The 230,686-nt window shown below is 61.2% G+C and carries 175 protein-coding genes, 1 tRNA gene and 1 riboswitch (2 of these 177 running past the window's edge); of the genes, 79 read left to right on the top strand and 97 right to left on the bottom strand.

Annotated elements, in window-relative coordinates; genetic code table 11:
• On the top strand, positions 1–694 hold the 3' portion of the coding sequence (locus FY528_RS00245) for a phosphatase PAP2 family protein (RefSeq protein ID WP_149068984.1). Its footprint begins 140 nt before the window's first position; only the last 694 of its 834 coding nucleotides appear in the window; the start codon falls outside the window, past its left edge; its stop codon occupies positions 692–694.
• Positions 695–788: 94 nt separating this feature from the next.
• Here FY528_RS00245 and FY528_RS00250 read toward each other — a convergent pair whose 3' ends face one another.
• Entirely contained in the window at positions 789–2,360 is a 1,572-nt protein-coding gene (locus tag FY528_RS00250) for a flavin-containing monooxygenase (protein WP_187631927.1), read from the bottom strand.
• A gap of 228 nt (positions 2,361–2,588) precedes the next feature.
• Between FY528_RS00250 and ctlX the strand changes: the two genes are divergently transcribed.
• Complete coding sequence (ctlX, locus tag FY528_RS00255; RefSeq protein ID WP_149068986.1) at positions 2,589–3,509, top strand: citrulline utilization hydrolase CtlX; 921 nt, start codon at positions 2,589–2,591, stop codon at positions 3,507–3,509.
• A 139-nt stretch (positions 3,510–3,648) separates the two neighbouring features.
• On the opposite strand, the gene FY528_RS00260 is transcribed toward ctlX, so the two are convergent.
• Both FY528_RS00260 and FY528_RS00265 read right to left on the bottom strand, forming a co-directional pair.
• Positions 3,649–6,480, bottom strand: a complete 2,832-nt coding sequence (locus tag FY528_RS00260) for a bifunctional transaldolase/phosoglucose isomerase (RefSeq protein WP_149068987.1) — start codon at positions 6,478–6,480, stop codon at positions 3,649–3,651.
• Between the two features lie 213 nt (positions 6,481–6,693).
• Positions 6,694–8,214: a malate:quinone oxidoreductase gene (locus tag FY528_RS00265; RefSeq protein WP_149068988.1), complete on the bottom strand. Its 1,521-nt coding sequence runs from the start codon at positions 8,212–8,214 to the stop codon at positions 6,694–6,696.
• A gap of 454 nt (positions 8,215–8,668) precedes the next feature.
• On the opposite strand from FY528_RS00265, the gene FY528_RS00270 reads away from it, so the two are divergent.
• On the top strand, positions 8,669–8,860 hold the full coding sequence (locus FY528_RS00270; RefSeq protein WP_149068989.1) for a cold-shock protein: 192 nt from the start codon (positions 8,669–8,671) through the stop codon (positions 8,858–8,860).
• 89 nt (positions 8,861–8,949) lie between these two features.
• Here the strand turns inward: FY528_RS00270 and FY528_RS00275 are convergent, their stop codons facing one another.
• Positions 8,950–9,666, bottom strand: a complete 717-nt coding sequence (locus FY528_RS00275) for a TIGR04283 family arsenosugar biosynthesis glycosyltransferase (protein ID WP_149068990.1) — start codon at positions 9,664–9,666, stop codon at positions 8,950–8,952.
• A gap of 47 nt (positions 9,667–9,713) precedes the next feature.
• A complete protein-coding gene (gene pncA, locus FY528_RS00280; protein ID WP_149068991.1) occupies positions 9,714–10,337 on the bottom strand; it encodes a bifunctional nicotinamidase/pyrazinamidase in 624 nt (207 codons plus the stop codon).
• A 172-nt stretch (positions 10,338–10,509) separates the two neighbouring features.
• Between pncA and FY528_RS00285 the strand changes: the two genes are divergently transcribed.
• A complete protein-coding gene (locus FY528_RS00285; protein ID WP_149068992.1) occupies positions 10,510–11,433 on the top strand; it encodes a hypothetical protein in 924 nt (307 codons plus the stop codon).
• Between the two features lie 37 nt (positions 11,434–11,470).
• On the opposite strand, the gene FY528_RS00290 is transcribed toward FY528_RS00285, so the two are convergent.
• The gene (locus FY528_RS00290) at positions 11,471–12,004 is read right to left on the bottom strand and encodes a 2'-5' RNA ligase family protein (RefSeq protein WP_149068993.1); all 534 of its coding nucleotides are present in this window, start codon (positions 12,002–12,004) and stop codon (positions 11,471–11,473) included.
• A 2-nt stretch (positions 12,005–12,006) separates the two neighbouring features.
• A complete protein-coding gene (locus FY528_RS00295) occupies positions 12,007–13,575 on the bottom strand; it encodes a T9SS type A sorting domain-containing protein (RefSeq protein WP_149068994.1) in 1,569 nt (522 codons plus the stop codon).
• 156 nt (positions 13,576–13,731) lie between these two features.
• On the opposite strand from FY528_RS00295, the gene hutI reads away from it, so the two are divergent.
• Positions 13,732–14,985 carry an imidazolonepropionase gene (gene hutI, locus FY528_RS00300; RefSeq protein WP_149068995.1) on the top strand — a complete coding sequence of 418 codons (1,254 nt, stop codon included), beginning with the start codon at positions 13,732–13,734 and terminating at the stop codon, positions 14,983–14,985.
• Between the two features lie 5 nt (positions 14,986–14,990).
• On the opposite strand, the gene FY528_RS00305 is transcribed toward hutI, so the two are convergent.
• From FY528_RS00305 to FY528_RS00325, 5 genes are all read right to left on the bottom strand, one after another.
• Positions 14,991–15,374, bottom strand: coding sequence for a DUF423 domain-containing protein (locus FY528_RS00305; protein WP_149068996.1), 384 nt, complete (start codon positions 15,372–15,374; stop codon positions 14,991–14,993).
• Positions 15,375–15,506: 132 nt separating this feature from the next.
• Positions 15,507–16,175, bottom strand: coding sequence for a YggS family pyridoxal phosphate-dependent enzyme (locus tag FY528_RS00310; protein WP_149068997.1), 669 nt, complete (start codon positions 16,173–16,175; stop codon positions 15,507–15,509).
• 145 nt (positions 16,176–16,320) lie between these two features.
• Positions 16,321–17,346, bottom strand: a complete 1,026-nt coding sequence (locus tag FY528_RS00315; RefSeq protein WP_149068998.1) for a vWA domain-containing protein — start codon at positions 17,344–17,346, stop codon at positions 16,321–16,323.
• Between the two features lie 128 nt (positions 17,347–17,474).
• Positions 17,475–18,359, bottom strand: a complete 885-nt coding sequence (locus tag FY528_RS00320) for a hypothetical protein (RefSeq protein ID WP_187631928.1) — start codon at positions 18,357–18,359, stop codon at positions 17,475–17,477.
• Positions 18,360–18,378: 19 nt separating this feature from the next.
• Positions 18,379–19,278 carry a DUF58 domain-containing protein gene (locus tag FY528_RS00325; RefSeq protein WP_149069000.1) on the bottom strand — a complete coding sequence of 300 codons (900 nt, stop codon included), beginning with the start codon at positions 19,276–19,278 and terminating at the stop codon, positions 18,379–18,381.
• A gap of 36 nt (positions 19,279–19,314) precedes the next feature.
• Here FY528_RS00325 and FY528_RS00330 point away from each other — a divergent pair, with 36 nt between their 5' ends.
• Positions 19,315–19,707 (top strand): DUF4296 domain-containing protein, encoded by a 393-nt coding sequence (locus FY528_RS00330; RefSeq protein ID WP_149069001.1) that lies wholly within the window; start codon positions 19,315–19,317, stop codon positions 19,705–19,707.
• On the opposite strand, the gene FY528_RS00335 is transcribed toward FY528_RS00330, so the two are convergent.
• The 6 genes from FY528_RS00335 to egtB form a co-directional block, all read right to left on the bottom strand.
• Positions 19,704–20,054 carry a tRNA-binding protein gene (locus tag FY528_RS00335; protein ID WP_149069002.1) on the bottom strand — a complete coding sequence of 117 codons (351 nt, stop codon included), beginning with the start codon at positions 20,052–20,054 and terminating at the stop codon, positions 19,704–19,706. The genes FY528_RS00330 and FY528_RS00335 overlap by 4 nt on opposite strands.
• Positions 20,055–20,107: 53 nt before the next feature.
• The gene (locus FY528_RS00340) at positions 20,108–20,602 is read right to left on the bottom strand and encodes a DUF922 domain-containing protein (RefSeq protein WP_187631929.1); all 495 of its coding nucleotides are present in this window, start codon (positions 20,600–20,602) and stop codon (positions 20,108–20,110) included.
• 101 nt (positions 20,603–20,703) lie between these two features.
• On the bottom strand, positions 20,704–22,059 hold the full coding sequence (locus FY528_RS00345) for an MATE family efflux transporter (RefSeq protein WP_149069004.1): 1,356 nt from the start codon (positions 22,057–22,059) through the stop codon (positions 20,704–20,706).
• 51 nt (positions 22,060–22,110) lie between these two features.
• Positions 22,111–23,199: a pyridoxal phosphate-dependent aminotransferase gene (locus FY528_RS00350; RefSeq protein WP_187631930.1), complete on the bottom strand. Its 1,089-nt coding sequence runs from the start codon at positions 23,197–23,199 to the stop codon at positions 22,111–22,113.
• 34 nt (positions 23,200–23,233) lie between these two features.
• A complete protein-coding gene (gene egtD / locus FY528_RS00355) occupies positions 23,234–24,238 on the bottom strand; it encodes an L-histidine N(alpha)-methyltransferase (RefSeq protein ID WP_222931770.1) in 1,005 nt (334 codons plus the stop codon).
• Between the two features lie 46 nt (positions 24,239–24,284).
• Positions 24,285–25,583 (bottom strand): ergothioneine biosynthesis protein EgtB, encoded by a 1,299-nt coding sequence (gene egtB / locus FY528_RS00360; RefSeq protein WP_149069006.1) that lies wholly within the window; start codon positions 25,581–25,583, stop codon positions 24,285–24,287.
• Between the two features lie 121 nt (positions 25,584–25,704).
• Between egtB and FY528_RS00365 the strand changes: the two genes are divergently transcribed.
• The 8 genes from FY528_RS00365 to FY528_RS00400 all read left to right on the top strand — a co-directional run bounded on the left by FY528_RS00365 (position 25,705) and on the right by FY528_RS00400 (position 35,855).
• On the top strand, positions 25,705–26,778 hold the full coding sequence (locus tag FY528_RS00365; protein ID WP_149069007.1) for an o-succinylbenzoate synthase: 1,074 nt from the start codon (positions 25,705–25,707) through the stop codon (positions 26,776–26,778).
• A gap of 70 nt (positions 26,779–26,848) precedes the next feature.
• Positions 26,849–28,132, top strand: coding sequence for an aspartyl protease family protein (locus FY528_RS00370; protein WP_149069008.1), 1,284 nt, complete (start codon positions 26,849–26,851; stop codon positions 28,130–28,132).
• A gap of 68 nt (positions 28,133–28,200) precedes the next feature.
• Positions 28,201–29,391, top strand: coding sequence for a lysophospholipid acyltransferase family protein (locus FY528_RS00375; protein ID WP_149069009.1), 1,191 nt, complete (start codon positions 28,201–28,203; stop codon positions 29,389–29,391).
• A 164-nt stretch (positions 29,392–29,555) separates the two neighbouring features.
• A complete protein-coding gene (locus FY528_RS00380; RefSeq protein ID WP_149069010.1) occupies positions 29,556–30,551 on the top strand; it encodes an alpha/beta hydrolase in 996 nt (331 codons plus the stop codon).
• Between the two features lie 169 nt (positions 30,552–30,720).
• Complete coding sequence (locus tag FY528_RS00385; RefSeq protein ID WP_149069011.1) at positions 30,721–31,206, top strand: phasin family protein; 486 nt, start codon at positions 30,721–30,723, stop codon at positions 31,204–31,206.
• Positions 31,207–31,339: 133 nt separating this feature from the next.
• Positions 31,340–33,025, top strand: coding sequence for an ABC1 kinase family protein (locus tag FY528_RS00390; RefSeq protein ID WP_149069012.1), 1,686 nt, complete (start codon positions 31,340–31,342; stop codon positions 33,023–33,025).
• A gap of 71 nt (positions 33,026–33,096) precedes the next feature.
• Positions 33,097–33,170: riboswitch (Fluoride riboswitch) on the top strand.
• An 87-nt stretch (positions 33,171–33,257) separates the two neighbouring features.
• Positions 33,258–34,511, top strand: coding sequence for a chloride channel protein (locus tag FY528_RS00395; RefSeq protein ID WP_149069356.1), 1,254 nt, complete (start codon positions 33,258–33,260; stop codon positions 34,509–34,511).
• Between the two features lie 285 nt (positions 34,512–34,796).
• Complete coding sequence (locus FY528_RS00400) at positions 34,797–35,855, top strand: hypothetical protein (RefSeq protein WP_149069013.1); 1,059 nt, start codon at positions 34,797–34,799, stop codon at positions 35,853–35,855.
• A 4-nt stretch (positions 35,856–35,859) separates the two neighbouring features.
• Here the strand turns inward: FY528_RS00400 and FY528_RS00405 are convergent, their stop codons facing one another.
• Entirely contained in the window at positions 35,860–36,378 is a 519-nt protein-coding gene (locus FY528_RS00405) for a hypothetical protein (RefSeq protein WP_149069014.1), read from the bottom strand.
• A 109-nt stretch (positions 36,379–36,487) separates the two neighbouring features.
• Positions 36,488–38,224, bottom strand: coding sequence for a phospho-sugar mutase (locus tag FY528_RS00410; protein WP_149069015.1), 1,737 nt, complete (start codon positions 38,222–38,224; stop codon positions 36,488–36,490).
• Between the two features lie 271 nt (positions 38,225–38,495).
• On the opposite strand from FY528_RS00410, the gene FY528_RS00415 reads away from it, so the two are divergent.
• Positions 38,496–40,190: a Hint domain-containing protein gene (locus tag FY528_RS00415; protein WP_149069016.1), complete on the top strand. Its 1,695-nt coding sequence runs from the start codon at positions 38,496–38,498 to the stop codon at positions 40,188–40,190.
• Between the two features lie 89 nt (positions 40,191–40,279).
• Here FY528_RS00415 and hppD read toward each other — a convergent pair whose 3' ends face one another.
• The gene (hppD, locus tag FY528_RS00420; RefSeq protein ID WP_187631931.1) at positions 40,280–41,413 is read right to left on the bottom strand and encodes a 4-hydroxyphenylpyruvate dioxygenase; all 1,134 of its coding nucleotides are present in this window, start codon (positions 41,411–41,413) and stop codon (positions 40,280–40,282) included.
• 175 nt (positions 41,414–41,588) lie between these two features.
• Between hppD and FY528_RS00425 the strand changes: the two genes are divergently transcribed.
• Both FY528_RS00425 and FY528_RS00435 read left to right on the top strand, forming a co-directional pair.
• On the top strand, positions 41,589–41,975 hold the full coding sequence (locus tag FY528_RS00425) for a hypothetical protein (protein ID WP_149069017.1): 387 nt from the start codon (positions 41,589–41,591) through the stop codon (positions 41,973–41,975).
• Between the two features lie 229 nt (positions 41,976–42,204).
• Positions 42,205–42,438, top strand: coding sequence for a DUF952 domain-containing protein (locus tag FY528_RS00435; protein ID WP_149069019.1), 234 nt, complete (start codon positions 42,205–42,207; stop codon positions 42,436–42,438).
• Between the two features lie 77 nt (positions 42,439–42,515).
• On the opposite strand, the gene FY528_RS00440 is transcribed toward FY528_RS00435, so the two are convergent.
• Complete coding sequence (locus FY528_RS00440) at positions 42,516–44,441, bottom strand: ABC-F family ATP-binding cassette domain-containing protein (protein WP_149069020.1); 1,926 nt, start codon at positions 44,439–44,441, stop codon at positions 42,516–42,518.
• A 202-nt stretch (positions 44,442–44,643) separates the two neighbouring features.
• Complete coding sequence (locus tag FY528_RS00445) at positions 44,644–44,877, bottom strand: hypothetical protein (RefSeq protein ID WP_149069021.1); 234 nt, start codon at positions 44,875–44,877, stop codon at positions 44,644–44,646.
• A gap of 144 nt (positions 44,878–45,021) precedes the next feature.
• On the opposite strand from FY528_RS00445, the gene murI reads away from it, so the two are divergent.
• From murI to FY528_RS00460, 3 genes are all read left to right on the top strand, one after another.
• Positions 45,022–45,855 carry a glutamate racemase gene (murI, locus tag FY528_RS00450; RefSeq protein ID WP_149069022.1) on the top strand — a complete coding sequence of 278 codons (834 nt, stop codon included), beginning with the start codon at positions 45,022–45,024 and terminating at the stop codon, positions 45,853–45,855.
• 1,062 nt (positions 45,856–46,917) lie between these two features.
• A complete protein-coding gene (locus tag FY528_RS00455) occupies positions 46,918–49,224 on the top strand; it encodes a T9SS type A sorting domain-containing protein (protein ID WP_187631932.1) in 2,307 nt (768 codons plus the stop codon).
• A 242-nt stretch (positions 49,225–49,466) separates the two neighbouring features.
• Positions 49,467–55,403: a T9SS type A sorting domain-containing protein gene (locus tag FY528_RS00460; protein WP_262383883.1), complete on the top strand. Its 5,937-nt coding sequence runs from the start codon at positions 49,467–49,469 to the stop codon at positions 55,401–55,403.
• A gap of 278 nt (positions 55,404–55,681) precedes the next feature.
• On the opposite strand, the gene FY528_RS00465 is transcribed toward FY528_RS00460, so the two are convergent.
• The 4 genes from FY528_RS00465 to FY528_RS00480 all read right to left on the bottom strand — a co-directional run bounded on the left by FY528_RS00465 (position 55,682) and on the right by FY528_RS00480 (position 58,338).
• Complete coding sequence (locus FY528_RS00465; protein ID WP_149069025.1) at positions 55,682–56,008, bottom strand: HesB/IscA family protein; 327 nt, start codon at positions 56,006–56,008, stop codon at positions 55,682–55,684.
• 103 nt (positions 56,009–56,111) lie between these two features.
• Positions 56,112–56,522: a hypothetical protein gene (locus FY528_RS00470; RefSeq protein ID WP_149069026.1), complete on the bottom strand. Its 411-nt coding sequence runs from the start codon at positions 56,520–56,522 to the stop codon at positions 56,112–56,114.
• 90 nt (positions 56,523–56,612) lie between these two features.
• A complete protein-coding gene (gene iscU, locus FY528_RS00475) occupies positions 56,613–57,029 on the bottom strand; it encodes a Fe-S cluster assembly scaffold IscU (protein WP_149069027.1) in 417 nt (138 codons plus the stop codon).
• A 94-nt stretch (positions 57,030–57,123) separates the two neighbouring features.
• Positions 57,124–58,338: an IscS subfamily cysteine desulfurase gene (locus tag FY528_RS00480; protein WP_308418664.1), complete on the bottom strand. Its 1,215-nt coding sequence runs from the start codon at positions 58,336–58,338 to the stop codon at positions 57,124–57,126.
• A 167-nt stretch (positions 58,339–58,505) separates the two neighbouring features.
• Between FY528_RS00480 and mce the strand changes: the two genes are divergently transcribed.
• The 3 genes from mce (at position 58,506) to FY528_RS00495 (ending at position 61,105) form a co-directional block, all read left to right on the top strand.
• Positions 58,506–58,940: a methylmalonyl-CoA epimerase gene (gene mce / locus FY528_RS00485; RefSeq protein WP_149069028.1), complete on the top strand. Its 435-nt coding sequence runs from the start codon at positions 58,506–58,508 to the stop codon at positions 58,938–58,940.
• Positions 58,941–59,013: 73 nt separating this feature from the next.
• On the top strand, positions 59,014–59,589 hold the full coding sequence (locus tag FY528_RS00490) for an L-threonylcarbamoyladenylate synthase (protein ID WP_149069029.1): 576 nt from the start codon (positions 59,014–59,016) through the stop codon (positions 59,587–59,589).
• An 85-nt stretch (positions 59,590–59,674) separates the two neighbouring features.
• Positions 59,675–61,105 (top strand): CCA tRNA nucleotidyltransferase, encoded by a 1,431-nt coding sequence (locus FY528_RS00495; RefSeq protein WP_149069030.1) that lies wholly within the window; start codon positions 59,675–59,677, stop codon positions 61,103–61,105.
• Between the two features lie 164 nt (positions 61,106–61,269).
• Here FY528_RS00495 and FY528_RS00500 read toward each other — a convergent pair whose 3' ends face one another.
• Both FY528_RS00500 and FY528_RS00505 read right to left on the bottom strand, forming a co-directional pair.
• A complete protein-coding gene (locus FY528_RS00500) occupies positions 61,270–63,864 on the bottom strand; it encodes a GIN domain-containing protein (RefSeq protein WP_149069031.1) in 2,595 nt (864 codons plus the stop codon).
• A gap of 44 nt (positions 63,865–63,908) precedes the next feature.
• The gene (locus tag FY528_RS00505) at positions 63,909–64,262 is read right to left on the bottom strand and encodes a PadR family transcriptional regulator (protein WP_149069032.1); all 354 of its coding nucleotides are present in this window, start codon (positions 64,260–64,262) and stop codon (positions 63,909–63,911) included.
• A gap of 290 nt (positions 64,263–64,552) precedes the next feature.
• On the opposite strand from FY528_RS00505, the gene FY528_RS00510 reads away from it, so the two are divergent.
• Both FY528_RS00510 and porU2 read left to right on the top strand, forming a co-directional pair.
• Complete coding sequence (locus tag FY528_RS00510) at positions 64,553–65,644, top strand: putative type IX sorting system protein PorV2 (protein ID WP_149069033.1); 1,092 nt, start codon at positions 64,553–64,555, stop codon at positions 65,642–65,644.
• A gap of 58 nt (positions 65,645–65,702) precedes the next feature.
• Positions 65,703–70,793, top strand: coding sequence for a putative type IX secretion system sortase PorU2 (porU2, locus tag FY528_RS00515; protein ID WP_149069034.1), 5,091 nt, complete (start codon positions 65,703–65,705; stop codon positions 70,791–70,793).
• A gap of 113 nt (positions 70,794–70,906) precedes the next feature.
• On the opposite strand, the gene FY528_RS00520 is transcribed toward porU2, so the two are convergent.
• The 3 genes from FY528_RS00520 to FY528_RS00530 all read right to left on the bottom strand — a co-directional run bounded on the left by FY528_RS00520 (position 70,907) and on the right by FY528_RS00530 (position 73,746).
• On the bottom strand, positions 70,907–71,392 hold the full coding sequence (locus FY528_RS00520; RefSeq protein WP_149069035.1) for a dihydrofolate reductase: 486 nt from the start codon (positions 71,390–71,392) through the stop codon (positions 70,907–70,909).
• Between the two features lie 60 nt (positions 71,393–71,452).
• A complete protein-coding gene (fmt, locus tag FY528_RS00525) occupies positions 71,453–72,403 on the bottom strand; it encodes a methionyl-tRNA formyltransferase (RefSeq protein ID WP_149069036.1) in 951 nt (316 codons plus the stop codon).
• Between the two features lie 74 nt (positions 72,404–72,477).
• Positions 72,478–73,746: an exo-beta-N-acetylmuramidase NamZ family protein gene (locus tag FY528_RS00530; protein WP_149069037.1), complete on the bottom strand. Its 1,269-nt coding sequence runs from the start codon at positions 73,744–73,746 to the stop codon at positions 72,478–72,480.
• A gap of 113 nt (positions 73,747–73,859) precedes the next feature.
• Here FY528_RS00530 and FY528_RS00535 point away from each other — a divergent pair, with 113 nt between their 5' ends.
• Positions 73,860–75,008 (top strand): ABC transporter permease, encoded by a 1,149-nt coding sequence (locus FY528_RS00535; RefSeq protein ID WP_232066357.1) that lies wholly within the window; start codon positions 73,860–73,862, stop codon positions 75,006–75,008.
• A gap of 169 nt (positions 75,009–75,177) precedes the next feature.
• Here the strand turns inward: FY528_RS00535 and FY528_RS00540 are convergent, their stop codons facing one another.
• Complete coding sequence (locus FY528_RS00540) at positions 75,178–75,870, bottom strand: peptidoglycan DD-metalloendopeptidase family protein (protein ID WP_149069039.1); 693 nt, start codon at positions 75,868–75,870, stop codon at positions 75,178–75,180.
• A gap of 153 nt (positions 75,871–76,023) precedes the next feature.
• Here FY528_RS00540 and FY528_RS00545 point away from each other — a divergent pair, with 153 nt between their 5' ends.
• On the top strand, positions 76,024–77,127 hold the full coding sequence (locus FY528_RS00545) for a ferredoxin--NADP reductase (RefSeq protein WP_149069040.1): 1,104 nt from the start codon (positions 76,024–76,026) through the stop codon (positions 77,125–77,127).
• Between the two features lie 31 nt (positions 77,128–77,158).
• Positions 77,159–78,895: a M3 family oligoendopeptidase gene (locus tag FY528_RS00550; protein WP_149069041.1), complete on the top strand. Its 1,737-nt coding sequence runs from the start codon at positions 77,159–77,161 to the stop codon at positions 78,893–78,895.
• Between the two features lie 84 nt (positions 78,896–78,979).
• On the opposite strand, the gene FY528_RS00555 is transcribed toward FY528_RS00550, so the two are convergent.
• The 7 genes from FY528_RS00555 to FY528_RS00585 form a co-directional block, all read right to left on the bottom strand.
• A complete protein-coding gene (locus FY528_RS00555) occupies positions 78,980–79,318 on the bottom strand; it encodes a hypothetical protein (protein ID WP_149069042.1) in 339 nt (112 codons plus the stop codon).
• 102 nt (positions 79,319–79,420) lie between these two features.
• On the bottom strand, positions 79,421–80,011 hold the full coding sequence (locus tag FY528_RS00560) for a hypothetical protein (protein ID WP_149069043.1): 591 nt from the start codon (positions 80,009–80,011) through the stop codon (positions 79,421–79,423).
• A gap of 72 nt (positions 80,012–80,083) precedes the next feature.
• A complete protein-coding gene (paaD, locus tag FY528_RS00565) occupies positions 80,084–80,563 on the bottom strand; it encodes a 1,2-phenylacetyl-CoA epoxidase subunit PaaD (RefSeq protein ID WP_149069044.1) in 480 nt (159 codons plus the stop codon).
• 60 nt (positions 80,564–80,623) lie between these two features.
• On the bottom strand, positions 80,624–81,376 hold the full coding sequence (paaC, locus tag FY528_RS00570) for a 1,2-phenylacetyl-CoA epoxidase subunit PaaC (protein WP_149069045.1): 753 nt from the start codon (positions 81,374–81,376) through the stop codon (positions 80,624–80,626).
• Between the two features lie 61 nt (positions 81,377–81,437).
• Entirely contained in the window at positions 81,438–82,061 is a 624-nt protein-coding gene (locus FY528_RS00575) for a phenylacetic acid degradation b (protein WP_149069046.1), read from the bottom strand.
• 107 nt (positions 82,062–82,168) lie between these two features.
• Positions 82,169–83,167 (bottom strand): 1,2-phenylacetyl-CoA epoxidase subunit PaaA, encoded by a 999-nt coding sequence (gene paaA, locus FY528_RS00580; protein ID WP_149069047.1) that lies wholly within the window; start codon positions 83,165–83,167, stop codon positions 82,169–82,171.
• Between the two features lie 35 nt (positions 83,168–83,202).
• Complete coding sequence (locus FY528_RS00585) at positions 83,203–83,790, bottom strand: TetR/AcrR family transcriptional regulator (RefSeq protein WP_149069048.1); 588 nt, start codon at positions 83,788–83,790, stop codon at positions 83,203–83,205.
• Between the two features lie 185 nt (positions 83,791–83,975).
• Here FY528_RS00585 and FY528_RS00590 point away from each other — a divergent pair, with 185 nt between their 5' ends.
• Positions 83,976–85,121: a T9SS type A sorting domain-containing protein gene (locus FY528_RS00590; RefSeq protein ID WP_149069049.1), complete on the top strand. Its 1,146-nt coding sequence runs from the start codon at positions 83,976–83,978 to the stop codon at positions 85,119–85,121.
• A gap of 174 nt (positions 85,122–85,295) precedes the next feature.
• Positions 85,296–86,357, top strand: a complete 1,062-nt coding sequence (thiL, locus tag FY528_RS00595) for a thiamine-phosphate kinase (RefSeq protein ID WP_373281597.1) — start codon at positions 85,296–85,298, stop codon at positions 86,355–86,357.
• A gap of 153 nt (positions 86,358–86,510) precedes the next feature.
• Here the strand turns inward: thiL and FY528_RS00600 are convergent, their stop codons facing one another.
• The 3 genes from FY528_RS00600 to rlmD form a co-directional block, all read right to left on the bottom strand.
• Positions 86,511–86,885 (bottom strand): hypothetical protein, encoded by a 375-nt coding sequence (locus FY528_RS00600; RefSeq protein ID WP_044002587.1) that lies wholly within the window; start codon positions 86,883–86,885, stop codon positions 86,511–86,513.
• A gap of 140 nt (positions 86,886–87,025) precedes the next feature.
• Complete coding sequence (locus FY528_RS00605; protein ID WP_308418665.1) at positions 87,026–87,295, bottom strand: GIY-YIG nuclease family protein; 270 nt, start codon at positions 87,293–87,295, stop codon at positions 87,026–87,028.
• Positions 87,296–87,462: 167 nt separating this feature from the next.
• Positions 87,463–88,872 carry a 23S rRNA (uracil(1939)-C(5))-methyltransferase RlmD gene (gene rlmD, locus FY528_RS00610; RefSeq protein ID WP_187631933.1) on the bottom strand — a complete coding sequence of 470 codons (1,410 nt, stop codon included), beginning with the start codon at positions 88,870–88,872 and terminating at the stop codon, positions 87,463–87,465.
• Between the two features lie 198 nt (positions 88,873–89,070).
• Here rlmD and FY528_RS00615 point away from each other — a divergent pair, with 198 nt between their 5' ends.
• Positions 89,071–89,877: an SDR family oxidoreductase gene (locus FY528_RS00615; protein ID WP_149069051.1), complete on the top strand. Its 807-nt coding sequence runs from the start codon at positions 89,071–89,073 to the stop codon at positions 89,875–89,877.
• 26 nt (positions 89,878–89,903) lie between these two features.
• Here the strand turns inward: FY528_RS00615 and FY528_RS00620 are convergent, their stop codons facing one another.
• The gene (locus FY528_RS00620) at positions 89,904–90,587 is read right to left on the bottom strand and encodes an SH3 domain-containing protein (RefSeq protein ID WP_149069052.1); all 684 of its coding nucleotides are present in this window, start codon (positions 90,585–90,587) and stop codon (positions 89,904–89,906) included.
• 120 nt (positions 90,588–90,707) lie between these two features.
• Between FY528_RS00620 and FY528_RS00625 the strand changes: the two genes are divergently transcribed.
• A tRNA-Lys gene (locus FY528_RS00625) sits at positions 90,708–90,780 on the top strand.
• Positions 90,781–91,065: 285 nt separating this feature from the next.
• Here FY528_RS00625 and FY528_RS00630 read toward each other — a convergent pair.
• The 3 genes from FY528_RS00630 to FY528_RS00640 all read right to left on the bottom strand — a co-directional run bounded on the left by FY528_RS00630 (position 91,066) and on the right by FY528_RS00640 (position 94,682).
• On the bottom strand, positions 91,066–91,443 hold the full coding sequence (locus FY528_RS00630) for a cupredoxin domain-containing protein (RefSeq protein ID WP_149069053.1): 378 nt from the start codon (positions 91,441–91,443) through the stop codon (positions 91,066–91,068).
• 6 nt (positions 91,444–91,449) lie between these two features.
• A complete protein-coding gene (locus tag FY528_RS00635; RefSeq protein ID WP_149069054.1) occupies positions 91,450–93,720 on the bottom strand; it encodes a heavy metal translocating P-type ATPase in 2,271 nt (756 codons plus the stop codon).
• 539 nt (positions 93,721–94,259) lie between these two features.
• Complete coding sequence (locus FY528_RS00640) at positions 94,260–94,682, bottom strand: winged helix-turn-helix transcriptional regulator (RefSeq protein ID WP_149069055.1); 423 nt, start codon at positions 94,680–94,682, stop codon at positions 94,260–94,262.
• 81 nt (positions 94,683–94,763) lie between these two features.
• On the opposite strand from FY528_RS00640, the gene FY528_RS00645 reads away from it, so the two are divergent.
• The 8 genes from FY528_RS00645 to FY528_RS00680 all read left to right on the top strand — a co-directional run bounded on the left by FY528_RS00645 (position 94,764) and on the right by FY528_RS00680 (position 105,493).
• Positions 94,764–95,609, top strand: a complete 846-nt coding sequence (locus FY528_RS00645) for an SDR family oxidoreductase (protein WP_149069056.1) — start codon at positions 94,764–94,766, stop codon at positions 95,607–95,609.
• A 246-nt stretch (positions 95,610–95,855) separates the two neighbouring features.
• The gene (locus FY528_RS00650) at positions 95,856–96,299 is read left to right on the top strand and encodes a MarR family winged helix-turn-helix transcriptional regulator (protein WP_149069057.1); all 444 of its coding nucleotides are present in this window, start codon (positions 95,856–95,858) and stop codon (positions 96,297–96,299) included.
• Positions 96,296–97,648 carry a serine hydrolase gene (locus FY528_RS00655; RefSeq protein ID WP_149069058.1) on the top strand — a complete coding sequence of 451 codons (1,353 nt, stop codon included), beginning with the start codon at positions 96,296–96,298 and terminating at the stop codon, positions 97,646–97,648. Before FY528_RS00650 ends, FY528_RS00655 begins: the two co-directional genes overlap by 4 nt.
• 154 nt (positions 97,649–97,802) lie before the next feature.
• A complete protein-coding gene (locus tag FY528_RS00660) occupies positions 97,803–98,648 on the top strand; it encodes an alpha/beta hydrolase (protein WP_149069059.1) in 846 nt (281 codons plus the stop codon).
• Positions 98,649–98,769: 121 nt separating this feature from the next.
• Positions 98,770–99,861: an efflux RND transporter periplasmic adaptor subunit gene (locus FY528_RS00665; protein WP_149069060.1), complete on the top strand. Its 1,092-nt coding sequence runs from the start codon at positions 98,770–98,772 to the stop codon at positions 99,859–99,861.
• Positions 99,862–100,000: 139 nt separating this feature from the next.
• Positions 100,001–103,192: an efflux RND transporter permease subunit gene (locus FY528_RS00670; protein WP_149069061.1), complete on the top strand. Its 3,192-nt coding sequence runs from the start codon at positions 100,001–100,003 to the stop codon at positions 103,190–103,192.
• Positions 103,185–104,621 carry a TolC family protein gene (locus tag FY528_RS00675; protein ID WP_149069062.1) on the top strand — a complete coding sequence of 479 codons (1,437 nt, stop codon included), beginning with the start codon at positions 103,185–103,187 and terminating at the stop codon, positions 104,619–104,621. The genes FY528_RS00670 and FY528_RS00675 overlap by 8 nt, the downstream gene beginning before the upstream one ends.
• 143 nt (positions 104,622–104,764) lie before the next feature.
• On the top strand, positions 104,765–105,493 hold the full coding sequence (locus tag FY528_RS00680) for a DUF92 domain-containing protein (RefSeq protein ID WP_149069063.1): 729 nt from the start codon (positions 104,765–104,767) through the stop codon (positions 105,491–105,493).
• A gap of 60 nt (positions 105,494–105,553) precedes the next feature.
• Here the strand turns inward: FY528_RS00680 and bshB1 are convergent, their stop codons facing one another.
• The 18 genes from bshB1 to FY528_RS00765 form a co-directional block, all read right to left on the bottom strand.
• Positions 105,554–106,288, bottom strand: a complete 735-nt coding sequence (bshB1, locus tag FY528_RS00685) for a bacillithiol biosynthesis deacetylase BshB1 (RefSeq protein ID WP_149069064.1) — start codon at positions 106,286–106,288, stop codon at positions 105,554–105,556.
• A complete protein-coding gene (locus FY528_RS00690) occupies positions 106,288–106,746 on the bottom strand; it encodes a beta-class carbonic anhydrase (RefSeq protein ID WP_149069065.1) in 459 nt (152 codons plus the stop codon). The genes bshB1 and FY528_RS00690 overlap by 1 nt, the downstream gene beginning before the upstream one ends.
• Before the next feature lie 38 nt (positions 106,747–106,784).
• Positions 106,785–108,062, bottom strand: coding sequence for a YeiH family protein (locus FY528_RS00695; protein WP_149069066.1), 1,278 nt, complete (start codon positions 108,060–108,062; stop codon positions 106,785–106,787).
• 32 nt (positions 108,063–108,094) lie between these two features.
• The gene (locus FY528_RS00700; protein WP_149069067.1) at positions 108,095–109,573 is read right to left on the bottom strand and encodes a phytoene desaturase family protein; all 1,479 of its coding nucleotides are present in this window, start codon (positions 109,571–109,573) and stop codon (positions 108,095–108,097) included.
• A gap of 6 nt (positions 109,574–109,579) precedes the next feature.
• On the bottom strand, positions 109,580–111,301 hold the full coding sequence (locus tag FY528_RS00705) for a hypothetical protein (protein WP_187631934.1): 1,722 nt from the start codon (positions 111,299–111,301) through the stop codon (positions 109,580–109,582).
• Between the two features lie 28 nt (positions 111,302–111,329).
• Positions 111,330–112,724, bottom strand: a complete 1,395-nt coding sequence (locus FY528_RS00710) for a DoxX family protein (protein ID WP_262383871.1) — start codon at positions 112,722–112,724, stop codon at positions 111,330–111,332.
• Positions 112,725–112,899: 175 nt separating this feature from the next.
• Positions 112,900–114,300 (bottom strand): RagB/SusD family nutrient uptake outer membrane protein, encoded by a 1,401-nt coding sequence (locus FY528_RS00715; protein ID WP_149069068.1) that lies wholly within the window; start codon positions 114,298–114,300, stop codon positions 112,900–112,902.
• Between the two features lie 76 nt (positions 114,301–114,376).
• On the bottom strand, positions 114,377–117,418 hold the full coding sequence (locus tag FY528_RS00720) for a SusC/RagA family TonB-linked outer membrane protein (protein ID WP_149069069.1): 3,042 nt from the start codon (positions 117,416–117,418) through the stop codon (positions 114,377–114,379).
• Between the two features lie 1,542 nt (positions 117,419–118,960).
• Positions 118,961–119,143: a hypothetical protein gene (locus FY528_RS00725; RefSeq protein WP_149069070.1), complete on the bottom strand. Its 183-nt coding sequence runs from the start codon at positions 119,141–119,143 to the stop codon at positions 118,961–118,963.
• A gap of 124 nt (positions 119,144–119,267) precedes the next feature.
• Positions 119,268–119,924, bottom strand: a complete 657-nt coding sequence (locus FY528_RS00730) for a hypothetical protein (RefSeq protein ID WP_149069071.1) — start codon at positions 119,922–119,924, stop codon at positions 119,268–119,270.
• Between the two features lie 575 nt (positions 119,925–120,499).
• Positions 120,500–121,948 (bottom strand): alpha-amylase family glycosyl hydrolase, encoded by a 1,449-nt coding sequence (locus FY528_RS00735; protein WP_149069072.1) that lies wholly within the window; start codon positions 121,946–121,948, stop codon positions 120,500–120,502.
• Positions 121,949–121,991: 43 nt separating this feature from the next.
• Entirely contained in the window at positions 121,992–122,384 is a 393-nt protein-coding gene (locus FY528_RS00740) for a DUF983 domain-containing protein (RefSeq protein WP_232066354.1), read from the bottom strand.
• Positions 122,385–122,487: 103 nt separating this feature from the next.
• Positions 122,488–123,360, bottom strand: a complete 873-nt coding sequence (locus FY528_RS00745; protein WP_187631935.1) for an AraC family transcriptional regulator — start codon at positions 123,358–123,360, stop codon at positions 122,488–122,490.
• Positions 123,361–123,528: 168 nt separating this feature from the next.
• Positions 123,529–123,693 (bottom strand): PID-CTERM protein-sorting domain-containing protein, encoded by a 165-nt coding sequence (locus FY528_RS21140; RefSeq protein ID WP_168680559.1) that lies wholly within the window; start codon positions 123,691–123,693, stop codon positions 123,529–123,531.
• Positions 123,694–123,839: 146 nt separating this feature from the next.
• On the bottom strand, positions 123,840–127,589 hold the full coding sequence (locus FY528_RS00750) for a DUF8693 domain-containing protein (RefSeq protein ID WP_187631936.1): 3,750 nt from the start codon (positions 127,587–127,589) through the stop codon (positions 123,840–123,842).
• A 197-nt stretch (positions 127,590–127,786) separates the two neighbouring features.
• Positions 127,787–128,521 carry a response regulator transcription factor gene (locus FY528_RS00755; RefSeq protein WP_149069075.1) on the bottom strand — a complete coding sequence of 245 codons (735 nt, stop codon included), beginning with the start codon at positions 128,519–128,521 and terminating at the stop codon, positions 127,787–127,789.
• Positions 128,522–128,653: 132 nt separating this feature from the next.
• Positions 128,654–129,322 carry a response regulator transcription factor gene (locus FY528_RS00760; protein ID WP_149069076.1) on the bottom strand — a complete coding sequence of 223 codons (669 nt, stop codon included), beginning with the start codon at positions 129,320–129,322 and terminating at the stop codon, positions 128,654–128,656.
• A 358-nt stretch (positions 129,323–129,680) separates the two neighbouring features.
• Positions 129,681–130,145 carry a hypothetical protein gene (locus FY528_RS00765; RefSeq protein ID WP_149069077.1) on the bottom strand — a complete coding sequence of 155 codons (465 nt, stop codon included), beginning with the start codon at positions 130,143–130,145 and terminating at the stop codon, positions 129,681–129,683.
• A 136-nt stretch (positions 130,146–130,281) separates the two neighbouring features.
• Between FY528_RS00765 and FY528_RS00770 the strand changes: the two genes are divergently transcribed.
• From FY528_RS00770 to FY528_RS00780, 3 genes are all read left to right on the top strand, one after another.
• Positions 130,282–131,457, top strand: coding sequence for a helix-turn-helix transcriptional regulator (locus tag FY528_RS00770; RefSeq protein WP_149069078.1), 1,176 nt, complete (start codon positions 130,282–130,284; stop codon positions 131,455–131,457).
• A 113-nt stretch (positions 131,458–131,570) separates the two neighbouring features.
• Positions 131,571–132,086, top strand: a complete 516-nt coding sequence (locus FY528_RS00775) for a hypothetical protein (protein ID WP_149069079.1) — start codon at positions 131,571–131,573, stop codon at positions 132,084–132,086.
• 103 nt (positions 132,087–132,189) lie between these two features.
• The gene (locus tag FY528_RS00780; RefSeq protein ID WP_149069080.1) at positions 132,190–132,756 is read left to right on the top strand and encodes a YceI family protein; all 567 of its coding nucleotides are present in this window, start codon (positions 132,190–132,192) and stop codon (positions 132,754–132,756) included.
• Between the two features lie 56 nt (positions 132,757–132,812).
• Here FY528_RS00780 and FY528_RS00785 read toward each other — a convergent pair whose 3' ends face one another.
• On the bottom strand, positions 132,813–135,791 hold the full coding sequence (locus tag FY528_RS00785; protein WP_149069081.1) for a TIM-barrel domain-containing protein: 2,979 nt from the start codon (positions 135,789–135,791) through the stop codon (positions 132,813–132,815).
• A gap of 158 nt (positions 135,792–135,949) precedes the next feature.
• Here FY528_RS00785 and FY528_RS00790 point away from each other — a divergent pair, with 158 nt between their 5' ends.
• Positions 135,950–136,279 carry a hypothetical protein gene (locus FY528_RS00790; RefSeq protein ID WP_149069082.1) on the top strand — a complete coding sequence of 110 codons (330 nt, stop codon included), beginning with the start codon at positions 135,950–135,952 and terminating at the stop codon, positions 136,277–136,279.
• A gap of 77 nt (positions 136,280–136,356) precedes the next feature.
• Here FY528_RS00790 and ggt read toward each other — a convergent pair whose 3' ends face one another.
• Entirely contained in the window at positions 136,357–138,105 is a 1,749-nt protein-coding gene (ggt, locus tag FY528_RS00795) for a gamma-glutamyltransferase (RefSeq protein ID WP_149069083.1), read from the bottom strand.
• A 181-nt stretch (positions 138,106–138,286) separates the two neighbouring features.
• Between ggt and FY528_RS00800 the strand changes: the two genes are divergently transcribed.
• Entirely contained in the window at positions 138,287–140,332 is a 2,046-nt protein-coding gene (locus FY528_RS00800; protein ID WP_149069084.1) for an alpha amylase C-terminal domain-containing protein, read from the top strand.
• Between the two features lie 86 nt (positions 140,333–140,418).
• Here FY528_RS00800 and FY528_RS00805 read toward each other — a convergent pair whose 3' ends face one another.
• Both FY528_RS00805 and FY528_RS00810 read right to left on the bottom strand, forming a co-directional pair.
• The gene (locus tag FY528_RS00805; RefSeq protein WP_149069085.1) at positions 140,419–140,883 is read right to left on the bottom strand and encodes a YdeI/OmpD-associated family protein; all 465 of its coding nucleotides are present in this window, start codon (positions 140,881–140,883) and stop codon (positions 140,419–140,421) included.
• Between the two features lie 10 nt (positions 140,884–140,893).
• Positions 140,894–141,901 (bottom strand): glycosyltransferase family 4 protein, encoded by a 1,008-nt coding sequence (locus FY528_RS00810; RefSeq protein ID WP_222931771.1) that lies wholly within the window; start codon positions 141,899–141,901, stop codon positions 140,894–140,896.
• Positions 141,902–142,092: 191 nt separating this feature from the next.
• Between FY528_RS00810 and FY528_RS00815 the strand changes: the two genes are divergently transcribed.
• Both FY528_RS00815 and FY528_RS00820 read left to right on the top strand, forming a co-directional pair.
• Positions 142,093–144,519: a glycoside hydrolase family 31 protein gene (locus FY528_RS00815; RefSeq protein WP_232066353.1), complete on the top strand. Its 2,427-nt coding sequence runs from the start codon at positions 142,093–142,095 to the stop codon at positions 144,517–144,519.
• 302 nt (positions 144,520–144,821) lie between these two features.
• On the top strand, positions 144,822–146,207 hold the full coding sequence (locus tag FY528_RS00820) for a T9SS type A sorting domain-containing protein (RefSeq protein WP_149069087.1): 1,386 nt from the start codon (positions 144,822–144,824) through the stop codon (positions 146,205–146,207).
• A 113-nt stretch (positions 146,208–146,320) separates the two neighbouring features.
• Here FY528_RS00820 and FY528_RS00825 read toward each other — a convergent pair whose 3' ends face one another.
• From FY528_RS00825 to FY528_RS00835, 3 genes are all read right to left on the bottom strand, one after another.
• Positions 146,321–147,466 carry an esterase/lipase family protein gene (locus tag FY528_RS00825; protein ID WP_149069088.1) on the bottom strand — a complete coding sequence of 382 codons (1,146 nt, stop codon included), beginning with the start codon at positions 147,464–147,466 and terminating at the stop codon, positions 146,321–146,323.
• Positions 147,467–147,551: 85 nt separating this feature from the next.
• Complete coding sequence (locus FY528_RS00830; protein WP_149069089.1) at positions 147,552–148,421, bottom strand: rhomboid family intramembrane serine protease; 870 nt, start codon at positions 148,419–148,421, stop codon at positions 147,552–147,554.
• Between the two features lie 33 nt (positions 148,422–148,454).
• On the bottom strand, positions 148,455–149,285 hold the full coding sequence (locus tag FY528_RS00835) for a hypothetical protein (protein WP_149069090.1): 831 nt from the start codon (positions 149,283–149,285) through the stop codon (positions 148,455–148,457).
• A gap of 129 nt (positions 149,286–149,414) precedes the next feature.
• Between FY528_RS00835 and FY528_RS00840 the strand changes: the two genes are divergently transcribed.
• The 7 genes from FY528_RS00840 to FY528_RS00870 all read left to right on the top strand — a co-directional run bounded on the left by FY528_RS00840 (position 149,415) and on the right by FY528_RS00870 (position 155,723).
• Positions 149,415–149,687, top strand: a complete 273-nt coding sequence (locus FY528_RS00840) for a hypothetical protein (protein ID WP_149069091.1) — start codon at positions 149,415–149,417, stop codon at positions 149,685–149,687.
• A gap of 33 nt (positions 149,688–149,720) precedes the next feature.
• On the top strand, positions 149,721–149,996 hold the full coding sequence (locus tag FY528_RS00845) for a hypothetical protein (protein ID WP_149069092.1): 276 nt from the start codon (positions 149,721–149,723) through the stop codon (positions 149,994–149,996).
• Positions 149,997–150,104: 108 nt separating this feature from the next.
• Positions 150,105–151,379: a serine hydrolase gene (locus FY528_RS00850; protein ID WP_187631937.1), complete on the top strand. Its 1,275-nt coding sequence runs from the start codon at positions 150,105–150,107 to the stop codon at positions 151,377–151,379.
• A complete protein-coding gene (locus FY528_RS00855) occupies positions 151,376–152,017 on the top strand; it encodes a M15 family metallopeptidase (protein WP_149069094.1) in 642 nt (213 codons plus the stop codon). Before FY528_RS00850 ends, FY528_RS00855 begins: the two co-directional genes overlap by 4 nt.
• A 91-nt stretch (positions 152,018–152,108) precedes the next feature.
• Complete coding sequence (locus tag FY528_RS00860) at positions 152,109–153,869, top strand: glycoside hydrolase family 10-like protein (RefSeq protein WP_149069095.1); 1,761 nt, start codon at positions 152,109–152,111, stop codon at positions 153,867–153,869.
• 79 nt (positions 153,870–153,948) lie between these two features.
• Positions 153,949–155,127 carry an acyltransferase family protein gene (locus FY528_RS00865; protein WP_149069096.1) on the top strand — a complete coding sequence of 393 codons (1,179 nt, stop codon included), beginning with the start codon at positions 153,949–153,951 and terminating at the stop codon, positions 155,125–155,127.
• A gap of 71 nt (positions 155,128–155,198) precedes the next feature.
• Positions 155,199–155,723 (top strand): DUF2059 domain-containing protein, encoded by a 525-nt coding sequence (locus tag FY528_RS00870; RefSeq protein ID WP_149069097.1) that lies wholly within the window; start codon positions 155,199–155,201, stop codon positions 155,721–155,723.
• A 144-nt stretch (positions 155,724–155,867) separates the two neighbouring features.
• Here the strand turns inward: FY528_RS00870 and FY528_RS00875 are convergent, their stop codons facing one another.
• From FY528_RS00875 to FY528_RS00895, 5 genes are all read right to left on the bottom strand, one after another.
• Positions 155,868–157,499: a 3-(methylthio)propionyl-CoA ligase gene (locus FY528_RS00875; RefSeq protein ID WP_187631938.1), complete on the bottom strand. Its 1,632-nt coding sequence runs from the start codon at positions 157,497–157,499 to the stop codon at positions 155,868–155,870.
• A gap of 119 nt (positions 157,500–157,618) precedes the next feature.
• On the bottom strand, positions 157,619–158,323 hold the full coding sequence (locus FY528_RS00880; protein ID WP_149069098.1) for a hypothetical protein: 705 nt from the start codon (positions 158,321–158,323) through the stop codon (positions 157,619–157,621).
• A 494-nt stretch (positions 158,324–158,817) separates the two neighbouring features.
• Complete coding sequence (locus FY528_RS00885; RefSeq protein WP_149069099.1) at positions 158,818–159,402, bottom strand: hypothetical protein; 585 nt, start codon at positions 159,400–159,402, stop codon at positions 158,818–158,820.
• A 71-nt stretch (positions 159,403–159,473) separates the two neighbouring features.
• Positions 159,474–162,488: a serine hydrolase domain-containing protein gene (locus FY528_RS00890; protein WP_262383872.1), complete on the bottom strand. Its 3,015-nt coding sequence runs from the start codon at positions 162,486–162,488 to the stop codon at positions 159,474–159,476.
• Between the two features lie 60 nt (positions 162,489–162,548).
• Positions 162,549–163,595, bottom strand: coding sequence for an alkaline phosphatase D family protein (locus tag FY528_RS00895; RefSeq protein WP_187631939.1), 1,047 nt, complete (start codon positions 163,593–163,595; stop codon positions 162,549–162,551).
• Positions 163,596–163,711: 116 nt separating this feature from the next.
• On the opposite strand from FY528_RS00895, the gene FY528_RS00900 reads away from it, so the two are divergent.
• Together FY528_RS00900 and FY528_RS00905 are read left to right on the top strand one after the other, a co-directional pair.
• Positions 163,712–164,875, top strand: coding sequence for a glycosyltransferase family 4 protein (locus FY528_RS00900; protein WP_168680508.1), 1,164 nt, complete (start codon positions 163,712–163,714; stop codon positions 164,873–164,875).
• Positions 164,876–164,892: 17 nt separating this feature from the next.
• Positions 164,893–165,867 (top strand): glycosyltransferase family 2 protein, encoded by a 975-nt coding sequence (locus tag FY528_RS00905; RefSeq protein WP_149069102.1) that lies wholly within the window; start codon positions 164,893–164,895, stop codon positions 165,865–165,867.
• A gap of 14 nt (positions 165,868–165,881) precedes the next feature.
• On the opposite strand, the gene FY528_RS00910 is transcribed toward FY528_RS00905, so the two are convergent.
• On the bottom strand, positions 165,882–166,943 hold the full coding sequence (locus FY528_RS00910) for a UbiA family prenyltransferase (protein WP_187631940.1): 1,062 nt from the start codon (positions 166,941–166,943) through the stop codon (positions 165,882–165,884).
• Positions 166,944–167,059: 116 nt separating this feature from the next.
• On the opposite strand from FY528_RS00910, the gene FY528_RS00915 reads away from it, so the two are divergent.
• From FY528_RS00915 to FY528_RS00940, 6 genes are all read left to right on the top strand, one after another.
• Positions 167,060–167,890, top strand: a complete 831-nt coding sequence (locus FY528_RS00915) for an ABC transporter permease (protein ID WP_149069104.1) — start codon at positions 167,060–167,062, stop codon at positions 167,888–167,890.
• A gap of 43 nt (positions 167,891–167,933) precedes the next feature.
• Positions 167,934–170,156: a cytochrome P450 gene (locus FY528_RS00920; RefSeq protein ID WP_149069105.1), complete on the top strand. Its 2,223-nt coding sequence runs from the start codon at positions 167,934–167,936 to the stop codon at positions 170,154–170,156.
• 20 nt (positions 170,157–170,176) lie between these two features.
• Entirely contained in the window at positions 170,177–171,433 is a 1,257-nt protein-coding gene (locus FY528_RS00925; protein WP_149069106.1) for an ABC transporter ATP-binding protein, read from the top strand.
• Positions 171,400–172,473 (top strand): prenyltransferase/squalene oxidase repeat-containing protein, encoded by a 1,074-nt coding sequence (locus FY528_RS00930; RefSeq protein ID WP_149069107.1) that lies wholly within the window; start codon positions 171,400–171,402, stop codon positions 172,471–172,473. Before FY528_RS00925 ends, FY528_RS00930 begins: the two co-directional genes overlap by 34 nt.
• Positions 172,474–172,493: 20 nt before the next feature.
• Positions 172,494–173,606 carry an acyltransferase family protein gene (locus tag FY528_RS00935; RefSeq protein ID WP_149069108.1) on the top strand — a complete coding sequence of 371 codons (1,113 nt, stop codon included), beginning with the start codon at positions 172,494–172,496 and terminating at the stop codon, positions 173,604–173,606.
• A gap of 188 nt (positions 173,607–173,794) precedes the next feature.
• Complete coding sequence (locus FY528_RS00940; protein ID WP_168680494.1) at positions 173,795–175,075, top strand: carboxypeptidase-like regulatory domain-containing protein; 1,281 nt, start codon at positions 173,795–173,797, stop codon at positions 175,073–175,075.
• A gap of 146 nt (positions 175,076–175,221) precedes the next feature.
• Here the strand turns inward: FY528_RS00940 and FY528_RS00945 are convergent, their stop codons facing one another.
• Complete coding sequence (locus FY528_RS00945; protein WP_149069110.1) at positions 175,222–175,938, bottom strand: 3-ketoacyl-ACP reductase; 717 nt, start codon at positions 175,936–175,938, stop codon at positions 175,222–175,224.
• 288 nt (positions 175,939–176,226) lie between these two features.
• On the opposite strand from FY528_RS00945, the gene FY528_RS00950 reads away from it, so the two are divergent.
• Positions 176,227–178,029 (top strand): DUF885 domain-containing protein, encoded by a 1,803-nt coding sequence (locus FY528_RS00950; protein ID WP_149069111.1) that lies wholly within the window; start codon positions 176,227–176,229, stop codon positions 178,027–178,029.
• A gap of 137 nt (positions 178,030–178,166) precedes the next feature.
• Here FY528_RS00950 and FY528_RS00955 read toward each other — a convergent pair whose 3' ends face one another.
• Together FY528_RS00955 and FY528_RS00960 are read right to left on the bottom strand one after the other, a co-directional pair.
• Entirely contained in the window at positions 178,167–181,373 is a 3,207-nt protein-coding gene (locus FY528_RS00955; protein ID WP_149069112.1) for a TonB-dependent receptor, read from the bottom strand.
• Positions 181,374–181,719: 346 nt separating this feature from the next.
• Positions 181,720–182,040, bottom strand: coding sequence for a hypothetical protein (locus FY528_RS00960; RefSeq protein WP_149069113.1), 321 nt, complete (start codon positions 182,038–182,040; stop codon positions 181,720–181,722).
• An 87-nt stretch (positions 182,041–182,127) separates the two neighbouring features.
• On the opposite strand from FY528_RS00960, the gene FY528_RS00965 reads away from it, so the two are divergent.
• A complete protein-coding gene (locus FY528_RS00965; protein ID WP_262383873.1) occupies positions 182,128–182,826 on the top strand; it encodes a Dph6-related ATP pyrophosphatase in 699 nt (232 codons plus the stop codon).
• A 1-nt stretch (position 182,827) separates the two neighbouring features.
• Here the strand turns inward: FY528_RS00965 and FY528_RS00970 are convergent, their stop codons facing one another.
• Positions 182,828–184,336 carry an HTTM domain-containing protein gene (locus FY528_RS00970; protein WP_149069114.1) on the bottom strand — a complete coding sequence of 503 codons (1,509 nt, stop codon included), beginning with the start codon at positions 184,334–184,336 and terminating at the stop codon, positions 182,828–182,830.
• Between the two features lie 126 nt (positions 184,337–184,462).
• Positions 184,463–184,777, bottom strand: a complete 315-nt coding sequence (locus FY528_RS00975) for a hypothetical protein (protein ID WP_149069115.1) — start codon at positions 184,775–184,777, stop codon at positions 184,463–184,465.
• Between the two features lie 298 nt (positions 184,778–185,075).
• Here FY528_RS00975 and FY528_RS00980 point away from each other — a divergent pair, with 298 nt between their 5' ends.
• From FY528_RS00980 to FY528_RS00990, 3 genes are all read left to right on the top strand, one after another.
• Positions 185,076–185,492, top strand: coding sequence for a thiol-disulfide oxidoreductase DCC family protein (locus tag FY528_RS00980; RefSeq protein WP_149069116.1), 417 nt, complete (start codon positions 185,076–185,078; stop codon positions 185,490–185,492).
• 67 nt (positions 185,493–185,559) lie between these two features.
• Positions 185,560–186,564 (top strand): zinc-binding dehydrogenase, encoded by a 1,005-nt coding sequence (locus FY528_RS00985; protein ID WP_149069117.1) that lies wholly within the window; start codon positions 185,560–185,562, stop codon positions 186,562–186,564.
• Between the two features lie 179 nt (positions 186,565–186,743).
• Entirely contained in the window at positions 186,744–187,007 is a 264-nt protein-coding gene (locus FY528_RS00990) for a hypothetical protein (RefSeq protein ID WP_149069118.1), read from the top strand.
• A 57-nt stretch (positions 187,008–187,064) separates the two neighbouring features.
• On the opposite strand, the gene FY528_RS00995 is transcribed toward FY528_RS00990, so the two are convergent.
• Both FY528_RS00995 and rfaD read right to left on the bottom strand, forming a co-directional pair.
• Positions 187,065–188,444: an FAD/NAD(P)-binding protein gene (locus FY528_RS00995; RefSeq protein WP_187631941.1), complete on the bottom strand. Its 1,380-nt coding sequence runs from the start codon at positions 188,442–188,444 to the stop codon at positions 187,065–187,067.
• A 234-nt stretch (positions 188,445–188,678) separates the two neighbouring features.
• Positions 188,679–189,647: an ADP-glyceromanno-heptose 6-epimerase gene (gene rfaD / locus FY528_RS01000; protein ID WP_149069120.1), complete on the bottom strand. Its 969-nt coding sequence runs from the start codon at positions 189,645–189,647 to the stop codon at positions 188,679–188,681.
• 266 nt (positions 189,648–189,913) lie between these two features.
• Here rfaD and FY528_RS01005 point away from each other — a divergent pair, with 266 nt between their 5' ends.
• From FY528_RS01005 to lpxB, 4 genes are all read left to right on the top strand, one after another.
• Positions 189,914–190,849 carry an ABC transporter substrate-binding protein gene (locus FY528_RS01005; RefSeq protein ID WP_262383874.1) on the top strand — a complete coding sequence of 312 codons (936 nt, stop codon included), beginning with the start codon at positions 189,914–189,916 and terminating at the stop codon, positions 190,847–190,849.
• The gene (locus tag FY528_RS01010; RefSeq protein ID WP_149069121.1) at positions 190,846–191,850 is read left to right on the top strand and encodes a FecCD family ABC transporter permease; all 1,005 of its coding nucleotides are present in this window, start codon (positions 190,846–190,848) and stop codon (positions 191,848–191,850) included. The genes FY528_RS01005 and FY528_RS01010 overlap by 4 nt, the downstream gene beginning before the upstream one ends.
• Before the next feature lie 92 nt (positions 191,851–191,942).
• A complete protein-coding gene (locus FY528_RS01015) occupies positions 191,943–192,359 on the top strand; it encodes a 6-pyruvoyl trahydropterin synthase family protein (RefSeq protein ID WP_149069122.1) in 417 nt (138 codons plus the stop codon).
• Positions 192,360–192,469: 110 nt separating this feature from the next.
• Positions 192,470–193,579, top strand: coding sequence for a lipid-A-disaccharide synthase (gene lpxB / locus FY528_RS01020; RefSeq protein ID WP_149069123.1), 1,110 nt, complete (start codon positions 192,470–192,472; stop codon positions 193,577–193,579).
• A 102-nt stretch (positions 193,580–193,681) separates the two neighbouring features.
• Here the strand turns inward: lpxB and FY528_RS01025 are convergent, their stop codons facing one another.
• Complete coding sequence (locus FY528_RS01025; protein ID WP_149069124.1) at positions 193,682–194,884, bottom strand: MFS transporter; 1,203 nt, start codon at positions 194,882–194,884, stop codon at positions 193,682–193,684.
• A gap of 228 nt (positions 194,885–195,112) precedes the next feature.
• Here FY528_RS01025 and FY528_RS01030 point away from each other — a divergent pair, with 228 nt between their 5' ends.
• The 3 genes from FY528_RS01030 to FY528_RS01040 all read left to right on the top strand — a co-directional run bounded on the left by FY528_RS01030 (position 195,113) and on the right by FY528_RS01040 (position 197,260).
• A complete protein-coding gene (locus tag FY528_RS01030) occupies positions 195,113–195,748 on the top strand; it encodes a hypothetical protein (protein ID WP_149069125.1) in 636 nt (211 codons plus the stop codon).
• 8 nt (positions 195,749–195,756) lie between these two features.
• Positions 195,757–196,206 carry a GNAT family N-acetyltransferase gene (locus tag FY528_RS01035; protein ID WP_149069126.1) on the top strand — a complete coding sequence of 150 codons (450 nt, stop codon included), beginning with the start codon at positions 195,757–195,759 and terminating at the stop codon, positions 196,204–196,206.
• A 91-nt stretch (positions 196,207–196,297) separates the two neighbouring features.
• Positions 196,298–197,260: an MBL fold metallo-hydrolase gene (locus tag FY528_RS01040; protein ID WP_149069127.1), complete on the top strand. Its 963-nt coding sequence runs from the start codon at positions 196,298–196,300 to the stop codon at positions 197,258–197,260.
• Positions 197,261–197,312: 52 nt separating this feature from the next.
• Here the strand turns inward: FY528_RS01040 and FY528_RS01045 are convergent, their stop codons facing one another.
• The 3 genes from FY528_RS01045 to FY528_RS01055 all read right to left on the bottom strand — a co-directional run bounded on the left by FY528_RS01045 (position 197,313) and on the right by FY528_RS01055 (position 204,471).
• A complete protein-coding gene (locus tag FY528_RS01045) occupies positions 197,313–201,578 on the bottom strand; it encodes a M4 family metallopeptidase (protein WP_149069128.1) in 4,266 nt (1,421 codons plus the stop codon).
• A 188-nt stretch (positions 201,579–201,766) separates the two neighbouring features.
• Complete coding sequence (locus FY528_RS01050; protein ID WP_149069129.1) at positions 201,767–202,519, bottom strand: LytR/AlgR family response regulator transcription factor; 753 nt, start codon at positions 202,517–202,519, stop codon at positions 201,767–201,769.
• 89 nt (positions 202,520–202,608) lie between these two features.
• Positions 202,609–204,471, bottom strand: a complete 1,863-nt coding sequence (locus FY528_RS01055) for a sensor histidine kinase (protein WP_149069130.1) — start codon at positions 204,469–204,471, stop codon at positions 202,609–202,611.
• 224 nt (positions 204,472–204,695) lie between these two features.
• Here FY528_RS01055 and FY528_RS01060 point away from each other — a divergent pair, with 224 nt between their 5' ends.
• Entirely contained in the window at positions 204,696–207,200 is a 2,505-nt protein-coding gene (locus tag FY528_RS01060) for a tail fiber domain-containing protein (protein WP_149069131.1), read from the top strand.
• 110 nt (positions 207,201–207,310) lie between these two features.
• On the opposite strand, the gene FY528_RS01065 is transcribed toward FY528_RS01060, so the two are convergent.
• From FY528_RS01065 to FY528_RS01075, 3 genes are all read right to left on the bottom strand, one after another.
• Positions 207,311–210,532, bottom strand: coding sequence for an efflux RND transporter permease subunit (locus FY528_RS01065; RefSeq protein WP_149069132.1), 3,222 nt, complete (start codon positions 210,530–210,532; stop codon positions 207,311–207,313).
• Positions 210,533–210,683: 151 nt separating this feature from the next.
• A complete protein-coding gene (locus tag FY528_RS01070) occupies positions 210,684–211,817 on the bottom strand; it encodes an efflux RND transporter periplasmic adaptor subunit (protein WP_149069133.1) in 1,134 nt (377 codons plus the stop codon).
• A 14-nt stretch (positions 211,818–211,831) separates the two neighbouring features.
• The gene (locus tag FY528_RS01075; RefSeq protein ID WP_187631942.1) at positions 211,832–213,199 is read right to left on the bottom strand and encodes a TolC family protein; all 1,368 of its coding nucleotides are present in this window, start codon (positions 213,197–213,199) and stop codon (positions 211,832–211,834) included.
• A gap of 639 nt (positions 213,200–213,838) precedes the next feature.
• Here FY528_RS01075 and FY528_RS01080 point away from each other — a divergent pair.
• From FY528_RS01080 to FY528_RS01090, 3 genes are all read left to right on the top strand, one after another.
• Positions 213,839–216,058 (top strand): beta-1,3-glucanase family protein, encoded by a 2,220-nt coding sequence (locus FY528_RS01080; RefSeq protein ID WP_149069135.1) that lies wholly within the window; start codon positions 213,839–213,841, stop codon positions 216,056–216,058.
• Between the two features lie 188 nt (positions 216,059–216,246).
• A complete protein-coding gene (locus FY528_RS01085; RefSeq protein ID WP_149069136.1) occupies positions 216,247–219,105 on the top strand; it encodes an RICIN domain-containing protein in 2,859 nt (952 codons plus the stop codon).
• A gap of 165 nt (positions 219,106–219,270) precedes the next feature.
• Entirely contained in the window at positions 219,271–221,166 is a 1,896-nt protein-coding gene (locus FY528_RS01090) for a glycosyl hydrolase family 18 protein (protein WP_149069137.1), read from the top strand.
• Positions 221,167–221,242: 76 nt separating this feature from the next.
• Here FY528_RS01090 and FY528_RS01095 read toward each other — a convergent pair whose 3' ends face one another.
• Positions 221,243–221,659, bottom strand: coding sequence for a SpoIIAA family protein (locus tag FY528_RS01095; RefSeq protein WP_149069138.1), 417 nt, complete (start codon positions 221,657–221,659; stop codon positions 221,243–221,245).
• A gap of 238 nt (positions 221,660–221,897) precedes the next feature.
• On the opposite strand from FY528_RS01095, the gene FY528_RS01100 reads away from it, so the two are divergent.
• Complete coding sequence (locus tag FY528_RS01100) at positions 221,898–222,647, top strand: PD-(D/E)XK nuclease-like domain-containing protein (protein WP_149069139.1); 750 nt, start codon at positions 221,898–221,900, stop codon at positions 222,645–222,647.
• 71 nt (positions 222,648–222,718) lie between these two features.
• Here FY528_RS01100 and FY528_RS01105 read toward each other — a convergent pair whose 3' ends face one another.
• The 4 genes from FY528_RS01105 to FY528_RS01120 all read right to left on the bottom strand — a co-directional run.
• On the bottom strand, positions 222,719–223,735 hold the full coding sequence (locus FY528_RS01105; RefSeq protein WP_149069140.1) for a zinc dependent phospholipase C family protein: 1,017 nt from the start codon (positions 223,733–223,735) through the stop codon (positions 222,719–222,721).
• Positions 223,736–223,901: 166 nt separating this feature from the next.
• Positions 223,902–228,137, bottom strand: coding sequence for an Ig-like domain-containing protein (locus FY528_RS01110; protein ID WP_149069141.1), 4,236 nt, complete (start codon positions 228,135–228,137; stop codon positions 223,902–223,904).
• Positions 228,138–228,824: 687 nt separating this feature from the next.
• Positions 228,825–230,117 carry a flavin monoamine oxidase family protein gene (locus FY528_RS01115; protein ID WP_149069142.1) on the bottom strand — a complete coding sequence of 431 codons (1,293 nt, stop codon included), beginning with the start codon at positions 230,115–230,117 and terminating at the stop codon, positions 228,825–228,827.
• 154 nt (positions 230,118–230,271) lie between these two features.
• Positions 230,272–230,686: the 3' portion of a GreA/GreB family elongation factor gene (locus tag FY528_RS01120; RefSeq protein ID WP_149069143.1), read on the bottom strand. 101 nt of this gene lie beyond the right edge of the window; 415 of the gene's 516 nt are visible here — the last part of the coding sequence; its start codon lies off the right edge, out of view — the gene reads right to left on this strand; the stop codon is at positions 230,272–230,274.

A 230,686-nucleotide genomic window follows, 5' to 3' on the forward strand; every position in this document is an offset into this window, starting at 1 on the left:
GAGCGGCCTGGGGCTGTATTTGGTACAGCAGAAAAACGGTCTTTCCCAGCAGCAGCTCGCCGCCCTCAACAAAAACGACGTGCCCAAATTCGACCGGTTTGTGGCTGGTAACTACAGTGACCAGGCGCAGCTGAACAGCGACGTGCTGTGCTACGGCTCCCTGCTGGTGGCGCCGGGGTTGTTGGTGCTGAACGATAACGCCCGCGGCCGCTACGGACAGGTGGCGGCCCTTTACCTGCAAACGATGCTGGCTACCGACGCGGTATTTACCATGTCGGTAGGCACCGTAACGCGCTACCGACCCTTTCTCTACGGCACCGAGGGCCCGGAGAACAAGCGCAGCAGCCGCATTGCCACCAACTCGTTTTTTGCGGGCCATACGGCACACACGGCCACGGCCACTTTCTTTGCGGCCAAGGTTTTCCACGACTTCAACCCCGACTCGCCGGCCGAGCCGTTTGTGTGGGGCGCGGCCGCGCTAGTGCCGGCAGCTGTAGCCTACTACCGCATGGAGGCGGGCAAACACTTTCTTTCCGACAATCTGGTGGGCTATGCCGTGGGTGCTACCATGGGCGTTGTGGTCCCTCAGCTCCATAAAACCACCGGGCGCACGGGCGTTTCGCTGGTGCCGATGCAGGGACTGAATGCCAATGGCTACTCGTATGGCGGTTTGCTGCTGACAAAGCAGCTGTAGCCTGCTGTATCTGCTAAGCAGCCTTTCAGGTTACAGCTGGCAACCGGCTGCCGGTAATCGGGCGGCAGCCGGTTGATCAGGTAAACCTACGTGTTTAAAGTGCTGGTTCAGCTTGTGTTTCCAGCTCTTTGCTCAGCAGGTGGAGGGTAGTTTCCTGGGGCAGAGCCTCCAGGAGTTGTTGTAACTGCTGGTATTGGGGTTCTGCGAGCGGTAGACCGGCGTAGGAGCCAATCTGCTCGAGGCACTGCAGGTAATCGGCTAGGGCGCCGGGCAAAGCCCCGTGGCCTTCCAATCGGAACTGCGCCGGCGTGAGCGGACCAAACAGCAGTTCCCGGGCCAGCTCGGGGTAGCGCTCCAGCGAGGGGGCCACGCCGGCATCGGCGGCTAGCTGCGTGGCCATTTCGTGCAGGGTAGTTTCGTAGCGCCTCTGCTTAAACGAGCGAAACTCCGCTAGACCTGCCTCCATTTGCTCGCGGCCAGGCAGGGGGCGGGCTCCGCTCCAGCAAGCCGTTATCCAACGAGCTTGCAACTCTACCACGGGAAAATAAGGCCCCGTTTGCGGAAACATGCCAATAAAGGCCAGATTGGGCAAACAAGGATGAAACGTGTGGTGGTACAGGTCGATATGGTCGGTGCCGGCCTGCAGGGTGTCCCGGATGTCTTGGCTCAGGAAAGGCAAGTTCACGTCGAAGCCCGTAGCAAGGATAACGGCATCAATTGGTTCGGCCTGGCCATCCTGAAAAACGACGCTGTCGGCGGTGAAGTAGGCCACGCCTCCGCGGGCAGAAATGCGCCCTTGCTTGGCCAGATCCAGGTACTGGTCGTTCATGGAAATGCCCGCTTGTAATAGGCTCTCGTGCGGGCGAGGGGCGCCAAAGTCGGCGGGGTTGCCGCAGGTGCTTAGAATAACCTGCTTAAGATCTTCGGCCACCTGGGCGGGGGCAAGCGCGCGGCTGGTGTACACGGCTGCCCGCGTAAACGCTACGCAGTCGGTAGGTCGGCCGTACAGCTGTTTTCTGAGAATGTAACGCGGCTTGCGGCAGGACGACAGCACCCGCACCGTGGGGTTCTGGCCTAATTCACTGGCAATTTCCAGCCCACTGATGCTGTTGCCTACTACCAAGACCCGCTGGCCCGCAAAGTCGGCGCTGTTGCGGTAGTGAAAGGAGTGAAGCACCCGGCCGCCAAACTCGGCCAGACCGGGCAGGGAAGCGTAGCGCGGCTTATTATAGCGGCCCGACGCCACAATGACGTGCTGAAATAGCTCGGCCCGCTGCTCCTGCCGTTCGTTCACCGACCACACGATGTACTGTCCTTTTGGGCCGCGGGCTACGTTATTGATGCGTGTATGCAGGCGCAAGTAGGGGAGCAGGTTGAAATGATTCGCGTAGCTTTCGAGGTATTGCAGAATTTCCTGGTGATGGGGAAACAGCGAAATCCCGACTTTGTGGGGAAAGTCGGAAAAGCGGGTGTTGATGGCGCTGGTATTCGTGTGCATAGCGGCCCACACGCCACTGTGAGGGGCACCCTGGTTCCACTGTCCGCCCAGGTGGCCGATTTGCTCGAAAAGCACGGGCTCCAAGCCTTCCTCCAAAGCCGATTTGGCAGCGGCCAGCCCCGATGGACCAGCTCCAATGATGGCAACTTTGCCATTTGATAACGTCATTTTCATAGCGCAGAAAGAGTGGATGGGCGGAGGACGGCCCCTCGGGCGTCGGGGTGTTTCTACCGCAGCACAAAGGACGTGAGCCGGCCGTTCGCGTAAATCACATCTTGATGTGAATCAGGTAGCTATACCGCAGCGTAAAGCCTGCAATGTGGGTGATGCCGGCAGCGCGGAATACTTATCCGGCGCGGGTTGTTTCTTTGCGCCGCCACCCTTTATCCCCTTCGTATGCAGTCTGCTCGTGCCGTTTTTCTGGTAAGGCCCACCCGTTTCGCGTTTAATGCCGAAACCGCTTTATCCAATCACTTCCAGCAAACCATTGGCGGCTTGTCGGCGGAGGAAGTGCAGACCAGGGCGTTTGCCGAGTTCGATGCTATGGCGGCGCAGCTGCGTGCCCACGATATGACGGTAGTGGTATTCGACGATACCCCCGAGCCGCACACTCCCGACGCCGTATTTCCCAACAACTGGCTTACGCTGCACCCCGACGGGCGCGTGCTGCTCTACCCCATGTGCGCGCCCAACCGCCGGGCTGAGCGGCGCCCTGATATTCTGGCGGCGCTGGCCCAGCAGTTTCAGATCCGGGAAGTCGTTGATTTGTCGGGGGCAGAGCAGCAGGGGCGTTTTCTGGAAGGTACGGGCAGTATCATTTTCGACCATATACACCGCGTGGCCTACGCCTGCCTCTCGCCCCGCACTGATGCGGCCCTGTTCCGGCAAGTGGCCGACCAGTTGGGCTACCGCGCCGTGGTCTTTCACGCGCAGGATGCTCAGGGCCAGGAAATCTACCATACCAACGTGATGATGGGCCTCGGCGCCCGGTTTGCAGTGGTCTGCCTGGACAGCATCCGGGATGCCACGGAGCGGGCCGACGTGGTCGATTCTCTCACGGCCACCGGGCACCAAATCATTACTATTTCCCTGGAGCAGGTTTCCCGGTTTGCCGGCAACGTGCTTACCCTGCAGCCCACCCGGGGCCGCGAGCTGCTGGCTATGTCGCAAAGTGCTTTTGAGGCATTTACGCCTGCCCAGCGCACTGCGCTGGCGCACTATTGTGAGCTGCTGCCGCTGTCTATTCCGACCATCGAAACCATTGGTGGTGGCAGTGTCCGCTGCATGCTGGCCGAAATATTTCTGCCGACGAAATAAGCGCGCTACTCCAGGCAGCGTACAGACGCTGGTTTAGCTTCTTAGGCTTGTTTCAGCTTTGCATGCTGCTCAGAACGACCAAGGGCTGATCATCATGTGATGATCAGCCCTTGGCTTGCTGATGGCTTTGTCAAACAGACTACTTGGCCAGCACGGTCCGTAGTTGCGAGAGCAGAGCAGCTACGCCCTGGGTGGGGTTGCCGCTGAAATGCACGCGCAGGGTGCGGCGCTTATAATCCTGCAGGGCCTGCAGGTCGCCGGCCGCCTGGGCATTCTGGAAGGTGCCGAAGGTGTAGGGCCGCCCGGGCAGGGGGAGGTCCTGGGCGTGGTCGGTGGTTAGCTGCAGGTAAAGGCCGGTGTCGGGGCCTCCTTTGTGGTATTGGCCGGTAGAGTGCAGAAAGCGCGGGCCGTAGCCCGAAGCCGTGGCAATGTGCAGCTGCTCCTGTACCAGCGCACGCACCTGCTGCAGCTCTTCGTTCAGCGCAGGCGTTTCCATCAGGTAGGCCTGGATGCACAGGAAGTCACCGGCGTTGGCTTGCCCGAAGAAGCTTTTGAGGACTTCCTCGGCGTTGCGGCCCGGCGCGGCGGTGTAGTAGTCCGTGCCGTTTTCCTGCACAATAGGCTGGCTGGTTTGCGGCAGCTGGCCCTGCTCTACTACCACTTTCATCAGTTGGTCGGTGGCGGTTTTGGCGGCCTGCACGTTGGGCTGGTCGAAGGGGTTGATGCGCAGCACGGCGCTGGACACGGCCGTGGCTACTTCCCAGCGGAAGAACTCGGCGCCCAGGTCGCGCGCATCATTCATCAGAATGCGTACGATGGGGTGGCCAGCCGCTTCCAAGGCAGCCAAGTGCTGCTCATTTACGGCGTCGGGCTGACCCTGATAACCCACGTACACAAACACGCGGTCGGTGCCGTAAGAGCTTATGGAGGTCAGCGGCTCGCCAGCCAGGGGTAGTATGCCTTTTCCTTCCTTGCCGGTGCTTTCGGCAATGAGCTGTTCCAGCCACAGGCCCAGGTCGCTGAGTGAGTCGGGTACTACCAGCGTGAGCTTGTCGCGGCCGTGCTGGGCCAGTACGCCCAGGGCCACGCCCAGCTCCAGGCCGGGGTTGTGCGCCACGGGGCCGTAAGCACCGCAGGCACGCATCATGCCAATGGCACCCGCCAGAATCTCGTCGATGGGTAAGCCATACAGGGCCGCAGGCACCAGACCGAAGTAGGACAGGGCTGAGAAGCGGCCACCTACCTCAGGGAAGTTCAGGAAGATGCGGCGGTAGCCTTCGGCCGTGGCCTGGGTCACAAACTTGGAACCCGGGTCGGTAATGGCCACGAAGTTTTCGCCGGCCCGCTCGCCCTTCAGCTCCTTCATACGCGCGTAGAAGTAGTCGCCGAAGGCCAGGGGCTCGGCCGTAGTGCCCGATTTGCTGGCTACGACGAACAGCGTCTCAGCCAGCGGTACGGCTTCTTCAATCTCGCGCACCGAGCCGGGGTTGGTGGTGTCCAGCACCGACATCGGCAGCCCGTTGGCCTGGCTGGCAAACGCCTGCTTGAAGACGATGGGCGTCATGCTACTGCCGCCCATGCCCATCACCACCACGTGCTTGAACCCGGCGGCTTTTACCTCGTGCACAAACTGCTCGATTTCGGGCACGGCCCCCACCATGGTCTCGGCCACGCGCAGCCAGCCCATGAAGGAGCGCACACTCTGCTGGGCCGTGGCGTCTTCCACCCACAAATCGCCTTGCTTGTTCCAGAAGCCAGTGGTGAAGTTTTGGGCGTCGAAAGCGGCTACGCTGGCGTCAACTTCCGCCTGGTATTGGCCCAGGTGCAGTTCGGCCGGCACTACGGCGGCGTCTACCGCCTGCTGACGCTTGGCTTCCAGCACGGCCAGCAGCTTGGCAAACGGCTCCTTGAACTTCTGTCCCCCTTCGTCTTCCAGCTGCTGGGCCACCTGCGTGAGGTCGATGCCCAGGGCCGGCAGGCTGGCCAGCACGGCGGCCGCCTCGGCGGTGCCTTCTTCCAGGCGGCTCTGCGGCTGCCCGCCTGCGCGGTAGAGGTCCAGCGTTTCCACCGGAATGGTGTTCACCGTCTCGGGCCCGATCAGGTGCTCGACGTATTTGAGGTTGTCGTACTTGGGGTTTTTGTTGCCCGTGCTGGCCCACAGCAGGCGCTGCGGCGCGGCACCCTGGGCGCGTAAGGCCTCCCAGCGCGACCCGCTGAAAATGTCTTTATAAAGCTGGTAGGCCTGCTTGGCACTGGCCAGGGCCACCTCGCCCACGGCTGCAGCGGCCGTGGCCCCTTGCTCGCCGCCCTGCTGGGCCAGCTGCTCGAGCTGCGGGTCCAGCAGCACATCGATGCGCGACAAGAAGAAGCTGGCCACCGAGTCGATGCGCGCGAGCGGCAGGCCCGCGGCAGCGCGGTCTTCCAGGCCCAGCAGGTAGGCCTCGGCCACGGCCTGATAGCGCTCCAGGCCGAAGATCAGGGTCACGTTCACGTTCACGCCCTGGGCAATGAGCTGGTGGATGGCCGGCAGGCCTTCGAGCGTAGCGGGGACCTTGATCATCACGTTGGGCCGGGCCACGGCGTGCCAGAAGCGCAGGCCTTCGGCAACCGTGCCCTCTGTGTCGTGGATCAGCGTGGGGGAGACTTCCAGGCTCACGTAGCCGTCACCGCCGCTGTCGGGGGCATCATAGAGCGGGCGCAACAAGTCGCAGGCGTGCTGCACGTCCTGCACGGCGAGTTGTTCATAAATAGCCTCGGCACCGAGCCCCTGCTGGGCCAGGGCCTGAATGGCCGCGTCGTAGTCAGCGCTGCCGCCGATGGCCTTCTCGAAGATGGCCGGGTTGGAAGTGACCCCGCGCAGGCCATCTTCCGTGAGCAGGCGCGCCAGCTCCCCGTTCACTAAAATGTTGCGCCGGATGTAATCCAGCCAAATGCTCTGATTAAACTGACGGACGCTGGCTAATGGGTTCATAGGCAAATGGCTGAGAGGAGCGCCCGAGACGCGCGAAAATGAGTCGAAAGAATCTGCGGGCCGAAACCGAATAGGCCAGCCCGCTGGCGCCGCAAAAGTAGGCAGGCTTTGCAAGGCATCAAACCCAAACGCAAAACAGCTCGGGACAGACAGCAAAAAGCCACGCTCCGGGTGTCGGTAGCGTGGCTTTGCAACAGTGTATTGACGTCGGTATTAGTGCGAGGTTGGGGCGGTTTCTGTGAGACCCAATACCTGGCTGGTGTGGGCGCGCAGCTCGGCCAGCAGTTGAGGCTCCTCGTTCAGGTGGTGGCCGAAGGAGGGAAGCATCTGCCGGAACTTGCCTTGCCATGCCGGCGTGGCCGACTGCGCGGGAAAGCACCGCTGAATAAGATTAATCATGATGCTGACGGCCGTGGAAGCCCCGGGCGAAGCGCCCAGCAGCGCGGCAATGGAGCCGTCCTTGGCGGCTACCACTTCAGTGCCAAACTCCAGGATGCCGCCTTCTTTTTCGTCTTTCTTGATAACCTGCACCCGCTGGCCCGCAATTTCCAGCTGCCAGTCCTGGGCCTTGGCTTCGGGCAGGTACTCGCGCAGGGCCGCCAGCCGGTCTTCCGGCGACTGGGCTACCTGGTTGATGAGGTACTTGGTGAGCGGCAGGTTTTTGAGACCGGCAATAATCATGGGCCGCATGTTGCTCAGCTTCACCGACAGGGGCAGGTCCAAGTAAGAACCTTGCTTGAGGAACTTGGTGCTGAAGCCCGCATACGGGCCAAATAGCAGTTCCTGCTTGCCGTTGATGACGCGGGTATCAAGGTGGGGCACCGACATAGGGGGGGAGCCCACGGCCGCTTTGCCGTACACTTTGGCGTGGTGCTGGGCAATAACAGCGGGATTCACGCACTTCAGCCACTGCCCACTCACGGGGAAGCCACCGAAGCCCGAGCCTTCCGGAATGCCCGATTTGATGAGCAGGGGCAAGGAGCCGCCACCGGCGCCAATAAACACAAACGGCGCCCGGGTTTTTTTGACTTCGCCCGTAGTCAGGTCCTTGGCTTTGATGCGCCACAAACCGTCTTCCTTCTGCTTGAGCTTGTCTACGTCGTGGTGGAAGTTGACCGTGACGCCGGGCTTCTGCTGCAGCAGCGTGAACATGCCCCGGGTAAGGGAGCCAAAGTTCACATCGGTGCCCAGGTCCATGCGGGTGGCGGCCACGGGCTGCTGCGGGTCGCGGCCGTGCATTACCAGCGGCATCCAGCTTTCCAGCATTTCGCGGTCCTGGGTGTACTCCATGCCCTGGAACAGGGGCGACTGGGTGAGGGCGGCGTGGCGCTTGCGCAGGAAATCCACGTTTTTGTCGCCCCACACAAAGCTCAGGTGCGGAATGTGGTTGATGAAGCGCGTCAACTCCTTTACCTGATACGTTTCGGCTAGGTACGACCAGAACTGCTTCGACTCCTCAAACTGCTCGGCAATTTTGATGGCCTTGCTGATGTCGATGCTGCCGTCGGGCTTTTCGGGGGTGTAGTTCAGCTCGCAGAAGGCCGAGTGCCCGGTGCCGGCATTGTTCCAGGCGTCGGAGCTTTCGGCCGCAGCCACATCCAGGCGCTCATAAATAGCAATGGTAAGATCAGGCTGGAGCTCCTTGAGCATCATTCCCAGCGTGGCGCTCATAATGCCAGCGCCAATCAGCACCACATCAGCGGTAGCGGAGTCAGTAGGTTCGGTCGTTGTCATGCAGAATTAAGGAAGAGACTCACGAAATACGGGGGAAAGCGGGAAAAGATGAGGATTGTTTAGCCAAGCTGTACAGTATCTACCGTTGCTCCCTTGGTTGGGGGGCCGGTTTGCCAGCTGTTTTAAGGCCCGTTTTAGCTATTTCCGGAAGCCGGCGTGCGGGCTCCGCCAACCCCGATCTGCTGCGGACTGCGGCCGGGCTGGCACCCGTGGAATTACCGACGTAGTGTTAGCGACGAGCTTGCGCACGGCTCTGCTAGCCTTGTCCCGGGCGGGTGCCGAGAGTAATTTTTCCTCGTTAAGCGCCCAATCGATGCAACCTTAAAAAAAATCTTACCTTTACCACGTTTATGGCAATTTGCTTCGTACCACTACTCCCGATTCGCGTGCTGAATGTTGGTAGGGTTCCGCTGACATTTGCTTAACTGACTACCTTTTTTCACTTCCATTTACCATGCAGACGGGAACTGTAAAATTCTTCAACGAAACCAAAGGCTTCGGTTTCATCAAAAACGACCAAACCGGCGAAGACATCTTCGTGCACGTGACCGGTCTGATCGACGAAATCCGTGACAACGACAAAGTAGAATTTGACGTGCAGGAAGGCCGCAAAGGCTTGAACGCCGTGAAAGTACGTCGCGCTTAGTTCGCGCTAGGCTTCTTCGGAGCCTACAAAAAAAGCAGCTTGCCTTCCAAGGCAGGCTGCTTTTTTTATGGGTTGAGCTTGAGGCCAGCCTATACCTTGCCCTGGCGGATAAGCCTGCGGTAGACGCGCACCAGCCCGGCCTGCGAAACGCCCAGGTGGTAGAGCAGGCAAAGTAGCCCGAAGATGGCCTGCAGCCGGAATATGCCGTTGTCTAGGTACTTGCGGGCCGAGGTGGTGACGGCCGAGGGCAGGAGACAAAACCGGCCGTGCCGCCGCAGTCGCCCAACAATTTCCTGGTCTTCCAGGACCAGCAACTGCTCGTTGAAGCCCCCGGCCCGCCAGAAAACGTCCTGCCGCACAAACAAGCTCTGGTCGCCAAAGCGCAACAGGTCGTTGTCGAAGCGGGTACACCAGGCGCTGAGGCGCAGAAACCAGTGCGGGTGGTTGAAGCGTAGCCGGAAGCAGCCGCTGCCCGCACCGTCTTGCCCGACTGCCTGCCGGAGCCGGGTCAGGAAGTCGGGGGGAGGCAGGGTGTCGGCGTGCAGGAAGTAAAGCACTGCCCCTGTAGCGTGCCGGGCCCCGTGGTTGAGCTGGGCAGCTCGGCCTTTCCGGGGGCAGGGCACCACCCGGGCGCCCGCGGCAGCAGCTACGGGCGCGGTGTCATCGGGGCTGTGCGCGTCGGCTACCAGAATTTCCACCGCGGGAGCAACCGCCCCGGCCGCCCCCAGATACGCCAGCAGCTCCCCAATGTGAGCCGCCTCATTGTAGGTGGGAATGATGATGCTGACAGTGCCGGGAAATACCATAAAAACCAAGGCGCGGCGGAAAAGACCAGAAGGTACCCGGAACTCGGTTAAACGGCCGGGGCGGCCAGCACCTGTGCGGAAGTAATGAGGTGGCCGCCGCGCTGGCGTAGGTCCTCCTTCGCCCGCGCAAAGCCTTCCGGAGAAATGGGCCGGGTAGCATCTTCAATCACGAACGTGTCGAAGCCTTCCTGCAGCGCATCCTTGGCCGTGTAGTACACGCAGTAGTCGGCGGCTAAGCCGGCTACGTACACTTCGCGCACGCCGCGGCCGCGCAAGTAGTCGGCCAGTCCGGTGCTTTTGCGGTGGCCATTGTCGTAGAAGGCGCTGTAGGAGTCGATGGTGACGTCGGTGCCTTTGCGAAAGATAACCTCCACGCGGCTGGAGTCGAGGGCGGGAGCCAGCTCGGCCCCGCTGCTGCCCTGCACGCAGTGGTCGGGCCAGAGCACCTGCTCCAGGCCGTGCAAGTCAATCTGCGCGAAGGGCACCTGCCCCGCGTGCTGACTGGCAAAGCTCTGGTGGGTGGCCGGGTGCCAATCCTGGGTAGCTACTACCAGCGGAAAATAAGGCTGCAGGGCATTGGCCAGCGGAATAATGGCGTCGCCCTCGGGTACGGCCAGCCGGCCGCCGGGCAGAAAATCGGGTTGAATATCAATCAGCAGCAAGGCTTTCATCGGCAAAGCAGGTTAGGGAAGTGGCGGCCCCGAAAAAAGACTTCGGCGGGGCAGTAGCAAAACTACCGAACCCCACCATATTTGCGGGAATACCAGGTTGAGGCGGGATAGACAAAAGCTCAATCCAACGTGGTGAACACAATCGGGTAGACACCCGTGGTAAATACTACGCATGAAAACATTTATTGGAGTAAGCGTAGCGGTTTGGCTGGTAGGCGGTGGGCTAATGCCCGCGCAGGCGCAGCAGGCAGCGGGGGCACAGCCGGTAGCCGGTACGCACGTATGGCTGGTACCCCCCGCAGGCTTTACCCCGGCCCCGGGCCTGACGGGCCTACGCAGTGGGGCGGCGGTGCTGCAGGTGTTCGACGGGCAGGGGGGCAACTACTACCGGCAGGCCGGGAGCTTCACGGCCACCCGGTTTGCGGCCCGGGGTGGACAGGTGCTGGAGCTGCAGGACGTGTCGGCGGGTTCTTACCCGGGCCGGCTGGCGCGGGTGCGGCAGTCGGGCACGCAGGAAACCACGCAGGTTTTGTTTGGCGACTCCACCTTCGCCGTGCTGCTGGAAGCCCGCTACCCGGCTTCCGATACGGCTACCGCCACCGCGCTGCGGCGCAGTATGCTGGGGGCCCGCTACCAGAAAAACGCAGATAGCAACTCCCAATCGGCCACCATCTTCCAGTTCGACGAGGACAAAACCCCTTTCCGGTTTGCCCAAGCGGAGGCCGGCACCCTGTATTACACGCCCAAGGGGCAGCCGCGGGCCGAAAATACGCCCACGGTAGCCGTGCGCCTGGCCGACTATAACCTGGGTATTACCCTCGCCGACATCAGCCAGCAAATGCTGCAGCGCTACCCCGCGCTGCGGGGCTACACCGTGCGGAAGCTGTCATCGGCCAAAGTAAACGACCTTTTAACCTACGAAACGGAAGGCTTTGCCCAGCTCAACGGGCAGCGGGTATTGGTGTACCAGCAGGTGTCGGTTATTGGCAACACGGCCGTGTCGATGGTAGGAATGACGCCAACAGACGTAGAAGCCACGCTAACCCAGTTCAAAGCCCTGACGCACACCATCACCCCCAAGCGGCGCAAGCCCTGATGCAGCGAAGCGCTGACTCTGCTGCTAAGCAACGTGCTTACTGTCTAGCCGCTGGTCCTTCCAACGCAAACTCAGCTAGGCTTTCCCAGGGGCCGCCCCGGTAAGCCCACAGGTGCAGGCCCTGGCCCGTAGCCTGGAAAGCAGTGAAGTCGGCACTGAGCTGCTCAAACAGCGCCCGGGCCCTGGGGGCCGCTACCTTGTTCTGAACCGTCACGTGCGGGCGCAGGGGTTGCCGGTCCTGGGGCGTAAGCGTCGGCCCCCAGCTGCGCTGCAGCCGCCTATGCAGGTCCAGCAGCTGCTCGTTTTCACAGCGGTACGCTACGCCCTGGCCCATAAACAACAGGCTGGCTACGGTGAGGGGCAACGGCGGTGTTTGGTGAGCTTCTTCCCGCAGCTGCTCGAGGAGGTTGGGAAGCTCGGGGCTGGAAAGGTGATGAAAAAGCGTAAGGTGCGCCGCCAGATAATTGCGTTCCGGGGGAAAATGCTGTTGCCGCAGCCGGTCGAAGAATGCCTGGGCGGCGGCATCCAGCGTAAGCGTCAGAATTAGCGGAACGGGGGGCTCAGGCAGCATGCTTACTGAATGAGCACCCGTTGGGTGAGCGGCTGCCCGTCGGTGTGGGTGCGCAGGAAGTACACTCCGGCCGGCAGCCCGGCGGTAGAAAACTCCACGGTGGCTCCCGCGGCGGTCTGCTTACGCACCACCTGGCCCAGCTGGTTGACGAGTTCCAGCGGACTCTGAGGCTGCGTGCCCAGCTCCACGGTAAGGGAGTGGTGGGCTGGCAATGGGTAAGCCCGCATAGAAGCTACCCCGCCCAGGTTGAGCTGACGAATCTCGGAGTAAGTGAGGGTGCCATCGGCGTCGAGGATGGCCAGGCGGTAGTAGGTCTGGCCCGGGGCCGGGGTGCCGTCGGTGAAAGTATACCGATGACCACGGGTGGCGTTGGTAGCCGGCACGCGCCGCAGCGTGGTCCACTGGCGGCCGTCCTGGCTGCGCTCTACCTGAAACAGGGAAACGCCTTCCTCCATTGCCGTCGACCAGTTCAAGACCACACCGGCACTTTGACGCCGGGCCGTGAAGCTGGTGAGCGTGACCGGAAGCGGAATAGCACCAGCAAACGACATGGCATCCCCGCGCGAGCAGCCAAAAGCCGTGCCGAACGTTGAGCCCGTGAAGTTGCCCGTAATGCAGTCGATGCGGTGAATTTCGCCGTTGTCCGCATCCACGGTGTACACCTGGTTGAGTCGGTCGCGGAACATGGCGCCCACGTTCTCGATGGTGGGCACGGGCGTGGCCACGGTAACGGTTGTGGCTACGGGCGCCGTGGCCGGGTTGGCAATAGTCAGAAACTGGTCGTCTTTGCCCAGGTAGCTAACCAGTTTGCCCGTAGATGGGATATACACCCAGTCCTGGATACCCCCTTCGGGGGCCTCACCCGTGGCACCCGCCGCCAGGTAGCTTTCAATCTGGGCTTTGTAAGCGTTTATCACGGCGGTAGTGGCCGGGTCGCTGATGTTTAGCTCGCGCCAGGTAGGGGCCGCATTGAACGGTACCGTGGTTTGGTTGAGCTGGATGGTGCCGACATAGAAGTGAAAATCGTTGATGCGCGAACCCGGCGCCCCCAAAAGGTTCAACCGAAAGCTCACTCCGCCCACGTAGTACAGGGACTGGTTATCCGCATCCTCTTCGCCGTCGCCGATGAAGTTGAGGGTAACGCGGTAAGCGGGATTAAAAATAGAGGTGCCCGTAGGAGGCTGGGGTGGGGACGTCACGCTGCCCAGGGGCGTGGCCGTGCCCGTGGCCAGGGCAATGCGGTAGAGCGAGGGCGGCGTGGCAAAGTTGGCCGCCGTGACTTGCTGGGGCACATCCAGGGCATAGAGTACCGAGGTGTTGTCCTCATCGTAGCCCAGCGCATTCACAATAAGCGGGGTCGTGGTGTTGTCACCATTCACGACCTGTACCGGCCCGATGGTGGAAAGGGAGCCATCCACATTGATGCTTTGCAGCACCGAGCCCGTACCCGAGCCCGCCGTGCAGCTACGGCTCACGGCAAAGCTTTGGGTGGGCAGCTGAGCATGTGCCAGGCCAGCACTTAGCAATGAAAACAGCAGGCCGGAAAAAATGCGTGTAGACGTGTTCATCATGACTATGCAGGCTAAAAACAACAATACCTTTGATCGGCCCCATCGCCTTTTCTTAGCGGTAGTAGGCTATGGGCCACAGCATTCCGCACTCGAAATATCCGTGTATTAGCGGTTGAGTCCAAAAAAGGCCCTGATTTTTTACATAAACTCCGCCGTATGCCCTGTACGCTGCTTATCCAAAACTGTGGTCAATTGCTCACCATGCGCAGCGCCGGCAGTGGTCCGCTCCGGGGCTCGTTTCTCCAGGATTGGGAATTAGTTGGGGATGCGTATCTGGCTTGTACCGACGATAAAATTGAGGCCTACGGCCCCATGTCCAGCCTGTCAGTCAGCCTCATCGGCCCCGAAACGCAGGTGCTGGATGCTGGCGGCGGCGTGGTAATGCCCGGGCTGGTAGAGTGTCATACGCACCTGGTATTCGCCGGCAACCGGGCGCACGAGTTTCAGCGCAAGCTCCGCGGTGAGTCCTACCTTGATATCCTGGCCTCGGGGGGGGGGATTCTGAGTACAGTACGGGCCACGCGGGCCGCTTCGGAAGAGGAACTGCTGGCCGGCGCCCTGCACCAGCTGGAAGGGTTTCGGCGGTATGGCGTTACCACGCTGGAAGCCAAGAGCGGCTACGGCCTCGACCGCGACACGGAGCTGCGCTTGGTCCGAGTAGCCCGGGAAGCGGGCCGGCAGCAGGCCGTGCGGGTGGTGCCTACGTTTTTGGGCGCGCATGTGGTACCACCCGAGTATAAAGGGCGCCCCGCCGATTATCTTGATTTTTTGGTGGATGAGGTGTTGCCGGAACTGCGCGGGGAAGCCGAGTTCGTGGATATTTTCAGCGAGGAAGGCGCTTTCAGCGTAGCTGATTCGCGCCACTACCTGCAGCGAGCTAAAGAGTTAGGGTTTCAGCTGAAAATCCACGCCGAGCAGCTCCACGACCTGGGCGGCAGCGCCATGGCCGCCGAGCTGGGCGCCGTGAGCGTAGACCACTGCGACTACCTATCAGCCGCCGATGCGGCGCGGGTGGCCGCGCAGGCCCGCACGGTAGCCGTGCTGCTGCCCCTGGTGCCCTTGTTTCTGCGGCAGCAGCAATACGCCTCCGGCCGGCAGCTCATTAAGCAGGGCGTACCCGTGGCCCTCAGCACCGATTTCAACCCCGGTTCCTGCCCCAGCAAAAACCTGTGGCTGGCACAGTCGGTGGCGTGCCTGAACATGGGCTTCACTCCGCGCGAGGCGCTGGCCGCTGTGACCATCAACGCCGCCTGGGCCATCAACCGCCAGCACGACTGCGGCTCCCTGGAGCCCGGCAAGCGCGCCGACGTGCTGGTGCTGAACGTGCGCAGCTACGAGGAGCTACCCTACTGGCTAGGCGAAAACCCCGTGCGGCAGGTAATCATCGGCGGACAAGTGCAGCCCGAGTAGGTTGGCTACAGCTGGCGGGCAACCAGTAGCAGACTGATCCAGCCCGCGATGAACAGCAGCCCGCCAATAGGCGTGACGGCCCCCAGCTTAGTATACCCCGTAAAGCACAGCAAATACAACGAGCCGCTAAACAGCACAATGCCGCCCAGCCACAGCCCGGCCGTACGGCCCAGACCCTGCAGCTCGGGTCGGGCCGCCAACAATACGCCCACAGCCACCAAGGCCAGCGTATGGTAGAATTGGTAGCGCACGGCGGTTTCAAACGTGTCGAGGCGGTTGGTGCGCTGGAGCATGTCGTGCAGGCCGTGGGCGGCAAACGCGCCGATGCCTACACTGAGCAAACCCAGCACGGCGGCCAGCTGAAGAATTACGCGGGCAGTTAGTTGCATGGTTAAGTTGTTGAACGATGAAATGGCGAAGTAGCCTGCTGTTCGGGCGGCAGTTCAACTTGGTAGTGCTTTCGGGGATAGTGCATACAGCTGGATATTTGGCCAACAAGCGCAACCACCCATCTAACCCACTTACCCCCGGGCCCCAAAAATAGCGCTGCCAACCCGAATGAAGGTGCTGCCTTCCTGCAAGGCCAGGGCATAGTCGGAGCTCATGCCCATGGAAATTTCCCGGAAGCTGGGCTGCTCGGCAAAGTACCGGGTGCGCAGCTGCCCGAAGTAGCCGCGCAGCGTCTGAAACTCGCGGCGGAGCTGGGCCTCGTCCTGAGTGAACGTAGCCACGCCCATCACGCCGGTGATGCGCACGTGGCGCAGCGCCTGGTAGGTGGCGGAGGTCAGCATTTCCTCCGCTTCCGGCAGGGTAAGGCCGGTTTTAGTGTATTCCTCGGCAATATGAAACTGCAGCAGGGCATCGATAACGCGGTTGTGTTTGGCGGCCTGCTTTTCCAGTTCCTCCAGCAGCTTCAGGCTGTCAAGGCTTTGCACGGTGTGGACGAAGGGCGCAATGTATTTGACCTTGTTGGTTTGCAGGTGCCCGATAAGGTGCCACTCCACGTCGGCGGGCAGCTCGGGTTGCTTGGCGGTCATTTCCTGCACCCGGTTTTCGCCGAAGATGCGGGCTCCGGCCTCGTAGGCTTCCTGCAGGCGCTCTACCGGGTGGGTTTTGGTAACCACTACCAGCCGGGCGCCGGTGCCAGCCAGCTGCTCTTCAAAAAATCGGATGTTCTCAGCTATGGACATATTTTCTTAATGTGCTGCGCTTCGCTAATGTGAGTTGAATGTGCTCCGCTTTGCCAATGTGCTAATGTGAGAAATGTGCTGATTATTAGCCTTTATTAGCACATTTACTACATTTCTCACATCAGCACATTCAACCACATCAACATCAGTCTTCAAGCGAGTTGGTGAGGAAAGTGTTTTTGAGTCCCAGCCACAGCAGCCACAGGCCCAGGCTCCAGGCTAGGTAGTAGCGGTAGTAATCGGTGGTGTTGCGGAAGCGGGTTTGCTTGATTTCGGACTTTTCCAGGCGGTTGATCTGACCGAAAACTTCCCGTAAGGCTTCGTTGTCGGTGGCGCGAAAGAACTGGCCCCCGCCGGCCGCGGCCAGCTGGCGCATGGTGCCCTCGTCGAGGCGGGTTTCTACGTAGCGGGGGCGGCCCAGCTCATCTTTGCCAAAGGGAATGGCGCCGTCCTGCCCAATGCCAATGGTATAGAGCCGCAGCCCGTAGGCATGGGCGAGTTGCGCGGCCAGCAACGGGTCGAGGTTGCCCGCGGTATTTTCCCCGTCGGAAAGCAGAATGCAGACTTTTGTGCGGCTTTTGGATTCGCGCAGGCGGTTGGTAGCCACGCCTAAGGCGGTTCCAATGGCGGTGCCGTCGTTGGCTATCATGCCCAGCCGCAGCTCAGCCAGGTTTTCGAGCAGTAGGTCGTAGTCGGTGGTAAGCGGGGTGAGGGAGTAGGCGTCGCCGGCAAATACAACCACGCCAATCCGGTCCCCGGCGCGGCCGGCCACAAACTCACGGGCCACGCGTTTGGCTGCTTCCAGGCGGTTGGGCCGCAGGTCTTCCAGCTCCATGGAGCCCGATACGTCCAGCACCAGCAGGATGTCAATGCCTTCCCCGGTCTGCACCACTCGCTCGTCGGTGCGCTGGGGGCGGGCCAGGGCCAGCAGGGCAAAGGCCAAGCTGGCCAGCAACACCACATCGGGCAGAAAGCGCAGCACCGCCGACCAGTCGGTGCGCACCTGGCCAGCTACAAACGCCACGCCCAGGCGCTGGCGGCGGCGGTGGGCCAGCAGCCAGCGCAGGGCAAACAGCAGCGGCAGGGCCGGAAGCAGCAGCAGCACGCGCGGCCACTCCCAGGAATACCCGGTAAGTGTGGAATAGCGCAGCCCGTCCAGCAAAGTCAGCATGTGCCCGGTACAGAGTAAGAATGGGAAGGTAGTGTCCGGCAAAGCTACGCGCCCGCGCCGGAATCCCGTAGAGCCGCTCTGAGCGTTGGAGCACACGGTTTGCCGCTGCGGGTAGGCCAGGGTGTTGCTCAGGAGAGTTGTACTCCTGCCGCGGCCCGCTGGTACCGCTCTTCCGCAAAGCCCCGCAGCTGCTCGAAGGCCAAGTCAATTTCCGGCGACTCATCCTCGTCCAGCAGGTTGCCGTAGATGACGCGGTCGGCCACGCGCAGGGCCTGACTCACGGCCGGGTGATGCTGGTAGTGGCTTTCTATTTCGCGGGTAGTAAGGGAGTTGAGGTTGCTGTCCTCGAGGCGGGTGAGGTAGTTTTTCCAGAGTGTAATGGCACGCTCCATATTGGTGATGGAGCGGGACAACGCAAACCGCTCGATGTGCCGGGCGTACTGCGCCAGAAAATACGCGTGGTTTTTCCGCAGCTTGTAGCGCTGATAGCGCAGGCGCAGGCGCCGCCGGAATACCAGCACCAAAGCCCCCGTCAACCCCAGCACCGCCCCAATAGCCGCCAGCCAGTACGGATAGTTAAACCGGGTTTCTACCGGTGCCAGTCCTGTGGTAGCCCGCAGCACGGGAGGCTGATCGGCGTCGACAGTGGGGGCCAGAAACCGTAAACGCACGGCCGCTGGTGCAGTGCGTACTACCAGGGAGTCGCGGCCCCGCAACACCAGCACGGGCAGGCTAAGCTGCTGCTCGGGGGCTAGGTCGAAGGTACGCAGGCGGTATACGGCGCGGTCCAGGCTCTGGCCCTGGCGGGTGCGGGTAGGCGAGTACTGGTGCCCTACGTACTCAAATGGCTTGAAGTCGGCGCTGGAGTCCGGGAAGATAACCTCCAGGGTCGGGGCATGCCGAAACGTCAGCTCGTACTCTACCACTGCGCCTACCTGCGTAGTGGGCTGGCGAAACCGGCCCACGGGTTGCGCGGATTGCCCCAGCGCCGTCTGCGCCAGCATGGTCAGCACACCTAACAGGATATGGCGGCTACCCACGGCTGCGTTGGTTGCGGCGCCGAAACAGGTTTACCAGCTGCGGCACGTAGTCGGCATCGGTGGCAATGGAGACAAACTCCGTGCGGTGGCGGCGGCAGATCTGCCCAATCTGCTCCCGGTTCTGCTCGTAGGTAGCGCGGTAGCGGGCCCGGAAAGCGGCCGAAGAGGTATTTACCCACATTGTGCGGCCAGATTCCTGGTCGAGCAGGGGCACAATGCCCAGGGGCGGAAACTCCCGCTCGCGCTGGTCGAGCAGCTGCACCACAATCAGGTCGTGCTTGCGCGCCAGCATCGTCAGCTCCCGCTCGTAGCCGGTGTCAATAAAATCGGAAAGCAGAATGACGAGGCTGCGGCGCTTTACCAGGGACAGCGCCTGCTTGATGCCCGCCGCCACGGCCGTATGGGGGGAGCGGGGCGTGAGGTCGAACAAGCCCTTGATGAGGGCGTAGGCGTGGCGGATGCCCTTGCCGGGGGGCAGGTACAGCTCTTTCTGGTCGGAAAAAGCCAAGATGCCGAGCTGGGCATCCTGACGGGTGGCCGTGAGGGCCAGCAGCCCGCAGATTTCGCGGCCCACGTCCAGCTTCTGCCGGCCCACCGCGCCCACCCGCTGCGAGGCACTCACGTCCAGGAGCAGCAACACCTGCTGTTCGCGCTCTTCTTTGTAGGTTTTGACGAAGGTGCCGTGGCCTTTGCTCGACACGGCCCAGTCGATGGCGCGCACCTCGTCGCCGTACTGGTAGAGGCGCACGTCGTCGAATTCCAGCCCCGTGCCCTTGAAAACGGAATGGAAGTTGCCCTGCAGCTGCGCGTCCACGGCGTGCCGAATGCGAATCTCGAAGTGACGCAGCTTACGGATGAGCTGCTGCAAGGGAGTGGCTTCTGGGACCTTCATTCCGGCTAAACTAACGCATCTTCCTAACTTTGCCGCGTGAAACTGATTTCCGCTTGTGCTGGCGTGGCCCTCACGCTGCTGGCTGCCTGCCAGCGTCCCGAAGAAATAGCGCCTCCTACGCCGTTGGTGCCCAAACCTGAAATGGCCCACCTGCTGACGGAGATTCACCTGGCAGAGGTGCGGGTAGATGCGTCGCGGCTGACCAGCGACTCGGCGCAGGCGTTGTTTCTGCAGTACAAGGACAGCCTTTTGCGCCGACAGGGGGTGAGCGACTCGGCATTCGCCAAAAGCTACCGCTACTACACCATCCACGACAAGGATCTGGAGGAAGTGTACAAGCTGGTGCTGGATTCGCTGGAGGTCCGCCGCGCCCGCTACGGCCCGCTTAGTGCCCCAAATCAGGCTTCTCCGGCCTACCGCCGGCGCTAGTGCAGGCGCTGCCCGTTGGGCACGGGGGCATCGGGGCTGATGAGCACAATGGCCCCATCAGCAGCAGAGAAGCCCGTTACGAGCACCTCCGACATAAATGGCCCAATCTGCCGGGGTGGAAAGTTCACTACGCACACCACCTGGCGACCCACTAACTCGTGGGGTTGATAACGCAGGGTAATCTGGGCGCTGGAGCGCTTCTGGCCTATTTCGGGTCCTAAGTCTATCAGGAGCTGATACGCGGGCTTGCGGGCCTGCGGAAACTCCCGCGCTTCGAGGATGGTGCCCACACGCAGGTCCACGCGCTCAAACTCAGCCCAACTCAGGGGCGGTGCTGCATCTGCCATATTCCTAACTTTTGACCGCAAGCTACACGCTGGAGCCGGGCCATACCAAGCGCTTATTCCGGCAACGCGTAGGCACTGAGCTTCTCGAGGCGCTGCTGCACGGCAGTTTCCCATTGCTGTTGGCGGGCGGCATTCAGGCCGTGGTTGGTTTCCTGATCGTAGCGGGCCTCTTCGCGCTGCCAGGCCAGGAAAGCCACTTTGGTGTAGCTATTCAGCGCAGGTTGGAGCTTGTCGCAGTCGAATTGCATTAAGGCCAGCTTCTGGCGCATCTGCCGGGCATGTACTTCGGTCAGGTCGAAGTGCACCTGCTCGTGGCGGAGCAGCTGGGCGCTAGCCTTACCCGGCTCGCGCACCCAGGACTCAGTGGGGGTAAACACGGCCTTCACGGCAGCAGAAAACTTGAAATCCGAGCAGCCCACTTTCACGTCGATGTTGGCAGAGGTGAGGGCCGCGAGGGTGACCGGCGCACCAGGCCGGGCTTGGAAGTCGGCCCAGCTCAGCGGCCGGCTCGCCGACCAAGCCAGGACAGGGGCGGGGGGAGAGTGCACGGGTACCGCTGTGGCTGGGCTTGCCCAGCCCAGCCACAGCGGCAGCAAAGAAATCAAGGAAAGCACCATAGCAGGAACAGCGGAATAAGTCTGTTTCCGGGCTAACGCAACACGGGCGCTGGTTCGTTCACTGGTACGGCGCTAAAGCGGTTGAACCGCCACAGCAATACCCCTGCAACCAGGGTGAGGCCTGTGAGTAGTCCCGTCCATACCCCTATTGCGCCTAAATTAAATACAAAACCCAGGACGTAGCCCAGGGGCAGGGCCACTGCCCAGTACGCCAGCAGCGCCACCATCGAAGGCCACTTCACATCTTCCAGCCCCCGCAGCGCCCCCAGCCCCACTACCTGCAGCCCATCCGACACCTGAAACAGGGCCGCAATGAACAGCAGCGTAGCCGCCTGACTTACCACGGCCGGGTTGTGGTTGTAGAGCGTAGGAATAAACGAGCGGCCCAGAATAAGCACCAGCCCCATGCTGCACATAAAGGCAAACGTGAGCAGGTACGCTGTGTACCCGGCCTGCCGGCTGCCCAAGGCCTGGCCCAGTCCCCGCTGCCGCCCTACCCGAATGGTGGCCGCCGCCGCAATGCCGCTGGCCGCCATATACGTGACGGAGGCAACGTTGATGGCAATCTGGTGCGCGGCCAGCGCCGTAGCGCCCAGCCAGCCAATCATAATAGCCGACATGCTAAATGCGCCTACCTCAAACATCATCTGCACGCCGATGGGTGCGCCGAGGTTTGCAAGTTTGCCAAGTACTTCCTGGGAGGCGCGCCAGGCCCCGGTGCGGTATTGCTGCAGCCGGGGAGCCCGCAGCACATATACGCCCATCAGCATAGCCATGAGGATGCGGGCAATCAGCGTAGCCCAGGCCGAGCCGATCATGCCCATTTTGGGGGCGCCCCAGTTCCCGAAAACCAAAGCGTAGCAAAGCAGGGCGTTGAGCACGTTGGCCAGCACGGAGAGGTACATGGCCTGCCGGGTCAGCCCGAGGCCTTCCGCAAACTGCCGGAACCCCTGAAAAATCATGAGCGGCAGGAGCGACAAGAACATGATGCGCACCCAGGGAGCCGCCAGCGCCACCACGGCCGCCGGCTGCTGCAGAAACTGAAGCAGCCAGGGAACTACCAAGCCAAATAGCGCCAGGAGCACGCCCGTGAGAGTACACAGCAGCACACCATTGACCAGCAGTTGACCAATACGAGCCACGTTGCGCTGCCCGTCGGCGGCGGCCACCAGCGGCGTAATGCCCATCGACAAGCCCAGGCCAAACACCAGCACGACAGTGCTGACGCTTACGCCCAGGGATACGGCCGCCAGCGGAATGGTGCCTAGCTGGCCTACCACCACGCTGTCGCACACGTTTACCAATACGTGGCCCAGTTGGCTGATAACCACCGGGTAAGCTAGTAAAAGCGTAGGTTTGAAATGCGGGCGGAGGGAGGCAAAGGACATGGGAAGCGGGAAAAGCAGGGGCAAAGGTACAACCCGCAACTGCCCCGGCCCTCAACTCTGCCGAATCTGCTCAAGTACGGTGCCGATCCTGGCTAAAGCTTCGGTAAGCTCCGCCTCCGAGGCTGCGAAGGACAATCGGGCATAGCCGGGGGCGTGGCAGGTGGCCCCGTCTACTACTTCTACCCCGCCGGCGCGGAGTTGCTCTACCAGCACGCCCGAGGCTTCGGTTAGGGCCAGGCCAGGGCGCAGGTAAGCCCGAAAATCAGCGAATACATAGTACGTGCCCGCCGTGGGCACGTAAGGCAGGCCCAGTCGCGTGAGGCCCTGCTGGAGCTGCTCACGACGCGGGGTTAGCAAGCGGAGCAGCTCTGCCCCGATGGTATCGGCAGCTTGGGTAGCAACTAGGGCCGCCAGTTGGCTGGGCACGGCTGGGGCGGCGGCTGTCTTACCCTGCCACTGCGCGCAGGCCTGGGCAATTGCCAAGGGCGCAACGAGGTAGCCAATGCCCCAGCCCACCAGCGCCAACGACTTCGAAAAGCCATGGATGACGACGTGCCGTTGGGCGGGGTCCGGAAAACCAAGCAGAGAGGGCACCGGCTGCCCAAACGATACCCGCTCGTAGATTTCGTCGCTCACCACCAGCACGTCGGGCCGCGCAGCCAGCACGGCCAGCAGGGTAGCCAACTCAGGAGCGGAGTAGATGCGGCCCGTGGGGTTGTTGGGGTTGGAGAACAGAACAACGCGCGTGCGGGGCGTGAGGGTTGCGGCCAAGGCCGCAGGGTCCAGGGCGTATCCATCCTCGGCCGATAGCGCCAGCGTGCGAAGAGTGCCGCCGGCCAGCCGCACCAGCTCGTCGAAGCCAAACCAGCTGGGCGTGAGCAGTAGCACCTCGTCGCCAGGCTGCAACGTTGTGCAAAAAAGGGAAAACAACGCCGCTTTGGCACCGGGCGTAATGACGACCTGCTCCGGCGAAACCGCAGGAAAGCGCTGAACCAGGGCAGCGCGCAGCTCCGGCAGGCCGGCTACGGGACTGGCATAAGCCCCCGGCTGGGCGAGAAGGCCGGGCAGTTGTTGTGCTACGGTTGCCGGAGCCGGAAAAGGCACGTAGCCCGAGGCAAGGCTGATAAGGGAAGAAGACAAGACGAGCAAGGTTAGCGTTACCGCCGCAAAGTAGCTATTCAGCGGCTGGCGCCAGCACCACATCCGCAAAGTACTGCCGCTCGTCGGTGAAAAAATGCTGCACTCGCAAACCAGCCGCCCGGGCCATTGTCTCAATCTGGGGGCGGGAAAACTTATAGGAATTTTCGGTGTGAATAACCTCCCAGGCTGCGAAACGACAGGCGAAATCTGCTTCCGGAAACTGCACGGTTTGGGCGCGGCGGCTCACCAGGAAGGAGCGCACGGCTCCGCTCAGCGGGTCGTAGTCGGTGTAATGCTCCCAGGCCGTCAGGTCGAAGTCGGCGCCCAGCTCCCGGTTGAAGCGGTGCAGCAGGTTCAGGTTAAACGCCGCCGTCACGCCCTGGCTGTCGTCGTAGGCCGCCCGGATGATGCGCGGGTCCTTCTGCAGGTCAAACCCGATGAGGAGGCGGTCGGCGGGAGTGAGGTGGCTGGCCAGCTGCTGCAGGAATTCCTGGCGGTCGGCAGGCAGGAAGTTGCCAATGTTGGAGCCCAGAAACAGCACTACTTTGGGCTCGTGCGTATGCAGGCCCGCCAGCGCCGAAAAATAGTCGGCCTCAATAGGCTCTACGCGCAGCTGGGGCAGCTCTTGGCTGAGGCTTTGGGCCAGTCCCGCCAGAGCCCCGCCCGAAATATCCACGGGCGCATAGGTGAAGTCGGCGCCCTGGGCCAACAGCTCCTGCAGCAGCACCTTGGTTTTGCTGCCGTCGCCGGCCCCCAGCTCCACCAGCCGAAACGGCTGCCCTGGCTGGGAAGCCAAGGCTTGCCCAATGGCCGCTCCCTGTTCCGTGAAAATGGCCATTTCGGTGCGAGTGGGGTAGTATTCGGGCAGCTGCATAATCTGCTGGAAAAGCCGGCTGCCCTCATCGTCGTAGAAGTACATCGACGACAGCGTTTTGGGCAGGCGGCTCAGCCCTTCCCGCACGTGCGCAGCCATCGTTGCGCCTGCGGCTTGGGTAGATGCGGAGAGAGAAGTAGAAGCAGTGGAAACAGAAGAAGGCATAAGGAAAAGCAGGGGAGAGCCGAAAAGAAGAGACGGAGCCGTGCGGCTAACGGGCCAGACGTAGCCCCGTGAACTGCCAGCGCTTATCGGCGTGAAAGAAATTGCGGTAGCTCAGGCGGATATGGCTGGCCGGGGTGGCACAGGAGCCCCCGCGCAGCACGAGTTGGTTGACCATAAACTTGCCGTTGTACTCGCCCAGGGCCCCGGCGGCCCGCACGTAGCCGGGGTAGGCATGATAGGCCGAATACGTCCATTCCCAGGCGTCGCCCAGCAGCTGGTGGCAACGGGCGGGGTCGGCGGTGGGCGCCAGCGGACGGGTATCATACAGGCCGGATTCCTGGAAGTTGCCCTCGGCTACATCGGGCTGAAAATACCGTGCGGCAGTTTCCCACTCGGCTTCCGTGGGCAGGCGGGCCCCGGCCCACTGGGCGTAGGCATCGGCCTCGTAAAAGCTGAGGTGTGTAACGGGAGCCGCCAGTTCCAAGGGCTGCAGCCCCTGGAGCGTGAAGCGCTGCCAGCCAGCCGGGCCCGACACCCAGTAGAGCGGCGCCTGCCACTGTTCCCGCTGCGCCAGGTCCCAGCCCTCGCCCATCCAGAACCGGAAATCCTGGTAGCCGCCGGCCTCCACAAAGGCCAGGTACTCGGCATTGGTTACGAGTCGATTCTGCAGCTCAAAGTCGGCCACGTACACCGGGTGAGCGGGCAGCTCATTGTCGAAGCTGAAGCCCTCTTCCTGCAGGCCCACGGTATGGACGCCGCCCGGCACGGCCAGCCACGTGACTGGTGGAGCCGAGGAAGCCGCTACGGCCTTGGCCGGCTGGTAGGCTGGCGCCAGCGGACTGGTGCTAAGGATGTATTTAATGTCGGTAAGCAGGAGCTCCTGGTGCTGCTGCTCGTGCTGGAGGCCCAGCTCAAAAAGCTCGTAGAAAGAAGCCGGCAGCGCATTGGCCCGGGCGTCGAGAAGTTGATGCACAGCCGTATCTACGGCGGCGCGGTAGGCATATACCTCGGCCAGCGCAGGGCGGGAGAGGGTACCCCGGTCGGCCCGGTTTACCCGGGACCCCAGAGAGTTATAGTAGGAGTTAAACAGGAAGGCATAATCGGGATGGTGCACCACGTAGCCGGGCTGGTATTGCTGCAGCAGAAACGTTTCGAAAAACCAGGTAGTGTGGGCCAGGTGCCACTTCGGCGGACTCACATCGAGCATGGGCTGTACCACAGTGTCCTCGGGCAAGAGGGGGCGGCAGATGGCCTCGGTTTGCTGCCGCACCTGGGTATAGCGGGTGGCCAGGGCAGCCGACGACAAGGCAGAAGAGAAAGCAAGCTCGGGCATGGCAGCAGGCATGGAAAGGCCGTAAGTACGGTGGTCTAACTCAGAAACGCCAGCCGGGGTTTTACTGCCGCTGCGGCCCAGCTTGGCGGGCTACCTTTGCGCCTCTTGGTTTCCGGTTTTTGTTTTGCTGTTTATGGCTCTGCACCTGCATTACTCCCAGCGCGCCCTGCGCTTCAACTTTCCGGCCCGCACCTCCCGGGGCGCCCTCACCGAGCACCTGGCCTGGTACCTGCACCTCTCCGATGACGCGCAGCCCGGGCGCACGGGGCTGGGAGAGGCTGCTCCGCTGGCCGGCCTGAGCCCCGATTATGGCCCCGGTTTCGAAGCCCGTCTGCAGCAGCTCTGCCAGGAGTTCAACGCGCAGTCCTTTGGAGCCGCGCCGGAAGCGGTGGTAGAAAAGCTGGTGGAGCCCGAATGGGCGGCCCTGCGCTTTGGCCTGGAAACCGCCCTGCTGGACTGGCAGCAGGGTGGGCAGCGCCAGCTGTTCGATACCCCCTTTAGCCGGGGCGAAGCAGGAATTTCCATCAACGGGCTGGTCTGGATGGGGGATGCGGAGTTTATGCGCGCGCAGATCCGGAAGAAACTAACGGAGGGGTACACCTGCCTAAAGCTGAAAATCGGCGGCATCGACTTCGCCACGGAGCTGGAGCTGCTCCGGCTGATTCGGCGGGAGGCCAGCCCCGCAGAGCTTACGCTGCGGGTAGATGCCAACGGCGCGTTCCGCCCGGTAGAGGCCCTGAGCAAGCTGCAGCAGCTGGCCGAATTCTCCCTGCATTCCATTGAGCAGCCCATTCAGCCCGGCCAATGGCCGGCGCTGGCTTCCCTCTGCCGAAGTTCGCCCGTACCCATTGCCCTCGACGAGGAGCTGATCAACCTTACCGACAAAATCCGGCAAACCGAGCTTCTGGAAACGGTGCGCCCTGCCTATCTGGTTCTGAAGCCAACTCTGCTGGGAGGCTTAGCTGCCACTAGTCACTGGATAGCCTTGGCCCGGCAACAGGAGCTGGGCTGGTGGCTTACTTCCGCCCTGGAATCAAACGTGGGCCTAAATGCCATCAGCCAGTACACCGCCCAGCAACCCACGCAGGGTATGCCCCAGGGCCTGGGTACCGGGCAGCTGTATCACAACAACGTGCCGGCTCCCCTGCGCATTGAGGCCGGCCAGCTCTGGTACGATCCAGAGAATCAATGGGTACTGCCCGAATAATTCGAGGGGGAGAGGGCTGCGCGGAACTGCTTTTTTTGCTATATTACCCGACCCGCATGTCCCCTCCGAAATGTTCACCTGTTGGTTGCTCCGCCCACTGTTCTGGCAAGTATGGCTTTCCCGCCTGCTGGCCTGCGTGCTTTTATCCGGGGTTCTGACCGTCCCCGTGGTTGGGCAGCAGGCCAATTTGTTTAAGCTGGTTAATCCCCGGGCCCGCCACGTTATAGTGCCATTTGAGATGCAGCGCAATCTGATGATTGTGAAAGTGCGCTTAAACGGCAAAGGTCCTTTCAACTTTATGCTCGATACCGGGGTGGGCGTGAGTCTGCTTACCGACCCCGGTCTGCAGGCCGAGCTAGGCTTAAAAGTCGGGCAGCGGTTTCGGGTAGTAGGTGTAGGGGAGGAAGCCGCCCTGGAAGCCTATATTTCTAACGATGTGCGGGCGGAACTGGACGGTATTGTAGCGCCGAGCATGTCGCTGATGGTGCTGTCGGATGATGTGCTGGACCTCTCCAGCTACGTAGGCATGCCCATTCACGGTATCTTGGGCTCCGATATCTTTCATAGCCTGATCGTAGAGGTGCGCCCGACGGAGTCGCGGCTGATAGCCTATGAGCCCACGCGCTACCGGGCCCCGCGGAGCCGTCGGTGGGCCATGCTGCCGTTGTCCATGGAAGGCAGCAAATCGTACGTGACAACAGCCGTCACCTTCGCCGATTCCCTGCAGCTGCCCCTGAAGCTGGTGCTCGACACTGGGGCCGGGCACGCCTTGTCCGTGGAAACTGGCTCAGATGCCCGCTTGCAGCTACCCGCGCAACGGCTTCGCTCCCAACTGGGGCGGGGGCTCAGTGGCTTCATCAACGGCTACCTGGGGCGGGTGCAAACCCTGGAACTTGGGCGGTACCGGATTGCCAACATGCTCACGTCATTTCCCGATAACGCCGAGGTGCATCAGCGAACCAATTCCGAACGCAACGGTAACCTGGGGTTTGAACTGCTCAAGCGCTTCACGGTGGTAATCGACTATCCGCACAACCGCTTGCTGCTGAAGCCAAACGAGCTGTTTAAGGACCCGTTTGAGCACGACATGTGCGGCCTGGAGCTGCTGGCCACCGGCGAGGACTACCGCAATTATATTGTGCTGAAAGTGCAACCCAATTCGCCCGCTGCGCAGGCAAAGTTGGTGCCTGGCGACCAGCTTGTGTCCATCAATCTGCTGCCGGCCAGCGTCTTTTCGCTAACTCAGATCAGCCGCATGCTGCATTCTTCGGATGGCCGTCAGCTCCTGCTAGTGGTGCGCCGCCCCGATGGAGAGCTATACACGGCCACTATCCGGCTCAAGCGGCAGATCTAACGGCGCTAGGCCGCTTTCGGCAATTTCGCTACCTTACCTGCCCACCTTCGTCTGCCCCTGACTGCCCGATGCCCACGGCCTCTTCTACTACGCTGCCCCAGCCGCCGCCCGCCATTCAGGCTAATCAGCACATTTACTCCGATTATTTCGACGAGGAGTTTGCCCGTACCCTGGACGAAAACATTCTACAACTGCTCGACCGGGTATGGTTTCGTTCCAAGCTGGTGGGCTTCGAGGATTTTCCGCAGCCTAACAACCCCGAGCGGCCGCTCATCTTTGCCTCCAACCACTCGGGCATGGCCTTTCCCTGGGATGCCATGGTGGCCCTGGCGCACCTGTTGCGCGAGCTGCGCGTGCCCAGCGACCTGCCCCGGCCCCTGTCGGCGCCCTTGCTCTCGCAGTCGGTGCTCATGAACCCCTTCCTGGTAAAGGACTTCTGGAAGAAGTGCGGGTGCGTAGACGCCACCACGCTCAACTTCGAAACCATGATGTACTACCAGGACCACAACCTGATGCTCTACCCCGAAGGGGTGCCCGGCATCGGGAAAGGGTTCAACCGGAAGTACCAGTTGCAGCGCCTGGCTACCAGTATCGTGCGCCTGGGCATCCAGCACCGCACCGATATCGTGCCGTTCTACACCATCAACGGCGAATACCTGAATCCGTACGCCTATAGCTGGGACTGGATCAACAACCTGAGCAAGAAGATTGGTATTCCCTTCCTGCCCCTCGGGCCCATCATCCTACTAGTGCTGCTGCAGCCCTGGTGCTTCTACATGGCGTTTCCGGCCAAGCTCACCTTTGTCCTGGGCCAGCGCATCCGCCCCTACGAGCTTACGGACAAAGCTCCAGAAGACCTTACCCGGGAAGACTACTTGGCTTTGAGCGAGCAAGTGCGCCAACGCATGCAGGTAGAGCTGGATGCCGCCGTACAGGCCCATGGCCAGCAGCCCTACCAGTGGCGGGAGCTGTGGCAGCGTATGAAAGAAAACCGCCGGTACTTTCCGTTTTTCCTGCCCTGGGCCTGGCCGGCGTTGTTTCAGGAGTTTGAGCGGCAGTACGTGCGCCACGGCCGCCGCGACTTCCGCCTGAACCTCAGCGCCCCGGGAGCGTGGTGGCGCATGGTTTGGCGGAATCCATTCACGCTGGCGTTTTTCATTCCTATTCTGGGTTGGATTCCCATTGCCATTCGTGGTTACCGCGGGCATCAGCTCGGAAAAAAAGCCCCCAAAAAAGCACCGCTGGGCACGAAGCCTTAGCCACACCGGCCTTGGTGGCCATACCCAAAAGATCTGATTGCGTATAGCAACCAGAAACTGCCGGTAAATGCGTATTTTTTGACGCAGCCCGCGCTGCTTCCGCCCTTCCTCTGCTTTTCCAGCCTGGCGGCTGCCCGCTTCGCCCGGCAAAATTCCCCGTTTGCATGCCTTCCCCTCAACACTTGCTGCTCAAGCAGCTGCTAGCCGCGGCTACGCCGGCGCTGGCCACTTCACGCCCGCGGCTGGCCAACGTCCGCCTGGCTGCTGAGTTCAGCTCGCTGCTGCAGTTTATGCCCTGGAACGTTTTTCTGGAGGACGTCGACGTGGATGGTATGGCCGCGGAGTGGCTGCGCCCGGCCCAGGCCGATAACAGCCGGGTACTCCTGTACCTGCACGGGGGTGGCTACGTGCTGGGGTCGTTGAACACGCACCGCAGTTTGATTGGAACCCTGGCCCAGCGCTGTGGCCTGCCGGCTTTCACCATTGATTACCGCAAAGCCCCGGAATACCCGTTTCCAGCCGCCCTGGAAGATGCCCTGGTGGCCTACCGTTGGCTGCGCGGCCAAGGATACCCCGCCGAAAACATCATTGTGGCTGGCGACTCCGCCGGGGGCGGGCTGGCCCTGGCCCTGGCATTGAGCTTGCGCGAAGCCGGCGAAGCTCAGCCCGCCGCCATTATTGGCCTTTCGCCCTGGACGGATCTGGTATTGCCGGAGCGGGTCTTGCGCGAGGTGTGCCAGGAAGAAACTCAGCTGCTGGAAGCCCTGCAGATCCGCGACTGGGGCACGCACTACGCCGGCTCTACGCCCCTTACGCACCCCTTGGTTTCGCCAGGCCAGGCCGAGCTGCACGGTTTGCCCCCCTTGCTTATTCAGCTCTCCGATGCCGAAGTGCTCTGCGATGACGGTTTAAGTTTTGTGGAAAAAGCCCGCCGGGCCGGCGTGCCCGTCACGCTACAGGCTTTCCAGGGCTTGGTGCACTGGTGGCATTTGTTCTGGCGCGTGCTGCCCGAGGCGCGCCAGGCTCTCGACGATGCGGCCGGCTTTGTGCGCGGTATCTGGGCGGCGCAGGCGGCGGCGGCTGCTACGCTGCAAGCTGCCCGCCGCACCGCCAGCCGCGGGGGAGCGGCCCAGCCGGGGCGCATGCGGGCCCAATCCTAAGAGAAGGATTGGGGATTTAAGTTGTAGCAGAAAAAATCTTTCTACTCACTTCCAACTATATAGCCTTCTTTTCGTAGGTTTGCAAAGTAGTAGGCTTGCATACTATTTCGAATGTGCCTGGCCGCTGCCGTGGTTGTTCATTTTCCTCTTTCCCTAACCCTTCAGTCCCATGGAAGACCTGTTTAAAAAAGTCATCAACGCTGGCGTTGGCTTTGTTTCGCTCACCACCGACCGGGTGCAGACCACTATCGACAAGCTGGTGCAGGACAGCAAGCTGTCGGAACAGGAAGGCCGCAAAATCATGGACGACCTGAAGAAAAACGCCGATACCAAGCGCAAGGAGTTTGAAAAGCAGATTTCGGGCGTAGCCGCCAAGGTGCTGAAAGGCGTGGGCGTAGCTCCCAACGCTGACCTGGAAGACCTGAAGCGCAGCGTGAAAGGCACCAAGGCTGCTTCTTCGGCTCCGGCGGCTCCGGCCAGTAAGAAAGCAACTCCGGCCAAGCCCGCCGCCAGCAGCGCTACCAGCAAAGCGGCTGGCACGGTGAAAAAAGCCGCCGACAAAACCAGCGCCGCCGCTGGTAAAACGCAGAAATCGGCCGCTGCCAAAGCCGGTGCCGCCAAGAGCGAAGCCGACAGCACGTCGTCGGCCTCGTAGTTTTGAGCCTCCCGCCCGGGGTGGGAGAAACCTAAGCAAAGCCAGCGCCCCTAGTGGTGCTGGCTTTGCTGTTGTGGGGTCGGGCCAACGCCGTACTTTGCAGTTCTGATTCTCTTCTGCCCTTCCTCCTGGCATGTTTAAAAATACGATATCCAATCTGGGCCGCATCCGGCAGGTAGTGGAAGTGCTGGTGCGCTACGGCTTCGAAGACGTAGTAACCAGTACGGCCCTGCGGCGCCTGGTATCCAGCAAGCGTCGCCTGACCTGGCAGCACGCCGAGCGCCCCGTGTTTGAAACCACGCGCTGGGAGCGGATTCGGATGATCATCGAGGAGCTGGGACCCACCTTCATCAAGCTGGCCCAGGCCCTGAGCAACCGCGCCGACCTGTTGCCGCAGCCGCTGATTGACGAGTTTGAAAAGCTGCAAAGCAATGTGCCCCCCTTCCCGGTGGCGCTGGCCCGGCAGATCATTGAGCAGGAGCTGGGGCAGCCCTTGGAAAACCTGTTCAGTGATTTTGAGGAAGTGCCCCTGGGCTCGGCCAGCATTGGGCAGGTGCACAAAGCCAAGCTGCTTACCGGGGAAGAAGTGGTAGTGAAAGTACAGCGCCCCGATGTGCAGGAAAAAGTGTGCACTGACCTTAGCTTGCTGCACGAGCTGGTGCGCCTGACCAGCGGCTTCCTGCGCAAGCAGGGCCTGGCCAACCCCGAAGACATCGTGGATGCTTTTGAGCGGAGCATGACCCGGGAAATGGACTACACCTCCGAGGCCCGCAACTTGGAGCAGTTTCGCAAGCTCTACGAGCAGTACGAAAGCTTCTACATTCCCAAGCCCTTCCGGGAGGTAAGCACCACCAAAGTGCTGGTGATTGAGTTTGTGGCCGGCTGCAAGATTACCGACAAGGCCCAGCTGCTGGCCTGGGACCTGAGCCCCGAGAAAGTGGCCGAAACCGGCATGGATATCTACCTCACCCAGATATTCGAATTCGGCCGCTTTCACGCCGACCCTCACCCCGGCAACGTGCTGGTGCGCCCCGATGGCACCATCGTGCTCATCGACTTTGGCATGGTGGGCAAGCTCACTAAGCAGCAGAAATATGCTTTTGCGGGCGTGTTCATTGGCATGGCCCGGCAAGATGCCCGGGGCATGGCCCTAAGCTTCCGTCGCCTGGCTCTTACCAGCGACATTCCCGACATGCGCGCCTTTGAGTCGGACCTCAGCGACCTGATTGAGGACTTCTCCACGCTCGATGTGCAGGACATGAGCATGAGCGACCTGGCCGATGCCTTGCAAGAAGTCATCTATAAGTACAAGCTGCAGGTGCCCGGCGCGGTGTTCCTGATCCTGCGGGCGCTAGTGATTCTGGAGGGCATTGGCAAAGTGCTGCACCCCCGGTTCAATACCTTTGAGTTTGTGCGGCCCTACGGGGCGCGTATCATTGCCGAGCAGTACTCGCCCGAGAACATCCTGAGCGAAGCCGAGTACACGGGTACCCAGTTGCTGGCCTTGCTCCAGACTTTTCCGGCCGACATCCGCCAGATCATGCGCAAGGTCTCCCGGGGGGATTTGCGCGTGAAGGTGGAGCTGAGCGGCTACCTTTTGCTTTTGCGCAAAGCCGACCAGCTGGTCTCCAGAACGATTATTGCCCTGTTAGCCGTGGCGTTTCTGCTGTTTTCGGGACTAAGCTTGCTGGGGCGCTACCCGACTACCATGCCCTACTACCGCGGCCTGCCCGGCATCACGTGGTGGGGGCTAGGCATCACGGCGTTTCTGCTGCTGGTTCTCCTCATTTTAGGTACCCGGCGGGAGCGAAAAGCCTAGCCAATACCTGCCCCGGACGCTCCGTAAGGCACAAGCCTTGTACAGGAGTTGGGCCGGCTGCGTATCTTCGCCCCGCGTACGGTGATGGATTTCCACCGCGAACCGCCGGGGCCAGTTGCTCTGCGCTGATGATTCCTACGAAACCGGCCAGGCAAACCTGGCCGGAGTGCTTCATCCTATACTGCGCACTATGGCCCGTTTCCCCTTTACTTTTCGCCGACATTTGGCTTCTATGCGCTTGGCTGGCGCCTCAGCGGTGGCTATTCTGTTGCTGCGCTGGGTCCTGATTGGTGGGGTGGTAGGCGTGCTGGCGGGCTCGGCATCGGCGTTCTTCCTGGTGTCGTTGGATTGGGTTACGTACTGGCGGGAAACGCATCCGTGGGTAATCGGGCTGCTACCCGTAGCAGGCTTGGTAATTGGGTTGGCATATCATTACTGGGGAGAAAGGGCCGGGCGCGGCAACAACCTCATCCTCGAAGAAATCCATTCGCCCCGCACTGTCTTGCCCCTGCGCATGGTGCCCCTGGTGCTGGGCAGCACCCTGTTGACGCACCTGGTGGGCGGGTCGGCGGGGCGGGAGGGCACGGCCGTGCAGATGGGTGGGGCCTTGGCCGATCAGCTTACCAACTTACTCCGGCTGCCACCCCCGGAGCGACGCCTGCTGTTGATTGCCGGCATGAGCGCGGGCTTTGCTTCTGTGTTTGGCACACCCCTGGCCGGGGCTGTCTTCGGGCTGGAAGTGTTTCTGCTGGGCTCCATGCGCTACGATGCCGTGCTGCCAGCCTTTCTGGCCGCCGTCAGCGCTGACTTGGTAACCCGCGGCTGGGGCGTGGGGCACACGGCCTATCCGCAGCTGGCTAATCTACCCCTCACGCCGCTGGGCTTCGGTTGCACGCTGCTGGTTGGGGCCCTGTTTGGCCTGACGGCCCGCTCTTTCGCCACATTCACGCATTGGATAAGTCAGCAGTTTGCCCGCCTTCAGTATGCGCCGTTGCGGCCCGTAGTAGGCGGGGGGCTGTTGCTGCTCATCCTCTGGGCCTCGGGCACAACCCGCTACCAGGGGTTAGGTATTCCGGTTATTGTAGAGGCATTCCGTGCGCCCGCTGCCCCCACCGATTTTGCCTGGAAGCTCGCTCTCACGGCCCTCACGCTGGGCAGCGGCTTTAAAGGCGGGGAGGTGACGCCGCTGTTTTTTATCGGGGCTACTCTGGGCAGCGCGTTGGCCCTGGTGCTGCCGCTGCCAGTGGCCCTGCTCACGGCTATGGGCTTCGTAGCCGTTTTCGCGGGCGCGGCCAATACACCGTTGGCTTGCACCCTTATGGGCCTGGAGCTGTTTGGGGCCGGCGCCGCTGCGTACCTGGGGCTGGCCTGCGTGGTAGCCTACCTGTTCTCCGGTCATCGGGGCATTTACTCGGCCCAGATTATTGGGGTGGGGAAGCATCGGCGGATGGCGCGGGAGCAGGATAATCCCCGGACTGATGTATAAACCACCCGGACCGACTGCCCACATCCGGCCGGAATAGCTGTTTGCTGGCTTGAGCCAATAGGCCTAGTGTGCTTTTGCCGTATCATATGGAAGGAAATTAGAAGTCTGATTGAATATTCGGTAATCTGCTTATTTAAAGATAATTGATTGCGGTTGGTAGCGCTAAACATGGGGTTGTAATGTCCTGCGGCAACTAATTCTGGGATGGTTGCTGCCGGCGGCTACTGCCAATTTGCAGGCCAGATGCTGATCATCAGCCTCAGTTGATATCCTTACTGCGCTGCCATGCAAGCAACCACTACTTTCTTCGTTGGCCTGCTTACGCTCCTGCTGGGGCTACTGGCCATGACTCCCTTACGGGCACAGAGCCAGGAAAACGGTTCATATCCGGTTCAAAAACGCCTCACACTGGCTACTACCCGCTTGCCAGAAAGCAAAGCTCAGCTTCGCGACTTCATCCGGCGCCGGGCCCGGCAGGTAATCAAGCAAGAAGAAAGCCCCAGCCAGCTGCAGGCCGAGTTTACTTTGCCCCGCCAGCTGCTCCCTGCCCTGGACTCAGTGGCAGATCGGCTGGGCTACCAGCATGAGAACAACCTGAATGCCCAGGACCTGACGGCGCACCGCCAGCAGCTTGCCGACGAGGTGGCCACTGAGGCTGCGCTCCTGCGCCGGCTGGAAGACCAGCTGGCTGGCACCTTAGCCGCCGCCGACCGCCCGGCCTTACAGCAACAGGCAACGGCCGCCGAAACTCGCCTGCGCACGTTGCGCCGCGAGATAACCAGCTACCAGGCCCACGACTCGCTGGCCTATGTGGTGGTGCGTCTCTATGATGAGGTAAGCTTCCCCAATGGCAACCACAAGATTTCCTTCGTGAACATGCCGGGCGTTGAGTACGGCTACCTGCGCCTCGACAATCCGAAGCCGGGCCTCACCAGCATGGCTTACCGCGGCTACGCCATTAAATACCACTTCACGCGCGGGAAAAGCTACTTCAACCTGGGCGTGTATAAGCCCACTACTTCCAATAAAACCGACTCAGCTTTCGTGAATGAGCTGTTTGTCATCAATTTTGGCCAGGACTTTTATCCCCACAACTTCGGGCGGGGGCGCCGGCGTTACCTCAACCTATACACCAGTTACCAAGTGGGGGGCTTCATTCTCACCCGCAACGACGACCAGCGCAACGAGTTTATTCCGAACCTAAACCTGGGCCTGGGGCTGGAGCTGCTCAAAACGCGCCACGTACTGCTCGATAACAAAGCCAGCTACTTTATTCCGCTCTACAAGCGCAGCCGCGACCTGCGCGGACTGCTTTATCAGGCGTCGTTTAGTTTCGTGTTCTAGATAATTAAGCGTCCTGTGATTCGGCTTCCTGTAGCACCTTCTGCTGTTTGTGCTGGTCGAAGCCGACTACTTCCACGCCCAGCGCCCGGCCCAGAAAGCAGCCGATTCGGACCGCATGGTCGTACTTACGGGTGCTTGTGACAATGGCGGCCTGCTGGCGGCCGGGTACCGATAGAAGAATAGTATATCGGCGGCTTCTCTCGTATTCCAGCCCGCCACCTTTGCCGGAAGAAACAATGAAGTCGGAGAAATACCGCACGACCATGCGTTGCGTGGGCGGCAGTACCTGCCACGCCCCGAAATTGAGGCCGAGCAGCTGGCTCCCCACCCGGTAGTGCCGGTGGTGGCTATCCAAGGTCAGTGTTTTAGCGCTGGTGCCAGCCACTACCGCCAGCAGTACGCTGCCTATTGCCAGGGGCGTCAGTTGGTGATAAAAACAGAAAACCCCCATGCCCAGAAACAGGGCCATGGAAAAGTAGTTGGGCGACGTTAGGGTAAAGGTGGTGGGCTTCTTATGGTTCATCCGCTGATCAAAGAGGCTGGAATAGGGGTAGATATAGCGTTGCCTTACAACGACAAAAGCCGCCGCAACTCGTGCGGCAGCTTTCGTAATACTAAGTAAATCAGCGGAATTACTGCAGCTGCATGTCCGCAATGATGGCTTGAATCTTCTCGTCGGCGCGGCGGTTGGCCAGGTCAAAATCCACCACGGAAGCCAAGGGCTGCTTTACGCTGAAGTAGAACTTGATTTTGGGCTCGGTGCCGGAGGGGCGGGCCGAAATCTTGCTGCCATCTTCGAGGATGAATTGGAGCACGTTGGAGCTTTCCAGGCCAGTAGGCAGCTGCTCGCCGGTGTGCAGGTTGCGAATGATGCCCTGGCCGTAGTCGCGCAGCTCCGTTACGGGCAAGCCGGCAATGGTGCGGGGCGGGTTGGCCCGCAGCTCGCGCATCATTTCCTGGATTTCCTCGGCCCCGCGCTGGCCCTTCTTAGTCAGCGAAATCAGGTGCTCCTTGTACAGGCCGTAGGTGGCGTACATGCGTTGCATTTCCTGGTAGAGCGTGTGGCCCTGGTCTTTGGCTACGGCCGCCATTTCGGCGATGAGGGCGCAGGCCGATATAGCATCCTTGTCGCGCACGAAGTCACCAATCATGTAGCCGTAGCTTTCCTCGCCGCCGCCGATGTAGGTTTGCTGGCCTTCCAGGTCCCGGATGATGCCGGCAATGTACTTGAAGCCCGTCAGCGTCTGGTAGGCCTTCACGCCGTGGCGGCTGGCAATATCACCCAGCACGTCGCTGGTTACGATGGTGTACACGATGAAGTCCTGCTCGGTCATTTTGCCGGCCCGGGCGCGGGCCGAGAGCAGGTAGTGGGTGAGCAGCGCCGCCGTTTGGTTGCCGTTCACCAGCACCCACTCGCCGTGGTTGTCTTTCACGGCCATGCCCACGCGGTCAGAGTCGGGGTCGGTGGCCAGCACCAAGTCGGCATCCAGGGTTTTGGCTTGGTCGAGGGCCAGCTGCATGGCTACTTTTTCCTCGGGGTTGGGCGACAGCACCGTGGGGAAGTTGCCATCGGGCGTGGCCTGCTCCTGCACAATATGCACGTTGGTGAAGCCCAGCTGGGCCAGTGCCTGGGGCACCAAGGTGATGCCCGTGCCGTGCAGGGGCGTGTACACAATCTTCAGGTCGTGCTGGCGCTGAATGGCCTCGGGGTTGATGCTAAGCTCTTTTACCTTGGCCAGGTAGGCGGCATCCAGCTCCGCCCCGATGTGGTGAATACGGGAAGCATCGGCCTGAAAGCGCACGTCGTCGACGCTCTGAATTGCGTTGACTTCGGTAATAATGTTCTTGTCGTGCGGGGCTACTACCTGGGCCCCATCGTTCCAGTACACTTTAAAGCCGTTGTACTCTTTGGGGTTGTGGGAGGCCGTCACCACGCAGCCGCTCTGGCAGCCCAGGTGACGAATGGCAAATGACAGCTCCGGCGTGGGCCGCAACGCCTCAAATAGGTATACGGTGATGCCATTGGCCGAGAAAATATCCGACACGAGTCGGGCAAACTCGGGGCTGTTGTTGCGCGAGTCGTGGGCTACGGCCACCTTGATTTCCTGGCCGGGAAACTGCTGCACGAGGTAGTTGCTGAGGCCCTGCGCCGCCATGCCCAGGGTGTAGCGGTTCATGCGGTTGGAGCCCGCACCCATAATGCCGCGCAGGCCGCCGGTGCCAAACTCCAGATTGCGGTAAAAAGCGTCGCTCAGGGCTTCTTCCTGGTCGGCGTCGAGCAGCTGCTGAATGTTGGCTTTGGTTTCGGCGTCGTAGTTACCGGTCAGCCAGGTGTTGATTTTGTGTTGGAGTTCGGTTGAGAGGGCCATAAACTGGTGGGAGCTTGCAAAAACGCTATTGACGAGCCAAAGGAAAAAGAAGTTGTGCAAAAGCCTGCACGGCCGGTGCCGCCGCTAAGGCCGGCAAAGTGGGAAATAATTAGCAGTGTTGCCCGCTTTCACATCAATATGCGAGGGTTTCTCCTCAATGATGTGATTGACCAGCGGCGGTTTTTTGGCGCACTTGCAGCCGCAAACGCTACTCCCTGCTTCCAGGTGCGGGTGCAGTATTCCCATCACTTCTTTACCAGTTACCGCCACCATGCAGTCTGCCCACCGCGCTATCAATCTTCTGATGTTTCTGGTTTTGCTGTCGGTATTCCTGCTGGCGGCCGGCGTAGCGCTGGCTCAGAAGCCCATCAAGACCGATGTAACCACCTTATTCGATAAAGTGCCGGCCCCGCCGGCGGCCTTCAGCTGCGCACTGAAACGCCCGGCGGAGCTGGCGGCTGTGGAAAAGCAGTTGGGCCAGTTCAACGTCGCCATCACCTCGGCCCGCACCGCCGGCCAGAGCCGCGACGAAGCGGCCATGCAGAACTTCGGGGCCCAGGCAGCTGCCGATGGCATCGAGAAAATGACCGACCAGCAGAAGCTGGCGTACCTGCAGCAGCAGGGTGGGGCCATGCCCGGCCACAATGCCCAGGCTGTGCAGCTAGCCCAGCGCATGCAGGACCCCGCCTTTCAGGCCAAGCTGGCGAGCATGAGTGACGCGGAAAAGGCGCAGTTTCTGCAGCAGCAAATGGCCGCCCCCGGCTCGGCGCAGCAGCGCATGACCGCCGACCCCGGATTTCAGGCAGCCCAGGCCGAGTTCATGCAGCAGATGCGCGACCCCGCTTTTCAGAAAGCCTGGCAGAAAAAGTCGCAAGCCGAGCAAGATGCCTACACGGAGCAGCTCATGCGCAAGCACGGGGTAAACGAAGCCAAAATGAAAACCATTGCCGGCTCTTCGAACACCGCGCCGCCAGCGCCGCTCGTTACGGCGGCGGCTATGGAAGCCTTCAGCGCCATGAATGAAACCTTTGCCACGGGTATGCAGAAGCCGTCTTCCCTGCAGCACCTCAGCACCGCTTTGTATACGGAAATAGAAGTGCTGAAGAATAGCCAGCAGGCCCAGCGGCTGCCAGCGGCCAAAGAAGGGGACTGCAGCGGCCAAAAGCGGGTGTACGAGCAAAACCGTCAGTTTATTCTACGACGTCAGGAGTTGATGCGCAAGTATCTGCCGCAGTTTGCCTCGGCGTGGGCTGCAACGAAAACCCAGCTGAAAGCGCAGGCGGCCCCCTTCCAGAAAGAGCTGGCCGCCATTCACTACACCGATGCTATTAAGCGGGAAGACGAGAAAGTAAACATTGTGCCCCTGGCCGGCGGTCAGCAGCAGATGCTGCTCATGGTACAGAACCTGCTCGAATTCACGAGCTCTGTGTACGACCTGAACCAGGAGTACTGCCAGCTGCAGCAGGCCTACGACAAGCCCTTCCAATGCGAGCTGGCCACCTGTTTTCCGGCTATGGCAGCGGTAACACTGCCCAACGGAAAACAGGCACCCATAGCCTCCATTCGCCCCGGCGACGTGGTGCTGGGCTACGATGCCACAACTGGAAAGGTAGCCCCTACGCGCGTACTACGCCTCGATGAACACACGGAGGCGGCTTATCCCCTGGTCCAGCTCACCATTGGTACTCCGGCTATTTATGCCAGCACGAGTGCCGAGCCGATGCCTGCGCCTGCTTCCGTAGAGCTGGTGCTCACCCCAAACCATCCTCTGGTATTGGCAAATCGGGAAACCCGCCGCGCCGACGCCCTGCAAACCACCGATGAGCTGCTGCAACTGCGGCCGGATGCGCTGGCGGTAACCGCCCTCACCGACCGCCAGCCGGCCGGAACAGCTCCCGCCGTGTATAACCTGCGCACCGAAACCGGCAACTATTTTGTGCAGGGCATTCTGGTTGGTTCTAAGTAAAGCCATGAACACCTAAAACCAGAAAAGCCCCAGCCGTTATGGCTGGGGCTTTTCTGGTTTTAGAAGCAAGCCCACAAAAAGTTGGGTGCTTACAGGTTACCGCGCAGAGCCTGCTCCCGCTCAATGGCTTCGAATAAAGCTTTGAAGTTGCCTTTGCCGAACGACTTGGCGCCTTTGCGCTGGATGATTTCAAAGAACACGGTAGGGCGGTCTTCCACCGGCTTGGTGAAAATCTGCAGGAGGTAGCCTTCTTCGTCGCGGTCCACCAGCAGGTTCAGCTCCTTGATGCTTTCCAGCTCCTCGTCGATGGCGCCCACGCGCTCCAGCAGATCATCGTAGTAGGTGCCGGGCACGGTGAGGAACTCCACGCCGCGACGGCGCAGCTCGGCTACCGTGGTGCGGATGTCGTGGGTGATGATGGCAATGTGCTGCACGCCGGCATCGTGGTAGAAGTCGAGGTACTCTTCAATCTGGCTTTTCTTCTTGCCTTCGGCGGGCTCGTTGATGGGAAACTTCACGTAGCCGTTGCCGTTGCTCACCACCTTGCTCATCAAAGCCGAGTACTCGGTGCTGATGTCGTCGTCGTCGAAGGTGATGAGCAGCTTGAAGCCCATCACGTCCTCGTAGAACTTCACCCACTCGTTCATCTGGCCCCAGCCTACGTTGCCCACGCAGTGGTCCACGTACTGCAACCCCACGGGCGCACCCTGGGGCACATTGCTTGTTTTGGCGACGTAGCCGGGCAGAAAGGGGCCGGTGTAGTTGCTACGCTCCACGAAGGTGTGGATGGTTTCGCCGTAGGTGTAGATGCCGGCCAGGGTCACAGAGCCATGGGCATCTTCAATCGTGTAGGGCTCGAAAGCGGGCCGGGCGCCGCGCTTGGTGGTTTCCTCGAAGGATTTGCGGGCATCGTCCACCCACAGGGCCATTACCTTCACGCCGTCGCCGTGCTTGGCCACGTGGCGGGTAATGTCGGAGTCGGGGAGGAGGGAGGTGGTGAGGACGAGGCGGATTTTGTTTTGCTGCAGTACGTAGGAAGCCCGGTCGCGCACCCCGGTTTCGGGGCCGGCGTAGGCCACCAGCTCAAAGCCAAATGCCGCCTGGTAATAGTAGGCCGACTGCTTGGCGTTGCCCACGTAAAACTCCAGGTGGTCGGTGCCATTCAGGGGCAGAAAGTCGTGGGCGGGGTGAGCCTGCACGGCAGGCGAAGTCATGGTTTCCATCAGGAAGGGTGGGGGTAAGGTCGGGTGGATAATGGAAGGGTAGATTAGGAGTAAAAATACGGGATTCGGTTGAATCGTACCGGGGAGCGGGCTATTTTGCACCTTCCCGGATTCAGAAATTCCTGAATCCTGCGCACCTTTACCCCACTGCATCACCTATTACCCCTGAGGAGATATGAATAAGGAGGACCTCAACCGTGCCTTGGTGGCCCTGATTGAGAAAAAGCAAGAACTGCAAAAGCTCACCTACGACGATGCCCGCTACGACGACGTAGAAGAGGAGCTGCACGACCTGGAAGACGACTTCAACGATGAATACGGGGCCTTCCTGGAAGCGGCCCTGGAAAAAGTACACACCGACCTCGTTTCGGATACGGATGTGCTGCTGCCCACCGCTTACCTGCCCGCCTCTACCAGTGCTACGCCCTCGCCCAAAGAGGGCGTCTGGATTGATTCGGAAAAGTATTCCGGCAAGGAAGCCCGCCTCACGCTCGTGCCCAACCCCACCCGCCTGGTGCTGACGGTGGGCAAAGCCGTGCAGCAGGAAGTGTGGCAGGCTTAGAAAATGGTTGCATGGTTGGCTTGTTGCATGGCTGACTGGTTGTATTAGGGCCAGAAACGACCCGACGGTTCAGCCAGTTAGTCATTCAACGACTAAACCATTTAACAAGTCAACCATGCTCTACCGCATAGCCCAGCCCACCGATTGGGCGGCCGCGCAACGCCCCGGCTTCTTTGCCAGCCCCGACCTAGCGGCGGAGGGCTTCATCCACGCTTCGGAACTAAGCTAGGTGTTGGAAACTGCCCGCCGCCATTACCGGAACAGCCCGGAAGCGGTGCTACTGGAAATAGACGAAGCCGCGCTAACAGTCGCCCAGGTACGGGTAGAGCGTGAGTGGGCAGCGGGCCGACAGGCATACTTTCCGCACATCTTCGCGCCTATTCCGGTAAGCGCCGTGGTCCGCAGCTGGCCTTTCCCGGTAGATGAGCTAGGCCAGGCTACTCTGCCGGCCGCTTTACAATAAGACCAATAACCAACAAAGAAGCCTCCCCTGCGCGCAGAGGAGGCTTCTTTGCTGTATGAGGCGAGGCAGTTCGCGGGCTACACCAGCTCGGCCAGTTCCAGCCAGCGCATGCCCTTGTCGTCGATGGTGGTTTCGGTGCGCTTGAGCTCGGCGGCCCAGTCGGCCAGCTCCTGGTGGGAGCCGGAGCCGGAGTTGAGCTTCTCAATCAGCTCCTGCTTGCGAACTTCCAGTTGCCCGATTTCCTTTTCCAGGGTTTCGTACTCCTTCTTCTCGGCAAACGTGGCCTTGCGCTTGGGCACCTCGGCGGGCTTGGGCGCGGGGGCCGGGGGGGCCGGGGCGGCTACCGCCACCTTGGCCGCAGCCCGGGCTGCTTTGGCTTCCTGCTCGGCCGCTTCCTGGGCGGCCTCCGTTTCCCGCTCGGCCAGGTAGCCGCGGTAGTCGGTGTAGTTGCCAGGAAAGTTGAGCACGGCCCCGCCGGGTTCCAGTACAAACAGGTGCTCGGCCAGCTGGTCCAGGAAGTACCGGTCGTGGCTGACGATGAGCAGGCAGCCGCTGAAGTGCAGCAGGAAGTCTTCCAGAATGTTAAGCGTGCCCAGGTCCAGGTCGTTGGTGGGCTCGTCAAGAATCAGGAAGTTGGGGTTTTTGATGAGCACACGCAGCAACTGCAGGCGGCGTTTTTCGCCCCCACTCAGCTTGCTTACCAGCGTATACTGCTGGGCCGGCGGAAACAGAAACAAGCTCAGAAACTGGCTGGCCGTGAGTACGTCGCCGTTGGCCAGCTCCACCACTTCGGCCACTTCCTTCACAATGTCGATAACGCGCTGCGAAGGGTCGAATTCCAGCTCCGTCTGGGTGTAGTAGCCAAACACGGTGGTCTGGCCCACCTCAATGGTGCCAGAGTCGGGCTGAAGCTTGCCCGTAAGCATGTTCAGCAGGGTAGACTTGCCGGCGCCGTTGGGCCCCACGAGGCCAATCCGGTCCTTTTTCTTGAATACGTAGCTGAAGTCATCCAGCACCACGTTGTCGCCAAACTTCTTGTTGAGGTGACTGGCTTCAATGATTTTACCGCCCTGGCGGGTGGTTTTCACGCTCAGCTCCACCTGCTGCTTGCTCAGGTTGGTGCTGGCCTTTTCCTTGGTCACGTAAAACGCGTCGATACGGGCTTTCTGCTTGGTGCCGCGGGCCTGGGGCATGCGGCGCATCCACTCCAGCTCTTTCTTGAACAGCTGCCGCGCCTTCTCCACTTCCACCGACTCCCGCATCTCGCGGTCGGCCTTTTTCTCCACGAAGTAGGCGTAGTTGCCCTGGTAGCGGTACACCTGGCCCTTGTCCAGCTCCACAATTTCGTTGGCCACGCTGTCGAGGAAATACCGGTCGTGGGTCACCATCAGCAGGGTGAGGCTGGGGGAGGAGAGGCGGTTTTCCAGCCACTCAATGGTCGCCAGGTCCAGGTGGTTGGTAGGCTCGTCGAGCAGCAGCACATCAGGTTCTTCGATGAGCACCCGGGCCAGGGCCACGCGCTTGCGCTGCCCACCCGAGAGCATGCTCACGTTGCGCGTGAGCAGCTCGCCCAGGATGCCCAGGCGGCCCAGAATCTGCTGTACCTGGGCCTCGTAGTCCCAGGCGTTCAGGGAATCCATGCGCTCCAGCACGCGCTGCAGGTCGTCGGCTTTGTGGTCGGGGTCGTTGACGACGTGCTCGTACTCCTGAATGGCGCGCAGCGTGTCGTTCTGGCTAGCGAAGATGGTTTCCTCCACCGTCAGGCTTTCATCGAACACGGGCTGCTGGCCCAGGTACGTCACCCGAATGCCTTTGCGCGTGCTCACCAGGCCGGTATCGGGCTGCTCCAGGCCGGCCAGGATTTTCATGAGCGTGGTTTTGCCGGTGCCGTTGATGCCCACGAAGGCCACGCGCTGGCCTTGCTGCAAACCAAAGTTCAGGTCCCGGAAAAGCCACCGGTCGGCATAATTCTTCGAAAGGTTTTCAGCGGAAAGCAGGTTCATACCGCAAAGGTAGACCACGGATGGGCACGGATTTTAACGGATTCCGCGGATTTTGTAGTTGGCACGGAAGAATAACCAGCTAGCAACCCGAAGAAACGGTCAGAAAAATGGCGCCTCAGAGAAACGTACAGGCTAAGACGCAACTTCCCGCTTTGAGTATGGAGCCAACTGTCTTATTCGAAAAATCGGTGCTATCTGCGGTCTAGATAACCCGCACCCGGTCCACGTTCAGCTCGTCGCGCAGGATTTCGAGGCCCCGGTACGCCAGGGGGCGGCCCGTATTAGTGGTCAGGTCGCCGCCGGCCTGGTGCAGGTGGGCCACGTCGAGAATTAGCTGGGTGTATTTCCGTTCGCCCAGCTCAATGGCTACGGGCCGGCCGCGGGTAGCATCGAAAGAAGCCAGGGCCTGGTCGATTTCATGCAAAACCGTACTCATAGGAATCAGGGGAAAGCGGCAGTTAGAGCCTACTATATAGGAAGAATATTTCTGACCTGCCCACCCGGAGTAGGGAAGGCCCACAGGGGAATACCGCACCACAGCGTCATAACCCAGTAAAAACGATTTACCTTTGCGCTCAATATGGGTACAGCAGCTTCTTCCTCCCTGGCTTCTCGCCCCATTGGGGTTTTCGATAGTGGCATTGGGGGCCTCACCGTGGCCCGGGCCGTCAACAAGCTGCTCCCGCAGGAAAGGCTGGTGTACTTTGGCGACACGGCCCACCTGCCCTATGGTGACAAAAGCACGGCCGCCATTCAGGCCTACTCCGTGAAGATCTGCGACCTGCTGCTTAAGCAACAGTGCAAGGTGATTCTTATTGCCTGCAACTCGGCCTCGGCGGCGGCTTATGAGCTGGTGAAGGAATACGTAGGCTCCAAAGCCCGGGTCCTGAACGTAATTGACCCCATTGTGGCCTACGTGGGAAAGGCGTATGCCGGGCGCACCGTGGGCCTCATTGGCACGAAGCAAACGGTGAACAGCAACGTGTACCGCAAAAAGATAGACGACCTGGACGCGGGCGTAGAGCTGCGCAGCCTGGCTACGCCGCTGCTGGCCCCGATGGTGGAGGAGGGCTTCTTCAACAACTCTATTTCCCGCAACATCATTGAAACCTACCTGTCGAATCCCGTACTCGAGGGCATTGAGGCGTTGGTGCTGGCCTGCACCCACTACCCGTTGATCAAGCAGCAGATTGCGGCCTTTTATCAGGGTAGGGTAGAAGTGTTAGATGCCTCCGACGTAGTAGCCGAGCACGTGCGCCAGTACCTGGATGCGCAGCAGCTGGCGGCCCCAGCCAAAGAAGGCGTCCCGGCCCATCATTTTTATGTGTCCGACTTCACCCGCTCTTTCGAGGAAAGCACCCGTATCTTTTTCGAGCAGGAAGTACAACTGGAGCACTATCCACTGTGGGAATAAGCAGCCTATATTATCTCACCCAGCCACCGGTTTGCAACCTGCAACGACAATTCGGGTTATGGTTGTAAAAAACCAAGAAAACATTCCGCTTTATGGAAAACAAAAACTACCCGGAGTGAGGTACAAAGCACCAGAGTAGCCGTTTTCATTGACGTGGCGCTAACTGAGTAACAAGCATAAGTTCACCAAGGGGCCGCAGAAGCAGGCATCCGGGAGCAAAGCAGCCTGAAATCCGGAAAAGATAACAATTCGTATAGTTGAATGATCCTGGGAATCATTTGGGCACGAAATCTGTAGACCCGGGCAGGACCAAATTATCGGTCCGGCTTTCCCTAAAGAACAGACCTACTAACATAAATCAAATAAATATGCGAACAAATAGATGTATAGAAAAATTATATGCAATGTCAAAAAAATTATTGAACTGACCCTTAGTTACTGCGTACAAGGAGCAGGTTTGATGAACATCAACCTGGCTTGCTAAAACCTGACAATCAATTGGTTGTCTTTCCACCGTAAAACTTTTTACTTACTCATATGAAAAATTCATACACTCGCCCCCAACGCCGCACTGCCTGGTCGGTTATTTGGGTGTTCATGCTGGCGCTGTTCGTTTTGCCTTCCCTGAGCTTTGCCCAGGATCTTGACGATTCTTTCCTCAACTACACCTCATTTGTTGATACGCAAGTTGGCCAGACCACTCAGCGTCCCCCCAATGTTACTAATACCAATACGGTAGTAAGGCTGACCGTAAATGGACAAGACCTGACCAATGATGTACAGGTGACGGTGGCTGGGGCTAACCCAAACGACTTTCGGGTGAGCTTAATCAATGGATCTGGCTTTACAAACACGGTAACTGTTCCAGTAACAGACGCCAACAACGGTAATAACACCAGAGTATATATTCAATTCGCACCGACAGCGGTCGGCAATCGATCGGCTTCTATAGTTCTGACTTCTGGCTCAGTCACCCGCTCCTTTACTGTATCGGGCACTGCAGTTGCCGCTCCCCCCACTCTAACGGCTAACCCCAATTCGCTATCGTTTGCTCCAACTCGCGTGGGCGAAACCTCGGCGGTGCAGTCTTTTGTGGTGACGGGTACTAATCTGACTGGTAGCGTAACGATTGTGCGGCCTATTAACTTCCGCCTTAGCACCAACGGGACTACGTTTACCAATTCCAACATTACGCTCAGTGGTGCTAGTGGCTCAGTTTCCACAACCATTTACGTGCAGTTTGCCCCTACGCAAGCGGTCAACATTTCGGAGAACATTGTAATTTCTACCCCGAATGGTAGCGGCACAGTAACCCAGAACGTGGCTGTGAACGGCAACGGTCAGCAAGCAGTTACCTCTGCAATTACTTATTCGATTAATCCGCTGAACTTCGGCACAGTTTCTACGAACGGTTCTTCCACGCTGACAACGATTGTAACGGCTACGGGCCTGGCACCTAACTCCACGGTGACGCTGACGCCTTCGGCTACGAACATTCGCTTCCGCCTGACGGGCGTAGGCACGTACAACAACACGCCTATCACCCTGACCACGGATGCCAGCGGCAACGTAACCCAGGAAATCCAGGTGCGCCTGGTGGGCACTAACGCTGGTGCCTTCAGCGGGAGCATTGTGGGCTCGGGTGTAAGCGGCACCAATACCACCATTACCGGTACGCTTAACATCACGGCCAATGGCTTGGGTGGCAACTCGGCTATCAACGCTTCGGGCGTACTGAGCTTGTTCTCTACCGTGCCGGGTGTGCCTTCGGCCATTCAGACCTACCAGCTCTCGGGTACTAACCTGCTGGAAGGCGTAACGGTAAATGCTCCGATCTACTTCCAGGTGGCCCTCTCGGCTGCTGGCCTTGATGCCCTGAACGGCGCAACGGGCAACTCGCTGCTGATTCCGCGTAACTCCGGCAACGACCTGACGGTAACGACGGTGTACATCCGCTACCTGCCGCCCTCCGCCCGCGAAGACGCTACGGTGATTACCCACACCAGCGACCCAGCCAACCCTGTGACCTTCCCGGTATCGGGCACCAGCCGTCCGCAGGTGCAGCTGGCCAATGCCTACAATACTTCCGGCATCGTGGTGATTTACGAAAACTCGCCCACGCAGGCACTGAACCTGGTAGCCGACCGGGTGCGTCAGCCCATTACCATCACGATTTCGGCACCTACGCCTTCGCCCCAGAACCCTTCGGCTACGCCTCAGTTCCAGGTATCCACCGACGGCATTAACTTCTCCAGCAGCGTAGTGTTCACGCCTAGCAGCACCACTTACAGTGTAAATGCTACCCTGTATGTGCGCTACTCGCCTACGTACCTGGGCCAGGCTTCCAACACGTTGCGCTACCAGAGCACGGACTTCGAAATTACCACCGCGCAGAACTTCGCCAACAATGGTACGCTGGCGGGCCGCTCCATCGACGAGCAGCCCACGGCCGAGCGCCCCTTCCTGCTGACGCGCAGTGGCCGCAACATCACCATTACCTTCACCGGTAATGTAGCCGGGCAGGGCGAAGGCCACCTGGTGGTTGCCAGCGAAAACCCGCTGTTGCCTGCTAACCGCCAGCCGGTAGATGGTACGTCTTACCAGACCAACAACTCCATTTATGGTACGGGTCCGCAGTTGGCACCGGGTTACTTCTCCGTGTATGCCGGCGCTAACAACTCGGTAACCGTTGAAAACTTTGAGCCCACAAAAGCTTACTACTTCTACGTGTTCGAGTTCAACAACATCGACCCTACCACGGGCTTCATCACGCAGACCTCGGAAAACTACCTGACGCCCACCACGGCGGAAGAAATTGAAGGGGTAGGCATTGATGGCCAGCCGCTGCCTGTGACGCTGACGGCCTTCTCGGCCAAGCTGCAGAACAAGCAGGTGAAACTGACCTGGGTAACGGCTTCGGAGAAAAACAACAAAGGCTTCGAAGTGCAGCGCTCGGCCGACGGGGTGAACTTCCAGACGTTTACGACGGTAGAGGGCAACGGCACCACGTCGAGCCGCCACGAGTACGCGGCTACGGATGCCAATCCGCTGACGGGTACCTCGTACTATCGCCTCAAGCAAGTTGACTTCGATGGCCAAACTGCTTACTCCGACGTGAAATCGGTAGTGAATGGCGGTGGCTCCCTGAGCGTGTATCCCAACCCGGCCCAGAACAACCTAACGGTGAAGCTGCCGGTGCCCATGCAAAACGCCAAAGTGCAGGTACTGGACCTGACCGGCCGCGTGCTGCTGACCCGCACCCTGGGGGTAGATGGCAACCTGGAGTTGAGCAGCCTGCAGCGGGGCACCTACCTGGTGCGCGTAGAGCAAGGCGGCCAGCAGTGGACGCAGAAGGTGGTGAAGCAATAGTCGCCCCGATATTTTTAGTCTGAAAAAAGGCCTCCCGGTATCCGGGAGGCCTTTTTTATTAAATCCGTTTAATCCCGTAATAATTCAGTAAACCTAGCAAAAGTACCAGATGTACCGTGAGACCTGTATATTTGGACTCTCGGATTGTGCACATCTCTTAAACCTCTCATACACACCTCCCCATGACAACACTCTCTACTCCTCCTAGGGTAGCCCCGCCACTCTGTGGCCGGGGCTTCTTTATGGCCCTGGTGCTGCTACTGCTCCCCCTGCTGGGGTGGGCTCAGAGTACTACAGTTGTTATCAGCCAAGTATATGGTGGTGGTGGTGGTACATCTACCTCGCCTTCGCCGTCCTACAAATACGACTTTGTAGAAATATTCAATAAGAGTTCTAGCGAGGTTACACTGGATGGTAAGTCCATCCAGTATGCCCCCGCAACGGGCACAACAGGTAGTTATCAAATTTTCTCTTTCCCAACTGGTGCCAAAATCGGTGCAGGTAAATATTATTTGGTTCGGTTGGCAACAGCAACTGGAGCAACTGGAGCAGATATTACCAACCAGGATGCTTCAGGAGTAATTGCAATGTCTGGAACTGCTGGTAGGGTGGCTTTGGTGGCCAATACTACCGCATTAGCTCAGTCTACTACTATTCCCAATGCATCAGTTATAGACTTTGTTGGATATGGTACTAACGCTATACAGAAAGAAGGCACCTCAACAACAGCAAACTTAAGCACAACTACAGCCGCCATTCGGGGAAATGGAGGGTGTGATGATACTGATCAGAACGGAACTGATTTTACTGTTGCAACTCCTGTAACGCCCCGCAACTCAGGTACGACGGCCAATCCTTGTGGCGGTTCTGATACCACTCCGCCCACTTTCGCCACAGGCTCCCCATCAACGAGTGCTCCTACGGGCACGGGCTTCACGCTCAGCTCAACCATCAACGAAGTAGGCAAGACCTATTACGTGGTGCTGGCCGACGGTGCTACGGCTCCCACGGCGGCCCAGGTAAAAGCGGCCAGTGGTACGCCCCTGGCCAGCGGCAACTTCACCAATCCCACGGCCAACACGGCGGCTACCTCGGTAGTAGGTGGCCTCTCGGCCAGCACGGCTTACGATGTGTACGTGGTAGCCGAAGACAACGTGCCCAACCTGCAGGCTTCGCCCGTGAAGCTGGACGTAACCACTGGCTCGGGGGCTCCGGTTCCCACTATTTCGCCTTCGGGGGCCGCTCTCACGGCTTTTAACACGGTAGCCAGCTCACCTTCGGCTGAGCAGTCGTTCACGGTAAGTGCCACCAACCTCACGGCCAACGTGGTGGTGCAGGCGCCCACGGGCTACGAGGTTTCCCAGTCGAGCGGCTCGGGCTTTGGCACTTCCACGAGCATTGCCTTTGGCAGCGGTACCCTCACCAACGTGCCGGTGTACGTGCGCCTGAGCGGCGCCGGGAGCGGTACCGTAGCCGGCAGCGTTACGCTGAACTCCACGGGCGCTGCGGAGCAAACGAAAGCCGTAACCGGCACCGTAGTAGCTGAGCCTACCACGGCCCCAACCGTAAGCGCCGGCACGCCCACGCAGGTGGCCGTAACCCTGACCGTAGGCAGCGGCAACGGCTCCAAGCGCCTTCTGGTAGTGCGGGCCGCTACGACCACGGCCGTGGCACCCACCGATAAAACCGCTTACACCGCCAACCTGGCCTTCGGGAGCGGTGCTACCACCGGCACCGGTAACTTTGTGGTGCTGAATGGCACCGGTACCAGCGCCGCCGTAACCGGCCTGACGGCTGGTACCAACTACGTAGCCGAGGTGTATGCCTACAACGAAAGCAGCACGGCCGGTTTCGAGAACTACCTACAGACCCCGCTGGGTTCCACCACGTTCACGACGTTGACGGCCCCGCTGCTGGTATATGACTTCACTGCCGGAGCGACGCCGTCTACGCAAAACGCTAACGTAACCGGGTCAGCATTCAGCAGGAAGAATGTAACAAGCTCAACGGCAAGTGGGCGCTATAGTTCGAGTAACTGGTCGACCACCGCAACGATAGACACCAGCAAATACGTGCAATTTGCCTTTAATGCAAACAGCGGGTATATGGCTAGCCTGACGACCCTAACGTTTGTAGACCAGAGTTCTGGCACCGGTCCGAACAAGTATGAAGTTCGTTCAAGCCTAGACAACTTTGCTACCGCATTGAGCAGTGGAAGTACTACTGGTGGCTCCAAATCGGTGACCTTAAGCGGTTTCACCAATTTGATAGCGAAAGTGACGTTTAGATTTTACGCTGCTGGCTCTTCTGCTACTGGAGGCACTTACAGTGTTGATGATGTAAATCTTTATGGAACAGTGGAGGTTTCTACGGTTCCTACCGTGGCTACCGGCACTATTTCGCCTACCTCGTTCTGCGTGGGGCAGGGGGGAGCGGCCGTTTCGGTGCCCTTCACCTCTACCAACACCTTTACCACGGGCAACGTGTACACGGCCTACATCGTGAGTGGGGGCGTAAGCACGGCTATTGGCAGCGTTAGCAGCACGGCCAACAGCGGCACCATTTCGGGTACTATTCCCACCAGCATTGCGACGGGCACCAGCTACCGCATCCGGGTGGATGCCTCGGCCCCCGCCACCACCGGCACCGACAACGGCGCCGACCTGTCGGTCGTGAATTACGCTACCAACGAGGTAATGAACCCGACGGCGGTATCGGGCAACCAGCAAGTAACTCTGAGCTGGACCAACCCCACCAGCTGCTTTTCGCGGGTGGTTATTGTGGCCCGGGCTGGTTCCAGCGTCACGGTGAAGCCTTCGGGCTCTTTCACCGCTAACACCGTATTCGGCAGCGGCACCAACCTGGGTACGGTGGCCAACCCCAACCAGTACGTGGTGTACAGCGGCACGGGCACCAGCGCTACGGTAACCGGCCTAACGAACGGCACGGAATACTTCTTCACCATTTACACGACCAACGAAAGCGGCTACAGCAACGGTTTGGAACGCTCGGCCTCGCCCGCGGCGCCCGTTACCCTGACCGAGGTAGTGTTGCCCCAGTACCTGGTAGCCCGCACGGGCACCTCCGCGCATGATAATCGGGTGCCGTATGCCTACCGTGCTACCCTCAGCGGCCTGATCCCCAACGCTACCTACCGCTACCACAACGGCGCCATTGATCCAGCCGTGGACAACACGTCCGCAACAGGCTCTGGTAACTCCATTTTCGCAACTACGGCGGGTGCCTTTGTTCGTACGGGCTCGAAAGGGTTTACCACCGCCGGTAACTACGGGGAGCTGCAGGCCGATGCCAGCGGTAACTACACCGGCTGGTTTGTGCTGGAGCCTACCTCCAATGCCGTGTTTGAACCCGGCGACGTGGTGCAGATGCGCATTGTGCTCAACAACGGCAATGGCGGTACTACGCCGGTATCCTACCTCACCACCACCAGCACCGTTAGCGTAGTGAGCCTGGGCACCAGCGCCACGGATGCCACTGCAGTATATGGCAACTCGGGCGCTACGGCCAGCAACTTCGTGCTGACTTACGATAACGAAACCGGCAGCGGCCGGCCGCTCTACGCTTCCTTCGTGGAAAGCGACGGCTCGGCCAACACCCTGGTCAATAACTACGCCGCCTTCTATGCCAACAATGTAGAAGGGGTGACCGGAGCCTGGGGCGCCATCACGCCCAACAACAACGCCAATGGCATACGCCGCATCGAGCAGCGCAGCCTGCAAACCGGCGCAGTCGTGGGCTGCATTGCCACCGACGCCGATGGCACCTGGCCCAGCGGCGTGGTAACCGCTTCGCCCGCCGGCGGCACCACGGCCTTGGTTATCACCACCACGGACGCTCCGCTGAGCTGCGAGGCCTACGTGAGCTTTATTCCCAACACACTTTCCGTTACGGAAGGCAACAGCGGCACCTCAACCGTTAGTGTAAACGTGACGGTAGCAAATACTCCAGCCAGCCCTCTGGAAGTAACTGTGAGCAATACGGGTACTGGTACAGCTACCGCCGGCTCCGATTTCACCTTCCTGCCCCAGACGCTTACCTTCAACACTGCCGGGACCCAGACGGTGACCCTAACGATTAAGGGCGATACTGATATAGAGACGAATGAGACTGTGGTACTGGGCTTGGCAGTTACGGCAGGTGGACCAGCCACAGTGGTCAATTCAACGGCTACCGTCACTATTGTAACGGACGACACTCCTTCCTTCGCTAACGTGCTACTGTTGGAGGAAAACTTTGATTATGCAGCTTCCACCACACTCACGACCACTGCTTCTGCCGATGCAGCCACCAAATGGGCAGTACACAGCGGAAGTACCACTAACAGTATTTCCACAGTAGCTGATAACTTGCTCGCAACAGGTTACCCACAAGGAATTGCGGCTGTAGACGCCAACAGTTCTTCTAAAGCTTCGCTGAAAACTAACGGTCAGGACATCAACCGGGCCTTTGCCGTATTGCCATTGCAGGATAAGTTATATGCTTCGGCTTTGGTACAAGTAAGCGCGGCTCAGGCTTCTGGGGACTACTTCCTTCACTTTGCCGAAGCCGATCCTGCAGTAGGGAATCTGTTCCGGGGACGGGTGTTTGCACGCTCTTCCGGTACTGGAATCAACTTTGGCTTAAGCGTGGGAAGCGGCACGGCTTCAGCTACCTACTCCACCACCGTTCATAACTTGGCCACTACTTACTTGGTAGTGTTGAAGTACGAAACAAAAGGCACTGCTGAAACTGCAGAAGACGATGTAGTAAGTCTGTACGTATTTGATGCCGCAGATAATTTCAGCACGGAGCCGACTACTCCGTTTATCGGTCCACTTACCGATGCCAGCCTTACAGCTTTCCTCCCCGCAACCATTGCTTTACGCCAAGGTAGTGCATCTGGTGCTTCCGCTACCCTCACCGTTGACAACCTGCGCGTAGCTACCGGCTGGGGCGCAGCTGTTGGGCAGGTAGAAATTACCAGCCCCAGTTACGTGAATCCCGGTAACTACTACAGCCTTAAGATGAATGGAGGGACTGGGTACACTACTACTACGTTGACGGGCGCCAGCACTACACCAGTGGTAGAGCATGCCCTCACGCTGACCAGTGGCGTACTTAATACCAATGACAACGCGCTGAAGCTGAATAATCTGGTAAACATTTTTGGTGGTAACAGCACCAGCTATATTGAAGGCCCCTTGGCTCGTATGAAAGTAGCTGGGGCCGGTACCCTCATGTTCCCCGTTGGCCAGGCCGCCGAGTACCGCCCGCTCACCTTGAACATTACCACCCAAGCCAATGCCGCTACCTACACGGCTACTCAGCACGAAGGCGCTCCGGCCAACCAGAACTTTGGCAGCAGTGATATCAAGCGCGTCTCCACCGAGCGTTACTACACGGTAGCGCCCGCTACGGAACCTGGCGCCGGTGAGTTTGCCGGCACCATTACGCTGTCGTACGACGCTTACAAAGACGGGGTAAATGCTCCAAACGCGCCTTCGCTCGTTATTGCTAAGTCACATGCAGGCGGGGCTTGGGAAGACATCGGCCAGTCGGCTACTTCTGCTACTACCGTTACCTCGGATCCATTCACGTCCTTCAGCGACTTTGTGCTGGCCAGCACGGATGCATCCATCAACGTCAACCCCCTGCCCGTTCAGCTGACGGCTTTCTCGGCCGCCCGTGAGGGCGCGCAGGTACAGGTGCAGTGGGTTACGGCCTCGGAGCGCAACAGCGCCCGGTTCGAAGTAGAGCGCTCCGCCGATGGGGTGCACTTTACTCAGGTAGGCCGCGTGAACGGTCAGGGTAGCACCACTGCTCGCAGCACCTACCGCTTTGCCGATGCCAAGCCGTTGTCGGGGGTATCGTACTACCGCTTGCGTCAGGTAGACCAGGATGGTACCGCGCACCTTTCCGAAGTACGCACGGTACAGGGCGGTAAGCTATCGGCGGGTATCTATCCCAACCCGGTAGCCAGCACACTCTACCTGCAGCTGCCTGAACACGCTGGCGCAGTACAAGCCATTGTAACGGACCTGGCCGGCCGTGAGGTGTATCGCGCCATGGTACCGGCTTCGCAGCAGTTGGATCTGCGGCAGCTGCCCCAGGGCAGCTACGTGCTGGTGCTTCAGGGCGCTCAGCTTCGCTCCACGCACAAGCTGGTCAAAACCAACTAGCGCTACGTGCCATCAAATAAAAAAGGCCTCCCGGTTTTCGGGAGGCCTTTTTTGTTGGGTGTTGGTTTGAGAAGTGGTCTTCTATGGTGTGGGTACCTAGTGGAGGATAAGTAATTGTATAGTCATCCTTCCACAGGCTCAACATGACGGCGCAATTTCCCAGGCACTACTTATCCAGCTACTCAAGCGTTGAGCAGGGGGAGAGGGTAGTTCGGGGGCAACGAAAAAGCCACCCTTTTGGGGTGGCTTTTTCGTTGCAAACGGGAAACGTCGGCAGTCTAGACCGAGAAACTCTCACCGCAGCCGCAGGTGCGGGAAGCGTTAGGGTTATCAAAGTAGAAGCCCTTGCCGTTGAGGCCATCGGAGAAGTTAAGCTCGGTGCCAGCCAGGTAGAGGAAGCTTTTCATATCCACTACCACGCGTACGCCCTTGTCTTCAAACTCTTGGTCCATGGGCTTCACCTCGTTATCGAAGTCGAGCTTATAGCTCAAGCCCGAGCAGCCGCCCCCGGCCACGGAAGCCCGCAGACGATAGGTGTCGTCGAGCTGGGCATCGGCCATCAGGTGCGCTACTTTTTCTTTGGCTTTATCAGAAACGGTAATCATGGCTTTGGGGGACTTAGGGTCGTGGGGCTTGGGCGCTTGGTGGTCGTTCCGTTTGGCCGGAACAAAAAACCAAGCTTCAAACCCTTAAGACACCAACAGCAAACTAAGATGAAGGATTCAGTACTACGCTGAATACGGTAAGCGTGGTTTGGTCGCGGCCGTAGTACAGCTTGTCCAGCGCTTCGTAGGGGTTGTGGGCGCGGAAGTAAGAGGTGTGCAGTTCCTTGTCGCCGCGGGCCCGCCACTGAATAGTGTAGGAGCTTTCCACGTCGCGGGCACTTTGCACGTAGGCCAGCATTTTGCGCAGGGCATCGAGCCGGTCGTAGCCTACCTCGTAGCGAAACAGGAAGCTCTGGTGGTGGCGCGGATTCACGGTAATCAGATCCAGCCGTACCTGCCCCCGCTCCAGCTGTCGGAATTCAAACAGCAAGCCGCCGGGACCCAAACCCAGATGCTCTTCAATCTGCCGCTGAATGCGCGCACTCTCGACGTGCACGTCCTGGGAAACTTCCATTTATGTAGAAGTGAGAGGTTCGAACTGAGAAGTGAGAAGTCAACCCCGATACATGGAGGCTAACTTCTCACTTCTAGTTTCTCAGTTCTATTAGTGGTGCGACTTGGCTATTTCCAGCTCCGGCAGGCCGTTTTTCACGCGGTAGTCGTTGATGGCCGACTTAATGGCGTCTTCGGCCAGCACCGAGCAGTGGATTTTCACGGGCGGCAGCGCCAGTTCTTCCACAATCTCCATGTTATCGATGGCCAGCGCCTCATCTACCGTTTTGCCTTTCAGCCACTCCGTCGCCAGCGACGACGACGCAATGGCCGAGCCGCAGCCGAAGGTTTTGAATTTGGCGTCGGTGATGGTGTTGGTAGCTTCGTCTACCTCAATCTGCAGGCGCATCACGTCGCCGCACTCAGGGGCGCCTACGAGGCCGGTACCAACGTTCTTCTTGCTTTTGTCCAGCGTGCCCACGTTGCGGGGGTTGCTGTAATGGTCGATTACCTTATCGGAGTAAGCCATGGCTTTATTGAAATTAAAAGTCAGATTTTAGAACTCAGAACCTAGAGCGAAAACCAAGGTAACATTCCTGGTTTTCAATTCTAAGCGCTAAAAATTAATGTTCAGCCCACTCAATAGAGTTGAGGTCGATGCCTTCCTTGAACATTTCCCACAGGGGAGACATTTCACGGAGCTTGGTTACCGCTTCTTTTACGTGGCCGATGGCGTAGTCGATCTGCTCATCGGTGGTAAAGCGGCTCAGGCCGAAGCGTAGGGAAGAGTGCGCCAGGTCGTCGCTCAGGCCCAGGGCCTTGAGTACGTACGAAGGCTCCAGCGAGGCCGAAGTACAGGCCGAGCCCGACGATACCGCCAAGTCCTTCACGCCCATCATCAGGCCTTCGCCTTCCACGTACTTGAAGGAGATGTTGGTGACGTGGGGCAGACGGTGCGTAACCGAGCCGTTCACGTAGCTTTCTTCCAGCGTGAGCAACTCTTTTTCCAGCCGGTCGCGCATGGCGCTGAGACGGGCGGTGTCGGCAGCCATTTCCAGGCGGGCCAGCTCGCAAGCCTTGCCCAGGCCCACAATGCCGGGTACGTTGAGCGTGCCGGAGCGCATGCCCCGCTCGTGGCCGCCACCGTCCATCTGGGCGGTAACTTTCACGCGGGGGTTCTTGCGGCGCACGTACAGGGCGCCAATGCCCTTGGGGCCGTAGAACTTGTGGCCGGTAAAGGCCATCAGGTCGATGCCATCGGCCAGCACGTCTACCGGGATTTTGCCCACGGCTTGGGTGCCATCGGTCATGAACAGGGCGCCGTGCTTGTGGGCAATGGCGGCAATTTCGCGGATGGGCTGAATCGTGCCGGTTTCATTGTTGCCGTACATGATGGCCACCAGAATGGTCTGGGGCGTCATGGCGGCTTCCAGCTCGGCCAAGCTGATGAGGCCTTCCGCGTCCACGGGCAGATAGGTTACGCGGGCACCCTGCTTCTCGAGGTGCTTGCACGTATCCAGCACGGCTTTGTGCTCCGTGGTGGCCGTGATGATGTGGTTGCCTTTCTGGGCATACATCTCATATACGCCCTTAATGGCCAAGTTATCCGACTCCGTAGCGCCCGAAGTGAAGATAATTTCCTTGGGGTCGCAGTTGATGAGGGCGGCAATCTGCTCGCGGGCATAGTCTACGGCTTCCTCCGCCTGCCAGCCAAAGGGGTGGTTGCGGGAGGCCGCGTTGCCGAAATGCTCGGTGAAGTACGGGAGCATGGCTTCCAACACGCGCGGGTCCAGCGGCGTAGTCGCGTTGTTATCAAGGTAAATTGGCAGCTTCAGCATGGTGCTTGGGGCGTCGGATGAAATTCACCGGCAAAGGTAGCCAGTGGAGAATTATTCTCCATTGAAACAGCCAAACCGGGAAGGAGGTTTACTTTTACGCTACAAAAATAGACACAATCCAAACAAGGTTGGCTACCTAGCGCCACCTCATTTTTCGCACCCTGCTTATGCTCACCAATCTGGAACACCTGGGCCTGGCCGTTCACGACCTGGCCGCCGCCACCGAGCTGTACACGCGCCTGCTGGGCGTAGCGCCTTATAAGCAGGAACACGTGGCCAGTGAAGCCGTGGATACGGTGTTTTTCCAGGTGGGCGGCTCCAAGATTGAGCTGCTGGCCGGCACCAGCCCGAGTAGCGCTATTACCCGGTTTCTGGAAAAGAAACCCGAAGGAATTCACCACGTGGCGTTTGAAGTAGACGACATTCGGGCGGAAATGGCGCGGCTCCGGGCTGAGGGCTTTACCCTGCTGAACGAGGAGCCCAAGCGCGGGGCCGACAATAAGCTGGTGTGTTTTGTGCACCCGAAATCGGCCGCGGGCGTACTGGTAGAGCTGTGCCAGAGTATTCCGGAGTCGGCCGCCTGGCAGACACTGCAGCCGTAGCCGGCCAACGCCTGCTACAGCCGCGGTACCGGGGATATTCTGGCCTACCTTTCTTATAAACTAACAGCCCACCATGAGTAATTTTTTTCGCCAGGAAGTAGACGCGGCCGTGGATGCCTTGTTGCTGCAGCAAATCATTCTGTATCCCACCGACACCGTGTGGGGCCTGGGCTGCGACGCCGAGCTCCCGCGGGTGATAGACCGGCTGTATGCGCTGAAAAAACGGCCGCCCGGTAAGCCCTGCCTGATTCTGGTGGCCGACGAGCAGATGTTTGCCCGCTACGCGGCCGTGGTGCCGGCCAACTTGCCGGAGCTGCTGGCCGCCGAAACCCGCCCCACTACCTACGTGGTGCCGGCCAGCTCCCAGGTAGCCCCCAGCCTGCAGGCCCCCGACGGCACCATTGGCCTGCGCATCTCCCAGGACGAGTTTACCCACAAAATTGTGCGGCGCCTGGGCCACGGACTGGTCGCTACTTCGGCCAACTTCAGTGGGGAGCCCGCCGCTGCTATGTATAAGGAGGTGAGCCCGGAGCTGGTGCGGGCCGTGGATTACGTGGCAAACTGGCGGCAGGACGATACGAAGTCGGCTGCGCCTTCGCGCGTGGTGCGGGTAGAAGCCGATGGCACCCTGACGGTGCTGCGCGACTAGGCCGGTAGCCAGAAGGCGTGGCAGAGCAGTGGAAGTACCTGGGCAGCCGTTACCTTTGCAGCTTGTTTGGCTTACGGCACCGCGCATGAAACTTCCCCAGCTTCCCGAGTTACCCTTGTTCCATACCATTGCCGACGCGGCCGGCGAGCTGGGCTACCCCGCCTACGTGATTGGGGGCTTCGTGCGCGACCTGGCCCTGGAGCGCCCCAGCAAAGATGTGGACGTGGTGTGCGTGGGCGACGGTATCCGGCTGGCCCAGGCCGTGGGGCAGCGGCTGCCTTCCCGGCCCCGCGTGACGGTATTCAAGAACTTCGGCACGGCCATGCTCCCCACCCCGGAGGTGGAAATTGAGTTTGTGGGCGCCCGCAAAGAAAGCTACCGGGCCGAGAGCCGCAAGCCTGAGGTGGAAGCCGGCACCCTGGAAGAAGACCTGGCCCGCCGCGACTTTACCATCAACGCCCTGGGCCTGAGCCTCAATCCCGAAGACTTTGGGGCCCTCGTAGACCGCTACGACGGCATAGGCGACCTGCGCCGTAAAATCATCCGCACGCCCCTCGACCCCGACATTACTTTTTCCGACGACCCGCTGCGCATGATGCGGGCTGTGCGCTTTGCCGCCCAGCTCAACTTCGATATCGAGCCCGATACCTTCGATGCCATTGCCCGCAACAAGGAGCGCATCAAGATTGTGTCGCAGGAGCGGATAACCGACGAGCTGAACAAGCTGATTCTGGCTCCCAAGCCTAGCTACGGCTTCAAGCTGCTGTTTAGCTCGGGGCTGCTTCAGCTGATTTTTCCGCGCATGGCCCAGCTGCAGGGCGTGGAAAAGCGCGGGCAGCACGCCCACAAAGACAATTTCTACCACACCCTGCAGGTGCTCGACAACGTGGCCGAAGCCGGCGGCGACCTGTGGCTGCGCTGGGCCGCCATTCTGCACGACATTGCCAAGCCCGCCACCAAGCGCTTCGACCCCCGGGTAGGGTGGACCTTCCACGGCCACGAAGACAAAGGCGCCCGCTGGACGCCAGCCATCTTCACCGATTTGAAATTGCCGCTGGGGGAAGAAATGCGCCAGGTGCAGAAGCTGGTGCGGCTGCACCTGCGCCCCATTGCGCTGGTAAAAGAAACCGTAACGGACTCCGCCGTGCGCCGTCTGCTCTTCGAGGCCGGCGACGAAATAGATCGGCTGATGCTCCTCTGCAAGGCTGATATTACCAGCAAAGACCACCAGCGCGTGGCGCGCTACCTGCGCAACTTCGAGCGGGTGGAGGAAAAGCTGAAGGAGGTAGAGGAGAAAGACCACCTACGCAACTTCAAGCCCGTGATTACCGGGGAAGTGATTATGCAGACGTTTGGGCTGAAGCCTTCCCGGGAAGTGGGCGAGCTGAAGGAAGCCGTGCTGGAAGCCATTCTGGATGGCAAGATTCGAAACGAGTATGAGGAAGCCTTTGCCTTCCTGTTGCAGCAGGGTCAGGCCAAAGGGCTTCCTCAGGGGCATCACTCACTCACCAAATAAACCCCTCTTACCTCATATTCACCGCTTGTATAGAGGCGGGACAGGTACGGTTAGTTGCCTGTCCCGCTTCTTTTTTTTCAAAGCCCCGTCGCAGCTGATTTATACGTGCCCGAAAGAGCGGAACGTCAGCTGCTTATCTGGTAAACCAGTAAGTGTGCTCGATGTTATTCCTCGTCTGAGTCCGATGTTTCCTCGCTGCTGGCGGAGCTGATGGCCCGCACCCGGGAGCCGCCCGACTCGTCTTTCTGCACGCTGGTAGGGTTGCCGGCGTAGTCGACGTGGCTGGAGCCCGTTACCTCGGCGCGGAGTTTCTCGGCTACCCGCACCCGGGCCCGGCTGGCGCCCGATAGGTCGATGGTGGCGCGGTTGGTTTGCAGGCGCAGGGCTTCAATTTTGCACACGCCCGAGCCTTCAACATCCAGCTCCGACGCTTCTCCGCGCACCGCCGTATTGCAGGCCCCGCTCAGATCCAGCTCCAGTCGCGGCACGTTCACATCCAGCTTCACCATGCTGGCCCCGCTCTGCTCTACCTGCAAGGCTTTGCCCTGGAAGCCCGACACATCGGCGCGGCAGGCGCCGCTAAGGTCGAGGTGGACGAGCTCCGGCAGCTGCACCCGCACCAGGATAGGCTCCTTAGTGCCGGAAAATCCGAACAATCCGTCGCGCTCGGACCGGATGCGCAGCCCGTCGCCCACGGTTTCGATGCGCAGCTGGCGCAGGTCGCGCTCCTCCCCGGCGGCTTCAATCTGGTAGCTGTCGCCGCGGCGTACTACAATGCGGTAGGCTCCGCTGGCTTCAATGCTGTTGAAATCATCCACGTTGAAGGTCCGGCGGCCGTCGCCGTAGGCGTCCAGGTCGGTGTCGAAATCGGGGCTGCCCAAGTCGATGTTGATGGCCGAGCCGTCTGAGTCCACATCGATGTCGAAGTCGTCATCGTTGTCATTATCCTCGTCGGTATTGGTGCTGGGCGGGCAGCCAATGCACTCCAGCTTGTTGCCGCGCAGCTGAAAGGTGCGGTTCTCCACATCTTCGGGGATGTCGTCACCCACGAAAAACTCGCTGCCCAGCCAGTGAGCAAAGTCGCGGCTCATGCGGTAGCGCCGGTCGCGGGGCAGGCGCAGGGTCAGCATCAGCTCCTGGTCGCGCAGGGGCGAGCCAGCCGCAATGCGGAAGTGGTTGTCGAATATGAGGGTGGAGTCGTTGAGGCTGCGCATCTGGTACGAGACGCTGGAACCAGCCGTGCGGGCCGCTTCTTCCTCCGTCACGCCCCGGGCGCTGGCCGCACGCAGTACGCTGATTACCTGGCCGCTATCGGCCACTTGCAGCACCGAGCCCGTCCACTTGCCTTCTTCCAGGTCGCGCAGCTCCAGCCGCACCGTGCGGGCATTCAGCTGCGGAAACGATACATCCTGGGTTTGCTCGCCTTCGCGCTGGAAGTTGCGGCTGATGTGCACGCCACCCATTACCGAGCCTACAACGCCTAGCAGCCAGAGACCCAGCAGGGTAAGCGAAGCCGTGCGGCTCAGGATGGAGCGGCGCAGCAGTAGGCCAACGCCCGCCAGCAGCATGGCCAGGGCCGGAATGAAGGCTGAGAGAAAGGCGCTGAGCAGGAACCAGCCGGGCAGGTCGCCCAGGACCGTGGCCGCCGCTACGCCGTCTATTTCAAACTGCTCGGAGGTGAAGATGCCCAGGCCGGCACCCAGCATGATGATGGTGCCGATAAGCAGGGAAAAGCCAATGAGGATCAGGAAGAAAGCAGCGGCAACGCGCAGCAGGGTACCCAGAACGCTGAACAGGGGACGCAGGTTGCGAAAAAACTCTTCCAGGAAGGTGCCTACCGGGCGCCCCGAGCTGCCATCGGCGGCCTGGTTACGCACCGAGGAGTCGATGCCTGAGAGGGTAACGGCGTCGCCCCGCATCCGGAGTCTGTCGGAGGCCGTTTTGGCCTCCGGCAGTAGAATCCAGAGCACGATATAGAGCGGAATGCCGAAGCCGACAAAGATGCCCAGCACGAACAGCAGGCGGAACAGGACCACATCCGTTTTAAAGTAGGCGGCCAGACCGGCGGATACCCCGCCTATTTTGCCCGTATCGGTGTCGCGGTACAGCTTCTTGAAGGTAGGGTCTTCATCAGCCGGCGTGGCATCGTACTTTTTCGGCAGCGCAATCCAAAGGATGATGTAGGTGAGCACCGATAGTCCGCCGAGGTCGAAGCCTTCGAAGCGCACGATGTTGTCGTCGAAATCGATAACACTGCGCACAAGCGGCTTGATGAAGAGCAACGCCAGGAAGCCCAGGCGCACCCAAAGCGGGTTCACGCTGAAGTAGCGGGCAATACCGGCGGCTACCCCAGCAATTTTGCGGTTGGCCATGTCGCGGTAGAGGCGGCGGGGCTCGGCATCAGCGGTGGTGGTACCCGCGCCGGCAGCCGGCGCGGCCTGGGGCATGCGGCCCGTGGCTACGGCCTGCTCCAGCTCGTCCTCGTCCAGCTCATCGGCCGACTGAAACTCGCTGACACGGCCCATCTTGGCGGTCATTTCCTCCACGTCGCTGAGCGTAATGACTTGCTTGGTGGCAGAAAGGCGGGCGGCGAACAGCTCGGCAATGCGGCCCTCAATGTCGGCCACAATTTCCTCGTGGCCGGGGTAGCCGGAGAAGTGCGCCCGTACTTCGGCCAGGTAGCGGCCGAGGACTTCGTAGCCATCTTCTTCAATGTGGAAGATCAGGCCCTGCAGGTTGATACTGATGTTCTTTTTCATCTGGTGCTGCGGTTCAGGAAGTACTGGTCAGAAACTGCCGGCCGTTACTCGGCGGCGGGGGTAGGGGTGGAAGGCTGGGAGCGGATGATCTGGATGGACTCCTCGATTTCCTCCCAGGTGAGGCGCAGCTGGTGCAGGAATTCCTGCCCTACGTCCGTGAGGGTGTAGTACTTGCGGGGCGGGCCGGAAACCGACTCCTTCCAGGTATAATCCAGCAAGCCGGCGTTCTTAAGGCGGGTGAGCAAGGGATAGAGGGTGCCCTCTACCACAATCATACGGGCTGCCGTCAGCTCTTCTAGCATGTCGGAAGCGTAGACCTCGCCCCGGGCAATGATTTCCAGAATGCAAAACTCTAGAATGCCCTTCCGCATCTGCACTTGGGTGTTCTCTACTTTCATAGGAGGGATGCGTGGTAGTGGATGAAGAATGAGACAAAGATATTGAAAGGTACTATGCAACGCAAGGTACTAGGTGAAAATATTTTTATGTTTTTCGGTAGGGGCCTTTTTCTGGCCAGAATTGGCACTTTTTGCGGAGCTTTGAAGTCTGATTGGCAGGGCTGGCGCGTAGGTATTTCCGGCTGGTCGAGCCCGGAGGATACTTGGTCGAAAACCGATATATTCCGTGCACTATTCAGTGGACCTTTGCGTTAGCCAGCCACTCCGTTCCCCGAATTGTTATTCCGCGTATGAAGCACTTCTTCCGTTTTTCCCGCTTGCTGGGAGCCATGGGCCTGGGTTTGGGCCTCACGTCAGCTGCCCTAGCCCAGAGCACCGACAACACGCCCAAATACGCCAATGAGTTTTTGAACATTGGGGTGGGGGGCCGTGCCCTGGGCATGGGCAATACCCAGGTGAGCCTGGCCCAGGATGCCACGGCCGGCTACTGGAACCCGGCGGGCCTCCTGAATCAGAAGGCCAAGTACGATGCCGTGCTCATGCACTCGGAGCTCTTTTCCGGCATCGTCAAAAACGACTACGCGGCCTTTGCCATGCCTCTGGACGAGAAAAGCGCCATCGGGGCCAGCATCATCCGCCTGGGGGTAGACGACATTGCCGACACCCGGGCTTTGGTGAATGAGTACGGGCAAATCGACTACAGCCGCATCAGTTACTTCTCGGTGGCCGACTACGCCTTACTGCTTTCCTACGCCCGCAAGCTGGGTCCTGAAGGCCTTACGCTGGGTGGCAGCGGCAAAATTGTGTACCGCAACGTGGGCAGCTTTGCCACGGCCTGGGGGTTTGGCTTTGATGCCGGGGCCCAGTACCAGCGCGGCAACTGGCGCCTAGGGCTGATGGCCCGCGACATTACCACCACCATCACCGCTTGGTCTATCAACTCCGACAAGTTTCGGGAAAGCACCAACGACACCCTATCGATTCCGAAAAGCAGCTCGGAAATTACCCTGCCCCGTTTTGTGCTGGGGGCCGCCTACAACGTGAAGCTGCCGGGGCAGTTCACGGCCCTGGTGGCCACCGACCTGGAAATGACCACCGACGGGCAGCGCAACACGGCCGTTTCCACCAGCTTTGTGAGCATCGACCCCAAGCTGGGGCTGGAAATCGGCTACAACAACGTGGCGTTTCTCCGGGCCGGGGTCAGCAACTTTCAGAAAATAGAAGGAACCACTTCTACCAAAGAAAGCTGGCGGGCCCAGCCCAGCCTGGGCGTGGGCTTCACGGCCAGCGGCCTGCGCCTGGACGTGGCCTTGTCGCGCCTGGCGGTGGAGCAGGCCAAAACCAACTCCATTATTGTGTCGCTGGGCTACGGGTTTCACTAAGTGCTAAAACCAAGGGCCGCGGCATTTTCTTTTTAAGTAAACGACAACGTTTTATACGATGGATAACTCCTACACAAAAGCCCGGCTAAACTGGGGCTCCTGGCTGCTGCTGCTGTGCCTGCTGCTGCCGGCGGGGCCACTGCTGGCTCAGTCCGGGACCTACGGCAACGAGTGGATTGTCAGTGGGCAGCCTTACTATAAAATCAGGATTGCCCGCGACGGTATCTACCGGCTCGACTACGACTACCTAACCAAGGCGGGCATCTCGGGGGTAAAGCCCGAGGAGTTTCAGCTCTGGCGCCGGGGCAAGGAGGTGCCCATCTACGTAGGTGGTAGCCAGACCACGCTCGATGCTACCACCTTCATCGAGTTCTTCGGCCAGCGCAACGACGGCCAGCTCGACCGGCCCCTGTATAAAAAGAAAGGCGACCAGCCCCACGCTCTCTACAGCATGTTTACGGATACGGCGGCTTACTTCCTGACCTGGAAGGCCGGCACCCTGGGCAAGCGCATGGCCGAGCCCGCCGTGGAGGCAACCGTGGCCGCGCATCCTTACCGCATCCAGACGCGGATGACGATGTACACGCACGATTACCTGGCGGGCGACAACAGCGTCCTGTCCTTCCAGGCCTGGGCCGAAACCGGCGAAGCCTACCTCTCGGGCCAGTTCCACGCGGGCTACCCCAAGGAAACCCAGACCATGGACAGCATCCGGAACTTGGTGCGCACGGGGCCCTTACCGCAGCTGGATATTGTGGTAGTGGGCAGCTCCCGCTACAATCACGTTACCGATTTTACGGTAATTCCGCAGGGCAAGGGCACTACGCCCCGGGCCCTGGGCTCCTTGTCGTACAAGGCCTTTGCTACGGCCGGCACCACCTACGATATCAACCCCAGTGAGATAGGGACCAATGGCAAGCTCGATGTGAACTTTGCCATCCACGATATCGTGGCTGAGCCCAGTGACCGGTTCCGCATTGCTTATTTCCGGTTGCGCTACCCGCAGGTTTCGCGCTGGGGCAAGGCCCGCGCCATTACCTTTCAGAACGACTCCACCCTGGCCGGCCCGGCGTACTACGCCCTGGACTCCATTCCGGCCACAGCCCGGGGCTACGACATCACCGACCCCTACGCCGTGCAGCGCATCACGGGCGTGTCGCTGGGCGAGAACAAGCGTGGGTTCGTATTTCCCTCGGCCGATGGTCAGACGCGCAAGCTCCTGATTGCCGATAGTAACCGCCCCCAGGTTCCGCTGCCGGCCCGCCAGGTTTCCTTCCGGGCCATCGAAGCAGCTAAGGCTGGCTTTATCATCATCAGCCACCCCACGCTAATGAAAGCGGCTACCGACGTAACCAACCCCGTGCGGGCCTACGCTGAGTACCGGGCCTCGGTGGCCGGTGGCAAGCAGGATACGCTGGTGGTCACGGCCCAGCAGCTCTACGACCTGCACCACTATGGTGAAAGCTCGCCGCTGGGTGTTCGGCGTTTTGTGAAGTGGCTGCTGGCCGAAGCTCCCCGCGCCGACCGCAACCTGCTGCTGCTCGGCCGTGGCCTGCAAACCGGGGAGCGGGGCAACGTGCCTAACGGCCCCGGCAACGTGCAGTACCGCCAGTACGAGGCCCGCTTGCCCGAAAAAAACCTGGTGCCAGCTTCTACGCGGGCTGCCTCTGATATCTTCTTTTCTGCTAACTGGGAAACCGGCTCTTACCTGGCTGAAATACCCACGGGCCGCATACCGGCGCGCACGTCCCAGGAAGTGGCCAACTACCTGGCTAAGCTGAAAGAATACGAGCAACTGGGCAATGAGCCCTGGCGCAAGAACATCCTGCACCTCTCCGGGGGCGAGGACGAAGCGCAGTTTCTGCAGTTTCGGGGCTACGTAGACGACTACAAGGCGCTGGCGGAACGTCCCCTGTTCGGGGGGAAAGTGGTGCGCACCATCACTCGCACGACCATTGGCAAAACCCCGGTGAACGTCAACATTGCCGATGAGCTGAATGCTGGCCTCTCGCTGATTACCTACTTTGGCCACGGCTCCCCCACGGAGTACGACCTGAACCTGGGCAACCCCAACGACCCGGTGAATGGCTACAACAACCAGGGCAAGTATCCGGTGTTTCTCATCAATGGGTGCGCCGGGGGCAATTCCTTTATTGCCGGCACTACTTCCGTGGGCGAAAACTGGTTGCTGGCCCCGCAGAAAGGCGCCATCGGCTTCCTGGCTGACTCGGATTTTGGCTACGAAAACCAGCTCGACTACTACTGCAATAACATGTACCGGGCTTTGTTCAACGACCCCAAGTGGTATGGTAAACCCGTACCGGTGGTGTTCCGGGAAGTGGCTGAACGCGTGCTGGCCAAGTTCCCCAACGACCCGCACTCCACGTCCCTGGTGATGAATACCATCTGGCAGGGCGACCCGCTGGTACACCTCTACGCCCCGGAAAAGCCCGATTACTACACCAGTGATACGCAGGTGAAGCTGCTGCCCGGAGCCGGGCAAACCAAGGTAGATGCCAACTCCGCCAGCTTCCGCGTGCAGGTGGGCACGGGTAACCTGGGCAAGTGGACGACCGACCCGGTGACCGTAACCGTAACGCGGGCCTATCCGGCTTCCAGCAGCCGCCCCAACGACGTACTTACTATCACTGCGCCTTCCATCGGCCGGGATACGCTGCTCACGTTCAACTTCGACAATACGGGCAACGTCTTCGGGCAAAACACCTTCACGGTGGCCGTGGATGCCGCCAACCAACTGGCCGAGCTCAACGAGAACAACAACCAGGCTACGCTGACTTACAACTTCCTGCAGGGCGGTATCACGCTGCTTTCGCCGGGCGAGTTTGCCATTGTGTCTTCGCAGAGTGTACACCTGATCGGACAGAACAACAATCCGTTGGCGACCAGCCGCGTCTACGAAATGGAGCTGGACACGGTGCCCACGTTTAACAGCCCGGCCCGCCTGCAGGCGACGGTTACGGCCAGCGTCACGCCCGATTGGCGGCCCACGCTGCCGGCTCCCGCCGCTGGCCAGGACAGCGTGGTGTACTACTGGCGCATGCGCTTCCAGACGCCCGCCGTCGATGAAGAAGGGGGCTGGTCTACCAGCTCGTTCCGGGTGATTCCGGACAGTCCCGGGGGCTGGTCGCAAAGTCACTACGGGCAGTTCGACCGCGACGATATTACTGGCCTGAGTCTTTCGCGCCCCGGCATGGAGTGGAAGTTTGAGAGCAGCCAGCTACCGTTGACGCTGCGCACCGCTGGCGGGGGCACCGGCAACGGCATTACCTACAACGCGGCCTACGGCGCGCAGCTGGGTAACGACCCAGTGTCGAGTGCGGACTGCGGTACCAACCTGCCGAACCTGCTGGTGGTGGTGTATAACCCCCGTACATTGTCCTTCGTGAGCGACCTAGCCGGCGGCCCTTACCAGACGTGCGGGCTGGAGTCGTCGCGCTACTACCATTTCGCGCAGAATGCTTCCATCAACATCAATGCCGCGGCCAAGCAGGCGCAGCTCCTGACGCTGCTCAACAACGTGCCCAAGGGCTACTACGTGGCCGTGGTGTCGCTGAACCGGGTGCGGTTCTCCACCTTTTCGGCTGATCTGAAAGCGGCCTTCAACCGCTTGGGCTCCAAGGTTATCGATGACCTCAAAGATGGGGACCCATTCGTGCTGATTGGGCAGCAGGGCCTGACGGCTGGGCAGGCCCAGGAAGCCGGCCCCGATATAGCCAGCACCACGCCTCGTACCAATCAGGTGCTGGTCATCACCAAAAACCTGCAAACTAACGGCAGCGCCGGGCAGATTACCTCTACCCGCATCGGGCCGGCCAAAACCTGGGGCACGCTCTACTACACGCTCAAGCAAACCGAGACCAGCAGCGCCACCTTCAATGTTATTGGCCTGAAAAAGGACGGCACCACGGAAGTGGTGCGCAGCGGCGTAACAACCAGCGCCACCGACCTGAGCACTATTTCGGCTGAGCAGTACCCCTACCTGCAGCTGCAGATGGAGCTGAAGGATGAGGCCAACCGCCAGGCGCCCCAGCTCAAGCAGTGGCTGCTCACCTACACAGGTATTCCCGAAGGTATTGTGCGCCGGGACCTGGCCGCTGCAGGCAGCTACGACAACCTGGATAAGCAGGCCGAAACCGGCTTGGTGCAGCTACCCGTCGTGTTCCAGAATGCGTCGATGGTGGACTTCGCCGAGAAGGTAAAAGCCGTGGCGACCATCAAGAACGGCAGCGTGGTGCGCACCATGGAGTTGGAGTCGGAAGCGGCGTTGAAGGCCGACGCCACGGTAACCTACCTGTTCAAAGTAGATGTGGCCGACTTTACCGGGGCTACCACGGTGAAGGTGGTGGTAAACCCCCAGTTGCAGCCGGAGCTGTATTACTTCAACAATGAGCTGGAGGTGGCGTTCAACGCCCCCGACAAAAACCTGCCGCCTACGCTTGATGTGGCCTTCGATGGCCAGCACATTCTGAACGGAGACATCGTGTCGCCGACGCCCATCATCACAGCCGTATTGCACGATGATGATACGCGCCGCACCATGCAGGCCAGCAACTTCGAGGTGCTGCTGCTGCGCCCGGGCGGAACCTTTGCCGAGCCAATCGACATGAACAGCCCGGCCATTACGTTCAAGGCCGATGCCGCCAAAGGACAGGCGCAGATTGATTACCGCCCCGAAAAGCTGGATGATGGCATCTACAAGCTGCAGGTGCAGGGCAAGGACGTAACGGGCACCAAGGCCTCCACGGAGCGGTACGAAGTGACGTTTGAGGTAGTAAATGCCTCAACCATCACCAATGTGTACCCCTTCCCGAACCCAGTGACCAGCAAGACGCGCTTCGTGTTCACGATGACGGGCGCCGAAATGCCCCGGGACATGAAAATCCAGATCATGTCCCTGACCGGCAAAGTGGTCCGGGAAATATCTATGGCGGAGCTCGGGCCCTTGCACATCGGCAACAACGTGACCGAGTACGCCTGGGATGGCACCGATGAGTTTGGCGACAAACTGGCCAATGGTACCTACCTCTACCGCGTACTAATGGATAAGACCACTCAGTTTGACCACCGCCGTACCGACGGCGACAAGGCCTTCAAGAAGGACTGGGGTAAGCTGGTGCTGCTGCGCTAGGCAACCACTGAGTCCGGTAGAAACAAACAACGGCCGCTTATTCAGCGGCCGTTGTTTGTTTCTACCGGACTCAGAAAAGGAAAGGTGCAGTGGTAGCCAGCAGCGTAGCTCAGCTAGCGGCGGCGCAGCGTGACGAAGCTGAATGCGTAGGCGTGCTTTTCGTCGGGCTCGTGCCGCTCCCGGTTTTCTTCCCGCCACTCGCCGGGCGTGAGGTCGGGGAAGGTTACGTCGCCTTCTACCTCGTGGTGCACTTCCGTGAGGTAAACCACATCGGCGGCGGGCAGGGCCTGCCGGTATATCTCGCCGCCCCCGATTACAAACACCTCTTCATCGAGCTTCGAGGCCATTTCCAGGGCTTCCAGCACCGAGTTGGCGGTTTCGCAGCCTGCGGCCTGCCAGCCGGCCTGGCGCGTAATAACGATGTTGGTGCGGTTGGGCAAGGGCTTGCCAATGCTTTCAAACGTGCGGCGCCCCATGACCACGGGGTGGCCCTGGGTGAGCTGTTTGAAATGCTTTAAATCCAGGGGCAAATGCCAGAGCAGACGGTTGTCGCCGCCTATCACGCCATTGTCCGCCACGGCTACTACGAGTGCAGTCATCAGGCTAGAAAAGAAAAAATGAGGTGCGCCGGCCGAGCATAAACCAAGACGGCGTAATAGTCATACTCCAAAAACCTGCGAGGTGTTGATACCACGTAGGAAGTCCGGCACCGGCATCCGCTTTTTGCCTTCCAGCTGCACATCCAGCAAGTCGAGCAGGCCATTGGCGGTTTGGAGGCGGAGGTAGGTGCGGCCATCGGTATACCAGCGGCCGGGCTGGCTGGCATCGGGCCCGCTGGCTTCCTCATCGTCGAGGGGTTGGGCCTTGAACACCTTCAGCGTGCGGCCGTCGGGCAGCTGGGTAAAGGCCGTGGGCACCGGGGAAAGTCCCCGTACCAGGTTGGCCAGCGCCGGCGCCGACTGCTGAAAATCCAGCCGACCGGTTTCTTTTTGCAGCTTTGGCGCTGGCCGCAATTCCGCCAGTGCCGGTTGGGGAATGCTGGGCGCCTGGCCTGCTGCTATGGCCTGCACTGAGCGCAGGGCCAGCGCCGCGCCAGCCGCCTTCAGCTTTTCATATAAGGTGCCGAAGTCATCTTCCGCGGCAATGTCCACGGCATCCTGGTAGATGAGGTTGCCGGTATCAATTTCGTGCTGCAGGAAAAAGCTCGTCACGCCCGTCTGCGTATCGCCGTGAATAAGGGCCCAGTTGATAGGAGCCGCGCCGCGGTACTGGGGCAGCAGCGAAGCGTGGATGTTGATGGAGCCCAGGCGCGGCATATTCCAAACCGCTTCGGGCAGCATCCGGAAAGCGACGACTACCTGCAAATCGGCCGCGTAGCTGCGCAGCTCCGCCTGAAACTCCGGGGACTTTAGGTTGGTAGGCTGGAGCACGGGCAGGGCGTGGCGCACCGCCGCCTGCTTCACGGCCGACTCCTGGAGCTGCCGACCCCGGCCCGCTGGCTTATCCGGTGCCGTAATGACGGCCACCACCTGGCAGCCCGGCCACGCGAGCAGAGTTTCGAGCGTGGGCACCGCAAACTCGGGCGTGCCCATAAAAACAATTCGAAGCATAGAGTAGGTCAAAATGGAAGGCGCCTGTAGATGCAACAAGGATAGGGCCGCTGCTGGCTAAAGGCATCCACGGTTCAGTTGAAATCAGGATATAACAGATACTTCTTGCGTAGGGCCTTGTACTGGCCCAGCGCCGGCTCCCAGGAGGCTCGAATTTCCTGCTCCGACTTGCCGGCCATTACCTGCTGACGCAATGCCGAGGTGCCGCTAAGCTGCTCGAAGTATTTGCCGAAAAACTTGTCCTTAGCCATACTCTGGCGGTAGTAGTCCAGCAGGTATTTCAGGGTGAACCCCACGTCGTTGCCGGTCTGGCGCAGGTCTTCGCCGTAGCACAGCTGGCCGTTCTGTGGCGGGGTGGGCGAGCCGGCGTTGGGCCGGGGCGTGAAGCTGAAAGGGCGCGTAGCGGGCTGGGTGGGTGCCCCAATTACTTCAAACGGGGAGTCCGTACCGCGGCCCACGCTCACATCGGTACCCTCGAACAGGCAGATCGTGGGGTACAAGGCCACGGCGTGGGCATTGGGCAGGTTGGGAGAGGGGCGCACTGGCAGCTCGTAGCGCGTGGCGTGGGTGTAGCCCTGCACCGGTACCACCGTGAGGCGGCACTGGCGGCCACCCGCCAACCACTTTTCTCCGTTGATCATCTGGGCTAGCTCACCTACCGTCAGGCCGTGGACGATGGGGATGGGGTGCATGCCCACGAAGGATTTGTGCTGGGGCTCCAGCACCGGCCCGTCCACGTACCAGCCGTTGGGGTTGGGGCGGTCCAGCACCAGCACTTCTTTGTTTTGTTCGGCCGCCGCTTCCATCACATAGTGCATGGTGCTGATAAACGTGTAGAAGCGCGTGCCTACGTCCTGAATATCAAAGACCAGCACGTCTACGTTCTGCAGCATTTCCGCCGTGGGCTTCTTGGTGGCGCCGTAGAGGCTGCGAACCGGCCGGCCGCTGCGGGCGTCCTTGCCGTCTTTGATGGTAGCGCCATCCGCTGCTTCTCCGCGGAACCCATGCTCCGGGGCAAAAATCACGGTTACGTCAACTCCTTTAGTGAGGAGCGTATCAACCAGGTAGGCCCGGCCAACGCGCGCCGTCTGGTTCACAACCAAGCCCACGCGCTTGCCTTTCAGCAAAGGCAGGTACTTGTCGAATTGGCCCGCGCCTACCACCACTGGGGCCTTTACCGGCTCGTCAGTAAGTATTTGTGGGGGCGAAGTACGAACCTGGGGGGCGACAGTAGCGGGGGAGCTAACGGTTGAGGAAGAGGTGCTTGCAGAAGTAGCCGTGCGGCTGCAGTCGGTAAGCAGGAAAGTAAAGCCGAGGAGTCCGGCAAAAAGGGCGAGAGGCATGCACAACGAAGCTAGAAAACTGAACGTAGACGTGTAGCTTTACGCCAGTGAACGTCTCCAGGTATATATCCCACAAAATTGATGGCGCCGACGCGGGGTCTTTTACCTCGACGGTGACAAAAATAGCCATTGTCAGCATAGCGCTGGGGGTTGCCGTCATGATTGTGTCGTTTGCCATCCTGGAAGGCTTCCGCAACGAAATCCAAAGCAAGATCTTTTCGTTCGGGTCGCACCTGACCATCAGCAAGTACGACAACAACAACTCCCTGGAGGTGGAGCCCATCGGCAACGTGCAGCTGCTCAACGACCTGAAGCGGTTTCCGCAGGTACAGTCGACGCAGCCCTTTGCGCGCAAAACGGCCATCATCAAAACCCGCGAAGAAGTGCTGGGTGTGGTGCTGAAAGGCATTGACGAGCGGCAAAGCCCCTCGCTGATGCGCCAGAACCTGGTGGAAGGGAAGTTTATCTCGTTTCCCGATACAGCCGCCTCCGACCAGGTGCTGCTTTCGCGCAAGGTGGCCGACAAGCTGCGCCTGAAAGTGGGCGACGACGCGCTGTTCTACTTTATTCAGAACCCGCCCCGCGTGCGGCGGTTTGTGGTCAGCGGCATCTACCAGACCGGCCTTGACGAATTTGACGAGGTGTACATCATCGGCGACATCCGCCAGATTCGGGAGCTGAATGCCTGGCCCGATACGCTGGTGGGTGGCATGGAAGTAGTACTCAAGGACTTCAAGCAGCTCGACCCCGTAGCCGACGACTTGTACGAAAACCTGCGCTATGACCTCAAGCTTGACAAAATCACGGATGAATACGCCCAGCTGTTCGACTGGCTGCAGCTACTCAACCGCAACGTGGTCATCTTCCTGCTGCTGATTGTATTCGTGGCCACCTTCAACATGGTCGCTACCATCTTCATTATGATTCTGGAGCGCACCAACATGATTGGCGTCCTCAAGGCTATTGGGGCCACCGACAACCAGATTCGGAGCATGTTTTTCTTCCGGGGGCTGAATCTGGCACTCCGCGGCATTTTCTACGGCAACCTGGCCGGGCTAGGCTTCTGTGCCATTCAGTACTTCTTTCACCTTATCCCGCTGGACCCCGAGAATTACTACATGGACCGGGTACCCATCCATTGGGACCCGCTCATCATTGTCCTGCTGAATGTGGCCACCTTCCTGATGTCGTTGCTGGCCGTGCTGCTGCCTACCTACCTCATTTCGCGCATCAAGCCCGTAGTAGCCATCAAGTTCGACTAGATTCGACTAAACCACGGGTTCGGGCGGATTTTTCGGATGACCCGGATTGTGGAGACGATTAAAAAGGGCTTGCCGAAAGGCAAGCCCTTTTATTTTTCAACCCGAGCTTATTCACGCCAATTACAAAATCCGGGTCATCCGAAAAATCCGCCCGAATCCGTGGTTCAGACTACAGGTGGCTACTCTGCAAAATCAGGTTAGGGTCGGGGCAGAGGGCGGCCCACTGCGCTTTCTCTTCCGGTGCGGCCACCCCAGGGAAGTCGCCTACGCGGCCTTGCAGGTCGGCAATAATCTGGAAGTGCAGATGCGGGGGCCAGTCGCCATTTTCGGGGGCTGGGCCTACTTCGGCGAAGGTGCCGCCCTTCTCAATCACCATACCGGGCCGCAGCAGGGCGGTTTCGCGGCGCGTAAGGTGACCATACAGGGTGTAAAAGGTGGTACCGGCCAGCTCATGCTCTAGTATTACGGTGGGGCCATAGTCGCCGAAGCCGGCATTGTCCTGGGCACTATGCACTACGGCTGCCAACGGCGCCATCACGGGCGTGCCGGCCCGTAGCCATACGTCTACGCCCAGGTGCAGGGAACGGGCGGGTTGGGTTGCATCGCCAAACAAACCGGGGCTCCGTCGGTAGATTACCCGGTGCTCCAGGTAACCGCCCACCCCGATAGCGGCCTGCTGCTGTTCCAGAAGCTGTTCTACCAGCGCTTCAAAGGCAGCGGTATCTCCCAAATCGGCCGTTGTAAGCTGGGGGTTAGCAGCCGAAAAATCCAGCCGGGCTACGGTTGGGGCACTTAAATCAACGGGCAGCACGGGGGCAAATTCGGCCTGGTGCTGGCGCAGTACTAAAGCAAGCGAAGTCATGAAAAGCAGTAAACCGGAGGGAGAGGGAAAATCGTATACCCGAAAGGTGTACGCAAGCTAAAACGTACCCGCCGGATTCACGTAATTTGCACCCCGTAATGCTCCCCGGAGCAATCAGCTAAATTTCCATTTACCACCCGTTTACTTGCCTGAATGAGCTCCCCATACCTCACGCTCAACGTCGTTGAAATCACCCAGGAAACCTCCGATGCCGCTACCATTCACTTCGAACGCGCCGACCGGCAGCCGGTAGCCTGTCAGCCCGGTCAGTTTCTGACGCTGATTCTGCCCTGCGGCCCGGGAGGTAAAAAGGAGCGGCGGGCCTATTCGCTCAGCAGCACCCCCGGGGAAGCGCCCCGGCTGGCCGTGACGGTGAAACGGGTTTCGGGTGGGCTGGTGAGCAACTACCTGCTCGACACCGTGCGCGTCGGGCAACAGCTGGAGGTGATGGCGCCCCTCGGCAACTTCACCCTGCAGCCCCAGCCCCAGTTGGCCCGCTCTATTGTCTTGGTGGGGGCCGGCAGCGGCATCACCCCCCTCATGAGCATCCTGAAAGCGGTGCTGCGGGAAGAACCCCAAAGCCAGGTGCTGCTGGTGTACGGTAACCGCAACGAGGCGTCCGTCATTTTTGGCCAGCAGCTGCGCCAGCTGGAGCAGCAGTATGCCGGCCGCCTGCAGGTAGAGCACGTGTACAGCCAACCCACGCAGGGACCGGCCGCCCACCAGCACACCGGCCGCCTCAACCGCACTACTTTGCTGCGCATCCTGGAGCAGCGCCAGATTCCGGCCGCGCAGGCCGAGTATTTCCTCTGCGGGCCCGAGGGTATGATGGCCGAGGCCAAGGCGGCGCTGGAGCTGTTGGGCGTGCCCGCCGAGCGGATTCGCCGGGAAAGCTTCGTGGCCGCGGCCGAAACCATGGAAGCCGCCGCCGCTCAGCCCAATGGCCACGGCGACGTCTCTTCTGACGACGACGGCAAAATTGTCACGCGCAACGTCACCATCAACTACGAGGGCTCGGAATACCAGTTTGAAGTAACCCCGCAGCAAACAATTCTGGAAGCTGCCCTGGACCTCGACATCGATTTGCCGTATAGCTGCCAGGCCGGATTGTGCACCGCCTGCCGCGGCAAATGCCTAAGCGGGAAAGTTCATTTAGATGAGCGGGAAGGGCTGTCCGACGCCGAAATGAAGCAAGGTTATGTCTTGGTATGCGTTGGTCACCCGCTCACCAGCGACGTCGTAATTGAAATCGGCTAGGCCGAGCTTAGCATTTTTAGTACTTTTCTAGATGGATACTTTCGTCGAAACTGCGCTGGCTACCGACACGCAGCGCCCGCCCCGCCATTATTTGCCCGAAGATTTTCAAGTAGGGGACTGGGCAGGGCTGGAAGCTTATTTTATCGAGTTACGTGACCGGCCTATTCATTCCGCCGCTGAGCTGGAACGCTGGCTGCTCGACCGCTCCGAGCTGGAAAGTGTGCTCAGCGAGGATATGGCCTGGCGCTATATCCGCATGACCTGTGATACCCAGGACCAGGAGCGCGCCGAGGCCTTTCAGTTCTTTGTAAGTGAAATTGAGCCCCAGGTAGCGCCCTACGACCACGCCCTCAACGAGAAAATGATGGCGTCGGAGTTTCTGCCCGAACTCGATGCGGCCCGCTACCGGGTATTTGTGCGCTCGGTCCGTCAGGCCCTCGAAATTTACCGGGAGGCTAACATTCCGGTGAAAACCGAAATCAGCACCAAGCAGCAGCAGTACGCCGCCACCGTGGGGGCCATGACGGTAACGCTGCACGGCGAGGAAATGACCTTACCCCGGGCGGCCGACCAGCTGAAAAACCCGAACCGTGCCCTGCGGGAAGAAGCCTACCGCGCTATTCAGGAGCGCCGCCTGCAGGATGCTCAGCCCCTGGACGCACTGTTTACCGAACTCGTGCAGCTGCGTCATCAGATGGCCCGGAATGCCGGCTTCCCCAACTTCCGCGACTACATGTTTGCCGCGTTGGGCCGCTTCGACTACACCCCGCAGGATTGCCGCGACTTTCACCAGGCCATTCGCGAAACGGTAGTGCCGCTCATCGACGACCTCGACCTGGAGCGGCGGCAGGACCTGGCCTTAGCGGAGCTGCGCCCCTGGGATTTGGATGTAGACGTATCGGGCAAGGCGCCGCTGCGGCCTTTTGCAACGGGGGAGGAACTACTGGAAAAAACCGTGACGGTGTTCGAACGCCTCGACCCTTTCCTGGCCGACTGCCTGCGCACCATGCGGCAAATGGGCAACCTGGACCTGGAAAGCCGGAAAGGCAAGGCCCCGGGCGGCTACAACTACCCGTTGGATGAAACCGGGGTGCCGTTCATTTTTATGAATGCCACCAGCTCCCTGCGCGACGTGGTAACCATGCTGCACGAGGGAGGCCACGCCGTACATAGCTTTCTGACCCGCCGCCTGCCGCTTTCCGCCGACAAGCACCCCCCATCCGAGGTAGCCGAGCTGGCCTCGATGAGTATGGAGCTGATGAGCATGGACCACTGGGACGTGTTCTTTCCCGATGCCGAAGAGCTACGCCGGGCCAAAAAGACGCACCTGGAAAGTGTGCTCGAAACATTTCCCTGGGTTGCCACCATTGATAAGTTTCAGCATTGGGTGTACGAAAACCCGCAACACACCGAGGCGGAGCGCCATCAGTGCTGGACTGACATCTTCGATGAGTTCAACCAGCGCACCGTGAGCTGGAAAGGACTGGAGGGGTACAAGCCTTACTTGTGGCAAAAGCAGCTGCACCTCTACGAAGTACCCTTTTACTACATCGAATACGCTATGGCCCAACTGGGTGCTATTGCCGTGTGGCGGAACTTCCGCCAAAACCCGGGGCAAGCACTGGAGGCCTATAAGCGCGCCCTGGCCCTGGGCTACACGGCTCCCATCGGCGAGATTTATGCCGCCGCTGGCATCCGCTTCGACTTTAGCACCGACTACCTGCGCACCCTGGCCGACTTCGTGCGCGACGAAATGGCCAAGCTGTAACGAGGCTGCGGTTAACCAGTAAAAGAAAGCCCCATGCAATGCATGGGGCTTTTTTGGTGAGTGAGTGAGAAAAAGCGCAGGTAATTAATTGGTAGTAGCCGCAGCGGCTCGGATGCAAGTAACCCGGACCGATGGGCCTACCATGCAGATGCTCACGCGGGACTCTGTTTCGTAACTGATGAACACCTGCTCCCCATCTTTCGCGGGGAAGTTCTGCCAGATTTCTCCTGATGGCTCCAGGCGGGAGCCATCGGCCAACTCCAGAACCATTCGGCAGCCATCCAAGCCGGTTAAGTCGCGGGCAGTGGCGAGAGTAGTGCACTCAGGCGACACAGTGTCGTGGGCACAGCCGGGCAAAACCAGCATAGCCCCGGCGGCTACCAGCACGCCCGGCGTAAGGCGAAGGGTATTGAAGAAGCGCATAAGCAGTTAAAATAGATGGGCTCTTGAAATGAAGAGCCGTGCGGGCTGCTTTGCGTTGCATACGCAAAGCAGCTTATCTATTCCGACCGCAGAACAGTTTGCTTACAGTTGAATAGTAAAGAGCGGTAGTGGCTCCAACTTGGCGTATTTGCCACCCAGTTCGGCAAGCTCTGCCCGGTGTAGCTGGAGGTAGTCGTTGAAATGCTTGGCTGCCTGGTCGTAGCGTACACGGTAGCCCAGTACGGCATCGTCGTACTGCTGGATGCCTTCCGTGAGGTTGCGGATGAACTCATCGGGCTGGCCGGCGGCGGGCGAAGCTACGGCATATACGGCCCGGAGAACCGAGTCCTGCGCGGCATCATAGGCGTCGATAAGCGCCGATTCCCGCATGCTCTGCTGGTTGTAGCGCCGCCGAACCAGGCGGTCATTGGCCTGACTAAGCTGTTGTACCTGTGGGCGGTTGGTGCCCGGCTGCTCGGCCAGAGCCCGCAGCACCTGGCGCGTGGCGCTAAGCTTGGCATCGTCACTGGCTATCATTTCGCTCCAGCGGCTGGCTACGGTGTCCTGCAGCACCCCAAGCTGCAGCTTGACAGCTTTGGCAGAAGCCGGATCCAGGGGCTTGGGCGTGCGGTTGCAGGCGGCGGCTACGACTACCAGCAGAAAGGCTAGCCAAAAAGAATATTTAGAGGTCATACGACAAGAAATAGGAGTGCGCTAACTAACAACAATTCCGGCGAAAACAAGCCCCGCTCGCCGGGAGTTGCGCTATACCGGCTTAAATTGCTCGAACCCCTGCCGGCAGTCGAAGCAGTAGTGCAGGGCCCGGCACAACGTAGGGCCAAACGGCGAACGAAGCTCCGTATTGTGCGACCCGCAGTGCGGGCACTCGGCGTACTCCAGGATATCCAGGTCGATGATGCCCTGGTGCGGGGGAGGGGGCGAAAGGCGAAACTCTCGCAGGGCTTGCCGGCCGCGCTCCGTCACGTCGTTGCTGCTCCAAGCTTCCTCCAAGGACATGGAAACGGTGTGGTTTGCCACGCCATGCTCACACAACACGCGTTCCACGTCTCGCCGCATGTAGTCCATCGCCGGGCACCCCGAAAAGGTAGGCGTCATCCAAACCGATACGTGCCCATCCGGTGCAATCTGCACGCGCCGGATTACGCCCAGGTCCACTAGCGAAACCACGGGAATCTCGGGGTCCTTTACCTCATCAAGCCAGGAGAGAATGGTAGCTTCGGTCATGTGGAGCAAAGGCGATTCGGGATGAGTAGGAGAGATGAAAGACGACGCTTGCAAGCCAGCCTACCAGTCGGCGGTGGGGTCGAGCCGGAATACTTCAGCCATTTCATCCAGCAGGGGCTGCAAAAACTCCGTGTGTACTCCGTGGCGGCCGCCTTCTCCGGGGCTGATGGTCGTAACGTCGGGCAACTCCAGAGCCGTCTGGCTGAGCACGCGGCTGATGTTCTCCAGCCATTGCTGCCGCAGCGCATCTTCGCCAATGAAAATGCCTTCGGCAATAATTGCCGGCTCCGCTTCCGTTTTCTCAAACAACGCCAGGGCGTAGGGCAGCGTCAGGTCGAGGGCGGCCTGCAGCTTTTCAATAGCCTCGTCGGTGCTGGTGCCCAGCTGCCGGATCCAGGTATTGGCGTGCAGCACGTGGTATTTCAGCTCGCCTTTCAGCTTGCGCGCCACCTGGGCCAACGGTTCGTAAGAACTAGCCGTGAGGGCTTCGAAGCGTAACAGCTCGGCATGGTCGAAGAGAAAGTGCCGCATCAGCGAAAAGGCGTAATCCCCAATCGGCAGCTCCACCAGCTGGCAGCAGTGAAACTGGCCCGCATTGCGGGTGAAGGCCACCGTGTCGGGCTCGGCTTCGCCCAGCTCGTGGAGCAAGGAATACAGTTGCAGGGCGTGGCCAAGCTTGTCCTGGGCCATGGAAGAAAAGGCAATGTCCTCTTCCAGAATAGGGCCTAAGCCATTCCACTCAGAGTTGCGGTGGCCCAGGATCAGCTGGTCGTCGGCCAGCCGGTAAAGCAGGTCTTTTTTGGGGTCAATCATGGAGGGTAGCAGCGGAGCCTAACTTTTTAAAGGAAGCAGAAGCCGGGAAGAGAATACGAACTCAGGAATGCTCCTGCTTGAACCGGTCAATGCGGTCCTGCACTTTATAAGCAATGGCGTCGCGGTACTTTTTCTCCGGGGTAGTGCTCCAGATGTCGCGGTCTTCCAGCTCCGAGGTGAGCACGTCGGCGCGGCGCATTACCCACACATTCACCACGGGGCGCTGCTCACCGAAAGCCCGTTTCGCCTGCTCCAGGGCGTCAGCTGCCGATGTGGCCTGCACTGCTCCTACGTGCGTGTGCGCTTTTCCGCGTTTCTTAAGGTGAAAGATCAGGTAGTCTTCCGACTCGGCCGGGACACCGGGAGCCTCCGGGGCGGAAGCCGGCACCACGTCGTACACCGATTCCTGGTCGCCCACGTAGCGGGTGAGGCTGATGGCACTGGTGGGCACTACCCACATGCCGGAGCAGGCCGCGCGGCGGCTGTACTGCTCTTTGGCAAAGAGAAAAGCCACGTCGGCGGAAGGGGCGTGCACCGGACCTACGTAGCTGAAGGGGGCTCCGTCCTTCTTCTGGTGAAAGACTTCGTAGGTTTCAAACTGGTCGAAGGCTGCTTTGGGCTGCAGGGCAGCGGGCGCATCGGGGAGGGCCAAGCGGGCAATGCGCGGGTCGAGGGAAGAAAGCATCGGGGAGTAATTAAGAATTAAGAATTAAGAATTGAGAAATTTCGCCCAGCGCTATACGCCGGCCTACCTCCCCATTCCTAATTCTTAATTCTTCATTCTTAATTAAATTAAGCCAGCGGGCGTACAGCCTTGGGTGCCTGGCGCTTGGCTTGCAGGGCCCGGCGCACCCAGGCCCCGTTTTCCTCGGCGGCCCGGCGCACGGCCAGGCGCTCCTGGTTGCAGGGCCCGTCGCCGTTGATGACGCGGCGCAGCTCTTCCCAGTCGGGCTCCGTGTATTCCCACTTTCCGGTTTCTTCGTTTTTGCGCAGGTTGGGGTCCGGAATGGTCAGCCCGATTTCCAGGATCTTGGGCACGTACATGTCCAGGAACTGCTGGCGGCAGTCGTCGTTCGACGCCATTTTCACCTTCCAGCGCATCAAAATCTCGGTGTGCTGGCTGGCTTTGTCGGCGGGGCCAAAAAACGTCATGATCGGGGGCCACCAGCGGTTCAAAGCCTCCTGCATCATGCGGCGCTGAACAGGCGTGCCGGTTGCCATGTGCACTACGGCATCGTGACCATACTTCAGGTGGAAGCTTTCCTCGGCGCAAATCCGCTCCAGGGCCCGGCAATAGGGACCATAAGACCCCCGGGCATTGGCCATTTGGTTGACAATGGCGCCAGCGTCGATCAGCCAGGAAATGACGTTGGAGTCGGCCCAGGTAGGCGTGGGGTAGTTGAAGACGTTGGAGTACTTGCTTTTCCCCGTGATGAGGTCCGTAAGCATTTCCTCCCGCGACTTGCCCAGCGTCTCGGCCGCCGAGTACAGCAGCTGCGCGTGGCCTACTTCGTCCTGCACCTTGGCCATCTGGGCCATTTTGCGGCGGAAGCCCGGCGCCCGGGTAATCCAGGTGCCCTCCGGCAGCGACCCGATGATTTCGGAGTGCGCGTGCTGCTCAATCATGCGAATGAGCTGCTTGCGGTAGAGCGCCGGCATGTAGTCGTCGGGCTCAATCTTCTCGCCCCGGGCTATGCGGGCTTCAAATTCGGCCAGCAGCTGCGGGTCTTCGTTTTCGAGGCCGGTAGATGCCTGGGCGGGAATGTCGTGGGTGCTGACGGAGCCGTACATAACTGGGTGGGGATGGAAGCGTGAGAGAAAGGAAACTAATAAGCTAAACCGTCGAGAAGCTGATCGGTTAAACGCTGAGCAATCTGGTCGGCCGTGAGCGGGCCGTCGGGGCGGTACCACGTCGGCAGCCAATTGAGGCTGGCCAGCAGCGTGAGAGCCGCAAACGCGGGGTCGGGAGTATACAGGTCGCCGGTTTGCACGCCCTGGGCAATCAGCTCCCGAAACTCGGCCTCGTACTGCTGGCGCAGGTGCTGAAATTCCGTGAGGGCCGGCTCGCTAAGGTGGCGCCACTCGTGCAGAAACACGGCCGAAGCCGCCGTGTCCTGAATCAGCACGCGCACGTGGTTCTCGATGGCACGGCGCAGCTGCCCGGCAGGGGTGGCGGGCAGCTCGGTTTGGGCAGCGCGCAAGCCACCCATAAACGACTCGGCCAGCCCAAAGCAGATGCGGTGCAGAATTTCCTCTTTGGAGCGGATATGGGAGTAGATGCTACCGGCCTCAATGCCCAAAGCGGCGGCCAGCTCCCGCATGCTGGTGGCCGCAAAGCCGCGTCGCCGAAACAAGTCGGTGGCGACCTGGTCGATCTGGGCCTTGCGCGAAAGAGGGTTAGTGGCTGTTTCCATGGGACTGCTGAGTAAACAAAGATAAGGTTCCGAACGTTCGTTAGCAAGTGCAACTATCAACGGGACAGTATACTGAAATTCCTCTTAGCGTATAGTTTGGTCTTTGTATTATCCCGATTTCAAACGGGGAGAAACCAGAAACCGGCCGTATCTTTGAGCCGGTTTGTACATTCACCCATTGCTCCATGAAAAAACATTACGCAGTACTTTCAGCCTTCCTGCTGGCGGCTTCCACGTCGTTTGGCCAGGCTAATGAGTTGTTCTTTTCCGAGTACAACGAAGGCGCCCACCGGGAGGGGCTTGCTTTCCCCGAAAATAACCCCATCAAATCGGCCGGTAACGAGCGGGCGGTAGAAATCTTTAACCCTACGAAATCTACCGTCAGTCTGAATGCCTATTCTTTGCGCCGCTACTCCAACGGCTCAACCACGGTGACGGAGGAGGAGCGCCTAAAGCGCAGCACCGGCGACAACGTGCTTCTGCCCGGGGAAGTATTCGTGTACGCCAACCTCACGGCCAGCCTCTCCAGCATTCTCTCCGTAGCCGATCAGCTGAGCGCCCCTTACCAGAAGGAGGGCCCCAACACCATCAAAACCGGCGGGGTGGCTTTCTTCAACGGCAACGACGCCGTTGCGCTGGTGCGCTACCCCAGCGGCACGGCCGGCGTGGGTGCGGGCGTAATTGTTGACCTGATTGGCGTAATCGGGGAAAACCCCCTGAATGCGGCCGGCACGGATGACGGCAACTGGAGAGGCGCCAACAAGGAAGCCGATGGCGTGAAGGAAGACGGGACGCCCAAGGTGTACGTTACCTCGGCCAACCAGTCCATCGTTCGTCGGCCCAACGTATCGGGTGGGGCCTTCACCAACCCCTTGCCCCAAAACGTACCCGGCTCCAACCCGCCCACCCGCAACCCCGGCGGCTACAACATCGCCGATACCTGGATGATGTACTCTACGGCCTTCAACGGTCCGGATGGTTCCAGCAACCCCGGTGGTCAGGACTACTCCCGCCTGGGTTCCCACGAGTACGACTTCGACCTAGGCACGTACAGCACTACGCTGAAAACGCTCGACAAATTCAACACAGGCATCAGCATCTACCCCAACCCTGCTCAGGGTGGCAAGGTGACGGTTTCGCTCCGTAACGTGAAGGTGGGCCGTATTACGGTCCTCAACAACCTAGGCCAGCGCATTTCGGTGCAGCCCCGCAACCAAGCGGATGCTAACCTGACCCTGGACGTATCGAAGCTGAAAGCCGGCCTGTACTTTGTGCAGTGCACCAGCACCGATGGCCAAATCACGGTGTACAAAGAGCTGGTGATTAAATAACCGCCAGTTACTGCAGTTGCCAAAGCCAAGCTTGCTTTACAGCTTGGCTGCTAAACACGGTGCCGTTTCCTGAGTCAGGGAGCGGCACCGTTGTTTTGTGGCAGCACTGCGTGTAGCCCTGATGCCCGCTATCTTTGCCTTGAAACAGCGTTGCGGCATATCAAGCTGCGGCTGATGTTCCTTATCATAATACGCAGTACCATGAGCGACGTGACGCCCTTAGATAAAGTAGGTGAGTTTGGCCTGATTCGACGAATCCAACAAACCGTGCAGCTCCATCAGCCCAGCACCATTCTGGGCATCGGCGACGATGCGGCTATCCTGGCGCCTACGGCCGGGCAGGAGGTAGTCGTCAGCACCGACCTACTGGTGGAAGGGGTGCACTTCGACCTCACCTTCTGTCCTTTAAAGCACTTAGGCTACAAAGCGGTGGCCGTAAACGTGTCGGATGTAGCGGCCATGAACGCCCTGCCTACCCAGATTGTGGTGGCCCTGAGTGTGCCGTCCCGCTTCTCGGTGGAGGCCGTAGAGGAACTCTACGAAGGCATCCGGCTGGCCTGCGAGGCCTACAACGTAGATTTGGTAGGCGGCGACACTACCGGCAGTCGTAGCGGACTGACCATTGGCATCACGGCCCTGGGCACCGCCGAAGCCGGCAAGGCCGTGCGTCGCAGTGGCGCTGGCCCCAATGATTTGCTCTGCGTGACCGGCGACCTTGGCGGAGCCTACCTGGGCCTGCAGGTGCTGGAGCGCGAAAAGCAAGCCTGGCAGGCCGACCCCGAAACGCAGCCGGAGCTCAGCAAATATCCCTACGTGCTGCAGCGGCAGCTGCGCCCCGAGGCCCGCATGGATGTGGTGCACGAGCTGCGCGACTTGGGCGTGGTGCCCACCAGCATGATTGATATTTCCGACGGGCTGGCTTCCGAAGTCCTGCACCTGTGCGCCGCCAGCGGCACCGGGGCCCGCGTGTTCACCGAAAACCTGCCCATTGCCAACCCCACGCTGGAAGTAGCCGAGGAGTTCAACCTCGACCCCATCATGTGCATGCTCAACGGCGGCGAGGACTACGAGCTGCTTTTCACCGTGCCCTTGTCGGCCCACGACAAAATCAAGAACCACCCTGACATCACCATTATCGGCCACATGGTGGAGAAGAGTGAAGGCGCGAACCTCATCACCAAAGCCGGCCAGCCCGTTCCGCTCCGCGCCCAGGGCTTCAATCACTTCGACCACTGATTACACGGATTTTTCGCGGATTTCACGGAATTTGTGGATGGCGCTAACTACCCGGCTTCTACCTCTACAAGGAAAAGGGCTTGCCAGAAGGCAAGCCCTTTTTAATCGGCCACAAAATCCGCGAAATCCGACCAATCCGCCCGAATCCGTGGTTCAGTCTTCCGGGTAGGGGATGTAGACGAAGTTGGTGAATTCCTCGTCAAGCACGAACAGGCAGCAGTACTCGTCGGCGTCGCGGTAGGTGCTTTGGAAGGCTTCGATGCCATCCTGGCCGACGATGCCCTGCTGCACGAACAGCTCCAGGTAGCTGGCAAAGACGTGCCACTCCAGATTTAGCTCGTCGGCGTTGATGAGTAGGCCGCCCAGCGGCACCTCCTGGCGGGCAAACACGAAGATGGGGTACTTGGAAATATCCCGCTTGCGGATCTGCGAGGACGCCTCGCTCAAGGTATCAGAAACGGTAGCAAAGTCCTTGGTGATGGTGCCTAGGTATTTGCCGTTCAGTTCGGGGTCGTTGGTGTAGTCCATGAGTTTTTCTTTGTGTCATCCTGAGCGGAGCGAAGGACCTTATCACGCAAGAACGAGCCGTACGGTAGTACTCCTGACGTGGTAAGGTTCTTCGCTCCGCTCAGGATGACATGTGGCGCACAGAGTGACGGGTGACACGGTTAGGTTTCGAGAAAATCCCACGCCGGGTTGCCAGTTGCAATCAACGCTTCCTTTTTGGCCCGCGTCCAGCCTTTTAACTCCTTCTCGCGCGCAATGGCGACTTTGCTGTCAGTGTATTCTTCGAAGTGAACCAGATTGTAGCAAAAGTAACGCCCCGCAAAAGTCTGATCGGAACCGCGCATGGCGTAATGCTGCGCCATGCGGGAAGCAAGACTGTTCGTAATGCCAATGTATAACACCGTTTTGGCTGGATTGGTGGTGATGTACACATAATACGGCATGACCTCTGGCAGTAGATTCTGAAAAATATGCTGTCATCTTGAGCGGAATCCTGTCATCCTGAGCGGAGCGAAGGACCTTACCACGTCAGGAGTACTACCGTACGGCTCGTTCTTGCGTGATAAGGTCCTTCGCTCCGCTCAGGATGACAGGCGGTCTACCGCAACTCCAGCAGCACCACGTTCTCCACGTGGTGGGTGTGGGGGAACATGTCCACGGGCTGCACTTTTACCACTTTGTAGGCCTCATCCAGCAGCTCCAGGTCGCGGGCTTGGGTGCCGGGGTTGCAGCTGACGTACACGATGCGGGGGGCGCGCATTTCGAGCAGGCGGGCCACTACGTCGGGGTGCATGCCGGCGCGGGGCGGGTCGGTGATGACCACGTCGGGGCGGCCGTGCTTTTGGATGAACTCGGCATTGAGCACGTCCTTCATGTCGCCGGCGTAGAACTCGGTGTTAGTGGTGCCGTTGATTTCGGAGTTGATGTAGGCGTCCTTCACGGCCGATTCCACATACTCCACGCCCACTACGTGCCTGGCCTGCCGGGCCACGAAATTGGCGATGGTGCCGGCCCCGGTGTAGAGGTCATACACCAGCTCCGAGCCGGTGAGCTGGGCGAAGTCGCGGGTGATTTTGTAGAGGTTGAAGGCCCCGTCGGAGTTGGTCTGGTAGAAGGATTTTGGGCCGACGCGGAAGCGCAGGCCTTCCATTTCCTCGTGAATGTGCGGCTCGCCCCGATAGCACACCACCTCCAGGTCGTGGAAGGTTTCGTTGCCCTTGTCGTTGAGCACGTAATTGAGGGAGGTGATTTGCGGGAACCGCTCGTGCAGGAAATCCAGCAGCGGAAACAGCGCGTCGTGGGCGTAGTAGCACTGCAGAATCACCATCAGGTCGCCGGTGTTGGCCGTGCGGGTGATGAGGTTGCGCAGGAAGCCTTCCTGGGTCACGAGGTTATTGAAGGGCAGCTCGTGCTCCAGGGCGTAGTCGCGCACGGCCAGCCGGATCTGGTTGCTGGGGTCGGGCTGCAGCCAGCAGTGGTTGATGTCGAGAATCTTATCGAAGCGGCCGGGGGTGTGGAAGCCCAGCACGCGCCGCTCGTAATTGTGGCCGCTGTTGATCTGCTCGTTGGTGAGCCAGCCGTTGTGGCTGAAGGTGTACTCCAGCTTGTTGCGGTAATACGTCTGGTCGGGCGAAGGCTGAATCGGGAGGATTTCGGGCAGGGCTACTTTGCCGATGCGCTGCAGGGTGTCGGCCACCTGCTGGTGCTTGAACCTGAGCTGGGTATCGTAGCCCAGGTGCTGCCACTTGCAGCCCCCGCAGGTGCCGAAATGCTCGCAGAAGGGCTGCACGCGCAGCTCCGAATACTTGTGGAAGCGCGTGGGCACGGCTTCCAGGAAGTTCTTTTTAGCCTTGGTCACGCGCAAATCCACCACGTCGCCGGGGGCTACTTGCGTGACAAAGATGACCAGGTTTTCGCGGCGCACCAGGCACTTGCCCTCGGCCACCATGTCGGTAATTTCGACTTCGCGGAGCAGCTCCGCGGGAATGTTTTTAACGGATTTCCTCACGGGGACAAAATTAGCGGATAATGCCCGGAGCTGTATAAGATAACCTGGCCGGGCGAGCAGTTTACCGCAAAATCAGCGCCTATCAGGCTGGAGCCTGCGTCGATGAGCCGTGAAGAGAGAGGCAAGCGCCTGTGTAAAGTGTTTTTCCGTTCGCCCACCATATCAGTGCCCTTCGCATCTTCCTATAGCTTTGCGCTCATGAAAGGAAAAGTAGTGCTTATTACCGGCGGTACGTCGGGCATCGGGCGGGCCTGCGCCGTGGTTTTTGGGCAGGCAGGCGCCAAAGTGGTTATCACGGGTCGCAACGAAGCGCGCCTGCGCGAAACGGCCGCTGAGCTGCAAAACTTAGGTATCGAGTACCGCACCGTGCGCGCCGACGTAGGCAGCGAAGCCGATTCGCAGCGGGCCGTTGCGGAAACCGTGGCCTCTTTCGGCCGACTAGATGTGCTGCTGAACAACGCGGGGATTTCCATGCGGGCCCTGTTTCAGGATGCCGACCTGGAGGTTATCCGCCAGCTCATGCAAACTAACTTCTTCGGCACCGTTTACACCACCAAGTTCGCGCTGCCCCATATTCTGGCTACCAAAGGCTCTATCGTGGGGGTGAGCAGCATTGCCGGCTACCGGGGGTTGCCGGGCCGCACGGGCTACTCGGCGTCTAAGTTCGCCATGCAGGGCTTCCTGGAAGCGTTGCGCACGGAGCTGCTGCCGCAGGGCGTGCACGTGCTGGTGGCCTGCCCCGGCTTCACCGCCTCCAACATCCGGAACGTGGCCCTGGCCGCCGACGGCACGCAGCAGGGCGAGTCGCCGCTGGATGAGGGCAACATCATGAGCAGCGAGGAAGTAGCCGGCCATCTGTTGCGCGCCGTGCAGCAGCGTCGTCGCGACTTGGTACTCACCAGTCAGGGCAAGCTTACGGTATGGGTGAACAAGCTGCTGCCGGGCCTGGCCGATAAGCTGGTGTTGAACCACTTCCGCAAAGAGAAAAACTCCCCCTTGAAGTAGCCCGATGCGCAACCTGCTGCCGCTGGCTATTCCACCACCAGCAGGTTGCGCTGCCGGATATACGCCTGGCGCCCCCGCCAGCGTACTTTATACCAGATATCCTGGGTGCCCTCCACCGCCAGCCGGTCGCCGGCAGCGGCTACGGTCAGCCACGTGGCACCCGCTCCCGGCCCACTCATGATGGCGGCCCGGGGCCGGCATACCAGCCCCACCTGCTCCGGCCCCAGTAGGTTGACGATACCCTCCGCCAGCAGCAGAAAGCATCCGAAAGCCACCCACCAGCCCGAAGCCACTGGTCGCCGCTTCAGCAGCCGCCACAGCAGCACGGTGCCAGTAGCTACGGCTACCGTCAGCACGGCCTGCAGTAAGTAGGTGTAGTAGCGCTGCACACTGACCCGGGCCGCCTGCTGCCACGACGCGCTGTAGCCTTCCAAACGATTGGCCTGCGCCAGTTCGGTCATTTTATACCAGGTAGCGGTGCTGGGGCGCCGGTGCTGCAGCACCGATAAGTAGTAAAGCGCCGCCGGATACTGCCCGCGCTGCTCCTGGATGTAGGCCATGCGAAGCAGCTGCCGCGTGCTGGCAAGCTGATTTTGCCGCTGCAGGTTCCGATAATGCGAATACGATTGGACCGGCAAGCCCAACTCAAACAGAGAATCGGCTTTTTGCAGGAGTTGTCTATCTTTTTGGGCCAGAACTGGTTGGCTCAAAAGAAGACAAAAAAGAAAAAAAAAGTACAGTTTTTTGAGCAAAACGTTTGCAGGATACGGCAAGGCCCTCTACTTTTGTGCCACAATCAGCGAATAACCAACGCCGGTTGCAAAGTAAATGATTCTGTAGCTCAGCTGGTAGAGCAATACACTTTTAATGTATGGGTCCTGGGTTCGAATCCCAGCGGAATCACTAAAAACCCTCCTGGCGCGCTGCCAGGAGGGTTTTTCTTTTTTGCAAGGTGTCAAAATAACCATTGTTGCTTATTGCCCCGCCGATGGGCCCAACCCGGGCGGCCGTTGGCGCCAGCTCCAGTGGCAGATCCGACAAACCTCTGATAGGTTATTAGGAAACTTAGGCCAGCCCGGTAAGCAGTAGCGTCTCATAGGAGTGCCGTAATTACCGCAGGGGCTGTTGGCTACTCTTCGCGTGCACGAAGGGCGAAGGCACGACGCACTGGCAGTGCTCGGCCACCGCTCACCTAGCTATCAGCCGGCCCCGGAGCATGCCCATACCGCAGGTAAACTCGTAGCTGCCGGCTTTCTCAGGTCGCAACTCAATCAGCGTGGTCTGGTAAGCCGGCAGCTCACGGCGAAGGTTAAAGTCGGGAAATAACACTTCCTCCGAGCAGCCGTTTTCTTCGGCGCGGTAGAAGCTTAACTGCACGGGTTTGCCGCACTCTACCTCGATTGTCTCGGGAGTATAGCCACCTTTTACCATGATGGTTACTGCCTGCACCCCGCCCGAGGCGGCCTGAGCCCGGGCCTTTGGGCGAGTGGAAAAGAAGAAGTACCAGACCACCAACGCGGCCAGGGTTATTCCGGTCGCGGTGACCAGGATTTCGGGTATATCCATGTGGCGCTAAGAATGAGAGGGAGAAAAAGCACGCAGGCGCAGGGAATTTGTCAGCACCGACACCGAGCTTAGGGCCATGGCGGCAGCTGCCAGCATGGGCGAAAGCAGCAGGCCGAAGAATGGGTAGAGAAGGCCCGCCGCTATGGGAATACCCAGCGCATTGTAGATAAAAGCAAAAAACAGATTCTGCCGGATAACGCGGATGGTTTGCCGGCTGAGCTCAATGGCCGTTACCACCCCCTGCAAATCGGAGCGCATGAGCGTGATGCCTGCGGCTTCCAGCGCCACATCGGTGCCCGTGCCAATGGCCAGCCCGATGTCGGCCTGGGCCAGGGCGGGCGCATCGTTGATGCCGTCACCTACCATGGCCACCACACGCCCTTCCTGCTGCAGTTCCTGCACTTTGCTGGCTTTGTCTCGGGGCAGTACTTCGGCAAAGTACCGCGTGATGCCCACCTGCCGGGCCACCTGGGCGGCCGTGTGTGGGTTGTCCCCGGTCATCATCACTACCTCAATGCCTTGCCGCTGCAGCCGCTGGATGGCAGCGGCCGAAGTTTCGCGCACGGTATCGGCCACCCCGATCAGGGCTACGGCCAAGCCATCTACGGCCACGTAAAGCACCGTTTTCGCTTGCGTTAATAGCTGCTCGGCCTGGGCCGACAGTTCACATGGGAGGGGTATAGCTGCTTCGTGCAACAAGCGTTGGTTGCCGATAAGCACCACCTGGCCGGCGACCGTAGCGCTGGCGCCTTTGCCTTCCAAAGCCTGGAAGCCCGTGGCGGCCAGGAGCACAGCCGAGCCCGCCTGCGCGTGGCGCACCACGGCCGCCGCCAGTGGGTGCTCACTCTGGCGCTCAACCGCCGCTACCAGCTGGAGCAGCCGGCTGGCATCCTGACCGGGGGCCACCACGTCGGTTACGGCCGGCTCACCGCGGGTGATGGTGCCGGTTTTATCGAGCAGCACGGTGTTGACCTGGTAGGCTTTTTCCAGGGCTTCGGCGTTGCGGATGAGCACCCCGTGCTCGGCGCCCTTGCCCGTGCCTACCATGATGGCGGTGGGCGTAGCCAGCCCCAGCGCGCAAGGGCAGGCAATGATGAGCACCGCCACAAAGTTGACCAAAGCCAGCGGCAGGCGCGTAGCCACTGGCGCCAGGTCAAACCAGAGTACAAACGTGAGGAGGGCAATAACGACCACCGTAGGCACAAAAATGGCGCTGACTTTATCGGCCAGTCGCTGAATGGGGGCACGGCTGCCCTGAGCGTCTTCCACCAGTTTTACAATCTGTGCCAGCAGGGTATCGGCGCCTACTTTGGTTACGCGGAATCGGAAGGAGCCGGTTTTGTTGAGCGTAGCACCGAATACGGCGTCACCGGCTTTTTTTTCCACGGGCAGGCTTTCCCCCGTCAGCATCGCCTCGTCCACGGAGGAGCGCCCGTCTTCCACCACGCCATCGGTAGCTACTTTCTCGCCGGGGCGTACCAGGAGAATATCCCCCAGCTGCACTTGCTCCAGTGGAATGTCTACTTCCTCCCCGCCGGGCCGCACGAGGCGGGCAGTTTTGGCCTGCAGGCCCAGCAGGGCTTTCATGACGGCGGAAGTCTGCGTCTTGGCGCGCGTTTCGAGCACCTTGCCCAGCAGAATGAGGGCAATGATGGTGGCCGTGGTGTCGTAGTACACCTCCGGCATGATGCCCTGGCGCATAAACCAGCCCGGTACGACGGTGGCAGCCACACTGTAGAAGAAAGCAGCCCCGGTGCCCACCGCAATAAGCGTATCCATGTTGGCGGCCCGGTGCCGGAAGCCGTTCCAGGCTGAGGAGTAGAACTCACGCCCGCTGTACAGCAGTACCGGCAGCGTGAGGATGAGCAGGCCGTAGTTCAGTGCCTGCATGTTGATGCGGGCCATTATAGCGGGCCAGAGCATAAGCATGCTCAGCGGCATGATGAGGGCGGCCAGCCCCAGCGCCACCCAGAAGCGGCGTTTGAGCTTTTGATAGGCCTGGGCCTTCTGCCGGTCGATTTCCGCCTGGCGGTCGGTGGCACTGGTAGCGGGGGCACGCTCCGTCACGCCGTAGCCGGCACTAATCACGGCTTCCTTCAGGCTGGCGGGGCTGGCTTGCGTGGGCAGGTAATCAATGGTGGCTTTTTCCGTGGCAAAGTTTACCACGGCGCGCTGTACGCCGGGCGTGCGGCTAAGCGACTTTTCCACGAAGGCCGCGCAAGAGGCGCAGGTCATGCCTTCGATATCGAGGGTTTCTGTTTTGGTGGCAGGTTCCATAAGAAAGGTAGCGTGGCCGTAAAGCTGTCTAAACTGCCTAGGCAGCACGTAAGCTCACGCAACAAAGGAACGAACTGATCCGGCCCGGGTTGGTACGGAATCTTCCCATAATCTTGCATAATTCACTCCTGCCCTAAAAGTATCGGCCTTGGGCATAAGCGAGCCTGAGCCGGCTGGTTTCACGGCTTGGGCGCCCCTCAACGCGACGATACACGACTTCCCGTTTTTTTCTCATTGTCCTGTGCTCGGGCTACTTGCGGCTGACCAGCTGCGCCAACAAGCCCGCCGAAACACGCCGCCAGTTCCGCAACTCGGCCCGACCCGGGAGCAGGGCACTCGGCCCACATGGTGGGCTTGGGCCTCAACTCCTGCTAAACGACCAACCGGTGGAAATGCAGGAGTTTAAGGCCAGCGAAAACGGCGCTGGATAGTAGAGCCGCCCGGAGCGTTCATTGCAGGCTATTGACTGCAATGAACGCTCCCTGGTTTTTCGGCGTAGCCGTCACGTGGGAGCGGGCTGCGGTAGGGGATGCGGAAGGCTACTCTTCCGCCTCGGCCAGCATCCCTGCAGGCCAGTGCTGCATCAGGCTGGGTAAGCTGCCTTCAATCCAGTCGGCCAAATCCCGGACTTTGGCGGCTGCTTCCTGACCTAGGGGCGTGAGGCTGTACTCCACGTGCGGGGGCACCACCTCGTACGCTACGCGCTTCACCAGGCCATCGGCTTCCAGCCACTGCAGCGTCTGGGCCAGCATCCGCTCACTAACGCCCCCGATCAGGCGGCGCAGCTCACTGAAGCGACGGGTATTTCCTTCCAGAGAAATCAATACCAACACGCCCCAGCGGCTGGTCATATGCTTCAGAATGATGCGGGAGGGGCAGGCGGCGGAAAGCAAGTCCCCGCGCAGCAGTTTTCCCGATAACCCTTCCTGCCCGGCTCCCGAAACTATTTTCACTTTTTTCATACTAACCTTTCTGTGCGTACTTACTTTTGGTAAGTATAGGAAGTAATTTTGGCTTTTCCATCACTTCTTAGCTACTGTATCATGCTCATTGCCATTACCGCCGCCACCGGCCAGCTCGGCCGCCTCGTTGTTGAACAGCTCAAAAGCCAAGTGCCCACCGACCAGCTAGTAGCCCTGGTGCGCACGCCCGCCAAGGCCACCGACCTGGGTATTCCCGTGCGGGAAGCCGACTACAGCCGGCCCGAAACCCTTGCGGCGGCCCTCGCCGGCGTCGACACTTTGCTGCTGATTTCCTCCAGCGAAATAGGCCAGCGCGCCGCTCAGCACCGCAACGTAATTGAGGCGGCTCGCCAGAATGGGGTAAAACATATTGTGTACACTAGCCTGTTGCACGCCGACGTCTCGGAGTTGAGCTTGGCCGATGAGCACCGGGCTACCGAAGAAATCCTGAAAAGCGCCGGTATTCCCTACACGCTGCTGCGCAACGGCTGGTACACCGAAAACTACACCAACTCCATTGCCGGAGCGCTGGCGGGCGGGGCGTTTGTGGGCAGCGCCCAGGAAGGCCGGATTTCCTCGGCGGCGCGCGCCGATTTCGCCGCGGCGGCAGTAGCGGTGCTGACGAGCCCCGGCCACGAGGGCAAAACCTACGAGCTGGCCGGGGACGACTCCTACACGCTGGCCGAGCTGGCGGCGGAAGTATCCCGTCAGACGGGCCGCGACCTGCCGTACCGCGACCTGCCCCAAGCCGATTATGCGGCTGCCCTGGCTGGATTTGGGCTGCCCGAAGGTCTGGCGCAGGCCATTGCCGGTTGGGATGTGGCCGCCGCTCATGGGGCCCTGTTTGATGAAAGCCGGCAACTCTCGCGGCTGATTGGGCACCCCACCACACCACTGGCTACTACCGTAGCCGCCGCCCTGCGCTAACTTAGTGTTGGCTGAAGCCCAACAAGTTTCAAGAAGGCCCCGCTTATTTGGCGGGGCTTTTTCGTGCATTACAACAGCTACAGCCTTGCCTACAGGAAAGCATAGACTTAAGTGGAGCAACTGAGGGTGGGCTGCTTACTGATAACTTGCTGACGTATAAAGGGAAATGTCTGAAAGAAAAGAAAAGTAATTAGGGAATACTTGCTTTGTTGATATATCAACTATTATTGTATCAAACAAGATGCTATGTTAGTTGATACCCCCACGCAAAGCCTGCTGTATACCCTTGAGCAAGCCATCAAAGCCTACCGCAGGCTTTGCCAACACAACGTTGATGCCGTGATGAGCGACCTGACCGTAGACCAGGCCCTGACGTTGATTGTGCTGGACAAACACCCGGAGCTTAGTCAGCACCAACTGGCGGAGCGGGTATTTAAGGACAAAGCCTCAATTACCCGCATCATTGATCTGCTGATTAAAAAGAACCTGCTCACCCGGCACCTGCACGACACGGACCGCCGCAAGTTCGCCTTGCGAATTACGGTTCAGGGCAGAGATATTCTGGCTCAGCTGAGCGACACCATACAGCTTAACCAGCGCACGGCTCTGGCTGGCCTGACGGAGGCCGAGTTGCAACAGTTCGAGCAGGTGCTGCTTAAAATCATTGGAAATTGCGCGCTACCGAAATGAAGCAGCTCCTCTGGTGCCTGATGCTCGGCTGGTGGCTGGGTCTCAGTAAAGCGTCAGCGCAGCCCACGGTGCAGCCACGGCTAGCTGCCTACATGCAGGCGCAGGCTGCCGTCAACCACTTTGCTGGGGTGGTGCTCATTACCCGCCACGACTCGGTGCTGCTACAGCAGGCATACGGCCTGGCCGATTACGAATGGGCCACGCCAAACACCGTAGATACCAAGTTTGCCCTGGCCTCCATTACCAAAACCTTCACGGCGTTGGCCATTCTGCAGTTGGCGGAGCGGGACCAGTTACAGCTTACCGATAAGCTCAGCAAGTTTTTCCCCGGCTTCCCCAACGGCGGCGCTATTTCCCTGCACCAGCTGCTGACGCATACCGCAGGCCTGGCCCTCGACTTTGAAGCGCAGTACTTGGATTATACGAACGTTTCCCGCGACTCTGCCCTGACCGTAATCCAGCGCCTGCCCGTGCAGTTTGCCCCGGGGGCGCGGGTAGGCTACAGCAATGTGGGGTACTACCTGCTGGGGCAGATTATTGAAAAGGCCTCGGGCCTTCCGTATGGCGAATACCTGCAGCGCCATATCCTGGATGTGGCTGGCATGACCAGTACCGGCCTGAACAGCAATACAGCTCTAGTGCCCCGGCTGGCCCGCCTGTATTACCGGGAAGGGGAGAGCTTCGTCAAGAACCCCTACCTCAACTGGGCCCTGAACGTGGGGCACGACGGGCTGTACTCCACCGTGGGCGACCTGGCCCGGCTGGACCAGGCGCTGCGCGGCACGCAACTGCTCTCGGAAGCCTCCAAGGCCCTCATGGCCACGCCCCACAATCAACGATTTGCGGGCAACGGCTTTCTCGACCGGTATGGCTATGGCTTGTTCGTGAATCCGTACTACAACCACGGCCACGCCCTGCTCACGCACAGCGGGGGCTTCTTTGGGGCCATGACTACCTGGGACCGGTACCCGGAGGATGATATTCTGGTGACGGTGCTGTCTAACAACGAGGCCGAGTCAAACTGGATCAGCTACGGGCTGGCGGGCATCTTATTTGGCAAAGACGTGGAGTTGCCCTACGTCCACCGGGCCATCAGCGTGGCGCCGGAGCAGTTGGCGGCGCTGGCGGGGCAGTATAGCAGCGTAACTATCCGCTACGCCAACGGTCAGCTCTATTTGCAGGACCTGAACACGCCCTTGGTGCCGGAGTCTGAGCGGAAGTTTTTTCGACCGGATAAGCCCGACCGAACCGTGGAGTTTCTGATCAACAAGCGCGGAAAAGTAGATGGCCTAAGGCTAACGAAAGGCGGGGTGAAGGAGCCTGTCCAGAGAAAAAGCCGGACCCGCTAAGCAGTTTTTCCTGTTCCTTTCCATTGAACGGCAGCCACGACAGGTTCGTATTGCCCACTCATGCTGATTATCATCAGCTAACTTGCTGGATAGGTAAGCCGAACCGACGTTCAGCAACCTGTTTCTGATACATTTCCTTTTTAAAGCCTGCCTGATGCACCATCTGCTTTTTCGGTCGCCGCTGATACTGCTCCTGCTGAGTGTAATCGGTAGCCTTGCTGCTTATGCCCAGGCACCCGCCGCGCCCCTGGCTATGGGCCAGACGTTTACACTAGAATCGGCTACGCTGGGAGAAACGCGCCGCATCAACGTGTATTTGCCCGCGGCCTACACCGATTCCGCTACCTCGCGGCTCCCGGTGCTGTACATGCCCGATGGGGGCATGGCCGAGGACTTTCTGCACGTAGCGGGCCTGGTGCAGGTGGGCACTGGTAACGGCACCATGCGGCCATTCATCCTGGTAGGCATTGAGAATACCGCGCGCCGCCGGGACATGACCGGCCCGACAACCAACGCGGAGGACTTGAAAATAGCCCCGCGCGTGGGCGGGTCGGCCGCCTTCCGCAAGTTTATCCGCACCGAGCTGATGCCAGCCATCCGGCAACGTTACCGCACCACCCAGGAAACCGCCATTGTAGGCGAGTCACTGGCGGGCTTGTTTGTGGTGGAAACGTGTCTGCTGGAGCCCGACCTGTTTGACACCTACATTGCCTTCGACCCGAGCGTGTGGTGGAACAACGGCAGCCTGGCCGAGCAAGCCGGTAGCCGACTGAGCAGCTATACGGGGCCAGCCAAGACGCTGTACGTGGCGTTCAGCAAGGATGCCCTGGGCGCACCCACTACGCGCCGGTTTACGGCAGGCCTAAAAAGTGCCCGGCCGGCGCTTACCTGGCACTACAAAGCCATGCCGGAAGAAACCCACGCCACTATTTATCATCCGGCGGCTCTGCAGGCCTTTCGGCTGGTATTCAAGCCCGGCAAGACGGCGGCTGCCAAGTAGGCGCCGCTAGAATTCTTCGTGGTAAACCGACAAATAATAGAAAATAAGAGGCTTCATCCGGTCTTCATGGGTCTGGGGGTTGTTTTGTGCCGTTCACAATGGAAGGCACTTACAGCGCTTTATGAAAAGAAGATTTCTGCTCACGCTCATGAGCGTGGGTATCGTGTACGGCGGCACGAGCTGCTCGGAGAAGCATGAGGCTAAAGAAGAGAAGGTAAAGTATCTGGTAACCAGTCCGCTGCAGCAGGATACGACCATCACCAAGGAGTACGTGGCCCAGATTCACGCCTTCCAGCACATTGAGGTGCGGGCGTTGGAGAAAGGCTACCTCCAGAAGATCTTCGTGGACGAAGGACAGCGCGTGCAGCAGGGGCAGCTCATGTTCCAGATCATGCCGCTGCTCTACCAGGCCGAGCTGAAAAAAGCCGAGGCCGAGGCCAAATACGTGGGCATTGAGTACCAGAACACCAAAAAGCTGGCTAGCGGCAACGTAGTATCCAACAACGAGCTGGCCCTCTCGGAAGCTAAACTAGACAAGGCCCGGGCAGAAGTTGACCTGGCTAAGACCCACCTGGGATTCACCACCATTCGGGCGCCGTTTACCGGCATCATGGACCACTTCCAGGCCCGGCTAGGCTCCCTGGTAGACGAGGGCGACCTGCTCACCACCTTGTCGGATAACAGCAAGATGTGGGTGTACTACAACGTGCCCGAAGCCGAGTACCTGGCCTACCAGGCACACGCCAAATCCAACGACAAAGCCGCGCACGTGCGCCTGCGCATGGCCAACAACGAGGTATTTGACCAGACCGGCGTAGTGCAAACTATCGAGGCCGACTTCAACAACGAAACCGGCAACATTGCCTTCCGGGCCACTTTCCCTAACCCTAAAGGCCTGCTGCGCAACGGCGAAACGGGCTCGGTGTTGATGACGGTGCCCCTGAAAAACGCCCTCATAATCCCGCAGAAAGCCACCTTCGAGGTACTGGAGAAGAAGTACGTGTTTGTGGTGGGTAAAGACAACGTAGTGCACCAGCAGGAAATCGGCATTGCCTCGGAAATGCCCGACCTGTACGTCATCAAATCCGGCATCACGGCCAACGACCGGATTATGCTCGAAGGCCTGCGCAAAGTGAAGGACGGCGACAAAATAGCCTCCACGTTCACCGCCCCGCAGGGCGTCATCTCGCACCTGAAAGTATCTGCGGAGTAGGACACAGCCTGAAATAGCCTTTCGTGCTGCGCAGAGCCAACGCATTTCCCCGCCTTGTTTTCCCAATTGAGGTAGCCTGAGACAGACGTGCTCCGGCTCCGCTCGGCATGACCTTTTCCACGAAAAGAACAGCCATTCTATGTTCAGTAAATTCATTCGACGGCCGGTTTTCGCCATCGTCATTTCGGTGTCCATCCTGCTGATGGGGGCGCTGGCCATCTTTCAGCTGCCCACCTCGCAGTTCCCGGAAATCTCGCCCCCGCTGGTGATGGTGAGTGCCTCGTACCCCGGGGCCAGCGCCAAGGTACTGACCGAGTCGGTGCTGATTCCGCTGGAGCAGGCCGTAAACGGCGTGCCCGGCATGAAGTACATGACCTCCGACGCCGTATCGGCCGGTGAGGCCAACATTCAAATTGTATTTAACCTGGGCACCAACCCCGACCAGGCCGTGGTGAACGTGAATACTCGCATTGCGCAGGTGCTCAACCGCCTGCCGTTGCTGGTGCAGCGCGAGGGCGTGATTGTGAACCGCGTGGTGCCGAACATGCTGATGTACGTGAACTTGTACTCGAAAGACAAGAACACGGACATGAAGTACCTGTTCAACTTTGCCGGGGTGAACATGATTCCCGAGCTGCAGCGCCTCAACGGCATTGGCCGGGCTAGCATCCTGGGCAGCCGGCAGTACGCCATGCGCGTGTGGCTCAAGCCCGACCGGATGCGGGCCTACAATATCTCCGTCGACGACGTGATGAAGGCCCTGGAAGAGCAGAGTGTGATTGGCTCCCCGGGTCGTATCGGCCGGGCCGATGGCAAAAGCGCCCAGTCCCTGGAGTACGTGCTCAGCTACCAGGGCCGCTTCAACGACGTGGAGCAGTATAAAAACGTGATTCTGCGGGCCAATTCCAACGGGGAAAGCCTGCACCTGCGCGACGTGGCCAACGTGGAACTGGGCTCGGAATACTACGACATCTACTCCAACCTGAACCAGTATCCCTCGGCGGCTATTGTGCTCAAGCAAACCTACGGCTCCAACGCCTCGGACGTAATTAAAGAAGTGAAGGCCAAGCTGGAGGAGCTCAAGAAAACGAGCTTCCCGCCCGGCATGGACTACAAAATCACCTACGACGTGTCGAACTTCCTCGACGCCTCGATTGAGAACGTAATCCACACCCTGCGCGACGCCTTCATCCTAGTGGCCCTGGTGGTGTTCCTGTTCCTGGGCGACTGGCGCTCCACGCTGATTCCGGCCCTGGCCGTGCCCGTGTCGTTGGTGGGCTCCTTTATGGCCATGCAGGCTTTCGGGCTCACCATCAATATGATTACGCTGTTCGCTCTGGTGCTTTCGATTGGTATCGTGGTGGACAACGCCATTGTGGTGATTGAGGCCGTGCACGCCAAGATGGAGGAAGACCACCTCTCGCCCTACAACGCGGTGCGCCTGGTGGTGGGCGAAATCAGCGGGGCCATCATCGGCATCACCATCATGATGACGGCGGTGTTTATTCCGGTGTCGTTCATGAGCGGTCCGGTGGGTATTTTCTACCGGCAGTTCTCCATCACCATGGCCACGGCCATCGTTATTTCGGGCTTGGTGGCCCTCACGCTTACGCCGGTGCTCTGCGCCATGATCCTGAAAAACCACCACGGCCAGCCCAAGAAGCAGACGCCCCTGCAGCGTTTCTTCGACTGGTTTAACCGTGGCTTCGAAAAGCTGACCAACGCCTACACCGGCCTGCTGCAGCGCATCGTGGCCAACCGCGTGGTCACCTTCGTGATGCTCATTGCCTTTGGGCTGGGCATCTGGGCCATTGCGGCCAAGCTGCCGGCCGGCTTTATCCCCAGCGAAGACCAGGGCCTGATTTACGCCATTGTGCAGACGCCACCGGGCACCACCCTGGAGCAAACCAACGCCGTGTCGCAGCGCCTCGCGGGGCTGGCCAAGGACATTCCCGGCGTGGCCAACATTTCTTCTCTGGCTGGCTACGAAGTGCTGACGGAAGGCCGCGGCTCCAACGCCGGTACCTTGCTGCTCGACCTGAAGCCGTGGTCGAAACGCAAGGAGTCCATTGCCGAAATCATCGAACACCTAGAGGAAAAGGCCCGCGAAATTCCGGGCGCGACCATCGAGTTCTTCGAGCCACCAGCAGTACCCGGCTACGGCGCGGCGGGCGGCTTCCAGCTGCAGCTGCTCGACAAAACCAACTCCGGCGACTACAAAGCCCTGGAACAGGTAAACAACGAGTTCATTGCCAAGCTCAAAAAGCGCAAGGAGCTGACCGGGGTTTTCACCTTCTTCTCAGCCAACTACCCGCAGTACGAGCTTAAGATTGACAATGACCTGGCCATGCAGAAGGGCGTGAGCATCGGCAACGCCATGAACACGCTGTCGGTGCTGGTGGGCTCTACCTACGAGCTGGGCTTCATCAAGTACCAGCGCTTCTTCAAGGTGTTTGTGCAGGCCTCGCCCGAGTACCGCAAGTTGCCCGAGGACGTGCTGAACATGTGGGCCAAGAACGACAAAGGCGAAATGGTGCCCTTCTCGGCCTTCATGAAGATTGTGAAGACCCAGGGTGCCAACGAAATCAACCGCTACAACATGTACACCACGGCCTCCATCCGCGGCGGCGCGGCCCCCGGCTTCAGCTCGGGCGAGGCCATCAAGGCGGTGCAGGAAGTGGCCCAGGATCTGCCCCACGGCTACGACATCGACTGGGGTGGCTTGTCGAAGGACGAAGTAGGCCGTGGTAACGAGTCGACGATTATTTTCCTGGTCGTGCTGGTATTCGTGTACCTGGTACTGGCCGCGCAGTATGAAAGCTTCCTGCTGCCGCTGGCCGTTATCTTCTCTCTCGTAGCAGGCGTGTTCGGGTCGTTCCTGTTCATCAAGATGTTTGGCTTGGCCAACGACATCTACGCTCAGGTGGGGCTGGTAATGCTCGTCGGGTTGCTGGGGAAAAACGCGGTACTGATTGTGGAATTCGCGGCCCTGAAGCACGAGGAAGGCATGAGCGTCCGCGACGCGGCCATCGAAGGTGCCCGGGTACGTTTCCGCCCCATCCTGATGACGTCCTTCGCCTTTATTGCCGGCCTGATTCCGCTGGTAGTAGCTACGGGTGCCGGCGCTATCGGCAACCGCACCATCGGCTCCTCGGCCCTGGGCGGCATGCTGTTCGGCACTGTGTTCGGGGTAATCATCATCCCCGGCCTGTACTACTTCTTCGGCACGCTGGCCGGCAACAGCAAACTGATTCGGGACGAAAACGAAGCCCCCATCCTCGAAGGCGTAGAGCCCCGCGTGCAACTGGAAGAAATGGAGCCTTATGCTTAAGAAACGCTTGTATAACTACCTGGGCGCAGCAGGCCTGGCCCTCGCGGTAGGAGCCTGCAAAACGCCCCAGCTGGCCGTAAAAAAAGAAAACCGCGCGGTGCCCGTGAGCTTCACGGGCGCCGCCCCGGACTCGGCCAGCAACACCGGCAAGGTGCGGTGGCGGGAGTTCTTCACCGACCCCAACCTCGTTGCTCTTATCGACACGGCCCTGCAGCGCAACCAGGAGCTGAACATCACCCTGCAGGAAATTGACATTGCCCGCCAGGAAGTGCGCGCCCGTAAGGGCGAGTATCTGCCCACGGTAGGTCTGGGCGTGCAAGCCGCCGCCGACCGGGTGGGCCGCTACACCCTGCAGGGTGCCACGGAGGAAAACGTACCCATCCACGAAAAGCCCACCCCCGACCCACTGACGAACTTCCAGGCCGGGGCGTTTGCCTCCTGGGAAGTGGACATCTGGCACAAGCTGCGCACCGCTAAACAGGCGGCTACCAACCGCTACCTGGCGTCGGTAGAAGGTCGGAACTTCACCGTGACCAACCTGGTAGCGGAAATTGCCACCTCGTACTACGAGCTGCTGGCCCTCGACAACCAACTGGCCATTCTGCAGCAGAACATCGGCATTCAGACCAACGCGCTGAAGGCCGTGCGCCTGCAGAAAGACGCAGCCCGGGTGACGGAGCTGGCCGTGCAGCGCTTCGAGGCCCAGGTGCAGAACACCACCAGCCGCCAGTACCTGATTCAGCAGCGCATTACGGAAACGGAAAACCGCATCAACTTCCTGGTGGGGCGCTACCCGCAGCCGGTGGCACGCAACGCGCAGAACTTTACGGACCTGGTGCCCAAGGCCGTGCAAACCGGCGTGCCGGCCCAGTTCCTGCAAAACCGCCCCGACATCCGGCAGGCCGAGCAGAACCTGACGGCCGCCAAGCTCGATGTACAGGTGGCCCGCGCCAACTTCTACCCGCGCCTGAGCATTGATGCGGGGCTTGGGCTGCAGGCCTTGAAGCCCGGGCTGCTGCTGAATGCGCCGGAGTCGATGCTGATCATGCTGGCGGGCAATGTGGCGGCTCCGCTCATCAACAAGAACGGCATCAAAGCCCTGTACTACTCGGCCAACGCGCGGCAAACCCAGGCCGTGTACAACTACGAGCGGACCATCCTGAATGGCTACATCGAAGTTGCCAACCAGCTGGCCAACATCAGCAACCTACAGAACAGCTACGAGGCTAAGGCTCGGGAAGTACAGGCGTTGAACACCTCCATTAATATCTCCAACAGCCTGTTCAATTCGGCCCGCGCCGACTACACCGAAGTGCTCTTCACCCAGCGCGACGCCCTGGAATCAAAGTTTGATTTGATTGAAACCAAGATGCAGCAACTCAACGCCTCGGTGAACGTGTACCGGGCCCTGGGCGGCGGCTGGCAATAAACAGTGAACTGTGCTACCGGCACGGGGTATCGGCTGAGACAACCAGCTGGTACCCCGTGCCGGTTTTGTATGGGTGGCTGCCGAGGTTTTCGGCAGCGCAGCGTTTACCTAGCGTCTTCGCTCGGCCGCCGTATCTTCCGGCCATGACCGTACTTTTTCAGCTGGTTCCGGTGCTTGTGCTGCTGGGCCTGGGCATGGGCTACAGCTACCGGGCCCGCAAGCTCACGGGCGCCGCCGTCTGGACGGGTGGGGCCGTGGGCCTGCTTATTTTTCTGGGTGCCGGCTACCTGGGCCTGGGCTTGCTGGCGCTGTTTTTTGCTCTGGGCACGGCAGCCTCCGCCTGGCGGGTAGCCGATAAACGCCGACTGGGGTTGGCCGAAGAAAACCGCGGCCGGCGCACGGCCGGGCAGGTACTGGCCAACGCCGGCGTGGCCGGGCTGCTGGGGCTCTTGAGCTGGCTGTTTCCGCAGTTTAGCGCCCTGGGCTTACTCATGCTGGCGGGCAGCTTTGCCGCCGCTACGGCCGATACCCTGGCCTCGGAGCTGGGCAACGTGTACGGCACCCGGTACGTGAACATCCTCACTTTCCGGCCCGACACGCGGGGCGAGAATGGGGTGGTGAGCCTGGAAGGCACGGCCCTGGGAGCCGCCGGGAGCGTGGTGCTGGCGGCCATTTACTGCTTAACGGCGGGCTACGGCCCCTGGCTGTGGTGGCTGCCGCTGGCCGGCACGGTAGGCAACCTGACGGATTCGGTGCTGGGTGCCACGCTAGAGCGGCGGGGCATCCTGTCCAACAATGTAGTAAACCTGCTGAATACCCTGGCGGGGGCCGGCACCGTGGCCGCATTATGGTTCGGGCGCGCACTGCTTTAAGGCTGTACCGCTAAGCCGGGTTTCAAACTCCCACTACGGCCTGACCACGTCATTGCGGGCTTAGCGCAGCAAAAACAAGTCATCAAGGCCCAGGGGGCGCCGGCTGGTGTAGCCTTCCGCAAACTGCACCCCAATGTAGCTGCCCAACTCCCGGTTGCGGGCGGCCAGCACGCCCAGAAAGTCGGGGGTGGATATGTAGGTGCTGATTTCCTCCGACTGGTACTCCGGGTGGTAAAACTGGCTGCGGAAGGCGGTGAGGGCCGCCAGCTTCTGCTCCCAGAAGGCGGAAATATCTACCACAATATCCGGCCGGACGTAGCTGTTGTGGATGGCCTGAAGCAGGAGCCGGGGCCGCCAGGGCGCCTGCGGCTCGCCTTCCCATTGGGTCTGGACTTTGGGTAAACCCGCCAGGAAGGCAGCGTCATGCACCAGGTCGGCGGCGCGGCCGTGGTCGGGGTGCCGGTCGATGTTGGGATTGGTAAGAATCAGCTCGGGCCGGAAGCGGCGAATTACCTCAATGATGCGCCGCTGATGCTCTTCATCGTTGCGAAAAAAACCGTCGCGCATGCGCAGGTTCTCGCGCACGTGCAAACCCAGAATGCGGGCAGCTTCGGCGGCTTCCTCGTCGCGCAGCTCAGCCGAGCCGCGGGAACCCAGCTCGCCCCGGGTCAAGTCAACCACGCCTACTTTCCGCCCGGCAGCCGCATAGCGCAGCAGGGTGCCCGCGCAGCCTAGCTCGGCATCATCGGGGTGGGCAGCCAGCATGAGCAGATCAAGCTTCTGGGAGTTAGCCATCAGGAAGCGCTGCTAGGGGAAGCGGACGCCCGGGCAACCCGGATGGGCCGCACTTCCAGGAGCTGGTTGTGGCGCACATCGAAAACGTACCCAAACACCCGCACGCCAACCGGGAGGTGGGGGTGGCGGTGCACCCGCGCCAGGTCCTCGACCACGGCCTGGCGCAGCTCAGGGAAGGATGCGGGTGCCCCCGTAACGATAACCGGGGCCTTGTCGGATAGAGCAGCGGCTAGCATTTCATCCGAGAGGCGCATGCCGCAATCGGTGTGCTGGATGAGAAACCACTCGCGGGTGCCCAGCACCTGATGCGAAAGGAGAAGGGCCTGCAGGGTTTCGTCGGTGACGCGGCCCCCGGCGTTGCGCAGGACGTGGGCACTGCCTTCGGGCACCCCCAGCAGGCGCGTGGGGTCGAGGCGGGCATCCATGCAAGTAAGAATGGCAAAGCGGCGGGTGGACACAGCTGAAGAGTTAGGCTAAGGAAAGAAAGCACCACCTGCTACCGGAATAGAAGGGAAGCAATGAGTAGCGTGATGAAGATATTGAAGGTTTGGGCCAGGAGGAAGGCGTAAAGGGGCTTCTTGTTTTCGTGCTTAAACAAGTCCTTGAAGTTGGTTTCCAGCCCGATGCTGGTGAAGGCCAGGGCAAACCAAAGGCCCTGGGCGCTTTTCAGCCCACCCTTCACGGCCTCAGTGGTTTCGGGCGAAAGCACGAAGGAAAATAGCAGGGAAGCGGCCACAAACCCCAGCACGAACTTGGGGAACCGCTCCCAAATCACGCCCAGCGTTGGTTTGGTATCGGGCTCGGCGGCGTTGGGGTGGCTGGTGTAGGTCCAGTACATGGAAATGGCAAAGGCGGCCGCGCCCAGCAGCACATTCTGCGAAAACTTCACAATGGTGCTGATTTTCAGAGCCTCTTCGCCCACCAGCGTACCAGAGGCCACTACCGCGCCGGTGGTATCGATGCTGCCCCCCAGCCAGGCCCCCGTTACTTCCTGGGAGAGGCCCAGCCAGTGCGCCGCGTAGGGCATGAGGAGCATCATCGGAATGGCGGTGATGAGGACCAGGGAAATGACGTAGGACAGCTTCTTGCCGTCGCCCTTGATGGCGCCCGAGGTAGCAATGGCCGCCGACACCCCGCAGATGGATACGGCACTGGCAATCATCATCGTCAGCTCCTCATCCACCTTCAGCTTGCGGCACAGCCAGAACGCGAAGTACCACACCGACAGCACCACCACCAGGGCCTGCACCAGCCCGAGGGAGCCGGCCTTCAGAATATCGGTGAAGATGACGTTGGTGCCCAGCAGCACCAGCCCGATTTTCACGAACAGCTCCGTCGTGAGCGTGGTCCGCAGCCAGTCGGGCAGGCGGAAGAGGTTGCCGATGAGCAGCCCGGCCAGCAAGCTGAAAATAACGGCCTCTAACCCTAGGTTACGCGCCGTTTTGCTACCCGCCGCTACCAGGGCCACCAGGGTAAGCAAATACACCGTGGGAAATCCAAGCGCGTACTGCTGCAACGGTCGGTTGGTAAGCCAGGCGCCCACGGCCGCTACTGCTGCCAGGTACCCAAACTGGGTTAAAATCAGCAGCAGGTTGGCGGGGCTAAGCACTTTGCCGGTCAGGTCGGCGGCGGTATCCCAGTTGAACACCGGTACGGCAAACGGCAGCCCCGATAAAGAAAGCCCGATTAGCAGGGCGCCGAGCACCACGACCACCCAGTCTTCGTGCAGGGTGAAGGAGGTTTTAACAGGAGCAGTTTTAACGGCAGTTGACATAGAAAAGAAGCGTCGAAGGCAAATGAGAGAGGTTAACGGTGGGGTAGCGCCGGCGCGGCGCTTTCCTGGTAGAGTGGGGGCGGAGCCAGGTGGAAGATGTCCCGCAGGGCGCGACTGGCGGCGTGGTACCCACACATGCCGTGCACGCCCCCGCCGGGTGGGGTAGCCGAGGAGCATAGGTACAGCCCCGCCTGGGACGTGCGGTAGGGCGAGGCCCGCAAGGCTGGCCGGGTAAAGAGCTGGGTGAGGTCGAGCAGACCGCCGTTGATGTCGCCACCCACGTAGTTGGGGTTGTGCGCTTCCATTTGCGCGGTATTGAAGGTGTGGCGGCCGATAATTCGCTCCCGGAACCCCGGGGCAAACCGCTCAATCTGCAACTCAATGGCCGTGGTCATGTCCTGGGTCGAGCCGTTGGGCACGTGGCAGTAGGCCCAGGCCGTGTGCTGGCCGGCCGGGGCGCGGGTAGCATCGAAGAGGCTTTGCTGGGCCAATAGCACGAAGGGCTTCTCGGGGTGTGCGCCGCCGGCAGCCGCCTTTTCACTGGCCGCAATTTCTTCCAGGGTACCGCCCAGGTGCACCGTGCCGGCCTGGCGGCAGCCCTCGGCAGTAAAGGGAATCGGGGCATCCAGTGCCCAGTCTACTTTGAACACGCCCATGCCGTAGCGGTAGCGCCGCAGCTGCCACTGGTAAATGCCCGAGAGCTTGTGCCCGGCCATTTGCAGGAGTTGGGCCGGCGTCACATCCAGCAGCACGGCCTTGGCGGCCGGCAACTGCGCCAACGACCGGACGAAGGTGCCGGTTTCTATCTGCCCACCCAGGGCCCTGAAGTGGGCAGCCAGGGCATTGGCAATAGACTGAGAGCCGCCTTTGGGCAAAGGCCAGCCCTTGCGGTGGGCCGCCGCCAGCAGCACCAGGCCAATGGCGGAGGTCGTCAGATTTTGCAGCGGCTGAATGGCGTGGGCCGCCATACCCGCCAGCAGCCCGCGCGCTTCCCGGGTCTGGAAACGGTTGGCGAGCAGCGTAGCGGGCTGCAGGGCCGAGAAACCAAACCGGGCCAGATCCAGCGGATGCTTCGGAAAGCGCAGCGGGGCCAGCACATCGTTGGCAATGCGAGGCCAGCTGGCTACTACGGGCGCCAACAGCTGCTGGTAGGCCTGCTCATCAACGCCCAGGCTATGGGCCGTGTCGGCCAGGGAGTTGACCACCATGGCAGCCGTACCGTCGTCAAACGGGTGCGCGGCGGCTACCGGCGGGGTGATGTACTCCAGCCCGTATTGAGCCAGGGGCAAGGTCTGGAAATAGGGCGAGGCTGCCGCCAGCGGGTGAATGGCTGAGCAGATGTCGTGGTGGAAGCCGGGCAAAGTCAGCTCGGCCGTGCGTAGGCCGCCGCCCAGCTGGTCCTTGCCTTCAAGCAAGAGCACCGACAAGCCAGCCTGCTGCAGCACAATGGCCGCCGCCAGCCCGTTCGGGCCCGAGCCCACCACTACCGCATCATACTCAGGATTACGCATCAGCTTTTAGTATTGGCCGGCCGACAGCGTCGATTCCGACAAGGTGTATTTTCGATCTACGCGCTCCAGTACGACGTAGAGAGAGTCTTTCCACTCGTTGAGGCCGCGCAGCACCACGTGCCGGCCCCCGTCGGTGGTGCGGTAAGTTAGCGTCATTCGGTCACGCTGCTCGGGTTTCTGCTCGGCTTTGATGCCCCGCTGCCGCCGCGTGCTCAGGGCCCGGGCGTCGATTTTTTGGGTTTCGTCGCCGATGCGGTCCTGGGCCTCCAGGCTGATCCAGCTGGCCAGAGAAGCCTGGTATTGCGCCTGCTGTTGGGCCTCTTTGCCGCCTACGTAGCTGCCCCCATAGTCGCCGCCGTAGCCGTTGCTGTGGCTGGCCGGGATGCTGCTGCCCCGCACCTGGGCCGTTGCTTTTTCCTGCTCACGGCGGCGGCCTCGCTCGTCTTTGCCGGTGCGCACTTTGCTTTGCAGGTAGAGCGTGCGGGTTTGCGGGTCAGCATCATAGTAAAATACGCGCTGCCCGCCCGCCAGACCGGTGGTTTCAAAAGTGCGGTTTATGTCGCGCATGGCCGCGCCGCCGCCGTTGGAGAGGTCGAGCTTGTGCGGCCGGTTTACTTTGTAGGTAAAACTAGTCCACTTCTCGAAGGTGGCCTGCTGCCAGCGCACACTGTCGAGCGGAGAGTAAGGCAGCACCTGCCCGTTGAGGCGAAACTCGGCCACGTTGTAAAGTCCGCGCAGCTCAGCAATGCCCTTTTGGGCCGGCTGCTTGTAGGGGTCGAAGGTGAAGTTGAGGTATTCGAGGTAAGTCAGGTACCCCAAAAAGATGCCGAAAGTAGCCACCTTCAGTCCCAGGCGGGTAAAGCGCAGCCAGTTTTCCCGGAACGTAGGGTAATAGTGCTGGGGTACGGTGTACTGCTCCCGAATGAGGAGGTTGTAGAGGTTGGGAATGTCCTGCACCATCAGAAAGGCCGCCAACAGCACAAAGTAGGAGCTGTACACGTGCACGCCGCCGTCGTAGGCAAAGTTTACGAACACAATGTCGCCTAGGGCGCCTAGCAGCAGGGCCGCTCCCAGGAACGTGGTGCGCCGGAAAAACAGCATGGCCCCGGCCAGCACTTCCACCACGCCCGTAAACACCTGGTACCAGGGCACAATACCGATTTGCAGCCAGAAGATTTTCTGGGCCGTCATGTCGCCAAAGTCACTGTTGAGGAGGCCAAGGGACGGGTAGGGCATCTGGGTGGGAAATACCTTGGTGAAGCCGAACCCGATGATGCCGATGCCGGCCCGGAAGCGTACAATCACGCGCAGCCAGTAATAAAGCACCTCGTATTCTTCCTTTTTGCGGGAAAGCAGCGTCCAGATCAGTCCAATTACCAGCGAAATGCCCAGGGCAATAAACCACTTGTCGTAGCCCAGCAAGGCCGGCGTGCCGTCTTCGGCTCCGCCCCGCAGAAAGAACGTGGGCGAGAACCGGGCAATGTCGTACACGTCGCGGTAATGTCCGTGCAGCCAGTCGATGGTGAATAGGTTCTTGTACCAGCCCAGGTCGCTGGGCAAGGACATGAGCACGAAAAATGGGAAGGCTACTCTGAAAAGTACGCGCTGCCAGGGTTTCCAGGGCTGGCGGTTGGCAGTAGCTTTAGTGGGCGGCGCGTAGCCGGAGCGGGTGGCTGGGGCTATCAGGGTGTCGGGGGCCGGCGCGACGGTGAAAGAAGTAGTAGACATAGCAGTAGTCGTTTCAGGTGAAGAGAACCTAGAGCTTCAGGCCTCCGCGGCGGCCGGTTTTGGTGGCTTCCTCGAGCAGGTATTTCTTGTCGCGCTTTTCCAGCACCACCTGCAGGTCGCGGCCCTGCTCGTCGGTGCCCCTGAGCGTGAGGGTGCGGGCGTCGGGGCGGGTGAGGTGCAGGGTTAGCTTGCCTGGGCCTTCCAGCGGGTTGCGGTTTTGCAAAGTCAGCGTCTGCCCATCGGGGCTGAGCTGGTAGGCGTAGTAGTGGCGGCCGGCCGCCCCGGCATACTCGAAGTTGCGGTCGGCGTCCTGGGCGTGAATGGCTTCGGTGTTGGTGCGGTCCAGTACCACGGGCTGGTTCGAGCGGACGCTAAGCGTGTTCCACTTCTCCAGCACCACATCCTGCCAGCGTTCCGGGTCGGTGGCCGAGTAGGGGCGCACCTGGCCCGCCAGCCGGAACTCACGCACATTGTAGAGGCCCGCGGCATTGGGTAGGCCCGTCGCGGCGGGGTAGTGGTAGGAGCCGCGCTGGTAAGCCGCGTAGGTTTTTGCGCCATACACGGCCACAAACAGCAGCACGAAGCCCCACTTCAGCCCCTGCCGCGTGGTGCGCTTCCAAGCCTCGGGCAGCTGCAGCCGGAAGCGGTTGGGTACGGCCGGGCGCTCCAGCGTGAGCAGGTCGTTCACGCGGCGGGCATCGTACCAAAGCACCAGCAAACCCAGCGCAATCAGGTAGAAGCTGTACACGTACTCGCCGCCCTCATAAGCCAGGTTGGAAAGAAACACGTTGCCCAGAAACGACAAGCTGAGAAACGCCCCGATGCTGGCCGTGCGGCGGTTCAGCAGCAGCAGGGCCGCCGTAATTTCCACCAGCCCCAAAAACGACTGGTAGGAAGGCACAATGCCCAGGCTCAGCGCAAAAATCTTCCAGTTGCTCAGGTCCCCGTAATGCGTGTTCAGGTGGCTGAGCGAAGGCGGCGGGGCTTGCAGCGGAAAGAACTTCAGGAAGCCGTAGGCCAGCAGGGCCGCCGCCAGCCGGTAGCGCACCAGCACGCGCAACCAGTAGTAAAGCGTGTTGTATTCCGTGCGCTGACGGTCGAAAAAGCTCCAGATGATGGCGCCCACCACAGCTACCAGTGCCACCACGGCCCAGTTCACGAAGGAGTCGGGCCCGTTGAAAACGCGGGGGGAGTAATGCGCCAGCCGGAAAATGTCCCCGAACGAAAAGCCGTGCCAGTTGGCGGCTACGTCGCGGTAGTATTTCCAGTCGAGGGGCAGTATCTGTAGGAAAAAGTACAGGAAGGCCAGGCGGAACACCGCTTTTTCGAACTCCGACCACGGCGCCTCGGCGGTTGGAGAGGGCGCTGTTATGGGCAAGCCAGCTACGGAGGCCGGCGCGGCGGGTGAAAGGGTTGTGCTCATGGGAGTAGTGGTGTGAGGTAGCAGAAAATTCAATTCCTGTGTTTGGGAATTGTCATGCTTCATCTGGCGTCCGCGGAGCCGAAGCATCTCTACCGCTTCGTTCAAGCTAAATCGTTCGGTAGAGATGCTTCGACTTCGCTCAGCATGACGTTCTGAATAGAATTCTAATAGCGGCCTAGTAGCCCTCGTTCTGTTTCAGGGCCGCATCTACCTGGAGCTGGCTGATAGGAATAGGCAGCACCAAGCGGAAGCTGGGCAGCGGAGCGTTGACATCCAGCGGGTCTTTGAAAAGCGCCGTGGCGCGGCCCGTGCGAACCAGGTCAAACCAGCGGTGGGGCTCCAGGGCAAACTCCAGTCTCCGCTCTTGCTCAATGGCGAGCAGCACTTCCTCCGGAGTGGCGGCCGGGCTGGCTTCCAGCCCGGCCCGGCCGCGCACCGCGTTCAGGTCGGCCAGAGCCTCGGGGAGCTTGCCTTGCTGGGCCAGGGCTTCCGCCCGAATCAAGTACAGCTCGGCAATGCGGAAAATGTAGCTGGGGTCGGAGCCGGGGCTGCGGTAGTAGAGGTTGCCGTACCAGGTGGTATTGTTCACGGCGGCAATCAGCGCGCTACGTCCATTGGCGGCATTGTTGGGCTCCGTGGTCAGCAACGAAACCAGGGCTTGGTTGGGGGCCCATTGGCGGGTGCCGCCGTTCACGGTGGGCTGCCACTGCCCGCGGTGGCCGTTCACTTCGGTAGTACCGTTGTAGAACAGCTCAAACACCGATTCGCGGGTGCCGCGCACGTTGCCCGTAAACCAGGCGTTGAAGGGCGCTACCAGCTGGTAGTTAGCGTTGTCGCTGATGAGGCGGGTGGCGTATTCCTCGGCCAGGGCCCAGTTCTGCTGGTACAGGTATAGCCGGGCTTTCAGGGCCCACACCGTTTTGCGGGTGGCCCGGTACCGGTCGTTGGTAGCTACGGTGGCCGGGTTGGGCAGCAGCGGCTCGGCGGTTTCCAGGTCGCGGAGCACCTGGGCGTAGGTTTCCGCCTGAGTAGCCCGCGGTATGCCCTGGTTAGCCGTAGCCGATAAGGTAGGCTCCGTGATAATGGGCACCCCGCCGAAGGTGCGGGCTAGGTCGAAATAAGCCAGGGCGCGCAGGAAGTAAGCCTCGCCCACGTACTGATTGCGCAGGGCCTCCGTCAGCAGCGGGTCCGTCACGGCGGGCACTTTGCTGATGACGTGGTTGGCGCGGTTGATGGTCACGTAAATGGCCGACCACACGGTGCTGATAGTCGAGTTATCGGCCCGCACGTTGTGGTTGATGAACTCCTGCACCTGCGACTGGGTGCCCGTCCACTGCACGTTGTCGCCGGTGAGGTAGCCGATGCTCTGGAAGCTGGTGCCGTAGTAGCCGCCGCTGGCCAGGGCGCTGTACACCCCGTTCAGGGCCGTCGCCGCCGACTTCTGGTCGGTCACGGTTAGGTCATCGGCAATGGATTCGCGGGGCTCTACATCCAGAAAGTCCGCGCACGCCGATACGCTGAAGGCTACGGCTATGGAAGCGAAAAAAGCGACGGTTTTTAAGTAGGCGGTAGACATGATGATGCTGGTTTCTGGTTTTTTGGTTCCGGAATGCTGGGCGGTAACTCGCGGCAGAAGCCTTCCGAAGAAAGAGTTAGAAAGTAGCGCTGATGCCTATCTGCAGGCTGCGCGGCTGCGGGGGAGTGCCCAGGTCGATGCCCTGCTGGTTGGCGTCGCTGCTGGCCGCCGACTCGGGGTCGAGGCCGGAGTAGTTGGTGAGCAAGGCCAGGTTGGTGCCCTGGGCGTACACCCGAATGGAGCTGCCGTGCAGGCCCCGGGTAAGGCGCTCGGGCAGGGTGTAGCCCACACTCACGTTGCGCAGCCGAATGAACGAGCCGTCTTCCAGCCAGCGGCTGCCCCCATCGAGGTAGTTGTTCACGTTGATGCCATCGGGGCGGGGCACGTCAGTTTGGTCGCCAGGCCGCTGCCAGCGGTCCAGGTTGCTGGCGAAGATGACGCGGGCTTCGTCGCGGGCCCCGCCGCCTTCCCCAAAGAAGCGGTTGTGGTTGTACACCTTATTGCCGTACTGGAAGGCCACCAGCACACTGGCGTCGAAGCCCCGGTACGTGAAGGTGTTGTTCAGGCCGCCAAAGAACTTGGGCCAGATGCTGCCCACAATTTGCCGGTCGGCGGCCGTAATCTTCCCGTCGCGGTTCACGTCATCGTACACGGCGTTGCCCGTTTCTGGATCTACCTCCAGCTGCTTGTACACCCAGAACGAGTACAGGGGGTGGCCTTCCTGCTGCAGAATCAGGTCGCGGCTGCCGAATTTGGTGGGCGTGGCCAGCTTTTCGATGTTGTTGGCGTTGCTGGCAATGTTGAAGCTGGTATTCCAGCTGAAATCGGCCTGCCGCACGTTCACGGTGTTGAGGGCAAACTCCACCCCCTTGTTGCTCACTTCCACGGCATTAGCCCAGTAGTAGGGGAAACCGGTGGTGGCGGGCTTCGTGAGCTGAATCAGGCCGTTCTTGGTGTACTTGTAGTACGCGTTGAATTCCAGGGCCACGCGTCCGTCCCAGAAAGCTACGTCCACGCCCACGTTGGCCTGGGAGGTTTGCTCCCATTTCAGGTCGGCATTGGCCAGCTGCTGGGGTGCAATGCCGGCCGCGCCCAGGTAGTTGGCCCCACCGTTCCACAGGCCCCGGGCCGCGAAGTTGCCGATGCCGTTCTGGTTGCCCGTCAGCCCATACGAAGCCCGCAGCTTCAGGTCGCTGAGCACGGGCACGTCACGCAGAAAGCTTTCCTGCTTCACGCGCCAGGCGGCGCCCACGCTCGGGAAGTAGCCCCACTGATTTTTCTTGCCGAAGCGGGAGGAGCCATCGGCCCGGAAGCTCACGTTCAGCAGGTACCGGTCGTCGAAGTTGTAGTCTGCCCGGCCGAAAAAGGAGGCCAGCCGGTAGCCCGACCAGTTCCGGGTACTGCTCGTGACGGAGGCGGCCGATATTTCCTTAAAGGCATTGTTGGGGAAGCCCGTGCCTTGGGCAAAGGTGCGGCCGTTTGTGTCGCTCTGCAGGCCCTGGCCCAGGAGCAGCCCCAGGCCGTGCTTGCCAAACTGCTGCCGGTAGTTGAGCGTGTTTTCGTTGAGCAGGGAGGTGTACTGCGTGACACTAGACGTAGCCAGACCGCCTACGCCGGCTCCCGCAATCAGCAGCGTGTTCCAGTACTCTTCCTCGTCGTAGTTGTTGTAGTCCACGCCGAAGCTGGTGCGAAACTTCAGAGTGGGCAGCAGCTGCACGTCGCCGTACAAGTTGCCGATGTAGCGCAGGCTAGTGGAGTTGACGTCGTAGTTGTTGATGAGCAGCTCCACATTATCGAAGCTGGCGCGGCCGACCAGCCGCCCGTTGGCATCGTAGGGCGAAAGCAGGGTGGGCGTGTGCAAGGCGGCCTGCAGCAAGCCGCCCGCGGGGCCGTCCCCGGCGCGCCCTTCGTTGCGGTACGTGCGCGAAAAGGAGTTGCTGACGCCAATCTGCACCCGGTCGGAAATCTGCTGATCAAGGTTCACCTTGAAGCTGGCGCGCTGAAAGTCGATGGGCCGCAGAATAGACTCCTGCTTGGTAAAGCCTCCGCCAATGTAGTAGCGGGTGCTGCTGCTGCCCCCAGTCACGGCTAGGTCGTAGTTCTGCAGACGGGCCGTGCGAAATATCTGCCTCAGCCGGTCGTAGGTAGGCTGCTCTTCCGGTAGCCCGCGGCCACCCTCCGAAACGGGGCGGTAGGGGCGGTTTTCATAGGTGTGCGGGGTAGAGCCGGTGGTATTCAGCCAGTTTTCGTTGACGAGTTGGGCATGTTCCGGCCCGGTAGCCAGGTCCCAGAGCTTGGCCGCCTTGGCCCAGCCCTGCGACACGTTCAAGCTCACCCGCGGCTTTTGGTTGTAGCTGCCGCGCTTGGTGGTGATGAGGATTACCCCGTTGGCACCCCGGGCCCCGTACAGGGCCGTGGCGTCGGCATCCTTGAGCACCTCCACGTTTTCAATGTCGGCCGGATTTAGGTCGGCAATGGGCGACGAGGCCTTCCCCCCGGTGCTGATGGTTTGCAGGCTGTTGTTGTTCATAAACACGCCGTCTACCACGTACAGCGGCGTATTGGAGCCGTTGATGGTGGTGGCCCCGCGCACCCGCACATTCACGGCCCCGCCCGGCACCCCGGAGTTGGAAGAAATCTGCACCCCCGAAACCTTGCCCTGGAGCTGCGCGTCGAAGCTGCCCACAGGTAGCTCTTTGGTATCGGTGGGGTCAACCTTCACGATGGAGCCCGTCAGGTTTTTGCGCTGCTGGGTGCCGTAGCCTACCACTACCACTTCGTTTAGCTGGCCCTGGTCCGGCACCAGGCGCACCGTCAGGCTGCCAGCTTGCCCGGCTTTGACTTCCTGGGACTTATAGCCGATAAAGGAAAAGATAAGCGTGGCGTTTTCTGGGGTTTCACTGAGGCTGAACTCCCCGTTCTCAGCCGTGGTAGTACCCGTAGCAGTGCCTTTTACCCGCACCGTCACACCGGGTAGGGCCTGGCCATTTTCGTCGAGCACCTTTCCGGTTACTGGCGTTACCGCAACCAGGTAGTGACCTAGCCGTGGAGCGCTGCTTGCCGACGGCGCCCCAACGGTACCCAGTGCCAGCACAATAGGAAGTAGAGAGTAGTTCATGAAAAGAAGAGAGGAAGGGTGTGATAGGGTCAGCCGAAGCATGCGCTGCCTGTTGCCATGCGCAGGGCTCCGCGCAAACCCCAACTGAGTTTTCGCGAGTAAGCCTGGTATGCCGGGTTACCGGATACTTTGAATTATCAGGTGTTCGGGAATGAAAGGATTTGGCTTGCGCTGCCGCTGAGCCTACCTACTCCCATATAGCTTTTGACTTGCATAGGGCAAGGGAAAGGCGGTATGAGGGCGTAAAGCGCAAGCAGTCAGCAGGCCGATGCCCGTGGCTGAGAAAATAGAACAATTACCAGGATAAGGGCTTGCTCATCGGTGCGCTCCAGAGGCGCTAAAGGGCCGGTTTTCCGTCTGGTAGGCTGCGGCAAGTACAGGTCGCAGCCGTAAACCCAGAGGAAGGTAGTGGACGGATTTTCCAGTTACAGACCTTAGTAGGAAACAGCGTGTCGGTAATCCGGGCTATAAGTAGCCGCCTGGAAAAAGTGCAATCCAGCTTGGCTTAGGCCACCCTGCAGCCGGACACCCCATGCTTGTCGGGAAGGTGGCTTACCTGGGTCAGGAAGCGGTGTGCCGGTATGCTGGCAGTTATGCGGCTCCCTGGCTGACGAACACAGCAGTTGCGCCGCAACAACACCGCTCTACCAACTCGGGAGTGGCGAAATAAGCAGCAGAAGGGCCAGTAAGGTTCATAGCAACTTGCTTTAATAGGACGAAGCCTTCATCGGTTTTCAGGGTTATCCCAGCGTACCGATGCGTAGCAAAGCCAGGTTCGTTTCTGCTTTGCGTACATCCCATCTTCTCTGTTTTGTAGAAGAGTAGTGCGACAAATGTAGAGGAGGATTCTTTTGAAATACAAGCCGTTTCCGGGCCCAAGACCCTGAGAAATGCCTCTTTAAGCCCTGAAAAGGGTACGTGTCAGACCTATTTTTCATAACTAAACTTTATACCCAAACCTGCCGATTCAGCCGTGTTCGAAGTCAGGCAGTCATTTTCAGAATCATGGCTGCACGACAACAATAATTGACTTCAATAGCCCTTATTCAGGCTTTTTACAGTTCCTCGTCGTGCAGATTCAGTTTTCACGCCACCCTAAACCAGTGAGAGACTATAGCTGGCAAACAGAATTCCTGTAAAATAACCTGTTGTTATTAGTTATAACTTAAAGTTATCAATACGACCTGCTAAAAATTTTTATAAAAAGTGTAAAAAAAGTCGCCAATTGCCTCAGTATGTCTAAGTGCGAGCGGCAGAGTGGCTGTGCTGGCTGAAACGATGGGCATAGAAAAAGCCCCAACCAGGGGTAGGGGCTTTGGATAAAAAAGAAAGTAGAGTGGGACCGGCTAGCGTACAAAGAAGCCTTTGGCTTCCCAAGCTGCCACATTCTGAGTTCGAACGAAACGGGTTTCAATGTGCCCCCAGGCATCCTGTTTGTACATAACAGTTTTGCCTTCCTCCCGCGTGTGGAGCGCCTGTAGTTGATCGGCATGTGAGAGAGCAGGCGCAGTGGTTTCAGCGGCTGCGCGAGGACGGGTACGTTTACTGGAAGTTGCCATAGGTACGCAACGTGGTGCTGCTTAAAAAGGGTTCATCAATAGCGCCGCCCGAAGCAGGTGGCGTGTCGGTTTCAGGGCCAGGCAAAGAACGCCAAATGCCCGCATTGTATTGAGTTAACAACAAAATAAACGGACCCTGAGCGGCGCTCAAGGTTGCAGGTTGCATAGCAAAAACCGCTGGCAACAGCCTGGGACCGGTTGGTCAGGTCCGACTATCAGATGCAAAAATGCCCTGGGAGAGTACCCAGGGCATTTTCATGAGCGGAGCAAGGCGCAGCAGTCCAACCAGCTTAGAAGTTGTAGAGAAGCTCCCGCAGGTTATAATCGGGAATGCCAGGGGTGTAGGGAGGGTAAAACTGGCCGTGGCGAGAGTACAGGCCATAAATAAACGTGCAGGGCTTCGAATAGAACTGCTGGTAGTCGTGCTCCGGCTGCGTAAGCCAGACGCTGGCTTTCCCTTCTCGGAGCTTAGCCTGCAGGTTCTCCATGGAGTAGGGCTGGTTTTGCGCGTCAATGGCTACCCAGCGGTGGTTGGAGTCAACGGCCAGCCAGCCCTTTTTGGTGAGAACTTCCGTAATGGCGTGACTAGGCACACCCGCGGTAGTCAGCTCCTGGAGCTTTGATAAGGCGGGCACATCGGCAAAGAGGGTTACGTGCCGGGTCTGATAACCCAGCTTCATAAATATCTTCTCCAGCACCCGGATGCGGTCGTAGCACAAGCCCAGGTGAGACGTGTACACGTCCTTGGGTTCCCGGGGCTGGCCCAGGGCAATGGCCACCCCCGTGATGGAGTGGGTGAGCACCACGTTTTGTGCCGCCTTAATCAGGGCCAGCTGCTGATCGTATGTTTGCGCCGAGGCCGGGCCCGAGGGAATACCCTGCAGGTAAAGCTGAATATACTGTTTGTCTTCGGCCGTTACGGTCTGGTCGATATCGTAGTAAGCCAATAGTGCTAGTCCGAGGCAAACCAACAGCAGAAACCCAATCAGCCAAGGCCTTCGGCGCTGCCGGGGTAAAAATTCTTTTGTTGATGGCAATAGGGTTGGGTGCTGCGTAAAGTCGGTCGGGATAATCTCCGAAGAGAATGCAAAAGTACGTTTTTAGGATAAGAAAAGCGTTGAGCCCACTTTTTGCCCAGTATACTCCGGCGGTTTACGTAACCGCACAAGCCATGGAAATCAGCTCTCATGCGTACATAAACTATACTATGCTTACTGTTGCCACCGCCATCCTGGAACAGAGCCGCCAGTATCTCTCAGGTGCCTAAAGCAGGATATAGGTAGCTGAATGCAGCCAACCATTGCCAGGCAGGAAGGAGTCTGACGGCTTGCTATTGCTTACAGGAAGGTATGGTAGCAATCGGCTACGTGGGTCTACTAGGTCGTGCGGGGGGAATTCCAGGTTGAACGAAGTAGTAGAGCCCTACACTAGCCAGTGGTCAAGGGGCGCAGTAAGCAAGCAGGACCAAGCGGGTATCTCGCACCCGAGCGTACTTTTACAACCGTGAGCAGCGCAGGTTCCATTACCACAGGCCCTGCCGCGGCGGGTCGGGGAGGCGCTCATACACGCGGTAGCCGTGCGGGGGCACCAGCAGCTTCGAGCCCGCGCCCAGGCGCAACACCTGTCCGCTGAACAGCTCCCGGTACACGCCCGGGGCCACGATGCCCAAGGCCAGCTCGTGGGGTTGGCTGTCGAAGTTTACGGCCGTGAGCACGGCGGCTTTGGCCTTGCGGCGCAGGAAGGCATACACTTTCGGGCTGCCGTCTTCCAGCTTCGCAAACTGGCTGCAGGCGTCGCCATTGCGTAGGGCGGGATGGCGCTTTTTTAGCTGGAGCAGCTTGGTATAGAAGTCCTGCAGCGGATAATCCCGCCACGGAATAGTGTCTTTGTCGAAAAAGCGCAGCCGCTTTTTAAGGGCTGCTTCCTGGCCGCTGTACACCATGGGAATGCCGGGCAAAAGCGCGGTGAGCACGGCCTGGGGCAGGGCATCCTTGCCCAGTCGCTCGTACTCGGTGCCGTCCCAGCTGTTGATGTCGTGGCTGCTGGTGAAATACATCAGGTAGGCGCTGGCCGGGTAGCGGCTCCGCTCCACGGCGCGGTAGGCATCCAGGGCTGCCAGCGGCTGCCGGCCCCGGCTGATGCTGTCGAGCAGGTAACGCATGCGCAGGGCATAGGTGGCGTCGAAGGCCTTTTCCAGCATACCGGTGTTGGGGTCAAACTCGCCTTTTTTGAGGAAGGGCGGGCTGTGCAGCTCGTCCCACTCGGCCAGCATGAACACGGGCTTCCGCTTTTCCAGGAGCTGGCGCGTCTGCACCCAGAAATCCATGGGCACCAGGCCGGCTACGTCGCAGCGGAAGCCGTCGAAGTCGGCCTCTTGCACCCAGTACGCCATGCTTTCCTGCATGTAGCGGCGCAGCTCTGGCTTGGAGTAATCGAGGTCGATGACGTCCTGCCAATCAGCGACGGGTGGCACGAACTGCCCTTGCGGGCCCTTGGTAAACCACTCGGGGTGCTGCCGGGCCAGCTGGCTGTCCCAACTGGTGTGGTTGGCTACCCAGTCGAGAATTACGTGCATGCCGCGCTTATGGGCCTCGCCCACCAGGTGGCGCAGGTCCTCCATCGTCCCAAATTCGGGGTTCACGGCGCGGTAGTCCTGGATGGAGTACTGGCTGCCCAGGGTGCCTTTGCGGTTTAGCTGCCCGATGGGCTGCACCGGCATCAGCCACAGAATGCCCACGCCCATTTGCTGCAGGCGCGGCAGGTGCTGCTCAAACGCCCGAAACGTGCCCTCTGGCGTGTACTGCCGGATATTGACCTCGTAGATGCTGGCCGAATCGGCCCACTGCGGGTGCCGGATGGTGTACTGTGGGGGAGCAGCCGGGGCGCAGTCGGTGATGTTGTCGTAGGCAGATTGGCAGGAGGCCAGCAGGCTGAGTAAGCCGACCAGAGAGAATAGGGCAAAGCGGTACATGGCGAAACATACCGCTTTTTCCGTCAGCTCCGGGCGCCGCCGCTTAGCTTTTGGTGCGGGCCCGCGCGGCATCGTAGCGCACCCCGCCAAACAAGTAAAGCATGAGGGTGCGGGAATAGCGCAGGGAAAATGGCATGAACAGCAACGACGCTACGGCCACGCTCAGGATGTACACCCAGGTGTCGGGGTCGTTCAGCAGAAAGTACACCGCGAAGCCTATCACCAGCATAATGCCCGTCGAAAACACGAAGCTGATGTACATGGCACCCCAGTAAAAGCCGGGCTCAGGCTCGTAGGCCTGTCCGCACACGGGGCAGTGCTCGGGCATTTCAGTGAACTTGGTGCTGATGGCTGAATGCGAGAAAAGTGGCCCTTGGTGGCAGCGCGGGCAGCGTTGCTGCAGAATAGCCAGGACCGTAGAATCAGTAGTTTCCATAAGAAAGCTGCAAGAATAGCAGTAAACAAAATTACTCTACGCAGGTCGGTCAGGTAAGGGCAATTCGCGGGTTTGTCTAGCACAAATCAACGCGGCCGGCACCTCACGGTTGCTGGCGAAATGCCTCTGGGGTCTGACCACTGTGCTTGCGGAAGTAGCGGCTGAAGTAGGAGGCATCCTCAAAGCCCAGGGCGTCGGCCACCTGGGCAATGGTGTCCGGGAAGTGGCGCAGCAGGCGGCGGGCTTCCAGCAGCACGCGCTCCTGCACCAGGGCACTGGCCGTTTTGCCCAGGTGGCGGCGGCACAGCGCATTCAGATGGTTGGGGGAAACGTGCAGCTGGTCGGCGTAATGCTGTACTTCCCGGCTGGTGCGAAAGTGCTGGTTGATAAGACTCCCGAAAGCCCGCAGCAGGGTTTGCGCGTGCAAGGGTTCTTCGGGCGAGAAGGTGGCTGGCGCGGCTGGGTATTGCCGAGCGGCCAGCTCCAGGCAAATGTGCAGGTAAGAGCGAAAAACGTCATCCTGGGCCGGGGCGGGCTGGGTGTTTTCCTGCCACATGCGCTCCATCAGCCAGGGAATGTGGGTTTCAGTCTCGGGCAGATACAGCACCGGGGGCTGGCGGTGGTCGAAAAAAGGGTACTCAAACAGCCGGCCCCCCGGGTAGCGGTATAGATAGAAGTCGGCCTCAAACAGCACCACGTAGCCCTGGGCATCGTGGGGCAGCTGCCAGTGGTGCACCTGCCCCGGCGTCATGAAAAACAGCGCCCCGGGCTGCAGGTCGTAGGTGACCAGGTCGATGGTGTGGGTGCCATGGCCGCGGGTGAAGTAGAGCAGCAGGTAAAAGTCGTGGGCGTGGGGCTGGCTGACGCCGGGGAAGTTGGCCACGTGCTGGGCCAGCCGCTCCAGGTACCAGGGCCGCCGCGCCCGCCCCTGCGGAAACGACTCCAGCGTAAGTACAGGCAAGGCTGGTGACTTCATGCGGAGAAGATAAGGCGCTGCCCCAATAGCAGGGGCTTGTAACCATGAATTTGCTTGCTGCAAAGAAAAGCCCCGCATGCCTGGCATGCGGGGCTTTTTCAGGAATTGTTTTTTAGGGTGGCTGCAAACCCGGCAGTGCGGGGCCGCCGCAGGGCACTTGAGGGATGGTTACTGGGCTTTGCCACGGCGCAAATGCCGTAAGCCCATACCCACCCCAGCGGCCAGCAGCAAAGAGGCGCCCCCATCAATGGGTACATCGGTGGGGCTATCGGGCTCCGGACCTCCTTCCGGCGGCTCACCCTGGGCCCAGGCTGTTTGAACGGATAAGAGCAAAGCGGCAACGAATAGGCCGCGAAGTAAGTGACGTAGCATGCGCAAAATGAAGAGTTACTAGGGAAGAAAACAAGGCAGCCCGGTCGGCCACTGAACGGGGCTACCGACGTGAATAGCACGGCAGCAGCCCCGTAGGTAGGGCCGGGTTACTCCACCACCAGGCGACGCGTGGCCTGTTCGGCACCCGCCTGTACCTGAAGCAGGTAAACGCCGGCGGGCAGACCCGTGAGACTTACCGGAGCCGCGCCACCACCCGCGGGCAGCTTGGCGGAGCGCACTGCCCGGCCGAGGGCATCGTGCAGGGTGAGCGTGGCAGCCTTGCTGCCCGCGGGCAGCAGCACCGTAGCCTGCCCGTGTGCGGGGTTAGGGTATACGGCCAGGGTAGCGGCCAAAGCCCCACCACGGGTAGCCAGCGGGGTGGCAGCGCCTACGTTCAGCCAGAAGCGGCCAGTGAAGGTTTGCGCTTTATCGGCCTGGAAGCTATAGGCGGCATTGGTGGCCTGCAGGTCCGTGCGCTGGCCGGTGGTGGCATCCTCCAGATACACTTTGGTACCGGCCGCTAGGTTGGCCAACTGTGGAGCCCGTACCGAGTAGGTACCCGAGGCAGGCACCTGTACCAGCAGCGGAATGCGTGCTTCGCCGGCCAGAGTAGGCAGGCCCTGAATGGCTAGCTCTTCTCCTGCAGTGGTCAGCGCCGCCAGGTTCAGGCCCGAGGTGTTGCGCAGCTTGGCTGCGTCGAAGCTGGCATCCAGACCCGTGGTAGCTCCTTCTTCGGCATAGAGGTAGAGGGCATCCTGGCTGGCACCCTGGGCCGTGCCCAGCGTCAGCTTCACCAGGGGGCGTAGGTCGTCGGAGCCGCGGCGCACGGGCGCCTGGGTGGCGTAGCTGGTTACGCGCTGGGTGTTGCGGAAGGTGAGCGAGCCGCTGGTCTGGCCCTTGCTCACGCGCACGAAGAAGCCCTGGCCCAGGCCAATCAGCGGGTTGTCGCCCACGCCGTTGGCGTAGGTGCGGTACTCGCCGCCGTAGCGGCTGGTGCTTTCAAACACGTACATGGCGGCGTCCAGGTTGGGGCGGTCGGCGGCGGCTACCTTGCTCCAGTCGAGTGGAGAAGGGTAGAGGTTGCCCACCAGGTGCCAGCCGGCGTCATCGGCGGTAGCGCCGGCGTTGCGGGCCAGCGTCAGCGTTTTGGTGCCATCGTTGGGCTTGCCCTCAAATTTCAGGGTCTGGCCAGCCGGGGTATTTACGGAGTAGCCCCGGCCCACGGGCAGCGCTTCTGCCAAAGACTCTGGCGAAACCCAGCCCTTGCTGAACGCCGACAAATCATTGGTGGCTGAAGCCAGCCGCGACTGGTCGTAGCCGAAGACGGTGGGGAAGGGGTTGGCTTTGCCGGGGGTAGGGGAGGTGTTGTATTCTGCATTCACCTTAGGCGTGGTGCCGCCGCTGCCAAAGTCGGCCACGGTAGCGGCGCTGACGGGCGCGCTCAGGTGGCGGTAGCCCAGGCCGGCGTTCTGGCTGGGGTCAATGTAGCGCTGAACAGTAGCCGGAATTTCAAGCGTTACGCCATTATTTTCCAGAGTCCCCCCGTTACTCACAATCAGGGCGGTACCCGTCGCGTCGCTGAGCAATGTCAGGCGGTTGTCGCGCAGATCCAGGGTGCCGGAGTTCAGGCGCAGCTCCCGACGAATAGATACCGGCTGGCTAAGAATAACTGATTCTCCGGAGCTGATGCTGAGGGTGCGGACAGTAGAAGGCAGGCCGGTGCCGGTGAAGGTGCTTTGGTCACCGATGCTCTCAAACTCGTAAATGGCATCCGTGGAGAAGATACGGTTAGCCGTCTGGATGACGCCTTTCGCGCCGGTCTTATAGATACCATCATAATAGATTTCCAGAATGCCACCAGCCTGCACTTCAAAGGTGCCAGGGCCGCTGATGGGCGTGTTCTCACCCGTCATCAGTTCTACGCGCCCACCGTTTTCAACCGTGAATGATTGTTCGATAGTGGTGCCATTCAGCGTCATACCCGTACCGCCATTCCGGATAGTTACCGTGCGGTAAGTCCCCTGGTCTATACCGTACGTACCAGGGCCGCTGATAACCAGGTCCCGAATAACTGTGTAGGTCTGGCTGTTGCTGGTGCCGCCGGCCGTGGTGATGGTAACGGGGCCTGTTACAGCGCCCAGCGGTACCTGCACGTTGCTGAGGGTAGTGCCGTCGGGGGATGTAGTAAAGGGACCAGCTACGGTGTTGTTGCTGGTGCCACTGAAGGTAATCAAGGTTGCGCCCTTGAGGTTGGTGCCCGTTAGGCTGATGCGGCCCAGTAATGGTCCGGAACTGCCCGAGCTGAAAAAGGTGAACGTAGGCGCAGGAGTGGGGGTGACGGTGAATACCCCGGGGCTAAAGCCCGTCGTACCGCCGGTGTTTACGCCCACGGGCCCGGTGGTAGCGCCGGCCGGCACCGTTGCCGTAATCTTGGTGGAGGAATTAACCACGCGGGAGGCCAACACGGCATTACCAAAAGTCACGAACGAACCCGTCGTGAAGTTTTCGCCCGTGATGACAACCGTCTCGCCAACGGGTCCTTCCTCGGGCGAAAGGGAATAGACCACCGGGTCGCCTACTACCGTGAAGTTAATGCTGCTGGTGGCCGTGCCGTTGGGGGTCGTTACCGTAATCGGGCCGCTGGAAGTACCGGTAGGTACAGTAGCGGAAATCTGTCCGTCATTCACCACGTTGAAGAAAAGCGCATCTACGCCGTTGAACTTTACGGCCGTAGCCCCCGTGAACCCTGAGCCGGACAAAGTCACGTTACTCTGAGCCGGACCACTTTGCGGGGAGAAGTTGCTGATAGCCGGCGTACTGGCCGCCGTAACAGTGAAACCACCCGAAGCTTGGGCAAAACCCTGCGAACCATTCAGAATAAGGGTTTTATTTCCTGGCGTAAGTGAGGCAGGTACAGTGGCCGTAATCTGGGTAGCAGAATTGATAGTGAAGCTAGCCGTTGTGCCAGGAATGAAAAGCACCTGCTGGATAGTGTTCAGGTTGGTGCCGGTGATAATGATTTGTGTACCTACGGGCCCACTGGCTGGCGTCACGTTGCTGATCGTGGGAGTGGCCCGCACCGTTACCGTGAAGTTGCTGGGGCTGGTAGCGGTGCCGCTGGGAGTAGCTATAGTGATAGGGCCAGTGGTGGCACCAGTGGGCACCTGCGCCGTAATTCCTTCGTCGCTTTCTACGCTGAAGTTCGCCGATATGCCATTAAAGTACACGGCCGTAGACCCCACGAAGCCCGTTCCAAAAATGCTGATGTTGGTGCCCACGGATCCGCTGGTGGGATTTACGGAAGTTATGGAGTGGCTGGCATTGGTCACCGTGAAACCGCTAAAAGCCGTTTCAGAGCCATTAGGGCCGCTAATGGTGACATCGTAGGTGCCGGGAACAAGGCTGGCTGGTACCGTAACAGTAAGTTGGGTGGGCGAATCGTGGGTAAACGTAGCAGCCAGCTCCCCACCGAACAGCACTTGGTCAACACTGGCCAAGTTGGTGCCCGTGATGATAAATTGGGTGCCTACGGAGCCGCTGGTCGGTGATAAATCGGCAATAGCCGGCGCGCCGGAAGCCTCTACCACAAAATCAGTGGCGGACGTAGCCGTACCCCCCGAGGTGGTTATGGTAATACGGCCCGTGGTAGCGCCGTTCGGCACGCTAAATGAAACGTAGTTGCCGGTGCCATCCGTGATGAAAGGACCCGTGTAAGCAACGCCGTTGATGGCAATACCGGAAATATTATTCAGGTTAGTCCCGGTTACTTCCACAGTGGTCTGAGCGGCGCCACTGCTGGGCGTAAACGAGGAAATAGTTGGGGCCGCAACCCGGTGCACCCCCGGTGTCTTTGGCACCTCGGCATGTGCTACCAACAGGCTGGGCAGTAGTAAAAATGACAGTAGCCCAACCCAACTGTATGAGCGTATTCGGGTAATAATTTGCATAGGTTAGAAGAAAGAGGTGAAACAAAGCCTCGAAGGTCCGCCTCTTCCCTGCCAGGGACAATACCCGGAAGTAGGTAATTTTGCCTAGTCCACTACCCCAGAATGCTCTAGATCAGGTCGAAGGCCCGGGCGTACTGGCTTAGCTCGAAGGCCGTGGTGGCTTCCAGCTTTTGGCGCACGTTGCGGCGGTGGGTGGCGGCCGTTTGCTCCGAAATGTTCAGCTCGTCGGCTATTTCCGGGGCGCTGTGGCCCAGGGCTACCAGGCGCAGCACGTCACGCTCGCGCCTGGAGAGGGTCGCGAAGCGGCGCCCGTTCAGGCGCAGGAAGTTATTTTCCTCCAGCAGCCGGCTCACCTTGTGCGTGACGTGGTGCAGCGGGTCGATGGGCACGGAGGAAGTTACCAGCAGCAGCGGCTGCCCGGTACTCTCGTCGCGCAGCAGCACCCGCGTGGCGCTCAGGTGCCACACGTAGCTGCCGTCCGGGGCGCTGCGCACCTGCTGAAAGATACTCACGGAGGCCCAGGGGTCCGGGTTCTGAATCATGGCATACACCTTGGGCAGGAGGTCCGCGGCATCGGCGGGATTAAAATACTTTTCCCAGTAGCCCGGGCCCAGGGCCCGAAGTTCGTCCGGGGTGGTGCGCAGTTCATGCAGCCCCCGTTTCGACATGTACTCTACCCGGTCGATGAGCAGGTTGGCCACGATGATAACACCCGGATGCAGGTCGGCCGTTTGGGCTATTTCGGCCACCGCCTCGTCGATGCGCCGCTGCTGCAGGTGGGAAATAGGCTGCTGGCTGGGGGCCGGCACCAGCAAAGGAGGGGAAGTAACGGAATCGGACATAAAGCGCCGGAATGGCGGGAATGAGATAAGAAATGGGAACAAGGCGAGGCTACGGGAACTTCACGGACATGCAGTGCGCCAGGCACACCGTCCCCGGCCCAACGGTAGTCGGGCAAAGCAGCCGTTGAGCCGTTAAATCAGGTCGAAAGCCCGGGCGTACTGGCTCAGCTTAAAGACCGTGTTGGCCCCCAGCTTTTGGCGCACATTGCGGCGGTGAGTAGCGGCCGTTTGCTCCGAAATGTTCAGCTCGTCGGCTATTTCCGGGGCGCTGTGGCCCAGGGCCAGCAGGCGCAGCACGTCACGCTCGCGCCTGGAGAGGGTAGCATATATGGCGTTGTGCTGGCGTAGAAACTGGTTTTCCTCAATCAGGCGCTGCACTTTGGTGGAAAAGTGGTTTTCGGGGTGCAGCGGAATAGCCAGCCCCATCACCAGCAGCGGATTACCCCCGTCGTCTGCCAGCAGGCGGCGTATGGAGGTAAGGTAATAGCTCCAGCCTGCCCGCTCGGTGGTGCGCACTTCCTGGTAGAAGGTATGCACCGCGGGGGCTTCGTGCTGGTACATGAGCTGAAAAACCCGCGCCATGTACTCATCTGACTCCACCGCGTTGAAATACGTGGGTGAGAAAGCCGGGCCCAGAGCCGTTAGCTCCTCCAGGGTAGCGCCCAGCAGCTCCAACCCCCACTCTGAGAGGTAGCGCACGGTTTGCGTGGGTACATGATGAATGATAACTACGGCGGGATATTGGTCGGCGGTGGCGGCTATTTCGGCTATTTTTCTGGTAATCCTTTCTTCATCGGTCATAATAAAACTAAAACAAGAGCGCGGAAAGCTGAACGGTGTGGTAAGGAAAGCAGTAAAGTAGAAACTTAAATCGAATCGATGAAATAAAACCGGTAGAATTCTGCCCTTTTGTCAATATATAAGGCTTTATTATACGAATAATGCTGATTTATATAAGATTAAATTAATATTCGTCTTTTGTTGGGCTGGATGATTTGCAAAAGATACTTATTAAATTTTTCTAATAATAGCCTTGGCTTAACACGGTAAGCTCAACCATAACAAGCTCGGCATTAAACCGCCGGCACATAAGTGAGTTTCGGAAGTAGAATGCAGGTAGCCAGGCAGATAGACGAGGTGCGGTGGGCTGCAGCAGCAACTACTCGTCGTCGAACCGGCGCAGGCGCTTCTTGCTGAGCTCGTAGCTGATAATGGCGGGTAAGTAAAACGTGACGTCGGCCAGAAACTTGGCCAGCAGAATGCCCCCGGCGCGGTGGCCTAGCCAGCGGGGCAGCCACACCATCAGCGCGGGCCGGATGAGCAGCGAATCCAGCAGTTCCGCCAGCCCAAACTCCACGACCAGGGCCCGCACGTTGCGGCCGAAGCTGCGCAGGGTGTAGCCCCGCCCCCGGGCCTGCAGCTGCCGACGGGCCAGGCGCATATCCTGGCCCAGCAGCCAGCCGAAATAGGCCACGTTGCCCGCCCAGGTAGCGGCCAGCGCCGCCCACCACTCTTGCCCGGGGGCCAGACGCCAGGCCAAGCCTGCCCCCACCAGCGTGGCAACCACCGACAGAACCTCGGCGGGCAGGTAGCGGCGAAGCCATTCACGGAGTTTGGCAGTCATGGTGGGGGCAGATGGGGGTAGCAAAGATACCAGCCCTGGCCGCCCCGTGCGGGTAGAAGGAGCCCCATCGGAGAACCGGCTGGCCAACAGAAAACAGTATTTTGGGGCACGAACCCGTTGAGCTTCCTCTCCGCCCATGCAGATACCTTTTACGCCCCTTGTGCTCGGGTTGCTGGCCGTGGTAGCTCAGGCGCTGCTGGCGGCGGGGCTGCTGGCGGCGGCTCCCACCAACCGCGCGTCCAACCGCTTTCTGGCTTTGCTGATGCTTAGCATTGCGCTTTGGCTGCTGGATGGCTTTTTCCGCGTGGGCACTATCTACAGCCAGAATCCCGACTGGTATTTCGCGCCCATCTACTACTCCTTCGCCTTCGGGCCGCTGCTGTACTTCTACGTGCGCAGTCTCGTCAACCACGACTTCCGGTTCCAGTCCCGCCACCTGTGGCACTTTGGGCCGGTGCTGGCGCAGGCCGCTCTCTACTGGTGGCTGCGTGGGCAGGACTACGAGTACCGAAACTGGTTCTGGCAGCACGTGCACCGGCCCTATACCTACCGCCTGGAGTTTATAGGAACCTGGATTTCGCTGCTGCTTTATCTGGGTTTGTGCTTGCGGCGGCTGCGGGCCTACCGGCGGTGGCTGGCCGATAACTTCTCCGAAACCTCCCGGCTGCGGCTGCAGTGGCTGCGTGTGCTGCTGGTGCTGGTGGGCGTGGTAGGCCTGCAGTGGCTGGGGGAGCTGGTGATGCGGGAGTTTCTGGGGCTGTACTACCAATACGACTACTCCACGGAGCTGCTGGGAGTGGTGCTGTTTCTGGTGGGCGTGGTGGGGCTGCGGCAGGCCGACATGCAGGCGGTGTCGTTTGAGCCCGAGCCGGAAACTGAACAACCCACGCTCACGGCCGGGCCGCGCATGGTACCAAGTGTTTCCAACCCGGATACTCCCCTCACCACGGTTGATGCGGCGGCGCTGGCCAGCATCCGGCAAGCTCTGGAGCAGGAGCGCCTTTACCTGAATCCGACGCTGACCCTGACCGAGCTGGCCCAGCACACCGGACTGACACCCCGACTAGTTTCTTCCACCATTCGGCAGGGACTGGGCCAGTCGTTTAATGAGGTAGTAAACCAGTACCGGGTGGAGGAAGTAAAGCGCCGCCTGGCCGGGCCCGATGTGCACCGCCTGACGCTTCTGGGCATTGCCTTCGAAAGCGGGTTCAACTCCAAAACCACCTTCAACCGAATTTTCAAGCTATATACCGGCGTGGCCCCGCGTGACTTTCCGGCCCAACCCGGCGCGGTTGCTAACCAAGGCGAATAAAGCCAAAAAGGCGTCCCATTGCATAATGTGGGACGCCCCAGGGACAAAAATGGGGCGTTTGCGGAGGAGGAGCCCGTCACCTTTGGGTCGTTCATTCTACCCCCGATTGGCCCATGAAAACCTTCCTTCTGCTGGCAGCCCTGGCCGCTGCACCTATCACGTTTCTGCAAGCCCAGACGCCCAGTGCCTGGACCGACCACCGCCGCGCCTTGCCCGACAAGCTACGGCAGGTGCCGGTAGGCCTCACGCTCTGGCACACGCCCAATCCCAACTACCCCGAGCCCAACCCCGACAAGCCCGGGGCCTACGTGTGGAAGCACAGCACCTTCGTGCGCTCGGAGGTGGGCGAGTTGGAAATAGTAGAGTGTGGCAGCTTTATCTGGTACAGCGAGGCGGGCTGGCAGGCCAACATGCGCGAAACGCCCGCCGAGTTTGCGGAGCTGTTCAGCTGCCCGGATGGCCGTCTGCTGCCCGGCCGCACCTACACCTTCGCCAAAAACTACCGCTACGCCGACAGCGCCCAGCGCCTCTACGGCGGCGACGCCCTCTGGTACATTCTGGCCAAAGACAAAGCGGGCAAGCTCTACAAGGGCATGGGCCTGATTGAAACCGAAGCAACCGTGCGCTAAGGCCCTACCCGGTCCTGGTTTTCTCCTTGCTTTCTCTGAATCATCCACCGCATCGGCCATGGAAGCCTGTGTCTTCCACCTTACCTTTTCTACTGAGCCCTAGATGAAAACGCTCCTAGTCTTCCTGCTTACCCTCACGCTGGCGGCGGCCCGGCCCGCCGCTTCCACTTACCAAGTCAATTCCGCCGCGAGCCGCATCACCTGGACGGGCTACGCCGAGGTAGGTACCTATGCACCCACTGGCACCGTGCTGTTGCGGCGGGGTACCTTTGAATACGACGGCCGCACCCCGCGCAACGGCCGCTTCGAGTTTGACATGCGCACCCTGGCGCAGGAGCAAGAACAGCTGGCCGAGCACCTGCGCGGTGCCGATTTCTTTGATGTAGAAAAATATCCAACGGCGGTTTTCGTGCTGAAAGACGTGCAGCAGGGCACCGCCCGTGGCCAGCTCACTTTGCACGGCATCACCCGGGCCGTGCAGTTCCCACTGCTGGTAGAGCGCCTGCCCGCTGGCCGCCTGCGCATCACCGGCACTGCCCGCCTCGACCGCACCCTGTTTGGCGTCAACCACAATTCCAGCAGCTTTTTCCAGAATCTCGGCTCCTACGCCATCCGCAACGACTTCCAGCTGGCATTTGACGTAGTGGCCGCCAAAAGCATAGCCGAATAAGCCTGGAAGGCGGTTTCGCAGGCCCGAAAGCACACCGAGCAGTCTGTCCTAGCGCCTCAACGCACCAGCACGAGGCGTTGGTGCTGGCCCAATAGCTCGGCCCAGTACACCCCGCCGGGCACCGGGCGGCCCTGCACATCGTCGCCGTTCCAAGGCACTTGGTGGGCGCCAGCTTCGGCTGCCAGCGGCAGCGTTTTCACCAGCTCGCCCTGGCTGTTGCGAATCATCAACGCATAGTGACCGGGCTGATATAGCGCATAGTTGAGCTGAGTGCTGCCCCCAAAGGTGCGGTTGGAGGGTGTCTGCAGTTCTACTACTTCGGGGGTAAGGTCGGCGGCGGGCGTGGTGTCGAGCTGCAGCCCGGGCACCGTTAGCTGCACCGGCTGGGCGCCGAGCGGGAAACGTACCCGCAGCGTGTGCTTGGCTTCTGCATACTGCCAGTCGGTAGCGGGTAAAGTGGCTTGATTCAGCTGGATAGCAGCAGGGGTAGCGGCTACGCGCGGGATGAGCAGCTCCACGGTACGAGTGGTAGGGGCACCGGGGTAGGTGCCGCGCACGGCCACGCGCAGGCTCGTGCCCGTGGTGCTGGTGCTGCCTTCGAAAGCCAGCAGCTGAAACTGCTCCGCTACCTCCCTGGACTTCCCGTCGTCTTCATACATCGTGAAGCTGGATTCCCGCACGCTGGGGTCGGCGTAGTAGCGCACCCGCAGGGTATCGGTGCGGTAGCGGGCGGTGGTGGGCACGTAGGGTGCCAGGGGCAGAATGGCCCCGGCCCGCACCAGCAGCGGAATGCGCGCCAGCGGGGCGTTGCGGCCCACCGTCTGGTTGCCGGGCAGGGTCTGGTGGGTGTCGAAATCCACCCAGGTGCCGGCCGGCAGCAGCACGTTGCGGCGGCGCTGCCCGGGCTGCAACACGGGAGCTACCAGCAGGTTGGAGCCCAGCAGAAACTGGTCATTGACGTTGGTGAACTGAGGCTGGTTGCTGCGCGCAAAGGCCTGCCGCTGCCGAACCAGGCGCCGTTCCCGGCCCCAGGCCGAGGAGGCATCTGTCTGCCAGCTCCAATCCAGCGGGGGAGTGGTTGTGTCGTCGGGCTCCAGCAGGCCCGAGGCTACCAGCTGCGTCTCCCCGAAATTCATTGGCCGGGTAAGCGGAGCCCCGGTCTGGCTGTTTTCCCAGGCCAGGGTGTAGAGGTAGGGCAGCAGCTCGTAGCGCAGGTGCGTGAAGCGGCGCACGGCACTCCGGTAAGGCTCGGGGTACCAATACGGCTCGGGTGGCACCCCGGAGCCGTGGGGGCGCAGCACGGGGCCGAGGCTGGCCAGCTGCAGCCAGCGGGTATACAGCTCGGGGTCGGGGGTGCTGCCGGCAAAGCCGCCCGCGTCGGAGTGCATGTAGCCCACCCCGCCCAGGCCCATGCTCAGCATGATGGGGACCTGCGCCTGCAGCCCGCCCCAGGACCGGCTCACATCCCCCGACCACGGAAACAGGGAGTGGCGCTGCATACCCGCCCAGCCCGAGCGGCCCAGGTTAAACAACCGCTCCTGTGGGTATTGCCGGGCGTAGCCTTCACTCAGGATACCCGCCCAGGCCTGCCCGTAGGCGTTGTGAATCTGACGCGTAGTGCCAGCGTCATACTGCATATCGGTGGGTTGGTTTTCCGGTTCGCCTAGGTCGCTCCACCAGCCGCCCACGCCGTCCTGCTTTAGCCGGTCGTAGTGCTGCCAGAGCCATTGCCGGGCCGCGGGCCGGAACATATCCACCAGCGTAGCCGGCCCCGCCCAAAACGACTCCACCGTGTAGGGCTGCCCATTTTGGTCTCGACCCACTAGCCCCTGGCTGCGCACCAGCTGGTCGTGGCGGGAGGTGCGCATGATGTAGGGCTCGGTGATAAGCACGGTTTTCACCCCGGTCGAATCGAGGCGGTGTAGCAGGCGGCGCGGGTTGGGGAAGTTGGGCTTCACCCACTGGAAGTCGCCCTGTTGGGTGGTGCCCCCAAACCAGTAAAGGTCCAGCACCAGGGCATCCAGTGGAAAATCAGCCTGGCGCATCCGGCGGGCCACCTGGTACATTTCCGGCTCCGACTTATACCCGAAGCGGCTTTGTACCAAACCCAGGGCCCAGCGGGGGGGCAGGGGCTGCCGGCCCGTGAGGGCGGTGTAGCGGCTGAGAATTTCGGCGTAGGAGTCGCCGGTAATGATGTAGTAGGCCAGATTTCGGAGCCCTTCGGCCCGGTATTCCAGGGTGTTCTTTTCCGTGGCGCCCAGGTCCAGGGTGCCGGGGGCGTGGTTGTCGAAAAACAGCATGTAGCCCCGGCTGCTGACAACGGTGGGCAAGCTCACGTTCAGGGTTGGCTCGCCATTCTGGTAGCCGTAGTGGGCCTCGTTGTAAAGGGTGAGTTTGCGCCCGCGCCGGTCCAGGGGCAGGGCGCGGGAGCCGGTGCCATAGAGGTGCTCATCGGGGGAAAGGCGGAAGGAAACCCCCGTGCCACCGGTGGGCGTGAGCTGCTCAAACGCGCCGCCCGCCTCGGCTATCAGGGTTTCTGAGCCACGCTGGTAGCTGACGCGAAGCGGGTTTTTCTGAATGGTGACGGTAGCGTAAGAGGTGCCAAAGCTTTCAGGCAGCGCCCATACTAATGCATTGGCTTCATTGCGCAACGCGCCGCTGTTGGACGAGCCGGTTAGGCGCTGAACGGCCCGTGCCGCCTCGGGGGCAGGTGGCACCGGTGACTGCACTACGCTCACCGACGGAATTTCCTGCACGGGCTGACTCGGCGGAAAATACTCTACCCGCACCACGCCCGTGCGCCAAGGCCGCACGCGCAGCGTAGCGCCATCGGTACTGCGGATGGTGAGAATGTTGTCGAACACCGAGTGGCTTTGGTAGTTGCCCAGGCTGCGTACCGCCACCGCGGCTTCCTTTTGCCCGAACGGGTCCTGGGTGGGTGGGCCGCTGCCTGCCCGCTGGGCCAGGGCCCCCGGCAGTAGCGGGAGCAGCAGAAACGGCAACAACGGCAGGGCACGACGGATACAGGAAAGCATGGGTTGGGGAGCTCGGGTGAAAGGGCAAGATAAGGCTCCGAACTGCCGCTGCCCTAGGGTCAGCCAGAAAAGCTGAGCTCTGGGGCAACAGCCCGCGCCGCGCCGGCGTAAAGCACAGGAAACCTATTCCTCGTACGCTTTCTGCATTTTCCCGCCATATGGACCACGCCCCCAACCACGCCGGCCGCCTCGAAGCCGCCAACAATGCCTTCGGCAATAGCATCAACCACGGCCACCTGAACGGCTCCGAAATCATGGAAGCCCTGGATGCCTGGCAGCATACCAGCTCTGGTGGCCTCAATACCAACGTAGAAGCCCTGCGTAGCCAGCTGCAAAACGGCGACAAGCTGGCCGCCGCGCATACCCTGCAGCTCCTAGGCGAAGAAGCTTCCCGCTCCGCCGCCAACCTGCACGACGGCTTCGGCGACCAGCTCCGCCACCTCGGCCAGCTGCTGGTCACGGCCGCCGGCAACATGAAAATGTCGTAGCCAAACAGCTAACAAACGAAAAGCCGCTCTAGATAAGGGCGGCTTTTCGTTTGTCAGTAGGCCAATGTGGCTCTAAATCAATACCCCTGGGCTGAGTCGTCGCCGCGCGGGTCGGCGCCGCCTTCGAGCTGGCCGTTGGGCAGTACCCGGATGATATCTACCCGGCCCCAGCCCCCGCGCGGGTTCAGCACGTAGCCGCGGGCCCGGAGCGAATCCTGAACGGTGGGTGATAGGGCCCCTTCTTCTACTTCAATCTGGTCGGGGAGCCACTGGTGGTGCAGGCGTGGGGCCGCCACGGCCTGCTGGGCGTTCATCCCATAGTCGAGCACGTGCAGGATGCTTTGCAGTACCGAGGTGATGATGGTGCTGCCGCCCGGCGTGCCCGTCACTAGCACAAGCTTGCCGCTTTTGGTGAGGATGGTCGGCGTCATGGAGGAAAGCATGCGCTTGCCGGGCTGAATGGCGTTGGCCGTGCCGCCCACCAGCCCGTAGGCGTTGGGCGTGCCGGGCTTGCTGCTGAAGTCGTCCATTTCGTTGTTGAGCAGGAAGCCGCTGCCGGCCACTACTACCTTGCTGCCGTAGGCCCCGTTCAGGGTGGTGGTGCAGCTCACGGCATTGCCCTGGGCATCCACAATGCTATAGTGCGTGGTTTGGTCCGACTCATAGCCCGGCAAGCCCGCGCCGGCCGTTACGGCCGTGCTGGGCGTGGCGCGGTAGGACAGGGTAGAAGCCATCCGCTGGCGGTTGTAGCCGGCCTCCAGTAGCTGGGCTACCGGCACGTGGCCAAAGTCGGGGTCGCCAAGGTAGGTAGCGCGGTCGGCGTACACCCGGCGCTGGGCTTCCGTAATCCAATGCGTAGCCTGCAGGGAGTGCCAGCCCGCAGCTTGCAGGTTGTAGGGCTCCAGCATCTGCAGCATCTGCAACAGGGCCACGCCGCCGGAGCTGGGTGGCGGAAACGTGAGCACCTCGTGGCCCCGGTAACGGCCGTGCAGGGGCGTGCGCCACTTGGCGCGGTAGCTAACCAAGTCCTGCCGGGTGATGAGGCCTTTGCCCCGCTGCATTTCGGCCACGATGTGGCTGGCCGTTTCGCCCTCGTAAAACCCGGCCCGGCCCCGGTCACGGATACGGGTGAGGGCCGCCGCCAACTCGGGGTAGTAGATAACTTCTCCGGCCTGCCACTCGCCCTGGGGCTTTACGTAGGCCGGCAAATGGCCGGCGTTGAGTTCCCGGAATGCGGCCTGGTTGCCATTGAGGGCAGCGGCTTCTTTCGGCGTCAGCTTCACGCCCAGCGTGGCCAGGTTGATGGCAGGCTGCACCACGTCCTGCCAGGGGAGGCGGCCCAGCTTCTTGTGCAATTCCACCATGCCGGCTACGGTGCCAGGCACGCCTACGGCCAGGTGGCCGAGCGTGCTGCGGCCCGGTACCACGTTGCCCTGCGCATCAAGGTACATGTCGCGGGAAGCCGCCACGGGGGCCGTTTCGCGAAAGTCCAGCGCGCCTTCCTGCCCATCGGCGGCGCGGTAGAGGAGGAAGCCACCCCCGCCAATGTTGCCGGCCACCGGCAAGGCCACCGCCAGCGCAAACTGTACTGCCACGGCCGCATCGTAGGCATTGCCGCCCTTTCGCAGAATTTCTACGCCGATGCGGGAAGCCTCGGGGTGGGCCGAAACCACCATGGCCTTACCGGTAACTACAGGCGCCGCAGCCGCCACGGGTACAGCTGGCGGTGGGGTGGGAGCAGAGGTGGGAGCAGAGGTGGTAGCGGGGGGCGCGGTAGTGCAGGCCAGCAAGGAAGCCAGCAGCAGGGGCAGGGCGTGTCGTTTCATGGTAAGCGAAGATACAGGCCCGGCTGCGAACCAGTATCAACGTCACAGACGCCAGATGCCTTGGGTAGCGGCCTGCCTTGGGTCGGTCGGTGAAGGTCGGCAGTAGCCTTTGGAGATATAAAGCGCAGAAACTCCTCATAATTCGCCGGGCCTCGTAGCTTTGGGCCAAACCCTTACTGCTATGTCGCTCAATTCAACCACCGCCGCTTCCGAAACGCCGCACCTGACGCTCGTCGAAAACGACCCCTGGCTGGCCCCCTATGAACCGGTGCTGCTGGCGCGACAGGAACGCCTGCAGGCCCGCCTGGCCGAAATCAAGCAGCAGTACGGCTCCCTTAGCAAGTTCGCATCGGCCCACCAGCAGCTCGGCCTCAACTACGATGCGCGGCGCCGGGGCCACTGGTACCGCGAGTGGGCTCCGGCCGCCGAGGCCCTGTCTTTGGTAGGCGACTTTAACCAGTGGGACCGGAGCGCCACGCCTCTGCAGCGGCGCGCCGATGGAGTGTGGGAAACCTTCCTGGCCGATAAAGACTACGCGGGCCGCCTCACCCACGGCAGCCGCTACAAAGTACACGTGCGCACCAGCCAGAGCGGCAAAGACCGCCTGCCGGCCACCCTGCGCCGGGCCGTGCAGGACGAGGAAACCAAGGACTTTGCCGCCCAGGTGTGGCGGGCCGAGCCCTTCGCCTGGACCGACCAGAAGTTTCGCATTCCCAATGTGGTGCGGGAGCCGTTCATTTATGAGTGCCACGTGGGCATGGCCACGGAGGAAGGTCGCCTGGGCTCGTACCGCGAGTTTGCCGAAACCATCTTGCCGCGCGTGCAGGCCCTGGGCTACAACTGCGTGCAGCTGATGGCCGTAATGGAGCACCCTTACTACGGCTCTTTCGGCTACCACGTAGCCAACTTCTTTGCGGCTTCTTCCCGTTTCGGCACGCCCGAGGACCTGAAATTCCTCATTAACGAAGCCCACAACCGGGGCTTGGCCGTGCTGCTGGACGTGGTGCACTCCCACGCAGTGAAAAACGAAGCCGAAGGTCTGGCGGACTTTGACGGCTCGGGCGGGCAGTATTTCCACGAAGGCAGCCGCGGCAATCATCCTGGCTGGGACTCTAAGCTGTTCAACTACGGCCGGCCCGAGGTGCAGCAGTTCCTGCTCAGCAACCTGCGCTACTGGCTGGAGGAGTTTCACTTCGACGGCTTCCGCTTCGATGGCGTGACCAGCATGCTCTACCAGCACCACGGCGAGGGCGTAGCCTTTGGGCACTACGACCAGTACTTCGGCCCCGATGCCGACGAGGACGCTATTCTCTATCTGCAGTTGGCCGCCACGCTGGTGCGCGAGCTAAAGCGCAGCGCCCTGCTCATTGCTGAGGATATGAGCGGCCTGCCCGGCCTGTGCCGCCCGGTAGCCGAAGGTGGCGTGGGCTTCGACTACCGCCTGGGCATGGGCATCCCCGATTACTGGATCAAGCTGCTCAAACACACCCGCGACGAGGACTGGAACCTGCGCGACCTGTGGTGGACCCTCACCAACCGCCGCGCCGGCGAGAAAACCGTGGCCTACGCCGAAAGCCACGACCAGGCCCTGGTAGGCGACAAAACCCTGGCCCACTGGCTGATGGATGCGTCCATCTACACCCACATGCACAAAGATGACCCCGACCCCGTTGTGGCCCGGGGCATGGCCCTGCACAAGCTGATCCGGCTCAGCACCCTGGCGTTGGGAGGAGAGGCCTACCTCAACTTCATCGGCAACGAGTTTGGCCACCCCGAGTGGGTGGATTTCCCGCGGGCCGGCAACAACTGGAGCCACCACTACGCCCGCCGCCAGTGGAGCCTGGCCGACAACCCCGACCTGAAGTACCAGTACCTGCAGGCCTTCGACAAGGCTATGGTCACCACGGCCCGCACCCAGCGCCTGCTGGCTGCCGCTCCGGCCCAGGAGCTGAACATCGATGCCACCAATCAAGTCATGATTTTTGAGCGGGGTGGGCTGGTATTCGTCTTCAGCTTCCACGTAGACCGCAGCGTGCCCGACTACCGCTTCTTTGTGCCCACCGCTGGCCGTTACCGCATCATCCTCAACTCCGACGATGCGGCGTTTGGCGGCTTCCAGCGCGTAGACAATAGCTACGTGTACGAGACCTTCCAGGAAGACGGCGTAAACAAGCTGAGCTTGTATGTGACCAACCGCACGGTGCTGGTACTCCAGCGACTACCCTAGGCGCTTTTTCAAAATCAAGGCGCGGGCACTGTGGCACATCAAGGATGTGCCACAGTGCCCGCGCCTTGATTTTGAAAAAGCGTTGCTTACGGCTTGCGGCCCGCGGCTATGCGCTCCACGGCATCGGATATGCGGCGCAGGCGGGTTTCGTACTTTTTGGAGCGCTCAATACCCTGCACAAACTCTTTCCGGTGGGTAAAGGAAAGCTCGTCGAAGCGCTGGCGCAGGCCGGCACGGGAGAGGGCTGCGGCCAGGTCATCGGGCACTTCCACGCTCCGCTCCTCGGTGTCGCGGGAAAGGGTTACGTGCACCGACTGCGTCCAGGTTTTGCCGATGGCGTTGCGGATCTGCTTTTGTACGAGCAGCGCGTGCGCGCCGTCGCCGAGGGGAGTGAGGCTGCCCCGGTAGGGAAACCCATCGATGGTGGCATTTACCGGGAGCGGGCCGCGTACCCCGTACGTATCGGGCACGCTGAATGGGATGAGAACGTAGACGCCGCCGCTTTCACCATCCAGTTCCAGCTCAGCATCAAAAGTGTGTTCGGGGGTCATAAGCAAAAAATCAGGTCGCGGAACCAGCCAGCTCAGTCAGGGCCGCCTGCACAATCCGGGCTACTTCGGTAGCGTCGGCCGGGTCTGGCTGCACGCGCATACGGCGCAAAGGTAGTTTATAGATGGCCCGCACGCGGTGGCAGAGTTCTTCGGAATTCACCAGCACAACATCGGCGCGGCGCAGGGCCAGGCGCTCCAGGGCCTGGATCCAGCCCCAGTCGTCGGCCGAAGCGCGGTCCTGAGCCAGGGAGTGCAATTGTAACACCAGGGGGCGGCCCGTACGCTGCCGGATTTCCAGCGCCGCCAGCCAGGTAGGCCAGTCGGTAGCGTAGATAATCTCAAACTGCTTGCCGGCCGCCAGCGGGGTAGCAAACCGCGCGTACTGAATCACCCGGAAGTTCAGGTCGCCGGGGGCGCCGGCCTCGTTGCGCAGAATAGCCAGGGCGTCGTCGGTGGAGGCACGCTCGGCCGCAGCGGCCAGCTTGGGCCCCAGGCTGATTTCCTCGGTTGTTTCCGGAATGTTTTCCGGGGTGGCTTCTGGGGCTTGGTCCAATGTTAAATTATCCTCGGCCTGGCTGAGCGCCGCGGCTTCGGCCGCGCTGGGCTCCGCCCCCTCAATTTCGAAGGCATCGGGCAGCAGCAACGCAGGAACCGTTACGTCCGTCGCCGTTTCTGCCTCCGCTGGCTGAACTGGGGCCGGCAGCGGGGCCGCCTGCTCATCCAGCCCGGGGCCGGCGTCCTGGCTGGAGCCGGTGTAGGGTGCAGCGGGGGCATTCCAGGCCGTGCGGCCGGGGGTGGCCTGGCGCATGGCCGCCACTGCGGCCTGTACTTCGGCGGCCGTCAGGTTGCCCAGGCTGGTTACGTTGGCCGAAGCCGGGAAGGGGGCCGCCTCGGCCGACAGGTGGGGCATGAGTACGGTAACGTCGGTCTGGGGGACCAAGGCCTGGGCAAGCGCCTGGGGAGTGGGAGCCTCCGCATCCGGAAGCGGCTCATCCCAGCCCAACAGTAAGACTTTCAAATTCGGGGTTCCCATGGCTGGAACGGTGAAAATAGACGAAAGAAAAACCCCAACGGAGGAGCTTGTCGCGTGCTTTACGCAAGCTACGGCGAATGTTAGCGAAAAATCCTCTTAATCGTTTTTACCTTGCACGATAAAGTTGGCCGCTCTAGGCCCGCTCCGACCTTTTTTCTGTTTCGCACCTTTCCGCAATGGCTGATAATATCCAGGATAACAACTACATGATCAACGACCTGGCGGCGCGGAAGCAGGAGCACTTCCCCGGCCGGGTTATTTCTTGCCAAAGCACCGATTCAGGCTTCCTGTTCCGCTGCGACAATGGCGTGCAGCTCGCTCTGTATGTAGTTACCGACAAAATTCTGCGCTTCCGCTACGCCGCCGATGGGGGCTTTGCCCCCGACTTCAGCTACGCCATTCCGGCCGAGCAGGCCCGCCGGGAGCTGGAGTTCCTGGAATTCAAGGAAAAGCCCGACCATTTCCGCATCACCACCGAGCGGCTGATCTGCACCATCAGCAAGGAAAACGCCGGGGTGCGCATCCTGGACCGCTCGGGTACGCTGCTTTCCGCCGACGAAAAGGGCTTCCACTGGGAGTACGAGTACGAAACCGGCAACGACATCGTGAAGATGAGCAAGCAGGTGCAAAGCGGCGTGCACTACTACGGTCTCGGTGACAAGCCCGACAACATGAACCTGCGCGGCAAGCGCTACAGCAACTGGGGCACCGACACGTACGGCTACGTGAAGGGCTCCGACCCGCTCTACAAGAACATTCCGTTTTACCTGGAACTGCACCAGAAGATTGCCCACGGCATCTTCTTCGACAACACCTTTAAGTCGTACTTCGACTTTGCCGCCGAGCGCGCCGACGTGACCAGCTTCTGGGCCATGGGCGGGGAAATGAACTACTACTTCATCTACGGCCCCACGCTGCTCGAAGTCACCCAGGAGTACACCCGCCTCACGGGCACGCCCGAGCTGCCCCCGCTCTGGGCCCTGGGCTACCACCAGTGCAAGTGGAGCTACTTCCCCGAGAGCAACGTAAAGCAGATAACCCAGGGCTTCCGCGACCGGCAAATTCCCTGCGACGCCATCTACCTCGACATCGACTACATGGACGGCTTCCGGTGCTTTACCTGGAGCCCCCAGCACTTTCCTGAGCCCCAGCGCATGGTGCGGGAGCTGGCCGAGGACGGCTTCAAGACCATTGTTATCATCGACCCCGGCATCAAGATTGACCCTGACTACTCGGTGTACACCGAGGCGCTGGAAAAGGACTACTTCTGCCGCCGCGGCGACGGGCCCCTGATGAAAGGCTCCGTGTGGCCCGGTCTCTGCAACTTCCCCGACTTCACCCGCCCCGACGTGCGTGAGTGGTGGGCCGGCCTGTTTAAGGGCCTCATCCAGGAAACCGGCGTGAAGGGCGTGTGGAACGACATGAACGAGCCCGCCGTGTTCGAGAAAGGCACCTTCCCCGACGACGTGCGCTTCGACTACGACGGGCAGCCCGCTACCCACAAAAAGGCCCACAACATCTATGGGATGCAGATGGCCCGCGCCACCAACGACGGCGTGAAGCGCTTTGCCTATCCCAACCGGCCTTTCACCATCACGCGCAGCACCTACAGCGGCGGGCAGCGCTACTCCTCCGGCTGGACCGGCGACAACATTGCCTCCTGGGAGCACCTTTGGCTGGCCAACATCCAGTGCCAGCGCCTGAGCATCTCGGGCTTCAGCTTTATCGGCTCCGACATTGGCGGCTTTATCGATACGCCCGACGGGGAGCTGTACGTGCGCTGGGTAGCGCTGGGCGCCTTTCACCCGTTCTTCCGCACCCACAGCTCCGGCGACCACGGCGACCAGGAGCCCTGGTCGTTCGGGGAGCAGTACATGGAGCTGGCTAAGTCCTTTATTGAGCTGCGCTACCGCCTGCTGCCCTACATGTACACCACTTTTTGGCAGTACGTCACGGAAGGCACGCCCATGTTGCGCCCCCTGGCTTTCCTCGACCAGACCGACACCGATACCTACCTGCGCATGGCCGAGTTCAGCCTCGGCGACCATCTGCTGGTGTGCCCCATCACTCAGGCCGGGGCCGATGGCCGCTGGATGTACCTGCCGCGCGGGGAGTGGTTCTACTACTGGACCGACGAGCCCAAGACCGGGGGCGCCGAAGTGTGGGCCAGCGCCGGCCTCGACCGGATTCCGCTGTTTGTGCGCGCCGGGGCCGTGGTACCCATGTACCCCGTGATGCAGTATGTGGGCGAGCAAGTAGTGGAGCAGCTCACCCTGCACGTGTACTACACAGAAGGCGAAGAGCAGAGCGTACTCTACGACGACGGGGGCGAAGGCTACGGCTACGAGCAGGGCCAGCGCACCACCCGCCGCTTCCGCGTCGTCGGCTCCGCCCAGGGGCTAACGGTACAGCAGGAAATCGAAGGCGACTACCAGCCTACGTACACCACCTACCGCGTGGTGCTGCACGGCCTGCCCTCCGCCGTCGATACGCTTGTGGTAGATGGGCAGACTGCCGAAGCTACTCCCGCCACCCTCGAAACCGGCCTGACGCTGCCGCAGGTGGTGATACCGGCTGGGTTTGGGGAGCTGAAGGTAGGCTAGCGGTACGTGCGGCAGGCCGGGGCAAGCCAAACCTACCGGTAGGCCCACAACCTTTCGCCACAACATGCAAAGAAAAGGCCCACAACACTCCGTTGTGGGCCTTTTCTTTGATTGCCTGAACAGCGCTTCTGCCGGGTGCGTGTCTGCAAGGGGAAGAAGCTGTAGGCTGATGTTGGGCGTGGAGCTAACGTTTATGTCTTCATTAACAGGATTTTGGATGAATAATGGAGGATGCAATGGCTAGTGTGCGGGCTGTGTTATACATTACAGGATCGGATCCTTTTACCAATTTTTAGTCACTTATGAAGCACCTATTACTCTTTTCCTGTCTGATTGCCGCACTAGCGGCCGCCAGCCCCAGCCACGCACAGCAACTGTCGCGGAATGAATTGGTCAACAAGCTTTTTCGCCGGGAGGCACGGCATCCTGACCGCCAAGCCAGCCAGCGGGGCACGCAGAAAGCCACCCGCCACCAGCGAACGGCATCAGTAAGCCTGCCGGGGCGGGCTATTCGTCACTATTGGGACGAAGAGGACCGTGCCTGGGTATCCGGACAAATCACCAGCTATACCTACAACGCCCAGGGCCTAGTGACGCAGGAAGTTTACACCGATTCGGCCACCAACGCCATTAACGGACGCTACCAGGTCACTTACAACTCCCGGGGCGACGAGACAGAAAGCAGCTACCAGGGTTGGGATGGTACGGCCTACATCAATAGCTCCCGCTCGCAGACAACATACGACGCCCAGGGAAACGAAACGCTCTACACGTACCAGCAGTGGGTAGATGGCGCCTGGGAAACTAACGGCAGCTACCGAACTACCAACACGTACAACCCCGCTGGCCTGCTCACCAGCCAGGTGTTCGAAGACTTCGACCTGGAAACCAACGCCTGGCTGCCCGATAGCCGACAGACCTACTCGTTCAGCGCCGCCAACCAGTGGACGGACCTGCTTTTTGAGGACTGGGACGATGAGTTGAAGAAATACGTGAACGACGAGCGGATCCGCAACATTGCCTGGCATAACTGGGAGGATCTTAGCCCTTCTTACTACGAACAGCAGACCTGGGATGCCATGTCTGGGACCTGGCAAGGCGACGAGCGTTACACGCTCACGTATGAGCCCAACGGCAGCACAACGGTGGTGCACCAGGTGATGACGGCCCCCAACGTATGGGTGAATGAGGGCCGCTACATCAACACCAACGATGATTACGGAAACCCCACGCTGGAACAGGAAGATGAGTGGATAGACAACAGCTGGCAAATTGTAGACTCCTACCGCTACCTGCTCGCTTACACAGCCACCAACCAGCTGCGCCGCAAGCTAACCCAGGAGTATAACCCCGAGCAAGAGCGCTACGAGAACTACTCCGTGGAAACCTATGCCAATTTCGTTGCGCTGGCCGCCCGCCGCGCTACGGGCCTGGAAGCAGCTACCTCTTTGTATCCCAACCCTACCAGCGGCTACATGACCGTTGCAGTGGCCGGGCTGCGGGAGCAGGCAAGCGTAGCAGTCACCATCACCAACGCCCTGGGCCAGGTGCTGCGCACCATTGTACTGCCTGTGCAGCAGGGCCGCATCAGCCAGCAAATAAGCCTCGCGGACCTGCCTGCTGGCCTGTACCTGCTACAGTTGCACACCCGCGAGGGCCTGGTAGTCAAGCGTGTAGTAAAGCACTAGCGCAACACGGATACTGGTGCCTATCTGCCCGCCTGCCCGGCCCGGGCTATCAGAAGATGTTTGAGCAACGCCCCGCCAGCCTGCGCTGGTGGGGCGTTGTTTTTACAATGGTCTTATACCTGCGCCCGCAGGTACTGATATACCTCCTCGTTGGCCAGCAAGGTGCCGTGGTGCTGCTGGGCGAAGGTTCGGGTGCTCACGTAGATGTCCAGGGGTAGGGCGGGGTCGCCGAAGACGGTGCCGCGGGCACTACCGGTGCCCACCAATCCGTCGCCGAAGTAGTCGGCCAGGGCCGAGCCCACGGATTTCAGCACGGAGGCCACCAGCACGTGGTAGTGTACGCCGGGCAGGGGCGGCACTACCGTGCGCGGGGGCAGCAGGTCGTCGGCGTGCGGGCTGAGCCAGTCCTCGTCGACCAGCCGGGCGTGGCGCAGGTCCTTGATGCCGTTGCTGCGCCTATCGAGCAGGCCACTGATAAAGCGCGTGGGCCGCAGGTTGATTTTGCGCAGGATGGTGGACGTGAGGTGGCTGTTCTGCTCCAGAAACGACCCGTCGTTGGGCACGCCCAGCAGAAAAACCGACTTCAGCCGCTGGGACCAATTTTCAGTTTCGGGTTTTGGGTTTCGGGTTTCGGGTTGGGGAAGCGCGCTGGCTGCATTCCTCATTCCTGACTCCTCATTCTTCATTGCAGCGAAGTAACCGGCCGAGCGGACAACCAGCCCGCCCATGCTGTGGCCCACCAGCACCAGCTCCCGGGTAGCCTCGGGGTAGGTGGCCACCAGCTCCGCAAGCAAGTGGTGCAGAGCGCGGCCGTTTTCGGAAATGTGCAGACCGGTGTTGTAGCGCACGTAGAGGCAGTGTACCGGCTGCTCCTGCTGCAGGCGCGGGCCGTAGCGCACGGCTGGCTCGGGCCCGGTTTGCCAGATGTACTCGTCGCCCATCAGGCCGTGCAGGAACACCACCGTTTTATGGCGCTCCGCGGAAAGGCGCAAGTCAGCCACGGCTACGTCAGCATCGTGGCGGCGGAAGCTCAGGCGGATGGCGCGCGGGTCGTGGCGGGCGGCCAGCTGGTCGCCAAAGGCACCGTTGAGCACCGGCAGGGTGAAGTGCTTATTTTCCTGGCCCGTGCGGTACAGGTAGCCCAGCCCATCGAAGGGCAGGCGGGCGGCCCGGCTGACGGCCTGCGCCGCGCGTCGCAGGCGCGAGGGACGTTTATCAGGCTGCGGAGCATCGTCGTTGGTGGGCGAAGTAGTGGTCATGGAAATGGGACGGAAAATGAACCAGCAGCATTCAGCCCGCTGAGGGGTAGTAGTTTACGGAAAGCAAAGCGCCTAACCTAGAGCCTTAGTTCGAAGGCGAATGAGACGAAGGCTTCGACCGGCTGAAGCTAAGCACCAAGCCCACGAAAATCCCCGTCAACATACCGCCGATGTGGGCGGCGTTGTCGGTGTTGGCGCCTTCGAGGCCCCCCACCAGGCTGCCCAGGGCAAAATACAGCAGGAGCCCAATAATGCCGCCCCGGTCTTCGCGGGTGACGGGCAGGGCGCGGGTCAGGAGCAACGCCAGCAGCAGGCCATACAACCCAAAAATAGCCCCCGAAGCTCCCACTGAGTTAATGCCTCGGGTGTGCCACCACAAACTAGTCAGGCTGCCACCCAGGCCACTCACCAGGTACGCCAGCCCCCAGCGCCCCGAGCCCACTTTGCCTTCGGCCAGCAAACCCAGTAGCAGGAGGGCACCCAGGTTCAGCAGCAGATGCGCCGGGCCGGCGTGCACAAACAGGCAGGAAAGCAGGCGCCAGGGCTGGGTGGGCACCAGGGGCGAAAAGTTCGACCCCCAGGCGGCCAGCTCGGCGCCCCGAGGCTCCCAAACGTTTACGCCGCTGGCGGCCATCAGCAGAAACACCGCCAGGTTGGCCACTAGCAGAATGGGCGTGACGAAATAGCCCGGGCGCGGCCGTAATACGCCCGCCGCCACCTGGCCCAGCAGATGCGCCCAGGATTCCGTCGGCTCGTCGGCCGCTGGTTGCGGGGCGCGGCGGGGGGAGGGCAGCTCGTCGGGAATCAGCTCCCGGCGCTGCAGCTCGCGCACGGCGCCTTGGCCTAGCTCCGGGGGGTAGCGGTGCGCGTGCTGGGCCAGGTACAGCAGTTCGGCGTCGGTTTTCTGCGCCAGCACCTCGGCCAGGGAAGGCGGGTCGGGAGGGAGGTCAGCCATGGCCTGATAACCTGCGCGTGCGCCAGATGTTGGCTACCCGCCCAACTGGCCGCCTTCGATAGTGGCCTCCTGGCCCTGCAGCTCGGCCAGCAGGTTGGGCACTGGTTGCAGGGTGGCCTGTAGCTCCTTGCCGCCCAGGGGCAGGCCCTGGCTGTAGCGGCCCTTCAGCAGAATAAGGGCCTCCATGCGGCGGTGGGCAATATCGCGCATCAGCGCCAGCCGCTCCGTCATCACGGGGCGCAGCTTGTGGTTGTACACCAGCACGCTGGTGAGGCGGTGCCACTCCTGGTCGATAAGCTCGGCCTGCCCGGTCAGGGTGGAGTCGGCCGCTACCTGGGGCAGGTGCTCGAGGAAGTACGCAGTCTGATGCTCGGCGGTCCAGAAGCGGCGGGCCAGCAGCAAGTATTTGCGGGTGGCGGTGGTGTCGCGCCGCTCCTGGTTGGGCAGCTGCCGTTTCAGCGTTTTCAGGTCAGACTCTACTTCCGCCGTAAAAGCCGGTATCTGATGGGTTTCCACCGATACCAGCACCGGCGGTCCGGATGACTCGGCCGCGGGGGTGGGGGCAGGTGCGTTGCCGCGGGCCGCCCACCACAAGCCGCCGGCTACGGCCAGGGTGGCCACACCGCCCAGCACTAGGCGGGGCCAGCTGTACACTGCGTCGGGCTCATCCTCCCAGCCATCGAGGGGCAGCATTGGTTCGGCGGGGCCTTCGGGGGCGGGCAGCTGTCCGCGCCGCTGCAGCTCGCGGCGGGCCGAGTCGACCAGGCTCTGGTGGTACAGGGAAGGGTTGCGGGCCAGGAACAAAAGCTCCTCCGTGGTTTTTTGGGCAGTGAAATCGGCTCCCGGATTGGTAGGCGCTGACATGATACGAGCAGGCGTGAATAGGCGGAAAGAATAGCTGAGCAAGATACGCAAAAGCCTGAGCCGGCCAACCGTCGGCCGGGCCGGCCGTATAGCTGTTAAGGTTCTGTTTCACTACTGACTTTTCCTGTTATGGCCGATTCGCAACACCCCACCGGTCCCCTCGACTCGGAAACCGAGAACGAAGAGCGGGCCCGCAACTTTCAGCCCGAAGGCCGCCAGGCTGCCGGCAGCCACGACACTGGCCTCAACGCCGATGACAACTCCGGCAGCGGCGGCACCGAGGGCGGCAAGCCCATCCAGGGCAAAAACGTCAGCCCCGAGGCCGAAGGCCCCATCGGGGGAGGGACGGCCAGCAGCGGCACCGGCGTATCGGGTGGCGCAACCGGCCAGGTAACCCTCTAACCTTTCTTTCCACTTTCCCTAACGATTCCCACCATGAGCCAACAACAGCAGCCCTCCGACCACGACAAGCACCAGAGCCCCGAGGCCGCGCAGAACCCGCAAGCCAGCACCGGCGGCGTAATTCCCGGCCCCGATCAGGACCAGAACGCCGCCGGCAACCCCGAAGCTACCACCAGCACCCAGGAAAACATGGGCGACGGAGACGGCATCCGCGGCGGCTACGGCAACGCCGAGCAAACCAACGGCATGGAAGGGGGCGAGGAGCCCAAACCCCACAACGACCTCACCCGTGGCGGCGTAGGCGACTAAGGTCCCATCTCTCCGAGCAACGTCCGCATAGCAATCCGAAGCCAGTATCTTCGGGTCGCTATGCGGACGTTTTTTCTTTACAGGAGGTTGGTAATCTTGCTTTGGGGCATGATGTGTTCGGCTGCAGCGGCCCGGGCCCAGCCTGGTAACCCCCTGCGCCGCCTGCTGCGGCAGGATACGGCCGCGGCCGTGCGCACCGTGCTCCAGGCCCCGGCCCAGCATCGGGTGCAGGTGTACTACACCCGAGTACGCCGCGACCGGCGCGGCAGGCCTCATTTCCGCACTTTCACCTTCCGGGGGCGCCCCGGGGAATACATCTACCCGGCCAGCACGGTGAAGCTGGCCGCCGCCGCCCTCACGCTGGAAGCCCTACGCCTGGGCCAGCGGCCCCTGGGAGGCATGAAGCGGGTGCCCTTAGGGGGGCCGGGCCGCGAAACCCCACTGCAGATTGACTCGGCCTTTGCCGGTCAAACGCGAGTGGTGGCCGATAGTACTGCGCCGGGCGGGCGGCCTACGCTCGGGCACTACATCCGGAAAGTGCTGCTGGTGAGTGACAATGACGCCTACAACCGCCTCTATGAGTTTTTGGGGCAGCAGTACCTGAACGCGGCACTGCAGCCCCGCACATCCCGCCGGACGCGCCTGGTTCACCGGCTTTCCGTGGGCGACCAGGAGCCGGGCTCCCGCCACGCCAACCCCTTCACGTTTTTTGTGGACAGCGCCGGCACCGAGGTAAGCCAGCGGCGCCCGGCCCTGGTAAACAAGGACCCGCTGCCCCCGCTGCGGGCGCGCCACCAGCAGGTGGGCACGGGATATTACCAGGGCGACACGCTGGTGCGCCGGCCCTTTGATTTTGGCGCTAAAAATGCCTTCCCGGTCCGTGACCAGCAGCATCTGCTCAAGAGCCTGCTGTATCCGGCCGCTGTGCCGCCCGCCCGCCGCTTTGGCCTGATGCCCGACGACTACGCCTTCCTGCGCAAGTACCTGCACCTGCTGCCCCGCCAAAGTCAGTGGCCCCGCTACGACTCGGCCGCGTACCCGGATAACTACGCCAAGTTTTTGCTGGTGGGCGGGCCCCCGGCTGCCTTGCCCCCCGGCGTGCGCATCTACAACAAAATCGGGCAGGCCTACGGGTTTCTGCTCGATAATGCCTGCATCGTCGATACGATAAGCGGCGTAGAGTTTCTGCTGGCCGCCGTGGTGTACGTCAACCACGACGAAGTGCTCAACGATGACCACTACGACTATGATACCCTGGGTTTTCCCTTTTTGCGCCGGTTGGGTCAGTTGGTGTATGCCCATGAGCTTACCCGCACCTCCCCGCGCCGTCGCCGCCACGTCAGCGCGTACTGGCATCCCCGCTACGAACAGGCCCGACCATGAGTATTCCCCGCGAAGCGCCTGCCGATGATTACGGCCTAGTAGTGCTGCGCAGCCCCGCCCGCTACCGCGAGCTGGTGCGCGCCCACCCCGAGCAAGCTTTGCTCAGCCTGCCCGCCGTGGTGCCCGGTCTGCGCCTGGACATCCGGTATGCTACCCCGCACAATCTGCTGGGGCGCCCGCTCTACCCACAACCGGCCGCCTACCTGCGCCAGCCGGCCGCCGAAGCCCTGGGCCAGGTGCAGCAGGCCCTGCGCCGGCAGGACGTAGGCCTGGTAGTCTATGATGCTTACCGGCCTTATTCGGCCACGGTGGCTCTTTACCAAGCGGTGCAGGATGAGCACTACGCGGCCCCGCCCTGGCGCGGTTCCCGCCACAACCGGGGCTGCGCCGTGGATGTCGGGCTGGTGAAGCTGAGCACCGGCCAGCCTCTGCCCATGCCCACCGATTTCGACGCGCTGAGCCCGGCCGCGCATACCAGCTTCGAGCCCGTGTCTTCCTTGGTACGCCGGCACCGGACCCTGCTGCTGACTACCATGCAGGCCCACGGCTTTCAGAACTACCCCGGCGAGTGGTGGCACTACGACTACGCCCGCTGGGGCGAGTTTGGACTGCTGGACTTGCCCTTCTCGGCGTTATAACCAGGCTGCCGCGGCCTTACCCCGAAAGAAACCCCGGTGCTTCTGGCCTGGGCTGCGTAATTTCGGGGCTGATTTCTCGTTTCTGGTGCTGATGTTTCGATTTTTTGCTGCGGGTAGGGCTGTTGTTGGGGGTTTGGTTATCATGCTGCTGTCGGCCTGCGGGGCCCCGGCCGTAGCCCAGGACGCCGTGCCGCCCAAGCGCGAGCTGCGCGGCATCTGGATAGCCACCGTAGAGAACATCGACTGGCCCAGCTCCCGCACCCTCACGCCCGAACAGCAGCGCCGCGAGTACCGCCGCATGCTGGATAAAGGCCAGCAGGCCGGCATCAACGCCGTGTTTGTGCAGGTGCGCCCCGCCTCCGACGCCTTTTACCAGAGCGAGCTGGAACCCTGGAGCAAGTGGCTGACGGGCCAGCAAGGCCGGGCGCCTTCACCCGCCTACGACCCGCTGCCCTTTCTCATCGAAGAAGCCCACGAGCGGGGCATGGAGTTTCACGCCTGGTTTAACCCCTACCGGGCCTCCCTCGACTCGGTGACGCGGCGGCTGGCTCCCAACCACCAGTTTAAGCAGCACCCCGAATGGTTTATTCGCTACGCCGGCAAGCTCCTTTACAACCCCGGCCTGCCTGAAGTGCGCGCCTACATCACCCAGGTGATTCTGGACGTGGTGCGCCGCTACGACGTGGACGGTATTCACTTCGACGACTACTTCTACCCGTACCCCGAGCCGGGCCAGAAAATCCACGACGAGGATGCCTACGCCCGCTACAACCCCCAAAACCTGGCGTTGGCCGACTGGCGGCGCCAGAACGTCAACCTGCTGATTGAGAGCCTGCACGACTCTATCCGGCACACCAAGCGCTGGGTGAAGTTTGGTATCTCCCCATTTGGGGTCTGGATGAACAAGTCGGCCCACCCGGAGGGCTCCGACACCCGCGCCGGCCAGCCCAGCTACGCCAATCTTTATGCCGATACCCGTCTTTGGCTGCAGCAGGGCTGGATTGACTACGTAGTGCCCCAATTGTACTGGAGCTCCAACTTCAAGCTGGTGCCCTACGCCACTATCCTTGACTGGTGGGCCCGCAACCACTTCGACCGCCACCTCTACATTGGGCACGGCATGTACCGCATGCTGGAAAATACCCGCGGCGACACCACCTGGCGCAACCCCCGCGAGCTGCCCCGGCAGATCCGGATGAACCGTGCGTACCCCACCGACGTGAGTGGCAGCTTGTTTTTCTCGGCCCGCTCGCTCATGGCTAACCCCCTGCACACCACCGATTCCCTGCGCCTGAACCTGTTCCGCTACCCGGCCCTGGTGCCGGCCATGCCCTGGATGGATGCCGTGCCGCCCCGGTCCGCGCAGAACGTGCTTATCACCCGCGCCGGTGGCCCCGTGAGGCTGAGCTGGCAGGCTGGCCCGCCCGCCGCCGACGGGGACGAGGCCCGCTACTTTGTGGTGTACCGCTTTGCCGAAGGCGAAACGCCCGGCCCCGACGACCCGCGCCACATTGTAGCCCTGGTGCGCCACCGCGCCGGGCAAGTGCAGCAGCTGCAGGATACGGCCGCCCGCGCCGGGCAGGAGTATGCCTACTACATCACGGCTGTAGACCGGCTGCACAACGAAAGCCGCCCAGCCCGCGTGACCACCCTGAGTCCGCAGCCCGAGGCTATAACGCAGGAGCCGCCTACGGCCACGCCGCCCCTGCCCGAGACGCTGCCGGAGAAGCCCATAGCCACTGCCGCCCGCCCGGCCCGCCCGCTGCCCGGCAATCAGGCTGGCCCTACCAAAGTCAAGGTGAAGGAAAAGCCGAAAAAGCGGGGCTTCTTCGGGCGGCTGTTTGGGAAATAAGCGGGCTAAAAGCTATAAATACCACCGTTTAGCTAGCTTAGTGCGGTCTGGGTAGCAAGTGCTGCCCGCCCGCTTCGCTATGAACGGTACTACCCAAGCTGCCTTCCAGACTACCGGTACCGAGCCGCTGGTAGAGGCTTCCTCCGCCCGCTTGCTTTCCCTGGACGTGTTCCGGGGCCTGACGGTGCTGACGATGCTGCTCGTAAACCACCCCGGCGACTGGGGCCACATCTACGAGCCGCTGGAGCATGCCAAGTGGAACGGCTGCACGGTGGCCGACCTGGTGTTTCCGTTTTTCCTGTTCATTGTGGGCGTGTCGGCGGTTTATGCTCTGGACCGCAGCCGGCAGGAGCCGGAGCGGCGCCGGGCGGCAGTGGTTGGGGTATGGCGCCGGGCTGGCCTGCTGATTGCGGTGGGCATTCTGGTGACGCTGCTGCCTTATTTCGAGTTCAGCACCGTACGGCTGCCGGGCGTGCTGCAGCGCATTGGGCTGGTGTTTGGAATATGCGGCACCCTGTTCCTGTATACTTCGCGCCGGCAGCAGCTCTGGCTAGTGGCCGCGCTGCTGATTGGCTATAACGTGCTGATGCAGCTGGTGCCCGTGCCCGGCCACGGCCCGGCCAACCTGGAGCCCGAAACCAACCTCGGCGCCTGGCTCGACCGGCTCGTCTTCACCGAAAACCACCTCTGGCAGTACAGCCGCACCTGGGACCCCGAAGGCCTGCTGGGCACCCTGCCCGCTGTGGGCACTGGGCTGCTGGGCGTGCTGGCCGGGCAGTGGCTGCGCCGCAAGGATGTGGAGCCGGCCGCCAAGGTAGCCTGGTTGTTTGTGGATGCGGTGCTGCTCACGGCCCTGGGCCTGCTCTGGAACCTGTGGTTTCCCATCAACAAGGCGCTGTGGACCAGCTCCTTCGTGCTGTTTGTGGGCGGGCTGGCGCTGGCCCTGCTGGCCACGCTCTACTGGCTCTGCGACGTGCAGGGCTGGCGGCGTGGGCTGGCGTGGGCGCAAGTAGCGGGCGTAAATGCCTTGCTCGTGTTTGTGGGCTCCACGCTGGTAGCGCGTACTTTCAATATTTGGACGGTAGCTGGGCCCGGTGGTAGCCCGGTATCTATGAAGGACTGGCTGTATGGGCAGTTTTTCGTGCCATACTTCAGTTCACCCTACGTGGCCTCGCTGGCCGGTGCGGTGGTGTGCGCGCTTATCTGGTACGGGGTGCTCTGGCTCTTATACCAGCGGCGCATTGTAGTGAAGCTGTAGCCGACGGACGCATCCGGGTTATTTTTCGGACCTTCGAGGCTGATACCTTCGTTCACGCCCATCGTTGTTTTATGGCTTCGTTTGATTTTTCGGCTGCTCTTCGGGGCGGCGTATTGGTAGTTGCTACGCTGTTGCTCACGGCCCCGGCCATACAGGCCCAGAATACTACCGCGGCCCCGGCTGCGCCCGCAACGGCGGCCCCCGTATCGGCGAGCCAGCGCAAGGCGGCCGAAAGCCTGCTGGAAGTGATGCAGTCCGAGAAAACCACCAATCAGGCCATCGACCAGATGCTGACCCTGCAGGTGGAGCAAAACCCCAACCTTAAGAAAGTAGAGCCCGAGATGCGCGCCTTCATGGCCAAGTACATGAGCTGGGCCTCACTCAAGGATGAGATGGTGCAGCTCTACGCCCGCGAGTTCACGGAGAAAGAGCTCAAGGAACTTACCAAGTTCTACCAGTCGAGTACCGGGCAGAAGTATGTGAGCAAGCAGAATTTGCTGCTCCAGGCGGGCATGCAGCTGGGCCAGCGCCGGGTGCAGGAAAACCTGCCGGAGCTCCAGCGCATGATCGAGGAGAAGATGAAAGCGCAGGAGTAACAGCACAGCTGCATAAGGCCGTCAGGCCTAGCAAAAACCGAATGTCATGCTGAGCCTGTGGAAGCATCTCTACTGAACTATTTCGTGCGAACGAAGCGGTAGAGATGCTTCGACAAGCTCAGCATGACGCGTTCTTAAAAAAAACTATTCGCCCAGCGTGTAGTCCGCAAAATCCTGGCGGAGCTGGGTCTTGAGGAGCTTACCGGTGGCGGTGTGCGGCAGCTGATCCACAAATTCCACCGCATCGGGCGTCCACCAGCTGGCCACTTTGCCTTCGTAGAACGCCAGCAGCTCCTCGGCCGATACTTCCTGGCCGGACCGGCGCACCACCACCAGCAGGGGCCGCTCGCTCCATTTACTGTGGGGCACCCCAATCACGGCGGCTTCGGCCACGGCCGGGTGAGCCACGGCCAGGTTTTCCAGCTCGATGCTCGAAATCCACTCCCCACCCGACTTAATAACGTCCTTCGAGCGGTCCGTAATCTGCATGAACCCCGCCGGGTCGATGGTGGCCACGTCGCCGGTGCGAAACCAGCCCTGGGGCGTCAGCTCACCCAGCTTCCCGCTCCGGAAGTAGTCGGCCACGATGAAGGGGCCCCGCACGAGCAGGTCGCCGAAGGCCACGCCGTCGTGGGGCAGGTCCTGGCCTTCGTCGTCTACAATCTTCATGTCCACCCCGAAGATGACGCGGCCTTGCTTGGTTTGAATGGCAAACTGCTCGTCGGGGCTCAGGCTCAGCTGCTGGGGCTTGAGGGTGCACACGGTACCCAGGGGGGAGGTTTCCGTCATGCCCCAGGCATGGCGAATGGTTACGCCCAGCTCCTCGTCAAAGGCCTTGAGCAAAGCCGGCGGACAGGAAGCGCCGCCCACAATCATCTGGCGCAGGGAGCTGAACCGGGCTTTCTTCTCGCGCATAAACGTGAGCAGCCCAAACCAGATGGTGGGCACGCCCGCCGAGAACGTGACGCCCTCGTTTTCAAATAGCTCGAACAAGCTGGCCGCATCCAGCCCGGGGCCTGGCAGCACCAGCTTGGCCCCAATCATGGGCGCCAGGTACGGTATGCCCCAGGCATTGACGTGGAACATGGGCACCACGGGCAAAATCACGTCCCGTGCCGAACAGTTAAAGCAGTCGGGCAACGCGGCGGCGTAGGAGTGCAGCAGGGTAGAGCGGTGGGAGTAAAGCACGCCCTTGGGCTGGTCGGTGGTGCCGGAGGTATAGCACAGCGAAGAGGCCATATGCTCGTCGAATACCGGCCAAGCAAACTCTGCTTTTTGAGCCGCCAGCAAATCTTCGTAGCAGCGCACCCCGCCGGGCAGGGTGGTGGCCTCGGGCATGTGGGCGCGGTCCGTCAGCAAAATCCAGCCTTCCACCAGCGGGCAGTGCGGGGCCAGCTTTTCCACCAGGGGCAGAAAGGTAAGGTCGAAGAAGATGAGCCGGTCCTCGGCGTGGTTGATGATGTATACCAGCTGCTCCGGGAACAGGCGCGGGTTGATGGTGTGGCACACCGCCCCCATGCCCGACACGCCGTAGTACAGCTCGAAGTGGCGGTGGGTGTTCCAGGCCAGGGTGCCCACCCGGTCGCCCCACTGCACGCCCAGCGCCTTAAGGGCGTTGGCCAGCTGCTGGCTGCGCAGGTGAGCAGCGGCGTAGGTGTAGCGGTGGATGCCGCCCTCTACCAGGCGCGTCACAATTTCGGTGTCGGCGTGCCATTTGGCGGCGTGTTCGATGAGCCCGGCTATGCGCAAGGGCTCCTGCATCATCATTCCTAGCATCGGGTAGGGCAGGTAAGGTGGGAGGAGTGCCTCAAGCTAAGCAGAAAATGGCTAGTTTGTGCCGGTGCCGTAGTACTACCCCGAGCTGGTCTTTTCGTACCAGTACCGGGCACGCCGGGTTATTCGCGCACCCACACCTGGCCCAACTCTTCAAACTGCAAAACGCCCTCGGCTTGGGTATAGAGTACTTGACGGCCGGCGTCGGGCATTGGCGTAGTGGGTATGCGGGAAATAACCCGCTGGTAGGTGCGCCCATTCAGGGTGAGTTGGGGCAGCAGCGAGTAGGGCGGCGAGAGTGCCAGCTGGCCCGTTTCCAGCTCCCGCAGCGGCAAGGACATGCTTACCCCAAAGCCTTGCACTTTACACTGGCCGATATTGGAGTAACCGGCGCTGTGCGAGTAGCCGGAGTATCCTTCGTCTACCTGGGCAGTCAGCGCAAACGTGTACAGAAACGCCCCGGGAAGCACAAAAGTCGAGTCCTTGCGCACCAGCAGGGCATCAATTTCCTCCCGATAATGGGTTTTTTCCAGCGTCCAGCCCCCGGGGCCCATTTTATGCTCCTGGTGTTTGTACTGTTCTACCACGTACGTGCGCACATATCCCGTTTGCTGGCTGCGGAACTTCCACTCGGCCCCCTTTTGGTACGGGGCAGCCCACTGCTTCTGGAATTCGGTGAGCTTGAAATGCGGTAGGTTTTCTTCGCTTTCCCCAAACCAGCCGCAGCCGCTGAGGGCCAAAGCAACTGCTACTGACAGCGCCGCCGCCGATTTTTGAAACTTAAACGAACGGGGCCAGGCAAAAAGAGGAGTGCAAGGTAAAGACATACAGCAGCAGACAGGATACAGCGGCAAACTTACCCGGTCACCGGCCGGCTATCAATAGCATGAGTATGTGATATGGTACTTTCCCGATAGGCGGCTTTCGGCCTGTGTTCGGGATGCCTTCGCTGTGCCTTCGGTGAAAGGGTGGGTTGAAGGGCTGTTGGGATGGGGCTGATAATTGTAGAAAAGCAAGAAACCTGCTTGCGTTTATGCGTAGTGGTTCGCAGCGTCGGGGGCGTCGTACCTATAGCAGGCGGTACCACAGGGTGCTGCCCTCCACAAACCCTCTGTAGCCCTCGGAATAATAGATAAGCTAGGCTGGCCATAAAGCCCCACTTATTAAATAAGTATGCTCGTGGATTATAAGGTTTAAAACTGGTTCTGTGCAGATGATAATTAACGTAATGATTTAATTATTTCTTTGTCCTGTGGCTTGTTATATCGTTCTAGCATATCTACTGCTGACCAAATTCTGCGCTGGATGGCTAATCTTCTAATCAAAGGGTAATTTTTTTATTCATCTCTAATCTTTTAATAGAAAATACTACTGAAGATAAATTATTGTTTGGGTCGTGTAGCAAAATGCTGTCCACGTATTCCACCTGTTTCGCCGATATTTTGCGCGGCATTCTCTCATATATGGGGATTACCTGTTCTATCATAACGTCTCCAGTGAATTCATTATTTATAAAACATCCACTGCTTGCTTCCAGGCGGGTAGTGTCGTCCAAATGATGAGTTAGTATAGAGAACACACTATCTGATTTTATTCCTACTAAAGCTTTAAATGCATAGCAGCGTATAACAGGTGACGCATGATTTGTTAAGGTGATAAATTGGCTAGGAGTAGCTCTTTTTGAAAGCCTCTCAAAAAGAGCCCACTGAGGGGAGGGTTGATTGCCTTCCCCTATGAAAGGACCATCATAAACGCCATAATTAATCATTGAATTTATTATGGGCGATAATTCTGAATCTTCATTGATTTCTTCTAAAGCGCTTTGTGCGCGACTCGTTCTATTACTGCAAGATGATGCTAATAATGAATGGACAAACGCAATTGATAAAACAAAACGTGAAAGCATAGTATTTAATCCTTATTAAGTGTTGAGGATAAAGAAATTACTCCTTTTCGATAGGTTGGTTGGATCTAAATTTACTGTTTTTTTCGAACCGCCTCAATAGCCAGCTGCAGAATTTGCGTGCGCACGTTCAGATCGGAGAGCTTGTTGTTGCGGCGGCTGGGGTTTACGCGGTTGGAAAGGAAGATGTACACCAATTCCCGCTCGGGGTCCACCCAGAAATAGGTGCCCGTGAAGCCGGAGTGGCCGAAGGAGCTGGCGCTGGCATCGTGGGCGGTGTTGCCGGCGGGCGGTGAGGCGGGCCTATCGAAGCCCAGGGCGCGGCGGTTCTGGGGGCAGAACTGGCAGCGCGTGTACTCGGCCAGGGTTGCCTGCTTGATAAGCTGCTGGCCCCCAAACTGCCCGCCGTTGGCGTAAAGCTGGACCAGCTTGGCCAGATCCGTCGCCGAGCCAAACAAGCCCGCGTGGCCCGAGAGGCCACCCAGTAAAGCCGCGCCCTCGTCGTCCACGGTGCCGTGCAGCAGCTGGCGCCGGAACAGGGAGTCGTACTCCGTGGGCACGAGGCGGCTGAGCGGGAAGCGGTTGGTGGGGTTGAAGCCCAGGGTGGTAGCGCCCAGGGGCTGGTAGATTTCCTCCCGCAGGTACTGGTCGAAGGGCTTACCGGTAAGGCGCTGCACCAGCAGGGGGTAGAGGTAAAACGACAAGTCGGAGTACACGTAGCCCGGCTTGGCGTTCAGCTCCGACTCGCCAATGGCCTTTACCAGCCGGGCGGGCAGGGTGCGTCGGGCCCACACGCCGGTAGCCACCTCCAAGGGGAAGCGCCGCGACGAATCCTGCCGGAAAAACCGGTGCCGGAGCTGGCCCTGCTTGTTCACGTAGTCTTTCCAGAAAGGAATCCAGGCTTTCAGGCCAGCTTGGTGGGTGAGCACGTCGCGCAGCTTCAAATTAGCCTTGTTGGTTTTCTGAAGCTCGGGGAAATACTCGCCTAGGGTTTTGTCGGGGGAGAACTTGCCTTCGTCCTGCAGCTTCATCAGAGCCGGCAGAGCGGCCGCTACTTTCGTTAAAGAAGCCAGGTCGTAGAGGTCGGTGTTGCGCACCGGGCGGGCGGCTTTGCCAGGCTCCGCGAAGGTGTGGGTGCCGTAGCTTTTGCGCAGCACCACCGTGCCGCGCCGGGCAATAAGCACCTGCGCCCCCGGCGTAGCGCGGGCAGCCAGGGCCTGGGCCATCACCGAGTCCACGCGGGCTTCCAGGCGGGCATCCATCTGCACGTCTTCGGGCGCTCCGAAGCGCAGCCGCTGCCCGGGCTGGGTGCGCAGGCCTTTGCCGTAGCTGTACCGGTCGGAGACTGTAACCGGGAGCTTGCCCTGGGCGCCGAAGGAGCCGAAGATCAGCTCGGCAGCCTTTTCCTGGGCGTTGCGGCTTTCCTGGTAGGCTACCAGCACGGCATCGGCGCGGTCCAGGTCGCGCACCTTGGTCACGGCGTAGGCCGAGCCAAACACGCACACCACCATCCGCTGTCGGGCCGCGCCCAGCTCCCGCAGCAGCACGTTGGTTTCCGCCGTCACCCCGAAGTTGGTGGCCGGCAGGCGGCCCAGGTTGTTCAGGCCCACCAGAATGGTGTTGTAGGGCCGCAGGGCTGCGCGCATCTGCGTCAGCTCATCCAGGGTAGGCGTGGCCGGAAGCCAGAAGTGCCGCACCGGGGCGTAGTCGGCCACCATGCGCTGGAAGTCGGTGGTGTCCTTGGTACCAATGGCAAGCGTAGCCAGCCGCAGCGTATCGAGGCGGGGGAGGGGCAGCAGGTTTTTCTGGTTGCGCAGCAAGGTCACGCTCAGCTCCGAAAGGTGGCGGCTGAGAAACTGGGCGTGGGCCGGGTTCAGGTCCTGGGTAAGGTTACGCAGCTCAATGGGGCGGTACTTGTCCAGGCCGGCCCACTGTTTCAGGGCCAATACCTTGCGGCAGCGTTGGTCGATGTCGGCCTGGGTTAGCTCGCCCCGGGTAATAGCGGCCCGCACCATCTGAATAGCCAGCGGAATGTTCTTGCTGAACTCCAGCACGTCGTTGCCGGCCAGCAGGGCACGCACGTCGGCCTCGCCGGGCGGGTACTTGCTGATGACACCCTTCATGTTCATGGCATCGGTGAAGATGACGCCCTCGAAGCCCATCTTGCGCTGCACCAAATCCGTGACGATGGGGCGCGAGAGGGTGGAGGGTGTGCCGGTACTGTCGAGGGCCGGGATGTTGAGGTGTGCAATCATCAGCCCACCCAAGCCGCGCCGCATCAAACTCCGGAAGGGGTACATTTCCAGGGTATCGAGGCGGCGCTCATCTACGCGCACCAAGGGCAAAGCCAGGTGGGAGTCGGTGTCGGTGTCGCCGTGGCCGGGGAAGTGCTTGGCCACCGCCAGTACGCCCGCGTCCTGCATGCCTTTCATGTACTGAAAGCTTTTCTCGGTCACGTTCGCGCGGTCCTCGCCCCAGCTGCGGAAGCCGATAACGGGGTTGGCGGCGTTGTTGTTGATGTCGACCACCGGGGCGAAGTTCACGTGCATACCTAGGCGGCGGAACTGCCGCGCCACCTCCGTGCCCATGTCGTAGAGCAGCTGGTTTTCCTCGATGCCGCCCATACTCATCTGAAATGGGAAGCGCACCACGCTGTCCAGGCGCATGCCCACGCCCCACTCGGCATCCATGGCCACCAGCAGCGGCACTTTAGATTGGCTCTGGTAGCGGTTGAGCAGACGGCTCTGGCGCACGGGCCCGCCCTGGAAGAAAATAAGCCCCCCAATGCCGTACTGCTGAATCAGGGCCGACACCGAGTCCTCATCGATGCGCTGGCGGTTGGAGTAGGCGGCCACCATAAACAGCTGGGCTACGCGCTGGTCGGGCGTGAGCGTCAGCATCACTGAGTCAACCCAGCGGGACTGGCTTAGCTGGGCGGCGAAGGGCAACGGCAACTTAGCGGGCTGGGCGGTAGCAGCGGCAGGTTTCGGCTTGGTGGGGGCGACTTTCCGGCGCTGGGCCAGGGAATCGGTGGGGCGCAGCAGCGCAAAAGCCAGGAGTAGGAGCGAGAGGAAGCGGAGCAGCGGCACGCGAAAAGCAGGAAAATCGATGAAGCTGCGAAGTTAGCGGAATACCGCCGGTGGCGCAGCTCAGCGCTTTATCGTCAGGTTCTCAGAGTAGAATACCCGGGCTGAGTCCCCGCGCAGGCTGGCTTCGGCCTGCAGGCCCGCACCCTGGGCTGTAAAGCGCAGCAGCGCATAGTGCTTCTGGTTGATAAGCGGCCCCACGCGCAGGTCGTTTGGCTCGCCATGGTTTTGGGTGGCGGGGTGGGTGAGGCCGCTGGACGTAATTTCCAGCATAGGCTGCGGCAACCCCGGTAGCGTCAGCCGCGAAATTTCCCCGATGTGCCGGTCACCGCTGATGAGCAGCACGCCGCTAGGCTTGGTGGCCGCAAGCAAATCCAGCAGGCGCTGGCGGGCCCTCGGGAAGTTGCTCCACTTCTCGTAGCGGTGCTGGGTGGGCAAAAACTGGATGCCTGAAGCAATGATGTGGGCATCGGCCGTGGAGCCGCGTAGCTGCTGTTCCAGCCACTGCCACTGGGCTTCCCCCAGAATGTCGCCGGTGAGGTTGGGGTGGTACACCAGGGCTTTATCGCGGTAGAGCGTGTCCTGAAAATACCGGTCGTCGAGCAGGATGACTTTCACTTTCCGGCGGCCCACCGGGTATTCGTAGGCGGCATAAATACCTTCTTGCCGGCGGCGCGGGCTGCTGGCGGGTTCTTCAAAAAAGTCCAGGGCTAGCTGCTGGTTCTGGGCCTTGAAGGGGTAATGCTTGTTCCCGTCGTTGCGGCCATAGTCGTGGTCGTCCCAGGTGCCAATGACGTGGGTGCCCTGCTCGCGCAGGTGGCGGTAGCCAGGCTGGGTGAACTGGGTTTCGTACTTCTGGCGCAGCACCTTGGGGTCGTCGGAGTCCCCGTAAATGTTGTCGCCCAGCCAGATCCATACCTGAGGCTTGTCGGCCGCAATATCGTCCCAGAGCGGCTGGGGCAGGTCCTGGCGGTTGCAGGAGCCGAAGGCCAGGCGCAGCTCGGCGGTGGCTGGCGGTTGGGTAGTTGTAGTACAGCTTGCCAGCAGCAGGAGCAGCCAAAGCGCCCGGCGCCCATACCCTCCGTTTCTTGTTACTCTCCCGGTCTGCATGGTTGCTTTCGTAGTTTGGCGTAAAGGTGAGCACATAATTCTTTATTTTTGGTCGGCCAGGACCGCGCAAGCTCAGCAGCTGTCTGCCTGGGACCTATAGTTTTTCCCTCTGCCTTGTGAAAGAAAAAGAAGTACTGCGCCTGCTGGTCATCAGCTCCTGCTCCGATGCCTGGGGCGGCAGCGAAGAGCTCTGGTCGGGGGCCGCGCTGGAGCTGCTGGGGCAGGGACACCAGGTACGGGTACTCAAAACCACCGTCGACAACCAGCACGGCACCGTAAAGCGCCTGCAGGCTGCGGGGTGCCCCGTTATCGATCTGGAAGCTACGCCTTCCTGGGGCACGCGCCTCACCAACCGCTTGCTGCCCACGTCGCGCCAGACTACCCTACGCGCTTACGGCTGCCAGGTGATACGCCAAGCCCTCACCCGGTTTCAGCCAAGCCTGGTGGTGGTGTCGCAGGGCTGCAACTTCGACGGGGTGGAGTTTGCCGCGGAGTGCCTGGCTCAGAACGTGCCCTACGTGTTGGTGTGTCAGAAAGCCATTGACTTCTTTTTTCCGCCTGCGCACCAGCGGCACCAAGCTCAGGAGGTGTACCGCGGGGCTCTGCGCTGCTACTTCGTTTCGGAGCACAACCGCCAGCTCACGCAGTGGCAGCTGGGCTTTGAGCTGCCCCAGGCCCAGGTTATCCGCAACCCGTTTCAGGTGCCCTTTCAGGGCGAGTTGCCCTTTCCCGGGGGCGAGGTACTGCGCCTGGCCTGCGTGGCCCGCCTCAACCTGCTCGACAAAGGCCAGGACATTCTGCTGCGCGTGCTGGCCCAGCCGCACTGGCAGGAGCGGCCCGTGCACGTCACGCTCTTTGGGAGTGGCCCCGACCGGCTGGCCATAGAGGAAATGGCCGCCATGCTGGGGGTACGCAACCTCACGCTGGGCGGGCAGGTGGCCGACATTTCGCAGGTGTGGGCCACGCACCACGCCCTGGTGCTGCCTTCGCGCAGCGAGGGACTGCCCCTGGCCCTGGTAGAAGCCATGCTTTGTGGCCGGCCCGCCATCATTACGGCCGCCGGGGGGAATGCCGAGCTGGTGCTGGATAACGAAACCGGATTTCTGGCGGCGGCGGCTACCCCCGAGGCATTGGATGAAGCCCTGGAACGCGCCTGGGACCACCGGGAGCACTGGGGCGCCATGGGCCAGCGGGCGGCCGCATACGCCCGGCAGCAGACGGTGCCGCATCCGGCCCGGTATTTTGCTGATTGCCTGTTGCGCGAGCGGGTGTTGGTATAGCTATCTTTAGTGCTGATATGCATCACCCCCTGGTTTCCGTTATTATTCCTACCTATAATCGGTCGGCCTTACTAGTAAAAGCCTTGGCCAGCGTGCGGGCGCAAACGTACCCGGCTATACAGCTAATTGTGGTAGATGATGGCTCGACGGACAATACCCGGGAACTATTAGCCGGCTACCCGGAAGTGGAGTACTACTACCAAGCCAACCAGCGGCAGGCAGCGGCCCGTAACAAAGGGCTGCAGTATGCCCGGGGGGAGTTTATTGCTTCCCTGGACTCCGATGATACCTGGGAGCCCGACTTTCTGGCTAAGAGCATCAACTGCCTGGTGCAGCACCAGCTCGACTTTGTATTTCTGAATCATCACCGTAACTCTCATCACCCCAGTCATCTTAGCCAGCTGGCCACGCAAGGCTGGTGGCGCCGGTACCTGCGCCAGCCGGCCGGAGAGTGGTGGCTGCTGAGCCCGACGCTGGTACGCCGCCTGTTCCTGGAAACGTGCCCGGCGCCGTCTTCGGCCCTGGTTATTCGGCGTAGCTCCATGGTGAGCAACTGGAATGAGCGCATGCTGATTGCCGACGACTGGTGCCTGATACTGGATATGGTGATGCACCGGCCTTGTAAGGCGGCTTTCACGCTGCAGCCCTCGTGGGTGAAGTGTATGCAGCGCGACAACGTGTACGATGGCCGGGAAAACCTGGAAGTCATAGAGCGCCTGGGCCTGCACGACGGGATGCTGCTGGCCGAGCGGTTTGCCGGACAAGTAACGCTGGCCGAGCGGCGGCTACTGCAGCGCCAGTTAGCTACGCATCATCTCAATTTTGCCCACTTGCTGTGGAAGCGTGGCGGGCACTCCGGGCAGGTGCGCCTCTCCATACAAAAGGCCTTTGCCCTGGCTCCGCTGCAAAGCAGCTACCACGGAGCCACCATGCTCTGGCTGTTTCTGCGCAACCGCTTCCGGCCCGACGAGCTGGCTTCAGAAAGCGTGTAGCTGATGCCGGCCGGCTAGCGCAGCCGCCAAACCCGCCGCAGCCGGGCACCCAATGTGAGGGCCCCTGCCCAGAGCGTTAGTGCCGTTTGCCGGAGGCGCTGGGAAAACAGCAACCCATGCACGATTAGGAGGCCCGCGTCGACCGCACGCAGCGGCCAGGCTGCGGTGAGCAGCATGGCCAGCGGATATAGCCCTTCGTAATACTCATTAAGCCACAGCTGGTACTTGGCGCGGGGGGCCGCCACCACGGGTACAATGCCCCACTGGCGCAACCGGAACCACACCAGCCCGCCATATACCAGCAGCGCCAGCCAGGCCAACGGAGCCTGCCCTAGCCACAGTAAACCACCAAAGGCAGCTACCTCCACCGGAAACAAGATTCTTTCGGCCAGGTGGCGGGCCCGCAGGGCACCCCAGCGAACGACAAACGTGGGTGTTTGCGTCCGGACATCATTTTCCTCATCATGGAGTTGATGCCAGATGATGTTACGCCCGCCACAGGCCAGAGACCAGACGCCCACCAGCAGCAGCCAAGGCAGCGGTACCGGCCTTCCTAGCCAGGCACTTATCAGCGTCACCGTGAAGAGCTGCGGAAACAGGTGCGCCCCGGCGGCATCGGCCAGCAGGCCCAGGGCGCCCCGGGTTTTCCACCGAAAAGGGGGAAGGGAGTAGAGCGTATAGGCCACCCAGGCGCCTAAATACAGCAGAGCCGCCAGCAGGCTTAAACGCCTAGCATACCAACCGAAAAGAAGGCCGCTGCCTAGGCACAAACCAAACAGCCCGCGCACCAGGCCTGGGGAAGCCGAAGCTAACCGGTTGGGCTTGCCGGCGGCCTGGTCCTCGGCGCGGTCGGTGAAATCATTGAGCAAGCTTACGTAGGTGGCGCCCACAATCAAGGAGGCCAGCAGAAACAGTAGGCCCGGCACTAAGTTACTGAGCGGTGCCGCCGTTATCAGCGCCGTGGCATAGGCCGTAGCCAGGATGGGCGCCAGCTTGTATTCCCACCACTCCTGGGCGCGAGCTAGTTTCGAAAGCTTTGGAAGCCAGCTGGATAGAAGGGAAGGGCGCGGCGGCATGAAAAAGAAAACAAGGCTAGGGGAGGGCGGGTACACCGGAATGTGTAAGCCGCACCGTAAATTTCCGATTCCTATCATTCGGCTCCGGCCCACTAAAGTCGTTACCCTGAAGTAGAATGCAAGAAACTATCTACACCTCTGCTTCTGCTGTAGCCACGCCCCGGGCCTTTTTGCGGGAGCTGCGCCGCGACCTGCGCGTGCTGCTGCCGGTAAGCCGCCAGCTGTTTGTGCGCAACCTTAAAGTGCAGGTCCGCCAGAGTGTGCTGGGCTACGCCTGGATGCTGATTCCGCCCGTGGTGGTGGGATTGGTGTGGACGTTTCTGGGCCGGGCCCGCATTGTTTCGCAGCAGGAACTGAGTGTGCCATATCCTGTCTTCGTCATGGCCGGGGTGTTTCTGTGGCAGGGCTTTGTGGAGGCAGTACAGTGCCCCCTGCAACAGCTCACAGCTGTAAAGGCTACGTTGGCGAAGGTTCGCGTACCCCACGAGGCCTTTCTGGTAGCGGGCATGGGCGTGGTCGTTTTCAACCAGGTAGTGCGCTTGCTGCTGCTGGTGCTGGTTTTGCCCTTGTTTGGCCTGACTTGGTCGCCCACGCTGCTGCTGGTGCCCGTGGGGGTGGGGGCGCTGCTGCTGTTTGGGCTGGCTCTGGGCTGGCTGCTGGCACCCGTGGGCCTGCTCTACACCGATCTGTCGAATGCTCTGGCCATTGCGCTGAATCTATGGTTTCTGGTGACGCCCGTGGTGTATACGCCCCCAGTTCATTTGGCGAGCTGGCTGCGCCTCAACCCTGTAGCGCCGCTGCTGGCTACTACCCGGCGTTGGCTGCTGGGCGAGGGCCTGCTGCCAACCCTGGGGTTTAACTACGTATTGCTGGGCTCAGGCGCGCTGCTGTTGGTTAGCTGGCTGGTGTACCGGGTGGCCCGGCCCCACCTTATTGCCCGCATGTAGCGGCCACCACCAATGTGCTTTTCTTGCTTTTTCATCTTTTCTCATGGCCCTGCCTCGTTTCGCCCATCTTGCCTACCAGGCCCTGCGCCAGCCCCGCAAGGCAGCCACTCGGGTTGCAAGCTGGTTTGAGGCTCCCCCAGAAACCAGCCTCTTTCTGTTTGCCGGGCGCTATGAAAACTGGCCGGGCATGGGAAAGGAGCTGTATGCTCAGGAACCCGTATTCCGGGCTACTATCCAGGAAATTGATGAGTACCACCGGGAATTCGCCAACGAAACTATTCTGGCGGGCTTCGAGAAAGTACCGTTGGAGCCCAACGCCTTGCCCGAGCACGAAATAGTTTACCACATTCTGGCTAGCCAACTGGGCCTATGTGCCCTGTTGCGGTCAAAGGGAATTGTGCCGACGGCCACGCTAGGGCAGAGCCAGGGGGAGGTAGCAGCGGTGTATGCCGCGGGCGGACTAAGCCTTAAAGATGCCGTACGGATCAACTGCGCCCTAACGCAGGTCAACAAGACTGGCCCTCCCACTTATATTCCGCTGCTTATTCTGCTGGGTATGGCTGCCGCTGCTCCAGTCTTAGCTGCTTGCCCGGTGCCCCTGCTGCCTATTTATGAGTCAGGTCCAGAAAAAATCATGGCCCTCTGCCACCAAAATGATAAAGAGGCCGCCCTACGCTACCTGCGTACCCAAGGAGTGCAGGCTCAGGTAATGCCCGGCAGCCCAACCTGGCCTTACCACACCCCGCTGATAGCTCCACATCAAGCAAAAATGTGGGAGCATTTGCAGCACATACGCCCCGAGCCGCTGCGGGTGGATTTCTATTGTGCTTTCCGGGAAATATTGATTCCTCGCGGTACAGTACTGCCTGCCAGTTATTGGTACGACATGCTGGCTAGCCCAACCTACAGCCATACTCAATTGCAGGTAACGTCGGCGGCAGGGTTTTCCAATTGGGTGTACGTGGGACATTCCTTTTTAAAAAGCCAGCTCACCAAAACCTTACGCCGCCTGCCGCAGCCACCACGCCTTATAGAGTCCATGCAACAAGGACAGCCGGAAGCTGCCATGGTTCAGCAGGCCTGCCGCCAGTTACGCCGCACGGGCTTGGGGGGCGCTCCAATATCTTTCACCCCGCAGGTTTATGCTGAACAGCTCGACCTAGGTAGCACCCATTACCTGACGGACCCGTCTCCGGTGCTGGCTTACCTGCGCCGGGCAGCCCCACTCTACTTCCTGCCGAACTACAACGCCTGGCTGGTGCTCGACTACTCGTTGGTGGATACCATTCTCAAGGAGCCTCATCAGTTCTCCAGCCAGGTGCATGCGCAGTTCGAAGCAGCGTTGCTGGGGGCCGACCCGCCTTACCACGGGCTCATGCGCAAGCAGATGCAAGGGTTCTTTACGCCGGCGGCCCTGCAAGACCTCACCGGCTACGCTGTGCAGTGGACGCGCCAGCACCTCGCCGCTTTGGAACAAGAGCCGTCGTTTGATTTTGTGACATCCTTGGCTATGCCTTTGGCACAAGCCGTAGCTAACCAACTCCTTGGCTTGCCAGCGGCGGTAATAGCCTCACTTCAGGAAGAGCAGGCCGGCTATGTTTATCAGCTTAGCTACATTGATCGGGTGGCACAGGTGCTCACCCAGTGGCTGCAGAACCACCCTGCGGTGGGCCAGCCTGGGGTAACCGCCCACCTGTTGCGGCAGCTGGCGGAGGGGACGCTTACCACCGAGGCCGTGGTAAAGCTGCTGCGGCTGCTCTGGTTGGCCAGTATCGCTACCACCAGTGCCATGCTTAGCAGTGCCATGCGGCAGCTGCTGATGCACCCGGCTTTGGCGGCAGAGCTGCGGGCGTCGGCGGAGCTGTTACCCCGCTTTATCGAGGAATGCCTGCGCCTCGACCCCCCCGAAATGCTGCTGCACCGTGTTACCACGGAAGCGGTTGAACTAGGTGGGCAACGGCTGCCGGCGGGCACGGTAGTGCTTTTGAGCTTATGCTCCGCTAACCGGGCCCCAGAGGTATTCGACCGGCCCGATGAGTTGGATATGCAGCGTCCGGCCCAGCGGCATCTGGCTTTTGGCGGCGGCGCCCACCACTGCATCGGGGCCTTCTTAACCCGCCGCCTGGTCCAGCAAGTGCTGGTAGAAGTATTGCTGCCGCACCCTCGCCTGCGCGCGGCTGCCCCCCTGGAGCCCGCCCAGTATTTCCCTTCCGACCATTTTCGGGCCCTGGCCACTCTGCCTGTTAGCTGTACTGCGCCGGTATAGCCATCTTCTTTGTTTCTGTTATGTCTGCGTCCGTTGTTCTATCCGTCCAAGGCCTGTCCAAAAAGTTTAGCCGCCATTTACGCACCGCGCTCTGGTACGGGCTGTTGGATATAGGGTCCGAGCTCTGGCCCCGGGCTAAGGCCGCAGCCACCGGCCTGCGCCGGCACGAGTTCTGGAGCCTGCAGGATGTGACATTTGAGCTGCGGGCCGGCGAAGCGCTGGCTATTCTGGGCACCAACGGAGCCGGCAAGAGCACCTTGCTCAAGATGCTCAACGGGCTGATGAAGCCCGATGCGGGCCGGATTCAGGTGCGCGGCCGGGTAGGGGCCCTCATTGAGCTGGGCGTCGGGCTTGACCCCACGTTGTCGGGCCGGGAAAATATCTTCGTGCGGGCGGCCCTGCTGGGCTTTACCCGCAGCCAGGTGCTGCCCCTGCTGCCCGAAATCATTGCCTTCACCGAACTGGGCGACGCCATTGAGATGCCCGTGCAGTTCTACAGCTCCGGCATGTCGGCGCGCCTGGCCTACGCGGTGGCGGCCCACCTCAACCCCGACATCCTGCTGGTAGACGAGGTGCTGGCCGTGGGCGACTTCAATTTCCAGCGCAAGTGCCTGAACCATATGATGGGCTACCTGGCCCGGGGTGGTTCCATTATTCTGGTTTCGCACGCCGCCCACCACGTGCAGGCCGTTTGCCAGCGCGGCCTGGTGCTCGAAAAAGGCCGGGTAGCCTTCCAGGGAGGCGCTACCGAAGCATTGGACCATTATTTCGCCCAACAGTTTGGCTCGGGCGCCCGAAGCGGCCCCGGGCGCCTGACGCCTACTGCCAGCCGCCCGGCTATTATTGAGGGCGTTACCTTCACGGGCCCGCAGGGCGGGCCCGTTGAGCCCGACGAAGAAATCCGGGTGCAGCTGACGTATAATTCCTTGCAAGCCCTGCCCGGGGTAGCCTGGTCTTTCCTGATTTACACCAACGACGGCTCGATCTGCATCACTGGCGGCTACACCACCCAGGCGCTGCAGCTGCCTGCCGGGCGGCATACGCTGCACGCCCGCATCCTGCGCTGCCCGCTCACGGCTGGGGACTACTTGGTGAGAGCATCTATCTACGACGTAAACCTTATTCAGCCGGTGGCGATGTTGGGCTGGGAAGATGCCCCCGCGCAGCTTTCGGTGCAGGCCCCGCCCAGCCTGGAGAAAAATTATCAGCAGATTATCCGCCAACTCGTTACCCTGGAGGTAGAATGGACGCATCTGGCCGCACCTCAGCTGACGTAAAACGCCGCCTGGCGGTGGGCATCGACCGGGCGCTGGACTACCTGCACCAGCACCAGTACCCGCACGGGGAGTTCTGCGCGTATATCTCGCCCGACGAGGCTATGCAAGCTGGTTATTGCCTGCCCGACCCCAGCTTGTTCCCGACCGTGCTGGTGAGCAATTGCCTGCTATACGTGGCTGGTGAGCCAAGGGCGGAGGAAATGCTGACGCGGGCTACCAGGTTTTTACAGTACCAGATGCAGCGGGGCGGGGTATGGCAGCACTTTCCTGGCTGGCACCCCTTTTACGCCTTTTCCCCCCCTGACCTCGACGATACCGCCTGTATTTCCGCCCTGCTGCAAGCCCGCGGCATTGACTGTCCCAAGCCGACGAATATCCCGCTGCTGCTGGCAAACCGCAATCGGGAAGGCCTCTTTTATACCTGGCTGATACCTCGCCTGCGCCCGGTAGCTTACGGCCCCTACTGGCGCCTTACCTTGCCCCAGCTGCTGTCGGTGCGGCAGAGTGTACTCTTCTGGCGGGCCGAAGCGGCCCGCCAGGATGTAGATGCCGTGGTGAATGCCAACGTGCTGTACTACCTCGGGGAAAGGGCCGAAACCCGGGCGGTGGAGGCCTATCTGCTGCGCATCATCGCAGAAGGCCGCGAAGCCAGCTGTGATAAGTGGTACCTGAATGTGTACTCGGTCTACTACTTCTTTGGGCGGGCTTACCACAACGGGGCTACCGGGCTGGCGCCGGCCCGGTCCAGCGTAACCGCGCGCATTTGCGCGGCCGCCCGGCCCGATGGGCGCCTGGGCGAAACGGTGCTGGATACGGCTCTGGCCGCCTGCGCCCTGCTTTCCTGGGGCAGCTACCCGCCGGAATTAGCTGCCGCCATCGAGTTTCTGCTGGCCCAGCAGCAGCCAGCCGGGGAGTGGCCCCGCTGGCGCCTGTACTACGGCGGGCCGAAACGGCTGCGGGGCTGGGGCTCCGAGGAACTAACCACGGCTTTCTGCCTGGAGGCCCTGGCCCGCTACCAGAACTTACCAAATGCTTCATAAGCTGTTACTACATCATTTTTATGAAAAGTATTGTCGCTGGTTCTGAGCACTCAAGATCCGGCTATTTGCCAGGGGTTGACATGATACGCTTCACGACTGCTTTAGCTGTTGTGTTGTTTCATTTTGTGTATTCCTGCCCAAGAATCCTGCATATCGGCCCCCCAATCGGGGCGTTCAGCAAAGTCATTCGCTATGGCTACATCACCGTTGATATCTTCTTCATGATCAGCGGGTATATGATCCTGAAATCGGCCCGGCATAAGTCCTTGCGGGAATTTGTCGTTGCCAGGGCAGCGCGCCTCTACCCCGTTTATTGGCTTAGCTGCTTGCTAACATTTGCTGGTCTGCGACTTTGGGGCACCACCAGCATCTCCCCCGTGCCTACCACCAAACTTCTGCTAGTAAATCTGACGATGCTCCAGGAATTTTTTGGTCAGACTTCCCTGAATGGGGTTTTCTGGACTCTGACGGTGGAGCTGGCCTTTTATTTTCTTGTCGCCATGGTGATTGGGTGCCGCTTGTGGTCTTATCTGCTACCCTTGATTTTTGGGTGGCTAGCCGTGACGATGGTAGCAGGACCTGAACCTCCAAATGGCTTGTTTAAGCATTTGTTGTTCCCGGGCTATAGCCCCTATGTTATCCTGGGCATGCTCCTGTACCTGTATGAAAAGCGGGCCGGAGCACCGGCCTTACTCTACACCGCCATGCTACTGGCTGGGGGCCTAGCAATTCGAAGTCTGCGGTCGGAGGGTTTTCGGATGCAGATCTACCACCACGACCCGGAGCCCTTTCAACTGGCTATTGCCGTAGCGCTATTTTTCGGTGTGGGCCTGCTGCTGCTACTCAGCTCACGAAAACGTATTGCCCTGCCGGGGCCACGTATCTGGGCTACCTTGGGTAAGCTTACGTATTCTCTGTACCTGCTTCATAATGTAGGAGTAGGCATTCTGCTTCTGCAAGGGCATTTGCCAGGCTACATACCGGTTTTTCTGGCTCTGGCATTTGTCATGCTACTGGCGTGGGGAGCCTATCGGTTTGTGGAGGTGCCGGGCGGCAACGCATTACAGAGGCTACTGCCTAAGCTGCTGGATTATTTAAAGCATCCGAGCTGGAGGAGCGCGGAGGTCCGCTAAAAGTTCGGAGGCTGCGCCAGTCACTCATCTATGATGAAGCGGAGCGGCACGATTACTGTTTGCTGACAAAGGTTACGCTCATGTAGGGAAGCGCCGTTTTCGGGCTAAGTCCGAAGCTACACTGACTAGAATGGCCGTAACTTCGTTAGCTTGTTTAACTGGCGCACCGATTCAAACCTTGTATTGCTTTGGCTACTTCCTTCCGCTTCCTTCCGCTGTTTCGCTTGCCATACGCGTTGTTGTTGGCGCTGTTACTCGTTGCCAGTAGCTCATTTGCTCAAACCTTGCGTGGCACCGTCATCGACAAAGACACGCGCGAGCCGCTGCCCTTCGTCAGCATTGGGGTGAGCGGCACCACGCTGGGCACGGCCAGCAACGAAAACGGCGAGTTCTCGCTCAACGTGCCCTCCTTACCCCGCACCTTAGTCGTTTCCGAGCTCAGCCACCAGAAAGACACGGTGCGCGTGACCAGCGCCGCCGCGCCCCTAGTCATTGAGCTGCAGACGGCTTCCATTACCTTGCCCGAGGTGAAAGTGGGCAGCTACGCATTTCAGCTGGTAGACCGCGCCTACCGCAAGCTCCTGCGCGACAACCGCCAGAAGTTCTACGGCAAAGCCTTTTACCGGCAGGTAACGCGGGTGAGCGGGCAGCCCAGCGAGCTGCAGGAAGTTATCTGGAACGTGAAGTCCAACTCTTCCCGCATCGAGGGGACCACGCTAGCCCAGGGCCGCTACGCCGGCGTGCAGGCCGCCACCAACTTCAGCAACTTTTCGGTGTTTACGCGCTCCTACGGCCTTTTCTCGGTTGATTCTGTGAACTCCCTAGCCTTGCTTAGCCCCAACACGTTCCAGAACTACTTGGTCGAAATCAAGGGCATTGTGTCCGGAGCCGACTCCACGAAGGGTGGCGTGGCCGAAATCAAGTACGAAACCCGGCCCGAGGTGAAATACCGCTCCGAGGGCACTATCTGGATTGATACCGACACCTACCGCGTGGTGCGTTTCCAGACGGCCTCGCCCAACGTCACGCTCACGTCTACCAACCCCAGCCAGAAATTCCGCAACGCCCTGCGCCAGATTGATATGTCGTTTCAGGAGCCCGCCACGCCCGACGCCGTAGCGCCCCTCTCGTTCTTCAAAATGAACGTGACGGCCGACCTCACCCAGCCCGGTAAGGCACCCATTCCGGTGGAAGTGCAGGCCTTTACCTTCTTCTACGACACCTCCACCACGCCCACTGCGCTGGCCTATGAGCGCCCCAGCCTCGACGACCGGGACCTGGATGCCATCCGGAGCGTGAAGTACAACCCCGAGTTCTGGGCCAGCAACTCGGCCGTGAAGCGTACCCCCGTCGAGGATGAGGTAATTGCCGCCTTCGAAAAGCGCGGGGCCTTCGGCACCATGGTTAAAAAAGCCCCCGCCAAGAGCGACGTTATCTTCCGCATCGGCCCCGACGGCGTGGTGCGGTAGAGCAAGGAGTGAGTAGGCGGTTTTCCCAGACCTGTCATCCTGAGCAAAGCGAAGGACCTTATCACGCCTGAACAAATCGTTCCAGCGTGATAAGGTCCTTCGCTTTGCTCAGGATGACGGGCGTTTTTTCACCCATTCACCCATTGTCACGGGTTGGTGCTCCACATGCCGGCTTCCTTGATGAAAACCCGGCGGTTGAGTTTTAGCTGAGCCACAATCAGCTCAGCCAGGTCTTCGGGCTGGGCTACTTTGTCGGGGTTGCCGTCGGTGAGCTTGTTGTCGAGGGCCAGGGGCGTGGCAATGGTGCTGGGCGTGAGAGCCGACACGCGGATGTTGTGCTTGCGTACTTCCTGCATGAGCGACTCGGTAAGGCCCAACACCCCAAACTTGGAGGCACTGTAAGCGCTGGTTGTGGCGGCCCCGCGCTGCCCGGCCGTGGAGGAAATGTTGATAATGTCGCCGAGCTGGCGCTCTATCATGCCGGGCAGCACGGCCCGCGTCACGTAATACGTGCCCAGCAAGTTCACCTGAATGATGTGTTCCCACTCGGCAGGGTCCATGTCGAGGAACTTGGCGAAGGTGCCAATGCCCGCATTGTTGATCAGGATGTCGATGGGCCCGAGCTCGGCGGTGAGCTGCTGCACGGCGGCTTCTACGGCGGCACGGTCAGCCACGTCGGCGGCGGTCAGTGCAACTTTTCCGCCCAGGCGGCGGATTTCTTCGGCTACGGCCTGCAAGTCGGTTTCGGTGCGGGCCAGCAAGGCCACGTGGGCCCCCTCCTGGGCCAGGGCCAGCGCTACGGCGCGCCCAATGCCTTTCCCTGCGCCCGTGACGAGGGCAATTTTGCCAGCAATGGAATTCATAAAGTATGCGGTTGCGGTGTTAAAAGGCTGATGAAGGCACTATAACCAGCCTATACGGTTTGGGTTAGAAGAAAGGCCCAGAAAAGTTGCCGTCATTCGGGAGCCGGCCGGTTGTGCTTAGCCCCGGGCGGCAACGCGTGGCAGCAACACCGGGTGGTGGGTGAGGGCCATACGGGCACCGAAGCCCGCGGCCTGCCGCTCGGGAAATGGCGAAACCAGGCCATGCTTGGCGCCGGAATTTCTGCTAGCTTGCCCGACCATCCATCCACCTATTTTCTTTCTTCGTCAATGAAGCATCTAACCTGGGCCACCGTGGTGGCCGGGGCCCTGCTGGTGGGCTGTTCCCCCCAGAAATCGGCCGAAACCCAAGCTGAAGGCAGTACTGCCACCGCAGCTGTGCAAGACCTCAACAAGCTGTTCGACAGCTACTGGGAGGAAAATGCCAAACTGTACCCGCTGGATGCCACCTCCCAGGGCGACAACCGCTACAACGACCAGCTGCCCAACGACGGCACCCGCGCCTTCCGCGAAAAGCAGCGCGCCACCTACCAAAGCTACCTGGATCAGCTGCACAAGTTCGACCGAGCCAGCCTCTCGGCCAACGACCAGATCAGCTACGATATCTTCGAGTATGAGATGCAAAGCCGGCTGGCGGGCCTCAAGCTGAACGCCTGGATGATACCGTTTCAGCAGTTCTGGGGCTTGCCGCTCACGCTGGGCCAGTACGGCTCGGGTGAGGGCGTGCAACCCTTCAAGACGGTAAAAGACTACGAAAACTGGCTGGGCCGCGTGCGGCAGTTTCCGGCCTGGGCCGATACGGCCATCAGCAATTTTCGCCTAGGCATGCGCACCGGCGTGGTGCTGCCCAAAGCGCTGGTGGTGAAAATGATACCGCAGATGCGCGACCTGGTGGTGAAGGATGCTGCCAAAAGCCTGTTCTACGGCCCCATCAACCGCTTCCCCAAGGAATTCACGGTAGCCGAGCGTAAGCAGCTGTCGTCGGCGTACCAGGAGGCTATCCTCACCCAACTCTCGCCCACCTACCAGAAGCTGGCCGATTTCCTAGAGAAGGAATACCTGCCCAAGGCCCGCACCAGTACCGGCATTGCGGCTATTCCCGAGGGGCCCGACACCTATCGCTACCTGGTGAAATACTGGACCACCACCGAGAAAACGCCCGAGGAGATTTATCAGACGGGGTTAAAGGAAGTGGCCCGCATCCGCACGGAAATGGAGCAGGTAAAGCAGCAGGTAGGCTTCAAGGGCGACCTGAAGGCGTTTTTCGCCCAGCTGAAAGCCGACCCCAAGCTCATGCCCTACAAAACCCCGAAAGAGGTGCTGGACGCTTTCCGGGCTATTCAGGCCAAGATTGACCCCAACCTGAAAAAGATGTTCGGGCGTACCCCCAAGACGCCGTTTGAAATCCGGCAGACGGAAGCTTTCCGCGCCGCCTCGGCCTCGGCCGAGTACAACCAGGGCAGCCCCGACGGCACCCGCCCCGGCATTTTCTACGTGCCTATCGTGGATGCCACCAAGTTCAACGTGACCTCGGGCATGGAGTCCCTGTTCCTGCACGAAGCCATTCCGGGCCACCACTACCAGACGTCGTTGCAGCAGGAAAATGAAAGCCTGCCCAAGTTCCGCCGCTTTGCCTGGTACGGCGCCATGGGCGAAGGCTGGGCCCTGTACACCGAAAGCCTGGGCAAAGAGCTGGGCCTCTACACCGACCCCTACCAACGCATGGGTGCCCTCGGCGACGAGATGCACCGCGCCGTGCGCCTGGTGGTAGACGTGGGCATGCACACCAAGAACATGACGCGCGAGCAGGCCATTGAGTACATGCTCGCCAACGAGGCCATCAGCGAAGATGGAGCCACGGCCGAAATTGAGCGGTACATGGCCATTCCCGGGCAGGCGCTCAGCTACAAAATCGGGCAGCTCAAAATTCGGGAGCTACGCAGCCGTTACGAAAAGCAGCTGGGCAGCAAGTTCAGCCTAAGCAACTTCCACGACGAGCTGCTCAAGGATGGCGTGATGCCCCTGGCCGTGCTGGAGCGCAAGATGGATGCCTGGGCTGCTGCGCAGAAGTAAAGGGCAGACAGCTGCTTCACAGTCGCTCATTCCATCAACTACAGACCAGAAAAAGCCCCGCAGCAACTTGCTGCGGGGCTTTTTCTCTTGGCACTTGAAGCCTGGGGCTAACAGCCACCAGCTCTTAGCAAAAAACGCTAGTCCAGGATATAGCGCAGCCCAAGCTGGGCGCGCCACCGGCTGTTGAGGTCGGTGTTGTTGAGGAACGTCTGGCTACCGCCCCGGAACTGGTAGGTGGGCGTGTTGCCCTGGTAGGCCACAAACTCGATGGGGCGGTTGTTGGCCACGTTCTGGCGCACACCCCAGTCGGAGTTGAGCAGGTTGCCCAGGTTCTGCACGTCCAGGCTCAGCTGGAAGGTGTGCTTCTTTTTCAGGGCCGTCAGCGAGAAATCCTGCAGCACCTTCATGTCCAGCTGGGTGTACCAGGGGCTCAGGCTGCCGTTGCGCTCGGCGTACTGGCCGCGCCGCTCGCTCAGGTACTTGTCCTGCTGAATGTAGGCATCGAGCTGCTGCCACTGCTGGGCGGCCGATACCAGCACGTCGCCCTGGCTGTTGGTGATGTCGACGAGGGTAATCTGGCTTTGCGCGGCCGGCACAAACACGAGGTCGTTGCCGAAAATACCGTCGCGGTTCATATCACCGGCGTAGGTGTAGGAGAAGCGGTTGCCCTGGGCCGCTTCAAAGAAGAAGCTGAGGGTAGTGGCCAGCTTGTCCTGGGCGTAGCTGAAGCGTTTGCCCGCCGCCGCAATTACGCGGTGCTGGAGGCCAAAGTCGCTGTAAGCCAGCATGGGCGCATTCGCGTTGCCGATAACCGGGTTGCGCTGAAAAGCATCGGCCGCAATTTCGCCGGGGTTGGAGGTCACGTCCTTGGCCCGGGAGAAGGTGTAGGCCCCCATCAGGTACAGGCCGTTGGCAAAGTCCTTCTTCAGCTGACCCGTGAGCGAGTACTGGTAGCCTTTATTGGTATTTTCCAGCACAATCACGCCCGCGTCGAGGAAGCTGAACTGCCCGTCGGGGCCGGAGAAGCCGGGCGTAATGCGCGGGCCGGCGGCCGGGTAAATCTGGCGGTTGTCGGCGCCGGCGGCTTGCTCCGTGGGCGTTACCAGGTTGTAGTTGCGGTGAATGGCGGCGTTGCGGTCTTTCGAGTAAATGGCTTCCACGGTGGCTACCAGGCCGCCGGGCAGCTGCTGGTCAATGGCCAGGTTGGAGCGCCACACCTGCGGGAACTTGAAGTCCTTGGCCGTACCGTTGATCTGGAACGTGTAGCCGGGGTCGAACTGGGAGTTAGAAGCCTGGTTGCTGATCCACACAAACGGGATGCGGCCGGTGAAGATGCCCGTGCCCCCACGTACCTGCGTGGTGTACTCACCCTCGCCGGCGGAGTAGTTGAAGCCCAGGCGGGGCGACCAGAGGGGCTTGCTGCTCGGGAACTGCGTTACGTCTACTTTGGCGGGCTGGCCGCTGGCATCCAGCAGAGGGGCATTCAGCACCTGCTCGTTCTGGGCTACCGTGGTGTTGTAGATGGGCATGTCGGCCCGCACGCCCAGCGTCAGCTTAAACTTCGGGGTCAGGCTCCACTCGTCCTGGGCGTAGAAGCCCAGCTGGCCCACATTTACGTCTACCGACTTCACCCGCTTCTGGCCGCCGGCCGTGGCAATGGCGTTCAGGTCCACAAAATCAGGGTTGTTGGGGTCCGTCACCTCAAAAAAGCGGGCTACGTCCAGGCCCCCGAAGAAGGGGTAGCCGAAGCGCTGCAGGTTAAACGCATTCACGAACTTGAACTGCTCGTAGGTGACGCCGCCCGTCAGCACGTGGGCGCCCACAAAGTAGCTCAGGTTGTCGGTGAATTGCAGGATGTTCTGGTCCAGCACGTTTTCGGCCGAAAACTGCTCGGTGCCCACGCTCACGTAGGTGGTGCCGTTCTTGGTGATGTCAATCTGCGGAAATAGCTTGGCGGCGGGCAGGTCGCGGAAGTCGCGGAAGGCCGAGAAGCTGAGCTGGGCCTTGTTGCTGAGCTTTTCCCCGATGCGGGAGTTCAGCTCACCCACCACCGAGTTCAGATTGTTGTTGATGGTGTAGCCCGAGTTGGCGTACTGCAGCGTGTTCACGCCCTGCACCCGCGACGACGGCGCAATGGCAATGGGGTGGGGGCCCTGCTCACGGGAGCTTTTCAGGTAGTTGTAGCGCAGCGAGAAGGTGTTCTTGGGGGTAATGTTCCAGTCCAGCTTCACCAGGAATTTGTCGCTGCGCGTCGCATATACAAAGTCGCGGTAGGTGCCCGGGTCGTAGCCGTACACGTCGATCAGGCGCTGGCGGATGCTTTGCAGGTCACTTTCCAGTACCCGGCTCACGCCCGGGGCCTGGCCGTTGAGGGCCGCCTGGGCCTCGGCTTCGCTGGTAGCGGGCCGGAACGTCAGGCCCGGGTCATCCCGCCGGGTAAGCTCGGCGTTGGTGAAGAAAAACAGCTTGTTCTTCACCAGCGGCCCGCCCAGGGCAAAGCCCGACTGGTTGAACTTCAGGTCGGGGTTGCGCAGCTCCACGTCGCCCACTTTCTTGCCAATCAGGCTTTCGTTGCGGAAGTAGGAGTACACGGTGCCCTTAAAGTCGTTGGTGCCGCTCTTGGTTACGGCATTGATGCCGGCACCCGTAAAGCCGCCCTGGCGCACATCGTAGGGGGCCAGGCTCACTTCCAGTTGCTCAATGGCGTCGAGGCTGACGGGCTGGGAGTTGGTTTGACCACCGGGCGTGGGCGCATCCAGCCCGAAAGAGTTGTTGAAGATGGAGCCGTCGAGGGAGAAGTTATTGTAGAGCGTGTTGCGCCCCCCGAAGCTCAGGCCGCTGCTTTGCGGCGTGAGGCGGGTAAAGTCTTCCTGGGAGCGGCTGATGGAAGGCAGCGTCCGGATGGCGGTGTTGTTAACGTTGGTAGAAGCCCCCGTCCGGTCCTTGTTGATCTGCCCGTCGCGGTTGCCGCGCACCACTACCTCGCCCAGGGCCTGGGTGTTGTCGGCCAGGGTAATGCGGCTTTCAAAGGTCTTGCCCAAAGCCAGCTGAATGCCCGTCGCCGTGTAGGTCTGGGCGCCCACAAACGAGGCTTTCAGCTCGTAGGGGCCACCCACGCGCATGTTAAGTAGGTCGTACTGGCCATTTTCGCGGGTGGCGGTGCCGTACTGGGTGCCAGAGGGCAGGTGGGTGGCTACCACCGTAGCGCCGGGCAAAGGCTGGCCTTTGGCGTCCAGCACAATGCCTTTCATGGCGGCGGTAGTTACGCCTTGGGCTAAGACGGGCGGGCTGCTCGTGAAAAGCACAAAGCCGAGCAGTAAAAACAGAAGGAGTCTGTTTTTCATAAGGGGAGCTTTTTTATTTATCCAGGGCACTTCCCCGGAATTTCGCCGCAAAGGTCATGAACAAATTGTTAAGTAGGCTAGCCTAATAGTTTCTTAACAATTTGGAAATATGATCTATGTAAAACAATGATTTTCAATCTATTGATATTATTAATAAAACCAAATATTTATTGCGCTTATTCTCCCGAAGCGGCCGAATATTTGCCAAATCCACAACGCCGGAAGCTCGGCGGTACCCGGGGCTGCCGGGAGCGGCCGATGGCCTGGGGCCCGCTCCCAAACGCGCACTGCCCGCCAGGCCAATGGCCTGACGGGCAGTGCAAATAAGCGTAGGACGTAAGGTAGACTACTCCTCGCGGGCCGAGCCGCGCTGCTGCGCTGACTCCTTGGGCAGAGTTGTGGCCGGGGAATTGGGGTTGCTGGGTGAGCCTTCCAGAGCGGCATCGGCCGAGGTCTTCTGGTCGGCGGCCGAGCCGGTGCCAATGGGCGTGTGGGCCTCCTGCTGGCCGTTGATGCTGTCCCGCTCGGTTTCCATCTTACGGGCCGGGGGCGCCTCCGTGAAATCCTGGCTGGCCTGCGGGTCTTTGCCAGGCGTGTTGTTGTAGTCGCAGGCCGCGAGAGAGGCTGTGGCCGCCACGGTGAGCAGCAGGGCTGAAAGTCGTTTCATAAGGGAAAGAGGTTGAATGCCGGGAAAGGTTACCCTGTGCTATACGCAACTTCTTCCGAAAGGCTACTCCGGGCGTAGCTTTGCGCCATGGCACACCGTACGCTGATGAACTGGAGCGGGGGAAAAGATGCGGCCCTGGCCCTGCACTGCCTCCGGCAAGATCCTGACTACCAGGTCACCGACCTGCTCACCAGCGTGTCGGCGCCCCACCAGCGGGTGGCCATGCATGGGGTGCGCGTCGAGCTGCTGGCCGCCCAGGCTCGCCACCTCGGCCTGCCTTTCACCCAGCTTTGCCTGCCTGACATGCCCGACATGGCCATCTACGAATCGTGGATGCGCGATACCTTGGCCCCATTGCAGGCCCAGGGCATTACGCACGCCGCGTTTGGGGATATTTTTCTGGAGGATTTGCGCGCTTACCGGGAGCGGCAGCTACAGCTGGTAGGGCTGCAGGCGGTGTTTCCGCTTTGGCAGCGTCCCTCCCTGGAGTTGCTGGAGGAATTCTGGCAGGCAGGCTTTCAGGCCATCGTGGTGTGCGTAAACGAGCAGCTATTGGGAGAGTCGTTCTGCGGCCGGCTCCTGGACCGGGATTTTGTGCGCGACCTGCCCCCGGGCGTCGACCCCTGCGGGGAGAATGGAGAGTACCATTCCTTTGTTTTCGACGCACCTTATTTCCCGGAGCCCATTGCCTTTCGATTGGGAGAGCGGGTGCGGCGCACGTATCCCGCTCTTGCCCAAGGAGCGGAGGAGGTAGGCTTTTGGTTTCAGGATTTATTGCCGGCCTAAGCTAGGGGCGCGGCGCCGGAGCGCAGGTGCACAGCACTTCCCGCACGGGCGGCGCAACCCGGTAGTTGGGCAAGGTCACTTCCTTCATGTACACGACTTCCAGCTGCCGCAGGGGCGGGTGCGCCGGGTTTTCGTGCCAGATGCGGAGTAAGTAATTGCAATAGTAAGGCCGCATATAGCTATTCGCCACAAATAGGTAATTCTCCGAATACTTGCGCCATCGGTCGTTCTTGAACAGGGCAACCACCGAGGCCGGTTTGGTGGCCTCTACCGGCTGGCCTTCGCGGTTTAGATCGAGGTGCTGGCCAGCGGTGGTAGTACCGTCCAGGATAAACCAGCCGTCATCTTTGAAGACGGCCGGCGCAAACATGCCCCAGCGCTGATCGACGCGAAACATATAGCCAAACCAGCGCATAGGCTCGGTCATTTTCCAGCGGAACTGCGGGAGCGTATCTAGGTTCCACCAGCAGATATACACCAGCAAAGCGCCTACAGCTGCCTCACGCCCGGCGCGCAACAGGCGCCGGCTGCCCGGGTACCACTGCACGTGCACGTTTATGCGCACTGGGAGCCAGGTAACCCAACTGCGGCGCCAGGTGTGCGTGCGCGCCGCCAGCTGCGCCCAGCGCGGGTGCAGCCAAGCAGCCAGTTTATAAAGCACCTGCGCGGGGAGCAGCCCTAGCACCGAGGCCATGTTGATCAGGTAAAACAGCCCCACAAAGAGCGTGAGGCTGATGCCCAGGTGAAATGCGTACAGCACCCCCACAAATAGCAGACGCCACCACGTGGTGCGGAAAGGTAGAAACAGCAGAAACGGCAACAGCAGCTCAGTGTAGTACGTCAGGAACGTTAGCCCACGCAGCAGCTCGGCTTGTGGGTACAACAGGCGCCCCAGCGGCATCAGAATTTGATCAAGGCTGAGCGCGTAGTAGATAGCCGTGCCATCCTGCGACCACTCAGGGCTATTCTTGAGCAAGGCCGTGCACCAGTATACCAAGGCCAGCTGCACCACGTAGGCCACCGTAACCATACTGAAATACCGGTAAGAACCAGGGGCTGCTTGTTTGCGGCTGTCAAGAGAATACACGCGGCCCCACGGCAGAAAAAAGCCCCAGAACAAGAGCATCCGCAACAGGTCGTCGCCGCCCTGCACAATGAGGGGGTTGCGGTTTTGCAGCGAAATCAGCAGCAGCCAGGAAATAGCCGTGGCCCAGCGCGTTTTGTAGCCCAGCACCAGGGCGGCGGCGGTAAGGGCCGCTAAAGCAAACAACAGGGCCTGCACCTGCCACAAGCCACTGCTGGTATGCAGGGAAAACACGTAAGGGTTCCAGCCATACTGGTAGAGTACGTGCAAGGGCAGTACGCCCAGGTTGGTGTAGTGCGCCACCAGATCAGTGCTGCGGATGATCAGGTCCGTGAGGACCACGGCCCCGGTACCGATGCGCAACAGGGCCAGGGCCCGCAGGTCCAGTTCAAAAGGATTTTGGAGGGCAGGTAAAAGTCGACGCATGCTTCGGCTGCCGCAAGGCGTTACTTGCCAGAAAAACGGAAAGCGGAAAGGCCATCTACTGCGTGTAAGTAGAGCCTCTCCGCTTTCGCAGATGTTCGTTATGCTACCACAAGGGCACCGGCGCTATTAGTTAGGTGTGCCGGTAGTGGTAGAGCCGCTGGTGGTACCCGTGGTAGTGCTACCCGAGGTAGTGCCCGTAGTGGTGCTTCCCGAGGTGCTGGTACCCGTGGTGGTGCTACCTGAAGTGCTGGTACCCGAAGTGGTTCCGGTGGTAGTAGAGCCCGAAGTGGTTCCGTCCGTTGAGGTGCCGGAAGTGGAGCTGCCCGAGGTCGAGTTCATGTCAGAATTCGTCGTGGTCGAGTCGGGGTTGGTGCTGGAGCACGAGCTGAAGCCCAGGCTGGTAGCGGCCAGTACAGCGGCCAGGAAAAGTGACTTTTTCATGGAAAAGGCGAGTTGGTATTAGAAATAGAAAGAACAGGTTAGAGCAGGAATACTGTATCTGTTCAGGAAAAGTTGTTCATAATCTACTTTCGAATCCGCCTTTGGCTCTGTACTGTTCAGCTTCATTCGTCGTACGAAAACCCTAGGTACTGGGTAATGGTTTGCTGGTGCACCAAGGCGCAAGGAGGTCGTAAGTTGCCTTCTCTATAGCCGGGGTGCGGCCGTATCCAACCCTTTGCTCCTGCGTATGCAGGGCCGCAGCGCCCGTGCGCAGCCGTCACCGCCAGCTTGATTCACCATGCAAAAATCCTCCGCAGTTATTCTCTTCGATGGTGTCTGCAACTTGTGCAACGGCTTTGTACAGTTCGTTATCCGGCACGATTCCCGGGGGTATTTCCACTTTGCCGCCCTGCAATCGGCGGAAGGACAGGCTTTGCTGCGAGCCCAGGGAGTTACGCTACCCACCACTCTTGACCCTGACTCGGTGGTGCTGGTAGAAGCAGGACAAGTGTACACCCACTCCACGGCCGTGCTGCAGATTGCCCGGCGCCTGAGTGGGCTCTGGCCGCTGCTGGGGGCCGGCGTGGTAGTACCCCGGGCCTGGCGCGATGCCGCCTACCGCTGGGTTGCGCGCAACCGGTACCGGTGGTTTGGCCGGCAAGCAGCCTGCCTGTTGCCCACACCCGAGCTGAAGAGTCGGTTTCTGAGCGCCTAGGCTGTCGGGTTTTTTACTGAATTTGGCGCCCAGTTCGGCCTGTGCCGCGTCACCAAGTCCCACCCACATGCACGCATTGATTCTCAACGGGCTGGAGCAGCCCCTCCAGCTTTCTGAAACCGCCACGCCCCAGCCCGCCCCCGGCGAAGTACAGGTGCACCTGCGGGCTGCCGCCCTCAACCACCGCGACGTCTGGATTCAGAAAGGGCAGTACGCCGGGGTAAAGTTTCCGATTATCCTCGGCTCCGACGGGGCCGGCATCATCTCAGCTGTAGGTGCAGGTGTTGATGCTCAGTTGCTTGGGCGGGAGGTATTGATTAATCCGGGGCAGCAGTGGGGCAATAACCCGGCAGCTCAGGGCCGCAGCTTTACTATCCTGGGGCTGCCGCACAACGGCACCTTTGCCGAGTATGTGTGCGTGTCGGCCGCATCCGTGCATCCTAAGCCCACTCATTTGTCTTTCGAGCAGGCGGCGGCTTTGCCCTTGGGTGGCGTTACGGCCTACCGGGCCTTGTTTACGCGGGCTGGGCTGCAGGCTGGGGAGCGGGTGCTCATCAACGGGGTGGGAGGGGGCGTGGCCCTGCTGGCTTTGCAAATGGCCGTAGCGGCGGGTGCCCGCGTGTGGGTCACGTCCAGCTCAGCCGAGAAGATTGCCAAGGCCGTAGCTCTCGGCGCTGAAGGGGGCATCAGCTATACCGCCGAGAAGTGGCCGGCCCAGCTCACCCAGCAAGCAGGCGGGGCCTTCGACGTGCTAGTGGACAGCGCTGCCGGCCCGGGGTTCAACCACCTGCTGGACGCTGCTGCCCCCGGGGGGCGCCTTGTTTTCTATGGCGGCACGCACGGGGCCATTCCTCAGGTGCCCCCGGCCAAGATTTTCTGGAAGCAGCTTTCCATCCTGGGGTCGACAATGGGTACCGAGGCCGACTTCGCGCAGATGGTGGCCCTGGTTGAGCACCACCGCATCGTTCCGGCTATCGACGAAATCCTGTCGTTGGCTGAGGGCGAACAAGCCCTGCGCCGCATGGATCAGGGGCTGCAGTTTGGGAAAATTGTACTGCAGATTCCGGGCTGATCAAGCAGCAAAAGGGGTAAGATGAGAGCAGTAGGAGTTATTGGATAACTTGCTGAAAATCAGATATATTATTTTGATTGGGTGAGAGTAAATTCAGGGCTATTTCGGAATGAAATGCGGGCTGCGGCTGTTTACCAGGAGAACATCTGAAACGCTTTTTTGACGCTCAAATTCCTCCCATGAAAGCACCTGCCGAATACATCGACGCCCCGGTTCTTTATTTGTCGTATCCAACGGGTGAAGCCGCCGAGTCGGTGCCGGTTGTGACCTACGACGACGCGGTGCGGGCGGTAGAAACCGCGCTGGCGGATGCGGAGCGTTACCGCTACCTCCTGATGCGGGCCCTGCGCCGCCACCATACCAACGAGGACACCAACACACTGCCGGCTGCTCCCGAAAGGCCCGTGGTACCCCTGTACGCGGACGAAGATTTGGCCGCGTAATCTATCAAAAGACTCCCTTAGCGGGCCCATTCCCTTGGCAATTGGGCCCGCTGCTTTTCAGGCCGCGGGCAGTAAAGCAGCCAGGTGAAGGGCCAGGTCTGCGGCCTGCTGGCGCAGCTCCGGCACAGCCGTCGACTCAAACGACTGGGGCCGCCGGCTGGCACCCAGGGTAAATAACATCGGCGAGGCAGCCCCGTGGCGCTGGAGCAGCGCCCCATGCTCGTTGGTGAGAATTCCCAGCCGCAGAGCATCGGGGAGCAAAAGCCCTTCGGTACGCATCTGCACAATTAGTGGATCCTGGATGCGGGTATAATCCAGCAGCGGCCCGGTACACGCTATAACGTGACGGGCGAAGAGCGTGGTGAGCTGGCCCGCATGCCGGGTGTGCACCCGCAGGCCCTCGGCAGCGGGCTCCAGGTGTTGGACGCGGCCAACATGCTGCCGGAGCTGCCCACTGCTCAGCATCCCCGCTATAAAAGCAGCATTCTGGGGTGGGCTGCGGTGCCGCACGGTTGTCCAGAGTGAGGCTAGGTGCCGCAGAAACCGGCTTTGTTCTTCCGGCGGCCAGGCCGCCCAAATACGGCCTAGGTCTGGGCGCAGGGAATCCAGCACGGGGCGCCAATCGATACCCGCGCGGGCTGCCTGCCGGATTTCCTGTCGCACGGCGGTCAGCACTTGGCTTACGGTAGTAAGCCCCTGCAAGGAATGGTGGTAAAAACTCGGATACGGCGCCTGCGGGCCCAGATGCGCCGCTGGCCAGTGTCCGTGGCCGGAAACTACCGTAAGCGTACCCTGATGACCGGTTGCCCGCAGCCCAAGCAGCACATCCACAGCGGTAAGCCCGGAGCCAATCAGCAGCACGGAGTCGGTGGGCGCAATAGTAGCCAAGGCCCCGGGGGCCCAGGGGTTGGGATGAAAGCCCGGGGGCTGCTCGGGCATCTGGGTAGGTGGCAGGGGCGGGAAGTTGCCCAAAGCCAGTACCACGTGGTTACTGAGAATGCGCTGCCCATCGGCTAGCTCTACCTGCGCCGCTTGTTCATTGGCGAGGGGTCGTACGGCTGTAGCCGAGGTGGCATGGCGAAAAAAGCGCAGGCCATTAGCCGCCGGCTCCGTGAGCAGCGGGGCCACGGTTTCCTGCACGTATTGCCCGTAGAGCTGACGCGGAAAAAACTGCTGCGCCGCCTTCTGCACCCCGTTCTGGCTGAGCCACGCTGTGAAATGGCTGGGCTCCTGGGCCAGCAGGCTAAGAGAACAGGCCCGTACATTCAGCAGATACTCGGGCCGCTCGCCACTGTACGCCAGCCCCGGGCCCAGGGCTGACCGGGGTTCTACCAGATGCACGTCGGCGGCGTACTGCCCCGGCAGGTGAGCCAGGTGCACCGCCAGCGCCGAACCGGAAAACCCTCCGCCCAGAATCGTAATAACGCTGCGTTGCACTGCCAGAAAAAGTAGAAAGGCTAAAAGAAATGGTCGACGGCCGTAGGGACCGGGCGTAGCCAGGTCAGGCAGCCTACGCGGTTATAAGGTAATACAGTAAGCCTGAAAGCCCCCTGATGCGCGGCACCAGGGGGCTTTCAGGCTTACTGTACTTTCCAGCGGCAGTGGCAGGAGTCGGAAAATCAGGAGATTAGCCCCGATGTGTAAGATTACGGCTAAAAACCAGCCCCAGTGCTACAGGTAAGCGCCCGGCATCAGGTAGTTACGCACGTAATCGTCGATGCCATCCTCCAGGCGGGTGAAGGGCCGCTCGTAGCCGATACTGCGCAGCTTGCGCATATCCGCCTCGGTGAAGTATTGGTACTTGTCACGGATGTCTTCGGGCGTGTCCTTAAACCGGATGTCGGCGGGCTGGTCGAGGGCGGCAAAGGTATTTAGGGCCAGGTCTAGGAAGGTGCGGGCCTCACCCGTGCCCAGGTTATAAATGCCGGAGTGCTGGCGGTGCTGCATCAGAAAAAAGCAAACCTCCACCACATCCTTTACATAGATGAAGTCCCGCATCTGGCCGCCGTCGGTGTAGGCGGGGTTGTGGGAGCGGAAAAGCTCCATGGAGCCCGTGCGCCGGATCTGCTCGAAGGCGTGCAGAATGACGGAGGCCATGCGCCCCTTGTGGTACTCGTTGGGGCCGTACACGTTGAAAAACTTCAGCCCCGCCCAAAAGAAGGGCTTTTCTGCCTGCTGCACGGCCCAGTTGTCGAAGTTATTCTTCGACTCGCCGTAGGGGTTCAGGGGACGGTAGAGGGGAAGCAGGGCCTCGTCCTGGTCGGAGTAGCCGAGCGTGCCGGAGCCGTAGGTGGCCGCCGAGGAGGCGTACACCAGGGGCAGCTGGTAGCGGCAGCACGCCTCCCACATCCGCTTGGAGTAGTTGAGGTTGAGCAAATCCAGCACGGCATAATCCTGCTCCGTGGTATCGGTGCGGGCCCCGAGGTGGAAGATGAACTCTACCTGCTCATGGTTCAGGTCAAGCCAGTCGAAAAACTCGCCCCGGTCGACGTATTCCCGCAGGTGCTTGCCCTGGAGATTGGCGAGCTTGCGCTCCACGGAAAAGTTGTCCACTACCACGATATCATGGAAGTTGGCCGCGTTCAGGCGGGTGACGAGGCAGCTGGCAATAAAGCCGGCCGCACCAGTGACGACGATCATAGAGTAGTACGTTTACGGCAAAGGTAGCCGGAATTAGCGGTTGGCAGCAGGTTGTGAGTCGGGCTGCCAGCGGCCGGCCAAGTACGGATGGTTGACCGCCGGAAAACAAATGACGAGGCAAGTGCCAGTTGCTGCGCCGGCCTTCCCAAAATTGCAAGGCTTTAGTTGACGGTATTTGCACGCAGCAGATCGGGGGGTACCGGAACCGTATCCTTCCGTTCTATCCGTTCATGCATCCGTTGCATCTGTGGTCTATCTTTGCCCGCATGCGCTTTTCCGTAAGCTTACTGCTCTCCGTAGTACTCGGGGGCGGGCTCCTGGCCTGCCAGTCCGAACAACCCGCTTCCTCCCAGCCCGCGGCGGGTGCCCAGCCGCAGGCCACCACCCATTGGGTAACCGATGACCTGGGCCACCGCCTGCAGCTACCGGTGCAGCCCCGCCGCATTATGGCTCTGGCGCCTTCCATGACGGAAATGCTATTTGCCGTGGCCGATACCGCGACCATCGTGGCCCGCACTCAGGTCTGCGACTTTCCCCGCGCCGTGGCCCGCAAGCCCGTGGTGAACAGCTACCCCCTGGACCTGGAAAAGCTGGTGGGCCTGCACCCGGACGTGGTGTTTACCGTGGAGGGTATTACGTCCCAGGACGATGCTGCGCGCCTGCAACAGCTGGGCGTGCCGGTGTACTTTCAGCGCTATACTACCGTGGAAGACGTGTTCCGGGGCATGCAGCAATTGGGGCAGCTGCTGGGCCGCACTGCCCAGGCCCGGCACCTGACGGACTCCCTGCGAACGGCCCTGGCTGCCCTGCAGAAAACGCCACCGACTACCGGGGCCGCCCCGCGGGTGCTGGCCATTACCTGGCAGGACCCCATCTACGTGTACGGGCAGAACACGCTGTTTACCGATAAAATCCGGCTGGCCGGGGGGCAGAATGCCTTGCAGGAAGTGTTTGCCCAGCCCTATCCGGCCCTCACCCGCGAGTATATCCTGCGCCTCAACCCCGATGTGTTGCTGGGTGGGCGCTTCGGGCAGCTGGACAGCACGTTTTTCAAGGCCTACCCCGAGCTGCGTCGCATCAACGCCTACCAGACGCGGCGCGTATTTGCCGTGACCGGCAACCTGATGGAGCGCCCCGGGCCCCGGGTGGTGGCCTCGGTGCGGGAGCTGCAGGGGCTGCTGCGGCAGCCGGCGCAGCCATGAAGCCTGCCCGGGCCGGGCTGTGGCTGGGGCTTAGTACGGGCCTGCTGCTGGGGCTCCTGCTGTTGGGCCTGCGCGTAGGCTCCTTTGCCATCGACTTTGAGCTGATGCGCCGCGTGCTGCACCACTACGATCCCACGGAGCCTGCCCAGCTGGTGCTGGTGGAGCTGCGGCTGCCGCGGCTGCTGCTGGCCGTGCTGGCCGGGGCGGGCCTGGCCGTGAGCGGCTACCTCATGCAAACCATGGTGAGCAATGCCTTGGCCGACCCCTACTTGCTGGGTACGGCCTCGGGCGGGGGCCTGGGGGCAGTGCTCTGCTTTGTCTTGCTGCCCACACTTACCTGGGCGGGGGTGTACCTGCCGCCGGTGGCGGCGCTGCTGGGTGCCCTGGGTACCACGCTGGTGGTGCTGGCCCTGGGCATGGAGCGGGGCCGGCTGCGGCCCGCCCCTTTGCTGCTCAGTGGGGTGGCCGTGGGCTCCCTGGCTACGGCCCTTGGGGGCTTGCTCACCTTCCTGTCCGATACGCCCGATAAGCTGCGCACCGTTACCTTCTGGGCCATGGGCAGCTTCGAGCGGGCTGGCTGGAACCTGCTGCCTTACCCGGCCGTGGCCCTGGTGGCGACGCTGGTCGTTTTTGCTTTTCTGCAGAAGGACGTGGCCATTTTGTTGCTGGGAGAAGAGCGGGCCGCCGCGCTGGGCGTGCCAGTCGCGCGCCTGCGCTGGCTGCTGGTGGTCACGGCCTCGGCGCTAACGGGCTGCGTAGTAGCCTTGTGCGGCCCCATTGGGTTTGTGGGGCTGATGATTCCGCACGTCACGCGCTGGCTGCTGGGGGCCACGGGCCGGTGGAACCTACTGGTGTGCGCGTTGCTGGGCGGGGGCTTTCTGCTCGGCTGCGACCTGCTGGCCCGCCTCCTGTATCCGCCGGCCGGCGTACCCGTGGGCATTGTCACGGCCCTGTTCGGCGTACCGTTCTTCGTATATTTGCTGCGAAAACAAGGGTCTTAGGGTCTTGGGGGCTTAGGATCTTGGTTGATGTTCTTCCGGGAGCTTGAGCCAGCACATCCAAGACCCCAGGACCCCAAGATCCCAGCACCCCAATGATTTACGTCAGCCGACAGGAACACTTCAACGCCGCCCATAAGCTCTACAATCCCGCCTGGAGCGAGGAGCGCAACAAAGAAGTGTTCGGCCCGTGCGCCAACACCAACTGGCACGGCCACAACTTCGACCTTATTGTGACGGTGAAAGGCCAGCCCAGCCCGGAAACCGGGTTCGTCGTTGATCTAAAAGCCCTCAGTACCCTGATTCGGGAGCACATCATCTCCCAGGTCGACCACAAAAACCTGAACCTCGACGTGCCCTTCATGTCGGGCAAGCTGGCCAGCACCGAAAACCTGGTCTTGGCTTTCTGGGATATTCTGGTGCGGGAGCTGCCGCGCATTACCACAGCCCAGCTACATTGCATCAAGCTGTACGAGACACCCCGCAATTTCGTAGAGTACTACGGGGAGTAGTCAATTAAGAATTAAGAATGAGGAAGGCAGAATTGGTTGTCCGGAACGGAAAAGCCAATACTGGTCACCGGCAATTCTTAATTCTTGATGCTTAATTCTTAATTCCAACCATGAAGTACTACCTGATAGCGGGCGAACGGTCCGGGGATTTTCACGCGGCGCACCTCATGCAGGCCCTGCAGCAGCAGGACGCCGCGGCCACCTTCCGGTGCTGGGGCGGCGACCAGATGCAGGCCGCCGGCGGGGAACTGGTGCACCACTACCAGGAAATGGCCATTATGGGCTTCTGGGAGGCCGCTACCAGTTTGCTCAAGTTCCGGGGCTACCTGAAAGAGTGCCAGCGCGACCTGCTGGCCTGGAAGCCCGACGTGGTGATTCTGGTCGACTACGCCGGCTTCAACATGCGCATCGCCAAGTTTGCCAAGGCCAATGGCATCAAGGTGTTCTACTACATTTCGCCCAAGATCTGGGCCTGGAACCAGGGGCGGGTGCACCAGGTGAAGAAAGTAGTAGACAAGATGTTCGTGATTCTGCCCTTCGAGGAAGAGTTCTACCAGCGCTTCGACTACAAGGTCGACTACATCGGCAACCCCACCGCCGACGCCGTAGCCGAGCACGTGCCCAGCCCCGACTTTTTCCAGCGCAACCACCTCGACCCGGAGCGGCCCATTATTGCGGTGCTGCCCGGCTCCCGCAAGCAGGAAATTGAGGAGATGCTGTACGAAATGACGGCCATCATCCCGCCTTTCCTCAACTACCAGTTCCTCGTGGCCGGCGTCGATAACCTGGACCCGAACTACTACGCCCACTTCGAGCGCAACAACGTGCGCATCATCTTCGACCAGACCTACGACCTGCTTTCCCACTCTAAAGCGGCCTTGGTTACTAGCGGCACCGCCACCCTCGAAACGGCCCTGTTTGATGTGCCGCAGGTGGTTTGCTACCGCACCAGTGCCGTGTCCTACACCATCAGCAAGGCGCTTATCAAGGTGAAGTATATTTCCCTGGTGAACCTGGTAGCCGGCCGGGAAGTGGTGAAGGAGCTGATTCAGGGCGACTTCAATGCCCGCAACCTGGTTATCGAGCTCAAGAAAGTAACGGAAGATGAAGCCTTCATTGCCCAGCAGAAAAAGGGCTACGCCGAAATCCGGGAGAAGCTAGGTCGGCAACGCGCCGCCGAAAAAGCGGCCAAGCTGATGGTAGGCTACCTGAAAAAGTAAGCCCCCATAACCATACCAATGCAAAAAAGCCGACTCCCTGATTTGGGGCCGGCTTTTTCGTGGTTTTGCAGCGGGGCTTAAGGCTAGCTGAACGCTAAATGTCTACTTCGCCACTGCTTCGGCCAGGGGCTGCGGCTCCGGGGCGGAGTGCCCGGCTGGCTCCTTCTGGCTGCCGGGCATCCAGAAAGCCAGCACGCCAATGGCCGCACCCATCAAGGCCACAAAGGCAAAGGACAGACGCAAACTGGAAATCTGCGCCAGCAGGCCAATCAGGGGAGGACCGGCCAGAAAACCGAAAAAGCCTACCGTAGAAACCAGGGCCAGGGCCACGCCCGGCGAAATGCCCTCCACGCGGCCCGCCGCGCTGTAGGTGAGCGGAATAACCGACGAGGTGCCGAAGCCCACCAGCAGAAAGCCCAGCAGGGCCGTGGGCAAACTCGGAAACAGCACGGCCGTGAGCAGCCCCAGGCAGATAAGGGCGCTGCTGAGCTGCAGCACGCGGGCCACGCCCAAGTGGCTGGTCAGAAAATCGGAGCCGAAGCGGCCCAGGGCCATGGTGCTCATGAAGGCCACGTAGCCGCTGGTCACCCAGGCTTTGTCGGCCTGCACTACCTTCTGAAAGTACACCCCGCTCCAGTCAAACATGCAGCCTTCGCAGAGCAGCCCGAACAAGGCAATAAGGCCCAGGCGCAGCAGCTGCCCGTCGGGCATGCGCAGCACCAGGCCGGTGCCGCTGGCGTGCCCCGTAGGCTGAGGCAAGGCGCCCCGCACCACCAGCAGCAGTACGAGCAGCGCCGCGCTGATGCCCGCAAAGTGAATCAGGGGCGGCTGGTGCCAGCCTACCAGCCACGTAGCAATGATGCCACCCAGGAAGCCAGCCAGGCTCCACAGCCCGTGGAAAGAGCCCATAATTACCTGGGTGCCGTAGCTTTTTTGCACTTCCAGGGCCTGGGCATTTACGGCAATGTTGAGCAGGTTGCCGCCGCTGCCAAACAGCACCAGGGCCGCGGCTAGCGTCCAGGTGGTGGGGGCCCAACCTAGCAGGGGCAGAGCCAGCGCGTAGAGGGCCGAGGCCAGCTGTACCACGCGGCGGCTGCCGTAGGTATCAGTAAGCCAACCGGCCAGGGGCAAGGCCAGCAGGGACCCCAGGGGCATAGCCAGCAGCAGCTGGCCTAGCTGCCCTTCGGAGAGGCCTAGCTGCAGGCGGATATCGGGAATGCGGGAGGCCCAGCTGGCAAAGCACAGTCCACTAAGAAAAAACAACGCGCTAACGGCAACGCGGCTCCGGCGGGGAGAAATAGACATATGAAAAGGAGTAGAGCAAAGCCGTGGGAATTTCAGCGTAGCGCCTCCTGGGGTTATAAAACCAACTGCAAGGTCCGACAAAAAAGACAATCGGGCACAGATACGGCCACCGCCGGAAAAAGGTATGGTTCGGCTTGCGGCTTGCAAGGCGACCTGCCAATCGGCAATTTGCGCCCGGGGCCCGTATGCGGGATTTCACCCCAGTCCTTCTACGTTCTAGCTGCTGCCATGCTCTCCACCCAAAACTACGCCGCCTTGCCCGCCGCGCCTGCTCTGCAGCGCCTTTGTCAGGCCTTGGCCGTGCTCGACGCCATCAACTCCCAGGACCCGGAATACCGCTACTTTACCTACGACCCGCTCTGGGACGCCCAGGAGCAGCTTTTTGAGATGAACGACGGGGAAGGGGACCAGCTGCTGGTGCTGTTTCGGCCCGAAGGCTGCTGCATCAACGGGCTTTTGCAGGAATACGACCAGCCCGATAAAGCCCAGGTGACGCGCGGCCTGCCCGAGGCCTTTGAGGAGTTTATGTTTGGGGAGCCGGTAAATTCTCTGGGCACCACGTTCTGCCTGTGGTATACGCCGGCCCACGGCTGGCAAACGGGCGTCGTGGAGGACGAGGACGACGGCTCCGAGGAGCTGCTGTTCATCTTCGACGGCCAGCCCGAAACCTACGCCGACTGGGCCAACGAGTACTTCATTGAAGATACCGACCGGGACCCGATTGACGCCGCCGACGTGGCCCGCATCTACCAGCACGAGCCTCTGACGCGCGAGCTGGTGCAGGCCTTCATCGACCCGCTGGAAGACTGGAATCAGCTGGAAAACGACCTGCAGGAAATCGGCTACCCCTACAACTTCCGCTAGCAACTGCCATGCATTTTCGCGACGCCCGGCCCGAGGACATTCCCCAACTGATGACGGTGCGCTTTGCCGTGCGCGAAAACGTGCTGCGCAACCGCGCCCTCGTCACCGAGGCGCACTGCCTCGATTACCTCACGCGCCGGGGCCACGGCTGGGTGTGCGAGGTAGACGGGGCGGTAGTCGGCTTTGCCATTGCCGATCTGCAGGACCACAGCATCTGGGCCCTGTTCGTGCACCCCGATTTCGACCAGCGCGGTATTGGCAAACGACTGCATCAACTCATGCTCGACTGGTACTTCCTGCAAACTCCCGAAACCGTCTGGCTGAGCACCGCCCCCGGTACCCGCGCCGATGCCTTCTACCGTCGCCAGGGCTGGCAGGAAACCGGCCGCACTGGCAGCGGTGAGGTTCGCTTTGAACTCACGAAGGCGGAATGGGCGCAGCGTAACCCGACGGGCTGAGCTGCCTGGGCACGGGAACTCAGGCCTGACCCCGAAAAGCGCAACAGAAACTACCGCGGTAGCAAGAACAACCAGCCATTCGGAACCAGTCATGAGCAGAACGAGCTATAAACAAACGGGTTGGATTTGTGTGCTGCTGTGGTTGCTAACCCAGCCGGCCATTGCCCAAACCACCTTCACCGTCGTATCCCTGGGCGTGCGGGGCGGGGGTGATGAAAGCAACCTCTCCAGCTACCTGGTGGCGGCGGCCGGCACTTCCGCCTACATCGGGCTTGATGCGGGCACCGTGCGCGCCGGCTTAGCCAAGGCCGTAGCTGCCCAGGCTTTTCGGGCGCCCGTCGAAACCATCCTGCGCGACTCTATCCGGGGCTACTGCCTTTCGCACCCGCACCTCGACCACGTAGCGGGCCTGCTGCTCAACGCCCCCGACGACGCCCGAAAGCCACTCTACGGCCTGCCCGGCTGCCTCGAAACGCTGCAGAAAAACTACTTCAACTGGCAGGCCTGGCCCAACTTCGGCCCCGGTGGTGCGGCCCCGGCCCTGGGCAAATACCAGTTCCAGCCCCTGACGCCCGGCTCCGAACGGGCGCTAACGGGCACCGCGCTGTTCGTACGCGTTTTCCCGCTCAGCCACGGCCCGGGCTACGAAAGTGCGGCTTTCCTGGTGCGCCACCACAGCTCCTACCTGCTTTACCTGGGCGACACCGGCGCCGACGCTATAGAAAAGTCCCAATGGCTGCGGGAGCTGTGGCAGGTGGTAGCGCCGCTGGTGCAGCGTGGGCAGCTGAAGGCCCTGTTCATCGAAGCCTCGTACCCTAACGAACAGCCCGAAAACCAGCTGTTCGGCCACCTCACGCCCCGGCTACTGCTGCAGGAGCTGGCAGTGTTGGCCCAACTGGCGGGTCCCGCGGCCATGCGCGGCCTACCCGTAGTTGTCACGCACCGCAAGCCCACCGCCAAGAACGAAGCCCAGATCGAGCAGCAATTGACCGCGGCTAATACGCTGAGGGTACGCTTCGTTTTTCCGCAACAGGGTGAGCGGCTGGGGTTTTAGCCAGAAAGCGCGGCCACACGGCCTGGCCGGGTTGTTACGTACCGGCCCGGGCCTACTTCACCAGCAGGCGTAGGCTCTGCCCGGAAGTCCTTACCACGTACACGCCGCCGGGCAGTCCGGCCGGCAGTTGCAGCGCGGAAGTGCCGGTACTGTCTGCCGCGGCCATCAATACCAGGCGACCCAGGGCGTCGAATACCTGCACCTCCGCACCGGGGGTGCTGCCCCGGAGCGTGGCGTGGCCCCGGGTCGGGTTCGGGGCGAGTTCGAGGCGGGCCGTTGGCTGGGGCAGGGCCACCGTTCGGACGGGAGAATAGTGGATGGCGTTATCGGCGTCAACTTGCTGCAGGCGGTAGTAAGCTAGGCGCTGGGGTGTGGTAGTGGGAAGATGAGTATCCAGAAAGCTGTAGCTGGTGGGGCTGTTTTTGTGGCCTTGGCCAGCTACGGTCCCGATGGTGGCAAAAGTTTCTCCATCAGGGCTGCGCTGCACCTCAAAGCGGACACTGTTCTTTTCGCTGGCCGTAGTCCAGGCCAGGCGGGCCGCGCCGGGCCCCGCACCGACGGCCGTAAACGTAGTCAGCTGCACCGGTAAGGGTACCGATAAAGGGTTATTCAGCAGGATATGCACCGGCGCGCGGTTTACATCAGTGGCTACCACGTCCAGGTCGCCGTCACCGTCCAAGTCCCCCAGGGCCGCAAAGTAAGGGTCAAACGTAGTGGTGAAGGGGTAGGTGAGGGCATTGCCAAACGTGCCGTTGCCGTCGTTGCGCAGCACGTACACGCTGCGGCTGGCAATGCTGGGGAGCACCAGGTCCAGGTCCCCATCGGCATCCATATCGCCGAGGCTGCCGCTCCAGTAGTTGGCGGCGGCCGGGGGCAGCAGCAGGTTGCCTCCGTTCAGAAAGTTGCCGGTATTGGAGCCGGTGTTGTCGCCCCCGTTCAGGCGTAGGCTTGCCCGGCCGCCGCTCACGCCCACTGCCAGCAGGTCCAGGTCGCCGTCGCCGTCCACATCCCCCAGGGCACTGCCGTTGAGACGTACGGTGGTCGAAAACCGGGTGCCGTTGCTGAACACACCCGTGTTGGAGCCCGTCTGGTCGCCCCCGTTCAGCAGGGTCTGAATGGAGGGCGCGCCGGCCGATACCAGCACCAGGTCCAGGTCGCCGTCGCCGTCGATATCTCCCACGTTGGTGGTCAGAGCGTTGCCGTCGCTGGTAGCAGTGGTGCCCGCGGTGAGGTTGCCGCGCCCGGTGCCCGCGGTAGCCGTGGTAAACTGATACATCTGCGCGGGCAGGGTGGCGCCACCCGCACTTTGCACCGTAGCGGGAAGACTCACGCGCACCGTTTCGCCGGGTAGAAAGTCGGTTTGAGGCGTGCCCGCGGCCGCCGCGAAGCTAAACGTAGTGCCACTGCTGCTCCAGGTGCCGGCCTTGCGGCCCCCGCGCTGGCTGGAAAACACGCGCGCATTGGCGGCCGTCGCGGCCGTTACCGGCTCCGAGAAGGTGAGTTGTACGCCGGAGTTGGCGCGGGGAGCCGCCCGGCCGTTGCTGGCCGGGCTCCGGCCGAGCAGGCGCAGCAGCACCCGGAACTCGGGGCTGCTGGTGCTGCCGGTGGGCGTGGTAACGGTGGTAGTACCCGTGGCCGGGGCGCCGGCCGGTACCACGAAGCGCACACTGTTGGCCGTGCGACCCGTGATGGTGGCCGCCACCCCGTTGAGCAGCACATCCGTGGTGCCGGCCAACTGAGCGCCGTAGAGCGTGACGGTGGTGCCGGCCGTGCCCGCATCCGGGCTAAAGTAGGCCAGGCTTAGCACATCCTGGTAGGCGTAGCTGCCGGCCGACGTAGCCGTACCACCGGGCGTGGTGACCACCACGGGGCCCGTAGTGCCGGCCGCGGCGGGGGGAAGCGTCACGCGAAGTAGGGTGGAAGACACAACGGTAACCAGCGGTGCCGGCTGGCCAGCTACGCTCACCGTGAGCGGGCTGCTCCCGAAATCGGTGCCCGTGACCAGCAACGTACCGCCGCCCACCGGGGGGCCGGTGGCGGGCGTGAAAGCCGTGAGCGTGGGTGCGGGCACCACCACGGTGTACAGTACGGTAGGGTTGCTGTCGCCGGGGGCGGTGGTTACCACCACGGGCTGGGGTCCGGCGGGGGTAGTCAGGCCCACCGTCGCGGTTAGCGTGGTAGCAGAGCTGACGACCACGTTGGTAGCCGGCACACCCCCCACGCGCACGGTTGTGGCCCCGGCTACAAAGTTCTGCCCCGTAATAGTAATGAGTTGGCTTACCGGGCCGCTGACCGGGCTGATGCTGCTAACCAGCGGCCCGGTGTTGACGATAAAATCGGTGGCGCTGCTGGCCCGGGTTCCGGACTTGCTCACCACAATCTTGCCAGTGCTGGCTGCGGCGGGTAGGGGTACGGTCAGCGTCGTGTTATTTACCACCACGAAGCCCGGGGCAGGAGTGCCGTTGAAGCTCACGCCGGTGGTGCCCGTGAAGTTGCCGCCCGTGAGGGTGATGGTAGCGGCCGAGCTGCCGGCGGCCTGCGTGGGGCTGAAGGCGGCAATGATGAGGGCCTGGCTGGCGTCGCGTACGCCCACGGCATCCCAGGCATTGCCCACCTGCACCACCTGCTGGGAGCCGGCCCCAAACAAATCGACGGCCGCCTGAATAGTGGCTATCCGGGCCTGGGCGAAGGTGGCGTTGGCCGTCAGGTACAGGCTTTCGGCCCGGAAGGCAATGCGGGCGGCGTCGTTGAGGGTGGCCGGGCTGCCGCTGGGGCTGATGCCGGTTACGTTGTAGGCAAAGCCCACATCGTTGGTGCCGCTGCCGCCCTCATTGAGCAGGTAAAACCAGTGGTTGAGCACCCCGGAGTTGTAGTGCACGCCCCCGCCGTCGTAGGTGCCGGTTACCCAGAAGGTGCCGCCGTACGTGTCGGGCGAGGAGCCGGCGTTGGGGTCGCTCATGGAGCGAAGGCCGCCGCCCCCGTTCAGTTCCTCGCCTACCAACCAGGTAGACTTGCCCGGGAGCGGCCCGTAGCGGGCGGCGGCGTACCGCTCAATGCAAGCTCCCCAGATGTCGGAAAAGCCCTCATTCAGCGCCCCCGACTCGTTTTGGTATACCAGGTTGGCCGTAGCCTGGCATACGGCGTGGGCTATTTCGTGGCCGCATACATCCAGCACGGTGAACGGGCGCAGGCTGCTGCCGTCGCCGTAGGCCATTACGCTGCCATTCCAGAAGGCATTGCTCATGCCCACCCCATCACCGGGCGAGCTGTCGTAGTGCACGAAGCTGATAAGGCGGGCGCCGGCGTTGTCGTAGCTGTTGCGCCCGTGCACGTCGGCCCAGTAGTCGAAGGTGACTTCCGCGCCCCAGTGGGCGTCGAGGGCGGCGTTGTCCTTAGCCGCATTGTTGTACTCGGCGGCCGTCCAGTTGTTATCTGTATCGATGAAGTCGGTGGTGGCGAAAGTATTGGTGCCCGCCGAATTGTAGGTGTGGATGCCGTTGCCACTCACTCCGTTGCGGGTGCGGGTGGGCTGGGCCAGCCGGTAGCGGGTGGGCCCGCTCAGCTGCTCAGTGGTGATGGTGCGAGTACCACTGAAGCGGGTGGCGGCCGGCCCGGTGGCGTGCTTGATGGTGGCATTCGTGAGCACGATTTCACCCGTGCGCGCGTCCACGTATACATCGGCGCGGCTCAGGGGCTGCTGGGCGTAGATATCAAATTTCCAGGCCAGCACCAGGGGGCGGGCGGCCACCGGCCGGCGGAAGTCTTCCACCAGCACCAGCTCGCCGGCGGGCAGGTAGGTGGCGCGGGGGGTGCCGGTGAGGGTCCGCAGCTGCTGCTCAGCCTGGGCGTCCTGCCACATGTAGCGGGTGGCCCCCACGGCAGCCTCGGCGCGCTGCCGGGCGGCGGCGGCCCCGAGGGCGGGGGTGGTGGATAAGGTGGGGTGCTTCACCTCACCGGTGAGCAGCTCGGGCCGGCCCTGGCGGTAGTGAATGGTATAGCGGCCGTGCTCAACTTTTACGCCTTGGTAGTATTGCTGGAATACCTCGTGGCGCTGGCCCAGGGCGTCGGTTTCCTGGCGCAGGGGCCGTAGCTCGTCGGCCGCACCCAGCGCCAGCTGCTGGTGCAGTAGGGCAGCCCCGGTGGTGGGCAGGGTACGGGCCGCAGCACTCCCGGCTTCGGGCAGGCGAATAAGGTAGGGCGTGCCATCGGCGCTCAGCCGCGTGGTGGGGGCAGGGCGGCCCGCGGTTTGGGCCAGCGCTACGGTGGGCAGGGCCGCCAGCAGCACGGCCCGGCGCAAATGAGTCGCAAGCATTTTCATAGCGCAAGGCTAATGCGCCGGAGGCTCCCTTGGTGAGCTAAATAGCTCAACGACCATATTCTATATATCAACGACCAACCGCCGGGCTGCCCACACGACCGGTTACGGGCCGGCAAGTACCGCTCGGGCCGGGCTGGGGTTGGACTGCGGAGCCGGATGCTAGCATAAGCAGTGGGCGCGTGGCCGGGCTAGCGCAGCTGCTCCAGGTAGCCGAATACTTCCTCGCGGTAGGCGCGGCCCAGGGGCAGCACGTGCGGCCCCACCGTCACGGTGTGGTAGTCGTAGGCGCTGATGCGGCTGATTTGCACCAGGTAGGAGCGGTGGATGCGTACAAACTGGCGAGCCGGCAGCTTTTCTTCCAGTTCGCGCAGGCTGCTGCGCACCGTGTGTTTGCGCCCCTCCGTGTGCAGGTGTAGGTAGGAGTGGTCGGCTTCGGCAACCAGCAGCTGCCGGAAGGGGACTTTCAGCAGCCGGTTGCCTTCCCGCACGAACACGCCCCCCAGCAGCACGCTGCCATCAGGCAGATGGCTGCCGGAAGCATCGGCCGGTAAGCCCAGCGCGGTGGCAAAGTGTTGCAAGGCCAGCTCTATGCTATGGCCCAGCAGGGGCCCGTTGTAGGGCTTGCCCAGGAAAGCGAAGGGCCCCACTTGCCGGGCTCGTGCAAAGGTTTCCTGGTCGGGATAGGAAGTAAGGAATATCAGCGGCACAGGCCGCTGCCTTATCAGGTCGTGGGCCAGTTGGATTCCATCGCGCGAGCCGGCCAGGTTCACGTCGAGCAGGACAATGTCGGGCTGCTCCTGCTCGAATCGGATCAAAGCTTCCTCGGCGGTGGCCGCTACGCCCACCAGCTCATAGCTCAGGCCCCGCAGCAAGCCGCCCAAGGCCAGAGCCTGAACAGGGTCGTCTTCAACGGCGAGTACCTGGATGGTGGCGTGCGGCATGTAGAGTAGGTTCAGGATTGAGGGTTAACAAATCGGGGCGTGGGGCCAGCGCAGCGTTTTTCCCGCGTATGCCGGCGTCGGTTTCCGGACTATACTTTAGTGGCGTTGGTGGGCCCGGGCGGCAGGCCTGGTACGCTAAACCAGAGGCGGGCACCTCCTCCGGCCGCTGTCCCCGCGTGCAGCTCCCCGCCCATCAGGGCCACGAAGCGGGCACTCAGGGGCAAGCCCAGCCCGGTGCCAGGCTCCCCGTTGGTACCGGGAGTTGACTCCAGCCGCTCGGTAGTGAGTAGGTTGTGGAGCCGCTCGGGTGGCAGCCCGGGGCCGGTATCATACACGCTGAACCCCACGCGGCCATTTTCGGCCGGGGCCACCTGCAAGGTTACCTCGCCGCCGGATGGAGTGAACTTTAGGGCATTACCCACCAGGTTGCGCAGCACGGTCGTCAGCAGGCCCATGTCGGCCCAGGCCAGCAAGTCGGGTGGAGCCGTGGTATGCAGGTGAATATGCTTGAGCTCCGCCGCCGGCGCATACAGCGCCGCAATGCTGGCAACGGCATCCGCCACCCGCAGGCGGTCGGGCTGGTTTACCAGCTGCCCCCCCTGGGCCCGGGTCCACTGAAAGAGGTTGTCGATTAGCCCGCCCAGGTGCTGGGCGCCCACGTCGAGGGTGCGAACCAGCGCATGGGCCGACTGGCGCTCGGGCTGTTCCAGCACCTCGTACAGCAGGGGGGTGAGGAGCTGCAGGCTGGCCACGGGTCCGCGCAAATCGTGCCCGACGATGCGCATGAGTTGGTCTTTGGTTTGGTTGGCCTCGCGCAACTGGGTTTCGGAGCGCTGCAGACGCCGCCGCGAGAGTAGCAGCAGCAAGGAAAGCAGGCCAAAAGCTAGCAGGCCGCCCAGCAGGCCGTAGAGCCGGGTGCGCTGGCGCTCGGCTCGTAGGCCGGCCACCCGGCGTTGCTGCTCCAGGGCTTTGATGCGGGCCTGCTGCCGCTCTACGTCGAAGCGCACCTGCAGGCGGGCCACTTCCTGGCGCTGGTCCTCGGCCGTGAGCTTCTCGTACGCGTCGAAGGACTTCCGGAGCGTATCGTAGGCGGCAGCCCCCTGGCCCAGGTGGCGCTGGCCCGCCGCCCAGTTCGATTGGGCCAGGGCAACGACGGCGGGCAGCCTGGCCGCCCGGCCCAGCCGGGCGGCCTCGGCGCTCAGCCTGACCAGCTCCGGCCAGCGACGCTCCTTTAGCGCCTGCTCGGCCTGTACGTTGCGTACGTAGGCGCGGGGATAGGGAGTGCGCAGCTGGGCATCGGCCAGGTAGCGGGCCCGGTCCAGCAGCAGGCGGGCCGAATCCGGCTCCCAGGCCTGCAGATCTTTGGCCCAGTTGATGAGCAGGCGAAATTCCGGCCCCGGCTCCCCCAGCTGCTGGCTTATTTGCTGGGCTTGGCGAAAGACCCGCTTGGCGGCGGCGAGGCGCTTTTGCGCCAGATAGGCAGTAGCCAGCTCACTCTGGGCCCGTAGCAGCCAGTACGGCTGCCGGGGCAACAGCGCAAACTGCTGGCTGGCCAGCTCAGCAAATTGGACCTGGCGGGATACGTCCTCGGTGGCCAGCATGGCAGTGTATAAGTAGGCCCGGCCCAGCTCCAGGGTATCCTGCGCCCGGGTGGCCAGGCGCTGCACGGCATTGAGGTAGCGCAGCGCGGCGGCCTGCTCGTTGAGGCGGCCGTTGAGGTCTACCAAATCGTTAAGGACGCCCCGCTCACCGGCGGCATCACCGGTCTGGCGGGCCCGGGCCAGCGCCTTCGCCAGGGTAGCCCGGGATAAGTCAGGGTTGGTATGGGCCTGTTCCTGGGCTAGTTGGCGCAGCTGCCTCACCCGCGCCGAGTCGGGTGGACTGGCGCCGGCCCGGAACAAAGGCAGGAGAAAGATACCGCTAAAGCAAAGGAAGAGAAGCGTTTGCCGCATTGGGGGGTGGTAACGGCGGATTTTATATATAGTAAAGATCGGATAAATATACCGGATTCTCCGGCGTTTCCCGGTTCCCGCCCTGCCCAGGACGCGGCCTCACCTACCAAATCCGGTTGTCTGCCTACTATTCGGGGCAGGCGGGCCGGATTTGGCGGAGCCGCGCCGGGTCGTATTTTTGGTGGATAGCCGCCTTCGTCCATTCTTCGTCTGCCTGCTTGCCCATGCTTTCTCTCCTCGTCCGGGCGCCGCGCCGCGCCGTCCTGCTGCTGGCTCTGGCGGCCTTGCCGCTGGCCCCCACCGCTCTAGCCCAAACTGCGCCCGCCGGGGCCGTGGGCATCGGCACCACCGCCCCCGACGCCTCCGCCGCCCTCGACATCGTCAGCTCCGACAAAGGCCTGCTGCTGCCGCGCGTGCCCGATGCGAAGGCCCTGCCTGCGCCCGCCGCCGGCCTCATCGTGTACCAGACCGGCGGAAGCGGGGCCAGCGGCCCGGGCTTCTGGTACAACGGCGGCACGGCCGCCGCCCCGCAGTGGCGGCGCCTGACCGACTCGTCGGGCCTGAGCTACGACGCGGCTAGCGGCCTGCAGGTGGGCCCGGGGCCGCTGCAAACCAGCGTTAGCGTGCTGCCGGGCTCGACCAGCTCCAACGGCGGCGGCGGCGGCCAAGGCCCGTTCATGGGCAGTTCCACCTCGGCCCGCACCGAGGTGGTGTACCCGGCGGCCGTGCTGCAAGGCTGGGGGCTGCGGGCCGGGGCCATTACTTCGCTGAGCTACTACGTCTCCAACAAGCTTTCCTCGGATACCTACACCAACTTCACCCTGGCCCTGGGCCATACTACAGCCTCCAGCGCGACGGCCACCTTCAGCGGCGGGCTCACCCCCGTGTACACCGGCAACGTGACCGTGCCCGCGACCGGGCAGGTGCTGCAACTGGTGTTCAACACCGGCACCTTCGTGTGGGACGGCACGAGCAACCTGGTGGTGCAGACCTGCTTCCAGAAAACCACCACCAGCGCCGACGACCTGTTCACCATCGACATCATCACCAGCAGCCGCGTGGTCACTGCCGGCACCGGCAACCGCTGCGCGACTACCAGCGGCAGTCTGAGCGGCTCGCGGCCCAAACTGGGCTTCACCCAGCCCGGCGCCTCCTACGCCCTGGCACCCACGGCGGGCGTGGCCGGGCAGGTGCTTACCCAGCAGGCCAATGGTACGGTGACGTTCCAGGACCCGCAGTGGGTGCAGGAAGGCACCAGCCTGTACCCTAACAACCTCAGCAGCAAGGTCGGGATAGGCACCACCGCGCCGGCCCTGGGCCTGGACGTGGCTACAGGCTCCCTGGGGCTGCGCACCGCCGCCAGCTGGGACCACCTCTACTGGGAGCACGACGGGGCCCTGGCCGTGATGCGGGCCGGCGGAGCCGAATTGGGCCTGTCGGTGCAGGTGGGCAACGGCGGCGCCGGGAGCTATGGGGCCAGCGGTCAGAACTACCGCGAGGGCCTGCGCCTGCTCGCCGACGGCCGGGTGGGCCTGGGCACGGGCTCGCCCGCCGCGGGCTACCGGGCCACCGTGGGTGCAGCCAGCCCGACCGATAATGGCCTGTACGTGGGCCTGACCGGCAGCAGCACCGCCACCTCGCTGAAGCTGGAGCACAACGGCTCTAACCTCGTGGCGCGGCCCGCCACGGCCGGCGGCAGCGCCACGGTGCTGGAAAACACGGCCGGCCCGCTGCTGCTCAACGCCGGCACCAGCAACCGGGTGGGCGTGGGCTCGGCGGCCCCGGCCGCCCGCCTGGAAGTGCAGGGCGGCGCCAACGCCGACGGCAGCAACGACCCGGTGGCGCTGAGCCTGGCTTGGCGCAACGGCGGCTACCGCCACTTCCTGCGCACCCGCCACGCCCAGGGCAGCACCAGCAACGCCCTGGAGGTGTACCTGAACAACTCCCTTGGGGCCGAGGGCAGCAGCGCGCCCGGCACCGGCAACATTCTGGCCCTAAGCCTGCTCAGCCAGAACGGCGCCCGCCTGGGCGTGGGCACCGCCGCCCCCCGCGGCCCCCTCGACGTGCCCGCCCCCGGCGATCTGTACCTCATCGAAGACCCGAACGTGGGCGAAAGTCAGTCGGTGTACCTGCCGGGCCACCTGTTCCTGGCGCCCTACAACAGCGGCACGCCCGCCGCCTACGTGCAGGCCCGCATTCCGAACCCCACCAGCAGCACCAGCCTGTCCTTGATCATGCGGACCACCTTCCAGGGCAACCTGCGCGACGCGCTGACGCTGTATCCCAGCGGCTCGGCCGCCTTCTACGGCACGGTCACAGCCAACGGCGTCAGCCTGACATCCGATGCCCGTTTCAAAGAGCAGGTGCGCCCACTTGCCCACGCGCTCAACGATGTGTTGCAACTTCGTGGGGTGCGCTACCAGTGGAATGCCTTAGGGGTGCAGCACGGTGGCACTGCCGGAAAGGAGCAGATTGGCCTGCTGGCCCAGGAAGTGGAAAAAGTCTTTCCTGAGCTGGTAAGCACGGATCCTCAAGGGTATAAGTCGGTGAACTACGCTCAGCTGACCCCCGTACTGCTGGAGGCCCTGCGTGAGCAGCAACGGCAGCTCGAGGTGCTCCGCGCCGGGGCCGCCCAAGCCGCCGCCGACCACGCTTCCCTGCTCAGCCTGCAGGAGCAGGTGGCCCGCCTCCAGCAACTACTTTCTCCAACTTCCCAAGTACAACGTTAGCCCAGATAATGGCTCTAATAGTGGGCGTCCATGCGCACCAAGCCTGCCTAACCAAAACGGGGCGCGACCAAGTCTGGTCGCGCCCCGTTTTGGTTAGGCAGGGTGTTTCTTTAGGCCGGTAGCGGGGCGGGGTGGTTGCCTGCGTTGCCGTCGGCGGCGGGGCCGCCGTGCTCCTCGTCGGGCTGGTAGTTGGCCTCCAGCTCGGCCAGCTTTTCCTTGCCGTAGGCGAAGCGCGTAATCAACACATACAGCACCGGTACGATGAAGATGGCGAGCAATGTAGCTGAAAGCATGCCACCGAGCACGGTCCAACCAATAGTCTGCCGGCTCTGGGCGCCGGCGCCGGAAGCAAACACCAGCGGCAGCACCCCCAGGATAAAGGCCAATGACGTCATGACGATGGGGCGCAGGCGCAGGCGCACAGCTTCCAGGGTGGCATCTACCAGCGGCATACCCTTATCTACCCGCTCCTTAGCAAATTCGATAATGAGAATGGCGTTCTTGGCCGACAAACCGATGAGCGTAATCAGACCGATCTGCGCGTAAACGTTGTTGGTGAGCTTAGGCAGGAAGAACAAAGCCAGAATAGCCCCGAAGGCGCCCAGCGGCACTGCCAGCAGCACCGAGAAGGGTACCGACCAGCTTTCGTAGAGGGCGGCCAGAAACAGGAACACAAACACGATGGACAAGGCGAAGATATAGACCGTTTGTCCTCCCGCTAGCTGCTCTTCGCGGCTCAACCCCGAAAATTCGTAGCCGTAGCCGGCCGGCAAACTCTGCGCGGCGGTTTCCTCCAGGGCCTTCAGGGCGTCGCCGGAGGAGTAGCCGGGCGCGGCGGCCCCGTTGATTTCGGCCGAGCGGAACAGGTTGTAGTGGGAGATAAGGGGGGCCGACTCCGTGCGCTTGTAGGTGGTGAGCGTGCTCAGGGGCACCATGCCGCCCTGGGAGTTGCGCACGTAGTACTGGCCCAGGTTGCTGATGTCGCCGCGGTACATGCTGTCGGCCTGGGTGACCACGCGGAAGTTGCGGCCGTACACCGTGAAGTCGTTCACGTAAGCCGAGCCCAGGTAGGTACGCAACGCCGTGCCGATGTCGGCAATGCTTACGCCCAGCTTCTTGGCCTTTTCCCGGTCGATGGTGAGCTGGTAGCCAGGGGTGTTGGCGGTGAAGAAAGAAAAGGGATTCACGATTTCGGGCCGCTTGCGCAGCTCGCTCACAAACGCCTGCAGGGTGGCATCAAACTTCTTGACGTCGCCGCCGGCCTCGCGCTCCTGCAGAATGAAGGAGAAGCCGCCAGAGTTGCCCAGGCCGGGAATGGCCGGGGGCGAAATCACCACGATGTTGGCCTCGCGCAGGCGGCTCAGGCGCTGCTGCACGGTGGTAATGAGCCCCTGCAGCTGCAGCTCCTTGTCCTTGCGGTTTTCCCAGGGCTCCAGCTGGCAGAACACGGTGCCGCTGTTCGACTTCGACGAGAAGTTTACCACGTTCAGGCCCCCGAGGCCGGCGTAGTGGGCAATGCCTTTGATCTGGCTGAGCTCCTTCATCACCTCTTTCAAGGTGCTTACCGTGCGCTCCGTCGAGGAAGCTTCGGGCAGGGTAAACGTCACGAACAGGCGGCCTTCGTCCTCGGTTGGGATAAAGCCGGAGGGCTTGCTCTTAAACAGCAGCCCCGTGCCAGCAATAATGCAGACCAGGAGCACCACCACCAGGCGGGCGTGCTTGATGCCGCGCTGCACCCCGTTGCCGTACTTACCGGTCACGCGGTCAAACCAGGTGTTGAACTTGTAGAAGAACTTATCCAGGCCTTTCGAATTCTCGTCGCGCTTGTGGGGCTTGAGCAGCAGCACGCACAAGGCGGGCGTGAGCGACAAGGCCACGAAAGCCGAAATGACTACCGATATGGCAATGGTAATGGCGAACTGCTGGTAAAGGCGCCCGGTGATGCCGGGAATAAAGCCGACTGGCACGAACACCGCCGCCAGAATCAGGGCAATGGCAATAACGGGAGCCGAAATTTCGCGCATGGCCGCCAGCGTGGCGTCCAGGGGGCTCAGGCCCCGCTCGTTCATGTTGTGCTCCACGGCCTCCACCACCACAATGGCGTCGTCCACCACAATGCCGATGGCCAGCACAAAGCCGAACATGGTGAGCGTGTTGATGGTGAAGCCCAGCGGCAGAAAGAAGATAAACGTGCCGATGATGGACACCGGAATAGCCAGCACCGGAATAAGCGTGGAGCGCCAGCTCTGCAGGAAGAGAAACACCACCAGAATAACCAGCACCAGGGCTTCCACCAGCGTGTGCAGTACCTCGTTGATGGACACCTTCACCACCGTCGCCGACTCAAACGGTACCACGTAGGCCAGGTCGGCGGGGAACTGCTTCTTGAGCTGCTCCATCGTCTTGTTCACGTTGTCGAAGGTTTCCAGGGCGTTGGCGCCGGGAGCCTGGTACACGAGCAGGTAGGCGGCGCGCTTGCCGTCCACAAAAGAGTTGTTGGCGTAGTTGAACTTACCCAACTCCAGCCGCGCCACATCCTTGAGGTAGACTACCGAGCCATCCTCGGGCCGGGTTTTCACGATGACGTTGCCGAACTCCTCGGTGTTGGTCAGGCGGCCTTTCACGAACACGATGTACTCAAAGGTCTGCCCGGTTTGGGCGGGAGGCGCGCCAATGGAGCCAGCAGCAATTTGGGCGTTCTGCTCCTGAATGGCGGCCGTCACTTCCTGGGCTGTTACGCCAAGCTGGCTGAGCTTATCCGGGTTCAGCCACACGCGCATGGAGAAGTCGTCGGCCCGGCTCACGATGTCGCCCACGCCCTTGGTGCGCAGCAGCGCGTCCTTGATGAAGACGTTGGCGTAGTTGTCGAGGAAGGTGGTGCTGTGGGTGCCTTTGGGCGAGTACAGGGCCACCAGCATCAGAATGCTGGGGTTGCGCTTGCGCACGATCAAACCCAGGCGCTGAACTTCCTGGGGCAGGGTAGGCTGGGCAATGCCCACGCGGTTCTGCACGTCGAGGGCGGCAATGTTGATGTCGGTACCCACCTCGAAGTTCACCGTCATGCTCATCTGCCCGTTGCTGGTGCTGTTGCTTTGCAGATAAGTCATGCCGGGCGTGCCGTTGACCTGCACCTCCACGGGCGTAGCCACGGTCTGCTCCACCGTCTGGGCATCGGCCCCGGTGTACGTGCCGCTCACCGACACCGTGGGAGGGGTGATTTCCGGGTACTGCCCCACGGGCAAATTCAGAATGGCCAGCACCCCCACCAGCACTATCACCAGGGAGATGACAATGGCCGTGACGGGGCGCCGGATAAAGGTTTCTGCAATCATGTTGTAGTGCTTAGTGCGTGGTGCCTAGTGCTTGGTATTGCGTCAGGCGGTCATGCTGAGCCCCGCGAAGCATCTCTACCTCTGGCTAATCAATGCCTTTGCAACGAAGCGGTAGAGATGCTTCGCGGGGCTCAGCATGACGTTCAATAGGTTATTTGGCCGCACCAGTTACGGGTGCGCCGGTAGTAATCTGGCCCCCATCGCGCAGGCGGTTCAGGCCCTCGGTTACTACCTGGTCGCCTTCGTTGATGCCGGACATGATGACAATCTGGTCGCGCAGGCGGGGGCCCAGCTGCACCTTGTGCTGGCGGGCCTTGCTGGAGTCGCCGGCCACAAACACGAAGTTCTCGCCCATCTGCTCCACCACGGCCTTAAAGGGCACCACCAGGCGGCGGCCCGACTGCCGGTTGAGTACGCGCAGTACGGCGCTGAGGCCATCCTTGAGTTTGCGCTCGGGGTTCGGGAACTGCACCCGCACCTGCACAGTACCCGTCTGCTGGTTCACGCCCCGGTCGATGGCCAAAATCTTGCCCGGTTGGTTGTAAGTGGTGCCATCGGGCAAATCGAGGCGGAAGGTAGAGTCGGAAGCGGTGCCGCGCTGGTTTTGCAAGGCCACGAACCGGGCCAGATCCGCCTCCGTCACCACGAAGTCCACGCCCATCGGGTTTTCGGCGCTGACGGTATTGAGCAGGGTGCTGCCCGCACTAACCTGGGAGCCTAGGCGCACCTGTGAGATGCCAATGCGCCCGGTGAAGGGGGCTTTGATAGAAGCAAAGTCGAGGTCGGTGCGGGCCGAGTTCACCCCGGCCTGGGCCTCGGCAATCTGAGCCTGGGCCGTGGCGTAGGAGGTGGCGGCGTTATCCACAATCTGGCGGGCAATGGCATCCTGCTGCAGCAGGCGCTGGTAGCGGTCCAGGTTCACTTTGGCATTCTGGGCCAGGGCGCGGGCTGTGCGCAGGCCCGCCAAGGCCTGCTGGTAGGCGGCTTCGTATTTGCGGCGGTCTATTTCGTAGAGCGTCTTGCCCTTGGGCACTATTTCGCCTTCCTTAAAGGAAATAGCCGTGACGAAGCCCGTAATCTGGCTGCGCAGCTCCACGTTGTTGATGGCTACGACGGTGGCCGGGTAGTCGTCGTAGTACACGGCGTCGGTGGTGCGGGCCGTCACCAGCGTAACCGGGGTAGGTGGTGGGGCTGCATTTTTCTGCTGTTCGGCTTCTTTGTTGCCGCACGCGCTTAGGCTAAGCAGGCCCAACGCTGCCCCCCAGATTCGGTAGTTCGTATGCATTGCTAAATCGAGAGTTAATAGTCGGTGGGGAGCACGCCCTGGGCGCGCTGCACATCTACTTTGCTGGCCAGCACCTGAAACAGGGCGCTGTAGTAGTTAAGCTGAGAAGTGCGCAGGGTGGTTTGCGCCACCAGCAGGTCGAGGTAGGTTTTGATGCCTTCCTTGTACTGAAGCTCCACTACCGTGTACACCTGCTTCGACAGCTCAAGGTTGCGCTTGCCCAGGAGGTAGTCGTTGTAGTAGCTGTTGTAAGAAGCCAGGGCCCGGGCGTATTCCGTGCTGATCTGGTTGCGGGTGCTGCTGATTTCCTCGTCGAGGCGCTGGTCCTGGAGGCGGGCCCGGCGCAGGTTCTGGGTGCGCCGGAAGCCCGTGAAGATGGGCAGCGTGGCTTGCAGCCCGGCGAAGGAGTTGGGGAAGCGCCGGCCGTACAAGTCGCTGAGGTTGTTGTTCTGGTACACCGAGTTGTAGTTGCCAAACGCCGAAAACGACGGCAAAAAGCCCAGACGGTAGTAGTCGACCGTGACGCCCTGCAAAGACTTCTGAGTCTGCAGCTGCTGAATCTCGATGCGGTTGTTGGGGTTCAGGCCCGCTGTGGTGTCGAGGGAAGCGTCCTGCTCCAGGCGCAGGGTGTCGTACTGCAGGGCCACGGGCTGGGCCAGGGGTAGGCCCATCAGCTCCTTGAGGTAAGCGGTTTTGGCCTTGATGCTTTCCTGGGCCTGCTTCTGGCCGGCCAGGGAGTTGTTCAGGGAAATTTCCGCCTGCAGAAAGTCGGTCTTGTCTACCAGGCCCACTTCGTAGCGGGCCCGGGCATCGCGCAGGTTGCGCTGCAGGCGGGTTACGTCTTCCTGAAAAACGGCCACCTGGCGCTGGGAGAGCAGGATGTCGTAAAACGCCTTGCTCACGGCCGCTACCACCCCAATGCGGGTGTTGGTGGTGTTTTGGCGGGCACCCTGGCGGGTGAAGCGGGCCCCGCGGGCGGCCAGGTTCACGTCGTTGTTGTAGATAACCTGGGTGCCGCTTAGCCCAACGGTAGACGTGTTGCGCAGCCCAATCTGGCGCGGGGTATTCACGCCATCAATGGGAATGACGGTGAAAGGCAGCCCGAAATAGTGCTGGGCCGAAGCCGTAAGACCTACCTGCGGCAGCCAGGCAGCCCGGGCAATGCGGATGTCGGCCTCGGCCGTTTCTTCGTTGAGGCGGGCCTGCCGTACGTCGGGCTGGTTGACGAGGGCCACCTGCAGGCACTGGGTGAGGGAGAGGGGCCCGGCGGGCGGCCCGGCCGGGGCGGCCGTCTGGGCTTTTCCGGCCTGAGGGTGCAGTACGCCCAGCAGGCCGAGCAGAACCCCGCCCACCGTGCGCGCACATGATTGAAAAAGGCACATAGCCATGAAAACCGGGTAGCTACCTGAAAAGTTATGGACGTTGCACGTGGTTTGGGAAGCACTGCGGCAAGGCCGCCGCCCGCGCAAGGGGCAATGAATGTACCTACAGGGTTGCAGGCAGCCGTCAACTTTTTGCTGCAGCCCGCGGGGGCGCAGCGTAAATGGTTGAGTAGTACCGTAGCTCCGCCGTTTAGGTTGCAAACTCCGCAGAATAGGAGCTGCCGCTGCCGATGTTGCAATAAAGTTGCGCGTTAACGGAAGTATTTTGATTGTTTTTTAAGCGAAAAACGGTTCAGCTGCCAGGCTCGCAACAGTGGGCATATGTCAGCTGCCGGGTGCGGGCCTGGGCCGTCCAGCGTGCGTTGTAAGCGCAATAGCAGGGGCTTTGCCGCTTGTTTGGCTTGGATTACGGCTTTTATTTCTTCTAAAAAGCCAACTATCTTTCAACCGCACCGCTTCCCCACACTGCCTTTCTTCGGCAGCCACGCCTCCTATTGTATCCTCTGCTGCCTGGTGGCGCCCTTCCGGGGCCGAAGCCTTCCTTAGTGCCGGCCGCAGAACCCCCCGCCCTGAAGTTGCTGTCCTCGCGCGCCCGTGAGGCTGAACTGTATTGCCTCTTCTCACCAAACTCCCACAACCATGCTCAAACCTTTCCGCACTTCGCTGCCGGGCGTTGCCGCCCTGCTCTGGCTTTTGCTGCTCCCCGCTTTTAGCCGGGCCCAGGGCAGCATTCCGTTTACCATTGCCAATAACTCGCCTTTCCCCGATACCGACCTCTACGTGGCTATTGTGGGCAAGGACGCCGCTGGCAACCACCTCTGGATCAACGCCGCCAACGGGCAGGTGCTGCCCATGTCCTCCTCGTACAATACCGTGACCGGCCCGACCTATAACGGCAACACCGGCCCCGGGCAGAACTCCAAGTACGCGGCCTGCTTTACCCGGCTGAGCAATATTCCCAACAAAACCTTCACGCTGCCCTACATTGCCGGCTGCCGGGTGTTCATCTCCCAGGGCCAGCAGCTGTACCTGTACTTCTTCGGGGCCTCAGGGGCGCCTTCGGGCTACGCTGCCCCGGACTTTCAGAACCCCAACGACCCGAATAAAGGCATTCGTTACGAGTTCATTGAGCTGACCAACAACCAGTACGGGTTCTTTGGCAACCACACCCGCGTAGACTCCTACAACTACCCCATGGGCCTGGAGTTGTGGGGCAATGGCTACTACAAGCGCGCCGGCGAGCTGAAAAGCCACGCCGACATCCTGGCTGCCTATCAGAGCTTCGCGCCCGCCGAGTTTCAGGGGCTGCGTAATGCTGCGGCTGGCACGATTACCTGCCCTGGCAAGTCGGCCCCATTCCAGGCCGGTGGAGCCTACGCTAACTACTTCGGCGCTTACATTGATGCCATCTGGAACAAGTACGTCAACGAAGACCTGATTTTCTATGCTGGCGACGCGGGCGTGTTCAAAGGACGCATCAGCAATGGTCGCCTCACAGTGGTAGGGCAGTCGGGAGGCTTTGTAGGCCGCACGGGTATTGTGTCGCGCAAGCCTACTACGCAAGAAGTACTGGAGGGCAAAGGTGTACTCGACCAGCGCGTGGGCGACGGCGACCTGGACCTGGTGATTCAGTCGCAGCTGTGCGCGGCCATCAACCGCCACGTGGTGAACACCACCACCACTAACCCCGGCCAACAAAACTGGTACAACGCCGGCCAGTACTACCTCACGGCCCCGGCCAACTACTACGCCAAGTTCTGGCACCAGGGTGGCATCAGCGTCGACAACCTGAACTACGGCTTCGCTTATGATGACGTGAATGACCAGTCCTCCAGCCTGCACGCGGCCCAGCCCACTAAGGTTGTCGCTACGTTTGGGGGCTTCGCCGGAACTACGCCTCCGGTAACGGGCGTGGCTACCATGTATAAAGATTGCAACTACACGGGCACGGCCGTGGGCCTGGGCGCGGGCGACTACACGCTGGCCGCGCTGCAAAGCCGGGGCATCCTCAACGATGATATTTCCTCGCTCAAGGTCAACGCCGGCTACGAAGTGGTGCTCTACGAGAACGACAACTTCACGGGCGGGGCCTTGACGGTGGGCAGCGCCGGCAACAGCTGCCTGGTGGGCAACGCCCTGGGCACGGGCAACTGGAACGACAAGGCCACCTCGCTGCGGGTGCGCGCTACCACCAGCACGGGCTTCAGCCTGACGCTGCAGGCGGAGGCCGCCAACGTCAACAACGGCATGACGGCCGAGACGACCACCGACACGGGCGGTGGGCAGAACATGGGCTGGGTAGATGCCGGCGACTACCTGGTCTGGAACAACATCACCTTCCCCACCACGGGCCAGTACCTGATTGAGTACCGCGTAGCCAGCGGCGGAGCCGGGGGCACGATTTCCTCGGACCTGAACGCGGGCAGCATTCAGTTCGGCAACACCACGATTCCCGGCACGGGGGGCTGGCAGAACTGGACGACGGTCTCGAAGACGGTGACCATCAACGCGGGCACCTACAACGTCGGCATCTACGCCCAGACCGGGGGCTGGAACCTGAACTGGGTGCGCATCAGCAAAGCGGCCGGGCGGGGCACGGCCCTCTCGGCCCAGGAGTCAGCGGAGGCGCAGGCCACGCAGCTGTATCCGAATCCGGTGGCGGACCGCCTGCACGTGGTCTCGAAGCTAAACTTGACTAACAGTGCCTACACGGTGCTGGACATGCAGGGGCGGCGCGTGGCCAGCGGCACACTGGACCAGGGCACGCTGAGTGTGCGCGCGCTGAAGGCCGGGCTCTACACGCTCGTGGTCACGGCCAAGGACGGACAGCTCATCACTCGCCGCTTTAGCCGGCAATAGGCTAGGGGCAGGGGAAGTCAGCTGAGCTGGCTTCCCCTTTGCCTTGTGTTGCCGGTCCTGAACTGCTTTCAGGTTCACTACTTCTTACCTGACCTCTTTTGCTTGTGAGCCGGGCCGTAGCCGGGCGGCTGGCGGTGCTACGCCGTCCGGTTCTTTTTCACCACCTCATTCACTTCTTTCTTCTCTCCATGAAAAAAGTTTATTCCTACGGGCTGAGCGCGGCGCTGCTGCTGGGCAGCCTTGCGGCCTCGGCTCAGCAGAACCGACCCGACGGGCCTAAGTTCCGCCTCGGTACTGCGCAAACGCTGGTGCAGCAGCTGGAAAACCAGGTAGCAGCCGGCACGGCCCGCCGCCAAACCAGCCCCACGGTCACGTTGCGCGTGTCGGCCTCCCAAACGCTCACCGGCAAAATCAACTACCGGCAGGACCTTTCTGCTACGGGCGAGTACCTGATAGGGGAGGTGCAGGGCGTGGAAGGCTCATCCTTTCTGGTGCGCATCGAAGGCCGGAAAGTAGAAGGCAACATCATTCTGCGCGGGACTAAGCGCGCCTACCGCTACTCCGCCGATGAGCAGGGCAACGCTTACGTGCAGGAAGTAGATATCAACAAGGTCATCTGCATCCACTACGACAAGCCCACGGGCATGAACCAGAACCAGCTGCGTCGGTCCGGCAATCAGGCCTCGGCGGTAGCGGTGATATCCTTGCAGAGCTACCCCGGTGCCCGGGGCTGCATCATGCTCGACTTCGATGGGCAGTACGTGTCCGGCACGCCCTGGAACAACGGCAACCCCATCAACGCGGCACCCGCTGGCATCAACGACGCCCAGATTCAGGAGTTTTGGGAGCTGGTGAGCGAGGATTTCCGGCCGTTCAACATGAACGTGACGACCGATGAGGCGGTGTTCAACTCCTACCCCAAGAACATGCGCATGCGCTGCATCGTGACGCCCACCAACACGGCTGCCCCGGGCGCCGGCGGGGTGGCGTACCTGCAGTCCTTCAACTGGAACGACGATACCCCGTGCTGGGTGTTTATGTCGGACCCCAAAGCTGGAGGGGAAGCCTCTTCTCATGAGGTGGGCCACACCCTGGGCCTGAGCCACGACGGCCGCCTGAACCCCCAGGAAGAGTACTACGACGGCAAAAGCTCCACGCGTTGGGCGCCCATCATGGGCGCAGGCTACTACAAGCCCGTTACGCACTGGAGCCGCGGCGAGTATGCCTCCGCCAGCCAGACCCAGGATGACCTGGCTATTATGTCGGGGGCGCCTTACAACGTGGGCTACCGCAACGACGACCACAGCAACAGCATCAGCGGAGCTACCGGGCTGACCCGCAACGGCACTGGCCTCTCCGGCCGGGGCATCATCGAACGGACTTCTGACCAAGACTACTTCTCCTTCACCACCAGCGGCGGCGCCGTCAACCTGAACGTGAACACCGTAGGCCGCCACGGCGACCTGGACATTGTGGCGCGCCTCTTCAACAGCGGCGGCACCCTGATCGGCACCTTCGATACCGGCGGAGCCCTGAATGCCACCGTCAGTGCCAACCTAGGCGCGGGCACTTACTACTTGCAGGTAGACGGCACCAGCTCCGGCAACCCCGCCACCGACGGGTACTCCGACTACGGCTCCCTAGGTACTTTTACCATTTCCGGCACCGCCCCGGTGGGCACTAGCACCAGCGGCGTGGCCATTATGTACAAGGACTGCAACTATACCGGCACGGCGGTGGGCCTTGATGCCGGCGACTACACCTTGGCCGCCCTGCAGAGCCGCGGCATCCTCAACGACGACATTTCCTCGGTGAAGGTGAATACCGGCTACGAAGTGGTGCTCTACGAAAACGACAACTTCGCCGGGGCTTCGATAGTGGTGAATGCCAGCAACAGCTGCCTGGTAGGCAACACCTGGAACGACCGCGCCTCCTCTCTGCGAGTGCGCACGGCCGGCGTTACCAACCTGAGCGGCACGTACACCCTACAAAACCGCAACAGCGGCCTGAACCTGGACGTGGACGGCGCCAACACTGCCGATGGAGCCCTGCTGATTCAGTGGACTGGCAACGGCTGCACCTGCCAGCAGTTCAACTTCACCCACTTGGGTGGGGGCGTGTATCAGATTACGGCCGTGCATAGCGGCAAAGCCCTTGATGTGGCGGGCGTAAGCACCGCCGATGGAGCCCGCCTGAACCAGTGGAGCTACGTGGGCGGCGCCAACCAGCAGTTCATTGCCCAAAGCACCGGCGACGGGTACTTCAAGCTGATTGCCAAGCACAGCGGCAAACTGGTGGAAGTAGCCGGTGGCTCTACCGCCGGCAGCGCTGCCGTGCAGCAGTGGCCCGACAACGGCACGCCCGGCCAGCAGTGGCGCCTGACGCCGGTGGCCTCGGCCTTTACTACCACCTTGCAGGCCGAAGCTGCCAACGTGAACAACGGCATGGTGGTGGAAACCTGCTCGGAAGGCGGCCAGGATATGGGCACCGTGGACCCAGGTGACTACCTAGTCTGGAACGGCATCAACTTCCCCACGACGGGCCAATACACCATTGAGTACCGCGTGGCCAGCGCCGTAGCCGGGGGCACCATCTCCGCCGACCTGAACGCCGGCAGCATCCAGCTGGGCAACACCACAATTCCCGGCACGGGGGGCTGGCAGAATTGGACGACCGTGTCGAAGACGGTGAGCATTAATGCCGGGACCTATAACTTCGGTGTCTACGCCCAGAGCGCGGGCTGGAACCTGAATTGGGTGCGCATTACCCGGGTAGGTGGGGCCGCCATTGCCTTGAAGGGGGCTAATGCCACCAAAGCCGGCCTAGAGCTTTATCCCAACCCGGTAGCTGACCGCCTCACGCTGGCCTCTGCCAAGCTGCAAACCGGTGAGCAGCTGCGCATCGTGGGTCTGGATGGCCGCGAGGTATGGCGCGGTACTTATGATGGCAAATCGGTCGACGTATCGGCCCTAAAGCCCGGGCTCTACACTCTCGTGGTACAAACCCTGGACCGCCAGCAGCTGACTACCCGCTTCAGCAAGCAGTAAACCGGCCTCGGCAGCCACTAAGCCCATCATGCACTGGCCTGCTCCGCATGATGGGCTTGAAGCTGACCCTCGCGCTACCAGCGGCAAATCCTTTCACCAAGCGCCGCCTTTATCAACGCTTCTACACAGTCTGATTACCTCTTTTCCACAACCAACCACCACCGAATGAAAACGACTACGCTTCTGAAAAATGCTTTGGCCCTACTGGTCTGGCTACTAGCCGTAGGGCCCGCCTTTGCCCAGTTTAAGGTTATCGGTTACCTGCCTTCGTGGACGGGCGACGTGAACACCGTGCAGTACGACAAGCTCACGCACATCAACTACGCCTTTCTGCTGCCCAACGCCGACGGCAGTCTGCGGCCCATCGACAACCCCAGTAAGCTCCAGAGTTTGGTGGCTACGGCCCACGCCCGCGGGGTAAAGGTGCTGATTTCGGTGGGTGGCTGGATGAACGACGGCAACCCCACGGAGTTTGTGTCTATCGGCAACAACGCCACTTACACCCGCAACTTCACTACCAACCTCATCAACTTTGCCAACCAGTATGGCCTGGATGGCATCGACATCGACTGGGAGCACCCTACATCGGCTTCGGCCAATGGCTACGCGGCCGTGATGCAGGACCTGGCCACCCAGCTCCACAGCCGGGGCAAGCTGCTGACGACGGCCGTAGCCGGGGGCACCTGGGCCGGGCCGTACATCCTCAACAGCGTGCTCAACAACGTGGATTTTCTCAACATCATGGCCTATGATGATGCGGCCCCGGCTCACTCTACTTACGCGCTGGCGTCGCAGTCCATTAGCTACTGGCGCGGGCGCGGGCTGGCGGCTAACAAAACAGTGCTGGGCGTGCCGTTCTACGGCCAAGCCGGCGGCGAAACGTATGCCTCGCTACTGTCACGTGGTGCCGACCCTAACGCCGACTTGTTCCAGAACATTGGCTACAACGGCATTCCTACCATCAAAAGCAAAACCAACTTAGCCTTCGACCAAGGGGGCGGCATCATGATCTGGCAACTGGGCGGCGACGCTACGGGTACTTATTCGCTGTTGACGGCCATCAACCAAGTAGTGGTGCAGCGTAACGGCACGACGCCTCCTCCTCCCAGCGGCGTAGCCACCATGTACAAGGACTGCAACTACACGGGCACAGCCGTAGGCCTGCCAGCGGGCAACTATAACCTGGCCGCTTTGCAGAGCCGCGGTATTCTTAACGATGATATTTCCTCGCTCAAAGTAAACGCCGGCTACGAGGTGGTGCTTTATGAAAGTGACAACTTCACCGGCGCCTCGCTGACGGTGGGCAGCGCCGGCAACAGCTGCCTGGTGGGCAATGCCTTGGGCACGGGCAACTGGAATGACAAGGCCACCTCGCTGCGGGTGCGCGCCACCACCAGCACGGGCTTCAGCGTGACGCTGCAGGCGGAAGCGGCAAACGTCAACAATGGCATGACGGCCGAGCCGACCACGGACACGGGCGGCGGGCAGAACATGGGCTGGGTGGATGCCGGCGACTACCTGGTCTGGAACACCATCAGCTTCCCCACCACGGGTCAGTACCTGATTGAGTACCGCGTGGCCAGCGGCGGGGCGGGCGGCACGATTTCCGCGGACCTGAACGCGGGCAGCATTCAGCTGGGCAACACCACGATTCCCGGCACGGGGGGCTGGCAGAACTGGACGACGGTCTCGAAGACGGTGACCATCAACGCGGGCACCTACAACGTCGGCATCTACGCCCAGACCGGGGGCTGGAACCTGAACTGGGTGCGCATCAGCAAAGCGGCGGGGCGGGGCACGGCCCTGGCCAGCCAGGAGTCGACGGAGGCGCAGGCCACGCAGCTGTATCCGAATCCGGTGGCGGAGCGCCTACACGTGGTCTCGGCGCTGAACCTGACGGGCAGTGGCTACACGGTACTGGACATGCAGGGGCGGCGCGTGGCCAGCGGCACCTTGGACCAGGGCACGCTGAGTGTGCGCGCCCTGAAGGCCGGGCTCTACACCTTGGTCGTCACGGCCAAAGATGGGCAGCTCATCACCCGCCGCTTTAGCCGGCAATAGGCTAAGGGTAATACTCGCGTAAGGCAAAAGAAGGCGGCTTCCTGAGGAGCCGCCTTCTATGTTTTAAGGAAAGATGTTACGTGGGTTGTTGAAGCAGCCAAGCCACGGCGTCGCCTTCCCGCTCGAAATACTGATAGGTGAGGTGCAAGCCACGTGCCGCCGTAATGACTGTAGCCGTAGCCAGGCGGGCAAACACATTGTCGGCCACGAGCACGGAGCCGTAACGGTAGCCGCCATCCGCCACCATGCGTGGCAGCCATTCCTGCACCATATACGTCTGTTCTTCGGCAGTAAAGGGCTGCATCTGGCGCTGATCGATGAGCAGCCGTCCACCAGGTCGGCTCGCCAATAGGCGAATCACGTGGCTAAGAAACCCCCGGAAGTCCTCAGTTTGGCGTGGTCCCGGCTGATAAATCAGCCGGCCAAAGCCCTGCGGGTTATCTATAACGCGGCCTACGGGGTTGGCAAAATAAATCAGCGGGGAAGTTTCCATGATGCCGCAAACCTACTGCCCGTAGCCTACAAATAGTAGCTCCTGGAGAAAGATGCCGGGCCACTGACCGTCAAAAGCAAGCTGCATTTGGCCCTGGCTTTGGTTGTCTGTGGAGCGGGGCTTATCTTTCAGGCTATTGGCAGTGGGTTCGGGCCTCAAGACAGGAGGGCTGAACCCATTTTTTTCCTGCCGGTATACTCTCTAAGCGGCCCCCTGAACAACGGCCGCTTGCTACCCTATGCCCGACTCCACCCGCCGCCCCGATTTACTGCGCTTATCCTACGACGACTACCGCGCCTTGCCGGCCATTGCCAACTCTGACCTTTCCCGCCTGCGCGACGCACTCAGCGGCAAGCCCCGGCGCGAAGGAGGCGGCAATGCGCCAGCCCTGAGCTTTGGTACGGCGTTTCACACGGCTTTGCTGGAACCAGAGCAGTACGTGCCCAGCTACCCCTTGGTAAACGATACGCTAATCTGGTGGCTGGTAGAAGGTGTACGGCTGCGCGAAGACCTGCGCGAGCTGCTCGAGCACGGTATAGCCGAGCCCAGCTGCCTGTTTACCGAGCCCCTCACCGGTACCTTGTGCAAGCTCCGGGCCGACCTGGTGGTAGATCAGCCCGGCCAGCCCTACACCATCATCGACTTTAAAACCACCCTGGCCCGCGACTACCACCACTTTGCGGCTCAGTGCTCGGGCTACGACTACGACCGCCAAGCGGCCTTCTACTCCGACGCCCTGCAGGCCGAGCGGTTTCTGCTGGTGGGGGTGCAGAAAATTGAGCCCTTTCACATCTACGTCTACGAGGTGCCCCCGCACATGCTGGAAGAAGGCAGGGCCAAGTACCAGCGCCTGCTCAGCTTCCTCGACCCGCACCGCCAGCCTACCTATCTCAGCTCGGCTGCCCGCGACATGATCCGGGAGCTGGGCCACACCCCGCCCCAGGAGCCCGGCAGCGCCCAGCCTGAGGTACCAGATTTTGACAGCTAACGAACTACTTTAAACCAGCAGCGCCGCCCCTAGAAGATTCTGGAGGCGGCGCTGCTGTTTAGGGAGTTCAATCAAAACTCCTGAAACGACCGGAAATCAACCAGCTTGCCCTTTTGAATTTCCTTGAGTTCCTTCTTCAGCTGCTTGGCGCTGGCCTGGGTGGTGTAGTTGGAGTCGAGGGCAGTAAGGTCGGGCTTGCCGGCATTTACCCAGGCCGTGTACCAGAAGTTGGCCGTGGCCTGGGCGGCCGTGCGCAGCTGCCGCTCCACCATGCGGTTGAGGACCTGGTGGTAGGCCGCCGAATAGGCCGGGGTGTGCACCGGGTTGTTGAACACATTCTTCTTGATCTGCCCATCGGCGTTCAGGGCGTAGATGTTGGCGGGCGGCGTTTCGGCGGCCAGCTTTTTCTCCAGGGCCAGCAACGTATCGGCGGCGGCGTGGCTTTGGGCAATGATGCGCCAGGCTTCGGCCGCGGGGTCCTGCAGCAGGCGGGGCTCGGCGAGCTTGAAGTTGTAGTCCTTGCCAAACTGCTCGGGCAGCTGCGACTCGAAGAAGGCATGGATGCCTTTCTGCCCGGTCAGCTGCCCGTCGTGGTTGGAGGAGGTGTGCAGGGGCTGGGTGGCGTCGCCGAGGTAGTGGCCCAGGTCGGCAGCCAGAAACAGGATTTCATCCTTGCGCCCGTTTTTCATCGATTGGGTGAGCTTCGCCAGCACGTCCTGAATGTACCAGGGCAGGCGGCCGCTCTTATCGAGCATGGCGGCATCGTATTTCTTATAGGCTTCGGCCGAGGTTTGGGGCAGCTCACTGATGGGCTGGGTGCCGTAGTCCTCCAGGTCGATGAAATGACGCGGAAACTCCGCCCGGTCGTTGATAACGTACTTGCGCGAATCGGGAATAACGGCCTCCGTCACCACGAAGTCGACGTGGTTGTAGAAGAAGGTGCGCAGGGGCGCGGGCAAAGCCAGCACTGCCGCCCGATTGATGCGCTGGTGCCCCCAGTTGCCCCAGGCCAGCAAGGCAGAGGGAGCCAGAAACAAGCCGCACACGAGCAGCACAACGCGGGGAAGACGGAAAAACGAAAGCAACATGGGGGCGGAGGCAGGTAGGTAAAAGACAAAGGTCCGGGGTTTTGGGCGGCCGGCCAAGCACCCCGGACCTTTTCCGACTTTGGGCGCCGGCCATCAACAAAAAAGCCGCCACCCAGCTGGGTAGCGGCTTTTTGCTGGCAATAAACCCGCCGGTTGGCGGCCGCCTTTATTCCACGATCAGCGACTTGGTCACGAGCTGGTCGCCCAGCTGAATCCGCACCAGGTACAGGCCATTTGGTAAGCCCGCCAACTCCACGGTCGTGGCTTTGCCCGGGGAAGTCAGCGTTACGGGCTGCTGCTTCACCTGCTGGCCTACGCTGTTGTAGAAGCTCACGTGCACCCGCGTGCCGGCTGCCAGCGTCGGTAGCTGCAGCTGCACCCGCTGTTGCGCCGGGTTGGGGTAGAGCTGTATCTGCGTGGCCAGCGCCTGGGTTTTGTTGGGCGTGGCTGTGGTCACGGTGAAGAGCAGGCCTTGGCCGGAGTTGAGCGTAGATTCAAGCGTAACCTTGCCGGTAGTGGCGCCGGCAGGCACCGTAGCCTGGGCTTCCGTATCACTGATTACGCTGAAGTCGGTGCCCGCCAGGCCATTGAACTGAATGCCCGTCACCTGGGCCTGGCCACCGCGCCGGAAGTTCTGGCCCATAACCTGAATAACCGTGCCGGCCGCACCCTGGGTAGCCGACAAGCTGGTAATGTAGGGCGAGGTCACGGTGAAGGTGCCGGCCGACACCACGCCGGTAGTGCCGTAGGTAAGCTGCACTGCGTACTGAGGGCCCGTCAGGCTGCCCGTTACGTCGGGCATCACCAGCACCAGCTCCGTGTCGGTCTTGCTGGTAGGAGCCACTTCCATATTGCCGATCAGTACTTTGCTTACCATGGAGAAACCAGTGCCCGTGAGGGTAATGTTGCTGCCAATGGGTCCTTCCGCCGGTAGCAGGCTGCTCACGGTTGGAATCATCACCGTAACGCTCACCTGCGCGGAGCTGGTGCAGCCGGCCGTGGTAGTGGCCGTTACGGTGTAAGTAGCCGTACCCGTGGCGGTAGGCGTGGCCTGCACGCTGCTGCCCGACGTGGCGCTCAGGCCGGGGCCCGTCCAGGTATAGGTTACCCCAGTGGCCGGGCCGCTGATGCTGAGCGTAGCGGCCTGTCCCAGCAGTACCGTTGCCGGGGCCGTTACGGTAGGAGCCACGGGCAGGGCGTTGATGGTGGCCGCTACGGCTGCGCGCGTGGCACTCTCGCACCCTGCCTCATTCACGATGCTCACATAGTAGGTAGTGCTGGCACTGAGGCTGGGCGTGGTGTACGCATTGGTGGTTGCTCCATTGATAGCCGTGCCACCCGTGGCTGAAGTATACCAACGGTAGGATCCCCCGGCGGAGGCGCCAGCCGCACCGAGCGTCAGCTCACCCGCGCCGCAGCGTTGGGCAGCCGTAACCGTGGGGGCCGTCGGGAGGGCATTGATGGTCGCTACTACTGCCGTGCGGGCAGCACTTTCGCAGCCCAGGCTGTTCACGGTGCTTACGTAATACGTGGTCGTAGCTGCCAGGCTAGGCGTGGTGTACGTAGCGCCGGTAGCGCCATTGATGGCAGCGCCGCCCGTTGCGGTAGTGTACCAGCGGTATGCACCGCCGGCAGGAGCTCCGGAAGCTTCCAGGCTAACCGCTCCCGTGCCGCAGCGGCTATTAGCCATAGTGGTGGGGGCCGTCGGTAGGGCATTGACGGTGGCCGTAACGGCCGTGCGGGTAGCGCTTTCGCAGCCGGCACTGCTCACGGTGCTCACGTAATACGTAGTCGTAGCGTTGACATTCGGCGAATACGTGGTGGCCGTAGCTCCGCTGATAGCAGTGCCACCCGTGGCTGCCGCGTACCACCGATACGAACCGCCCGCAGGAGCCCCTTGGGCAGTCAACGTAACAGCGCCGGTACCACACCGCTCATTGGAAGTTGTCGTAGGAGCCGCAGGAATGGCATTCACGGTTGCTACTACTGCCGTGCGGGTGGCACTTTCGCAACCCAGGCTGCTTACAGTACTCACGTAGTAGGTGGTCGTTGCCGTCAGGCTGGGCGTGGTGTACGTAGCGCTGGTAGCCCCACTGATAGCCGTGCCACCCGTGGCTGAAGTATACCAACGGTAGGATCCCCCGGCGGGAGTGCCGGCCGCACCGAGCGTCAACTCGCCGGGGCCGCAACGGTTGGCCGCAGTAGTGGTGGGGGCCGTGGGCAGTGGGTTGATGGTCGCTACCACCGCCGTGCGCGTGGCGCTTTCGCAGCCCAGAGCGTTGACAATGCTCACGTAATAAGTCGTTGTCATGCTCAGACTAGGCGTGGTGTAGGTGCCCAGCGTAGCTCCGCCAATGGCGGCTCCCGCTGTGGCCGTGGTGTACCAGCGGTACGAGCCTCCGACTGGAGCGCCCTGTGCTTGCAGGGTTACGCTGCCCGCCCCACAGCGCTCATCTGCCGTGGTAGTGGGCGCCGTTGGCAGGGCGTTAATGGTGGCCGTTACCGCGGTGCGGGAGGTGCTTTCGCAACCAGCACTGCTCAGCGTGCTCACGTAGAAGGTTGTAGTGGCGCTAAGCGCAGGCGAATACGTGGCCGCCGTGGCCCCGCTGATGGCGGTGCCCCCCGTGGCGGCGGTGTACCAGCGGTAAGTGCCGCCGGTGGGCGCGCCGGCCGCCTGTAGGGATATAGTGCCTGGGCCGCACCGCTCATTGGAGGTGGTGGTAGGTGCAGCGGGAATAGGGTTGATAGTGGCTACCACGGCTCGCCGCGTAGCACTTTCACAGCCAGCGCTGCTCACCGTGCTCACATAATACGTGGTGGTGCCGGTCAGGCTGGGTGTAGTGTAGGTAGCGGTGGTGGCTCCACCAATGGGGGTGCCGCCGGTGGCCGTAGTGTACCAGCGGTGGGAACCGCCCGCCGGCGTACCAGCTGCTGCGAGCGTTACTGTACCCGGGCCGCAACGCTCATTGGAAGTTGTAGAAGGAGCGCCGGGCACTGGGTTGATAGTCCCCGTTACGGCCACGCGGGCGGTTTCAAAGTCGCCGCAGGGGGCCGTAGCACTCACGTAGTACGTGGTGGTAGCAGTCAGCACCGGCGAGTAAGTGTCGGAAGTAACTCCACTGATGGGGGTACCGCCCGTAGCCATGGTGTACCAGCGGTAGGCGCCATTGAGTTGGGCACCCTGCGCCTGGAGCGTGACAGCGCCGGGGCCGCAGCGACTAGCCGAGGTGGTGGTGACCACCGGAATAGTAAGCGTAGGACCCGTGTACTGGAATACGCCGCCCTGGCCACCATTGCGGGTAACGCCGCCGGCCCAGCCGGTAGTGGCATTGAAGAATATTACTTCGGTGTACTGAGTGCCGGCATCCAGCCGGGTCCAGCTCTGGCCTCCGTCGTAGGAAACGGAGGAGCCCCGGTTGGAAGCGCGGCCATCAATGCCTACCAGGGTGTTGGGCAAGCCCGGTACCGCCGTAACTACGGTGCCATAAAAATCCCCGCACGGCGTGATTAGCTCCCAGGTAGCGCCGCCATCCTGGGTGCGGGCAATTTTACCATTACGGCCAATAGCTAGGCCGTGGAGCGCATCCGTGAACTCAAAGTCCCGCAGAGAAGATGACGTGCCTTCATTGCCAATACCCGTGTTGCTTTCTGACCAGGTAACGCCTCGGTCGGAAGAATGGTAAATATGCCCCAGGAAGGTGCCAAACCAGATATGGTCGCCGTAGGTGGTGTATAGGTTGGTGAGCCCGGCGTCGCCGGGAGTAACGTTCGGAATGTTGTCGTCGGGCACCTGAATCCAGGTCTGGCCGCCATCCGTGGTGCGGAATATCTCATACTCCCCGTTGGTGGCGTCGCTGAGAATGACGCCCACGCTGGCGTTGAAAAAGTGGGCGACGTTGAGAAAGGAAAGGGCCGGTATGGGCAGCTCCGTGAAGCTGGCGCCCCCATCGGTGGTTTTAAGCAGCACGCCCCCAAAACCGCCCTGGCGGAAACCTCCAATGAAGGCCGTAGTGGCGCTGAGGGCCGATAAGCTGGAAAAGCTAAAGTAGTTAGGGCTGGAAACCAGGCGGTTTACCCAAGTTGCGCCCGCGTCCGTCGACAGAAACAACGTGTTCCGCGGCCCGTTCGCACCACTGGCGTCGTATTGCATGCCCCACACTACGTTGGCGCTGGGCATGTCGAAATCGATAACCCCTTTCTGCAGATAAGGGCTGTTCAGGTTGCGCTCCGTCCATTGGGCCTGGGCCGGCGTACTGCGGAGCACCGCGGTGGCCAGCAACACGAGCAGCAGCCAGGCCACCGGGCCCGCAAAGGCCCGCTGCGCTGCGGGTAGCCGGTGCGGCCGGTAGTGCCTGGAGGCATTGCCGGTAGCACAGCCAGAATAAGAGAAGACGTCATCCATGCATAGAGGAGTTAGAGGGTGAAGAATGAAGAAAGCACAATAGCTGCTCCGGCCAGGGTAAACCGGCCGTAAGCAGGATAAAAGGAAAGTCGGAAGAGGACTTATAAAGGCCTGAGGCTGCCAAGGGAAGCAGGGCCGGGGCAATATTGGGTAGGGCGGATAGTAGCGGGCAAACCAAGGCGGCTGCGGGCCAAGATAGAGGCGCAATCAGGCAGCTGCAATACCCACATCCGGGTATTTTTAGCTTTGTAAGCTCAACAATAAGCGCTATAAATCAATAGTATACGGCTTTTGATCAGTGGTCTGTTCGCGGGGAGCCGGTTAAGAGCCATACACGGAATAACGGCGGCAAGGCTAGTCCGGAAAGCCTTGGTCACACGGCATCCGAACACCTGTGAGCGGCGGTTTTTACTCCAGCGTATTGGAATAGATTTATAGGAAATAATAGAATTATACCTGGGTTGGTGTACTTGATATTTTCCAAAAAATGAGTAGCCGCAGAGCCCCGCTAACAGACGCAGCTAGATGCAACTACCAAGCTAAAAATGCTGCGCATCTGCGATGCGCCAGGTTAGAAGCCAGGGAAAGGCCCAAGAAGATTGCCCGAACCGCTAAAGGCCACGCTGCCAGCCAAGCTGGGCCAGTAACCCTGATTAACGTTCCCCGGCCACCGTTGCTGGTCGGCCGCTAGGCTTGCAGAATTTGCCGGGCCGCGTTTCGGCCGCTAACCAGGGCAGCTTCTACCGTTCCGGTGTAGGGGCCCTCGTAGAGGCCTTCCCCGGCAAAAAAGAGCGTGTTTGCAACGGGAGTGCTAAGCACTTGCCGGGCTGCCGCTGCCTCTACCGACACGTAGGAGTAAGCCCCCTGGGCCCACGGGTCGGCGCCCCAGTTGAGCACGCGGTGGGCCACCACCTGCTGTTGGAGCTGCTGTACCGGCACGGTAAGGGTTGCGGCCAATGAGTTGAGGGCCAGCTCCAGCAGTTCAGCATCGGGGGTGTGCCGGTGCCGGGTAGCGGCTGGCCCACCCAGCCAACCCGTCAGCAAGGGACGGGGTACAGGCCGTTGCGACCACCAGGTAGGAATAGGGGCGTCAGAAAAGATAAAGCCCAGGTCGGGCACGGCGGACACCCCCGGCCAGAAGGGTTCCTCAAATTCCAGCAGCACCTTAATAACGTCGCCAAAGCCCAGGTGCGCGGCCGCCTGGCGGTGTGCGGGCAACTCCGGGCTGAAGGCCAGGTGGCCCGGCTGCGTTGGATGGGCGCGCAGCACCCCCGTAGGCACGGTAATCAGGGCCTGCCGGGCTTGCAGGGTGTGGCCCAACTGATCTTCGGCCACCACCTGGCCCGGCTGCCAGCTAAGCTGCCGGATGGCCGTGGCGAGGTGCAGTGCCGCCCCCGCTTCCTGCGCCTGCCGCTGCAGAAAATCCATCAGCTGACCATACCCGCCTACTGGCCTCGGGGAGTCTTCGGCCCCGCCACCGGCCCACTCATCGCGCAAGGCAAACGCGCTGGCCAAGCGGGCATCGGCGGCGTTGTAGCCCTCCGCAAACTGCGTAACCCGCTCCCGCAGCTGCTGGTGCTCGGGGCCAGGAAAGTGCGTGTGCAGGAAATCAGCCAGGGACATGTCCTGGGGTAGGGCCTGAAGCTTATCCAGCAAAGCCGGCATGTCGGGCAAAAAATCGGTGGACTCCTGCACCTGGCCCGCCTGCACCTCGTAGTTGCGGCCGGCGGTGCTCAACCACGGTACCTGAGCTTCGCGCAGCAAAGCCTTGGTCAGGGGAGCATCTCCGTGAATAAACTCCGCTCCGCCTTCAACGGGCGCCGTAAAGCCGCCCTCCTGAAACGTATAGATGCGGCCGCCCACCCGGTTGCGGGCCTCCAGCAGGGCCACCGTGCGCCCCGCCCGGCTTACTTCGCGCGCGGCCAGCAAGCCCGCCGCGCCCGCCCCGATAATCAATAAATCAACAACATCTTCAGGCATAGGGGCAAAAAAGCGCAAGCAGCTGGAACGGGCTGAAATAAGGACAAAGAAACATTTTTGCGGCCGGAATGCCTGGCGTGCGATACGTCGGCGGGGCCGCCCCTCGGCTTGGCAGCAGGGCTTGCGCTGTCGGTAAAGTCAGCCTTGCCGGGCACTAGTCAGCGGGGTAGCAAATGGCCGTTATTTCCACCGTTTCGGCTGGGGGCACGCGCACCTGTTGCCCCAGCCGCGCCCCCTGAATGGCCCGGGCAATGGGAGAAATAAACGCGACACGCCCCTCGGCCACCGAGGCCTCGTCGACGCCCACCAGGGTGAAGGAGCGCACCAAGCCTGGTTTTGCACCCTGCACGGTGCGCAGCGTAACCGTGGCACCGAAGCGCACTTCCTGCGGGGGCTGCGTACGGGGGTCGACCACCTTGGCCGTAGCCAGCCGGGCACTCAGGGCACTTAGCCGACCATTCAGCACGGTGAGTTGCCGGGTGCGGTCGGCTTCGTTTTCGCGGTTGGCTTCGGCCTGGGTGCGTTCGGCTTCCAGGGCCTGCAGCTCTTGGCGCAGGAGCTCCAGGCCC

This window comes from Hymenobacter lutimineralis (genome assembly GCF_008271285.1).
GTDB lineage: Bacteria > Bacteroidota > Bacteroidia > Cytophagales > Hymenobacteraceae > Hymenobacter > Hymenobacter lutimineralis.

Bases quoted from the DNA above. Each gene is read 5' to 3' on its own strand.
- FY528_RS00250 (WP_187631927.1), bottom strand. From the start codon at position 2,360: ATGACGTTATCAAATGGCAAAGTTGCCATCATTGGAGCTGGTCCATCG.
- ctlX (WP_149068986.1), top strand. From the start codon at position 2,589: ATGCAGTCTGCTCGTGCCGTTTTTCTGGTAAGGCCCACCCGTTTCGCG.
- FY528_RS00260 (WP_149068987.1), bottom strand. From the start codon at position 6,480: ATGAACCCATTAGCCAGCGTCCGTCAGTTTAATCAGAGCATTTGGCTG.
- FY528_RS00265 (WP_149068988.1), bottom strand. From the start codon at position 8,214: ATGACAACGACCGAACCTACTGACTCCGCTACCGCTGATGTGGTGCTG.
- FY528_RS00270 (WP_149068989.1), top strand. From the start codon at position 8,669: ATGCAGACGGGAACTGTAAAATTCTTCAACGAAACCAAAGGCTTCGGT.
- FY528_RS00275 (WP_149068990.1), bottom strand. From the start codon at position 9,666: ATGGTATTTCCCGGCACTGTCAGCATCATCATTCCCACCTACAATGAG.
- pncA (WP_149068991.1), bottom strand. From the start codon at position 10,337: ATGAAAGCCTTGCTGCTGATTGATATTCAACCCGATTTTCTGCCCGGC.
- FY528_RS00285 (WP_149068992.1), top strand. From the start codon at position 10,510: ATGAAAACATTTATTGGAGTAAGCGTAGCGGTTTGGCTGGTAGGCGGT.
- FY528_RS00290 (WP_149068993.1), bottom strand. From the start codon at position 12,004: ATGCTGCCTGAGCCCCCCGTTCCGCTAATTCTGACGCTTACGCTGGAT.
- FY528_RS00295 (WP_149068994.1), bottom strand. From the start codon at position 13,575: ATGATGAACACGTCTACACGCATTTTTTCCGGCCTGCTGTTTTCATTG.
- hutI (WP_149068995.1), top strand. From the start codon at position 13,732: ATGCCCTGTACGCTGCTTATCCAAAACTGTGGTCAATTGCTCACCATG.
- FY528_RS00305 (WP_149068996.1), bottom strand. From the start codon at position 15,374: ATGCAACTAACTGCCCGCGTAATTCTTCAGCTGGCCGCCGTGCTGGGT.
- FY528_RS00310 (WP_149068997.1), bottom strand. From the start codon at position 16,175: ATGTCCATAGCTGAGAACATCCGATTTTTTGAAGAGCAGCTGGCTGGC.
- FY528_RS00315 (WP_149068998.1), bottom strand. From the start codon at position 17,346: ATGCTGACTTTGCTGGACGGGCTGCGCTATTCCACACTTACCGGGTAT.
- FY528_RS00325 (WP_149069000.1), bottom strand. From the start codon at position 19,278: ATGAAGGTCCCAGAAGCCACTCCCTTGCAGCAGCTCATCCGTAAGCTG.
- FY528_RS00335 (WP_149069002.1), bottom strand. From the start codon at position 20,054: ATGGCAGATGCAGCACCGCCCCTGAGTTGGGCTGAGTTTGAGCGCGTG.
- FY528_RS00345 (WP_149069004.1), bottom strand. From the start codon at position 22,059: ATGTCCTTTGCCTCCCTCCGCCCGCATTTCAAACCTACGCTTTTACTA.
- egtD (WP_222931770.1), bottom strand. From the start codon at position 24,238: ATGCCTTCTTCTGTTTCCACTGCTTCTACTTCTCTCTCCGCATCTACC.
- egtB (WP_149069006.1), bottom strand. From the start codon at position 25,583: ATGCCTGCTGCCATGCCCGAGCTTGCTTTCTCTTCTGCCTTGTCGTCG.
- FY528_RS00365 (WP_149069007.1), top strand. From the start codon at position 25,705: ATGGCTCTGCACCTGCATTACTCCCAGCGCGCCCTGCGCTTCAACTTT.
- FY528_RS00370 (WP_149069008.1), top strand. From the start codon at position 26,849: ATGTTCACCTGTTGGTTGCTCCGCCCACTGTTCTGGCAAGTATGGCTT.
- FY528_RS00375 (WP_149069009.1), top strand. From the start codon at position 28,201: ATGCCCACGGCCTCTTCTACTACGCTGCCCCAGCCGCCGCCCGCCATT.
- FY528_RS00380 (WP_149069010.1), top strand. From the start codon at position 29,556: ATGCCTTCCCCTCAACACTTGCTGCTCAAGCAGCTGCTAGCCGCGGCT.
- FY528_RS00385 (WP_149069011.1), top strand. From the start codon at position 30,721: ATGGAAGACCTGTTTAAAAAAGTCATCAACGCTGGCGTTGGCTTTGTT.
- FY528_RS00390 (WP_149069012.1), top strand. From the start codon at position 31,340: ATGTTTAAAAATACGATATCCAATCTGGGCCGCATCCGGCAGGTAGTG.
- FY528_RS00395 (WP_149069356.1), top strand. From the start codon at position 33,258: ATGCGCTTGGCTGGCGCCTCAGCGGTGGCTATTCTGTTGCTGCGCTGG.
- FY528_RS00400 (WP_149069013.1), top strand. From the start codon at position 34,797: ATGCAAGCAACCACTACTTTCTTCGTTGGCCTGCTTACGCTCCTGCTG.
- FY528_RS00405 (WP_149069014.1), bottom strand. From the start codon at position 36,378: ATGAACCATAAGAAGCCCACCACCTTTACCCTAACGTCGCCCAACTAC.
- FY528_RS00410 (WP_149069015.1), bottom strand. From the start codon at position 38,224: ATGGCCCTCTCAACCGAACTCCAACACAAAATCAACACCTGGCTGACC.
- FY528_RS00415 (WP_149069016.1), top strand. From the start codon at position 38,496: ATGCAGTCTGCCCACCGCGCTATCAATCTTCTGATGTTTCTGGTTTTG.
- hppD (WP_187631931.1), bottom strand. From the start codon at position 41,413: ATGGAAACCATGACTTCGCCTGCCGTGCAGGCTCACCCCGCCCACGAC.
- FY528_RS00425 (WP_149069017.1), top strand. From the start codon at position 41,589: ATGAATAAGGAGGACCTCAACCGTGCCTTGGTGGCCCTGATTGAGAAA.
- FY528_RS00440 (WP_149069020.1), bottom strand. From the start codon at position 44,441: ATGAACCTGCTTTCCGCTGAAAACCTTTCGAAGAATTATGCCGACCGG.
- FY528_RS00445 (WP_149069021.1), bottom strand. From the start codon at position 44,877: ATGAGTACGGTTTTGCATGAAATCGACCAGGCCCTGGCTTCTTTCGAT.
- murI (WP_149069022.1), top strand. From the start codon at position 45,022: ATGGGTACAGCAGCTTCTTCCTCCCTGGCTTCTCGCCCCATTGGGGTT.
- FY528_RS00460 (WP_262383883.1), top strand. From the start codon at position 49,467: ATGGCCCTGGTGCTGCTACTGCTCCCCCTGCTGGGGTGGGCTCAGAGT.
- FY528_RS00465 (WP_149069025.1), bottom strand. From the start codon at position 56,008: ATGATTACCGTTTCTGATAAAGCCAAAGAAAAAGTAGCGCACCTGATG.
- FY528_RS00470 (WP_149069026.1), bottom strand. From the start codon at position 56,522: ATGGAAGTTTCCCAGGACGTGCACGTCGAGAGTGCGCGCATTCAGCGG.
- iscU (WP_149069027.1), bottom strand. From the start codon at position 57,029: ATGGCTTACTCCGATAAGGTAATCGACCATTACAGCAACCCCCGCAAC.
- FY528_RS00480 (WP_308418664.1), bottom strand. From the start codon at position 58,338: ATGCTGAAGCTGCCAATTTACCTTGATAACAACGCGACTACGCCGCTG.
- mce (WP_149069028.1), top strand. From the start codon at position 58,506: ATGCTCACCAATCTGGAACACCTGGGCCTGGCCGTTCACGACCTGGCC.
- FY528_RS00490 (WP_149069029.1), top strand. From the start codon at position 59,014: ATGAGTAATTTTTTTCGCCAGGAAGTAGACGCGGCCGTGGATGCCTTG.
- FY528_RS00495 (WP_149069030.1), top strand. From the start codon at position 59,675: ATGAAACTTCCCCAGCTTCCCGAGTTACCCTTGTTCCATACCATTGCC.
- FY528_RS00500 (WP_149069031.1), bottom strand. From the start codon at position 63,864: ATGAAAAAGAACATCAGTATCAACCTGCAGGGCCTGATCTTCCACATT.
- FY528_RS00505 (WP_149069032.1), bottom strand. From the start codon at position 64,262: ATGAAAGTAGAGAACACCCAAGTGCAGATGCGGAAGGGCATTCTAGAG.
- FY528_RS00510 (WP_149069033.1), top strand. From the start codon at position 64,553: ATGAAGCACTTCTTCCGTTTTTCCCGCTTGCTGGGAGCCATGGGCCTG.
- porU2 (WP_149069034.1), top strand. From the start codon at position 65,703: ATGGATAACTCCTACACAAAAGCCCGGCTAAACTGGGGCTCCTGGCTG.
- FY528_RS00520 (WP_149069035.1), bottom strand. From the start codon at position 71,392: ATGACTGCACTCGTAGTAGCCGTGGCGGACAATGGCGTGATAGGCGGC.
- fmt (WP_149069036.1), bottom strand. From the start codon at position 72,403: ATGCTTCGAATTGTTTTTATGGGCACGCCCGAGTTTGCGGTGCCCACG.
- FY528_RS00530 (WP_149069037.1), bottom strand. From the start codon at position 73,746: ATGCCTCTCGCCCTTTTTGCCGGACTCCTCGGCTTTACTTTCCTGCTT.
- FY528_RS00540 (WP_149069039.1), bottom strand. From the start codon at position 75,870: ATGACTTCGCTTGCTTTAGTACTGCGCCAGCACCAGGCCGAATTTGCC.
- FY528_RS00545 (WP_149069040.1), top strand. From the start codon at position 76,024: ATGAGCTCCCCATACCTCACGCTCAACGTCGTTGAAATCACCCAGGAA.
- FY528_RS00550 (WP_149069041.1), top strand. From the start codon at position 77,159: ATGGATACTTTCGTCGAAACTGCGCTGGCTACCGACACGCAGCGCCCG.
- FY528_RS00555 (WP_149069042.1), bottom strand. From the start codon at position 79,318: ATGCGCTTCTTCAATACCCTTCGCCTTACGCCGGGCGTGCTGGTAGCC.
- FY528_RS00560 (WP_149069043.1), bottom strand. From the start codon at position 80,011: ATGACCTCTAAATATTCTTTTTGGCTAGCCTTTCTGCTGGTAGTCGTA.
- paaD (WP_149069044.1), bottom strand. From the start codon at position 80,563: ATGACCGAAGCTACCATTCTCTCCTGGCTTGATGAGGTAAAGGACCCC.
- paaC (WP_149069045.1), bottom strand. From the start codon at position 81,376: ATGATTGACCCCAAAAAAGACCTGCTTTACCGGCTGGCCGACGACCAG.
- FY528_RS00575 (WP_149069046.1), bottom strand. From the start codon at position 82,061: ATGCTTTCTTCCCTCGACCCGCGCATTGCCCGCTTGGCCCTCCCCGAT.
- paaA (WP_149069047.1), bottom strand. From the start codon at position 83,167: ATGTACGGCTCCGTCAGCACCCACGACATTCCCGCCCAGGCATCTACC.
- FY528_RS00585 (WP_149069048.1), bottom strand. From the start codon at position 83,790: ATGGAAACAGCCACTAACCCTCTTTCGCGCAAGGCCCAGATCGACCAG.
- FY528_RS00590 (WP_149069049.1), top strand. From the start codon at position 83,976: ATGAAAAAACATTACGCAGTACTTTCAGCCTTCCTGCTGGCGGCTTCC.
- thiL (WP_373281597.1), top strand. From the start codon at position 85,296: ATGTTCCTTATCATAATACGCAGTACCATGAGCGACGTGACGCCCTTA.
- FY528_RS00600 (WP_044002587.1), bottom strand. From the start codon at position 86,885: ATGGACTACACCAACGACCCCGAACTGAACGGCAAATACCTAGGCACC.
- FY528_RS00615 (WP_149069051.1), top strand. From the start codon at position 89,071: ATGAAAGGAAAAGTAGTGCTTATTACCGGCGGTACGTCGGGCATCGGG.
- FY528_RS00630 (WP_149069053.1), bottom strand. From the start codon at position 91,443: ATGGATATACCCGAAATCCTGGTCACCGCGACCGGAATAACCCTGGCC.
- FY528_RS00635 (WP_149069054.1), bottom strand. From the start codon at position 93,720: ATGGAACCTGCCACCAAAACAGAAACCCTCGATATCGAAGGCATGACC.
- FY528_RS00640 (WP_149069055.1), bottom strand. From the start codon at position 94,682: ATGAAAAAAGTGAAAATAGTTTCGGGAGCCGGGCAGGAAGGGTTATCG.
- FY528_RS00645 (WP_149069056.1), top strand. From the start codon at position 94,764: ATGCTCATTGCCATTACCGCCGCCACCGGCCAGCTCGGCCGCCTCGTT.
- FY528_RS00650 (WP_149069057.1), top strand. From the start codon at position 95,856: ATGTTAGTTGATACCCCCACGCAAAGCCTGCTGTATACCCTTGAGCAA.
- FY528_RS00655 (WP_149069058.1), top strand. From the start codon at position 96,296: ATGAAGCAGCTCCTCTGGTGCCTGATGCTCGGCTGGTGGCTGGGTCTC.
- FY528_RS00660 (WP_149069059.1), top strand. From the start codon at position 97,803: ATGCACCATCTGCTTTTTCGGTCGCCGCTGATACTGCTCCTGCTGAGT.
- FY528_RS00665 (WP_149069060.1), top strand. From the start codon at position 98,770: ATGAAAAGAAGATTTCTGCTCACGCTCATGAGCGTGGGTATCGTGTAC.
- FY528_RS00670 (WP_149069061.1), top strand. From the start codon at position 100,001: ATGTTCAGTAAATTCATTCGACGGCCGGTTTTCGCCATCGTCATTTCG.
- FY528_RS00675 (WP_149069062.1), top strand. From the start codon at position 103,185: ATGCTTAAGAAACGCTTGTATAACTACCTGGGCGCAGCAGGCCTGGCC.
- FY528_RS00680 (WP_149069063.1), top strand. From the start codon at position 104,765: ATGACCGTACTTTTTCAGCTGGTTCCGGTGCTTGTGCTGCTGGGCCTG.
- bshB1 (WP_149069064.1), bottom strand. From the start codon at position 106,288: ATGGCTAACTCCCAGAAGCTTGATCTGCTCATGCTGGCTGCCCACCCC.
- FY528_RS00695 (WP_149069066.1), bottom strand. From the start codon at position 108,062: ATGTCAACTGCCGTTAAAACTGCTCCTGTTAAAACCTCCTTCACCCTG.
- FY528_RS00700 (WP_149069067.1), bottom strand. From the start codon at position 109,573: ATGCGTAATCCTGAGTATGATGCGGTAGTGGTGGGCTCGGGCCCGAAC.
- FY528_RS00705 (WP_187631934.1), bottom strand. From the start codon at position 111,301: ATGTCTACTACTTCTTTCACCGTCGCGCCGGCCCCCGACACCCTGATA.
- FY528_RS00710 (WP_262383871.1), bottom strand. From the start codon at position 112,724: ATGAGCACAACCCTTTCACCCGCCGCGCCGGCCTCCGTAGCTGGCTTG.
- FY528_RS00715 (WP_149069068.1), bottom strand. From the start codon at position 114,300: ATGTCTACCGCCTACTTAAAAACCGTCGCTTTTTTCGCTTCCATAGCC.
- FY528_RS00720 (WP_149069069.1), bottom strand. From the start codon at position 117,418: ATGAACTACTCTCTACTTCCTATTGTGCTGGCACTGGGTACCGTTGGG.
- FY528_RS00725 (WP_149069070.1), bottom strand. From the start codon at position 119,143: ATGCAACCTGCAACCTTGAGCGCCGCTCAGGGTCCGTTTATTTTGTTG.
- FY528_RS00735 (WP_149069072.1), bottom strand. From the start codon at position 121,948: ATGTACCGCTTTGCCCTATTCTCTCTGGTCGGCTTACTCAGCCTGCTG.
- FY528_RS00740 (WP_232066354.1), bottom strand. From the start codon at position 122,384: ATGGAAACTACTGATTCTACGGTCCTGGCTATTCTGCAGCAACGCTGC.
- FY528_RS00745 (WP_187631935.1), bottom strand. From the start codon at position 123,360: ATGAAGTCACCAGCCTTGCCTGTACTTACGCTGGAGTCGTTTCCGCAG.
- FY528_RS00755 (WP_149069075.1), bottom strand. From the start codon at position 128,521: ATGTCCGATTCCGTTACTTCCCCTCCTTTGCTGGTGCCGGCCCCCAGC.
- FY528_RS00760 (WP_149069076.1), bottom strand. From the start codon at position 129,322: ATGACCGATGAAGAAAGGATTACCAGAAAAATAGCCGAAATAGCCGCC.
- FY528_RS00765 (WP_149069077.1), bottom strand. From the start codon at position 130,145: ATGACTGCCAAACTCCGTGAATGGCTTCGCCGCTACCTGCCCGCCGAG.
- FY528_RS00770 (WP_149069078.1), top strand. From the start codon at position 130,282: ATGCAGATACCTTTTACGCCCCTTGTGCTCGGGTTGCTGGCCGTGGTA.
- FY528_RS00775 (WP_149069079.1), top strand. From the start codon at position 131,571: ATGAAAACCTTCCTTCTGCTGGCAGCCCTGGCCGCTGCACCTATCACG.
- FY528_RS00780 (WP_149069080.1), top strand. From the start codon at position 132,190: ATGAAAACGCTCCTAGTCTTCCTGCTTACCCTCACGCTGGCGGCGGCC.
- FY528_RS00785 (WP_149069081.1), bottom strand. From the start codon at position 135,791: ATGCTTTCCTGTATCCGTCGTGCCCTGCCGTTGTTGCCGTTTCTGCTG.
- FY528_RS00790 (WP_149069082.1), top strand. From the start codon at position 135,950: ATGGACCACGCCCCCAACCACGCCGGCCGCCTCGAAGCCGCCAACAAT.
- ggt (WP_149069083.1), bottom strand. From the start codon at position 138,105: ATGAAACGACACGCCCTGCCCCTGCTGCTGGCTTCCTTGCTGGCCTGC.
- FY528_RS00800 (WP_149069084.1), top strand. From the start codon at position 138,287: ATGTCGCTCAATTCAACCACCGCCGCTTCCGAAACGCCGCACCTGACG.
- FY528_RS00805 (WP_149069085.1), bottom strand. From the start codon at position 140,883: ATGACCCCCGAACACACTTTTGATGCTGAGCTGGAACTGGATGGTGAA.
- FY528_RS00815 (WP_232066353.1), top strand. From the start codon at position 142,093: ATGGCTGATAATATCCAGGATAACAACTACATGATCAACGACCTGGCG.
- FY528_RS00820 (WP_149069087.1), top strand. From the start codon at position 144,822: ATGAAGCACCTATTACTCTTTTCCTGTCTGATTGCCGCACTAGCGGCC.
- FY528_RS00825 (WP_149069088.1), bottom strand. From the start codon at position 147,466: ATGACCACTACTTCGCCCACCAACGACGATGCTCCGCAGCCTGATAAA.
- FY528_RS00830 (WP_149069089.1), bottom strand. From the start codon at position 148,421: ATGGCTGACCTCCCTCCCGACCCGCCTTCCCTGGCCGAGGTGCTGGCG.
- FY528_RS00835 (WP_149069090.1), bottom strand. From the start codon at position 149,285: ATGTCAGCGCCTACCAATCCGGGAGCCGATTTCACTGCCCAAAAAACC.
- FY528_RS00840 (WP_149069091.1), top strand. From the start codon at position 149,415: ATGGCCGATTCGCAACACCCCACCGGTCCCCTCGACTCGGAAACCGAG.
- FY528_RS00845 (WP_149069092.1), top strand. From the start codon at position 149,721: ATGAGCCAACAACAGCAGCCCTCCGACCACGACAAGCACCAGAGCCCC.
- FY528_RS00850 (WP_187631937.1), top strand. From the start codon at position 150,105: ATGATGTGTTCGGCTGCAGCGGCCCGGGCCCAGCCTGGTAACCCCCTG.
- FY528_RS00855 (WP_149069094.1), top strand. From the start codon at position 151,376: ATGAGTATTCCCCGCGAAGCGCCTGCCGATGATTACGGCCTAGTAGTG.
- FY528_RS00860 (WP_149069095.1), top strand. From the start codon at position 152,109: ATGTTTCGATTTTTTGCTGCGGGTAGGGCTGTTGTTGGGGGTTTGGTT.
- FY528_RS00865 (WP_149069096.1), top strand. From the start codon at position 153,949: ATGAACGGTACTACCCAAGCTGCCTTCCAGACTACCGGTACCGAGCCG.
- FY528_RS00870 (WP_149069097.1), top strand. From the start codon at position 155,199: ATGGCTTCGTTTGATTTTTCGGCTGCTCTTCGGGGCGGCGTATTGGTA.
- FY528_RS00875 (WP_187631938.1), bottom strand. From the start codon at position 157,499: ATGCTAGGAATGATGATGCAGGAGCCCTTGCGCATAGCCGGGCTCATC.
- FY528_RS00880 (WP_149069098.1), bottom strand. From the start codon at position 158,323: ATGTCTTTACCTTGCACTCCTCTTTTTGCCTGGCCCCGTTCGTTTAAG.
- FY528_RS00885 (WP_149069099.1), bottom strand. From the start codon at position 159,402: ATGCTTTCACGTTTTGTTTTATCAATTGCGTTTGTCCATTCATTATTA.
- FY528_RS00895 (WP_187631939.1), bottom strand. From the start codon at position 163,595: ATGCAGACCGGGAGAGTAACAAGAAACGGAGGGTATGGGCGCCGGGCG.
- FY528_RS00905 (WP_149069102.1), top strand. From the start codon at position 164,893: ATGCATCACCCCCTGGTTTCCGTTATTATTCCTACCTATAATCGGTCG.
- FY528_RS00910 (WP_187631940.1), bottom strand. From the start codon at position 166,943: ATGCCGCCGCGCCCTTCCCTTCTATCCAGCTGGCTTCCAAAGCTTTCG.
- FY528_RS00915 (WP_149069104.1), top strand. From the start codon at position 167,060: ATGCAAGAAACTATCTACACCTCTGCTTCTGCTGTAGCCACGCCCCGG.
- FY528_RS00920 (WP_149069105.1), top strand. From the start codon at position 167,934: ATGGCCCTGCCTCGTTTCGCCCATCTTGCCTACCAGGCCCTGCGCCAG.
- FY528_RS00925 (WP_149069106.1), top strand. From the start codon at position 170,177: ATGTCTGCGTCCGTTGTTCTATCCGTCCAAGGCCTGTCCAAAAAGTTT.
- FY528_RS00930 (WP_149069107.1), top strand. From the start codon at position 171,400: ATGGACGCATCTGGCCGCACCTCAGCTGACGTAAAACGCCGCCTGGCG.
- FY528_RS00935 (WP_149069108.1), top strand. From the start codon at position 172,494: ATGAAAAGTATTGTCGCTGGTTCTGAGCACTCAAGATCCGGCTATTTG.
- FY528_RS00945 (WP_149069110.1), bottom strand. From the start codon at position 175,938: ATGAATTCCATTGCTGGCAAAATTGCCCTCGTCACGGGCGCAGGGAAA.
- FY528_RS00950 (WP_149069111.1), top strand. From the start codon at position 176,227: ATGAAGCATCTAACCTGGGCCACCGTGGTGGCCGGGGCCCTGCTGGTG.
- FY528_RS00955 (WP_149069112.1), bottom strand. From the start codon at position 181,373: ATGAAAAACAGACTCCTTCTGTTTTTACTGCTCGGCTTTGTGCTTTTC.
- FY528_RS00960 (WP_149069113.1), bottom strand. From the start codon at position 182,040: ATGAAACGACTTTCAGCCCTGCTGCTCACCGTGGCGGCCACAGCCTCT.
- FY528_RS00965 (WP_262383873.1), top strand. From the start codon at position 182,128: ATGGCACACCGTACGCTGATGAACTGGAGCGGGGGAAAAGATGCGGCC.
- FY528_RS00970 (WP_149069114.1), bottom strand. From the start codon at position 184,336: ATGCGTCGACTTTTACCTGCCCTCCAAAATCCTTTTGAACTGGACCTG.
- FY528_RS00975 (WP_149069115.1), bottom strand. From the start codon at position 184,777: ATGAAAAAGTCACTTTTCCTGGCCGCTGTACTGGCCGCTACCAGCCTG.
- FY528_RS00980 (WP_149069116.1), top strand. From the start codon at position 185,076: ATGCAAAAATCCTCCGCAGTTATTCTCTTCGATGGTGTCTGCAACTTG.
- FY528_RS00985 (WP_149069117.1), top strand. From the start codon at position 185,560: ATGCACGCATTGATTCTCAACGGGCTGGAGCAGCCCCTCCAGCTTTCT.
- FY528_RS00990 (WP_149069118.1), top strand. From the start codon at position 186,744: ATGAAAGCACCTGCCGAATACATCGACGCCCCGGTTCTTTATTTGTCG.
- rfaD (WP_149069120.1), bottom strand. From the start codon at position 189,647: ATGATCGTCGTCACTGGTGCGGCCGGCTTTATTGCCAGCTGCCTCGTC.
- FY528_RS01005 (WP_262383874.1), top strand. From the start codon at position 189,914: ATGCGCTTTTCCGTAAGCTTACTGCTCTCCGTAGTACTCGGGGGCGGG.
- FY528_RS01010 (WP_149069121.1), top strand. From the start codon at position 190,846: ATGAAGCCTGCCCGGGCCGGGCTGTGGCTGGGGCTTAGTACGGGCCTG.
- FY528_RS01015 (WP_149069122.1), top strand. From the start codon at position 191,943: ATGATTTACGTCAGCCGACAGGAACACTTCAACGCCGCCCATAAGCTC.
- lpxB (WP_149069123.1), top strand. From the start codon at position 192,470: ATGAAGTACTACCTGATAGCGGGCGAACGGTCCGGGGATTTTCACGCG.
- FY528_RS01025 (WP_149069124.1), bottom strand. From the start codon at position 194,884: ATGTCTATTTCTCCCCGCCGGAGCCGCGTTGCCGTTAGCGCGTTGTTT.
- FY528_RS01030 (WP_149069125.1), top strand. From the start codon at position 195,113: ATGCTCTCCACCCAAAACTACGCCGCCTTGCCCGCCGCGCCTGCTCTG.
- FY528_RS01035 (WP_149069126.1), top strand. From the start codon at position 195,757: ATGCATTTTCGCGACGCCCGGCCCGAGGACATTCCCCAACTGATGACG.
- FY528_RS01040 (WP_149069127.1), top strand. From the start codon at position 196,298: ATGAGCAGAACGAGCTATAAACAAACGGGTTGGATTTGTGTGCTGCTG.
- FY528_RS01045 (WP_149069128.1), bottom strand. From the start codon at position 201,578: ATGAAAATGCTTGCGACTCATTTGCGCCGGGCCGTGCTGCTGGCGGCC.
- FY528_RS01050 (WP_149069129.1), bottom strand. From the start codon at position 202,519: ATGCCGCACGCCACCATCCAGGTACTCGCCGTTGAAGACGACCCTGTT.
- FY528_RS01055 (WP_149069130.1), bottom strand. From the start codon at position 204,471: ATGCGGCAAACGCTTCTCTTCCTTTGCTTTAGCGGTATCTTTCTCCTG.
- FY528_RS01060 (WP_149069131.1), top strand. From the start codon at position 204,696: ATGCTTTCTCTCCTCGTCCGGGCGCCGCGCCGCGCCGTCCTGCTGCTG.
- FY528_RS01065 (WP_149069132.1), bottom strand. From the start codon at position 210,532: ATGATTGCAGAAACCTTTATCCGGCGCCCCGTCACGGCCATTGTCATC.
- FY528_RS01070 (WP_149069133.1), bottom strand. From the start codon at position 211,817: ATGCATACGAACTACCGAATCTGGGGGGCAGCGTTGGGCCTGCTTAGC.
- FY528_RS01075 (WP_187631942.1), bottom strand. From the start codon at position 213,199: ATGTGCCTTTTTCAATCATGTGCGCGCACGGTGGGCGGGGTTCTGCTC.
- FY528_RS01080 (WP_149069135.1), top strand. From the start codon at position 213,839: ATGCTCAAACCTTTCCGCACTTCGCTGCCGGGCGTTGCCGCCCTGCTC.
- FY528_RS01085 (WP_149069136.1), top strand. From the start codon at position 216,247: ATGAAAAAAGTTTATTCCTACGGGCTGAGCGCGGCGCTGCTGCTGGGC.
- FY528_RS01090 (WP_149069137.1), top strand. From the start codon at position 219,271: ATGAAAACGACTACGCTTCTGAAAAATGCTTTGGCCCTACTGGTCTGG.
- FY528_RS01095 (WP_149069138.1), bottom strand. From the start codon at position 221,659: ATGGAAACTTCCCCGCTGATTTATTTTGCCAACCCCGTAGGCCGCGTT.
- FY528_RS01100 (WP_149069139.1), top strand. From the start codon at position 221,898: ATGCCCGACTCCACCCGCCGCCCCGATTTACTGCGCTTATCCTACGAC.
- FY528_RS01105 (WP_149069140.1), bottom strand. From the start codon at position 223,735: ATGTTGCTTTCGTTTTTCCGTCTTCCCCGCGTTGTGCTGCTCGTGTGC.
- FY528_RS01110 (WP_149069141.1), bottom strand. From the start codon at position 228,137: ATGGATGACGTCTTCTCTTATTCTGGCTGTGCTACCGGCAATGCCTCC.
- FY528_RS01115 (WP_149069142.1), bottom strand. From the start codon at position 230,117: ATGCCTGAAGATGTTGTTGATTTATTGATTATCGGGGCGGGCGCGGCG.